The organism is Streptomyces sp. AM6-12 (assembly GCF_044327085.1).
Lineage (GTDB): Bacteria > Actinomycetota > Actinomycetes > Streptomycetales > Streptomycetaceae > Streptomyces.
The window spans coordinates 3,617,196-3,845,617 of sequence record NZ_JBIQWN010000001.1; the positions used below are offsets into that span (position 1 = coordinate 3,617,196).

Annotated in this window: 200 protein-coding genes, 6 tRNA genes, 1 pseudogene and 1 riboswitch (1 of these 208 only partly in view); of the genes and pseudogenes, 95 read left to right on the forward strand and 112 right to left on the reverse strand. The window is 70.7% G+C overall.

Features of this window, described 5'->3' with window-relative positions:
• Positions 1-1,149 carry the 5' portion of a murein biosynthesis integral membrane protein MurJ gene (gene murJ, locus ACE4Q9_RS16315; protein ID WP_397984960.1) on the reverse strand. 507 nt of this gene lie to the left of the window's left edge, so only the first 1,149 of its 1,656 coding nucleotides appear in the window; its start codon is at positions 1,147-1,149; its stop codon lies beyond the left edge, outside the window.
• A 235-nt stretch (positions 1,150-1,384) separates the two neighbouring features.
• Here murJ (ACE4Q9_RS16315) and ACE4Q9_RS16320 point away from each other — a divergent pair, with 235 nt between their 5' ends.
• On the forward strand, positions 1,385-2,233 hold the full coding sequence (locus tag ACE4Q9_RS16320) for a DUF5707 domain-containing protein (RefSeq protein WP_397984961.1): 849 nt from the start codon (positions 1,385-1,387) through the stop codon (positions 2,231-2,233).
• A gap of 79 nt (positions 2,234-2,312) precedes the next feature.
• On the opposite strand, the gene ACE4Q9_RS16325 is transcribed toward ACE4Q9_RS16320, so the two are convergent.
• From ACE4Q9_RS16325 to pdhA (ACE4Q9_RS16335), 3 genes are read right to left on the reverse strand one after another with little or no spacing between them, the layout of a single operon-like run.
• Entirely contained in the window at positions 2,313-3,719 is a 1,407-nt protein-coding gene (locus ACE4Q9_RS16325) for a dihydrolipoamide acetyltransferase family protein (protein WP_397984962.1), read from the reverse strand.
• A gap of 11 nt (positions 3,720-3,730) precedes the next feature.
• A complete protein-coding gene (locus tag ACE4Q9_RS16330) occupies positions 3,731-4,708 on the reverse strand; it encodes an alpha-ketoacid dehydrogenase subunit beta (protein WP_397984963.1) in 978 nt (325 codons plus the stop codon).
• 1 nt (position 4,709) lies between these two features.
• Entirely contained in the window at positions 4,710-5,954 is a 1,245-nt protein-coding gene (gene pdhA / locus ACE4Q9_RS16335; RefSeq protein WP_397984964.1) for a pyruvate dehydrogenase (acetyl-transferring) E1 component subunit alpha, read from the reverse strand.
• Positions 5,955-6,499: 545 nt separating this feature from the next.
• Here pdhA (ACE4Q9_RS16335) and ACE4Q9_RS16340 point away from each other — a divergent pair.
• Complete coding sequence (locus ACE4Q9_RS16340; protein ID WP_397984965.1) at positions 6,500-7,501, forward strand: phosphotransferase; 1,002 nt, start codon at positions 6,500-6,502, stop codon at positions 7,499-7,501.
• 56 nt (positions 7,502-7,557) lie between these two features.
• Here ACE4Q9_RS16340 and ACE4Q9_RS16345 read toward each other — a convergent pair whose 3' ends face one another.
• Positions 7,558-9,249 carry a protein kinase gene (locus ACE4Q9_RS16345; protein WP_397984966.1) on the reverse strand — a complete coding sequence of 564 codons (1,692 nt, stop codon included), beginning with the start codon at positions 9,247-9,249 and terminating at the stop codon, positions 7,558-7,560.
• A gap of 344 nt (positions 9,250-9,593) precedes the next feature.
• Here ACE4Q9_RS16345 and ACE4Q9_RS16350 point away from each other — a divergent pair, with 344 nt between their 5' ends.
• Entirely contained in the window at positions 9,594-11,231 is a 1,638-nt protein-coding gene (locus ACE4Q9_RS16350) for a protein kinase (protein WP_397984967.1), read from the forward strand.
• Between the two features lie 126 nt (positions 11,232-11,357).
• Here the strand turns inward: ACE4Q9_RS16350 and ACE4Q9_RS16355 are convergent, their stop codons facing one another.
• On the reverse strand, positions 11,358-11,903 hold the full coding sequence (locus ACE4Q9_RS16355; RefSeq protein WP_397987238.1) for a bacterial proteasome activator family protein: 546 nt from the start codon (positions 11,901-11,903) through the stop codon (positions 11,358-11,360).
• 181 nt (positions 11,904-12,084) lie between these two features.
• Here ACE4Q9_RS16355 and ACE4Q9_RS16360 point away from each other — a divergent pair, with 181 nt between their 5' ends.
• Positions 12,085-12,789 carry a hypothetical protein gene (locus ACE4Q9_RS16360; RefSeq protein WP_397984968.1) on the forward strand — a complete coding sequence of 235 codons (705 nt, stop codon included), beginning with the start codon at positions 12,085-12,087 and terminating at the stop codon, positions 12,787-12,789.
• 15 nt (positions 12,790-12,804) lie between these two features.
• On the opposite strand, the gene ACE4Q9_RS16365 is transcribed toward ACE4Q9_RS16360, so the two are convergent.
• Positions 12,805-13,785 carry an NAD(P)H-quinone oxidoreductase gene (locus ACE4Q9_RS16365; protein ID WP_397984969.1) on the reverse strand — a complete coding sequence of 327 codons (981 nt, stop codon included), beginning with the start codon at positions 13,783-13,785 and terminating at the stop codon, positions 12,805-12,807.
• Positions 13,786-14,325: 540 nt separating this feature from the next.
• On the opposite strand from ACE4Q9_RS16365, the gene ACE4Q9_RS16370 reads away from it, so the two are divergent.
• Together ACE4Q9_RS16370 and ACE4Q9_RS16375 are read left to right on the forward strand one after the other, a co-directional pair.
• Positions 14,326-15,627 (forward strand): glycosyltransferase 87 family protein, encoded by a 1,302-nt coding sequence (locus ACE4Q9_RS16370; protein ID WP_397984970.1) that lies wholly within the window; start codon positions 14,326-14,328, stop codon positions 15,625-15,627.
• A gap of 136 nt (positions 15,628-15,763) precedes the next feature.
• A pseudogene (locus ACE4Q9_RS16375) lies at positions 15,764-16,871 on the forward strand (potassium channel family protein).
• Between the two features lie 204 nt (positions 16,872-17,075).
• On the opposite strand, the gene ACE4Q9_RS16380 reads toward ACE4Q9_RS16375, so the two are convergent.
• The 5 genes from ACE4Q9_RS16380 to pdhA (ACE4Q9_RS16400) form a co-directional block, all read right to left on the reverse strand.
• On the reverse strand, positions 17,076-18,494 hold the full coding sequence (locus tag ACE4Q9_RS16380; RefSeq protein ID WP_397984971.1) for a molybdopterin molybdotransferase MoeA: 1,419 nt from the start codon (positions 18,492-18,494) through the stop codon (positions 17,076-17,078).
• The gene (locus ACE4Q9_RS16385; RefSeq protein ID WP_397984972.1) at positions 18,491-19,456 is read right to left on the reverse strand and encodes an NTP transferase domain-containing protein; all 966 of its coding nucleotides are present in this window, start codon (positions 19,454-19,456) and stop codon (positions 18,491-18,493) included. Before ACE4Q9_RS16385 ends, ACE4Q9_RS16380 begins: the two co-directional genes overlap by 4 nt.
• 61 nt (positions 19,457-19,517) lie before the next feature.
• Entirely contained in the window at positions 19,518-20,942 is a 1,425-nt protein-coding gene (locus ACE4Q9_RS16390; RefSeq protein WP_397984973.1) for a dihydrolipoamide acetyltransferase family protein, read from the reverse strand.
• Positions 20,942-21,946: an alpha-ketoacid dehydrogenase subunit beta gene (locus tag ACE4Q9_RS16395; protein WP_397984974.1), complete on the reverse strand. Its 1,005-nt coding sequence runs from the start codon at positions 21,944-21,946 to the stop codon at positions 20,942-20,944. Before ACE4Q9_RS16395 ends, ACE4Q9_RS16390 begins: the two co-directional genes overlap by 1 nt.
• A complete protein-coding gene (gene pdhA, locus ACE4Q9_RS16400) occupies positions 21,943-23,097 on the reverse strand; it encodes a pyruvate dehydrogenase (acetyl-transferring) E1 component subunit alpha (RefSeq protein ID WP_397984975.1) in 1,155 nt (384 codons plus the stop codon). The genes ACE4Q9_RS16395 and pdhA (ACE4Q9_RS16400) overlap by 4 nt, the downstream gene beginning before the upstream one ends.
• Positions 23,098-23,272: 175 nt before the next feature.
• Between pdhA (ACE4Q9_RS16400) and ACE4Q9_RS16405 the strand changes: the two genes are divergently transcribed.
• Positions 23,273-23,770: an Lrp/AsnC family transcriptional regulator gene (locus ACE4Q9_RS16405; protein WP_397984976.1), complete on the forward strand. Its 498-nt coding sequence runs from the start codon at positions 23,273-23,275 to the stop codon at positions 23,768-23,770.
• A gap of 144 nt (positions 23,771-23,914) precedes the next feature.
• Here ACE4Q9_RS16405 and ACE4Q9_RS16410 read toward each other — a convergent pair whose 3' ends face one another.
• Together ACE4Q9_RS16410 and ACE4Q9_RS16415 are read right to left on the reverse strand one after the other, a co-directional pair.
• Positions 23,915-24,502: a TetR/AcrR family transcriptional regulator gene (locus ACE4Q9_RS16410; RefSeq protein WP_397984977.1), complete on the reverse strand. Its 588-nt coding sequence runs from the start codon at positions 24,500-24,502 to the stop codon at positions 23,915-23,917.
• The gene (locus ACE4Q9_RS16415) at positions 24,499-26,013 is read right to left on the reverse strand and encodes a 3-hydroxyacyl-CoA dehydrogenase (protein ID WP_397984978.1); all 1,515 of its coding nucleotides are present in this window, start codon (positions 26,011-26,013) and stop codon (positions 24,499-24,501) included. The genes ACE4Q9_RS16410 and ACE4Q9_RS16415 overlap by 4 nt, the downstream gene beginning before the upstream one ends.
• Positions 26,014-26,173: 160 nt before the next feature.
• Here ACE4Q9_RS16415 and paaN point away from each other — a divergent pair, with 160 nt between their 5' ends.
• Positions 26,174-27,865 (forward strand): phenylacetic acid degradation protein PaaN, encoded by a 1,692-nt coding sequence (gene paaN, locus ACE4Q9_RS16420; protein WP_397984979.1) that lies wholly within the window; start codon positions 26,174-26,176, stop codon positions 27,863-27,865.
• A 118-nt stretch (positions 27,866-27,983) separates the two neighbouring features.
• Here the strand turns inward: paaN and ACE4Q9_RS16425 are convergent, their stop codons facing one another.
• Genes ACE4Q9_RS16425 through ACE4Q9_RS16435 form a run of 3 tightly spaced genes read right to left on the reverse strand, consistent with a single transcriptional unit; the run spans position 27,984 to position 30,954 of the window.
• The gene (locus ACE4Q9_RS16425) at positions 27,984-28,736 is read right to left on the reverse strand and encodes a TrmH family RNA methyltransferase (RefSeq protein ID WP_397984980.1); all 753 of its coding nucleotides are present in this window, start codon (positions 28,734-28,736) and stop codon (positions 27,984-27,986) included.
• Positions 28,733-30,040 carry an HTTM domain-containing protein gene (locus ACE4Q9_RS16430; RefSeq protein WP_397984981.1) on the reverse strand — a complete coding sequence of 436 codons (1,308 nt, stop codon included), beginning with the start codon at positions 30,038-30,040 and terminating at the stop codon, positions 28,733-28,735. The genes ACE4Q9_RS16425 and ACE4Q9_RS16430 overlap by 4 nt, the downstream gene beginning before the upstream one ends.
• Positions 30,037-30,954: a DUF5819 family protein gene (locus ACE4Q9_RS16435; RefSeq protein ID WP_397984982.1), complete on the reverse strand. Its 918-nt coding sequence runs from the start codon at positions 30,952-30,954 to the stop codon at positions 30,037-30,039. Before ACE4Q9_RS16435 ends, ACE4Q9_RS16430 begins: the two co-directional genes overlap by 4 nt.
• A gap of 433 nt (positions 30,955-31,387) precedes the next feature.
• Here ACE4Q9_RS16435 and paaA point away from each other — a divergent pair, with 433 nt between their 5' ends.
• Genes paaA through ACE4Q9_RS16460 form a run of 5 tightly spaced genes read left to right on the forward strand, consistent with a single transcriptional unit; the run spans position 31,388 to position 35,052 of the window.
• Complete coding sequence (gene paaA / locus ACE4Q9_RS16440; protein WP_397984983.1) at positions 31,388-32,422, forward strand: 1,2-phenylacetyl-CoA epoxidase subunit PaaA; 1,035 nt, start codon at positions 31,388-31,390, stop codon at positions 32,420-32,422.
• Entirely contained in the window at positions 32,419-32,706 is a 288-nt protein-coding gene (paaB, locus tag ACE4Q9_RS16445) for a 1,2-phenylacetyl-CoA epoxidase subunit PaaB (RefSeq protein WP_190016117.1), read from the forward strand. The genes paaA and paaB overlap by 4 nt, the downstream gene beginning before the upstream one ends.
• Positions 32,707-32,732: 26 nt before the next feature.
• Positions 32,733-33,434: a 1,2-phenylacetyl-CoA epoxidase subunit PaaC gene (gene paaC, locus ACE4Q9_RS16450; protein WP_397987239.1), complete on the forward strand. Its 702-nt coding sequence runs from the start codon at positions 32,733-32,735 to the stop codon at positions 33,432-33,434.
• Complete coding sequence (paaD, locus tag ACE4Q9_RS16455; RefSeq protein WP_397984984.1) at positions 33,428-33,988, forward strand: 1,2-phenylacetyl-CoA epoxidase subunit PaaD; 561 nt, start codon at positions 33,428-33,430, stop codon at positions 33,986-33,988. The genes paaC and paaD overlap by 7 nt, the downstream gene beginning before the upstream one ends.
• Positions 33,988-35,052, forward strand: a complete 1,065-nt coding sequence (locus ACE4Q9_RS16460; RefSeq protein WP_397984985.1) for a 2Fe-2S iron-sulfur cluster-binding protein — start codon at positions 33,988-33,990, stop codon at positions 35,050-35,052. Before paaD ends, ACE4Q9_RS16460 begins: the two co-directional genes overlap by 1 nt.
• Positions 35,053-35,206: 154 nt before the next feature.
• Here the strand turns inward: ACE4Q9_RS16460 and ACE4Q9_RS16465 are convergent, their stop codons facing one another.
• The 5 genes from ACE4Q9_RS16465 to ACE4Q9_RS16485 all read right to left on the reverse strand — a co-directional run bounded on the left by ACE4Q9_RS16465 (position 35,207) and on the right by ACE4Q9_RS16485 (position 40,524).
• The gene (locus ACE4Q9_RS16465) at positions 35,207-35,536 is read right to left on the reverse strand and encodes a rhodanese-like domain-containing protein (RefSeq protein WP_397987240.1); all 330 of its coding nucleotides are present in this window, start codon (positions 35,534-35,536) and stop codon (positions 35,207-35,209) included.
• 49 nt (positions 35,537-35,585) lie between these two features.
• Positions 35,586-36,398, reverse strand: coding sequence for a hypothetical protein (locus ACE4Q9_RS16470; protein WP_397984986.1), 813 nt, complete (start codon positions 36,396-36,398; stop codon positions 35,586-35,588).
• A 241-nt stretch (positions 36,399-36,639) separates the two neighbouring features.
• The gene (locus tag ACE4Q9_RS16475) at positions 36,640-38,082 is read right to left on the reverse strand and encodes a DUF2252 domain-containing protein (protein ID WP_397984987.1); all 1,443 of its coding nucleotides are present in this window, start codon (positions 38,080-38,082) and stop codon (positions 36,640-36,642) included.
• A 219-nt stretch (positions 38,083-38,301) separates the two neighbouring features.
• A complete protein-coding gene (locus ACE4Q9_RS16480; RefSeq protein ID WP_397984988.1) occupies positions 38,302-38,859 on the reverse strand; it encodes a MarR family winged helix-turn-helix transcriptional regulator in 558 nt (185 codons plus the stop codon).
• 195 nt (positions 38,860-39,054) lie between these two features.
• Entirely contained in the window at positions 39,055-40,524 is a 1,470-nt protein-coding gene (locus tag ACE4Q9_RS16485; RefSeq protein ID WP_397984989.1) for an MFS transporter, read from the reverse strand.
• 330 nt (positions 40,525-40,854) lie between these two features.
• Between ACE4Q9_RS16485 and ACE4Q9_RS16490 the strand changes: the two genes are divergently transcribed.
• The 4 genes from ACE4Q9_RS16490 to ACE4Q9_RS16505 all read left to right on the forward strand — a co-directional run bounded on the left by ACE4Q9_RS16490 (position 40,855) and on the right by ACE4Q9_RS16505 (position 46,522).
• The gene (locus ACE4Q9_RS16490; protein ID WP_397984990.1) at positions 40,855-40,977 is read left to right on the forward strand and encodes a hypothetical protein; all 123 of its coding nucleotides are present in this window, start codon (positions 40,855-40,857) and stop codon (positions 40,975-40,977) included.
• A 784-nt stretch (positions 40,978-41,761) separates the two neighbouring features.
• Positions 41,762-43,006 (forward strand): M23 family metallopeptidase, encoded by a 1,245-nt coding sequence (locus tag ACE4Q9_RS16495; protein ID WP_397984991.1) that lies wholly within the window; start codon positions 41,762-41,764, stop codon positions 43,004-43,006.
• A 109-nt stretch (positions 43,007-43,115) separates the two neighbouring features.
• The gene (locus ACE4Q9_RS16500; protein ID WP_397984992.1) at positions 43,116-45,104 is read left to right on the forward strand and encodes a protease pro-enzyme activation domain-containing protein; all 1,989 of its coding nucleotides are present in this window, start codon (positions 43,116-43,118) and stop codon (positions 45,102-45,104) included.
• Positions 45,101-46,522, forward strand: a complete 1,422-nt coding sequence (locus ACE4Q9_RS16505; RefSeq protein WP_397984993.1) for a phytoene desaturase family protein — start codon at positions 45,101-45,103, stop codon at positions 46,520-46,522. The genes ACE4Q9_RS16500 and ACE4Q9_RS16505 overlap by 4 nt, the downstream gene beginning before the upstream one ends.
• A 158-nt stretch (positions 46,523-46,680) precedes the next feature.
• Here the strand turns inward: ACE4Q9_RS16505 and ACE4Q9_RS16510 are convergent.
• Positions 46,681-46,764: transfer RNA gene (locus tag ACE4Q9_RS16510), tRNA-Leu, on the reverse strand.
• Between the two features lie 623 nt (positions 46,765-47,387).
• Between ACE4Q9_RS16510 and ACE4Q9_RS16515 the strand changes: the two genes are divergently transcribed.
• From ACE4Q9_RS16515 to pknB, 6 genes are all read left to right on the forward strand, one after another.
• Complete coding sequence (locus ACE4Q9_RS16515) at positions 47,388-48,272, forward strand: FhaA domain-containing protein (RefSeq protein WP_397984994.1); 885 nt, start codon at positions 47,388-47,390, stop codon at positions 48,270-48,272.
• 10 nt (positions 48,273-48,282) lie between these two features.
• Entirely contained in the window at positions 48,283-48,819 is a 537-nt protein-coding gene (locus ACE4Q9_RS16520) for an FHA domain-containing protein (RefSeq protein WP_397984995.1), read from the forward strand.
• A 140-nt stretch (positions 48,820-48,959) separates the two neighbouring features.
• The gene (locus tag ACE4Q9_RS16525; protein ID WP_397984996.1) at positions 48,960-50,525 is read left to right on the forward strand and encodes a Stp1/IreP family PP2C-type Ser/Thr phosphatase; all 1,566 of its coding nucleotides are present in this window, start codon (positions 48,960-48,962) and stop codon (positions 50,523-50,525) included.
• A 27-nt stretch (positions 50,526-50,552) separates the two neighbouring features.
• Positions 50,553-51,992, forward strand: coding sequence for an FtsW/RodA/SpoVE family cell cycle protein (locus tag ACE4Q9_RS16530; RefSeq protein ID WP_397984997.1), 1,440 nt, complete (start codon positions 50,553-50,555; stop codon positions 51,990-51,992).
• Entirely contained in the window at positions 51,989-53,464 is a 1,476-nt protein-coding gene (locus ACE4Q9_RS16535; protein ID WP_397984998.1) for a peptidoglycan D,D-transpeptidase FtsI family protein, read from the forward strand. Before ACE4Q9_RS16530 ends, ACE4Q9_RS16535 begins: the two co-directional genes overlap by 4 nt.
• A 169-nt stretch (positions 53,465-53,633) precedes the next feature.
• Complete coding sequence (gene pknB / locus ACE4Q9_RS16540) at positions 53,634-55,640, forward strand: Stk1 family PASTA domain-containing Ser/Thr kinase (protein WP_397984999.1); 2,007 nt, start codon at positions 53,634-53,636, stop codon at positions 55,638-55,640.
• Between the two features lie 72 nt (positions 55,641-55,712).
• Here pknB and ACE4Q9_RS16545 read toward each other — a convergent pair whose 3' ends face one another.
• The 5 genes from ACE4Q9_RS16545 to ACE4Q9_RS16565 form a co-directional block, all read right to left on the reverse strand.
• Complete coding sequence (locus ACE4Q9_RS16545) at positions 55,713-56,474, reverse strand: class E sortase (RefSeq protein WP_397985000.1); 762 nt, start codon at positions 56,472-56,474, stop codon at positions 55,713-55,715.
• A 13-nt stretch (positions 56,475-56,487) separates the two neighbouring features.
• Entirely contained in the window at positions 56,488-57,528 is a 1,041-nt protein-coding gene (locus tag ACE4Q9_RS16550) for a class E sortase (protein ID WP_397985001.1), read from the reverse strand.
• Positions 57,525-58,163, reverse strand: a complete 639-nt coding sequence (locus ACE4Q9_RS16555; protein WP_397985002.1) for an aminodeoxychorismate/anthranilate synthase component II — start codon at positions 58,161-58,163, stop codon at positions 57,525-57,527. The genes ACE4Q9_RS16550 and ACE4Q9_RS16555 overlap by 4 nt, the downstream gene beginning before the upstream one ends.
• The gene (locus ACE4Q9_RS16560) at positions 58,160-58,321 is read right to left on the reverse strand and encodes a hypothetical protein (protein ID WP_392212326.1); all 162 of its coding nucleotides are present in this window, start codon (positions 58,319-58,321) and stop codon (positions 58,160-58,162) included. The genes ACE4Q9_RS16555 and ACE4Q9_RS16560 overlap by 4 nt, the downstream gene beginning before the upstream one ends.
• Before the next feature lie 169 nt (positions 58,322-58,490).
• Positions 58,491-59,279: a DUF881 domain-containing protein gene (locus ACE4Q9_RS16565; RefSeq protein ID WP_397985003.1), complete on the reverse strand. Its 789-nt coding sequence runs from the start codon at positions 59,277-59,279 to the stop codon at positions 58,491-58,493.
• A 151-nt stretch (positions 59,280-59,430) separates the two neighbouring features.
• Here ACE4Q9_RS16565 and crgA point away from each other — a divergent pair, with 151 nt between their 5' ends.
• Entirely contained in the window at positions 59,431-59,685 is a 255-nt protein-coding gene (gene crgA, locus ACE4Q9_RS16570; RefSeq protein ID WP_397985004.1) for a cell division protein CrgA, read from the forward strand.
• Positions 59,686-59,920: 235 nt separating this feature from the next.
• Here the strand turns inward: crgA and ACE4Q9_RS16575 are convergent, their stop codons facing one another.
• Together ACE4Q9_RS16575 and ACE4Q9_RS16580 are read right to left on the reverse strand one after the other, a co-directional pair.
• On the reverse strand, positions 59,921-60,841 hold the full coding sequence (locus ACE4Q9_RS16575) for a rhomboid family intramembrane serine protease (protein WP_397985005.1): 921 nt from the start codon (positions 60,839-60,841) through the stop codon (positions 59,921-59,923).
• A gap of 95 nt (positions 60,842-60,936) precedes the next feature.
• A complete protein-coding gene (locus ACE4Q9_RS16580) occupies positions 60,937-61,467 on the reverse strand; it encodes a peptidylprolyl isomerase (protein ID WP_397985006.1) in 531 nt (176 codons plus the stop codon).
• A gap of 201 nt (positions 61,468-61,668) precedes the next feature.
• On the opposite strand from ACE4Q9_RS16580, the gene ACE4Q9_RS16585 reads away from it, so the two are divergent.
• Complete coding sequence (locus ACE4Q9_RS16585; RefSeq protein ID WP_397985007.1) at positions 61,669-62,319, forward strand: DUF5324 family protein; 651 nt, start codon at positions 61,669-61,671, stop codon at positions 62,317-62,319.
• 78 nt (positions 62,320-62,397) lie between these two features.
• Here the strand turns inward: ACE4Q9_RS16585 and ACE4Q9_RS16590 are convergent, their stop codons facing one another.
• Together ACE4Q9_RS16590 and ACE4Q9_RS16595 are read right to left on the reverse strand one after the other, a co-directional pair.
• Positions 62,398-62,814, reverse strand: coding sequence for a hypothetical protein (locus ACE4Q9_RS16590; RefSeq protein ID WP_397985008.1), 417 nt, complete (start codon positions 62,812-62,814; stop codon positions 62,398-62,400).
• Positions 62,815-63,365: 551 nt separating this feature from the next.
• Complete coding sequence (locus ACE4Q9_RS16595) at positions 63,366-64,580, reverse strand: MFS transporter (protein ID WP_397985009.1); 1,215 nt, start codon at positions 64,578-64,580, stop codon at positions 63,366-63,368.
• A 157-nt stretch (positions 64,581-64,737) separates the two neighbouring features.
• On the opposite strand from ACE4Q9_RS16595, the gene ACE4Q9_RS16600 reads away from it, so the two are divergent.
• Positions 64,738-65,559: a helix-turn-helix domain-containing protein gene (locus ACE4Q9_RS16600; RefSeq protein WP_397985010.1), complete on the forward strand. Its 822-nt coding sequence runs from the start codon at positions 64,738-64,740 to the stop codon at positions 65,557-65,559.
• 351 nt (positions 65,560-65,910) lie between these two features.
• Here ACE4Q9_RS16600 and ACE4Q9_RS16605 read toward each other — a convergent pair whose 3' ends face one another.
• The 5 genes from ACE4Q9_RS16605 to ACE4Q9_RS16625 form a co-directional block, all read right to left on the reverse strand.
• Positions 65,911-66,771 (reverse strand): TauD/TfdA dioxygenase family protein, encoded by an 861-nt coding sequence (locus tag ACE4Q9_RS16605; RefSeq protein WP_397985011.1) that lies wholly within the window; start codon positions 66,769-66,771, stop codon positions 65,911-65,913.
• Between the two features lie 51 nt (positions 66,772-66,822).
• Positions 66,823-68,400, reverse strand: a complete 1,578-nt coding sequence (locus tag ACE4Q9_RS16610; RefSeq protein ID WP_397985012.1) for a long-chain fatty acid--CoA ligase — start codon at positions 68,398-68,400, stop codon at positions 66,823-66,825.
• A 64-nt stretch (positions 68,401-68,464) separates the two neighbouring features.
• Positions 68,465-69,694 (reverse strand): 5-aminolevulinate synthase, encoded by a 1,230-nt coding sequence (gene hemA, locus ACE4Q9_RS16615; RefSeq protein ID WP_397985013.1) that lies wholly within the window; start codon positions 69,692-69,694, stop codon positions 68,465-68,467.
• A 389-nt stretch (positions 69,695-70,083) separates the two neighbouring features.
• Positions 70,084-70,290 carry a hypothetical protein gene (locus tag ACE4Q9_RS16620; protein WP_397985014.1) on the reverse strand — a complete coding sequence of 69 codons (207 nt, stop codon included), beginning with the start codon at positions 70,288-70,290 and terminating at the stop codon, positions 70,084-70,086.
• A gap of 95 nt (positions 70,291-70,385) precedes the next feature.
• On the reverse strand, positions 70,386-71,942 hold the full coding sequence (locus ACE4Q9_RS16625; RefSeq protein ID WP_397985015.1) for an MFS transporter: 1,557 nt from the start codon (positions 71,940-71,942) through the stop codon (positions 70,386-70,388).
• A 291-nt stretch (positions 71,943-72,233) separates the two neighbouring features.
• Between ACE4Q9_RS16625 and ACE4Q9_RS16630 the strand changes: the two genes are divergently transcribed.
• The 15 genes from ACE4Q9_RS16630 (at position 72,234) to ACE4Q9_RS16700 (ending at position 84,951) form a co-directional block, all read left to right on the forward strand.
• Complete coding sequence (locus ACE4Q9_RS16630) at positions 72,234-73,796, forward strand: class I adenylate-forming enzyme family protein (RefSeq protein WP_397985016.1); 1,563 nt, start codon at positions 72,234-72,236, stop codon at positions 73,794-73,796.
• Positions 73,797-73,849: 53 nt separating this feature from the next.
• Positions 73,850-75,088: a 5-aminolevulinate synthase gene (gene hemA, locus ACE4Q9_RS16635; RefSeq protein WP_397985017.1), complete on the forward strand. Its 1,239-nt coding sequence runs from the start codon at positions 73,850-73,852 to the stop codon at positions 75,086-75,088.
• A gap of 240 nt (positions 75,089-75,328) precedes the next feature.
• A complete protein-coding gene (gene fabG, locus ACE4Q9_RS16640; protein WP_397985018.1) occupies positions 75,329-76,069 on the forward strand; it encodes a 3-oxoacyl-[acyl-carrier-protein] reductase in 741 nt (246 codons plus the stop codon).
• Positions 76,069-76,482, forward strand: a complete 414-nt coding sequence (locus ACE4Q9_RS16645; protein WP_397985019.1) for a 3-hydroxyacyl-ACP dehydratase FabZ family protein — start codon at positions 76,069-76,071, stop codon at positions 76,480-76,482. Before fabG ends, ACE4Q9_RS16645 begins: the two co-directional genes overlap by 1 nt.
• Positions 76,479-76,955 carry a 3-hydroxyacyl-ACP dehydratase FabZ family protein gene (locus ACE4Q9_RS16650; RefSeq protein WP_397985020.1) on the forward strand — a complete coding sequence of 159 codons (477 nt, stop codon included), beginning with the start codon at positions 76,479-76,481 and terminating at the stop codon, positions 76,953-76,955. The genes ACE4Q9_RS16645 and ACE4Q9_RS16650 overlap by 4 nt, the downstream gene beginning before the upstream one ends.
• A 103-nt stretch (positions 76,956-77,058) precedes the next feature.
• Complete coding sequence (locus ACE4Q9_RS16655; protein WP_397985021.1) at positions 77,059-77,319, forward strand: acyl carrier protein; 261 nt, start codon at positions 77,059-77,061, stop codon at positions 77,317-77,319.
• Position 77,320: 1 nt separating this feature from the next.
• The gene (locus ACE4Q9_RS16660) at positions 77,321-78,529 is read left to right on the forward strand and encodes a beta-ketoacyl-[acyl-carrier-protein] synthase family protein (protein ID WP_397985022.1); all 1,209 of its coding nucleotides are present in this window, start codon (positions 77,321-77,323) and stop codon (positions 78,527-78,529) included.
• 5 nt (positions 78,530-78,534) lie between these two features.
• Complete coding sequence (locus tag ACE4Q9_RS16665) at positions 78,535-79,665, forward strand: beta-ketoacyl synthase N-terminal-like domain-containing protein (RefSeq protein ID WP_397987241.1); 1,131 nt, start codon at positions 78,535-78,537, stop codon at positions 79,663-79,665.
• Positions 79,666-79,741: 76 nt separating this feature from the next.
• Entirely contained in the window at positions 79,742-80,506 is a 765-nt protein-coding gene (locus ACE4Q9_RS16670) for an alpha/beta fold hydrolase (protein ID WP_397985023.1), read from the forward strand.
• Positions 80,503-81,141: a 2-hydroxychromene-2-carboxylate isomerase gene (locus tag ACE4Q9_RS16675; RefSeq protein ID WP_397985024.1), complete on the forward strand. Its 639-nt coding sequence runs from the start codon at positions 80,503-80,505 to the stop codon at positions 81,139-81,141. Before ACE4Q9_RS16670 ends, ACE4Q9_RS16675 begins: the two co-directional genes overlap by 4 nt.
• The gene (locus tag ACE4Q9_RS16680) at positions 81,138-81,311 is read left to right on the forward strand and encodes a hypothetical protein (RefSeq protein ID WP_397985025.1); all 174 of its coding nucleotides are present in this window, start codon (positions 81,138-81,140) and stop codon (positions 81,309-81,311) included. Before ACE4Q9_RS16675 ends, ACE4Q9_RS16680 begins: the two co-directional genes overlap by 4 nt.
• Positions 81,311-82,744: an aldehyde dehydrogenase family protein gene (locus tag ACE4Q9_RS16685; protein ID WP_397985026.1), complete on the forward strand. Its 1,434-nt coding sequence runs from the start codon at positions 81,311-81,313 to the stop codon at positions 82,742-82,744. Before ACE4Q9_RS16680 ends, ACE4Q9_RS16685 begins: the two co-directional genes overlap by 1 nt.
• Positions 82,745-82,770: 26 nt before the next feature.
• Positions 82,771-83,424: a response regulator transcription factor gene (locus ACE4Q9_RS16690; protein ID WP_397985027.1), complete on the forward strand. Its 654-nt coding sequence runs from the start codon at positions 82,771-82,773 to the stop codon at positions 83,422-83,424.
• A 32-nt stretch (positions 83,425-83,456) separates the two neighbouring features.
• Complete coding sequence (locus ACE4Q9_RS16695) at positions 83,457-83,987, forward strand: DUF4188 domain-containing protein (RefSeq protein WP_397985028.1); 531 nt, start codon at positions 83,457-83,459, stop codon at positions 83,985-83,987.
• A gap of 145 nt (positions 83,988-84,132) precedes the next feature.
• Positions 84,133-84,951, forward strand: a complete 819-nt coding sequence (locus ACE4Q9_RS16700) for an acyl-CoA thioesterase (protein WP_397985029.1) — start codon at positions 84,133-84,135, stop codon at positions 84,949-84,951.
• A 107-nt stretch (positions 84,952-85,058) separates the two neighbouring features.
• On the opposite strand, the gene ACE4Q9_RS16705 is transcribed toward ACE4Q9_RS16700, so the two are convergent.
• The 3 genes from ACE4Q9_RS16705 to ACE4Q9_RS16715 form a co-directional block, all read right to left on the reverse strand.
• On the reverse strand, positions 85,059-85,817 hold the full coding sequence (locus ACE4Q9_RS16705) for a hypothetical protein (RefSeq protein WP_397985030.1): 759 nt from the start codon (positions 85,815-85,817) through the stop codon (positions 85,059-85,061).
• A 115-nt stretch (positions 85,818-85,932) separates the two neighbouring features.
• Positions 85,933-86,364: a MarR family winged helix-turn-helix transcriptional regulator gene (locus ACE4Q9_RS16710; protein ID WP_397985031.1), complete on the reverse strand. Its 432-nt coding sequence runs from the start codon at positions 86,362-86,364 to the stop codon at positions 85,933-85,935.
• Positions 86,365-86,622: 258 nt separating this feature from the next.
• Positions 86,623-86,695 (reverse strand) — tRNA-Ala (locus ACE4Q9_RS16715).
• Positions 86,696-86,878: 183 nt separating this feature from the next.
• On the opposite strand from ACE4Q9_RS16715, the gene ACE4Q9_RS16720 reads away from it, so the two are divergent.
• Together ACE4Q9_RS16720 and ACE4Q9_RS16725 are read left to right on the forward strand one after the other, a co-directional pair.
• Positions 86,879-87,427 carry a helix-turn-helix domain-containing protein gene (locus ACE4Q9_RS16720; protein ID WP_397985032.1) on the forward strand — a complete coding sequence of 183 codons (549 nt, stop codon included), beginning with the start codon at positions 86,879-86,881 and terminating at the stop codon, positions 87,425-87,427.
• Between the two features lie 65 nt (positions 87,428-87,492).
• On the forward strand, positions 87,493-88,821 hold the full coding sequence (locus ACE4Q9_RS16725; protein WP_397985033.1) for a serine/threonine-protein kinase: 1,329 nt from the start codon (positions 87,493-87,495) through the stop codon (positions 88,819-88,821).
• On the opposite strand, the gene ACE4Q9_RS16730 is transcribed toward ACE4Q9_RS16725, so the two are convergent.
• On the reverse strand, positions 88,785-90,134 hold the full coding sequence (locus ACE4Q9_RS16730) for a hypothetical protein (RefSeq protein WP_397985034.1): 1,350 nt from the start codon (positions 90,132-90,134) through the stop codon (positions 88,785-88,787). The genes ACE4Q9_RS16725 and ACE4Q9_RS16730 overlap by 37 nt on opposite strands.
• A gap of 211 nt (positions 90,135-90,345) precedes the next feature.
• Positions 90,346-90,474 (reverse strand): DLW-39 family protein, encoded by a 129-nt coding sequence (locus ACE4Q9_RS16735; RefSeq protein ID WP_003999697.1) that lies wholly within the window; start codon positions 90,472-90,474, stop codon positions 90,346-90,348.
• 350 nt (positions 90,475-90,824) lie between these two features.
• Here ACE4Q9_RS16735 and ACE4Q9_RS16740 point away from each other — a divergent pair, with 350 nt between their 5' ends.
• Both ACE4Q9_RS16740 and ACE4Q9_RS16745 read left to right on the forward strand, forming a co-directional pair.
• The gene (locus ACE4Q9_RS16740) at positions 90,825-91,223 is read left to right on the forward strand and encodes a DUF6344 domain-containing protein (protein ID WP_397985035.1); all 399 of its coding nucleotides are present in this window, start codon (positions 90,825-90,827) and stop codon (positions 91,221-91,223) included.
• A gap of 185 nt (positions 91,224-91,408) precedes the next feature.
• Entirely contained in the window at positions 91,409-92,185 is a 777-nt protein-coding gene (locus ACE4Q9_RS16745; RefSeq protein WP_397985036.1) for a glycosyltransferase family 2 protein, read from the forward strand.
• 28 nt (positions 92,186-92,213) lie between these two features.
• Here the strand turns inward: ACE4Q9_RS16745 and ACE4Q9_RS16750 are convergent, their stop codons facing one another.
• Positions 92,214-92,402 carry a ferredoxin gene (locus ACE4Q9_RS16750; protein WP_397985037.1) on the reverse strand — a complete coding sequence of 63 codons (189 nt, stop codon included), beginning with the start codon at positions 92,400-92,402 and terminating at the stop codon, positions 92,214-92,216.
• Between the two features lie 529 nt (positions 92,403-92,931).
• On the opposite strand from ACE4Q9_RS16750, the gene ACE4Q9_RS16755 reads away from it, so the two are divergent.
• Complete coding sequence (locus ACE4Q9_RS16755; protein ID WP_397985038.1) at positions 92,932-97,002, forward strand: AAA family ATPase; 4,071 nt, start codon at positions 92,932-92,934, stop codon at positions 97,000-97,002.
• A 210-nt stretch (positions 97,003-97,212) separates the two neighbouring features.
• Here the strand turns inward: ACE4Q9_RS16755 and ACE4Q9_RS16760 are convergent.
• The 8 genes from ACE4Q9_RS16760 to dnaN all read right to left on the reverse strand — a co-directional run bounded on the left by ACE4Q9_RS16760 (position 97,213) and on the right by dnaN (position 107,175).
• Positions 97,213-97,289, reverse strand: a tRNA-Ile gene (locus ACE4Q9_RS16760).
• 88 nt (positions 97,290-97,377) lie between these two features.
• Complete coding sequence (locus tag ACE4Q9_RS16765; protein WP_397985039.1) at positions 97,378-98,103, reverse strand: DUF3566 domain-containing protein; 726 nt, start codon at positions 98,101-98,103, stop codon at positions 97,378-97,380.
• A gap of 18 nt (positions 98,104-98,121) precedes the next feature.
• Complete coding sequence (gyrA, locus tag ACE4Q9_RS16770) at positions 98,122-100,716, reverse strand: DNA gyrase subunit A (RefSeq protein ID WP_397985040.1); 2,595 nt, start codon at positions 100,714-100,716, stop codon at positions 98,122-98,124.
• A gap of 42 nt (positions 100,717-100,758) precedes the next feature.
• The gene (gyrB, locus tag ACE4Q9_RS16775) at positions 100,759-102,801 is read right to left on the reverse strand and encodes a DNA topoisomerase (ATP-hydrolyzing) subunit B (RefSeq protein ID WP_397985041.1); all 2,043 of its coding nucleotides are present in this window, start codon (positions 102,799-102,801) and stop codon (positions 100,759-100,761) included.
• Positions 102,802-103,222: 421 nt separating this feature from the next.
• The gene (locus ACE4Q9_RS16780; RefSeq protein ID WP_397985042.1) at positions 103,223-103,759 is read right to left on the reverse strand and encodes a DUF721 domain-containing protein; all 537 of its coding nucleotides are present in this window, start codon (positions 103,757-103,759) and stop codon (positions 103,223-103,225) included.
• Positions 103,756-104,880, reverse strand: a complete 1,125-nt coding sequence (gene recF, locus ACE4Q9_RS16785; RefSeq protein WP_397985043.1) for a DNA replication/repair protein RecF — start codon at positions 104,878-104,880, stop codon at positions 103,756-103,758. Before recF ends, ACE4Q9_RS16780 begins: the two co-directional genes overlap by 4 nt.
• 105 nt (positions 104,881-104,985) lie before the next feature.
• Positions 104,986-105,861: a phosphogluconate dehydrogenase (NAD(+)-dependent, decarboxylating) gene (gene gnd / locus ACE4Q9_RS16790; protein ID WP_397985044.1), complete on the reverse strand. Its 876-nt coding sequence runs from the start codon at positions 105,859-105,861 to the stop codon at positions 104,986-104,988.
• Between the two features lie 183 nt (positions 105,862-106,044).
• Positions 106,045-107,175: a DNA polymerase III subunit beta gene (dnaN, locus tag ACE4Q9_RS16795; protein WP_397985045.1), complete on the reverse strand. Its 1,131-nt coding sequence runs from the start codon at positions 107,173-107,175 to the stop codon at positions 106,045-106,047.
• Positions 107,176-108,079: 904 nt separating this feature from the next.
• Here dnaN and ACE4Q9_RS16800 point away from each other — a divergent pair.
• On the forward strand, positions 108,080-108,682 hold the full coding sequence (locus tag ACE4Q9_RS16800; protein ID WP_397985046.1) for a hypothetical protein: 603 nt from the start codon (positions 108,080-108,082) through the stop codon (positions 108,680-108,682).
• Between the two features lie 115 nt (positions 108,683-108,797).
• On the opposite strand, the gene dnaA is transcribed toward ACE4Q9_RS16800, so the two are convergent.
• Entirely contained in the window at positions 108,798-110,774 is a 1,977-nt protein-coding gene (gene dnaA / locus ACE4Q9_RS16805) for a chromosomal replication initiator protein DnaA (RefSeq protein ID WP_397985047.1), read from the reverse strand.
• Between the two features lie 362 nt (positions 110,775-111,136).
• Here dnaA and rpmH point away from each other — a divergent pair, with 362 nt between their 5' ends.
• The 9 genes from rpmH to ACE4Q9_RS16850 all read left to right on the forward strand — a co-directional run bounded on the left by rpmH (position 111,137) and on the right by ACE4Q9_RS16850 (position 117,994).
• Positions 111,137-111,274: a 50S ribosomal protein L34 gene (rpmH, locus tag ACE4Q9_RS16810; RefSeq protein WP_003956500.1), complete on the forward strand. Its 138-nt coding sequence runs from the start codon at positions 111,137-111,139 to the stop codon at positions 111,272-111,274.
• Positions 111,275-111,295: 21 nt separating this feature from the next.
• The gene (rnpA, locus tag ACE4Q9_RS16815) at positions 111,296-111,667 is read left to right on the forward strand and encodes a ribonuclease P protein component (RefSeq protein ID WP_397985048.1); all 372 of its coding nucleotides are present in this window, start codon (positions 111,296-111,298) and stop codon (positions 111,665-111,667) included.
• Positions 111,664-112,038: a membrane protein insertion efficiency factor YidD gene (yidD, locus tag ACE4Q9_RS16820; protein WP_145488813.1), complete on the forward strand. Its 375-nt coding sequence runs from the start codon at positions 111,664-111,666 to the stop codon at positions 112,036-112,038. The genes rnpA and yidD overlap by 4 nt, the downstream gene beginning before the upstream one ends.
• 3 nt (positions 112,039-112,041) lie before the next feature.
• A complete protein-coding gene (gene yidC, locus ACE4Q9_RS16825; RefSeq protein WP_397985049.1) occupies positions 112,042-113,349 on the forward strand; it encodes a membrane protein insertase YidC in 1,308 nt (435 codons plus the stop codon).
• A 15-nt stretch (positions 113,350-113,364) separates the two neighbouring features.
• A complete protein-coding gene (locus ACE4Q9_RS16830; protein ID WP_397985050.1) occupies positions 113,365-113,877 on the forward strand; it encodes a protein jag in 513 nt (170 codons plus the stop codon).
• Positions 113,878-113,995: 118 nt separating this feature from the next.
• A complete protein-coding gene (rsmG, locus tag ACE4Q9_RS16835) occupies positions 113,996-114,712 on the forward strand; it encodes a 16S rRNA (guanine(527)-N(7))-methyltransferase RsmG (protein ID WP_397985051.1) in 717 nt (238 codons plus the stop codon).
• 296 nt (positions 114,713-115,008) lie between these two features.
• Positions 115,009-116,082 (forward strand): ParA family protein, encoded by a 1,074-nt coding sequence (locus ACE4Q9_RS16840; RefSeq protein WP_397987242.1) that lies wholly within the window; start codon positions 115,009-115,011, stop codon positions 116,080-116,082.
• Positions 116,079-117,179 (forward strand): ParB/RepB/Spo0J family partition protein, encoded by a 1,101-nt coding sequence (locus ACE4Q9_RS16845; protein ID WP_397985052.1) that lies wholly within the window; start codon positions 116,079-116,081, stop codon positions 117,177-117,179. Before ACE4Q9_RS16840 ends, ACE4Q9_RS16845 begins: the two co-directional genes overlap by 4 nt.
• Before the next feature lie 197 nt (positions 117,180-117,376).
• Positions 117,377-117,994, forward strand: coding sequence for a GNAT family N-acetyltransferase (locus ACE4Q9_RS16850; RefSeq protein ID WP_397985053.1), 618 nt, complete (start codon positions 117,377-117,379; stop codon positions 117,992-117,994).
• A gap of 75 nt (positions 117,995-118,069) precedes the next feature.
• On the opposite strand, the gene trxA is transcribed toward ACE4Q9_RS16850, so the two are convergent.
• The 7 genes from trxA to ACE4Q9_RS16885 all read right to left on the reverse strand — a co-directional run bounded on the left by trxA (position 118,070) and on the right by ACE4Q9_RS16885 (position 127,855).
• Positions 118,070-118,399, reverse strand: a complete 330-nt coding sequence (gene trxA / locus ACE4Q9_RS16855; protein WP_037650402.1) for a thioredoxin — start codon at positions 118,397-118,399, stop codon at positions 118,070-118,072.
• Between the two features lie 56 nt (positions 118,400-118,455).
• Positions 118,456-119,427, reverse strand: coding sequence for a thioredoxin-disulfide reductase (gene trxB / locus ACE4Q9_RS16860; protein WP_397985054.1), 972 nt, complete (start codon positions 119,425-119,427; stop codon positions 118,456-118,458).
• 146 nt (positions 119,428-119,573) lie between these two features.
• On the reverse strand, positions 119,574-120,494 hold the full coding sequence (locus ACE4Q9_RS16865; protein WP_397985055.1) for a zf-HC2 domain-containing protein: 921 nt from the start codon (positions 120,492-120,494) through the stop codon (positions 119,574-119,576).
• Positions 120,491-121,183 carry an RNA polymerase sigma factor SigM gene (sigM, locus tag ACE4Q9_RS16870; RefSeq protein ID WP_397985056.1) on the reverse strand — a complete coding sequence of 231 codons (693 nt, stop codon included), beginning with the start codon at positions 121,181-121,183 and terminating at the stop codon, positions 120,491-120,493. Before sigM ends, ACE4Q9_RS16865 begins: the two co-directional genes overlap by 4 nt.
• A gap of 25 nt (positions 121,184-121,208) precedes the next feature.
• Complete coding sequence (locus tag ACE4Q9_RS16875) at positions 121,209-122,924, reverse strand: protein kinase family protein (protein WP_397985057.1); 1,716 nt, start codon at positions 122,922-122,924, stop codon at positions 121,209-121,211.
• Positions 122,925-123,042: 118 nt separating this feature from the next.
• Positions 123,043-125,436: a murein biosynthesis integral membrane protein MurJ gene (gene murJ, locus ACE4Q9_RS16880; RefSeq protein ID WP_397985058.1), complete on the reverse strand. Its 2,394-nt coding sequence runs from the start codon at positions 125,434-125,436 to the stop codon at positions 123,043-123,045.
• A 46-nt stretch (positions 125,437-125,482) separates the two neighbouring features.
• Positions 125,483-127,855 (reverse strand): DUF6049 family protein, encoded by a 2,373-nt coding sequence (locus ACE4Q9_RS16885; RefSeq protein WP_397985059.1) that lies wholly within the window; start codon positions 127,853-127,855, stop codon positions 125,483-125,485.
• A gap of 275 nt (positions 127,856-128,130) precedes the next feature.
• Between ACE4Q9_RS16885 and ACE4Q9_RS16890 the strand changes: the two genes are divergently transcribed.
• Positions 128,131-129,597: a CCA tRNA nucleotidyltransferase gene (locus tag ACE4Q9_RS16890; RefSeq protein WP_397985060.1), complete on the forward strand. Its 1,467-nt coding sequence runs from the start codon at positions 128,131-128,133 to the stop codon at positions 129,595-129,597.
• 67 nt (positions 129,598-129,664) lie between these two features.
• Here the strand turns inward: ACE4Q9_RS16890 and ACE4Q9_RS16895 are convergent, their stop codons facing one another.
• From ACE4Q9_RS16895 to ACE4Q9_RS16905, 3 genes are all read right to left on the reverse strand, one after another.
• The gene (locus tag ACE4Q9_RS16895) at positions 129,665-130,969 is read right to left on the reverse strand and encodes an MFS transporter (protein WP_397985061.1); all 1,305 of its coding nucleotides are present in this window, start codon (positions 130,967-130,969) and stop codon (positions 129,665-129,667) included.
• A 197-nt stretch (positions 130,970-131,166) separates the two neighbouring features.
• The gene (locus ACE4Q9_RS16900) at positions 131,167-132,249 is read right to left on the reverse strand and encodes an inositol-3-phosphate synthase (protein WP_397985062.1); all 1,083 of its coding nucleotides are present in this window, start codon (positions 132,247-132,249) and stop codon (positions 131,167-131,169) included.
• A 43-nt stretch (positions 132,250-132,292) separates the two neighbouring features.
• On the reverse strand, positions 132,293-132,976 hold the full coding sequence (locus tag ACE4Q9_RS16905; RefSeq protein WP_397987243.1) for a PadR family transcriptional regulator: 684 nt from the start codon (positions 132,974-132,976) through the stop codon (positions 132,293-132,295).
• A 396-nt stretch (positions 132,977-133,372) separates the two neighbouring features.
• Between ACE4Q9_RS16905 and ACE4Q9_RS16910 the strand changes: the two genes are divergently transcribed.
• Together ACE4Q9_RS16910 and ACE4Q9_RS16915 are read left to right on the forward strand one after the other, a co-directional pair.
• Complete coding sequence (locus ACE4Q9_RS16910; RefSeq protein WP_397985063.1) at positions 133,373-136,081, forward strand: transglycosylase domain-containing protein; 2,709 nt, start codon at positions 133,373-133,375, stop codon at positions 136,079-136,081.
• Positions 136,082-136,211: 130 nt separating this feature from the next.
• Positions 136,212-137,762 (forward strand): glycosyltransferase family 87 protein, encoded by a 1,551-nt coding sequence (locus ACE4Q9_RS16915; protein WP_397985064.1) that lies wholly within the window; start codon positions 136,212-136,214, stop codon positions 137,760-137,762.
• Between the two features lie 144 nt (positions 137,763-137,906).
• Here the strand turns inward: ACE4Q9_RS16915 and ACE4Q9_RS16920 are convergent, their stop codons facing one another.
• From ACE4Q9_RS16920 to ACE4Q9_RS16930, 3 genes are all read right to left on the reverse strand, one after another.
• Positions 137,907-138,938 (reverse strand): alanine racemase, encoded by a 1,032-nt coding sequence (locus ACE4Q9_RS16920; protein ID WP_397985065.1) that lies wholly within the window; start codon positions 138,936-138,938, stop codon positions 137,907-137,909.
• Positions 138,939-139,021: 83 nt separating this feature from the next.
• Positions 139,022-140,143 carry a peptidoglycan bridge formation glycyltransferase FemX gene (gene femX, locus ACE4Q9_RS16925; RefSeq protein WP_397985066.1) on the reverse strand — a complete coding sequence of 374 codons (1,122 nt, stop codon included), beginning with the start codon at positions 140,141-140,143 and terminating at the stop codon, positions 139,022-139,024.
• Positions 140,144-140,323: 180 nt separating this feature from the next.
• Positions 140,324-140,635: a hypothetical protein gene (locus ACE4Q9_RS16930; RefSeq protein ID WP_397985067.1), complete on the reverse strand. Its 312-nt coding sequence runs from the start codon at positions 140,633-140,635 to the stop codon at positions 140,324-140,326.
• 282 nt (positions 140,636-140,917) lie between these two features.
• Here ACE4Q9_RS16930 and rpsF point away from each other — a divergent pair, with 282 nt between their 5' ends.
• From rpsF to rplI, 4 genes are all read left to right on the forward strand, one after another.
• Positions 140,918-141,208, forward strand: coding sequence for a 30S ribosomal protein S6 (gene rpsF, locus ACE4Q9_RS16935; RefSeq protein WP_037650441.1), 291 nt, complete (start codon positions 140,918-140,920; stop codon positions 141,206-141,208).
• A gap of 73 nt (positions 141,209-141,281) precedes the next feature.
• Positions 141,282-141,869 carry a single-stranded DNA-binding protein gene (locus ACE4Q9_RS16940; RefSeq protein ID WP_397985068.1) on the forward strand — a complete coding sequence of 196 codons (588 nt, stop codon included), beginning with the start codon at positions 141,282-141,284 and terminating at the stop codon, positions 141,867-141,869.
• 41 nt (positions 141,870-141,910) lie between these two features.
• The gene (rpsR, locus tag ACE4Q9_RS16945) at positions 141,911-142,147 is read left to right on the forward strand and encodes a 30S ribosomal protein S18 (protein WP_003949403.1); all 237 of its coding nucleotides are present in this window, start codon (positions 141,911-141,913) and stop codon (positions 142,145-142,147) included.
• Between the two features lie 18 nt (positions 142,148-142,165).
• Positions 142,166-142,612: a 50S ribosomal protein L9 gene (gene rplI, locus ACE4Q9_RS16950; RefSeq protein ID WP_397985069.1), complete on the forward strand. Its 447-nt coding sequence runs from the start codon at positions 142,166-142,168 to the stop codon at positions 142,610-142,612.
• Positions 142,613-142,775: 163 nt separating this feature from the next.
• On the opposite strand, the gene ACE4Q9_RS16955 is transcribed toward rplI, so the two are convergent.
• Positions 142,776-144,113 carry an MATE family efflux transporter gene (locus ACE4Q9_RS16955; protein WP_397985070.1) on the reverse strand — a complete coding sequence of 446 codons (1,338 nt, stop codon included), beginning with the start codon at positions 144,111-144,113 and terminating at the stop codon, positions 142,776-142,778.
• A 482-nt stretch (positions 144,114-144,595) separates the two neighbouring features.
• Here ACE4Q9_RS16955 and dnaB point away from each other — a divergent pair, with 482 nt between their 5' ends.
• Positions 144,596-146,074 (forward strand): replicative DNA helicase, encoded by a 1,479-nt coding sequence (gene dnaB / locus ACE4Q9_RS16960; RefSeq protein WP_397985071.1) that lies wholly within the window; start codon positions 144,596-144,598, stop codon positions 146,072-146,074.
• Between the two features lie 59 nt (positions 146,075-146,133).
• Here dnaB and ACE4Q9_RS16965 read toward each other — a convergent pair whose 3' ends face one another.
• Positions 146,134-146,700, reverse strand: a complete 567-nt coding sequence (locus tag ACE4Q9_RS16965) for a dihydrofolate reductase family protein (protein ID WP_397985072.1) — start codon at positions 146,698-146,700, stop codon at positions 146,134-146,136.
• A gap of 351 nt (positions 146,701-147,051) precedes the next feature.
• Between ACE4Q9_RS16965 and ACE4Q9_RS16970 the strand changes: the two genes are divergently transcribed.
• On the forward strand, positions 147,052-148,437 hold the full coding sequence (locus tag ACE4Q9_RS16970) for a serine hydrolase domain-containing protein (protein ID WP_397985073.1): 1,386 nt from the start codon (positions 147,052-147,054) through the stop codon (positions 148,435-148,437).
• Between the two features lie 101 nt (positions 148,438-148,538).
• Here the strand turns inward: ACE4Q9_RS16970 and ACE4Q9_RS16975 are convergent, their stop codons facing one another.
• Complete coding sequence (locus tag ACE4Q9_RS16975; protein WP_397985074.1) at positions 148,539-148,991, reverse strand: GNAT family N-acetyltransferase; 453 nt, start codon at positions 148,989-148,991, stop codon at positions 148,539-148,541.
• 9 nt (positions 148,992-149,000) lie between these two features.
• On the reverse strand, positions 149,001-149,459 hold the full coding sequence (locus ACE4Q9_RS16980; protein WP_397985075.1) for a MarR family winged helix-turn-helix transcriptional regulator: 459 nt from the start codon (positions 149,457-149,459) through the stop codon (positions 149,001-149,003).
• Between the two features lie 143 nt (positions 149,460-149,602).
• Here ACE4Q9_RS16980 and ACE4Q9_RS16985 point away from each other — a divergent pair, with 143 nt between their 5' ends.
• Entirely contained in the window at positions 149,603-150,814 is a 1,212-nt protein-coding gene (locus ACE4Q9_RS16985) for an MFS transporter (protein ID WP_397985076.1), read from the forward strand.
• A 161-nt stretch (positions 150,815-150,975) separates the two neighbouring features.
• Positions 150,976-151,395 (forward strand): heme-binding protein, encoded by a 420-nt coding sequence (locus ACE4Q9_RS16990; RefSeq protein ID WP_397985077.1) that lies wholly within the window; start codon positions 150,976-150,978, stop codon positions 151,393-151,395.
• Positions 151,396-151,462: 67 nt separating this feature from the next.
• Here ACE4Q9_RS16990 and ACE4Q9_RS16995 read toward each other — a convergent pair whose 3' ends face one another.
• The 6 genes from ACE4Q9_RS16995 to ACE4Q9_RS17020 all read right to left on the reverse strand — a co-directional run bounded on the left by ACE4Q9_RS16995 (position 151,463) and on the right by ACE4Q9_RS17020 (position 156,174).
• A complete protein-coding gene (locus ACE4Q9_RS16995) occupies positions 151,463-152,329 on the reverse strand; it encodes a GNAT family N-acetyltransferase (RefSeq protein WP_397985078.1) in 867 nt (288 codons plus the stop codon).
• An 89-nt stretch (positions 152,330-152,418) separates the two neighbouring features.
• Positions 152,419-152,901 carry an NUDIX domain-containing protein gene (locus tag ACE4Q9_RS17000; protein WP_397985079.1) on the reverse strand — a complete coding sequence of 161 codons (483 nt, stop codon included), beginning with the start codon at positions 152,899-152,901 and terminating at the stop codon, positions 152,419-152,421.
• 81 nt (positions 152,902-152,982) lie between these two features.
• On the reverse strand, positions 152,983-153,888 hold the full coding sequence (locus ACE4Q9_RS17005; protein WP_397985080.1) for a LysR family transcriptional regulator: 906 nt from the start codon (positions 153,886-153,888) through the stop codon (positions 152,983-152,985).
• Positions 153,889-154,108: 220 nt separating this feature from the next.
• On the reverse strand, positions 154,109-155,272 hold the full coding sequence (locus ACE4Q9_RS17010; protein WP_397985081.1) for a cystathionine gamma-lyase: 1,164 nt from the start codon (positions 155,270-155,272) through the stop codon (positions 154,109-154,111).
• Positions 155,269-155,790: a low molecular weight protein-tyrosine-phosphatase gene (locus ACE4Q9_RS17015; protein WP_397985082.1), complete on the reverse strand. Its 522-nt coding sequence runs from the start codon at positions 155,788-155,790 to the stop codon at positions 155,269-155,271. The genes ACE4Q9_RS17010 and ACE4Q9_RS17015 overlap by 4 nt, the downstream gene beginning before the upstream one ends.
• Positions 155,791-155,796: 6 nt before the next feature.
• Complete coding sequence (locus tag ACE4Q9_RS17020) at positions 155,797-156,174, reverse strand: phage holin family protein (protein WP_397985083.1); 378 nt, start codon at positions 156,172-156,174, stop codon at positions 155,797-155,799.
• A gap of 59 nt (positions 156,175-156,233) precedes the next feature.
• On the opposite strand from ACE4Q9_RS17020, the gene ACE4Q9_RS17025 reads away from it, so the two are divergent.
• The 4 genes from ACE4Q9_RS17025 to ACE4Q9_RS17040 all read left to right on the forward strand — a co-directional run bounded on the left by ACE4Q9_RS17025 (position 156,234) and on the right by ACE4Q9_RS17040 (position 158,515).
• Positions 156,234-156,551 (forward strand): cupin domain-containing protein, encoded by a 318-nt coding sequence (locus ACE4Q9_RS17025; protein WP_397985084.1) that lies wholly within the window; start codon positions 156,234-156,236, stop codon positions 156,549-156,551.
• A gap of 152 nt (positions 156,552-156,703) precedes the next feature.
• Entirely contained in the window at positions 156,704-156,916 is a 213-nt protein-coding gene (locus ACE4Q9_RS17030; RefSeq protein WP_397985085.1) for a DUF5326 family protein, read from the forward strand.
• Between the two features lie 199 nt (positions 156,917-157,115).
• Positions 157,116-157,979, forward strand: a complete 864-nt coding sequence (locus ACE4Q9_RS17035; protein ID WP_397985086.1) for an IclR family transcriptional regulator — start codon at positions 157,116-157,118, stop codon at positions 157,977-157,979.
• Positions 157,980-158,077: 98 nt separating this feature from the next.
• Positions 158,078-158,515, forward strand: a complete 438-nt coding sequence (locus tag ACE4Q9_RS17040; RefSeq protein ID WP_397985087.1) for an SsgA family sporulation/cell division regulator — start codon at positions 158,078-158,080, stop codon at positions 158,513-158,515.
• A 145-nt stretch (positions 158,516-158,660) separates the two neighbouring features.
• Here ACE4Q9_RS17040 and ACE4Q9_RS17045 read toward each other — a convergent pair whose 3' ends face one another.
• On the reverse strand, positions 158,661-160,175 hold the full coding sequence (locus tag ACE4Q9_RS17045; protein WP_397985088.1) for a YibE/F family protein: 1,515 nt from the start codon (positions 160,173-160,175) through the stop codon (positions 158,661-158,663).
• Positions 160,176-160,247: 72 nt separating this feature from the next.
• Positions 160,248-160,423, forward strand: a riboswitch (TPP riboswitch).
• Here ACE4Q9_RS17045 and thiC point away from each other — a divergent pair.
• The gene (gene thiC, locus ACE4Q9_RS17050) at positions 160,416-162,200 is read left to right on the forward strand and encodes a phosphomethylpyrimidine synthase ThiC (protein WP_397985089.1); all 1,785 of its coding nucleotides are present in this window, start codon (positions 160,416-160,418) and stop codon (positions 162,198-162,200) included. (Overlaps the previous riboswitch by 8 nt.)
• An 81-nt stretch (positions 162,201-162,281) precedes the next feature.
• On the opposite strand, the gene ACE4Q9_RS17055 is transcribed toward thiC, so the two are convergent.
• From ACE4Q9_RS17055 to ACE4Q9_RS17065, 3 genes are all read right to left on the reverse strand, one after another.
• Entirely contained in the window at positions 162,282-162,983 is a 702-nt protein-coding gene (locus tag ACE4Q9_RS17055; RefSeq protein ID WP_397985090.1) for a hypothetical protein, read from the reverse strand.
• 188 nt (positions 162,984-163,171) lie between these two features.
• Positions 163,172-164,251: a metallophosphoesterase gene (locus ACE4Q9_RS17060; protein ID WP_397985091.1), complete on the reverse strand. Its 1,080-nt coding sequence runs from the start codon at positions 164,249-164,251 to the stop codon at positions 163,172-163,174.
• A gap of 264 nt (positions 164,252-164,515) precedes the next feature.
• On the reverse strand, positions 164,516-165,628 hold the full coding sequence (locus ACE4Q9_RS17065; protein WP_397985092.1) for a LacI family DNA-binding transcriptional regulator: 1,113 nt from the start codon (positions 165,626-165,628) through the stop codon (positions 164,516-164,518).
• A gap of 429 nt (positions 165,629-166,057) precedes the next feature.
• On the opposite strand from ACE4Q9_RS17065, the gene hisC reads away from it, so the two are divergent.
• From hisC to cydD, 4 genes are all read left to right on the forward strand, one after another.
• Positions 166,058-167,137: a histidinol-phosphate transaminase gene (hisC, locus tag ACE4Q9_RS17070; RefSeq protein ID WP_397985093.1), complete on the forward strand. Its 1,080-nt coding sequence runs from the start codon at positions 166,058-166,060 to the stop codon at positions 167,135-167,137.
• A 387-nt stretch (positions 167,138-167,524) separates the two neighbouring features.
• A complete protein-coding gene (locus ACE4Q9_RS17075; RefSeq protein WP_397985094.1) occupies positions 167,525-169,033 on the forward strand; it encodes a cytochrome ubiquinol oxidase subunit I in 1,509 nt (502 codons plus the stop codon).
• 15 nt (positions 169,034-169,048) lie between these two features.
• Positions 169,049-170,053, forward strand: a complete 1,005-nt coding sequence (gene cydB, locus ACE4Q9_RS17080) for a cytochrome d ubiquinol oxidase subunit II (protein WP_397985095.1) — start codon at positions 169,049-169,051, stop codon at positions 170,051-170,053.
• 59 nt (positions 170,054-170,112) lie between these two features.
• Positions 170,113-173,673: a thiol reductant ABC exporter subunit CydD gene (cydD, locus tag ACE4Q9_RS17085; RefSeq protein WP_397985096.1), complete on the forward strand. Its 3,561-nt coding sequence runs from the start codon at positions 170,113-170,115 to the stop codon at positions 173,671-173,673.
• A 79-nt stretch (positions 173,674-173,752) separates the two neighbouring features.
• Here the strand turns inward: cydD and ACE4Q9_RS17090 are convergent, their stop codons facing one another.
• From ACE4Q9_RS17090 to ACE4Q9_RS17110, 5 genes are all read right to left on the reverse strand, one after another.
• The gene (locus ACE4Q9_RS17090) at positions 173,753-174,640 is read right to left on the reverse strand and encodes an HAD family hydrolase (protein WP_397985097.1); all 888 of its coding nucleotides are present in this window, start codon (positions 174,638-174,640) and stop codon (positions 173,753-173,755) included.
• 90 nt (positions 174,641-174,730) lie between these two features.
• A complete protein-coding gene (locus ACE4Q9_RS17095) occupies positions 174,731-175,633 on the reverse strand; it encodes an LLM class flavin-dependent oxidoreductase (RefSeq protein ID WP_397985098.1) in 903 nt (300 codons plus the stop codon).
• Between the two features lie 42 nt (positions 175,634-175,675).
• Entirely contained in the window at positions 175,676-176,224 is a 549-nt protein-coding gene (locus ACE4Q9_RS17100; protein ID WP_397985099.1) for an RNA 2'-phosphotransferase, read from the reverse strand.
• A gap of 233 nt (positions 176,225-176,457) precedes the next feature.
• The gene (locus ACE4Q9_RS17105) at positions 176,458-178,215 is read right to left on the reverse strand and encodes an SDR family oxidoreductase (protein ID WP_397985100.1); all 1,758 of its coding nucleotides are present in this window, start codon (positions 178,213-178,215) and stop codon (positions 176,458-176,460) included.
• Positions 178,212-179,054, reverse strand: a complete 843-nt coding sequence (locus ACE4Q9_RS17110) for a M24 family metallopeptidase (protein WP_397985101.1) — start codon at positions 179,052-179,054, stop codon at positions 178,212-178,214. The genes ACE4Q9_RS17105 and ACE4Q9_RS17110 overlap by 4 nt, the downstream gene beginning before the upstream one ends.
• 244 nt (positions 179,055-179,298) lie before the next feature.
• Between ACE4Q9_RS17110 and ACE4Q9_RS17115 the strand changes: the two genes are divergently transcribed.
• From ACE4Q9_RS17115 to ACE4Q9_RS17135, 5 genes are all read left to right on the forward strand, one after another.
• Positions 179,299-180,282 carry an ABC transporter ATP-binding protein gene (locus tag ACE4Q9_RS17115; protein WP_397987244.1) on the forward strand — a complete coding sequence of 328 codons (984 nt, stop codon included), beginning with the start codon at positions 179,299-179,301 and terminating at the stop codon, positions 180,280-180,282.
• Positions 180,272-181,180 carry an ABC transporter permease gene (locus ACE4Q9_RS17120; protein ID WP_397985102.1) on the forward strand — a complete coding sequence of 303 codons (909 nt, stop codon included), beginning with the start codon at positions 180,272-180,274 and terminating at the stop codon, positions 181,178-181,180. The genes ACE4Q9_RS17115 and ACE4Q9_RS17120 overlap by 11 nt, the downstream gene beginning before the upstream one ends.
• Positions 181,177-182,088, forward strand: a complete 912-nt coding sequence (locus tag ACE4Q9_RS17125) for an ABC transporter ATP-binding protein (RefSeq protein WP_397985103.1) — start codon at positions 181,177-181,179, stop codon at positions 182,086-182,088. Before ACE4Q9_RS17120 ends, ACE4Q9_RS17125 begins: the two co-directional genes overlap by 4 nt.
• Positions 182,089-182,098: 10 nt before the next feature.
• Positions 182,099-182,818: an ABC transporter permease subunit gene (locus ACE4Q9_RS17130; RefSeq protein ID WP_397985104.1), complete on the forward strand. Its 720-nt coding sequence runs from the start codon at positions 182,099-182,101 to the stop codon at positions 182,816-182,818.
• Between the two features lie 89 nt (positions 182,819-182,907).
• A complete protein-coding gene (locus tag ACE4Q9_RS17135) occupies positions 182,908-183,147 on the forward strand; it encodes a hypothetical protein (RefSeq protein ID WP_397985105.1) in 240 nt (79 codons plus the stop codon).
• A gap of 72 nt (positions 183,148-183,219) precedes the next feature.
• On the opposite strand, the gene ACE4Q9_RS17140 is transcribed toward ACE4Q9_RS17135, so the two are convergent.
• The 9 genes from ACE4Q9_RS17140 to ACE4Q9_RS17180 form a co-directional block, all read right to left on the reverse strand.
• Positions 183,220-184,017 (reverse strand): HAD family hydrolase, encoded by a 798-nt coding sequence (locus tag ACE4Q9_RS17140; protein WP_397985106.1) that lies wholly within the window; start codon positions 184,015-184,017, stop codon positions 183,220-183,222.
• A complete protein-coding gene (serS, locus tag ACE4Q9_RS17145; RefSeq protein WP_397985107.1) occupies positions 184,014-185,342 on the reverse strand; it encodes a serine--tRNA ligase in 1,329 nt (442 codons plus the stop codon). Before serS ends, ACE4Q9_RS17140 begins: the two co-directional genes overlap by 4 nt.
• Before the next feature lie 507 nt (positions 185,343-185,849).
• Complete coding sequence (pheA, locus tag ACE4Q9_RS17150; protein ID WP_397985108.1) at positions 185,850-186,782, reverse strand: prephenate dehydratase; 933 nt, start codon at positions 186,780-186,782, stop codon at positions 185,850-185,852.
• A gap of 131 nt (positions 186,783-186,913) precedes the next feature.
• Entirely contained in the window at positions 186,914-188,188 is a 1,275-nt protein-coding gene (gene efeB, locus ACE4Q9_RS17155; RefSeq protein WP_397985109.1) for an iron uptake transporter deferrochelatase/peroxidase subunit, read from the reverse strand.
• 8 nt (positions 188,189-188,196) lie between these two features.
• Positions 188,197-190,287: a copper resistance protein CopC gene (locus ACE4Q9_RS17160; RefSeq protein ID WP_397985110.1), complete on the reverse strand. Its 2,091-nt coding sequence runs from the start codon at positions 190,285-190,287 to the stop codon at positions 188,197-188,199.
• 14 nt (positions 190,288-190,301) lie between these two features.
• Positions 190,302-190,766 (reverse strand): copper chaperone PCu(A)C, encoded by a 465-nt coding sequence (locus ACE4Q9_RS17165; RefSeq protein WP_397985111.1) that lies wholly within the window; start codon positions 190,764-190,766, stop codon positions 190,302-190,304.
• A complete protein-coding gene (locus ACE4Q9_RS17170) occupies positions 190,763-191,422 on the reverse strand; it encodes an SCO family protein (protein WP_397985112.1) in 660 nt (219 codons plus the stop codon). The genes ACE4Q9_RS17165 and ACE4Q9_RS17170 overlap by 4 nt, the downstream gene beginning before the upstream one ends.
• Positions 191,423-191,518: 96 nt before the next feature.
• A complete protein-coding gene (locus ACE4Q9_RS17175) occupies positions 191,519-192,289 on the reverse strand; it encodes a YcnI family protein (protein WP_397985113.1) in 771 nt (256 codons plus the stop codon).
• Positions 192,290-192,416: 127 nt separating this feature from the next.
• Positions 192,417-193,274, reverse strand: coding sequence for a hypothetical protein (locus ACE4Q9_RS17180; protein WP_397985114.1), 858 nt, complete (start codon positions 193,272-193,274; stop codon positions 192,417-192,419).
• 213 nt (positions 193,275-193,487) lie between these two features.
• Between ACE4Q9_RS17180 and ACE4Q9_RS17185 the strand changes: the two genes are divergently transcribed.
• Positions 193,488-193,925, forward strand: a complete 438-nt coding sequence (locus ACE4Q9_RS17185; protein WP_397985115.1) for an ATP-binding protein — start codon at positions 193,488-193,490, stop codon at positions 193,923-193,925.
• 84 nt (positions 193,926-194,009) lie between these two features.
• Here the strand turns inward: ACE4Q9_RS17185 and ACE4Q9_RS17190 are convergent, their stop codons facing one another.
• Both ACE4Q9_RS17190 and ACE4Q9_RS17195 read right to left on the reverse strand, forming a co-directional pair.
• Positions 194,010-195,470, reverse strand: a complete 1,461-nt coding sequence (locus tag ACE4Q9_RS17190) for an aminopeptidase P family protein (RefSeq protein WP_397985116.1) — start codon at positions 195,468-195,470, stop codon at positions 194,010-194,012.
• Between the two features lie 200 nt (positions 195,471-195,670).
• On the reverse strand, positions 195,671-197,083 hold the full coding sequence (locus ACE4Q9_RS17195) for a PP2C family protein-serine/threonine phosphatase (RefSeq protein WP_397985117.1): 1,413 nt from the start codon (positions 197,081-197,083) through the stop codon (positions 195,671-195,673).
• A gap of 608 nt (positions 197,084-197,691) precedes the next feature.
• Here ACE4Q9_RS17195 and ACE4Q9_RS17200 point away from each other — a divergent pair.
• Positions 197,692-198,360, forward strand: coding sequence for a bifunctional DNA primase/polymerase (locus ACE4Q9_RS17200; protein ID WP_397985118.1), 669 nt, complete (start codon positions 197,692-197,694; stop codon positions 198,358-198,360).
• A 550-nt stretch (positions 198,361-198,910) separates the two neighbouring features.
• Positions 198,911-199,441, forward strand: a complete 531-nt coding sequence (locus tag ACE4Q9_RS17205) for a hypothetical protein (protein ID WP_397985119.1) — start codon at positions 198,911-198,913, stop codon at positions 199,439-199,441.
• Positions 199,442-199,687: 246 nt separating this feature from the next.
• Here ACE4Q9_RS17205 and ACE4Q9_RS17210 read toward each other — a convergent pair whose 3' ends face one another.
• From ACE4Q9_RS17210 to ACE4Q9_RS17220, 3 genes are all read right to left on the reverse strand, one after another.
• Positions 199,688-200,662, reverse strand: coding sequence for a DUF5926 family protein (locus ACE4Q9_RS17210; protein WP_397985120.1), 975 nt, complete (start codon positions 200,660-200,662; stop codon positions 199,688-199,690).
• A gap of 258 nt (positions 200,663-200,920) precedes the next feature.
• On the reverse strand, positions 200,921-201,577 hold the full coding sequence (locus tag ACE4Q9_RS17215) for an ATP-binding protein (protein ID WP_397985121.1): 657 nt from the start codon (positions 201,575-201,577) through the stop codon (positions 200,921-200,923).
• Between the two features lie 105 nt (positions 201,578-201,682).
• The gene (locus tag ACE4Q9_RS17220) at positions 201,683-202,513 is read right to left on the reverse strand and encodes a glycerophosphodiester phosphodiesterase (protein WP_397985122.1); all 831 of its coding nucleotides are present in this window, start codon (positions 202,511-202,513) and stop codon (positions 201,683-201,685) included.
• Between the two features lie 323 nt (positions 202,514-202,836).
• Between ACE4Q9_RS17220 and ACE4Q9_RS17225 the strand changes: the two genes are divergently transcribed.
• On the forward strand, positions 202,837-204,390 hold the full coding sequence (locus tag ACE4Q9_RS17225; RefSeq protein WP_397985123.1) for a trypsin-like peptidase domain-containing protein: 1,554 nt from the start codon (positions 202,837-202,839) through the stop codon (positions 204,388-204,390).
• A 96-nt stretch (positions 204,391-204,486) separates the two neighbouring features.
• Positions 204,487-204,573, forward strand: a tRNA-Ser gene (locus ACE4Q9_RS17230).
• Between the two features lie 78 nt (positions 204,574-204,651).
• Here ACE4Q9_RS17230 and ACE4Q9_RS17235 read toward each other — a convergent pair.
• Together ACE4Q9_RS17235 and ACE4Q9_RS17240 are read right to left on the reverse strand one after the other, a co-directional pair.
• On the reverse strand, positions 204,652-205,221 hold the full coding sequence (locus ACE4Q9_RS17235; RefSeq protein WP_397985124.1) for a hypothetical protein: 570 nt from the start codon (positions 205,219-205,221) through the stop codon (positions 204,652-204,654).
• 13 nt (positions 205,222-205,234) lie between these two features.
• Positions 205,235-206,428, reverse strand: a complete 1,194-nt coding sequence (locus ACE4Q9_RS17240; RefSeq protein WP_397985125.1) for a lectin — start codon at positions 206,426-206,428, stop codon at positions 205,235-205,237.
• Between the two features lie 586 nt (positions 206,429-207,014).
• On the opposite strand from ACE4Q9_RS17240, the gene ACE4Q9_RS17245 reads away from it, so the two are divergent.
• From ACE4Q9_RS17245 to ACE4Q9_RS17260, 4 genes are all read left to right on the forward strand, one after another.
• Positions 207,015-207,983: a hypothetical protein gene (locus ACE4Q9_RS17245; protein ID WP_397985126.1), complete on the forward strand. Its 969-nt coding sequence runs from the start codon at positions 207,015-207,017 to the stop codon at positions 207,981-207,983.
• 17 nt (positions 207,984-208,000) lie between these two features.
• Entirely contained in the window at positions 208,001-208,264 is a 264-nt protein-coding gene (locus ACE4Q9_RS17250) for a hypothetical protein (protein ID WP_397985127.1), read from the forward strand.
• 556 nt (positions 208,265-208,820) lie between these two features.
• On the forward strand, positions 208,821-209,357 hold the full coding sequence (locus ACE4Q9_RS17255; protein ID WP_397985128.1) for a SigE family RNA polymerase sigma factor: 537 nt from the start codon (positions 208,821-208,823) through the stop codon (positions 209,355-209,357).
• A 166-nt stretch (positions 209,358-209,523) separates the two neighbouring features.
• Entirely contained in the window at positions 209,524-211,179 is a 1,656-nt protein-coding gene (locus ACE4Q9_RS17260) for a long-chain fatty acid--CoA ligase (RefSeq protein WP_397985129.1), read from the forward strand.
• 57 nt (positions 211,180-211,236) lie between these two features.
• Here the strand turns inward: ACE4Q9_RS17260 and ACE4Q9_RS17265 are convergent, their stop codons facing one another.
• Entirely contained in the window at positions 211,237-215,610 is a 4,374-nt protein-coding gene (locus ACE4Q9_RS17265) for a PAS domain-containing protein (RefSeq protein ID WP_397985130.1), read from the reverse strand.
• Between the two features lie 179 nt (positions 215,611-215,789).
• On the reverse strand, positions 215,790-216,203 hold the full coding sequence (locus ACE4Q9_RS17270; RefSeq protein WP_397987245.1) for an SSI family serine proteinase inhibitor: 414 nt from the start codon (positions 216,201-216,203) through the stop codon (positions 215,790-215,792).
• A 309-nt stretch (positions 216,204-216,512) separates the two neighbouring features.
• On the opposite strand from ACE4Q9_RS17270, the gene ACE4Q9_RS17275 reads away from it, so the two are divergent.
• Together ACE4Q9_RS17275 and ACE4Q9_RS17280 are read left to right on the forward strand one after the other, a co-directional pair.
• A tRNA-Ser gene (locus ACE4Q9_RS17275) sits at positions 216,513-216,603 on the forward strand.
• Between the two features lie 180 nt (positions 216,604-216,783).
• Positions 216,784-216,856 (forward strand) — tRNA-Arg (locus ACE4Q9_RS17280).
• Positions 216,857-216,958: 102 nt separating this feature from the next.
• On the opposite strand, the gene xerC is transcribed toward ACE4Q9_RS17280, so the two are convergent.
• From xerC to ACE4Q9_RS17315, 7 genes are all read right to left on the reverse strand, one after another.
• A complete protein-coding gene (xerC, locus tag ACE4Q9_RS17285) occupies positions 216,959-218,242 on the reverse strand; it encodes a tyrosine recombinase XerC (RefSeq protein WP_397985131.1) in 1,284 nt (427 codons plus the stop codon).
• The gene (locus tag ACE4Q9_RS17290) at positions 218,242-218,424 is read right to left on the reverse strand and encodes a helix-turn-helix domain-containing protein (RefSeq protein WP_019324615.1); all 183 of its coding nucleotides are present in this window, start codon (positions 218,422-218,424) and stop codon (positions 218,242-218,244) included. Before ACE4Q9_RS17290 ends, xerC begins: the two co-directional genes overlap by 1 nt.
• Positions 218,421-219,905: a replication initiator gene (locus tag ACE4Q9_RS17295; RefSeq protein WP_397985132.1), complete on the reverse strand. Its 1,485-nt coding sequence runs from the start codon at positions 219,903-219,905 to the stop codon at positions 218,421-218,423. The genes ACE4Q9_RS17290 and ACE4Q9_RS17295 overlap by 4 nt, the downstream gene beginning before the upstream one ends.
• A 149-nt stretch (positions 219,906-220,054) precedes the next feature.
• The gene (locus ACE4Q9_RS17300; protein ID WP_397985133.1) at positions 220,055-220,816 is read right to left on the reverse strand and encodes a DUF2637 domain-containing protein; all 762 of its coding nucleotides are present in this window, start codon (positions 220,814-220,816) and stop codon (positions 220,055-220,057) included.
• Between the two features lie 48 nt (positions 220,817-220,864).
• Entirely contained in the window at positions 220,865-221,038 is a 174-nt protein-coding gene (locus tag ACE4Q9_RS17305; protein ID WP_397985134.1) for a hypothetical protein, read from the reverse strand.
• A 13-nt stretch (positions 221,039-221,051) separates the two neighbouring features.
• A complete protein-coding gene (locus ACE4Q9_RS17310) occupies positions 221,052-222,482 on the reverse strand; it encodes an FtsK/SpoIIIE domain-containing protein (protein WP_397985135.1) in 1,431 nt (476 codons plus the stop codon).
• Between the two features lie 202 nt (positions 222,483-222,684).
• The gene (locus tag ACE4Q9_RS17315) at positions 222,685-223,044 is read right to left on the reverse strand and encodes a hypothetical protein (protein WP_397985136.1); all 360 of its coding nucleotides are present in this window, start codon (positions 223,042-223,044) and stop codon (positions 222,685-222,687) included.
• A 169-nt stretch (positions 223,045-223,213) separates the two neighbouring features.
• On the opposite strand from ACE4Q9_RS17315, the gene ACE4Q9_RS17320 reads away from it, so the two are divergent.
• Positions 223,214-223,699: a GntR family transcriptional regulator gene (locus ACE4Q9_RS17320; protein ID WP_397985137.1), complete on the forward strand. Its 486-nt coding sequence runs from the start codon at positions 223,214-223,216 to the stop codon at positions 223,697-223,699.
• Positions 223,700-225,048: 1,349 nt separating this feature from the next.
• Here the strand turns inward: ACE4Q9_RS17320 and ACE4Q9_RS17325 are convergent.
• The 3 genes from ACE4Q9_RS17325 to ACE4Q9_RS17335 all read right to left on the reverse strand — a co-directional run bounded on the left by ACE4Q9_RS17325 (position 225,049) and on the right by ACE4Q9_RS17335 (position 226,889).
• Positions 225,049-225,885: a protein kinase gene (locus ACE4Q9_RS17325; RefSeq protein ID WP_397985138.1), complete on the reverse strand. Its 837-nt coding sequence runs from the start codon at positions 225,883-225,885 to the stop codon at positions 225,049-225,051.
• Positions 225,886-225,955: 70 nt separating this feature from the next.
• Positions 225,956-226,399, reverse strand: a complete 444-nt coding sequence (locus ACE4Q9_RS17330) for a glycine-rich domain-containing protein (RefSeq protein WP_397985139.1) — start codon at positions 226,397-226,399, stop codon at positions 225,956-225,958.
• Between the two features lie 247 nt (positions 226,400-226,646).
• Entirely contained in the window at positions 226,647-226,889 is a 243-nt protein-coding gene (locus ACE4Q9_RS17335) for a hypothetical protein (RefSeq protein ID WP_085570348.1), read from the reverse strand.
• A 107-nt stretch (positions 226,890-226,996) separates the two neighbouring features.
• Here ACE4Q9_RS17335 and ACE4Q9_RS17340 point away from each other — a divergent pair, with 107 nt between their 5' ends.
• Positions 226,997-227,740: an XRE family transcriptional regulator gene (locus tag ACE4Q9_RS17340; RefSeq protein WP_397985140.1), complete on the forward strand. Its 744-nt coding sequence runs from the start codon at positions 226,997-226,999 to the stop codon at positions 227,738-227,740.
• Positions 227,741-227,742: 2 nt separating this feature from the next.
• Positions 227,743-228,213: an NUDIX domain-containing protein gene (locus ACE4Q9_RS17345; protein ID WP_397985141.1), complete on the forward strand. Its 471-nt coding sequence runs from the start codon at positions 227,743-227,745 to the stop codon at positions 228,211-228,213.
• The last annotated feature ends 209 nt before the right edge of the window (positions 228,214-228,422 follow it).

The following is a 228,422-nucleotide window of genomic DNA, read 5'->3' on the forward strand; positions in this document are numbered from 1 at the left end:
CGGCAGGGCGGAGGCCGCGTCGGCGGCGCCGTGGGCGAAAAGCAGCCGGGCGATGTCCGGGCCGAGCGCGGTGAACAGGAAGGCGGCCGGCACGATGACCACTCCGCTGATCCGCAGGGCGCGTGACAGGTCCGCGCGCAGGTCGGCGATCCGGCCCTCCGCCGCCGCCTTGCTCATGCGCGGCAACAGCGCCGTGACCAGGGAGACGGTGGCGATGGACTGGGGCAGCATCCAGATGGTCTGGGCGTAGCTGTACGCCGTGTACCCGACGCCGGACTTCGGCAGCGCCTGGTCGGCGGCGTTGGCGTAGTTGGTGACCACGGCGAGCGCCACCAGGTTGGCGAGCACGAACAGCAGCGTCCACTTGGCCGCGTGCACCCCGGAGCCGAGGCCGGTACCGCGCCAGTCGAAGCGCGGCCGGAACCGGAAACCCGCGGCGCGCGCGAAGGGGATCAACGCGAGGGCCTGTACGGCGAGCCCGGCGGTGGTACCGATGCCGAGCCAGCGCACCTGGGCGTCGGTGACCTCGGCGACGGTCCGGGGGACGGTCATGAGGCCGAGATAGCCCGCGAACATGCCGATCAGCACGATGTTGTTGAGCACCGGCGTCCACATCATCGCGCCGAACTTCTCACGTGCGTTGAGCACTTGGCCGTAGATGGCGGCGAGGCCGTAGAAGAAGATCTGCGGGAGGAGGAACCGGGCGAAGGTGACCGTCAGTCGATATGCCTGGTGCCGCCCCGGACTGTCCCGCATGTACAGGCCGACGATGTCCGGCGCCGCCCACACCGCGAGCGCCGTCCCGACGGCCAGCACGCTGACGACCAGCGTCACGAGCCGCTGCTCGTAGGCCCGTCCGCCGTCGGCGTGCGTGGCCCGCGCCCGCACCAACTGCGGAACCAGCACCGCGTTGAGCGCCCCTCCGACGATCAGCGTGTACAGGCTGGTCGGCACTGTGTTGGCCGTGTTGTACGTGCTCGCCAGCAGTGCGGTGCCGAGCGCGGCGGCCTGCAACACGTTCCGTACCAGCCCCGTGGCGCGGGAGACCACGGTCCCCACGGCCATCATGAGCGACGATCGCGCGAGGCCGCCCTGGCCCGCCGTCCTTTTCCTCGCATGCCGAGCCCGGCTCCGCTCCCCCGTGATCACGGCCTCAAACTACGGCAGGCGTATTTTTGCCGCCCGGTCCACCGGCGAACTCCGGCCACGTCCCGAAGCGGTGTTGACGTGATGGCCACGTCCGGTTCAGAAAAAGTCGGTGAGGCGTACAACCGTTCGTAGGTGTCACGTGTCTTTCTTGCGAGCCAACAGGCTCACTACATCGTTCAGAGCCCGCATACCCCCCATGCGTCCTGCGCGCGGCTCTCTCCAGTGGGGAAAACAGATGCGTATTCGTGCCAGCCTGGCCGCCGCGACGGTGTCCGGCGCCGTGGCGCTCACCGCGCTTCTCGCTCCCGCCGCGCAGGCGGCGGACAGCCCGAAGATCCCGCAGGGCTTCACCTCGAAGCCGTCCGTCGGACGCAACGCGCCGGCCGACGAGACCAACGGCGACATCACCATCACCAAGGTCACCGACAACGCCAACCAGGACGTCGTCGTCGGCGTCGGCAAGAAGACCTTCAACATCTACGTCACGGCCACCGACCCGTCCGGGATTTCCACCGCGGACGCCATCCTGTGGCACGGCGACAGCCTGGACCAGGGCGGCTTCGACGGCGCGCTCTACACGGACAACGCCGCCACGTGCGACCACTGGAGCGCCACGTCCGCCACCTGCAAGATCACCATCACGGCCACGGCGGGCACCGACCTCTACGACAGCGCCCTGAACGGCCGGTGGAACGTGGCCGTCTACGCCGAGGCCAACAACGGCGACTACGTCGAGAAGGACTTCTACAAGAACCGCTGGGTCAAGCGCGCCGCCAGCTTCAGCGGTTTCAACGCCGCTCCGGAGCCCGTCACCAAGGGCAGGACCATCACGGTCAGCGGCACCCTGAACCGCGCCAGCTGGTCGTACCTGAAGTACTACGGCTACGGCAGCCAGTCCGTCCAGCTCCAGTTCAAGCCGGCGAACAGCAGCACCTACAGCACGGTGAAGACGATCAAGAGCTCGTCCACCGGCTACCTGAAGACCACCGTCACCGCTTCGGTGGACGGCACCTGGCGCTTCCACTACGCCGGTAACAGCACCTCCTCCGTCGCGGACGCCTACGACTACGTCGACGTGCGCTGACCCTTCGCCGGAGACGGCGGCATGACCGAGGCCCTGTGGATCGCTCCACAGGGCCTCCGGGTTCAGGCGCGAGGGTCGGTCACGCCCAGGTGATCAGCCGCTTCGGCTGCTCCAGGATCGCGGCCACGTCGGCCAGCACCTTGGAGCCGAGCTCGCCGTCGACCAGGCGGTGGTCGAAGCTCAGGGCGAGGGTGGTCACCTGGCGCGGCTTGACCTTGCCCTTGTGGACCCACGGCTGGAGCTTGATCGCACCGACGGCGAGGATCGCCGACTCGCCCGGATTGATGATCGGCGTGCCGGTGTCGACGCCGAAGACGCCGACATTGGTGATCGTCACCGTGCCGCCCTGCATGGCGGACGGGGAGGTCTTGCCCTCGCGCGCGGTGGACACCAGCTCGCCGAGCGCGTCGGCCAGTTGCGGCAGCGTCTTGGCCTGCGCGTCCTTGATGTTCGGGACGATCAGGCCGCGCGGGGTGGCCGCCGCGATGCCCAGGTTGACGTAGTGCTTGAGCACGATCTCCTGGTTAGCCTCGTCCCAGGACGCGTTGATGTCCGGGTTGCGCTTGATGGCGACCAGCAGGGCCTTGGCGATCAGCAGCAGCGGGTTGACCCGCCGACCCTGCATCTCCTTGTCCTGCTTCAGCTCCTCGACCAGCTTCATGGTGCGGGTCACGTCCACCGTCACGAACTCCGTGACATGCGGGGCCGTGAACGCCGAGCCGACCATCGCCGCCGCGGTCGCCTTGCGCACGCCCTTGACGGGAACGCGGGTCTCCCGGGCGCCGTCGTACGTGGTCACGGGAGCGGGAGCCGCCGGGGCCGCCGCTTGCGCGGGCGCGGCGGCGGGGGTGGCCGGGGGCGCGGCCGCCGCGTGGACGTCCTCGCGCGTGATGATCCCGTCCGGGCCGGACGGGGTGATCGCGGCCAGGTCGACGCCGAGGTCCTTGGCCAGCTTGCGCACCGGGGGCTTGGCCAGCGGGCGGGGGCTGCCCGCCGCCGGGGCGTGGCCGTTCAGCTCGGGCTCGGCGGCCGGGGCCGGGACGGTGACCTCGGGGCCCTTGCGGGGGCGGCGCCTGGTGGCGGAGGTCGCCACGCCGTAGCCCACCAGGACCGGCTGCCGGGCCGCGGGCTTCGCTTCCCCGGCCGGGGCCTCCGGATCCGGGGCCGGAGCCTGCGGTGCCGCGGGCGCCGCCTCGGGCTGTGCGGGGGCCGGAGCCGGGGCCCCGCCCGCCACCTGCACCGCGATGATCGCCGTTCCCACGTCGACCGTGGTCCCCTCGGGGAACCGCAGCTCGCGGACCACGCCGTCGTAGGGGATGGGCAGTTCGACGGCCGCCTTGGCGGTCTCGACCTCGCACACCACCTGGCCGTCGGTGACCGTGTCGCCCGGCTGGACGTACCACTTGAGGATCTCGGCCTCGGTCAGGCCCTCGCCCACGTCGGGCATCTTGAACTCGCGTACGGACGCGTCCGTCATCGTCGTCACGACCCTCTCCCTCAGTACGCCAGCGAGCGGTCGACGGCGTCGAGCACGCGGTCCAGGTCCGGCAGGTACTCCTCCTCCAGGCGGGCCGGCGGGTACGGGGCGTGGTAGCCGCCGACCCGGAGCACCGGGGCCTCTAGGTGGTAGAAGCAGCGCTCGGTGATCCGGGCGGCGATCTCCGCGCCGGAGCCGAAGAACACCGGCGCCTCGTGGACGACCACCAGGCGGCGGGTCTTCTCGACCGAGGCCTGGATGGCGTCGAAGTCGAGGGGGGAGACCGAGCGCAGGTCCAGGACCTCCAGGCTCTTGCCCTCCTCGGCGGCCGCGGCGGCGACCTCCTGGCACAGCTTCACCATCGGACCGTAGGCCGCGAGGGTCAGGTCGGTGCCCTCGCGGACCACCTGGGCCTTGTGCAGCGGGGCGGGGATCGCCTCGACGTCCACCTCGGCCTTGTCCCAGTAGCGGCGCTTGGGCTCGAAGTAGATCACCGGGTCGTCGCTCTGGATGGCCTGCTGCATCATCCAGTAGGCGTCCGACGCGTTCGACGGGCTGACCACCTTCAGGCCGGCGACGTGCGCGAACAGGGCCTCGGGGGACTCGGAGTGGTGCTCGACCGCACCGATGCCGCCGCCGTAGGGGATGCGCACGACGACCGGCATCTTGACCTTGCCGAGCGAGCGCGCGTGCATCTTGGCGAGCTGGGTGACGATCTGGTCGTAGGCCGGGAAGACGAAGCCGTCGAACTGGATCTCCACCACCGGCCGGTAGCCGCGCAGGGCCAGGCCGATCGCGGTGCCGACGATGCCGGACTCGGCGAGCGGGGTGTCGATGACCCGGCTGTCGCCGAAGTCCTTCTGGAGGCCGTCCGTGACGCGGAAGACGCCACCGAGCTTGCCGACGTCCTCGCCCATGACCAGGACCTTGGGGTCGGCCTCCAGGGCGCGGCGCAGCGACTCGTTGATGGCCTTGGCCATCGCCATCTTCTCGGCCATCTCAGTGACCCCCTTCTGCGTCCGCGAACGACGCCTGGTAGGCGGCGAACTGGGCCCGCTCCTCGTCGACGAGCGCGTGCCCGTCCGCGTACACGTTCTCGAAGATGGCGAAGTGGCCCGGGTCGGGCATGGCGCGGACCGCTTCGCGCACTCGCTTGCCCAACGCCTCGGACTCGGCCTCGAGTTCCTCGAAGAATCCCTCGTCCGCGTGGTTTGACGCCTCCAGGTGGCGGCGGAGGCGCAGGATCGGGTCCTTGGCCTCCCATGCCTGGCGCTCCTCGTCGCCCCGGTAGCGGCTGGGGTCGTCGGAGGTGGTGTGGGCGCCCATGCGGTAGGTGAACGCCTCGACCAGGGTCGGACCCTCGCCGTTGCGGGCGCGCTCCAGGGCCCACCGGGTGACCGCGAGGCAGGCCAGCACGTCGTTGCCGTCCACGCGCACGCCCGGGAAGCCGTAGCCCTGGGCGCGCTGGTAGAGCGGCACCCGTGTCTGCTTCTCGGTCGGCTCGGAGATCGCCCACTGGTTGTTCTGGCAGAAGAACACCACGGGCGCGTTGTAGACCGCGGAGAAGGTGAACGACTCGGCCACGTCGCCCTGGCTGGAGGCGCCGTCGCCGAAGTAGGCGATGACCGCCGAGTCCGCGCCGTCCTTGGCCACGCCCATCGCGTAACCGGTGGCGTGCAGCGTCTGGGAGCCGATGACGATCGTGTACAGGTGGAAGTTGTTGCCGTTGGGGTCCCAGCCGCCGTTGTTCACGCCGCGGAACATGCCGAGCAGGTTGGTCGGGTCCACGCCGCGGCACCAGGCGACGCCGTGCTCGCGGTAGGTCGGGAAGACGTAGTCGTCCTCGCGGGTGGCCCGGCCGGAGCCGATCTGGGCGGCCTCCTGGCCCAGCAGGGACGCCCACAGGCCCAGCTCGCCCTGGCGCTGGAGGGCGGTGGCCTCGGCGTCGAAGCGACGGGTGAGCACCATGTCGCGGTAGAGACCGCGCAGGTCTTCGGGGGTGATGCCGGCGACGTAGGAGTCGTACTCGGCGTTCTTGACCCGCTTGCCCTCCGGCGTCAGAAGCTGCACGAGCGCGGGCTCGGTGCCCTTCTTCGCGCCGGCGCGCGGGGCCCGGGTCGTGCTGGTGGTGCGCTTGGTGCCGGTGGCTCCGGACTTGGTCCCGGCCGCGCCGGTCTTGCTGCCGGTCGTGCCGGCCTTGCCTGCGGCGCTGCGCTTGCGCGCGGCACTGCTGTCCACGGTCACGTGTGCTCCTCCGTCGTTCCGGCCCCCGGGGTTGCCGGTAGGCCAGTGCGGCTCACCTGTTTCGACCACGGGGCACGGGGTGGGTGCCACTCGGCCGGGAACAGGCGTGACAGGTGCCCCGGCGAGCGCCCTGCGACCATTACGTTACCCAGTGCTCCACATTTCTGTGAAACCCCACTTGACCTGCGATTTTGCTTGGATTTCCAAGTAAATCGAGGTGACCCGGAAGCGCGCTGGTCACAGCCTTGTGGCAAGGCCGGAGCACCCGAACGTTATCCCGGTCACCCAGGCGACGGGAAGGGTTCTCCGAGGGAAGACCGGCCTTCGCGTTCTTTCGCGGGAGGGAAACTCCGAAACCTCGGAAAGGCCGCACGGCCGACGCGGACAAGGCGAATGTCCACCGTTCGACCCGGTTCACCCTGTGACCAATTGCGACCGGCGACGACTGACTGTGAAAGGCCCAGCTCACGGGGCGTTTTTCGTGCCTTAGCATCTGCGGCGTGCCGCGCCCTTGTGTACCACCCCCCACCACCCACGCGCCCCCTGTGAGCGCCCTGCTCCGCCTGTACGACGCCGCCGGAGCGCCCCTTGCCTGCGAACCGGTGGACCAGGGGCTCCTCAACCACGGCTACCGGCTGTGCACCACGCGCGGCCGGTATTTCCTCAAGCACCACTTCGACCCCGACACCGCCGACCCGGCCGCCATCGAGCGCCGGCACCGGGCCACCCTGCGCCTGGCCGCCCTCGGCGTCCCGGTCGCCGTGCCGCTCGCGCACCGTGAGGGCCGTACCGTCGCCGTCGTCGGCGGCCACGCCTACGCCCTGCACCCCTGGATCGACGGCGGACACCGCCACGGCGGCCAGCTCACCCGCTCGGAGAGCGCGCGCCTCGGAGCGCTGCTGGGCGCCGTGCACGCCTGTCTGGAGCGCGTGATGCCGCCCAAGGGACGCACCCGCCCGGCCGCCGGCCCGCATCCCGTGGAGAGCGCCGACCCGGCCGACACGTTCACGCTCATCGACCAGCTGCTCCTGCGGGTGCGCCGGCACCGCCCGGCCGACGCCTTCGACGCGCTGGCCCGGCACCGGCTGCGGGAACGGAGGCTGCTGCTGGAGCGGCACGCGGACCGGCGCCCGCCGCCCGGCGGCCCGGTCGGCTGGGTGCACGGCGACTTCCACCCGTTCAACCTGCTCTACAAGGACGGCGCTCCGGCGGCCATCGTGGACTGGGACCGGCTCGGCGTGCAGCCCCGCGCCGAGGAGGCCGTACGCGCCGCCGCGATCTTCTTCGTGCGCCCCGCGGGCGCCCTGGACTTACCGAAGGTGCGGGCGTACGCACGCGCGTACCGGCGCGCGGCCGATGTCACGCCCGCCGAGCTGGCGGCGGCCGTGCGCCGGGTGTGGTGGGAGCGCCTGAACGACTTCTGGATGCTGCGCTGGCACTACGAGCGCGGTGACACCCGCGCGGACTGCCAGTTCCCGGCCGCCTCGGCGCTCGTGGTGTGGTGGACACAGGAGTACGACGCGGTGTGCGACGCGTTCACCCGGTGAGCGGGCGGATGTGCGGGTTTACCGGGTTCTCGCCGGCAAAAGGCGGCGGCCACCCGTCACCCGGTGGGCAGTCCCGCCGTCCCGCCGGACGCCGCGTTGCCGTCGGTGGTGGAGCCACCGGTGTTGCCCGCGTCCGTGCCGCCGTCTCCCGTGGTGCCGGTGCCGCCGTTCGTGCCACCGCCACCCGTGGTACCGGTTCCGGTGCCGCCGTTCGTGCCACCGCCACCCGTGGTATTGGTGCCGCCGTCCGTGCCGTCACCGGTCGTGTCGCCACCGGTCGTCGTGTCCGTGGACTGCGACGACGAGGGCTGCGGCCCCGTCGACCGGTCGGTGGCACCGGTGGACGGCGGAGGCGAGTACGACGGCGGCCACTGGGACCCGGAACCGGTGCTCGATCCGTCGCCGGTCGAGGTGTCCGTGGACGGCCCGGTGTTCTCGTCGCTCGGGCTCGAACTGGCGGAGTCGTCGTCGGTGCTCTTGGTGTGCGTGGCCGGCGGCTTGGTGTCGGTACCGGCGCCGCCGCCACCCGCCGCGCCCTTCAGCGCCAGCGCCACGCCCGCCGCGATGGCGATGACCGCGAGCACGGCGAGGATCCACAGCTTGCCGCGGCCGCTGCCCTTGTTGCCGTGCCCCTCGAAGCCGCCGTCGTCGCCGTGGCCGTAGCCCTGCGGCAGCAGCGGCTGCGGGATCTGCGTGGTGCCGGAGCCGGCCATCGGATGCGCCATGGCGGTCGTGCTCGCGAAGCCGCCCGCGGGGGTGTGCCGGCCGTCGGGCGCCGCCACCGGGCCGGTGTTCCAGGTGCCGGTGTGGCCGCCCTGGTCGTACAGCATCTGGAGGCCGTACTGGACCAGGCCGCGCATCTCCTCCGCCGTCTGGAACCGGTCGTCCGGCTCCTTGGCGAGCGAGCGCATGACCAGGCCGTCCAGCTCCGGCGGGCAGGACTCGAGGACCTGGGACGGCGCGATCGGCGTGTCCTGGACGTGCTGGTAGACCACGGACAGCGGGGTCTCGCCGGTGAAGGGAGGCCGCAGCGCGAGCAGTTCGTACAGCAGGCAGCCGGTCGCGTACAGGTCGGAGCGGTGGTCGACGGCCTTGCCGAGCGCCTGCTCCGGGGAGAGGTACTGGGGCGTGCCCATGACCATGCCGGTCTGGGTCATCGTGGACTGCGCGCCGTGCAGGGCGCGGGCGATGCCGAAGTCCATCACCTTGACGGCGCCGCTGTCGGTGATGATCACGTTCGCCGGCTTGATGTCGCGGTGCACGATGCCGTGCTGGTGCGAGTAGGCGAGCGCCTCCAGGACGCCGGAGACGATGATCAGCGCCTGCTCGGGGCCGGGCGCCTCCGCGTTCATCAGCAGATCGCGGATGGTGCGGCCCTCGACCAGCTCCATCACGATGTACGGCACCGACTGGCCGCCCACGACGTCCTCGCCGGAGTCGTACACGGCGACGATCGCATGATGGTTGAGCCCGGCGACCGACTGTGCCTCACGCGTGAAACGCGCCTTGGAGACGGGGTCCTCGGCCAGGTCGGCACGGAGCAGCTTGACCGCGACCGTACGGCCCAGACGGACGTCCTCGGCCGCGAAGACCTCGGCCATGCCGCCCCGGCCGAGGCGGTGCGTGAGCCGGTAGCGGCCGTCGCCGACCAGCCCTGAGTTGCCCCAGTTCTCCGGTCCGTCCGACATGCCGCCGCCGCCAGACGCCTCCGGGTCGGACGGGCCCTGGGCGCGCTGCGTCTGTGCCATCAGTCCTCGCCGTCGTTTCTGCCCGCGGTGCGCGCGGTGTTGTCACGGTCTCCGTCGGCCACGCTACAGCCTCCGTGGGGGCCACCGGTTCGGAACCGGAACCGGGACCGACTCTGCGCCGGACCGGCCATGAAACCCTCAGCACGGGCCGTCGTGCAAATTCTGTGTGCTGGTCGCGCGCCCCCTGTAACGCTTGCGCGACGCTTCCTGCCCGTACGGTCACGGAACGGGCACCGAGCTTGACGTGTCAGTGCCCTCGGGCAGACTTGGCCGGGAATGACACATTCGATCAAGGCCTGTGCGACGCGTCAGGGTGCCGGACGGCCGATGGGGGACGCGGAGAGATGAGCCAGGACGGCACACACGGCCGGTATGCGGGGCAGGGTCTGGCCGGTGGCCGCTACCAGCTGCGCGACTTGCTCGGCGAGGGCGGCATGGCCTCGGTGCACCTCGCGTACGACGCCGTGCTGGACCGCCAGGTCGCGATCAAGACACTCCACACCGAGCTGGGCCGGGAGCAGGCCTTCCGCGAGCGCTTCCGCCGCGAGGCCCAGGCCGTGGCGAAGCTCACGCACACCAACATCGTCTCCGTCTTCGACACCGGCGAGGACGACCTGGGCGGCCTGGCGACGCCGTACATCGTCATGGAGTACGTCGAGGGCCGCCCGCTGGGCTCGGTCCTCGAAGAGGACATACGGCAGTACGGCGCCATGCCCGCCGACAAGGCGCTGAAGGTCACCGCGGACGTGCTGGCGGCGCTGGACATCAGCCATGAGATGGGTCTGGTCCACCGCGACATCAAGCCCGGCAACGTGATGGTGACCAAGCGCGGTGTGGTCAAGGTCATGGACTTCGGCATCGCGCGCGCCATGCAGTCCGGCGTGACGTCGATGACGCAGACCGGCATGGTCGTCGGCACCCCGCAGTACCTCTCGCCCGAGCAGGCCCTCGGCCGCGGGGTGGACGCCCGCTCCGACCTGTACTCGGTCGGCATCATGCTGTTCCAGCTGGTGACCGGCCGGCTGCCGTTCGACGCGGACTCCCCGCTGGCGATCGCGTACGCGCATGTGCAGGAGGAGCCGGTGGCTCCGTCCTCCATCAACCGCTCGCTGCCCCCGGCGGTGGACGCGCTGGTCGCCCGCGCGCTGCGGAAGAACCCGAACGAGCGCTTCCCGAGCGCCGACTCCATGCGCGAGGAATGCCTGCGGGTCGCCGCCTCCCTCCAGGCGGCCGCGCCGAGCATCGCGCCGGACGCCGGTCCGCGGCAGAGCGGCGCGGGCGTCGGCTCCGCGGTGTTCCCGCCGGTCGACCAGGCCCGGCAGACGCCCCCCGGACCGGTGCAGACGCCGTACCAGCCGGGACCGTACGGCCCCCAGACCCCGGCGCCGGCCACGCCCGCGTCGTCCTACGGCTATCCGCAGCAGGCGGGCTACCAGACGCCCCCGGTGGGCTACGGGCCGGGAACGCCGCCGCCGTACGCGCAGCCGCAGCAGACAGCCGTGCAGGGGTCCGGCTCGCGCGGCGGCAAGGGCAGCAAGGCCGTGATCACCGGGGCGATCGGGGTGTCGCTCGTCGCCGTCGTCGGCCTGGTCGTCGCACTGACCATGAACAGCGGCGGCGGCGATGACAACGCGGGTGGAGGCGGCGGCGCCAGCACCTCGGCGTCGCCCCCCCACCAGGCGGGTTACCGGGGCCCGGACACCAGCAGGGTGATCGACAAGACCAAGTGCACGGAGCCGGAGGAGTCCTACGACGACCCCCACAAGATCCAGCTCCCCGATTTCCGCTACAAGGACATCAACTCCGTGAAGGCCTGCTTCCAGGCCGCCGGCTGGACCCTCCAGGTCAAGAAGGTGGACGACAACACCTGGGGCGACGGGACCGTCCTCGACCAGTTCCCGTCCGAGGGCACGGATGTGAACGCGAAGGATCCGGGCACCATCGAGCTGAGCGTGTCGACGGGCAATCCGCCGCAGCAGTGACGCGCGCATGAGAAGGGGCCCGGCGGTGACCGACCGCCGGGCCCCTTCCCCGTGTCCGCGATCTACAGGTACACGGGCCTCCAGGTGCGCGTACCTATAGGTGCACGCACCTACAGGTACGCGGACTTACAGGTACGGGCCGCCCGAATGGCCGCCCGCGTGCTGGTCGTCGCCCTCGGGGCCCGACACGCCCGGCGGGAGCGCCCGGCGCATCTGCTCCAGCTGGGCGCGCGCGGCCATCTGCTGGGCGAACAGCGTGGTCTGGATCCCGTGGAAGAGACCCTCCAGCCAGCCCACCAGCTGTGCCTGCGCGATCCGCAGTTCGGCGTCGCTCGGGGTGACGTCGTCGGTGAACGGCAGGGACAGCCGCTCCAGTTCCTCGACCAGCTCCGGCGCCAGGCCGTCCTCCAGCTCCTTCACCGAGCTGGCGTGGATCTCCCTCAGCCGGACCCTGCTGGCCTCGTCGAGGGGAGCGGCGCGCACCTCCTCCAGGAGCTGCTTGATCATGCTGCCGATCCGCATGACCTTGGCGGGCTGCTCGACCTGCTCGGTGACCGGAATCTCGCGGGATTCGTCGTCCCCGCCGCCTTTGCCGCCGAGCGCCAGCCCGTCCTGGCCCACGACGAGGATCTGGGGATTCTCCGGCGATCGTTCGTTCCTCGGCATCTCCATGCCGTCATTCTCTCGCATCCGCCCACCTCACCACCGTGGCGCCCCCCGCTGGGGCGGAACCGTCGTTTAGACCCGTCGGCCCAATCCGGAATGCCCCGAGAGTCCGGCGATGTGAGGCTGTTCGCGTCGGTTCATCATCGATCACGCCCTCACGCCAGGCGGGCTCCGGGAGGTCACCGACGTGACTCCAAGGCTGCGACTCACCCACCGCTGTCTGCGGCTGCTGTTCGTGCTGACGGCGGCCCTGCCCGCCTGTGGCACGACCGCCGCGTACGCCGCCGAGGCCGGCCCCCCGCGCTCCCCCGCCGCGGGCCGCCCCGCCGTCGCCACGCCCACGGCCTCCCCCTCCGGTCACCCGGGCGGCTCGGGCGGCGCCGGAGGTGCTCCGGCGGCCGGGAACACCTCCGGCTCCGGCCACTTCGGACACGATCACCAGGACCGCCCGGCGGGCGGCCACGACGGCGCCGACCCGCAGCACCCGGCACCGGCGCCCCGGCCCTCGGGCTCCGCCTCCGCCCCGTACGACGCGCCGTCCGGCGAGCCGTCCCGCGCGGGGAGCGGGGCCGGGGAGGGGAAGCTGCGTCCGGGGCGGCACGACGGCCCCTGGGCGCAGGTGGAGGGCGACGAGGACGCCGTCCCCGGCTCTGCCGCCGCACAGCCGGCGGAGCCGGAGACCGCGGAGACCCCGACGGCCTCACACCCGCCCCAGGATGCGGGACTCGATCCCACGGGGACACCGGGCAACTCGGCCGGGCAGAATGCCGCCCGGCCGAGCGAGGACGCGAGCGAACCGACCCTGCGGATCCTGCCGCTCGGCAGCGGGCTCGTCCTCATCGGCCTGGGCCTGGGCCTGGCCTTCCTGGCGCTCCGGCTGCGCAGGAGCTGAGGCCCCGGCGCGGTCCTACGGGGCCACCAGCAGCACCTTGCCGATGTGACCGCTCTCCTCCAGCACCCGGTGCGCGTCGGCGGCCCGCGACATGGGCAGCTCACGGTCCACCACCGGGCGCACCTGCCCCCCGGCGAGCAGCGGCCAGACGTGTTCGCGCACCGCGGCGACGATGGCCGTCTTCTCCTCCACGGGCCGTGCCCGCAGCGAGGTGGCGGTGACGGCGGCCCGCTTGGCCAGCAGCGCGCCGATGTTCAGCTCGCCCTTGGCGCCGCCCTGGAGTCCGATGATCGCCAGGCGCCCGTTTACCGCCAGGGTCTGCACATTGCGGTCGAGGTACTTGGCGCCCATGTTGTCGAGGATGACGTCGGCGCCCGCGCCGCCGGTGGCCTCCTTGACCTCGGCGACGAAGTCCTGCTCCCGGTAATTGATCAGGATGTCCGCGCCGAGTTCGGCGCACCGCTCCAGCTTCTCCTTGCTCCCGGCGGTCACCGCGACCTTGGCACCGACGGCCTTGGCCAGCTGGACCGCCATGGTGCCGATGCCGCTGGACCCGCCATGCACCAGCAGGGTCTCGCCCGGCCGCAGATGGGAGATCATGAACACGTTGGACCAGACCGTGCAGGCCACCTCGGGCAGCGCGGCGGCCTGTACGAGGTCGACGCCCTCCGGCACCGGCAGCAGCTGTCCGGCCGGTACGACGACCTTCTGGGCGTAGCCGCCGCCCGCGAGCAGCGCGCACACCTCGTCGCCGACGACCCAGCCGGACACTCCGGTGCCGATCGCGGCGATCCGGCCGGAGCACTCCAGGCCGGGGTAGGGGGAGGCGCCGGGCGGCGGGTTGTAGAAACCCTGCCGTTGCAGGACGTCGGCACGGTTGACGGCGCTGGCCACCACCTCGACCAGCACCTCGCCCTCGCCGGGCACCGGATCGGGAACCTCGTCCCACACCAGCGCCTCGGGACCACCAGGTTCGGGAATCGTGATCGCATGCATGTGCGCGACGCTACTCCCCCTGACAGGCCGGGCGATTCGCGGCGCTCGACGGTTCCCCTCAGTCTCCGGGCAGTCGGCGGGGATGCGGCGTGCTCTGGCTGCCGGGGCTGACAAGCCGACGACGACGGTGTGATCGCGCAAGACGGACCTCCAGCGTTTCCTCGAAAGTACCCCAACGCCATGGACAAGGGCCTTGCACAACGCACCGGTCACGCGTTGGTCATCCGCTGGCCTTGTTTCCTCTCTGACCATTGGGCTCGCTGTCGTACAGAAGGCCACGGACACCAGCCCGGCGGGGCGCGGCGACGCCGAGAGTTTCAGGATCGCCGAGTTGGGGCGTCGTCCGGTCCGAGGTCGGCCGTTATCGGTCTCCTGGTGCCCCGGTTCGATATGCCAGCTGGAGCGGGCCGTCCGGCCGGTGAACTCTTGCTTGCGCACGGGCCGTTGCAAGGCACACGACTACCCCGGATCCGGCACGTGTCAATGGCGGCGCCATGCGGTCGGCACCGGCGTCTGGATACCGCGAAAGCGCGGTGCCTGATGACAACTGCGGTTCACGCACAGGAGTCAGGCTCCACAGCCACCACCGGCAAGCTGCCGCGCACCGGACGGCGTTGGGACTGGCCGCTGTTGATGGTCTGCGCCGTGTCCGCCCTCGCGGTGGGCCTGCTGTCACCCACCGGCACCACGCAGGAGGCATGGGGCCTGGCCGCCGCGTTGGGGTACGGCTGCTCGGCACTGGTCGCAGCGAGGTCGTTCGCGCCGTGGGCACCGGCTCCCGCCGTGGTCGCGGTCGTCGGTGGGGTCGTCGCGCCCCTGCTGTACCTGACCGTGATCAGCAAGGAACAGATGGAGGTCGGCGTCGTGGAGCGGGCGGCCGACTTACTGTTCGCCTCCGGTAGCCCGTACCACCCCACACCGCACGCGGTGCGGGACTTCAATCCCTACCTTCCCGGCATGGCGGTCTTCGGTATACCGCACATGCTGTGCGGCGGCCTTCCGTTCTCCAGCGCCCGGTTGTGGTTCCTCGTCGGCTTCCTCGCAGCCGTGGCGGGCGCGCTACGGATGCTCACCAACGGCCTGGGCGCGGGCGCCACCCGGATCAGCACTCCGCAGGGAGTCACAGCCAGGACAGGCGTGTTGTGGCTGATCGCCTGTCCCGTTGTCGCGCTGCCGCTCACCTTCGGTGGTGTGGACCCACCGGTCATCGGATTGACATGCCTGGCCCTGGCCTTCACGCAGCGGGGCGATGCCGGACGTGCCGGGCTGGCTCTGGGCGCGGCGGCCGCGCTGAAGTGGACCGCCTGGCCAGCCATCCCGGTGCTCCTCGCCGTGCTGGCGGTGCGCGGAGGGTGGCGTGCTGCGGTCAAAAGTGCGGCGGGGGCAGTGGGAATCGCCCTGTTCACCGTCCTGCCGGTGGCCTTGGTGGACAGTGGCGCCTTCTACCGCAATGTCGTCCTCTACCCGTTGGGGCTCGGCCCCACGGCATCGTCCGCACAGAGCCCCTTGCTGGGACATCTGATCGCTGTACTGGTCCCCCACGGCAAAACCCTCACGATGGGCCTCATCGCGCTGAGCGCGATGGCTGTGGGTCTCTCGCTCCTGATCCGCCCACCACGGACCGCCGTGGCCGGCGCCGACAGGCTGGCACTCGGACTGGTCCTCGCGATCGTGCTGTCTCCCGCCACCCGCGTCGGCTACGCCATCTATCCGATCGTCCTGCTGGCTTGGCCCCGCTTCACCGCTGCTCTGTCGGCTGGTGCGCTGCTTGGACGGCAGCCGGGTCCCGGCTCCCGGACCATTGCGGCCGGATCGCTGCTGTCTGGTTCGAGGAAATCATGAACCGCCTCAGCTCCGTCCCTCACCATGACAGAGCCAGGGACCGCTGGGCGTAAAGGTCGGCTGCCGCTTCGTCCGACACCGGGTGATGTCGGAGCAGACTCCAGCATCACGACACCGACAGCAGAGGAGACGCACGATGAGCGCCCCACATCGACCAGGGCCGGGCAAGTCTCGTCTCCCGCTCCTGCGCTCCCTCCGGTACTGGTCGAGAACCGAGGACGGTCAATCAGTCCGTTTGCCGGTCGGAGCGACGCTGCCGCCCCTGCAACAGGTACTTCGGCGTCTGGCTCTGGCTCTGCTGCTGCTCGTCCTCACGACGCTGCTCGTCTGGGTGGACCGTACCGGCTATCGAGACAGCGCAGACAGCACAGTGGACCTGCTCGACTCGGCGTACTACGCGACCGTCACGCTCTCCACCACCGGATACGGCGACATCACCCCGGTCAGCCACGGGGCCCGGCTCACCAACATCCTCGTCATCACGCCCCTGCGCGTCCTGTTCCTGATCATCCTGGTCGGCACCACGCTGGAGGTCCTCACCGAACGCACGCGGAACCAGGTCCGGATCGAGCGTTGGCGCGTACGTATCCGTGATCACGTCGTCGTGGTCGGCTATGGCACAAAGGGCCGTCACGCCGTCGAGACTCTTCTGGGGCAGGGGAAGTCGAGGGACCAAATCGTCGTGGTGGACCCGCAGAAGAAGGCCGTGGACCTTGCCACCGGTGATGGGCTTGTCGCAGTCCACGGCGACGCCACGCGCACCGAGACGCTGAGCAGCGCAGAACTGCACCGGGCGGCGCACATCATCGTGGCTGCCCAGCGCGACGACACAGCGACCTTGGTCACTCTCACCGCTCGGCAGCTCAATACGAGAGCCTCGATCGTCGTCGCCGTACGGGAAGACGAGAATATTCCGCTACTGAAGCAGAGTGGCGCCAACGCCGTGATCACCAGTTCCAGTTCGGCGGGCCGGCTGCTAGGCGTGGCCACGTCCAGTACGTGCGGACGTCCTGGAAGACCTGATGACGTACGGGAGCGGACTGGATCTTGTGGAGCGCCCGGTGTCCACGGAGGAGGTAGGACGCTCTCCGCGCCAGAGTCCTGATCTCGTCGTAGCCGTCATGCGGCGCAAGGAACTGCTGGACTACACGGATCCCCGAGCTCGAACCCTCCAGGCCGGAGACCGCTTGATCACCATTCAGTCCCCCGTGCAGTCGACTGCGCCCAACCGTCCGCCTGGTTGACGAAAGAGCCGGATTCTTCAGCGCCTCGGGCGTGTGGAACAGCACACCCAGGGGCGCGATGCGCAGCCGTTCGGCGACCTGGCGCAGCGGGCGCTCCACCACCTTCACCGGCAGTTTCACCCGGTGGATGACTGGGCGTTCGTCCGCCGTTCGGGTGTCGTCCTGCGGAATCCCGGCGGGGTCGGGTGTGTCGCCGTCCACGTTTCACGTGAAACATACCCCGATTCCCCCGGTCGCCCAGGGCAAGTCCAGCAGCTCCGTCTCCTCGCCCTGCCGGGCCCCGCCCGGCGGTACGACGGCCAGCGCGTCGGCGGCGGCGATGCCGCGCAGCATGGCCGGGCCGTTGTAGTGCAGCGGTACGGCGCGGTCGCCGCGCAGCACCACGGGGACGAGCCGGGTGTCGTACGAGTGCCCGTGTACCGCCTCCGTCAGCGGCAGCGTGTACGGCTCCGGGGCGGGGCGCGCGGCGAGGGTGCGCAGCAGCGGCTCGGCGAGCGTGATGAGGCCGGAGACGGCCGCGAGGGGGTTGCCGGGGAGGCCGACGAGGTGCTGGTCGTCCCTGGTGCGGGCCAGCAGCATGGGGTGGCCGGGGCGCACCTTCACGCCGTCGACGAGGAGTTCGGCGCCGATGCGTTCCAGGGTGGGGTGGACGTGGTCGTGTGGCCCGGCGGCGGTGCCTCCGGTGGTGACGACCAGGTCGGCGGTGGAGGCGGTGATCGCCTTGTGCAGGGCCCTGGCGTCGTCGCGGATCCGGCGCACCGCGACGACCTCGGCACCGAGCGCCCGCAGCCAGGGCGGCAGCATGGGGCCGAGCGCGTCCCGGATCAGCCCCTCGCTCGGCAGCCCCTCGGTCAGCAATTCGTCCCCGAGGACGAGGACTTCGGCGCGGGGGCGCGGGACGACGGTGACGGTGTCGTAGCCCGCGGCCGCGGCCAGGCCGAGGACGGCCGGGGTGATCTGGGTGCCGACGGGCAGCAACTGGTCACCGCTGCGGCACTCCTGGCCACGCGGGCGGATGTCCTGGCCGTGGACCATCTCGCGGGTGGCGTGCAGCCGGCCCTGGGCGTCCGTGCGGCCGTGCTCGGTGCGCAGCACGGCGGTGGTGTCGGCGGGGACGCGGGCACCGGTCGCGATGCGGACGGCCTCGCCGTCGGTGAGCGGCGCGGGCTGGGAGTGCCCGGCGAGCACGCCCCCCTCGCGCACCGCCCAGGGTCCGGGTCCGGCGACCGCCCAGCCGTCCATCGCGGAGGTGTCGAAGGAGGGCAGGTCGGTGAGTGCGTCGAGGGGCGCGGCGAGGACGAGGCCGAGGGCGTCGACGAGGGGGACGGAGACGGGGGTGTGGCGGGGGGCGGGGCCGGTCGCGGAGGTCGTTCCGGCGGGCCGGGCCGCGCGGCTGGACCGGGCGGCCCGGGCGGCCCGGGCTGCGGTCTCGCGGGCCTGGGGCCAGGGGGTGGCGCGGTGCCGTTCCGCCGGGGCGTGCGGGTGCGGCTCGGCGTGCCGCGTGTCCCGTGCGGGGCCGGTGCCGTCGTCCTTGGGCTCCCTCACGAGGGCCAGGGCCTCCTCGACGTCGAGGTCGTCGCCGTCCTCCACGGGTGCCCCGTTCCGGATTCCGGGCGCGGTCATCCGGCGTCCGGGGCGCTCGGGCCCCCGCCTTTCCCGGCCTCCGCCGCCTCTTCCTCCCAGCGCAGGGCCAGCGCGGCGGCCTTGCGGGCGGCCTCGGCGACGGCCTCGGGGCCGCCCTCTCCCCGAGCCGCGGCGTAGCCGACGAGGAAGGTGGTCAGCGGGGCGGCGGGCCGGGCGACGCCGTGCGCGGCGTCACGGGCCAGGTCGAGCAGGACGTTCGTGTCGACGTCCAGGTCGATGCCCAGCTCGTCCTTGACTGCGGAGATCCATTCATCCAACACGTGCCCATGCTCCCTGATGCGTGCCCTGGCGTTGACGATGTCGTCCCAGGTGTCGCAGTCGAAGGACGCGTGCGGGTCCGGGACGCGGGTGAGGTTGAGGGCGCCGGTGAGCCGGCGCAGCGGCAGCCCGGCGAGGCCGTCGTGCGCGGCGGCGAGGGCGGCCAGTTCGCGGCGCAGCGCGGTGGTGCGGTACGCGGCGACGAGTGGCTGATCGCGGCCGTCCGCGTCGGTGAGCAGCGCGCCGTCGGCCCCGCTGTCGTCCAGGGCGGTCAGCAGGCGGTGCAGCGTGCCGGCTCGCAGGAAGGGCAGGTCGGCGGAGAGGACGACGGCGCGCTCGGCCGTGGTGTCCCGCAGCCCGGCCGCCAGCGCGGCGACCGGTCCGGCGCCGGGCGGCTCCTCGCGTGCCCAGCGCACCGGGCGGGCGGTGGTCCGGGGCGCGGCGACGACGACGGTCGTCCGAGCGCCCGCGCAGGCCGTGAGCACCCGGTCGAGCAGGGCCCGGCCGCCGACCCGCACTCCGGGTTTGTCGGCCCCGCCGAGCCGCCGCGCGGCACCGCCGGCCAGCACGACGGCGTCGTACGGCGGGGGCGCCGCGCGGCTCCCGGAGACGGCCGCGGCCTGGGCGGCGGCAGGCGGCCCGGCCGTAGTGGCCGTCGGCCCGGCGGCGGCGTTGTCGGTCACTTTCCGAGTATGCGGGCCGGGCCGACCGCAGGGAACCACGGGCTCACGGGAGCCCGGCGGGTCACAGGGTGCGCAGCAGCACCGCCGGCTGTTCCACGCAGTCCGCCACGTACCGCAGGAAGCCGCCCGCCGTGCCGCCGTCGCACACCCGGTGGTCGAAGGTGAGCGAGAGCTGGACGACCTGGCGCACCGCCAGCTCGCCCTCGTGCACCCACGGCTTGGGGACGATCCGGCCGACGCCGAGCATGGCCGCCTCGGGGTGGTTGACGATCGGCGTGGAGCCGTCGACGCCGAAGACGCCGTAGTTGTTCAGCGTGAAGGTGCCGCCGGTGAGTTCCGCCGGGGTCAGCGTCCCGGCGCGGGCCGCCTCGGTGAGCCGGGCGAACTCTCCGGTCAGCGACTCCGCGTCGCGGGCATGGGCGGCCCGGACGACCGGCACGACCAGGCCGCGCTCGGTCTGCGCCGCGAAGCCGAGGTGGACATACGGGTACCGGACGATCTCGCGGGCCTCGGTGTCGACCGAGGAGTTCAGCTCCGGGAACCGCGCGAGGGCCGCGGTGCAGATACGGGCGAGCAGCGCGACGAGCGAGATCTTCGGGCCTCCCGCCGCGTTCATCGCGGCCCGCGTCCGCATCAGTTCCGTGGCGTCTGCGTCCACCCAGCAGGTCGCGTCCGGGATCTCCCGGCGGCTGCGGGACAGCTTGTCGGCGACGGCACCGCGGATGCCCCTGAGGGGGATGCGCTCCTCGCTGCGGACCGTCACCGAGACCGTCGTCTCGTCCCGGCCGGGCGCGGCCGCGGCGGGGGTCCCGGTCGTACGACCGCCGTCCTGACGATCGCTGTCCTGACGACCGGCATCCTGGCCCGCGCCGGCCCGCAGGGCGCGCTCCACGTCGGCGCGCAGGATCAGTCCGTCCGGGCCCGAGCCCGCCAGTCGCCGCAGATCCAGTCCGCCCTCGCGGGCCAGCCTGCGGACCAGCGGGGAGATCACAGGCACGGGCCCGCTGGGCGGCACCGCTGCGACGGGCAGGCTCGACACCGGCGCGGCGGCGCTGCCGTTCACGCCCGAGCTCGCGCCCCTGGTGCCGTTCGCCGCGGCCTTCGCGCCCGTGGCTCCGTTTCCGCGCGTGCCGCCGCCGGTCAGGGCCGCGGGCCGCACCCTGCGGCGCCGGCCGGGGGCCTCGGACGTGCCGTAACCGACCAGGACGTTGCCCGATCCGGCCGTGGGCTCCGGGTCCGGTTCGCCGACCGCGACCGTCAGGAGCGGGGAGCCGACCGGGAGTTCGGTGCCCTCGTCGCCGTAGCGGGCGGTGACCACGCCGCCGTAGGGGCAGGGAACCTCCACCGACGCCTTGGCCGTCTCGACCTCGACCACCGGCTGGTCGACGGCGACCACGTCACCGACCTGGACCAGCCAGCGCACGATCTCCGCCTCGGTCAGTCCCTCGCCGAGGTCGGGCAGCTTGAACTCCAGCACCTGTGCCATCAGCCCTCGGCCTCCCACTGGAGCCGGGCCACGGCGTCCAGGACGCGGTCCACGCCGGGCAGATGGTGCCGCTCCAGCATGGGCGGCGGGTAGGGGATGTCGAACCCGGCCACACGCAGCACGGGGGCCTCCAGGTGGTGGAAGCAGCGCTCGGTGACGCGGGCCGCGATCTCGCCGCCCGGCCCGCCGAAACCGGTGGACTCGTGCACCACGACCGCGCGGCCGGTACGCCGCACGGAGGCGCAGACCGTCTCGTCGTCGAACGGCACCAGGGAGCGCAGGTCGACCACCTCCAAGTCCCAGCCCTCGGCCCGCGCGGCCTCGGCGGCCTCCAGGCAGACGGGCACGGAGGGGCCGTAGGTGATCAGCGTGGCGCTGCGGCCGGTGCGCCGGACCACCGCGCGCCCGATCGGCTCGACCTCGGCCGGCTCCTCGGGGTTCCAGGTGTCCTTGGACCAGTAGAGCCGCTTGGGCTCCAGGAAGACGACCGGGTCGTCACAGGCGATGGCCTGGCGCAGCAGGCCGTAGGCGTCGGCGACGGTCGCGGGCGTGACCACGCGCAGGCCGGGGGTGGCCATGTAGTACGCCTCGGAGGAGTCGCTGTGGTGCTCGACGCCGCCGATACCGCCGCCGTAGGGGATGCGGACGGTGATCGGCAGGGGCATCCGGCCGCGGGTGCGGTTGCGCATCCGGGAGACATGGCTGACCAGTTGCTCGAACGCCGGGTAGGCGAACGCGTCGAACTGCATCTCCACGACCGGGCGCAGGCCGTACATGGCCATGCCGACGGCGGCGCCGAGGATGCCGGCCTCGGCGAGCGGGGTGTCGGTGCAGCGGTCCTCGCCGAACTCCTTGGCGAGCCCGTCGGTGACGCGGAAGACGCCGCCGAGGGTGCCGACGTCCTCGCCGAGCACGTGCACGGACGGGTCGGCGGCCATCGCGTCGCGCATCGCGCGGGTGAGGGCCTGGGCCATGGTGGCGGGCTTGACGGCCACGGTGGTCATCGGCGGTCGCCTTCCTGCTGGTCGGGCCCGTCCTGCTCGGCCGCCAGCTCGGCCCGCAACAGGTCCCGCTGTGCGCGCAGTTGGGCGGTGGTCTCGGCGTAGACGTGGTCGAAGAGGTCCATCGGGTCGAGCTGGGCGTCCTGGTTCATGCGCTCGCGCAGGTCGGCGGCCATGGCCTCGGCGTCCTCCCGGGCGGCCTCCAGGCCGGCCTCGTCGATCAGGCCGCGTTCGGTCAGTTCCGTCTCCAGCAGGCGCACCGGGTCGTGCGCGCGCCAGGCCTCGACCTCGGCGTCGCCCCGGTAGCGGGTGGCGTCGTCGGCGTTGGTGTGCGCGTCGATGCGGTAGGTGACCGCCTCGATCAGCGTCGGTCCGCCGCCCGCGCGGGCGTGCCGGACGGCGTCGGTGAGCACCTCGTGCACCGCGGCCGCGTCGTTTCCGTCGACCAAGCGGCCGGGCATGCCGTAGCCGACGGCCTTGTGGGCCAGGGAAGGCGCGGCGGTCTGCTTGGCGAGCGGGACGGAGATGGCGAAGCCGTTGTTCTGCACCAGGAAGACGACGGGTGCCTGCCATACGGCGGCGAAGTTCAGCGCCTCGTGAAAGTCGCCCTCGCTGGTGCCCCCGTCGCCGACCATGGCGAGCGCGACCACGTCGTCGCCCTTGAGGCGGGCGGCGTGGGCGAGGCCGACGGCGTGCGGCAGCTGGGTGGCCAGCGGGGTGGAGAGGGGGGCGACCCGGTGCGCGTACGGGTCGTAGCCGGTGTGCCAGTCGCCGCGCAGCAGGGTGAGGGCCTCGACCGGGTCCACGCCGCGGGCGACGACGGCCAGGGTGTCGCGGTAGCTCGGAAAGAGCCAGTCGCGGTCTTCGAGGGCCAGGGCGGCGGCGACCTCGCAGGCCTCCTGGCCGGTGCTGGACGGGTAGACGGCGAGGCGGCCCTGCTTGGTGAGCGCGGTGGCCTGCGTGTTGTAGCGGCGGCCGCGCACCAGCTGGGCGTGGAGCCTGCGGAGCAGATCGGGATCGGCCTTGGCGGCCGCCTCGGTGCCGAGGACGCGGTACGGCTCGGCGTCGGGCAGCAGCGGCGCGGGGTCCATACGGGGCTGCCAGGCGGGCGGCGGCGATGGCCGGTACGCGCCCCGCTGCTCCAGAATTGTCATGACGGCACCTCCTCGTGGGAGCGGCTACGGGAGGCGTGTCGGCTGTGACCCGCCTCACCTACCGATTGTTCGGTCGCCGGCACATTTTGGCTACAGGCGCCTCCAGGCTGTGGACAAACGGTTCTCCACAGCCTGCAATGAACGCAGGACGTCCACGGCGATGAAGCGGGGGGACATGGCACCTGAACAAATGGCCGAGACGGCGCAGGAGGCGCTGCCGCCGCCGGCCCGGCCGCTGGACGCCATCGACCAGGACATCCTGCGCATCCTCCAGGCGGACGGCCGCGCCTCGATACGGTCGGTCGCCGAACGCGTCCACGTCTCGCGGGCCAACGCCTACGCGCGCATCAACCGGCTGGTCGAGGACGGGGTGATCCGGGGCTTCGGCGCCCGCGTGGACCATGAGCGGGCCGGGCACAGCACCTCGGCGTACATCACGCTGAAGATCGTCCAGAACACCTGGCGCACGGTCCGCGAGCAGTTGCGCCAGCTGCCCGGCGCCTCGCACATCGCGCTGGTGGGCGGCGACTTCGACGTCCTGCTGCTGGTGCACACGCCCGACAACCGGGCGCTGCGCGAGCTGGTGCTCACCCGGCTCCAGGCGATGCCGGAGGTGCTGAGCACCCGCACGCTGCTGGTGTTCGAGGAGGAGGACCTGGAACCGGACGCCTAGGCGCCCTTCTCCGGAACCGGCCAGGCCGATTTTCCGACTCTCCAGGCCGATGTTCCGGCTCGCGCCAGGCCGTTTATCCGGCTCGACCAAGCCGTCTTTCCGGATCATCGCAAGATCGCGCCGCCCCGCGCGGCCGGAGGCCGGTCAGGCCTTGCGCAGGCCGGAGAAGACCAGCTGGACGACCGCGTCGGCCACCTCGCGGCCCGAGGCGCCGCGGGCCTCCGGCCGGTACCACTCCACAATGGAGTTGATCATGCCGAAGACCAGCCGGGTGGCCAGCCGCACCTCCACGTCGGGGCGTACGTCCCCGTCGGCGGCGGCCGCCTTGAGCAGCTCGGCGACCCGGTGGTCGAAGTCGCGGCGGCGCTCCAGCGCCCAGCGCTCGGTGGCGGTGTTGCCGCGCACCCGCAGCAGCAGCGTCACATAGGGCAGTTCGGCTATGAGCACCTCGACCATGCGCCGCACGACGTGCTCCAGGCGCTCCACGGGCCGCCCCCCGCGCGCCGCCGGCTCCTCCAGGATGGCGAAGAGTCCGTCCAGGGCGCGGCTGACGGCCCGCTTCAGGAGCTCCTCCTTGCCGCTGACATGGTGGTAGATCGACGACTTGGAGATGCCGGCCGCCCTGGACAGGTGCTCCATGGAGGTGCCGTCGTAACCGCGCTGGTTGAAGACCTGGACGGCGACGGTGAGCAGCGTCTCGGGGGTGTACGTGTCGCGCCTGGGCGTGGTCATGAGGTGCCCTCCCGCTTGTCGTCGGCGTAGGCGTGGCGGTAGAGCGCGAGGGAGGGCGCGTAGCGTCCGGAGGGGTCGCGCTCGTGCATCGCGTCCAGGACGTCGTAGGCGAACTCGTCGCCCAGCCTGCGGTCCCATTCGAAGGGGCCGAGCGGGTAGTTGACGCCCAGCCGCATCGCGGTGTCGACGTCCTCCTCGGTGGCGACGCCCTTGGCGACCGCGTCATGGGCGAGGTCGATGATCCGGGCGACCGTGCGCGCCACGATCATGCCGGGGACGTCGCCGATGACGCTGACGTCCTTGCCGAGCGCCTGGAACAGGCCGACGGCCTCGGCGAGGGTGGCCGGCGAGGTGTCCTGGGAGGCGGACAGGGCGATACGGGTGGCCTTGCGGTAGTCGAGGGCGAGGTCGAAGTAGACGACGTCGCGGAACTCCACCGAGGTCTGGCCGTCGGCGAGGACCAGCTGACCGCCGCCGGGCAGCTCCAGGTGGCCGTCCTCGTCGTCGTCCTCCTCGCGGACCTCGATGCCCGCCTCGCGGATCAGTGTGAGCAGTTCGGCGGCGGGGCCGAGACCGCCCCCGGCGAGCACATAGGCGGGCGGCTGCTCCTTGTCGGCGGTCTGCGGTTCGGGCTTCTCGGCGCCCTCCCCGTAGTCGTACCAGCCGTGGCCGGCCTTGCGGCCCAGGCGGCCGGACTCCACCAGGCGGCGCTGGGCCAGCGAGGGGGTGAACCGCACGTCCTGGAAGAAGGACTGCCACACCGAGTGCGTCACCGCCTCGTTGACGTCCTGGCCGATCAGGTCGGTGAGTTCGAACGCGCCCATACGGAAGCCGCCCGACTCGCGCAGGACCGCGTCGATGGTGGCCGGGTCGGCGCCCTGGGCCTCGTAGACGGCGAACGCCTCGGCGTAGAAGGGCCTGGCGATGCGGTTGACGATGAAGCCGGGGGTGTCCGCGCAGGCCACCGGGGTCTTGCCCCAGGCGCGGGCGGTCTCGTACGCGCGCGTGGCCGAGGTGACGTCGGTGGCGAACCCGGAGACGACCTCGACCAGCGGCAGCAGCGGCGCGGGGTTGAAGAAGTGCAGGCCGAGGAAGCGGCCCGGATGGCGCAGGGCGCCGCCGATGGCCGTCACCGACAGCGAGGAGGTGTTGGTGGCGAGCAGGCAGTCCTCGGCGACGATGTCCTCCAGCTCGCGGAACAGCTGCTGCTTGACGTCCAGCCGCTCCAGCACGGCCTCCGCGACGAGGCCGCAGTCGGCCAGCTCCGCGAGCGTATCCGCGGGTTCGAGCCGGGCACGGGCCGCGTCCCGGACGGTGGCGTCGAGCCGGCCCTTCTCCACCAGCCGGTCCAGGCGGGCGCCGATCGCCGCGGCCGCCTCACCGGCCCGGCCGGGCGCGGTGTCGTAGAGCCGCACCGGATGGCCGGCGACCAGTGCGACCTGGGCGATGCCCTGGCCCATGGTGCCGGTGCCGACGACTGCCACGGGGCTGCTGAGGTCGAGTGCTGTCATGTGCGCGATCCTCCCGCACGGGGTTTTCCACAGATGCGGCGGACCCCCCTTGAACCGACCGATCGTTCGGTTACTCTAGCCCTGACCGTCCCATCCCGCTGCTCTTTCCGCCAGGTCCTGAACTCGAAGGCGAGTTCTCCAGACGAGGAGTTGGTCCCGCATGGCCGCCGAACTGACCGTCCCCGAGCTGATCGCGAAGCACCGGCCCACTCTCGACCAGGCCCTGGAAGCGATCCGCACGCGCGCGTACTGGTCCCCGCACCCCGAGCACCCCAAGGCGTACGGCGAACACGGCAGCCTGGACGCAGCCGCGGGCAAGGCCGCCTTCGACGCCCTGCTGGGCACCCGCCTCGACCTCGGCCAGGCGGGCACGGACGACTGGGTGGGCGGCGAGGTCTCGCCGTACGGCATCGAGCTGGGCGTGAGCTACCCGCACGCGGACCTGGACGTACTGCTGCCCGCGATGAAGGCCGGACAGCCGGCCTGGCGGGACGCGGGCCCCGAGGTGCGCGCCGTGGTCTGCCTGGAGATCCTCAAGCGGATCAGCGACCGGACGCACGAGTTCGCGCACGCGGTCATGCACACCAGCGGCCAGGCCTTCATGATGGCGTTCCAGGCGGGCGGCCCGCACGCCCAGGACCGCGGCCTGGAGGCGGTGGCGTACGCGTACGCGGAGCAGGTCCGCACCCCCGGGTCCGCCGAGTGGACCAAGCCGCAGGGCAAGCGCGACCCTCTGGTGCTGGCCAAGGACTTCACGCCGGTGCCGCGCGGCATCGGCCTGGTCATCGGCTGCAACACCTTCCCGACGTGGAACGGCTATCCGGGCCTGTTCGCCTCTCTGGCGACCGGCAACGCGGTTCTCGTCAAGCCGCACCCGCGCGCGGTGCTGCCGCTCGCGCTGACCGTACGGATCGCCCGCGAGGTGCTCTCCGAGGCCGGTTTCGACGCCGAGCTGGTCGCCCTGGCCGCCGAGCGTCCCGGTGAGGGCATCGCCAAGGCGCTCGCGACCCGCCCGGAGATCCGGATCATCGACTACACCGGTTCGACGTCCTTCGGCGACTGGCTTGAGGCCAGCGCCCGCCAGGCACAGGTCTACACGGAGAAGGCCGGCGTCAACACGGTGATCGTGCACTCCACGGACGACTACAAGGGCATGCTCTCCAACCTGGCGTTCTCGCTGTCCCTGTACAGCGGCCAGATGTGCACCACCCCGCAGAACCTGCTGATCCCGCGGGAGGGCATCCACACCGACCAGGGTCCGAAGACCTTCGACGAGGTCACCGCCGACCTCGCCCGCGCGGTCGACGGCCTGCTCGGCGACGACGCGCGGGCCAACGGGCTGCTGGGCGCGATCGTCAACCCGGACGTCAAGGCCCGTCTGGAGGCCGCGGCGGGCCTCGGTGAGGTCGCCCTCGCCTCCCGGGAGATCACCAACCCGGAGTTCCCGGACGCGGTGGTGCGCACCCCCGTGATCGTCAAGCTGGACGGCGCCAAGCCGGACGCCGAGGCGGCGTACATGAGCGAGTGCTTCGGCCCCGTCTCCTTCGCGGTCGCCGTCGACTCGGCGACCGACGCGGTGGAGCTGCTGCGGCGCACGGTCCGCGAGAAGGGTGCGATGACGGTCGGCGCGTACACCACCGACGGCGAGGTGGAGCGGGCCGTCGAGGAGGTGTGCCTGGAGGAGGCCGCCCAGCTGTCCTTCAACCTCACCGGCGGGGTGTTCGTGAACCAGACGGCCGCCTTCTCCGACTTCCACGGCTCGGGCGGCAACCCGGCGGCGAACGCGGCCCTGTGCGACGGCGCCTTCGTGGCCAACCGGTTCCGGGTGGTCGAGGTGCGCCGGCAGGGCTAACGGGTGGGGGCCGTCGGGGGAGCGCGTCCCCCGACGGCCTCCCTCTTCGTCTTCTCCCCGTCGGGATTCCCTTTCGGGTTTCTCCCCGTCGGGTTTCGTTTCCCGACGGCGGCGAAGGCTAGGCGGCGGGTGCGCCCGCGGTGGCGCTCCAGTGGTACAGCGTCATCGCCACGCTGGTGGCGAGGTTGTAGCTGGAGACCTGGGGGCGCATCGGCAGCCGCAGCAGGTGGTCGGCACGCGCGCGTACCTCCGCCGAGAGACCGGTGCGCTCCGAACCGAACGCGAGGACGGCGTCGTCGGGCAGCTCGGTGCTCCGGATGTCCTCGCCCTCCGGGTCCAGGGCGAACAGCGGGCCGGGCGGCAGTTCGCCGACGCCGAGGCGCTCCACGGCGGTCGCGAAGTGCAGGCCCGCGCCGCCGCGCACCACCGTGGGATGCCAGGGATCGAGCGTGCCGGTGGTGACCACACCGGTCGCCCCGAAACCGGCGGCCAGCCGGATCACGGCGCCCGCGTTGCCGAGGTTGCGCGGGTTGTCGAGGACCACCACGGGGGCGGTGCGCGGCATCCGGGCGAGCGCGGCCAGCTGGGCCTCGCGTGAGGGTCGTACGGCGAGCGCGGCGACCCCTGTCGGATGGGGGCGGGCCACGAGCGCGGCGTACGTCTGCTCGGGCACCTCGGTGAGCAGCGCGTCCAGGGTCTCCCGTACGTCCCCGGCCAGTTCCCCGGCCAGGGCGAGCGCGGCCCTCCGGTCGGTGGTGACCGCCACCGGCACCTCGGCGCCGAAGCGCAGCGCGTGCTTGAGGGCGTGGAAACCGTCGAGCAGTACGGCACCGCCGGCGTGCTCGCGCCAGCGGATCAACGGGTCGGTCATGCCGTGAACCCTACGCGTCCGGGCGTGCTGTCCTCCGGGGAGCGGGGCGCGGGCACCGTACCGTCCGCGCCGCCGTCCTTGACGAACCGTCCCCGCGCGCGAGCCGCGAGGGCCCCGAGCCGGCGCAGGAAGGAGGTCGGCAGGAAGACCGCGTCCGCGGTGATCATCGCCAGCGAGAAGAACGGCAGGCCGAGTACGACCGCGATGACGAAGTGCTCCAGCATCACGAAGACCAGCAGCACGTTCTTGACCCGCCGGTTGAGCAGGGTGAAGGGGAAGGCGACCTGCACGATGACGGTGCCGTACGCCGCGATCATCAGCATGGTGCCGCTGGCGGACATCAGATCGGCGAGGGCGGGCCAGGGCGAGAAGTAGTCGAGGTGCAGCGGGTAGTAGACGGCGGTGCCGTCCTGCCAGCGCGAGCCCTGGATCTTGTACCAGCCGGCCGTGGCGTAGATCAGGCAGGCCTCCGCCATGATCACCACGAGGGCGCCGTTGTGCAGCACGTTGGCGATCACGTCCAGCAGGATCCGCGGCTCGGCCGTACGCGCCAGGCGCTGGACCAGCCACCACAGGCCGAGCCCCGCCCACGCAGCCCACAGCAGGACGGGGATCAGCCAGGAGTTGTCGAAAAGCAGTCCGGCCGCGGTCACCGTGACCAGCGCGATCCCGAGGAGGGTCCACAGGATGAGGCCGGTCCAGTCGGTGGGGGTCCGGTCGGGGAGCGCCAGGCCGGGGGTGGATTGGCCGGTGACGGCCGGATCGGGGGCGGCCCGGCCGTCGGCGGCCGTCCGGTCGGCGGGAATTCGGTCGGCGGGAATGCGGTCGGCGCTCGCCCTGCGCCGCGCGTCGAGGGACCACACCTGCCCGCAGCGCGTGAACACGAGGTAGATGGCCATCAGGTGCAGCACGTTGTCGCCGCCGTCGCCGACGAAGACGCTGCGGTTCTGGAGCGACAGGACGCCCACCATGAACAACACCGAGGCCGTACGGGTGCGCCAGCCGAGCAGCAGCGCGGCGCCGGCGAGGACCGCGAACAGGTAGAAGCACTCGAACCACAGCTGCCCGCTCGACCACATGAGCGCCGTGAAGGCGTGGTTGTCCATGATCAGCTGCCGGCCCATGTTCCAGCCCCAGGGGCCGACCGGGCCGTACAGCTCCTGGCGGTGGGGGAACTCGCGCAGCAGGAAGAACAGCCAGGTACCGGCGAAGCCGATCCGGATCACGGCGCTCTGGTACGGCCCGAGCGCCGCCTCGGTGACACGGGCGAGCCCGCGCGACAGGGCCTTGGAGAACTGGTTCACCGCACGCCTCCGGCGGCCTCGTCGGCGCTCACTGTCCACCAGGGCAGCACGCGGTAGAGGGGCTTGTCGGACACCTGTTCACCGCTCCATGAGGGGGGCTGCACATTGATGGTGCAGGAGCGCACCTGCACCCGCTGTATGACACCGATCCGGCTGGTCGGATCGGTGCGGTACAGGCGCATCACCGCGATCCGGCGCAGGTACTGCTCCGACAGGGCACCGCGCATGCCGACGGGACGGTTGTCCGCGGTGTGCGTCGCGGTGAGGAAGTCCCAGGCGCGGCGCAGTTCGTTCTGCTGGGTGTGGCTGGGCGCCGGGTTGTGCTCGATGGCGGCGCCGTCCTGGGCGGACAGGTCGGTCCAGCCGGTGGTGCGCACACTGCCGTCCTTCATCCGCACCTCGGCGCGCACCTGCACGGCGATGTTCTGTTGCAGCGGATTGGGGGCGAACAGCTTCCAGTTCTGCTCGAACTCCGGGAACACCCACGCCTCGACGGCCTTCTCGTGCTGCTTCGACACCGTGTTCTGCGGCGCGAGGCTCAGGAACACCATCAGCAGATGCACCCCGACGCCGACGCCGACGACGGCGACCACCAGCGCGGCGACGATCTGATAGCGGCGGGAGAGGGCGGCGAGACCGCGGCGGGCCGGGTCGTGACGCGGGACCGCGCTCTGCGGACGCTCCTCGTGCTCCGGGTACTCCGGGTGCTCTAGGTGCCCCCCGTTCTCCGGGGGCTCCGCGTGCTTCTCGTTCTCCGGGCGCTCCGCGTGCTCCTCGCGCTCCGGTTTCTCAGGGCCTCCCGGATTTTCCGGGGCCTCTGGGTTGTCCGGTACCTCTGGTTTCTCCGGGGGACGCGCCCCGGCCGGCCCGTCCGGGCCGCGCGCGGCCCCCGAGTCCTCGTCGTACGCGTCCATTCCGCCCCGTTCCCCAATTCCGGCTCAGTCGTGGGTCGGCCCACCGGGACGGCCCCGCGGAGCCGCCCCATCCGATACGGCCGCCCGGCACGGGCGCCGCACGGTGCACGAGCGCCCATCGCGGCACATGCACGGAACGGTACTCAGCCCCTGCCGCCGAGCGCAGCCCCGGGGGCCGGACCCTCTCGTCCCCGCACGCTTCGTCCACAGCCACCGCCCACCCGGAAGCCCCTCGCCCACGGATTCCACCGGTCCGCACATTCCGCCGGACCGGTCCGCACTTCGCATGCGTCGCCGCACTTGTCCACAGGTTCCGCGCGGAGTTTTCCACAGCGGTTGACACTGTCCGGCGGCCCGGCACACCATTGATTCGCACGGACCGAACGATCGGTCGGGAGAGTCCCACCGCAGAGCCCGAGGTCAGGGGGATCGCATGGCCACAGCAGCCGCGCAGGGCACGGCCCGCCCGGAGGCGGACGGCGCCCGGAACACCGCCGGGGACGAGGCGGAATACCAGCGCGTCTTCGACGCGGCCGTGGCCGCCGACGAGCGCATCGAGCCACGCGACTGGATGCCCGACGCCTACCGCGCGACCCTGGTCCGCCAGATCGCCCAGCACGCACACTCCGAAATCATCGGGATGCAGCCGGAGGCCAACTGGATCACCCGCGCGCCCTCCCTGCGCCGCAAGGCGATCCTGATGGCCAAGGTCCAGGACGAGGCGGGACACGGCCTGTATCTGTACAGCGCGGCGGAAACCCTCGGCACCGGCCGGGACGAACTGCTCGACAAGCTGCACAGCGGCCGCCAGAAGTACTCCTCGATCTTCAACTACCCCACGCTGACCTGGGCCGACGTCGGCGCGATCGGCTGGCTGGTGGACGGCGCCGCGATCACCAACCAGGTACCGCTGTGCCGCTGCTCCTACGGCCCGTACGCCCGCGCCATGGTCCGGATCTGCAAGGAGGAGTCCTTCCACCAGCGCCAGGGATACGAGCTGCTGCTCGCCCTGAGCCGGGGCACCCCGGAGCAGCACGCGATGGCCCAGGACGCGGTGGACCGCTGGTGGTGGCCCTCGCTGATGATGTTCGGCCCGCCAGACGACGAGTCCCAGCACTCCGCCCAGTCCATGGCCTGGAAGATCAAACGCCATTCGAACGACGAGCTGCGCCAGCGCTTCGTCGACATCTGCGTCCCCCAGGCCGAATCCCTGGGACTCACCCTCCCCGACCCTGACCTGAAGTGGAACGAGGAGCGGGGGCACTACGACTTCGGCCCGATCGACTGGACGGAGTTCCGGGAAGTCCTCAAGGGCAACGGTCCCTGCAACGAACAACGCCTGACCCAGCGCAAACGCGCCCATGACGAGGGCGCGTGGGTGCGCGAAGCGGCCGCCGCCCACGCGGCCAAGCACAGCGGTGGCACCGAGGCCGCCGGACACCTGACGATGGGAGCGGAGCGAGCATGAGCACCACCGACTGGCCCCTGTGGGAGGTCTTCGTGCGCTCGCGGCGCGGCCTCTCCCACACCCACGCCGGCAGCCTGCACGCGCCCGACGCCGAGCTGGCGCTGCGCAATGCCCGCGATCTGTACACCCGCCGCGGCGAGGGCGTCTCCATCTGGGTCGTCCCGGCCACCGCGATCACCGCGTCCTCGCCGGACGAGAAGGACCCCTTCTTCGAGCCGGCCGCCGACAAGCCGTACCGGCACCCGACCTTCTACGAGATCCCGGAAGGGGTGAAGCACCTGTGACCGCCGCCGGCCCCGCGACCGTCCCGGTGACCGCCGCGCTCGCGCTCGGCGACGACGCCCTGGTGCTCTCCCACCGCCTGGGGGAGTGGGCCGGGCACGCCCCCGCCCTGGAGGAGGAGGTCGCCCTCGCCAACATCGCCCTCGACCTGCTCGGCCAGGCCCGCGTGCTGCTGTCCCTGGCCGGCGACGAGGACGAACTGGCCTTCCTGCGCGAGGAGCGGTCCTTCCGCAACCTCCAGCTGGTCGAGCAGCCGAACGGCGACTTCGCCCACACCATCGCCCGCCAGCTGTACTTCTCCACCTACCAGCACCTGCTGCACGCCGAACTCGCCGCCGGTGACGGCCCGTTCGCGCCGCTGGCCGCGAAGGCGGTCAAGGAGGTCGCCTACCACCGCGACCACGCCGAACAGTGGACCCTGCGCCTCGGCGACGGCACCGAGACCAGCCATGAGCGGATGCGCCGCGCCTGTGACGCGCTGTGGCGTTTCACCGGGGAGATGTTCCAGCCCGTGGAGGGACTGGACGTCGACTGGGCGGACCTGGAGTCCCGCTGGCTGGAGTCGGTCACGCGCGTACTCGGCAGGGCCACCCTCACCGTCCCCGAGGGGCCCCGCACCGGAGCCTGGTCAGCGGGCGCCGGCCGCCAGGGCATCCACACCGAGTCCTTCGGCCGGATGCTCGCCGAGATGCAGCATCTGCACCGCAGTCATCCGGGGGCGTCATGGTGACCGCCACCGCCCTGGAGGCGGAACTCCTGGAGCTGGCCGGTTCGGTCCCCGACCCCGAGCTTCCGGTGCTCACACTCCATGAGCTGGGCGTGGTGCGCGCGCTGCGCCTGCACAGCCCCGATGCCGCCGAGGTCGACCTGACCCCGACCTACACCGGCTGCCCGGCCATCGAGGCGATGTCCCTCGACATCGAACGGGTCCTGCGGGAGCACGGCCTGCGCGAGGTCTCGGTGCGTACGGTGCTCACGCCCGCCTGGTCGACCGACGACATCACCCCCGAAGGCCGCCGCAAACTCCGGGAGTTCGGCATAGCTCCCCCGAGGACCCGCAAGACCTCTGGCCCTGTACCACTGGCCCTGGGCCCGACCCGCACCGGCGACACCGCGACCACCGGGGCCGTCGGCACCACCGAGGCCGAGGCCGAGCCCGTCCAGTGCCCGCACTGCGGCTCGGCCGACACCGAACTGCTGAGCAGGTTCTCCTCCACCGCGTGCAAGGCGCTGCGCCGCTGCCTGTCCTGCCGCGAACCGTTCGACCACTTCAAGGAGTTGTGATGGCGCGCTTCCACCCGCTCCAGGTGGCCGCGGTCGACCGGCTCACCGACGACTCCGTCGCCCTCACCCTCACCGTCCCGCCCGAGCTGCGCGCCGAGTACCGGCACGCACCCGGCCAGCACCTCGCGCTGCGGCGCCGGGTGGACGGCTCGGAGGTGCGGCGCACCTACTCGATCTGCTCCCCCGCGCCCGCCCCGGACGGCGAGGGCCCGAGCAGCCTGCGCGTGGGGGTGCGGCTGGTGGAGGGCGGCGCCTTCTCCACCTACGCGCTGAAGGAGATCAACCTCGGGGACGAACTGGAGGTGATGACCCCCGCCGGCCGCTTCACCCTGGAACCCGCGCCGGGCCTGTACGCGGCGATCGTCGGCGGCAGCGGCATCACCCCGGTGCTGTCCATCGTCTCCACCCTGCTGGCGCGGGAGCCGGAGGCCCGGTTCTGTCTGGTCCGGAGTGACCGTACGGCGGCGTCCACGATGTTCCTGGAGGAGGTCGCCGACCTCAAGGACCGCTACCCCGAGCGGCTTCAGCTGGTGACCGTGCTCTCCCGCGAGGAGCAGCAGGCGGGCCTGCCGTCCGGCCGGCTCGACCAGCCGCGTCTCACCCAACTCCTGCCCGCGCTGCTGCCGGTGGAGCGGGTGGCGGGATGGTTCCTGTGCGGACCCTACGGACTGGTGCAGGGCGCCGAGGGGGCGCTGCGCGGCCTGGGCGTGGACCGCGCCCGGATCCACCAGGAGATCTTCCACGTGGACTCGGGACCTACCGCGCCCGGCACCGCGCCGGGAGCCGCGCACAGCACGGTCACCGCACGGCTCGACGGACGCGGCGGCACCTGGCCGGCGCAGGAGGGCGAGTCCCTGCTCGACACCGTCCTGCGTAACCGCCCCGACGCGCCCTACGCCTGCAAGGGCGGCGTCTGCGGCACCTGCCGGGCCTTCCTCGTCTCCGGCGAGGTGCGCATGGACCGCAACTTCGCCCTGGAAGAGGAGGAGACGGACGCCGGGTACGTACTGGCCTGCCAGTCCCATCCGCTGACCGAACAGGTGGAACTGGACTTCGACCGCTGAGGATCACACCACGGAACGCACCGGGGCTTCGGCGCGGACCCGACTGCCCCCTGCACCGCTACCACGCCCATGGACAGGCACCTGGAACTGGCGCCTGGCCGCCCGCGAGCGGTCTGCGAGCGAGGGGGCAGATGAGGTGAGTGGGGCGAGTGGGCTAGAGGACGTGGCCGGGACGGCCGTCGTCGGTGATCACCGGGCGGCCCGCGGCGGCCCAGGACTGCATGCCACCGTCGATGTTCACCGCGTCGATGCCCTGCTGCACCAGATACATGGTGACCTGGGCGGATCGGCCGCCGGAGCGGCAGATCACGTGAACGCGGCCGTCCTGCGGGGCGGCCTCGGTCAGCTCTCCGTACCGGGCCACGAACTCACTGGTCGGGATGTGCAGCGCTCCCTCGGCGTGGCCCGCCTGCCACTCGTCGTCCTCGCGGACGTCCAGCAGGAAGTCGTCGTCCTTGAGGTCCGTGACACCGACGGTGGGCACACCAGCTCCGAAATTCATGCCTCCGACGCTACCCGACGACGGACGCGGTTCAGTCCTGCGCCAGCAGGACCGCCAGTTCCTCCTCACGCCGGGTGATGTCGGCGCGGAGCTTGTCGGCGATCTCGTCCAGCAGCGCGTCGGGGTCGTCCGGGGCGAGGCGGAGCATGCCGGCGATGGCGCCGTCCTCCAGTTCGCGGGCGACCAGGTTGAGCAGCTCCTTGCGCTGGGAGAGCCATTCGAGGCGGGCGTACAGCTCCTCGGCGGGGCTCGGGCGCCGCTCGGGCGGTACCGGTCCCGCCGCCCATTCCTCGGCCAGTTCCTTCAGCAGGGCCTCGTCACCGCGGGCGTAGGCGGCGTTGACGCGGGTGATGAACTCCTCGCGCCGGGTGCGCTCGTCCTCCTCCTGCGCCAGGTCGGGGTGGGCCTTGCGGGCGAGGTCGCGGTACAGCTTGCGGGCCTCCTCGCTGGGCCGTACCCGCTCCGGGGGGCGTACCGCCTGGTCGGTGAGCATGGCGGCGGCCTCGGGATAGAGGCCGTGGCCGTCCATCCAGCCGTGCATCAGCTCCTCGACGCCGGGGATCGGCAGGACGTTGGCGCGGGCCTCCTGGGCGCGGCGCACATCCTCCGGGTCACCGGTGCGGGCGGCCGTCGCCTCGGCGATCTCGGCATCCAGTTCCTCGAGGCGCAGGTAGAGCGGGCCGAGACGCTGTTCGTGCAGCCGGGAGAAGTTCTCGACCTCGACGCGGAAGGTCTCCACGGCGATCTCGTACTCGATCAACGCCTGCTCGGCGGCCCGCACGGCCTTCTCGAGCCGCGCCTCGGGGCGGGGGGCGTGGGGTTGTTCGGCTTCCGGGGTGCTCACCCGCCCAGCGTAGTCGCTGCGCTCGGCGTGAAGCCGGGACGGAGGGGGGCGGCCGGGTCGGAGCCGGATTCATGGGGTGGGCGGGGTGCGGGGGCGGAACGGCGTGGGAGAGGTGGGCCGGTTGACGGGTGCGGGTTCGTGGTGGCCGGTCGCTCGTTTCCCCGCACCTCGGGGGGCGCCCCCCTCCCCCTCCCCCTCCCTCCCCTCCCCACACGTGCCCCCCGCCCCGCCCCCACCCCCCCTACACACCCAGCTCCGCCGCTATCCGGCCCGCCCGTATCGCCGTGAGCAGGGTCGTGTGGTCGGACTCCGTGAGGTCCGCGTAGGTCAGGGCGAAGGTGGCGATGGCGTTGTCCAGGTCCTCGTTCTTGCCGCAGTAGCCGGCGATCAGGCGCGGGTCCGCGCTGTGGGAGTGGGCGCGGGCCAGCAGGGCGCCGGTCATGCGGGCGTAGTCGTCGAGCTGGTCGGCGGCGAGGGCGGCCGGGTCGACGCTGCCCTTGCGGTTGCGGAACTGCCGTACCTGGAAAGGCAGTCCGTTGACCGTGGTCCAGCCGAGCAGGGTGTCGCTGACCACCTGCATCCGCTGCTGCCCGCGCACGACCCGTCGTCCTTCGTGCGCGACCGGCGGGGTCGCGAAGCCGGCGGTGGCCAGGTGCGGGAGCAGCGCGGAGGGGCGGGCCTCCTTCACCTGGAGGACCAGCGGATGCTCGCGGTGGTCGAGGAGCAGGACCACGTACGAGCGGGTGCCGACGCTGCCGGTGCCGACCACGCGGAAGGCCACGTCGTGCACCGTGTGCCGGGCGAGCAGGGGACTGCGGTCCTCGGGCAGGGTCGTCAGGTACTGCTCCAGGGACGCGGCGACCGCGGCGGCCTCGGCGTCCGGTATCCGGCGCAGCACCGGCGGGGCGTCGGTGAAGCGCCGCCCGCCGTCCGGGTGCGGTTCGGTCGACTTCGCCGCGAACCGGCCACTGGTGTTGGCCCGCGCCTTCTCCGAGACCCGTTGCAGGGTGCCGAGCAGGTCGTGGGCGTCGGCGTGGGAGACCAGTTCCTCGTCCGCGATGGCGTTCCACGCGTCCAGCGCCGGGAGCTTCGCCAGCAGCCGCATGGTGTGGCGGTAGGCGCCGGCCGCGTCGCGCGCCGCGGCACGGCAGGTGTCCTCGTCGGCACCGGCCTCGCGACCGGCCAGCACCAGGGAGGTGGCGAGCCGCTTCAGGTCCCACTCCCAGGGGCCGTGCACGGTCTCGTCGAAGTCGTTGAGGTCGATGACGAGGCCGCCGCGGGCGTCGCCGTACAGCCCGAAGTTGGCGGCGTGCGCGTCGCCGCAGAGCTGTGCGCCTATCCCGGTCACGGGGGTGCGGGCCAGGTCGTACGCCATGAGTCCGGCGGAACCCCGCAGGAAGGCGAAGGGGGTGGCCGCCATCCGGCCCACGCGGATCGGGGTCAGCTCCGCTATCCGGCCGGCGTTGGACTCGATGACGGCACGCACCGCGTCCGGGCGGGCGGCGTCCGGTTCGAAGGTGGCATGGACGCGGCGCGGCACGCTTGTCCGCAATGCCCTGCCCTCCTCCTTGGGCGAGCCCTGCCGGGGCCACGCGGCGAACCCGCGCACCCGTGGCAGCCTGCGCGCCCCGTCCTCGGGCCGCTTCCCCAGCTCCCCGCGCTCCTCCTGCCGCGGCTCCCTCATCACGCCCGCACCGCTCCCGGTCACAGCGACCGCCTCCCCCGTACGCATCGAGACGAACATCAACTCGGCACGACCGTACAACCGGTGCGGGAAACCGCATCAGCTCCTGTGGACAACCCGGCGGCTGTGGATAACTCACGCGCGCCGGGCCGCCCGCCCGTCACGGAGAAGCCCGAGAAGTCCGAGAAGTCCGAGAAGTCCGGTGCCCCGACGGCCGGTTCACCGTTCCGCCGGTGCCTCTCCCGTCTCTCCGCCCAGGTTCTCCGCGAGTTGGAACAGCGCGGGCAGGGCGTTCCCGATGGCTTCGCGGGCGTCGTCGTCCAGGGCGCCGAGTGCGGCGTCGATGCGGCGTTCGTGCGCCGTGGTCCAGGCCGCGAGCTTCTCGCGGCCGGCGTCGGTGAGGGTGACGACGGAGGCCCGGCGGTCGGCGGCGTCGACGTCCCGCGCCACCAGTCCCGCGCTGATCATCTGACCGATCAGCCCGCTGACCGTGCTCGGCGCCAGGCGCCGGCGCGCGGCGAGGTCGCTGATCCGTGCGGGGGAGTGCTCCCCGAGCACCTGGAGCAGTTCGACCTGCGCCATGGGGAGGGTCTCCCACGGGTAGTCGGTGCGGATCGAGGAGCGCAGCGCGCGGCGCAGCCGGGTGACGGCCTCGGTGAGCAGACGGGCCTCGGGGGCCCCTGCGGCCGGGCCGGGCCGCGTCTCACCGGCCGGGCCGGTCCGCGTCTGGGCGGCGGGACCGGGCGCGGAGACGTCGGGGCGTGGCTGCGCGGACATGCGGAAAGCCTAGCCGGGCGGCATCCGGAGACGGCCGGTCCGTCCGGGGCTCGGACACCCCCGACGCCGGCCACCAGGGGGCGGGGGCTCACCAGGGGACGGGGCTCACCAGGGGACGGGGCTCACCAGGGGGGCGTAAGACGGGGCCTCTCATCGGAGGTCTCCGGGATCACCTGGAGTGAAGGCGCTCCGGGGTCATTCAGGGAGAGGCTTCTCGGGGCGCGCCCCCTCCCCCGCTCCGAACCAAGCCGCCCCGACCGCCACCACCGACGCCGCCACCAGGACCACCGCGGCGGCCTCCTGGCTCCCGTCCCGCCCGGCCGCCGCCCCGCCGCCCCCCATCTGCACCGCGAGCGTGACCAGCGCGACTCCGAGCGCCGTGCCCAGCCCCCGTGTCATGTTCACCAGGCCGCCGCCCGTCCCGGAGGACCGTGCGGGTATCGCGCCCATGATCAGCGCGTTGTTGGCCGGGGTGAACATCCCCAGCCCCAGCCCGGTCACCGCGAGCAGTGGCACCAGTTCGCCGATCCCCGGCGGCACGACCAGCAGCGCGGCCATGGCGGCGGTGAAGACTCCCGCCCCGGCCAGGCACCGCCCCCGGTCCGAAAGGCCGCGCGGCAGCACCCGGTCGCCCCCGGTCGCGGCCAGCGCGAACCCGGCCGGCAGCGCGGTGAGCACCAGCCCCGCGGTCAGCTCGGAGGCGCCGCGCGCGGTGAGTACGACCGGTACCAGCACCAGCGGCCCGAACAGCACCAGGTAGCCGCTCAGGGCGCCCACCAGGCCGTACGCCACCGCCCGTACCCGCAGCAGGGCGAGGTCGAGCAGGGGCGCGGCGGCCTGCCGCTGGCGCCGTACGAAGGCCCATCCCGCGACGGCCGCGACCACGAACAGCGCGGCCACGCCCCAGCCGGGCACCGGCAGCCCGGAGGCGGCGGAGACGCCCATGAGGGTCCCGGTGGTGGCCGTTGCGAGCAGCAGGAGTCCCGGCCAGTCGAAGCGGGTGACCTGGGTGCGGGCGCGGGTGCGGGGCAGCAGATAGTGGCCGCCGACGAGCGCGACGACGCCGACGGGCACGTTCACCCAGAACACCCAGCGCCAGCCCAGGGTCGACACCAGGGCGCCCCCGACCGTCGGTCCCAGGGCCAGCCCCAGGGCCTGCGCGGCGGCCTGCACCCCGAGCGCGCCGCGCATCCGCTCGCGGGGCGCGCTGGTGGTCACCAGCGCCACGCTGTTGGCCTGCATCATGGCCGCGCCGGCCGCCTGGACCACGCGGAACGCCACGAGGGCCGCCAGCGAGGGCGCGAAGCCGCAGGCCGCGGAGGCGAGGGTGAAGACGGCGAAGCCGTAGAGGTAGAGCAGTTTGCGGCCGTGGGCGTCGGCCAGTCGTCCCGCGGGCACCAGCAGCGCCACGAGGGCCAGCAGATAGGCCAGCGAGACCCATTCGACGGCCGCGAGCGAGGCGTGGAAATCGGTGCGCAGACCGCCGTAGGTGAGCGTGACGATGCTGGCGTCGAGCTGGCCCATGAAGGCGCCGAAGCACACCGCGGCCACGGCCAGCCACCAGCTGTCCGGCCGTGCGCGGACCGCCTCGGGGCGGGCCCGCTCGGAGGTGAGCAGGGCGAGCCCGCGGCGTAGGGACGGGTGCGGTCGCGTGTCGGTGCCCATACCCCCAGATTACATCGGTCACCGAAATACTTGGCTAGCGTTCTATTTCGATCACGGCAACGGGAGCCGCCCGTCTCGTTCGGCGAACGCACCGGGAAACGGCTTCCTGCACGCACCCCCGGAACGCGGGACGCCGGTGTGGCTTCCGCCACGGTTTCCGCCTCGCAGCAGGTCGGCGGATCGATCGGGACCGCTCTGCTGAACACCGTCGCGAGCAGTTCGGGCCACCCCTGAGCCGCCCGGCACCTTCAGCAGGCCAGGTCCCTCGGCAAGACCGGCTTCACCGATCACGCCGCCGCCCACGGGTACACGGTCGCGAGCTGGTGGGCCGTGTCGATCCCCGGCATCGCCGCTCTGGCCGCCTTCACCCTCGTCCAAGGTCCCGGTCAGGACGCCGGAACATCCGCCGCCACCGACACGGAGAAGACGACAGCGCCCGTCCTGCACGGCTGAGGTCACCCCACACCCCCATCAGCAGCCGGGACTAAAGCGCCTTCTCTCAGCCGGAGGTGAAGACCGCCTTCATCACCGACCCGTCGGACACCCGGACCAGTGCCTCGGCATGGTCGCTCAGCGGGAACACCGTCACCAGCCTGGCGAGGGTTCGGCCTCGGCGATGGTCCGCCGGAGCGCGGCTTCGAATCTCTCCGCGTCGACGGGGCCGCGGATCTCCAGGTACTCACCGATACGAGACTGCCGCCCTTTCGGATTCAGCTGCTCGGCCGGCCATATCTCGTGCTGGGGCAGCCGAAAGCGGCAGACGTGTGCCGTCCAACTCCCCCCCGTAAATCACGTTGTGCAGATGATTCAGAGACTGGACCGCACCGCTAAACTCCCCCATGCACCAGACCAGCCCCACTTCATACGGCCGGCGGTGCAGTTCCCCAAATGATGGCGTACGTCACACCGGATCAGCCCGGTCGCCCTGGGGCTCAAATCGAGGTGAGAGACGCGCCAACTCTCAGTAAAAGGGATCCCGTGACCTTGCCTGGGGCCCGGCGCGCTGCGGAAGATCACCCATTGGCGGGATTGACCATCCTGCTGTCACGGGGAGCACACGGGGGCACAATTGAATTTTCACATACTCGGCCCGCTTCAGATTTCGACGGCCGACGGCACCATCTCGCCCGGCGCTTGCGGTCCGTCAAGAACCGGATGAAGCAACGCCGTTGGGCACCGCTGCCCACCGGCGGAATGACCCCCGTGGCCATGGTGGCCGGACAGGACGGTGTGGCCGATGCGTGACACGACCGGGGAACCGGCGACGCCCCGCCAGGCGGGGCGGCCGGACTACGGGCCGGCAGCTGCCGCGGCGCAAGCCCTGTACCGCTTCCTCACCGCCGAGGCCGCCGACCGGGAGCATCTCGCGCCGCGCGTGGTCGCCGCCGTGGGCCGCGCACGGCTCGACGAGATCGTGGACGCCACGCTCGCGCGCATCGGAGACGTCACCGGCATACGCGACAGCCGCGACGGCCTGGTGATCGAGGGCACCACCGGCCGAGCCCTCGCCTTCGCCGTCAGCCAGGACGGCCTGCGACTCGACGAGTTCCTGATCCAACCGGGGGCGTACCGGCCACCGCGCCTGCGCATCCCGCCGGAGGTACGCGGAGCGTTCGCGTGGAGCGTCCTGGCACTGTTGCTCGTCCTGCGCATCGCAGCGTGCTGGGATGCGCCCTCCCGCATCGTCTGGTGCGGGCGGGCGCTCATGGTGGCGGCCGGCTACGTGGCCCTGGAGGGCCGGTTCACCCCCGCTCGGCTTCCGTGGTGGATCCGCCGGCCCGTGGAGGCCGGGGCGCTCGTCGCCCTCGCCTCCGCGTGGCGTCTGGCCGGGCTGCCCGTCTCCGGTGGCAATGCCGCCGAACCCGTCGTGGGCCTCGTCCTGGTCGGCGTCTTCTGCGCGTTGCTCGTCCGGGCACGACGCCACCGCTGGGGAACAGCCGTCTCCCGCCCCCTCGTGTTCCCCCTGCGGGGCGGCAGTTGGTACATCGCGCAGGGCGGAGGGCGCGGCCTCAACCACCATTTCGCCTTCACCGAACAGCGGGGTGCCCTGGACATCATCCAGGTCGGCCCCGGCGGCAGCCGGTCGCGGAACCGCGCCAAGGGCGTGTCCGGCAGGAACGAGAGCTACCTCGTCTACGGGAAGCCTGTGCACGCGCCCTGCGACGGCACCGTCGTCTCCGCCGCCGACCACATCGCCGATCAGGACCCCGGCACCATCCGCTACCAGCCCCTGTACGGCAACCACGTGTGGATCGACACGGGCTCCGAGATCGTGAAGCTGGCTCATCTGCGCCCCGGCACCGTGACCGTGGCCAAGGGCGACACCGTGCGCGCCGGGCAGGTGCTCGGCCAGATCGGCAACTCGGGCAACAGCACCGAGCCGCACCTGCACATCCACGCCGAACGCGACGGCATCGGCCTCGACCTGGAATTCGAAGGAGTCTCGGGCCCGCTGTGCCGGGGCCGGACCATCCGCACGTAGCACCCCGTTCCTGAGCGGCCGGCGTCCGGTACGGCGAGAAGCCCCGTTCGTGCCGGACTGCTCTGCGCTGCGCGCCCTCCGGCGCTCCCACACCAGAAGGTCCGTATACGTGTTCCTGCATGCCCTCATACGCCCGCCACGTCATCCGCGCCGCCGGTCCCTGGTCGCAGCGGCCTGCGCCGCGCTGCTCGGCACCGCCGGGTTCCTGCCCGCGGCCCACGCGGCCGACCGGCATCCGCTGACGGGATCCCGGCCCGCGTTCGCGACGCCTGCCACCGACTCCGGCCCGGTGCCCGGCGATCGGCACATCGATGCGCGGGTCTACCTCGACTCCCGTGACCCGCAAGGGCTCGTGGCGCTCCTGCGTGACATCACCGATCCCCGCAGCCCGCACTACCGGCACTACCTCACCCCGGCCGAGTACCAGCGGCGCTTCGGCCCGACCACTCATCAGGTCCGCGCCGTGACCGCCTGGTTGTCCGGGTCCGGGTTCACCGTCACCGGCCGCACCTCCCACTACCTGGCCATCGAGGGTCCCGCCCGCGCCGTCCAGCGGGCCTTCGGTACGGGCCTGCACAGCTACCGCACCGGCCGCGGTACGAGCGACGCCCCCACCGGCGACCTCAGTGTGCCCGCCTCCCTCGGCGCCACCGTGCTCGGCGTGTCCGGCCTGTCGGCCCCTGGCGCGGCCCACCCGCTGTCCACTCCGTCGCCCGCCCTGAACGTACCCGCGGACGGCGCCGTCTGCTCCGGGCACTTCGGTGAGAAGCCCGCCACCGACATGCCCAAGGCGTACGGCAGGATCTCCACCTATGCGCCCTGCCCCTACACCCCCGCCCAGCTGCGCCACGCCTACGGGGCCGGCACCAAGGGCGCCACCGGGCACGGCTCCACCATCGCCATCGTCGATGCCTACGGATCGCCGGACGTGGCCGCGGACTCCGATCGCTACACCCGCGCCACCGGCGACCGTCGCTTCCGGCCGGGCCAGTACCGCCAGCATGTGACGCCCGCCGACTGGCATGTCGGCGCCGCCTGCGCGCCCCCGCGCACCTGGGCCGGCGAACAAGCCCTCGACGTCGACCTCGCCCACGGCCTGGCCCCGGACGCGAACATCCTGTACGTCGGCGCGAACTCCTGCCTCGACAACGACCTGATGGACGCCGAGTCGTACATCATCGACGGCCGCCGGGCGGACGTCATCTCCAACTCCTGGGCGGAGATCATCCACTCCAGCCCCGGCCACCTCACACCCGCGCTGGTGGCGTCGTGGAACCTGCTGTTCGGGCAAGCCGCCGCCGAAGGCATCGGTGTCCACTTCGCGGCGGGCGACTGCGGCGACTCCTCGCCCCGGGCAGCTCAGACCGGCGTCAACTGCGACCCGAAGACCACCCGCGCCCAGGCCGACTTCCCCAGCGGCTCCCCGTGGGTGACCTCGGTCGGCGGCACCACCCTCGCCCTCGACCGGCACGGCGACTACGCCTGGGAGACCAGCATGGGCGACGAGTTGTCCATCCGCACCGACACGGGCAAGGGACCCTGGGGGCCCATCCCCGGCGTCTTCGCCTTCGGCGGCGGAGGAGGCGCGAGCGACTTCGCGCAGCCCTGGTACCAGCGCGGCCGCGGCACCGGCGACACCGGGCACCGCACGACACCCGACGTCGCGATGGAGGGTGACGGGGCACTGCCCGTACTGGTCGGGTTCACCGACGCGGGAACCTTCCACCTCATCGGATTCGGCGGCACCTCCGCGGCGGCGCCCGCCTTCGCTGCCGTCCAAGCCGACGCACAACAGGCCTCCGGGCACCGGATCGGCTTCGCCAACCCGCTCCTGTACGCACTCTCCGGTTCCCGCCCCCAGATCTTCCACGACGTCACCGACCGGCCCGCGAACGCCGGATCCTCGCCCCTCACCGTGGTCCGCGACGAGGGCCCCGACACCGACACCTCCGCCGGCGCCCAGCGCTACATCCTCTACACGCTCGGCCGTGACTTCGGCCTGCCCGCGCACCACGGCTACGACGACGCCACGGGCCTGGGGTCCCCCGCGCCGGGATACCTGCGCTGGTTCCAGCACACCAAGGGCGCCCTGCGGTGACCGCCGACGCCATCGTCGTGGGAGCAGGGCCGAACGGCCTCGCGGGCGCCGTCACGCTCGCCCAGGCGGGCCTCTCCGTGACCGTCCTGGAAGCCGCCACCACCATCGGCGGCGGGACGCGCAGCAGCGAGCTCACCGTGCCCGGCCTGCTCCACGACCATTGCGCCGCGGTGCATCCCATGGCCGTCGCATCGCCCTACCTGCGTACTCTCGGCCTCGAACGCCACGGGCTGCGCTGGGAGCACACCGAGACCGCCCTCGCCCACCCCCTCGACGGCGGCCGTGCGGCCGTGCTCCAGCGCGAGCTGGCCGCGACCGTGCGGGGTCTCGGCGTCGACGGCCCGGCCTGGCGTCGTCTGTTCTCACCCCTGACCGCCCGCTACGACGCTCTGAGCGAAGACCTCATGGGCCCCTTGGCGCGGCTGCCCCGTCACCCCGTCCTGACGGGCAGGTTCGGGCTTCTGGCGGCCCAACCCGCGCAGTGGACCCTGCGCCGATGGCGGGGCCAGGCGGCCCGTGCCCTGTTCGCGGGGGTCGCCGCCCACGCGCTGCAACCGCTCGCCGCCCCCGGCAGCTCCGCCATCGGACTCATGCTCACCGCCGCCGCGCACCGGCACGGCTGGCCCGTCGCCCGCGGGGGCTCTCAGGCCATCGCCGACGCGCTCGCCGCCCGTCTCGTCGAACTCGGCGGCACCATCGAAACGGGCACCCCCGTCCGTTCCCTGCGAGACCTTCCCCCCGCCCGCACCATCCTGCTCGACCTGGCTCCCCACGCGGCGGCGCGGGTGTGCGGTCCGCGTCTTCCCGCCCGCGTCCGACGCGCCTACACCCGCTACCGGCACGGGCCCGCCGCATACAAGGTCGATCTGGCGGTGGAGGGAGGCGTGCCATGGCGCGCCGAGGTGTGCCGCACGGCGGGCACCGTCCACCTCGGCGGCACCGCGGAGGAGATCGCGGAGGCCGAACAGGCGGTGTCCCGCGGGCGGATGCCGCGAAGCCCCTTCGTACTGGTCGCCCAGCAGCACCTCGCCGACTCCGGGCGTTCGGCCGGCGACATCCATCCCGTGTGGGCATATGCGCACGTCCCGCACGGCTACGACGGCGACGCGACGGCCGCCGTCCTGGACCGGATCGAGCAGTACGCCCCCGGACTGCGCGACCGCGTCGTCGGCCTGTCCGCCCGCACCCCGGCCCAGCTGGCGGCGTACAACCCCAACTACGTCGGCGGAGACATCCTCACCGGCGCCAACACCCTCGCCTCGCTCGCGTTCCGCCCGCGCCCGGCCCTCGACCCGTACGCGACGGGCATCCCCGGCGTCTACCTGTGCTCGGCGGCGACGCCACCGGGCGCGGGCGTGCACGGCATGTGCGGCCACAACGCCGCGAGCTCGGCACTGCGAGAACTCGGCCGGGCGTGACCGACACCTTCCTCCGGCAAGGACCCTCCACGAACAATCCGGCCACACCCCCAGGCATGAGACCTTCCTCACAGAGAGCAGAGGCCAGAAACGAATGCCACGGCATACGCAAACAAGAATGGGCGGCATCGCCATCGCGATGCCGCCCATTCCCTCTGTGCGCGAGGGGGGAGTTGAACCCCCACGCCCTTGCGGGCACTGGAACCTGAATCCAGCGCGTCTGCCTATTCCGCCACCCGCGCATTGGGTGTGTCTTCCGGCTTCGGCCCTTTCGGGTTGGCCCCTTCCGACATGCAGAACATTAGCACGTCGTACGGGGTGGGTTCACATCCCTTTCCCGGGGCCCCTGACCAGCCCCTTACCGCACAACCCACCGCGACCCACCGCACAACCCACCGCCCACCGCGCGCCCCACCACACCCCGCCCCGCGAACGCCCGACCCGAACCCCGACCCGGACCCCACCGCCGCGTCCCGCCCCGTCCCGCCGCGCCAGCCCGTGCGCACCGTGACCGTCCCCACACCCGTGACCATCCGCACAGCGCACGGCCGTTTCACCGCGTATCAAGGAGTCCTGGTTCACGTATCAACCTCGTACCGGTCCCGGTCATCTCCCCAGGAGAGGGGCGGGGGCGGGGCCGGGTGCGGGACACTGGTCTTCGCCCGGCTCTACGATCCATGCCGGGGAGGAGTTCCAAGCGGAGCCGCTGGGGGAACCGGCTGTTTGCCGGGGGCGTGGATACGATCAGTAAGCAGTACCGGCGGTACCGGCAAGGCAACGCACAGAGCACCACAGGCAGCACCACACGCACCACACGCACCACAGAGCAGGACAAGGAACCGACAAGGGACGGAGGAGGTGCCCCATGGGAGTCCTGAAGAAGTTCGAGCAGCGTCTCGAAGGTCTGGTGAACGGCACCTTCGCCAAGGTCTTCAAGTCCGAGGTCCAGCCCGTGGAGATCGCCGGCGCGCTCCAGCGCGAGTGCGACAACAACGCGACGATCTGGAACCGCGACCGCACCGTCGTACCCAACGACTTCATCGTGGAGCTCAGCGCGCCCGACTACGAGCGCCTCAGCCCCTACTCCGGCCAGCTCGGGGACGAGCTGGCCGGCATGGTGCGCGACTACGCGAAGCAGCAGCGCTACACCTTCATGGGCCCGATCAAGGTGAACCTGGAGAAGGCCGAGGACCTGGACACCGGGCTGTACCGGGTGCGCTCGCGCACCCTCGCCTCCTCCAGCGACCAGCAGGCCCCCGCGCACGGACCGGGCCCCGCCGCGGCACCGGGCCGGCCGGGCGGGGCCGGAGCCGGCGCACCGGGCCAGGGCGGTTACGGCTATCCGCCCGCCATGCCCGCCGGCGCGCCCCCCATGCCCGCCGCCCCGCCGCCCGGCACCCGCCCCGGCGGCTACGGCTACCCGCAGCCCGCCACCCAGCGCCCCGCGGCCGCCCCGATGAGCGGCGGACGCACCCGCTACTGGATCGAGATCAACGGCACCCGCCACCAGATCTCCCGCGCCACCCTGGTGCTGGGCCGCAGCACCGAGGCCGACGTACGGATCGACGACCCCGGCGTCTCCCGCCGGCACTGCGAGATCCGCACCGGTTCGCCCTCCACGATCCAGGACCTCGGTTCCACCAACGGCATCGTGGTGGACGGGCAGCACACCACCCGCGCTACGCTCCGCGACGGCTCGCGGATCGTCGTGGGCAGCACCACCGTTATCTATAGGCAAGCCGAAGGGTGAAGCGGGGGCAATGTCAGAGCTGACCCTCACGGTCATGCGGCTGGGTTTCCTGGCCGTACTGTGGCTGTTCGTGATCGTGGCCGTGCAGGTCATCCGCAGCGACCTGTTCGGTACGCGCGTCACCCAGCGCGGATCGCGTAGGGAGGCCGGGCGGGCGGCCCAGCCCGCGGGCGGCCGCCAGGCCCGGCAGCAGGCCGCGCCCCCGCAGCAGCGCGGCCAGCAGGCCGCCGGCGGCGGCCGGCGCGGGCGCAACACCCCCAGCAAGCTCGTCGTGACCGAGGGCACACTGGCCGGCACCACCGTCGCGCTCCAGGGCCAGACCATCACCCTGGGCCGGGCGCACGACTCCACCATCGTGCTGGACGACGACTACGCCTCCAGCCGCCATGCCAGGATCTACCCCGACCGCGACGGCCAGTGGATCGTCGAGGACCTGGGGTCGACCAACGGCACCTACCTGGACCGGTCCCGGCTGACGACCCCCACGCCGATCTCGCTGGGCGCGCCGATCCGCATCGGCAAGACCGTCATCGAGCTGCGGAAGTAGTGCTACATCATGAGTGAGCGCGAGCGGAGCGAGCACGCGGCGGGGGACCGTCTTCCGGTCCCCGGCGCGCTCCCGACCGGAGGGTGGGCAGTGTGGCTCGACACGACCGGCTGCATTCGGAGCCGACGGGCGAGGTGCGCATGAGTCTGTCACTGCGCTTTGCCGCCGGTTCGCACAAGGGCATGATCCGCGAGGGCAACGAGGACTCCGGTTACGCCGGTCCCCGCCTGCTGGCGATCGCCGACGGCATGGGCGGCCAGGCGGCCGGCGAGGTCGCCTCCTCCGAGGTCATCTCCACGCTGGTCACCCTCGACGACGACGTGCCCGGCTCCGACATCCTCACCTCCCTCGGCGTGGCCGTGCAGCGCGCCAACGACCAGCTGCGCTCCATGGTCGAGGACGACCCCCAGCTGGAGGGCATGGGCACCACGCTCACCGCGCTGCTGTGGACCGGGCAGCGGCTCGGCATGGTGCACGTCGGCGACTCGCGCGCCTACCTGCTGCGCGACGGGGTGCTCACCCAGATCACCCAGGACCACACCTGGGTGCAGCGGCTCGTGGACGAGGGCCGGATCACCGAGGAAGAGGCCACCACCCATCCGCAGCGCTCGCTGCTGATGCGTGCCCTCGGCAGCGGCGACCACGTCGAGCCCGACCTGTCCATCCGTGAGGTCCGCGCCGGCGACCGGTACCTGATCTGCTCCGACGGCCTGTCCGGCGTCGTCTCCCACCAGACGATGGAGGAGACCCTCGCCAGCTACCAGGGCCCGCAGGAGACCGTGCAGGAGCTCATCCAGCTCGCGCTGCGCGGCGGCGGCCCGGACAACATCACCGTCATCGTGGCCGACGTCCTCGACCTGGACACCGGCGACACGCTCGCGGGCCGGCTGTCCGACCAGCCGGTCGTGGTCGGCGCGGTCGCCGAGAACCAGAGCCACCTGCACGACAACGGGATCATGCAGACCCCGGCCGGCCGCGCCTCCCACCTGGGCCGCCAGGGCCACGGCGGCGGCGAGTTCGGCCCGCCCGGCTCCGGCGACACCACCGGCTACATCCCGGCGGGCAGCTTCGACGACTACGCCGACGGCGACTTCACCAAACGCAAGAGCCGCAGATGGCTGAAGGCGTCGCTGTACAGCGCCCTCGCCCTCGCGGTCATCGGCGGCGGCCTGTACGGCGGTTACCGCTGGACGCAGACGCAGTACTACGTCGGCGCCAACGAGGAGCACGTCGCGCTGTACCGCGGGATCAGCCAGGACCTGGCCTGGGTGTCGCTGTCGAAGATGCAGCAGGACCACCCGGAGATCGAACTCAAGTACCTGCCGTCGTACCAGCAGAAGCAGGTCAGGGCCACGATCGCCGAGGACGGCCTCAAGGAGGCCCAGTCGAAGATCCAGGAGCTGGCCGTGCAGGCCTCCGCCTGCAGGAAGGAGGCGGAGCGCCAGGACGCCGAGCGCACCCAGCCGGGCAAGCCGCACACGGGCAAGTCCAGCGGGAGCAAGTCCAGCGCGGACGGCGCCACCGGCACCCTGTCCACCGCCGCCTTCACCCGGACGACCGCGACCACGAACCCCAAGACGGGTCCGTCCGCGGGCACGCCGGGACCTTCGAAGTCTTCGTCCACGACCCCGTCCGCGACCCCCAGCCCCGGCCCCACCCTCTCGGAGGATGAGCAGAAGGTCGTCTCGCTGTGCGGTAAGCAGTAGGCAAGCCGTGAGAGGCCCTGTCACACGATGAGCAGTACGACTAACTCGCCGACACACCACACGTCCACCATCGGCGCGATCGGCGCGCCGAGCCGCCGCAACACCGAGCTGGCCCTGCTGGTCTTCGCGGTGCTGATCCCGGTGTTCGCCTACGCCAACGTGGGCCTGGCCATCGACGACCACGTACCCTCCGGCCTGCTCAGCTACGGCCTGGGCCTCGGCCTGCTGGCCGGCGTGGCCCATCTCGTCGTACGGAAGTTCGCCCCGTACGCCGACCCGCTGCTGCTGCCGCTGTCCACCCTGCTCAACGGGCTCGGGCTCGTCGCCATCTGGCGGCTCGACCAGTCCAAGGCGCTCCAGCAGATCCATGTCGCGGGCGGCAAGGCGACCAACCAGCTGATGTACACGGCGATGGGCATCGCCCTGTTCGTCGCGGTGCTGTACTTCCTCAAGGACCACCGCACGTTCCAGCGCTACACGTACATCTCCATGGTGTGCGCGCTGCTCCTGCTGCTGCTCCCCCTGGTTCCGGGGCTGGGTCTGAACGTCTACGGCGCCAAGATCTGGATCTCCGTCGGCGGTTTCACCATCCAGCCCGGTGAGTTCGCCAAGATCGTGCTCGCGATCTTCTTCGCCGGCTATCTGATGGTGAAGCGCGACGCGCTGGCCCTGGCCAGCCGCCGTGTCATGGGCCTCTACCTGCCGCGCGGCCGCGACCTCGGTCCGATCCTCGTGGTCTGGGCGATGTCCATCCTGATCCTGGTCTTCGAGACCGACCTCGGTACGTCGCTGCTGTTCTTCGGCATGTTCGTGATCATGCTGTACGTCGCCACCGAGCGGACCAGCTGGATCGTCTTCGGTCTGCTGATGTCCGCGGCCGGCGCCGTCGGCGTGGCGAGCTTCGAGCCGCACGTGAAGATGCGTGTGCAGGCATGGCTCGACCCGATGAAGGAGTACAAGCTCTCCCAGGCGGGCGTCACCGGCCACTCCGAGCAGGCCATGCAGGCCCTGTGGGCGTTCGGTTCCGGCGGCACCCTGGGTACCGGCTGGGGCCAGGGCCACTCCGAGCTGATCAAGTTCGCCGCCAACTCCGACTTCATCCTCGCCACCTTCGGCGAGGAGCTGGGGCTGGCCGGCCTCATGGCGATCCTGCTGCTCTACGGCCTGATCGTGGAACGCGGCGTGCGCACCGCCCTCGCCGCCCGCGACCCGTTCGGCAAGCTGCTCGCCGTCGGCCTCTCCGGCGCCTTCGCGCTCCAGGTCTTCGTCGTGGCCGGCGGTGTGATGGGCCTCATCCCGCTGACCGGTATGACCATGCCGTTCCTCGCGTACGGCGGTTCGTCCGTGATCGCCAACTGGGCGCTCATCGGCATCCTGATCCGCATCAGCGACACCGCCCGCCGCCCGGCGCCCGCCCCCGCAGCCAACCCCGACGCCGAGATGACCCAGGTGGTCCGCCCGTCATGAACAAACCCCTGCGCCGGATCGCGATCTTCTGCGGCCTGCTCGTGCTGGCCCTGCTCGTCCGCGACAACTACCTCCAGTACGTCAAGGCCGACAGCCTGCGCAGCGACCCGCTCAACCGCCGGGTCGCCATCGAGCGCTACTCCGCGCCGCGCGGCGACATCATCGTGGACGGCAACCCGATCACCGGCTCGGCCGAGGTCAAGCACGGCGACTTCAAGTACAAGCGCACCTACAAGAACGGGCCCATGTGGGCCCCGGTGACCGGCTACTCCTCCCAGGCCTTCGACGGCAGCCAGCTGGAGAAGCTGGAGGACGGCATCCTCACCGGCAACGACGACCGGCTGTTCTTCCGCAACACCCTGGACATGATCACGGGCAAGCCGAAGCAGGGCGGCAACGTCGTCACCACGCTCAACGCCGCCGCGCAGAAGGCCGCGTACAACGGGCTGAAGGCCGTCGGCGGCAAGGGCGCGGTCGCCGCGCTCGACCCGGCCACCGGCAAGATCCTGGCGCTGGCCTCGTACCCGTCGTACGACCCCTCGGCCTTCGCGGGGAACACCGACGAGGACGCCAAGGCCTGGAACAAGCTCCAGAAGAAGAACGACCCGGCCGACCCGACGCTCAACCGGGCGCTGCGCGAGACCTACCCGCCGGGCTCCACCTTCAAGGTGGTCACCGCGGCGGCCGCGCTGGAGAACGGCAAGTACACCTCGGCCGACCAGCCGACCGACTCGCCGCTGCCGTACATCATGCCGGGCACCACGACCCCGCTGCCCAACGAGGGCAACCTGCCCTGCAAGAACGCCACCATGCGGATCGCGCTCCAGTACTCCTGCAACACCGTCTTCGGCAAGATCGGCGCCGACCTCGGCAACGCCAAGATGCTGGCCGAGGCGAAGAAGTTCGGCTTCGACGCGGAGCAGTTCACCCCGGTGCGTTCCAACGCCTCGGTGTTCTCGGACAACATGAACGCCTCGCAGACCGCGCTGTCCTCCATCGGCCAGTACAACACCGCCGCGACCCCGCTCCAGATGGCCATGGTCGCCTCGGCGGTCGCCAACGACGGCAAGCTGATGAAGCCGTACATGGTGGACGAGCTGGAGGCCTCCAACCTCGACCCGGTGGAGAAGACGAAGCCGCAGGAGCTGAGCCGGCCGCTGTCGCCGCAGAACGCGCAGATCCTCCAGTCGATGATGGAGACCGTGGTCGAGAAGGGCACCGGCACCAACGCCCGGATCCCGAACGTCAAGGTCGGCGGCAAGACCGGTACCGCCCAGCACGGTGTGGCCAACAGCGCCAACCCGTACGCGTGGTTCATCTCCTACGCCAAGCTCCCCGACGGCAGCTCCCCGGTGGCCGTGGCCGTGGTCGTCGAGGACGAGCACGCCAACCGCGACGACATCTCCGGCGGCGGTCTGGCCGCGCCCATCGCGAAGAGCGTGATGGAGGCGGTCATCAACTCCAAGAAGTGACGACCATCACATCGCTTTCCCAACGACGCACGTTGCGGTACCGGTCCGGTATCGGGATCCGAGCTTGGCCAGGTCATACAAAGCGAGCCGGGTACCGTAGGCCCGGACGGCAGCCTCGGCGCACAGCGATGTGACGGCCGGGACCGACGGAGAGGGCTGGTAGGTAGCTATGGATGAGCCGCGTCGCCTCGGCGGCCGGTACGAGCTGGGCCACGTGCTCGGCCGTGGTGGCATGGCCGAGGTCTACCTCGCGCATGACACCCGGCTCGGCCGCACCGTGGCGGTGAAGACGCTGCGCGCGGACCTCGCGCGCGACCCGTCCTTCCAGGCCCGGTTCCGCCGGGAGGCCCAGTCGGCCGCCTCGCTCAACCATCCCGCGATCGTCGCGGTCTACGACACGGGCGAGGACTACATCGACGGGGTCTCCATCCCGTACATCGTGATGGAGTACGTCGACGGTTCCACCCTGCGCGAGCTGCTCCACTCCGGCCGCAAGCTGCTGCCGGAGCGCGCCATGGAGATGACCATCGGCATCCTCCAGGGCCTGGAGTACGCCCACCGCAACGGCATCGTCCACCGCGACATCAAGCCGGCCAACGTCATGCTGACGCGGGGCGGCCAGGTCAAGGTGATGGACTTCGGCATCGCCCGTGCGATGGGCGACTCCGGCATGACGATGACGCAGACCGCGGCGGTCATCGGCACGGCCCAGTACCTCTCCCCCGAGCAGGCCAAGGGCGAACAGGTCGACGCCCGCTCCGACCTGTACTCCACGGGCTGCCTGCTGTACGAGCTGCTGACCGTCCGGCCGCCCTTCGTCGGCGACTCTCCGGTGGCCGTGGCCTACCAGCACGTCCGCGAGGAGCCGCAGGCGCCCTCCGTCTTCGACCCCGAGATCACTCCCGAGATGGACGCGATCGTCCTCAAGGCGCTGGTCAAGGACCCCAACTACCGCTACCAGTCGGCCGACGAGATGCGCGCCGACATCGAGGCGTGCCTGGACGGCCAGCCGGTCGGCGCCACCGCCGCGTTGGGCGCGGTCGGTTACGCCGGTTACGGCGACGACCAGGCGACCACCGCGCTGCGCCCGGAGTCGCCCGCGGCCGCCACGGCCATGCTCCCGCCGATGAACGGGGACGACGGCGGCTTCGGCTACGACGACCGCCCCGACCGGCGCCGCCAGCAGCCGAAGAAGTCGAACACCTCCACCATCCTGCTGATCGTCGCCGGTGTCCTGGTGCTGGTCGGCGCCATCCTGATCGGGAAGTACGCGTTCAGCGGGCACGGTGTCAACGACAAGCCCTCGGTGCCCAATTTCGTCGGCATGTCCGAGAAGGACGCCCGCAACACCGCGGCGAACGTGGATCTGAAGGTCTCCGTCTCCGACCGCAAGCCCTGCGAGAACGAGCCCAAGGGCATGGTGTGCTCGCAGGATCCGGCGAAGGGCAGGAAGGTCGCCAAGAACACCACCGTCGACCTGGTGATCTCCACGGGCGCGCCCAAGGTCGCCGTGCCGAACGTCCTGGGCCAGACCTTCGATGCCGCCCAGACGGCCCTGACCGGGGACAAGTACCAGTTCAAGGTCAACCGCAAGGACGAGGTCTCCACCCAGCCGGCGGGCACCGTCATCAAGCAGAACCCGGACCTCGGCACGGAGGTCGAGAAGGGCGCCACGATCACCCTCACCGTCGCCAAGGCGGAGGAGAAGGTGACCATTCCGGGCGATGTCGTCGGCAAGTCCTGTGCCGATGCCAAGGCCGAACTCCAGGGCATGGGCCTGGTGCCGACCTGCAACGACCAGCCGACCGACAACCCGGACGACGACGGCAAGGTCCTGTCGATCAACCCGCCGGCCGGTCAGCAGGTCGCCAAGAACACGCCCGTCGCGATCAACGTGGGCAAGGCGCAGAACAACCAGGTCCAGGTGCCGGGCATCCAGGGCAAGAAGCTCGGCGACGTGAAGCAGATGCTCGCCCAGGCGGGTCTCTCGCTCGGCAACGTCACGGGCGACAATGACGACAACGCGCTGGTCGTCAGCTCGAACCCGGCGCCCGGCACCACGGTCAACAAGGGCCAGACCGTCGACGTGACCGCCATCGGCGGGGGCGGCCGGGGCAACAACGGGGACAACGGGGACAACGGCGGTCCCAACATCTTCGGCGGCATGAACGGCTGACCCGGTCCTGCGAACGCCAGGGCCCCTGCCGGAATCTTCCGGCAGGGGCCCTGGCGTGTTCCAGGCGAACGCTCAGCGCAGCTCCGGCGGGGGCGTCCGCTTGCTGTCGACCTTCTGCACCCGGACCAGTTCGCCCCACACGATGTAGCGGTAGCGCGAGGTGTAGACGGGCGTGCAGGTGGTCAGCGTGATGTAGTGGCCGGGCTTCGTCCAGCCGGACTCCTTGGGGACCGCGTCGACGACGCCGACGTCGTACTTCGAGGTCTCCGGGAGGATCGAGGCGACCTTGTAGACGTACCAGTCGTCCCGCGTCTCGAAGACGATCGGGTCGCCCTTCTCGAGCTTGTCGATGTTGTGGAACTTCGCGCCGTGGCCGTCGCGGTGGGCGGCCAGGGTGAAGTTCCCCTTCTTGCCGGTCATGGGGAGCATCGCCTTGACCGGGTCGGTGTAGTAGCCGGCGACGCCGTTGTTGAGGACGTCGGTGCTGGTGCCCTTCTCGACCAGGACCGAGCCGTTCTTCATCGCGGGCACGTGCAGGAAACCGATGCCGTCCTTGGTGTCCAGCGCGCCCGGCCCGCCGGCCGCGCTCTGTGCCCAGTGCTCGCGCACCTTCTCGGCCTGCTTGTCGGCCTTGCGGTCCGCCAGTACGTTCGTCCACCACAGCGAGTAGACGACGAAGAGGCCGAGCAACACGCCCACGGTGATGAGCAGTTCACCGAAGACGCTGACGGCCTGCGCGATCCGGCCCGGACGCCGGCGCGGCTCGGCGGGTTCCGGGTCGGACGCGGCAGTGATTTCCTCGGTCGCTTCGTTCTCGTCGGCGGTCGCTGCCACAGTGTCCTAGCCCTTACTCGATGAGCGCGTCCGGCTTGCCCTTGCTGCGGGGGCGCACCTCGACCATCTTGCCCCAGACGATCAGCCGGTACTTGCTGGTGAACTCCGGTGTACAGGTGGTCAGGGTGATGTAGCGGCCGGGCTTGGTGAAGCCCGAGCCCTTCGGGATCGGGTCCAGCACGCCGGTGTTGGACGGCGAGGTGACCGGGAGGGTCGACGTCACCTTGTAGACGTAGTACGTGTCCTGGGTCTCGACCACCACGGGGTCGCCGGGGGTGAGCTTGTTGATGTACCGGAACGGCTCGCCGTGGGTGTTGCGGTGCGCCGCGAGCCCGAAGTTGCCCGTCCTGGCGTCCGGCATCGCCGTCTTCAGCGGCGCCTCGCCGTAGTGCCCGACCATGCCCTTGTCGAGGACCCTGGTGGTGCTGACGCCCTCCGCGATCGGCGCCACCACGTCCAGCTTGGGGATGTGCAGGATGGCGAAGCCCTGGCCGGGCGCGAACACACCCGGGGCGCGCTTGCCGCTCGCCCAGTCGTCCTGGAGCTGATGGGTCGCGCTGCCGGCCTGCGCGTGCGCGCGGACGTTGGTCCACCACAGCTGGTAGGTGACGAACAGCAGCATCAGCACGCCGGTGGTGATGAACACCTCGCCGATCACCCGGCTGGCGATCACACCGGGTCCCGGCTTGGCCAGCCGCGCCCGCCGCCGGGCCTCGACCCGTGTCAGCGGGCGGTCCGGATCGTCCTCCGCCCAGGCGGGAGCGGCGGTGGCGGCGGGCACACCGGTGGGCGCGCCCGCGGTCACCGGGTCCCGGCGCCCCCCGTGCCGCTTGGCCGCCTTTCTGCGGGCCGCACGGCCGCCGGGAGCGGGTGCGGGTGCGGGAGGGGCCGCTGGGGCTCCAGAAGCCCCTCTGGGCCCCACGGACGCCGGGTCGGCGGCCCGCAGCACCATCGTCTCCGCGTCGAAGGGGGCCTCCTGGGGCGCACCGCCGTGGGACTCGTACGGTTCCCCGCCGCCGTACAAGTCCTCGCGCTCGGGGCGCAGGGCGGTCACGCCGTGGCCCTGCCCACCACCGGGGCGAGCCCCGCCGACCTCGCCACGGCACCCTGGTCGCCGCACTGAGCCAGCCAGTTGGCCAGCATCCGGTGGCCGTGCTCGGTCAGCACCGACTCCGGGTGGAACTGCACGCCCTCGACGGGCAGTTCACGGTGGCGCAGGCCCATGATGATGCCGTCGTGCGTACGGGCCGTGACCTCGAGCTCGGCCGGGACCGTCGCGGGCTCGGCGGCCAGGGAGTGGTAGCGGGTCGCGGTGAAGGGGGAGGGCAGCCCGGCGAAGACGCCCTTGCCCTCGTGCTCGACCGGGGAGGTCTTGCCGTGCAGCAGCTCGGGCGCCCGGTCCACCACCCCGCCGTACGCCACCTGCATGGACTGCATGCCCAGGCAGACGCCGAAGACCGGGACCCCGGTGGCCGCGCAGTGGCGGACCATGTCCACGCAGACGCCGGCCTGCTCGGGGGTGCCGGGGCCGGGCGAGAGCAGGACGCCGTCGAAGCCGTCCTGGGCATGTGCGGTGGTCACCTCGTCGTTGCGCAGCACCTCGCACTCGGCACCCAGCTGGTACAGGTACTGGACGAGGTTGAAGACGAAGCTGTCGTAGTTGTCCACGACGAGAATGCGCGCACTCACTGGTTGTCCACCGTCACATCGTTGAAGGGCAGCAGCGGCTCGGCCCACGGGAAGACGTACTGGAACAGGACGTACACCACGGCCAGGACCAGGACGACGGAGATCAGCAACTTCACCCATACGTTTCCCGGCAGATGCCGCCAGATCCAGCCGTACATGCCGTCCTTGCCGTCCCTTCCGTATCCCTACGGCACCAGACACCCGCCGTACGTCACCAGACTAGCGGCGCGGCCCGTCCGGTTCGCCCGACTCCACAGGGTCGGTGACGCCGGCGCCGGCGGGGGCGGTTTTGTGCGGCCCTTTGTCGATCCGATACGCGCGCGAGGGCTACTGCACGGGCTTCGCGTAGTGCAGGTCCACCGTGCCGGAGTAACCCGGCAGCGTCACCGTGCCGTCGTCGGTGACGTTCCAGCCGAGGCCGTAGACGTTGACGTACACCATGTAGGTCTGGATCGCCTTGCTGTCCGCGAGCGACTTCTGGAGCCGGCCCGGGTCCCCGATCGCCGTGATCTTGTACGGCGGTGAGTAGACGCGGCCCTGGAGGATCAGCGTGTTGCCGACGCAGCGGACCGCGCTGGTGGAGATCAGCCGCTGGTCCATGACCTTGATGCCCTTGGCGCCGCCCTGCCACAGGGCGTTCACCACGGCCTGGAGGTCCTGCTGGTGGATGACCAGGTAGTCGGGCTGCGGCGGGGGATAGCCGGGGAGCTTGGCGGTGGCGTTGGGCGGGGCGTCGTTCAGGGTGACGGTGACGGCCCTGCCGGTGAGCCTCTGGGTGCCCGCGCCCTTCTCCAGGCCGGTCAGCCGCCGGTCCTGGGCCTTGGTGCTGCCGCCGTCGCTCTCGGCCAGGGATTCCACGCCGTCGCGCAGGGCGGCGTTGGACTCGTCCAGGTCCTTGTTCTTGCGGCTGCGCTGCTGGATCAGGTCGGACAGCTTCAGCAGGGAGCCGTCCTGGCGGATGTCGGTGCCCTTGGCGGTGTCGAAGCTGGTGAAGAAGATCAGGCCGGCGAGCGCGAAGACGGCCGCGGTGAGCATCCGCACCGGGCGCACCCGCGGCCCGCGGCGAGGGCCGGAACCCATTGCTCCCGTACCGGGGGAGTCGGCAGAATTGCTCAACGTACCCTTACTCTCCTTCGGCGCCACGGAAGCACTACGCTAACGGACGCCCGGGGGAGCACACAGAGTCGTCGTGTTGGCCACTTGTACGCTGCCCGAGCCCGATCAGTTACCTGCGCGGCCACGCAGCGCATCGACAGGAGAGACCCTCGTGCCGAAGTCACGTATCCGCAAGAAGGCCGACTTCACGCCGCCGCCGGCGAAGCAGGCCGCGGCGATCAAGATGAACAACCACGGCTGGGTCGCCCCGGTCATGCTGGCCATGTTCGTCATCGGCCTGGCCTGGATCGTCGTCTTCTATGTGACCGGCGGCTCGCTGCCCATCGACGCGCTGGACAACTGGAACATCGTGGTCGGCTTCGGCTTCATCGCCGCCGGATTCGGTGTCTCCACGCAGTGGAAGTGACGCGGACCCGCTGAGTTATCCACAGGCCTGGGGATTTCCACACCCCCCTGGGGAAAAGACTACGATCTGTGGATAACTCATCGAGGGTTGACACCGGTACGACTGCATTACTGGTGCCCATACAGGCGTTCGCACCCACCCCTACCTGCGAAAACACATCCGAGCGGTCGTAGGCGCACCTGATGCCGCACCGTGTGCACAAGATCATGCACCCGCTGTGGACAACGGTTCGGGATCAGGTGAGCTGGGCGGTCCTGACCAGGGTGAGTACGGCCACCACCACGAGCACCAGCGCACAGGTGCCGTACTGCACGAGCGCCCGGTTGCGGCGCGGGGCGTGCACCATGGCGTACCCGGTGACGAGCCCCGCCACCAGGCCGCCGACATGGGCCTGCCAGGCGATGTTGAAGCTCGGGGTGAACGTGATGATCAGGTTGACCACCAGCAGCGCGAACAGCGGCCGCATGTCGTAGTTGAGCCGCCGCATCAGCACGCCGGTGGCGCCGAAGAGGCCGAAGATCGCTCCGGAGGCGCCGAGCGAGGGCGCGTTCGGGGCGGCGAGCAGATAGGTGAGGGCGCTGCCCGCCAGGCCCGAGGCGAAGTACAGGGCGAGATAGCGGGCGCGGCCGAGCGCCGCCTCCAGGGGGCCGCCGATCCACCACAGGCTGAGCATGTTGAACAGCAGATGCGTGAACCCGGCATGCAGGAACATGGCGGTCAGCAGCCGGTAGTACTGCCCCTCGGCGATGCCCTGCACCCCTGGGATCAGGGGGGTGTACGCCTGCCCGATCACCTCGAAGCGCTGGGTGAAACTCTCGCCGACGGCCAGCTGCACCAGGAACAGGGCGATGTTGACCCCGATCAGCACCTTGGTGCACAGCCGGGGGTCCGCCGTCATGGTGCCGCCGGCCAGGGTGCGCGGGCGGGCCGCGGCCATGGCGCGGGCGGTGCCGCCACCGCCCGGCGGGTGCGGCTGGGCGGGGCCCCCTCCGTGGACGCACTCGGGACACTGGAAACCGACCGAGGCGCTGACCATGCACTCGGGGCAGATGGGGCGCTCGCAGCGGGTGCAGCGCACCCCGGTCTCACGGTCCGGGTGCCGGTAGCACACGGGCACGCTCCGGGCGTCCGGTGCGCTGCTTGCGATGTGCTCCATGATCCCCTCGCTCCTCTGGCACTCCCCGGCACATACCCCGCCCCGCCCATCCTTACGGACGAGCGGGGCGTTTGGTTCCCCGTGGGGCGTCCGGGTCAGCCCTCGCGGGTCTCGACCACGACCGACTCGATCACGACGTCCTGCGCGGGACGGTCGTTGCGGCCGGTCTTCACGGCCGCGATCTCGTCCACGACCTTCTGGCTGGCGGGGTTGGTGACCTCGCCGAAGATGGTGTGCTTGCGGGTCAGCCAGGTGGTCGGCGCGACGGTGATGAAGAACTGCGAGCCGTTGGTGCCCGGGCCGGCGTTGGCCATGGCCAGCAGGTACGGCTTGTCGAAGGACAGGTCCGGGTGGAACTCGTCCTCGAACTTGTAGCCCGGACCGCCGATGCCGGTGCCCAGCGGGTCACCGCCCTGGATCATGAAGCCGCTGATGACACGGTGGAAGATCGTGCCGTCGTAGAGCTTGTCCTTGCTCGTCTTGCCGGACTTCGGGTGGGTCCACTCGCGCTCGCCCTTGGCCAGCTCGACAAAGTTCTTGACCGTCTTGGGCGCGTGGTTCGGGAACAGCCGGACCTCGATGTCGCCGTGGTTGGTCTTCAGGGTGGCGTAAAGCTGCTCAGCCACGATCTGCCTTCCGTCGTCTTATGTCGTCTTCCTGTGACGCTCCGATCCTCGCACGGGTGGGTACTCACGGCGCCAGTCGGCCAACCGAAGGAGCGAGCGGCACCCGTATGCCTGTCCCGCATGCCGCATGCCGCGTCGACAGGCATGATCCGTAAAAGGGTGGAAAGTCGAATTCCGTACGCCACCGAGGAGGAGGAAACCGTGACCCGCATTGACAGCGTGCGCGCCGCGACCGGCTCGGCGAAGGACAGCGTGCTGCACGCCGCGGAAGTGGTGGCGCCCTACGCCGACACGGCCAAGGAGCGTGCCGCGCTCTACGCGCAGGAGGCACGCGTACGGCTCGCGCCCGTGGTGTCGCAGGCCGCAGAGCAGGCCCGCGCGCAGTACAACGCCCAGCTCGCCCCGCGTCTGGAACAGGCCCGGCGCACCTATGTACCACCGAAGGTGGACCTCGCCGCACACGAGGCCGCCTGCCGTACCCGCAAGGCCGCCCGGCAGGCGGCCGAGTACTCGCGTCCCCGGATCGAACAGGCCGTGGCCGCCGCCGCGCCGGTGGCCGACGAGGCCGCGGCACGGGGTGCCGCCGCGCTGGCCGCGCTGCGCGGCCAGGTCTCCGCGCAAGACATCCAGAAGCTGGCCCGGCGCAACGCGCGCAGGTGCCGGGCTGGCCGCGCCGCGAAGATGCTGGCGCTGGCCACTCTGGTGGCGGGCGGTGCCTTCGCGGCATGGAAGTGGTGGGAGCGCCAGGCCAACCCCGAGTGGCTGGTCGAACCGCCCGCCGCGACGGAGGTCCCGGAGCCGGGCGGCGGCCTCGGTTCGGTGGACGGGAGCGGCGGCGAGGAGCAGCCCTGAGCATCTCCCCGGAAGCGGGCTCCTTCCGCCGGAGGGGGCCCGTTTCACGTGAAACGTCCGCTGCGACGGGCCGCGGTCCTACCGGGCGCGCTCGATGTGCGACCTGGTCAGGGCGAACAGGATCAGCAGGTCCAGGGCCATGACGGGGATCGCCCACGCCGGGTAGTACGGCACGAACATGAACTGGGTGATCAGGCTGATCCCGGCCGCCACCACGCCGGCCCCGCGGCCCCAGCTCATCCCCGCGAGCAGAGCGAAGCCCGCGACGACGAGGACCATGCCGATGACGAGGTGGATGATGCCCCAGGGTGTCAGGCCGAAGTTGTAGGCGTATCCGGTCGACGTGGCGAACAGTCTGTCGTTCGCGATGCCCGCCGCGCCCATGAGGATGCTGAGCGGTCCGCTGAGCATCAGCATGATCCCGGCTGCCAGTGAAGCGCTGTCGACCGTACGGCCCCCGTGCCCGTGCTGTGTCTTGTCGGATGCCACCGTCATGGGCGTCGCCTTCCTGTGCGGCACGGCCGGCCACGCACAGCGGCCGTGCGGAGCCAGCCACGCTCTCCCTGACAGGATCACCGCAAGAGGCCCGCCCTGCGACCGGGGGCCCGCTCGCGCGGGCGGGCCCGCGACGGGGCACTCCGATGGGGCGCGGTGCCGCGGCGCGCTGCCGGGCCGGCGTCCCCGACGGCGACCGTGACCGGGGCGGCGAGGCGAGGACGCGGCGGCCGGGCGCGGGGGCCCCGGCCGAGGGAGCGCCGCCGGTCCCGGTGCCGTTCCCCCGCCGCCCCCGGCCGCCGGTGCTCCGGGCCGGTGCGACGGTACGCGCCAAGAGGACGGCGAGACCGGCCGGGCAGAGGACCGCGAACAGGGCCGCCAGCAGCGCCGTCAGCACGGCGCGGACCCGGCCCCGCGGTCGTGGTCTCATCGCATCCGAAGAAAATCTCACGACCCCTTGCTAAAGGATTACTGGCGCCGCCCTGACCCCGACACCCCGCGCCGCCCCCGGAAAGCCCCCCGGTCGGCGGAACCCGGCGTGCGCGCACCGGTCACCTCTGGTAGCGGGCGCGGCCCACGGCGGCGGCCACGGTCAGCGGGACGCTGAGCAGCGCGGCCGTCAGGAACATGCCCGGGTAGGCGTGGCGTTCCGCGGCCCCGGCGGCGAGGGCGCTGGCCAGGGCGCTGCCGACGTAGAGGGCCACGCCGAACATCGCGACGCCGGTGGCGCGGGCGGTCGGGGACAGGGCGGTGGCCCACGACTGGATCGTGGAGTGCATGAAGGACCAGCCGCCGCCGAGCAGCAGCGCACATCCCACCAGCGCGGGCACGGACAGGCCGACCGCGGCCAGGCCGAACGCCACCGCCATCTGAGCCCCGCCGACCACGATCAGCCGTACCGGCGTCCAGCGCCCGACCAGCCGCTTGACCAGCCGTGCCGCCGCCATCGACCCCACGCCGTACAGCGCGGACACCACGCCGGCCAGCGTCGCCGAGGCGCCCTGTGCCTCCAACGCCGGCGCGAGGTACGTCAGGAAGCCCAGCAGGACGGCGCCTTCGAGCATCGCGACGGCCATGACGTACCACTGCCAGCGGGAGCTGAGCACCACCTTGAACGGAGCGAACAGCGCGCCGGGGGCCGCGCGTGGCGGTTCGGGCAGTCGGCGCAGGGCGACGACCAGGCAGGCGGCGATCACGCCGGGCAGGGCGAAGACCAGCCGCCAGCCGGCGTAGTGCGCGAGCGCCCCGGCGACGACGGTGGCCACGGCGGTGCCCAGCGCGAACGCGGTCATCAGCTCGCTCAGCGGGCGCTGGCGGACCGCGGCGGGCACGGTGTCGCCGACGTACGTGATGGAGGCGGCGATGGAGGCGGCGAAGCAGGCGCCGGCCGCGACGCGCGCCACGATCAGCACCGTGGCGTCGGGCGCGAGGACCGACAGCAGCGCGGCGGCGGTGGCCCCGGTCAGCGAGATCCGCATGACCCGCACCCGGCCCAGCCGGTCGCTGGCCAGGCCCCAGACCGGCTGCATCAGGCCGTAGGCGAGGAAGTAGCCGCTGGCGGCGAGCATCGCCGTGGTCAGCGGGACACCGAGCTGGGTGCCGATGAGCAGCAGCATCGGGGTGATGCAGAAGCGGTCGAAGTTGCTGACGAAACCGGCCGCGCGCAGCAGGCGTAACGAGGCGGCGGGCATCGCCCGAGCGGCCGGGTCGTCACCGGCGGTGGCCGCGGGGGGCGTTGGGGTGCGGGGTGCGTCGGCGGTCTCCATGGGGCTCCTTGTCGTGCCTGACGGCGTTTGCCGGACAAGATCCAGCTCACCACCGCGGCCTGCCGGGACGAGCCCGTAGCCGATTACCCTTGCTCACACCCTGGGCGCGGTGCGCCGGTCCGGGGAGCAGGCCGGCGGTGCGGGGAGGAGCGGGGGCGTGCACGGCAGCGGACCCGACGGACCAGGCCGGGAACTGGGCGCCTTCCTGCGCTCCCGCCGCGAGCGGCTGAAGCCCGCCGACGTGGGGCTGCCCGGCTCGCCGCGGCGCCGTACGCCGGGGCTGCGGCGCGAGGAGGTCGCCGCCCTGGCCGGGGTCAGCCGGTCCTGGTACGCGTGGCTGGAGCAGGGCCGGGTCCACACCTCGGCGCAGGTGCTGCGGTCGGTGGCGCGGGCGCTGCGGCTGAACGCGGACGAGACCGCGCACGTGCTGTCGTTCGTGGAGCACGCGGGACCGGCCGAGCGGCCGCCCGGATGGGTGTCGCGGAACCTGCTGTCGCTGGTGGAGTCGCTGGCGCCGAACCCGGCCGCGGTGCTCGACCCGCACTGGGACCTGCTGGCCTGGAACGCGGGGTACACGGCGCTGCTCACCGATCTGGCGCGGCTGGCGCCCCGGCAGCGCAACCTGCTGTGGCTGGTGTTCCGCTGGCCGCCGAGCCGTACGCTGCTGGCCAGTTGGGAGCCGGAGGCACGGAGTCTGCTCGGCCAGTTCCGGGCGAAGGCCGCCCGGCATCCGGAGGACGGCCGCTACGCGGAGATCACCGCGGAACTGCTGGCCGACCCGGACGCGGCCCGCTGGTACGGCCGCCGGGAGACCGCGGCGTTCCATCCCGCCGTACGCCATTTCCGGCACCCGGTCGCCGGCGACCTGCGGCTGCGGTACGTGAAGCTCGCCGCGGTGGACGAGCCGGGCCACCATCTGCTGGCCTACCTGCCCGACGACAGGACGACGAAGGAGGCACTGGACTCCCTCACCGGCTGAACCGGCAGGTGCGGACGGCCGAGGGCCGGTGCCGAGTGCCGCGACGACGATGCACGACTGGAGCAGTGGCCGTAGCCCTCACGCGGGCGACGCGCGGCGCGAAAAAGAGCCCTCCGGCCGGCGATTCCGCAGGCCAGCGGGCCCGCACGCAGGCGTGCCGTGGTGTCCCCGTATTCAGGGCGGTGGGAAAGCACCGCCGAGTGGGTGAGCGTGCGGGCCACGGCGGTATGCCGTGGTCGGCTGGATCGCCGCGAACGCGCCGAAGCCCCGGCTGATGCGGTGACCGATCGCGTCGCCCGCACCGCCCGGAGCTTCGATGTGCCGTCACGCTGCCGGCAGTCACTCATCCCGTCATCGGTTGCTCTTCCTGATGCTCACGCGGTGAACGACCCGGCCGGCGCCCTCGGGCAGTTCGGTGGCGGAGTGGAACGCGATCCTGGTCTTCCACATCACGAGGTCGCCCTGGGTCCACTTGTGGCGATAGATGTTCTCGGGATTGCCCAGGAATTCATCTATCGCGTCGAACCAGCGCTTGTTGTCGTTCGCGTCGAACTGGTCGACCGCCTCGGTGTAGCCGGACGACCCGTACGCGTAGCGCTCTCCGGTCGGCTCGTCGACCGGCGTGAGCGGATGCACGGCGGGCGGATATTCCTTGTCGACAACCGCGCGGAACTCCGGCAGAGACAGCCCGACATGCTCGGGACGCATCCGGAAACGACGGCTGTGAAGGTGCGTCGCGGTAGCCTGCCCGGCCTTCTCACGGAGGTCGGCCGGCAGCGCATCCAGCACGTTGATCGCGCTGGCGAACAGGGTGTCGCCGTGGCCTTCGGGCACCTGGACTCCCTGCAAGAGGGTGTATTCCGGCGGGTCGGGGAGGTAGGTCGAGTCCTGGTGCCAGAAGTTGCCCACGCGCGCGACGCCAATGGGCTTGCCGTCCTTGACCACGTTGGACGAGATCATCAGCTCCGGATAGTCCGGGTGGCGGTACCTGCTGATGTTGAACGGAACCGGTTCCCCGATCTTCCGGGCGAACTCGATCTGCTGCTCGGGGCTCAGTGGAGTCTCCCGGATGACCACCAGGTGCGAGGTCTCCAGAGCGTCGACGATGTCGGAGACGATCGTCGCATCGTTCAGTGCCTCCGCGGTCAGTCCGCGGTACTCGGTGCCGAACCTGTCGGAGATCGAGGACTTGGTCACGGATGTTGCGCCCATGGGTGGTTCCTTTCTTTCGTGGTGACGGTCAAATCGGTGAAGGGGCCGTTCTCACGCTGCGGAGTCCGGACCGACGGTGGACACCAGTTGTGCGACGAGCGTGCGCTTGAGGACTTTTCCGCTCGGCCCCAACGGGAGGGTCTCGGTGAACTCGACACGGCGCGGGTACTTGTACGAGGCGAAGCGCTGCCTGCCCCATTCGACGATCTCGTCACCGACCTCGGGTGTGGCTCGCTCCGGCCGCGACGGCACGACGACCGCCCACACCTCCTCCCCCAACACGGGGTGCGGGACGCCGATGACCGCAACCTGGGAAACAGCCGGATGTCCGACGAGGACCTCCTCGATCTCCCGCGGGTAGACGTTGTAGCCCCCACGGAGGATCAGGTCCTTCTTCCGGCCCACCACCGAGAGATAGCCGTCCTCGTCCAGCCTGCCGAGATCTCCGCTGCGGAACCAGCCGTCGACGATGACCTCGGCGGTCATCTCCGGCCAGCCGAGGTAGCCCGCCATGACGTTGTCACCACGCACCACGATCTCGCCCGTCTCGCCCACCGGCAGGAGCTCGATGCCGGCGGTGTTCGGCCGGGCTATCCCCACCGTGACGTTGTCGAGGGGAACACCGACCGTGCCGGGGCGGCAGACGATTCCGGGGTGGTTGTAGGAGACGCTGGTCGAGGTCTCGGTCAGGCCGTAGCCCTCGTACACGGGGCAGGCGAAGACGCGCTGCACATCATGGAACGTCTTGACCGGGAGCGCCGATCCGCCGCTGTAGAGCCGGTCGATCCGGGGCACCGCCCCGCCCTTGTCCACCGCGTCGAGCAACCCGAAATACATCGTGGGCACGCCCATGAACACCGTGCACCGATGCTCCTGCATCAGCTTGAGGGCTTCGGCGCCGGAGAACCGCGGCATCATCACGATGGTGATCCCCGCGTGGAAGCCGGTCAGCATGGAGCAGATCTGTCCGAAGCTGTGCGGCAGCGGCAGCCCCCCGAGCAGCACGTCGTCGCTGCGGAACGCGAACGGGGTGGTGGCCATGGTGTGGACGTTGTGCAGGATGTTGCGGTGGGTGAGCGTCACGCCTTTCGGCTTGCCGGTCGTGCCGGACGTGTAGAAGACGACGGCGGCGTCGTCCGGGTCGCGCGCGACGAAGTCGTCGAGCGGCGCCGTGTGCCGTGCCGCCCCCTCCAGGTCGACGGCGCCGTCCCGGGGCGTGCCGACCGTCAGCAGCAGGGTGCCCAGCGGCTGGGCCGCCTCTCGCGCCGGACCGATCAACGAGTCCGCGCACACCAGGAAGCGGATGTCGGCGTCAGTGAGTACGTGCGTGATCTCCGCTGCCGTCGACCTGACGTTCAGCGGAATCACGACGGCGCCCGCCGCCAGCACGCCGAAGTACACGAGCGGGAACTGCGGGTCGTCCACCACGAGCATGGCGACCTCGTCGCCGGGCCGGACCCCGTTATCGCGCAGGACCTGCGCGTACCGGCGCGCGCACTCCCACAGCCACGCGTAGCTGAAGTGCTCGGACCCATGGATCAGGGCCGGGTGAGCGGGCCGCAGGACCGCGGTGTCGGCCAGCACGGCCGCGACCGAGCCAGTCACCGCGGTCTTCTTCTGCGTCGCCATTGTGTTCCTGCTCAGCTCGTCTTCTCCCAGCGATGTCGGTGCAATGCGGCTGGCACGGGCGCGGTCATGCACCATGCCGGTCGCTCGCCGTCGCGATGTCCAGTTCTTTCCAGATGCCGCCGAGCACGTGGGCGAGGTTCTCGACATCCTTCGGGTCGTGTACCGGGGACGGCGTGATCCTGAGGAGTTCCTCACCGGCAGGCACGTCGGGGGAGGCGATCGACTGAACGTAGATCCCGTGCCGGTCCAGCAGCATTTCGGACGCCCGTCGGCAGGCCTCGCTGTCCCCCACGACGGCGGAGACGATGTGCGAATCGGTCGACAGACACGGGATGCCGGCCTCACCGAGCAGACGGTGCAGAAGTTGCGCGTTCTCCGCCAGAGCCGTCCGCTCGGCCTCGGACGCCCTCAGATGACGGACCGACTCGAGCGCGCCCGCCGCGATCGCAGGTGGCAGCGAGGTGGTGAAGATGAACGAGCGCGACGAGGTGCGGACGGCGTCGATGAGTGCGGCCGGGCCGGTGATGTAGCCGCCCATGACGCCGTAACCCTTGCCGAGGGTGCCCATCACGACCGTGAACTTGTCCGCAAGGCCTGCACGCGCCGCGATTCCGGCGCCTTGGGGACCGTACATGCCGACCGCGTGGACTTCGTCGATGTACGTCGTGGCACCGTACCTGGTGGCGAGTTCGGATATCTCGGCCACCGGCGCGATGTCGCCCAGCATGGAATGGACGCTTTCCATCGCGATCAGCTTCGGACGGTCAGTGGGCGCCGCCGCCAGGAGCTCTTCCAGGTGAGCGACATCATTGTGGCGGTAAATATATTTCTCCGCGCCACTGTGACGGATTCCGTCGATAATCGACGCGTGATTCCTCGCGTCGGAGAACACGATGGTGTTCTTGGGCGTTCCTGCCAGGACGGTGAGGGCGCCGTCGTTCGCCGTGTACCCGGAAGCGAAGATGAGGGCGGCTTCCTTGCCGTGGAGGCCCGCCAGCTCCGCTTCCAGAAGGACGTGGAACCGGTTGGTTCCGCCGATGTTCCGTGAACCACCGGAACCGACACCGTGGTTGTCGATCGCGGCTTTCATTGCCTCGGCAACCTTGGGGTTCTGCCCCATACCGAGATAGTCGTTGCTGCACCAGACCTGGATCTGCGAATCCACCCCGTCCTGCCATGCGGTGGCCTGCGGGAACATTCCGAAGCGGCGCCCGACCTGCATGTGCTCGATCCTGCGCCCGGACGAAGCCGCTCCGGTGGCCCCCTTGGGATACGACTCCAGATGCAGGTTCATTTCGATCGCCTTTCCAATCTCAAGGTGAAGAACTGTGAGAGTCGAATTGCCTGTCATCAGGCACCGGATTGCCGTTCCGATATGTGACTCGCGAGGACCGTGATCCACCGGTCGAGTGCCGTCCCATTCTTGCCCGCATAGCGGGGCTCGAAAAAGCACCTTCGACCGGGTGAAGCGGCGCATCGATCGGCTACCCGATCGGGGTAGCCGATCCAGGACGACGTACCGTGCCAGGCGATCGCCGGTCTCCGTCACCTCACCGGGACGCGGATCGAATCGGCGATGCCCGGGAGTCGTGACGGACGGTTCCGGCCCTTGAGGCTCCCCGGTGGGGAGTGTGGATGCGAAGGAGAAGAAGGAGTCGATCGGCGACTCGACCTGACGCCCCGTCAGCCTTTGTCGCCGACGAGTTCGCCGGCGCCCTTGACGTCTGCGGCCGCCGACTGCCGGAGGGGCGGAGGTCCGAGTCGGCGGACCGGGGCTTCGTACACACCGTGAACAAGCGGCTCCCGATCCGCCGGGGGCATCTCGGCCTGCCGCCCGCCGAGTTCAAGATCCAGACCGGGCTCGAGCATCCGCCGGTCCACGTCGGCCACGAACGAGATCTTCCTCGACCAGTTGGTCTCCCGCGCGGTCGCCCAGGTCGGGGAGCGAGGCCGGTCACCGGCGGCGGGCCGCCTCGGCACACGTGTCAGAGGTTGGTCTTCACCCGGCTGTCCTGGACCACCGGCTCCGCGGGCTGCCGGTCCGGACGCAGGGCGATCACCAGCAGAAGCGCGCCGCACAGGGCGATCAGCATGGTCCCGGCGGCACTGATGTGCATGGCCTTGATGAACGCGTCGTTGGCTACGCGCACCAGGGAGGGCTGGTGGATCGCGGCGGCGGTGTGCCGGGCCTGCTCGGCGGAGATCCGCGCCCGTGCCCGCACCTGCTCGGGGTACCCACTCAGCGAGCCGTCGACCGCGTGCCGGTAGGCGAGCGACATGATCGTGCCGCCCACCGCGATCCCCATCAGACTGCCGGTCTGGCGCACGGTGTTGAGGACGGCCGATCCGGCACCGGCCCGTTCCAGCGGCAGGACGCTCATGAGTCCCCCCGTCACCGGGCCGATCACCATGCCGATCGACAGACCCTGGACCATGTAGGCGATCTCGTTGAAGACCAGCGGGGTGTGCAGCCCGAAGAGCATGTTGCAGCCCATGGCCAGCCCTGCCGTGGTCAACGCCGTCGCGGTGACCCTGCGGAGCGTCCAGCGGCGAGCCAGCCGGACACCAAGCGGTGCCCCCACGATCGCCCCCACCGCGGTCGGGGAGAACGCCAGCCCGGCTTGCAACGCCGAAAACTCGCGTGCGCCCTGCAGGTAGAAGGCGCCGTAGAAGCTGGCGGCGGTCATGGCGAACATCAAGAGCCCGAGCGCCACGTTGGCGAGGCCGAACATGCGCTGGGCGAGCAGCCGGGGGTCGAAGCTGGGCTGCCGGTGGCGCAGTTCCACGAGCACGAAGCAGGTCAGCAGGACCACTCCGACGACGATCGGGCCCCAGACCGACACCGGGCTCCAGGAGGCCACCTGCCCCGCGCGGATCAGTCCGTAGGCCAGGGAGGCGAGCCCGCTGATCGACAGCAGCAGCCCGGCCGGGTCCAGCGGACGCCGGGTGGGGCTGCGGAAGTTCGGGACCAGCGTGGCGATCCCGATCAACGACAGCACCGCGATCGGGATGTTGACCAGGAAGATCGAGCCCCACCAGAAGTGGCCGAGGAGGACGCCGGCCAGCAGCGGGCCCGCCGCGATACCGACGCCGGCGGATGTCGACGAGATACCGACCGCGGTCGCCCGGGCGGGACCACTGAAGGTCCACATGAGGATGGCCACCTGCGCGGGCATGATCAACGCGCTGCCCAGACCCATCACGGCCCGAGCGGCGATCAGTTGGTCCGCGTCGCCCGCGTACGCAGCCCACACCGAGGCGCCGGCGAAGACCACCATCCCGGTGGCGAGCACGGTCCGGTGACCGAACCGGTCGCCCAGGGCGCCGGAAGTGAACATCAAGGTGGCGAAGACCAGGGTGTACGAGCCGGTGGCCCACTGCAGTTGGCTGGGGCTGGCACCCAGACCGCGGACCGGATCGGCGAGGGTCTCGAAGGCGGTGGTGAGGATGGTGTTGTCCAGCCAGATCAGCAGCGAGGACAACAGGAGCACGGCGAGGATCAACTGCTGCCGGGACTTCGGCAACGTTGGAGGCGTCGTCATGGAGACCTTCGGTAGGATCGACAAGAACCTGACGATTTGATTGTGTGGAATCGCCGGGAACGTGTCAATCCCTGATGATCCGTCACCCGATCGGCGAGCCCGGCGGCATCCGCTTCCCGCCGCGGTCCGACCAGGGGTACCCGGACGGCTACTCCGGTCGGGTGACCGCTTCGATGCGCCGCTCCAGCCGGTCGAACGTTCTTTTCCACGCATCCCGTGAACCGGCAGGATCGGATTGCACCCGGGCCAGCAGATCGCGATCCACCGGGGTATGTATCGAGAGGCAGGGTCATGACCCCACAGGACCAATGGTGGCTCGAAAGCGACAGCTATGTTGCGGATATCCTCTCGGTGTTCGCAGCGGCGCCGGATCGCCTCGCCATTTCCTGGCGCGGCCGAGCTTTCTCCGGCGGTGAGTTGATCCGGTCCACCACCGAGATATTCCACGCGCTGCACGCCCGCGGCGTGGGGAAAGAAGATGTCGTAGCGATTCTGGTCGCTCCCAACAGTCCCGAGATGCTCACCGCTCGGTATGCCGCGCATCTGCTCGGCAGCACCGTCTGCTATCTGCGGTCCACCAATCCGGGAAGCAGTTCGACGATCCTCCCGCTCGATCACCAGATCCAGATCCTGCGCGACACCACGGCCTCGACGGTGTACGCGGACGCCGAGAACGCGCAGCGCGCACTTGAACTCTCCGAAGGCGTCGGCGGACTTCCGGTGACTCGCGTCGGCACCGGCCACGACGCGGCCAGCCGAGCCGACACCCCGCAGGCCGCGCCGTGGGACCCGAGTGCCGTGGCGGTGATCGGGTTCACCAGCGGGAGCACCGGCCGGCCGAAGGGCATCCGGCTCTCCGGCCGAGTCTGGAACGGCGGGGTCCGCGGCATGGTGGCGGCCGATCGCGCAGCGGTGGACGTAAAGCTGCTGGTGACGACGCCACTGAGCCACACCGTCGGCACCATGGCCGACGCGGCCCTGGCCCTGGGCGGAGAGGTCCACCTCCACGAGCACTTCGATGCCGGACAGTTCATCAAGGCAGTCGAAGAGTCGGAGATCTCGTGGACCTTCATGGCGACGGTCCAGCTGTTCCAGCTACTCGACCACCTGGAGGAGCTCGGGGCGCACGACCTCGAATCCGCCGGCCTGTCCTCGCTGAAGCGGCTGATCTACAGCGGCAGCGCGGCGGCACCCGCCAGGATCGCGCAGGCCGTCCGCATCCTCGGCCTCATCCTGGTGCAGGCCTATGGCACCTCGGAGACCGGTCGTATCACGTCGCTCAAGCGCGAGGAACACCTCGACCCGTGGCTGTCGACCACCGTCGGCCGCCCTTTCGGTGAGGTCGAGGTCGTCGTCGGCGACCTGGTATCGGGAGCACCGGTGCCCGCCGGGGAGGTGGGCCAGGTCCGCGTCCGCTCACCGCACCTGATGGACGGCTACACCGGCGACCCGGAGCTGACCGCGAAGGTCCTCCGGGACGGCTGGTACTACACCGGTGACATCGGCTATTGCGATGAGAAGGGCTATCTGCACCTGCTGGGCCGGGTCGCCGAAGTGGTCAAGGTCAACGGGGTCAAGGTCCACCCGCTGGTGGTCGAGCGGGAAATCCTTTCCCTGCCGGAAATCCGGCATGCCGCGGTCTACGGCGTGCAGGACCGGGACGGTTCCGAGCACCTTCACGCCGCGCTCGTCTGCGACCCCGCGGCGGAGGTCGACACGGAGAGCATCCGCACCCACATCGCCGAGTCGCTATCGGTGCTGCACGCGCCGGAGAAGATCACGATTCTCAGCGCGTTGCCGCTGAACGACAACGGAAAGCCCGACAAGCTGCGCCTGCGGCTGCTCGAGGCCTGATCCGGGGAATTCGACGCCCGGACTCCCCCACTTCGACAGAGAAGGCGAACGGAATGAACGTGCATCTGGAATCGTATTCCGACGGCCCCATCGCCGCAGATGTCGCCACCCGCCGGCGCGAGTTCCTGGAAATCGCCCGCCACTCCGGCAAGTTCCCCACCGCCACCGCGCGGCAGGACGGGGGAGACCGGCAGATCAGCGTGTGGTGCAGCAACGACTACCTCGGCATGGGCGAGAACCCCAAGGTGATCGAGGCCATGACGAGCGCGATCCAGGCCCACGGTGTGGGTTCCGGCGGTTCCCGCAACATCGGTGGGACGAACCAGTACCACGTGCAGCTGGAGCGGGAACTCGCGGAGCTGCATGACAAGGAGGCCGCCCTTCTCTTCACCTCCGGCTTCACCGCCAATGACGGAGCCCTCACCGTGCTGGCCGGACTGCCGAAGGACACCGTCGTGTTCTCCGACGCCGAGAACCACGCGTCGATCATCGACGGCCTGCGGCACAGCGGCGCGCAAAAGCATGTCTTCCGGCACAATGACGTCGCCCACCTGGAGGAGTTGCTCGCGGCCACTCCCGCCGACCGTCCGAAGCTGATCGTCCTGGAGTCGGTCTACTCGATGTCCGGCGACATCGCGCCGCTGGCCGAGATAGCCGAGGTCGCGAACCGCTACAACGCCACGACGTACCTCGACGAGGTGCACGCGGTCGGCATGTACGGCCCCGAAGGCGCCGGCATCGCAGCCCGGGAGGGTATCGCCGACCAGTTCACCGTCGTCATGGGCACCCTCGCCAAGGGCTTCGGCACGGTCGGCGGCTACGTCGCCGGACCGGCGGCCCTCATCGAAGCCGTCCGCACGCTGTCACGTGGGTTCATCTTCACCACATCGCTGCCGCCGGCCATCGCGGCCGGATCGTTGATCTCGGTCCGCCACCTGCGGAACTCCGATGTCGAGCGGCAGTCCCTGGCCGAGAACGCCCAACTGCTGCACCGTCTGCTCGACGAGGCGGACATCCCGTTCATATCCGCGGACTCACACATCGTGTGCGCCTTCATCGGGGACGACCGCACCTGCAAGCAGGCATCCAGTCTGCTGTTCAAGCGATACGGGATGTACGTGCAGCCCATCAACGCCCCCAGCGTGCCGGCCGGTCAGGAGATCCTGCGGATCGCTCCGTCCGCAGTGCACACGCGGTCCGACGTCGAGAACTTCGCCGAGGCGCTCCGCGACATCTGGAAGGAGCTGAACATCCCGTCGGCGAGCGACCGGCTGCTGAATCAGCAGAGCTGATTCGGACGTCCCTTCCCCGGCCTCGTGCGCCCGAAACACCTGTGACGGAGCGCACGAGGCCGTCGCACATCCGCCTCCGCTCGGGGTCCGGCGCCGCGGCAGGCACCGCAGGCACCTGCCGCGGCGGGAGAGCCGGCCGGCACAGCAGATTCTTTGGCACCTACCTGCCAACGGCCGGGGTAAGTCGCCCGGATGGCCATAGCATCAATGCGAAAGGCAATCCAAGGGGGAAAAGACATAATGGGCGAGCGAGGGTGCGCAGTTGTCACCGGTGGCTCCCGGGGAATCGGCCGGGCGGTCGCCGTCCAGCTGGCGGCGGACGGATATGACATCGCCTTCTGCTATCGCTCCGGCGGCGACACGGCCGTACAGGTCGAGAAGGCAATCCGCGACCTGGGCGTGGAGTGCTATCACGCGCCCTGCGATGTGGCCGACCTCGAGTCGGTGCAGGCGTTCCTCAAGACCGCGGAAGAGAAGCTCGGCGACATCGTCGCGCTGGTCAATTCAGCCGGCATCGTCAAGGACAATCCCATGGTCCTCATGCCGCCTGCGGACTGGCACGCGGTCATCGACACCAACCTTTCAGGTACTTACAACTTCTGCCGCAGCGTGGTCTTCGGATTCATGAAGCGCAAGGCCGGTACCATCGTGAACATCTCGTCGGTCGCCGGCGTGTTCGGTAACCCGACCCAAGCCAACTACTCGGCGGCGAAGTCTGGTATCCACGGCATGAGCAAGGCGCTCGCCAAGGAAGTCGCCGGATACGGCATCCGCGTCAACGTGGTCGCGCCCGGCTTCATCGAGACCGACATGACTTCCAAGCTCACCGAGAAGGCGCGGAACACCGCGCTCGGGATGATCCCGATGAAGCGGATCGGCGAGCCGAAGGATGTCTCCGACCTAGTCTCCTTCCTCGTCTCGGAGCGTGCCGCCTACATCACCGGCCAGGTCATACAGGTCGACGGCGGAATCGTCTTCTGATGCCGGGAGCACGCAGCCGCGCCGTGCCCCTGGACGCGGTTGACGACGTCGTTCAGGTCAGCGACTCCGAGATCACGGCGACAAAACTGGTCCACGCCGGCGACCCGTATCTCGAAGGGCATTACCCGGACTTCACGATCTACCCCGGCGTGTTCATCATGGAATCGGTGAACCAGACGGTCGACGCATACGTGGCACGCACGTTCGGCGCCGATCGCATCGCGGATCTCACCACGGTCACGTCCGCGCGTTTCACCTCGCCGGTCCTGCCGGGTGACACGTTGCAGGTGACGTGCAAGCTCGTCGTCCAGGACGATGGCCTGGACGTGGACGCGAAGTGCCGCAACGCCCTCGGCGCCACCGCGGCGAGACTGAAGCTGGCGTATCGAATCAAAGACGGGGGCATCCGGTGATCGACCACGCCGGAATCCGGAACATCATCCCGCATCGCCACCCGGTCCTGCTCGTCGATAAGGTCCTGGAGTTTTCTCCATTCGACCGCATCGTCACCGTAAAATCCGTTTCCGGTAGCGAGCCCTGCTATGCGAGAATGTCCGAAGGTCTCGGTTCGAGCGCTTTCGCTTATCCGAAACCGCTACTCATCGAATCGTTCGGCCAGAGTGGTGCCGTGCTCTGGCTGGAAAGCATAAAGAGCCGCGGCGAGAGCCTGAACGGCACCCTTATATTCGCCGCATCCAGAAACGTCGAATTCCATCGGCCAGTCTATCCGGGTGACACCGTACGGCACACCCTGAAGATCGACCAGCTGGTCGGCGACAACGCGTTTCTGTCCGGCCAGAGCTTCGTCGGCGACGATCCCGTCATGACCGTCGGCGAGGCCATCGCGGTCGTGCGCCCTAACGAGAGGATTGCCCGCCGGGCATGACGCCCCGTTGGCGGAAGACCCGTGGAGTCGACACCTGTTCGTCGGCTCGGCGATTCTACAGCGTATCCAGCAGCGAACAAACAACCCAGGAAGTGGTGACGCAATGACGACCGCAATCAACCAGCAGCTGATGGACGAACTGCGCGAGATGATCGCGGAGGTTCTCGAGGAGGAGCCCGAGAACATAACCGAGACCAGCCTGTTCATCGAGGAGCACGAGGCCGACTCGCTCCGGGCGATCGAGATCCTGGCCCGCATCGAGAAGAAGTACAAGGTCTCGCTGCCGCAGGAGATCCTCGCCGACATGGTGAATCTGCGGGCCGTGTACAACACCGTGATCGAGTACTCCGACGGGAACCTCTGACATGACCCGCCGAGTGGTGATCACCGGCCTCGGACCTCTGTCAACCATCGGTGTCGGTCCGGACGCATTCGCAGCCGGCCTGCGCGCCGGCGCAATCAACAGCGGGCCCATCCGCAGTTTCGACGCCTCCGGATTCCCGCACAACATCGCGAACGAACTGGGCGACGTTCACCCCTCGGATTACGTCACGAACATCGACCCGGATGCCTGGGGGCCGGCCAGCCTCGCCGCAGCGGCCGTGGCGCGGCTCGCGGCCGACGACGCCGGACTCGACCGCGCCGAACTGCGGCGTGGTCGGGCGGGATCGGTCTTCGGCACGACCGGAGGCGAGACCCGCCTCCATGAGGACGCCTACGAAAGGTGGCTGGCCAAGGGCCCTGCCGCCGAATTCGGTGACCTTGTGCCGAAGATCCCCGCCTACCGACTCGCCGTCGCAGCCAACCGCGAACTCGGCATCGACGGCGAGGCGGTGACGCTCGCAACCGCGTGCTCGGCGAGCAACTACGCGATCGGTTATGCCTACGACATGATCGCGGGCGGCGACTCCGACTACATGATCGCCGGTGGCTCGGAGGCCATGTGCGCGTTCGCCGTGGCCGGTTTTTACCGGCTCGGCGCACTCGCGAAGGACGTGTGCACGCCGTTCGACGCGAACCGCAAGGGCATCCTCATCGGTGAGGGCAGTTCCGCCCTGCTGCTCGAGTCGCTGGACTCGGCACTCGCCCGAGGCGCCAGGATCTACGCCGAGGTGCTCGGTTACGGGCTGAACTGCGATGCCAACCACATGGTTTCGCCGCTGGCCACGTCGATCGCCGAGTGCACTCGCCGGGCCCACGAGAACGCCGGGGTGAAGAAGGACGAGATCGACTACGTCTGCGCACACGGCACCGGTACACCGTCGAACGACTCCGCCGAGGTCGCCGCCATGCGTGAGGTCTTCGGCGACCAGCTCCCGCCGATGAGCTCGATCAAGTCGATGCTCGGTCACTCCATGGGCGCGGCAAGTGGTTTCGGGGCGATCGCGTGCTGCCTGGCGATCCGGGACGGTTTCGTCCCCCCGACCATCAACCTCAACACGATCGACCCGAACTTCGAGGGGATCGACGTGGTGCCCAACGTCTCGCGGGAAGCCGACGTGCGGATCGTGCAGAACAACGGGTTCGCCTTCGGCGGCAACAACGCCATCACGATCTTCGGGAGGTACGAGTGAGCGCCATGGCCGTGACCGGATGGGGGGTGCTCTCCGCCATCGGCACCGGGGCGGAGGAGTTCTCCCAGGCATGGGGCGAGCGCCGCAGCGGCCGCAAGGACGTGACGGAGATGTTCGAGCAGAAGCTCCCGTCCCAGACTGCCTGCGCCATCCCCGACTTCGACGTCAAGGCACATCTGGGCCGGAAGGGAACCAGCTTCTTCGACCGCTCGACGGCGCTGTCCGTGGTCACCTGCAAGCTCGCCCTCGAGGACGCCGGACTGGCCCGTGACGCGAAGGACGCGAAGAGCGAGAAGGCCGACGGCGGCATCGGGCTCGTGCTCGGGCTGAGCAGCGGTGGGCCCCAGGCGATGTCGGACTTCATCCACGAGATGTACACCAGTGAGAAGCCGTATCTCGTCAACCCGCTGCTTTTCCCCTACGCGGTGATGAACGGCGCGGCGAGCGCCACGGCGATCTGGCACAACCTCAAGGGCGTCAACGCCACGGTGTCCGGCGGTCAGATGGCCTTCCTGACTGCGTTGCGGTACGCCCGCAACAAGGTGCGCAGCGGCTATGTGAACGCCGCGGTGGCCGGTGCGGTCGAGGAGTTCTCTCCGACCCGGGCCTGGGCGTCGCACCAGGCGCGTGGCGCCGGGGAGGATCGCGTCGACCTCGGCGAGGGCGGTGCCTTCTTCGTGCTCGAGGACGCTGAGACCGTGCGGACGGCCGGCCGCGGCCTCGACGCGGAGATTCTGGCGGTCGAGTGCGGTCTCTACGGAGAGCCTGGCAGCAAGGACGACCCGGCCGTCGGCATGACGGAGTGCATCATCCGGGCGCTCGAAGCCGCCGGTGTCGAGGCGAGCGACGTCTGGGCCGTCGCGCCGTCGCTCTCCGGTTCGCCGAAGCGCGACCGAGTCGAACTGGTGGCCATCACCGCGGCGCTGGGCACTGACACCCCGAACCTCCTGCCGGTCAAGGAACTGGTCGGAGAGACGTACTCTGCGGCCGGCGGCCTGCAGTTGGCCGCGCTGCTCGCGGAGCACCGCAGGAACCCCGAGCGCGACGGCGCGGTTTCCCTGGTCACGTCACTCACCTCCGAGGGGATGGTCGGCGTAGCCGTGGTCCGAGGGTGGAGCCGTGCGACGAGCGCGTAGCGCCTGGGAACCTACCGCCCGCTCGATAGTCGACGGCGTGCCACTGACAGCGCACAGCCCGGCCCATCGTCCGACGATGGTCATGCTGCACGGCCTGGAGGACGACTGGCAGAGCTGGAAGCCGATGGCGGACGAGCTCGGCGACCGGTTCCACTGCTACGCGATCGACCTGCCGTGGCGGGCAGGCGGCGGCTACGAGTGGCGCGCGGGCGGGACGGCCGCGCAGTGGGTTGAGAACGCCCTGGCACTGATACCCCAGCCGATCTCGGTGCTCGTCGCCCATTCCATGGGCGCGAACGCCGTGCTGCACTGGCTCGCGTCGGGCACGCCGCGGCGGGTCGACGCCTTGGTGTTGCTGTCCCCGTTCTATCGTCTGGCCTCCGCCCCGGTGGACTGGGCCATGTTCGACCGCTCGCTCGCCGACTTCAGGACCGTGATGGCGGCCGGGCTGCGGGCGCGTCTCGGTGAGCGCGCCGAGCGGCTTGAACCGGAGATCGTCGGCCTGATGGCCGAGAAGGCCCTCGACCGCATCGGTCCGGAGGGCTTTCTCAGCCTGTTCGACATCTTCATCTCCTCGTCCGGAATCGACCTCTCGTCGAGCACCGTGCCGACCCTCGTGGTCGGCGGCTCGTCCGACCCAGGCATCAGCGGTCCGCGCGCCGAGGCCCTGAGCCGCGACATGCCGACCGCGGAGATCCGGCTCGAGGACGAGCTGACTCACTTCTGTCACATCGAGCAGCCCCAACGGGTGTCCGAACTCGTCTCGGAGTTCCTGCTTCGCCGCCTGTCCTCCGTCCTGGAGGCCGGGCGGCGGCCCGCACTGGAAGGAGTGCACCTGTGAGGCACCGCTATCCACCGAAGTTCTACTTCTCCCTGCACAGCCCCTACAGCTGGATGGCGAGCAGGCTGCTGGCCGAGCGCTGCCCGGACGCGCTCGAGGCGATGCAGTGGATCCCGTACTTCTATCCGGACGAGCAGACCTGGAAGTCGATGGCGGAGAGGGGGATCGAGCTGCACTACGCGGACATGAGCAAGGCCAAGCACCTCTACATCCTCCAGGACGTCAAGCGGCTGTCCGCGCGGTTCGGCTTCGACATGGCCTGGCCGGTCGACCGCGAGCCGTGGTGGGTACTGCCCCACCACGCGTGGCTCGCCGCCAAGCGGACCGGCGACCAGAACACTCTGTACTGGGCGCTGGTCGAGGCCCGTTGGGCTCGCGGTGAGAACATCTGCGACCGGGAGACAGTGCGCAAGATCGCCGACGCGGCCGGGCTCGACGGTGAGGCGCTGAGCGCCGCGCCCGAGGACCCGGAGCTGCGCGAGGAGGGCATGGCCGCGCAGGAGGCGGCCTACCTGGACGACGTGTTCGGCGCGCCGTACTTCAAGATCGGCCCGCAGCGGTACTGGGGCCTGGACCGTCTCGACGACTTCATCGCGGGCTTCCGGCAGTGGCAGCAGAAGGGCAAGGCGGCATGACGACGCAGCTGAACGCCGACCGGACACCGGAGGCGGAGAGCGTGACCGGCCTACGGCGCCCGATACCGGTCGTCGTCGACATCGACGACGATCCGATGGAAGGTATTCCGGCCGAACTGGTCGACATGGTGGGCGCGTTCGAGCGGGACACTGCGGGCGGCTGCGGCTGATGACGTCCATACCCGCACAGACACACTGGATCGACGGTGCCTGGACCACCGGGCACACCCGGTGGATCGACGTGGTCGACCCGACGACCGAGGAGCGCCTGGCGGCCGTGCCGGCGGGCACCACAGCGGACGCGGAGCTCGCGGTCGCGGCCGCCGCGAAGGCCTTCGGCCACTGGTCTGCCGTCCCGCTTGAGGACCGCGTAGCCGCAGTACGGGCCGTCGCGAAGGGGCTGGCGGCCCAGCACGGCGAAATCGCCGCGACGATCACCGCGGAGGTCGGTATACCGACGTGGTTCTCGCAACGGGTACAGGCGAGCCTGCCGGCCGCCACCTCGGCCGCGATGGCCGGCGTCGCGGAGGAGTTCGCCTGGACCGAGCAGATCGGGCACTCCACCGTGATCCGCGAGCCGGTCGGGGTCGTCGCGGCGATCACCCCGTGGAACTTCCCGCTGCACCAGGCCGTCGCCAAGGTCGTACCGGCGCTACTGGCCGGGAACACGGTGGTGCTGAAGCCGAGCGAGATCGCCCCGCTGACCGCGCGGTTCCTCGCCGAGATCACCCGCGAGGCGCAGCTTCCCGATGGCGTCCTCAACATCGTCCACGGCGAGGGCCCCGTGGTCGGCGAGGCGCTCGCTACCCACCCCGACGTCGACATGGTGTCCTTCACCGGATCGACGGCGGCAGGCAAGCGGGTCGCGGCACTCGCCGCGGGGACCGTCAAGCGGGTCGCCCTGGAACTGGGCGGCAAGTCCGCCAACCTGGTGCTTCCGGACGCCGATCTCCTCGCCGCCGTCCGGGCCGGCGTCGCGAACTGCTTCATGAACAACGGCCAGATGTGCTGGGCCTGGTCCCGCATGCTGGTCCCTGCCGCGCTCCACAGCCAGGCGGTGGAGGCAGCGGCCGCGGAAGCGGCAGCCTTCAGCGTCGGCGATCCCACCCTTCCGGACACCCGCCTCGGCCCGCTGGCGTCCGCCGCCCAGCGCGACCGGGTGCGGAGTTACATCGAGCGCGGAATCGCCGACGGCGCACAGCTCGCGGCCGGCGGCCCGACACCGCCGGACGGCCTCGAACGCGGCTACTTCGTCCGACCGACCGTGTTCGGCAGGGTCGAGCCGATGGACGTGATCGCGCAGGAGGAGATCTTCGGGCCGGTGCTGTCGATCATTCCGTACTCCTCGGAGGACGAGGCGGTGGAGATCGCGAACGCCACCCGGTACGGCCTGGGCGGCGCGGTGTTCTCCGCGGATCCCGACCATGCGCTGGCCGTCGCCAAACAACTTCGCACCGGACAGGTCGACATCAACGGCGCGGCCTTCAACGCGGTCGCCCCGTTCGGCGGCTACCGCCAGTCGGGAAACGGCCGCGAACTCGGCCGCTTCGGGTTGGAGGAATTCTGCGAGGTCAAGTCAATCCAACGATCGGCATCCGTGTGACGGTCGCTGCAGGGAAGTGAGGCACCGTGCCGACCCGCACGCTCAACGACGGCATCGAGATCATCCTGATGATCCGGGATGACATGCGGCGCTACGGGGTCGAGGGAATGTTCCGATCCCTCGACCCCCGGCTGACGACGCATGCCTGCACGGACTTCGGTGAGCTCGCCGGATTCTCCAACGGCCAGCTGATCGTCTCCTCCGACGATGCCGCGGGTCCCATCTCCGACGAGACCGCCGGCACCCTGCGCGCGCACGGTATCCGTATGCTCATCCTGGTCGACTCGGCCGCCCCGCTCGACCAGTCGTGGGCCGATTGCGCTCATGGCTTTCTCGACTGGGCGGACCTCCGTCCGGAGACACTGCGCGACGCGATCGCCGACGTCGCGTCCGGGCGGTTCCACATGTCGGAGACTCTGGCACGGCGGTCGGTGACAGCACCCGAGCAGGCCGAGGGCGACTCCACCGCACGGCGGTCCTCGATCTCGCTGACGGCACGTGAGCTCCAGGTGCTGCGGCTGATCGCCGGCGGGCTGAGCAACCGGCAGGTCGCGCGCTCGCTGAGCATCTCCGAGCATGGCGTCAAGCGCCTGGTCGGAATCGTCCTGGCCAAGCTCAACTGCCCGAACCGCACCCTCGCGGTGGTCCGGGCCATCGAGTTGGGGCTCCTCACCCTCTGAATCGGCCGTTGCCCGGAAAGGAGCATCGACTCATGTCCCAGGTCCACCGCGGCCGTCACACCGCGCACATCGAGGGCGACTTCGTCGTCTTCCTGATCGGCATGCATGTGAACCGCCCCTGGCGGATCCACAAGTGGTGGCCGGTCTTCCGCTCGATGTTCGGCATGGTCAAGGACCTGCGCGAGCACCCTGAGAAGGGCGCCCTGTGCAGCTACTTCGCGCTGATCTCCGGCGTCGGGCCGACAGTCGTGCAGTACTGGCGCAGCTTCGAGCATCTCGAGGCCTTCGCCCGGAACACCGACGACCCGCATCTGCCGTCCTGGCGGCGATACAACCAGCGGGTCCTCACGTCCGGGGACGTCGGCATCTGGCACGAGACGTACCTGGTGAAGGACGGGCAGTACGAGACCGTCTACGCGAACATGGGACGCATCGGGCTCGCCCGGGCCGGCGAGCTGAAGCCGGTACAGGCCAAGGGCCACACGGCCGGGCGCCGGCTCGGCCGCACCACCGAGGACGACTTCCCCGACGGCACCCGCCCTGGAGGCGGCTCGCCGGCGTAGTGCCCGCAAGTGCCGTGGCCGGGGACCACCTCACGGCTCCCGGCCGTCGTATCGGGCCGACGGCCTCACTCCTTGGGCGCCGGCCCCTCGGTCTTCTCAGTCCTCCCGGTCTTCGACGGCCGGTCCGATGGAAAGGTGACGCACGATGAACACTGCCACGGCGAGCGAGGCACTGCTGCCGCCCATCGACAGGTCGTGGCGGACCTGGGCAGGCGCTCTCGGCGGCCTGGTCTCCACTCTCATGCTTCGGCACGCAGGCGACCAACTGACCGTGGACCTGGCGCCCAGGGCGCTGCACAGCTCGTTCCTCGCCCCGGTATCGGACCGCCCGCTGTTGGTGCGGTCGGAGGTGGTGCGCCAGTCGCGGACCAGCGCCGTGGTGCGCTCGACGCTCGAGCAGCACGAACGGCCGGTGGCACTGGCGACGGCACTGTTCGGCGCCCTCGGGGACAAGCCGACGCTGCAAGCGTCTGCGGCGCCGGTCGTGCCGTCGCCCGAGGACTGCCCGGACGCCGGTTTTCCGGCCGAGATGTTCCCGTACGCCGCCCACTTCGAGACCAGGATGGCGGGCGAAGAACGGCCGTTCGGCGGGGGCACGCACCCCGAGATGACCGCCTGGCTGCGATTGCAGGACCCCGACCTGCCGATTACCGCGGCGGCGCTGGTCCTGCTCGACGCGATGCCTCCAGCGGTATATGCGGCGGCCTCCGAGTTGGTCGCGGTACCGACCGCCGAGTACTCGGTGCACTTCACCGACGGCCTGTCGTTCGCCAAGAGCAGCGACTGGGCGCTGGTCCGGGTCGGCACGGACCAGTCGAGCGACAGGTGGACAGTAGAGTCCAGCAGCCTGTGGAACGCGGACGGCACCCTGCTCGCCGTCGGTCGGCAGACCCGTCAGTTCCTGCGTCCGGCAGCGCCCGGCGGTGCCCTCAAGGTGCCGCCCACCTGGTGGCAGCGCGCCTGACCGTGCCCGCCCGCAATCGTCCGGGATTCCTCCCGAAAGAGAACGCTGAATAAACAGAAAAAGAAAAACCTGCCTCCCCCCGGTCGCCCGAGGGTGGAGGGCAGGCGTCAGGCCGAATACCGGTACGACAATTCCTCGTCGCGGTCACCACGCCTCAGCAGACCGTCCCGCAGTGCATGCACGCCGGCTTGAAACCGGGAATTCGCATCGAGTCGGCTCATGAGTTCGGCCACCCGCCGCCGATAGGTTCGCAGCGATATCCCGAGTCGGCGGGCGGCAACCTCGTCCTTGGACCCGCCGGCCAATTCGTTGACGATCTGCAGATCCGCCTCGTCGAACTCGGATCGGGGGCAGCGCAAATAGCTCACCGGCTCGCTGGCGCCATTCCAGACGGCTGAGATCAACGACTGGAGGTTCTTGATCACCGGCGGCGCCCAGATCGCCAGACACTGCTCCCGAGAGAGACCCACCTGGGTGCGCATGAAGGCGACCTGGGAGTCCACGATCACGAGTTCCTGCAGCTTGGTGTCGGTGACCCGGACCCGGATGCCGCACTCCGCGGCGGACAGCAGGTAGTCCGGAGTGCACCAGCTGGGGAGGTCGTCGCAACGATAGAGCTCGCGCACGGCGACTTTGCGCCGTGCCGCGTCACCCACTATTTTCTGGACCGTCCGGCGCCGTTCCCTGGAATACCATTCCGATTTCAGTGCCGATATCATCACGTCGTGACGGGCCCGCATGACGGATTGCAGAGCGGATATCCGCATCTCGTCCGCAGTATCGAATTGCTCGATGAGCCTGCTCTGTTCGACTCCCGAAAGTATTTCCGCACGAGCCACCTGATGCGCGTCTGAAGGCGCCAGCAAGATTCCCCCATGAGTTTGACCCCTGAACTTGCTCCCTCAAACTATACCGGCCTACAACTTCACTCAAGTGTGATCTATGCCAATTTCGTGCAGATAATCGGGGGCTGACAGGGGTTCAGCGGCCGGCCGCAGCGATGCTTTCAAGCCACTCACGGATCGCGGCTCGCTGCTCTGGCGTGAACGCGGCTTCCAATTCGTCTTCGCAGCGGTCGACGGCCTTGCGCGCATCGGCCAGGCGTGTCCGTCCGGACTCGGTGACGAAGATCTGATGGCTGCGCCGGTCGGACGGATTCGCCCGCCGCTCGATCAGCCCCTCCTGCTCGAGCCCGACAAGCATCTCGTTGGCGGCCTGCCGGGAGCTCGCCACCTCCCGGGCAATGTCCGCCGCCGACATCCCGGGCCGCACCTCGGCCATCAGCAGGGTGGCGTACTGCGAGGTCGACAGACCGAACGCCGTCAGCTCCCCGGCGATCGCCGACCTCATGTTCAGCCAGGCCCTGCGCACCAGGAAGGTCAGCGAGCCGACTGCGGCCCTGCGGGGATCCAACGCTCCGACTCCTCGACTAGTGGCAGGTTCTTGACGATGGCCCGAAACCACCGGGCTTGTCAAGGCCTTGTCGAACAGAGCAACGCCCACCCGCCGCCCCGGCGCCCCGGCCTCGTTCTGTGACCGGTGACGACGTTCGGGCCGGGCGATTGGCCGGTCGGAGTGCGGGCGGTGAGGCAGGTGATCTAGACGATGGTCCCGCAGCACCAAAAAGACCCTCCGACCGGCGTTTCCGCAGGTCAGAGGGCCCTTGAAAAGTGGAGCCTAGGGGAGTCGAACCCCTGACATCCGCCATGCAAAGACGGCGCTCTACCAACTGAGCTAAGGCCCCGAGGATGGGGGTGGCCTCCGGTGGGGGTGTCCCGGCCGGGTGCCGGGGACCAGAGTACCGGGTCACCCCCCGTATCCCGCAAAAAGATTGGGGGTCCCCGCGCATGACCACGCTCCGTAAGATGCTCAACCGTGGTTCGCTACAGCGAACCGCGGTATTCAGGGGAAGCGATGGGGAGACGCAATGGACGCCGCACAGCAGGAAGCCACCGCAAGAGCGAGAGAGCTCCAGCGGAACTGGTACGGGGAGCCGCTGGGGGCGCTCTTCCGTAAGCTGATCGACGATCTCGGGCTCAACCAGGCCCGGCTCGCGGCGGTGCTGGGGCTGTCCGCTCCCATGCTCTCCCAGCTGATGAGCGGCCAGCGGGCCAAGATCGGCAACCCCGCGGTGGTCCAGCGCGTGCAGCTGCTCCAGGAGCTGGCGGCGCAGGTGGCGGACGGCAGTGTCAGCGCGGCCGAGGCGACCGAGCGGATGGACGAGATCAAGAAGTCCCAGGGGGGCTCGGTGCTGAGCAACACCGCGCAGTCGACGAACGGTTCGGGCGCGCCCACCGTCAAGCGGGTCGTCCGCGAGATCCAGTCGCTGCTGCGCTCGGTGGCCGCCGCGAGCGACATCATCGAGGCCGCCGATGCGCTCGCCCCGACCCAGCCCGAACTCGCCGAGTTCCTGCGGGTCTACGGCGCCGGCCGCACCTCCGACGCGGTCGCGCACTACCAGTCGCACCAGAACTGAAAAGCTTGCCCGGCACCGGGGGGAGCCGGGCGGGGCGGGCCCGAGGGGGAGGAGCTGCGGCAGTCATGGGCGAGGTGTTCAACGGCCGGTACGAACTGGCCGACCCGATCGGGCGCGGCGGCGCGGGCGACGTGTGGCGGGTGTGGGACCACCGGCGGCGGCGCTATGTGGCCGCCAAGGTGCTCCAGCAGCGCGACGCCCACTCCCTCCTGCGCTTCGTGCGTGAGCAGGCCCTGCGGATCGACCACCCCCATGTCCTCGCCCCGGCCAGCTGGGCCGCCGACGACGACCAGGTGCTGTTCACCATGGACCTGGTCGCGGGCGGCTCCCTCGTCCGCCTCGTCAACGACTACGGCCCCCTGCCGCCGGCCTTCGTGTGCGTGCTGCTCGACCAGTTGCTGTCCGGGCTCGCCGCCGTGCACGCCGAGGGTGTGGTGCACCGGGACATCAAGCCCGCCAACATCCTGCTGGAGGCGACCGGTACCGCGCGGCCCCGGCTGCGGCTCGGGGACTTCGGCATCGCCATGCGGTTCGGCGAGCCGCGCCTGACCGACACCAACCTCGTGGTGGGGACGCCCGGTTACCTCGCTCCGGAACAACTGGCTGGTGCCGAACCGGACTTCACCGCCGACCTGTTCGCCGTGGGCCTCGTCGCCCTGTATCTCCTGGAGGGCGCGAGGCCCGACGCCGGGGAACTCGTCCGGTACTTCACGGAGCACGGCACGCCGGGCCCGCCGAAGGGCATCCCCGGACCGCTGTGGGAGGTCGTCGCCACGCTGCTCCAGCCCGATCCGCAGGCGCGGTACCGCTCCGCCACGGGGGCCCGCAAGTCGCTCGCCGGCGTCATCGAACTCCTGCCGGAGCCGGCCCTGGACGACGAGCCGATCGAGATCTTCGACCAACTCCCGCCCTTACCGCCGGGTTTCGGCCCGCACGGCCCCCTGAGGAAGTCCCCGGCCCCCGGCCCCGCCACCACCCCCTTCCCGGACACCAGCCCGCCCCCGGCCACCCCCTCCCCGGCCACTCCCTCCGGCCCCGGCGGCTCCCTCTCGGACACCGGAAGCTTCCGCCTCCCGCCGCCCCCGCTCGCCGATCCCACTCCGCCCCCGCCCACCACACCCCCGCTGCCCGCCATCGCCCCCACGCCCGGCCACGGCTCCTGGCCCCCGCACCCCGTGCGTCCCGGCGACAGCGTCACCGCCGCCTACACGCCCCCGGCCACCCAGGCGCCGCCGGTCCCCCCGGCTCCCCCGCCCGCCACCCCGCGGCCCCCGGTCCCGCACGGCCGCCGTGCCCGGCGCAGGACCGGCCCCCCGGCCAGGGCCGTCGTCCCGATCCTGCTGCTGGCGCTGGCCTGTTACGCCGTGGGCTTCTGGGCGCTGAGCCGCGTCTGAGCCCGCCGGGCCGCCAGCGTCCACCCGCCGAGCACCAGCAGCAGCGCGGTCCCCAGCCCGATCCCGCCGGCCGCGACGGCCTTCATCCCCGGCGAGCCACCGCCCCCGGCGCCGTCATCGCCCTTCCCGCCGACCGGCGGCGCGCCCTCGTCCCACGCCGTCGGCGTGAAGACGCCGGCCGGCTCCGGACGCCCGGCGTAGCCGGGACCGGCGTGCGCCCGGCCGTCGACCCGGACCCGCAGCGTCACGTCGTACGGCCCCTGCCCGAACGCCGCGGTCACCTGGTCGCTGAGGTGCAGCACCAGGTAGTAGTCCCCGGCGAAGCGCAGGGCGCTGACGGCGGCGGGGGCGGCGTAGCGGTTGGCGTACTCGACCGGCGGCAGCGGGGCGAGGGCGACCGGCTTGCGGACGCCGGTGTAGCCGAGGGAGACGTCGTCGGCCAGGCCGCGCACGGGGTCGTACAGGGAGAGGTCCAAGGCGCCACCGACGTACCCGTGCCCCGCCGCGCCGCCCAGTTCGGCGGCGGCCGAGAGCCGGCGGCCCCAGTCGAGCGGCACCCTGTAGAACAGGGTCTGACCGGGCACGAGGGTGGTCCGCCAGACCCCCTGCCCCAGCGGCCGGGCCGCCGCGAAGCCCGCCCCGCCGGAGCGCTCGCGGGCCTCGCCGGTGACCGGCTCGGGCGAGGCGGAATCCCGGATCCGGGGCGGGTCGGTGGGTCCGGGGGAGGCGAGCCGGGGTTCCGTCGCGGGGGCCAGCTCCAGGTCCCAGGGCGCGGATGTGCCCCCGCTGTCGAGGCGTTCGACCAGCACGGAGTACGTCCCCGCGCCCTGGCACAGCGCCCGGCCCGCCTCGCGTCTGCCGAGGGCGGTGACCGGACGCGGACTGAGCCCGGCGCCGAAACGGGCCGTGGCGAAGGAGCAGGCCGTGCCGTGCGCGTCCCGGACGGTGACCCGGATGCCGTCGGTGGAGCTGACATCGGCGCCCGCAGGCGGTACGGCGGTGACGGGTACGTACGCCGTGGCCGTGGCGTCGGCGAGGTCGAGGCGGTAGGTGAGCCGGCCGTGCGCGGGCAGGGAGCCGCGGTAGACGCGGCCGGGGTCGAGGCGCGGGGCACCGCCGGCGGAGGCCGTGCCCTGGACGGGCCGGGCGCCGGGGGCGAAGGCGTAGGTGCCGGGGCCGGTGGCGGCGGACGCGGCGCCGGCCGGGACCAGGCCCGTACCGCACAGCCCCACGGCCAGCAGCACGGCGGCCGGGCGCCCCCGCCGCCTCGCCGTCAGCCGGTAACGCCCCGCCGTGTCCCTGCGCCCCCGCACGCGCCCACCCCCCGTGACGTCCTGTCCTCGCGGCCCATCCTGCCCCGCCGGCCACAGCACCATCAGGGCGATGGACGCAGCCGTCCGAAAGGCATCGCCCGGCGCCCGCCCGGTGCGGCCACGCCTACCGCACCTCACAAAAGGCCGCAACCCCACGCAAAGACCCCGGCCGCTTGGTGCGACCGGGGCCTGCTGAAATCTGGAATCGGACTCACGAACCCGTGGGCACGGAGTCAGTCGCCTCCGTCCACAGGTCCTGCTCGGCGCGATCCGCCTGAATCTGGCGGTACACGAGGAGTCCGCCGATGGCGGCCAGTGCGACCAGGAGCAGCTTCTTCACCGCGCGACCTCGTCTTTCCTTGACGTAGGGGACCTCTGGCGCCCGACTATACACACCGGCCGATATCGATCGGTGACCTGCGTCCGGCCCCAACTCCGGCCCCGGCCAGCGCAATAGCCCAGGTCGGGCGCCCCCGCGAACCGGAGGGTGAGCGCGCCTGGACGGACGGTCACTTTGCTGCCTCTTCGCGCGTACTGACCGGGATTTAGGGGTTTTCCGACCTTCTTACGGCCATCCGAGTGGTGTTCATCAGAACAACGCCGCGCCACGGGCGTCGGTCCACCACTTCACGGTCCACATACACATCATGAGGAAAGTACGCAAATCGCCCAACCCGAAAGTGAGGGGCCATGGACCGGAACAAGGTCATGAAGCTGTGGACTGCCATCGTCACCGCCTTTCTCGCACTGTGCACGACGCTCGGATTCATGAGCGCCGCCACCGCCACGGCGACCGCCGCGCCGCACACCGAGAGCCCGCGCTCCGAGACCGCGCCCCGCACGGTCCCGGCGATCCCGGCACCACGCCATGGGTCCTGGTCCGCGACCAAGGCCCTGCCCCCCACGATGAAGCAGCGGATCAGGGCCGAGGCCCACGGCAAGTCCCCCAGCTGCCGGCACCGCCCCCTCGACGACAGTCAGCTGACACCGGACGAGCACGAGGCACAGAAGAACCGCGAGGCGCAGGAGACGGAACGGACGGGCCAGGAGACCGAGGGCCACCGCTCCGCCACCTCGCTGGACTGCTGAACCGGCCCTCCTCCCCTTCGGCACCGCGACGTCTCGACAACCCGGCGACTTGCGTACGCACGGTCGACACGAAAGAACCCCCGGCCCCACGGCCGGGGGTTCCGCGCGTTCCACGGGGGTCCGGACCGCTCCGGGCGGCACCTGAGACGATGGCCGCGACATCCCGGAGAGGTCTTTGAGAGGTGGTGAGTGCTGCCGTGACCCGGCGCGCCACCGTTGTCACCGTCATCACCGCCGTCCACGCCCCGTCGGCCCGGTTCCTGCCGGACGCCTGGGCGTCGCTGTGCGCGCAGGAACTGCCCGGCGGCGCCGGCTGGGAGTGGGTGATCCAGGAGGACGGCACGACGGACGAGGTCCGCCCGTACGTCCCCGAGGACCCGCGGGTCGTCTTCCACCAGGGCAGACCCGGTGGTCCGGGGATCGCCCGCACCATCGCGCTGGCGCACGCGCGGGGCGCGTATGTGAAGGTCCTGGACGCCGACGACCGGCTCACGCCGGGCGCGCTCGCCCGCGACCTCGCCGTACTGGAGGCCGATCCGGGCCTCGGCTGGACGACCTGCCGGGTCCTGGACCTGCTGCCCGACGGCTCCACGGCGGGTTTCCCCGGCGACCCGGACGAGGGCCCGCTGGAGCGCGGCACCGTGCTGCGGCACTGGAAGGCGAACGACTTCCGGCCGCCGGTCCATCCGGCGACCCTCTGTGTGCGCCGGGAGCTGCTGGCCGCGCTGGGCGGCTGGATGGCGCTGCCCGCCTCCGAGGACACCGGGCTGCTGCTGGCACTGGACGCGGTGAGCCGCGGCTGGTTCTCGGCCGAGGCCGGGCTGCTCTACCGCAAGTGGGAGGGGCAGGCCACCGGCCAGTCCTCCCACGCCGACCCCGCCGAGCGCACGGCCCGCGCGGCGGTCGCGGAGGCGAGGGCCCGCGCACTGGCCGGCCTCGGCTGGACGTACCCGGCACGGTGAGGGCCGTACCAGTGCTCCCGGCGCGCTCCTACTCCCCGAGCACGATCGCCTGCGAGGGACACCGTTCCGCCGCCTCCCGGACCCCCGGTTCGCCTGCGGCCTCCTCCTTGCCGGGGAGCACCACGCCGTAGCCGTCCTCGAAGGCGAACACGTCCGGCGCCCGGAACGCGCACTCCGCGGAGCCGTAACACGCGGCGCGGTCGACGGTGACCTTCATACGTCCTCCAGCCGTGGGCAGTTCGGCAGTTCGGGTTCCAGGACGTCACTGCCCGGCCGGACGGCCCCTCAACCGGCCGCGTCGCCGCCTCAGCTTGTCCCCTGCCCGCCGGCACCGGTCCCTCCCCTCGTGGGGACCGGTGCCGGGCGGTGCGGGACGTCGATCCGCGCCTCGTCGGCGTAGTGGCGCGGATCGAAGCATGGGAGGTGACGGGGTCGTGGGGGTGGGAAGTGGGAGTGGGGGTCGTCCGGGCGGGCCCGGCTCAGATGAAGGATCGCCGGCCGCTCGCGGCCTGGGGTGAAAGTCGACCGAAAATGTGCAACGCCATGAGGTGTCTCTCCGAGCGCCGGGCCGTTGGCCTGTCCGGACGGTGCGTGACGGTTCCGCTACCGGGGTTGCGATCCTGCCACGTGGCACCACCGGGGAGCAGGCCCCGGTCTCCGGCGCAGGGCTTATCCGCAGGTCAGCCGTATAAGGTGAGTTTTCCGGTCCGGACGTCCGCAGGCAGGGGGAAGTGAGGGGTGGGACCTTGGGTTCCGACTCAGGGGCACGCACAGCTTTCGCCGAGCGCCTCGCGCTGCTCTACAAGGAGGCCGGAAACCCTCCCCTGAAAAGCGTCGCCGAGGCGGTCGCCCGGCTCCAGCGGGTCGACGAGCGCGGCCGTCCGGTGCGGGTGTCCGCGCAGCGGATCAGCGACTGGCGGCGGGCCAAGAACGTGCCGGCCCAGTTCACCGCCCTCGCGGCGGTGCTCCAGATCCTGATCCCGGAGGCGCGCCGCACCCGCCCGCAGCCGGTCTCCGCGGGCCTGTACGACCTCGCCCACTGGCAGCGGCAGTGGGAGCGCGCGCTGGCCGACCCGGTGGGCGACCGGGCCGCGCCGCCCGCCGCACCGGCCGAGGAGAACGGCCGGCCGCCCGGACAGGCCCCGCCGCTCACCGGTGGCGTGTGCCCCTACCGGGGTCTCGCGCCGTACCGGCAGGAGGACGCGCGCTGGTTCTTCGGCCGGGAGCGCAGCACCGAGGCGATCATCGCCCAGCTGCGCACCGCGGGCCGTACCGGCGGCCTGGTGATGCTCGTCGGCGCCTCGGGCGCGGGCAAGTCCTCGCTGCTGAACGCCGGCCTGGTCCCGGCGATCGCGGGCGGCGCCCTGGCCGACGCGGGGCTCACCCCGCAGCCGGACGACGGCACCGGGCAGCGGGCCCCCGTCGTCCAGCTGGTGCCCGGCGCCGACCCGCTCGCCGAACTGGTGCGCCGTATCCCCGACCTCGCCCCCGTGGCCGCGGAGGCGAGGGCGGCCGAGCGGGCGGCGGCCCGTGAGGAAGGCGCCGCGGCGACGAGCGCCCAGGTGCCCCGGATCATGCGCGGCGCCCGTGCGGCGGTCGTGGAGTGGGCGCGCCGGGAGGCGCCGCCGGGGGTGCGGCCGGTGGTCATCGTGGACCAGTTCGAGGAGGCGTTCACCCTCTGCCCGGACGAGGCGGACCGCCGTACCTTCATCCAGCTGCTGCACGCCTCCTGCACCCCGCCGTTCGGCGCGTCGGGGCCCGCGCCCGTCCTGGTCGTGCTCGGCATCCGGGCCGACTTCTACGAGCAGTGCCTCGGCTATCCGGAGCTGGCCGACGCGCTCCAGCACCGGCACATGGTGCTCCCCCCGCTGACCAGCGGCGAACTGCGCGACGCGGTGACCGGGCCGGCCAAGGCGGTGGGCCTGGAGCTGGAGCCGGGCCTCGCCGAGCTGATCGTGCGCGAGGTGAGCGCCGACGGCCCGCGCGGGGCGCACGACGCGGGCGTGCTCCCGCTGCTCTCGCACGCCCTGCTGGCCACCTGGCAGCGCCGCAAGGCCGGGAAGCTGACGCTGGCCGGCTACCGCGCGGCGGGCGGCATCCAGGGCGCCGTCGCCGCGACCGCCGAACGCGCCTGGTCGGGGCTTGACCCCGCCGCCCGTACGGCCGCCCGGCTGCTCCTGCTGCGCCTGGTGCGGCTCGGCGAGGACACCGTGGCCACCCGGCGGCGGGGCACCCGGCGGCAGCTCTCCCAGGAGTCGGCGGACCCCGGCAAGACCGAGGAGTCCCTGGAGGCGCTGGTCCGGGCCCGCCTGGTGACGCTGGACGCGGAGACCGTGGAGATCACCCATGAGGCGCTGCTGCACGCCTGGCCCCGGCTGCGGCACTGGATCGACGACAACCGCAACGACCATCTGCTGCGCCAGCGCCTGGAGGAGGACGGCCGGGCCTGGGAGGACTCGGATCGGGACAGCTCACTGCTCTACCGGGGCTCCCGGCTGGAGCAGGCCCGCGCCTGGGCGCGCTCGGCGGGGGACACGTATCTGACCCGCAGCGCGGTGGAGTTCCTGGCCGCCTCGGTACGGCTGCGCAAGCGCACGGTGTGGCTGAGCCGGGCGGCGGTGGCGGCCCTGGTGGTGCTCGCGCTGGTCGCGGGCGGCTCGGCGGTGATCGCCTGGCAGCAGCGCGACGACGCCGTGTTCGAACAGGTGCTCGCCGAGGCGGACCGGGTGCAGCACACCGACCCCTCGCTCGCCGCCCAGCTGGACCTGGTCGCCCACGATCTGCGCCCCGGCGACCAGGGCACCTACAGCCGCCTGATCTCCATCGTGAACGCACCGCTGGCCACCCCGCTGTCCGGCCACACCGGGGCCGTCTACCTGACCTCCTTCAGCCCCGACGGCCACACCCTGGCCACGGCCAGCTACGACCGGACCGTACGGCTGTGGAACGTGTCCGACCCGACCCGGCCCCGCCCCCTCGGCAAGCCCCTGACCGGGCACGCCAGCTGGGTGAGCAGCGCGGTGTTCCGTCCCGACGGGCGGGTGCTGGCCAGCGCGGGCGACGACGGCACGATCCGGCTGTGGAACGTGCGCGACCCGGCCCGCCCGGCCGCGCTCGGCGCACCGCTGACCGGCCACTCGGGCACCATCTACCTGGTCGCCTTCAGCCCCGACGGGCACACCCTCGCCTCCGCCGGGGAGGACGGCACGGTCCGGCTGTGGAACGTCACCGATCCGGCGCACCCCAGCGCGCTCGCCGTGCTGCGCGGGCCCACCGCGGCCGTGCGCAGCGTCGCCTTCAGCCCCGACGGGCGCACTCTGGCGGCGGGCGGCGACGACCGCAAGATCCGGCTGTGGAAGGTGACCGACCCGCGCCGGCCGGCCGCGCTGCGCGTGCTGCGCGGCCACACGGACATCGTGCACTCGGTCGCCTTCAGCCCGGACGGGCACACCCTGGCCAGCGGCAGCGCGGACGACACCGTGCGGCTGTGGAACATCGCCGACCCGGCCTCCGCGGCACCGCTCGGCGCGCCCCTGACCGGGCACACCGGGCCCGTCTGGTCGGTGGCGTTCAGCCCCGACGGCGGGCGGCTCGCCGCCGCGAGCGCGGACAGCACGGCCAGCCTGTGGAACGTCAGCGACCCGGACTCCCCCTCGCAGATCGGCGAGCCCCTCGCGGGCAGCAGCGGCGAGATGTACGCGCTGGGCTTCAGCCCCGACGGCCGCACCCTCGCCACCGGCAGCGGGGACGCCAAGGTGCGGCTGTGGTCGATCCCGACCTCGGACATGATCGGCCGCAGCGGGGCGTTCAGCCCGAACGGGCGGATGCTGGCCACGACCGCGCGCGACGGGCGCGTGCGGCTGTGGAACGTGGCGCGTCCGGGGCGGCCGGTGGCGCTGGGCCCGCCGTTCCGCAGCGGCGAGGGCGCCGACACCCTGGCCTTCTCGCCGGACGGCCGCACCCTCGCCGTGCTCACGGGCGAGCAGAAGGTGTACCTGTGGAACGTCTCGAACCCGTCCCACCCCTTCCGGCCCGGTCCGCCCCTGCCGCTGCGGACCCGCTTCATGGGCCCCGACGCGCTCGCCTTCAGCGCCGACGGGCACACCCTGGCCACGGCCAACGACGACCGCACCATACGGCTGTGGAACGTGTCCGACCCGGCCCGCCCGGCCCCGCTCGGCGCCCCGCTCACCGGCCACCACGGCTACATCAACGCGCTCGCCTTCAGCCCGGACGGGCACACCCTGGCCAGCGGCAGCGCGGACAGCACCATACGGCTGTGGGACGTGTCCCGGCCGGCCGCGGTGAAACCCCTCGGCGCCCCGCTCACCGGGCACTCCGGCCCGGTCAACGCGCTCGTCTTCACCCCCGACGGGCGGGCGCTGGCCAGCGGCAGCGACGACGACACGGTCCGGCTGTGGAACGTCAGCGATCCCACCGCGGCGCGACCCATCGGCGATCCGCTCACCGGCCACACCGAGGCGGTCACCTCGCTGACCTTCGACGCGGACGGCAACACGCTGGCCAGCGGCGGCGACGACAACACGGTCCGGCTGTGGAACGTCACCGACCCCGGCGCGGCGCGGCCCATCGGGCAGTCCATGACGCCCAACGCCAAGACCGGCACGTTCCTGTCCTTCAGCCCCGGCAGCCGCGTCCTCGGCGTCTCCAGCGGCCCGGACACGGTCCGGCTGTGGGACCTGGACGCCGGCCCAGCCATCGACCACATCTGCTCGGTCACCCGCGGCGTCCTCACCCCCGACAAGTGGCACGAGTACCTCCCGCGCCTGTCCTACGACCCTCCGTGTGGCAACTGATCGGCCAACTTCCGCTTTTTACAGCCGACTTGGCACCACAGCGGCGCCAACCTTGTTACCCTTGGCCATAGCCCGATCGCTGGTGCATCCCCCGTCGCCAGCGATCGGGCCTTTCGCGTTCCCGTCCGCACCTGCACTCCGATGCCGGCCGGGGAGGTCAGCCGCGCATGCAGAAGACCCCCAGTCGGTATCGACTGAGGGTCTTCTCGCTGGTGGGGCTAACAGGATTTGAACCTGTGGCCTCATCCTTATCAGGGATGCGCTCTAACCAACTGAGCTATAGCCCCGCCGCGCTTTGCGGTGTGTGTCCCGCGCGCTGACTCCTGAAGATTAGCGCACGACCACGTCAGTCCCAAAATCGGTTCCCGGCGGGCGTCACTCGTCCTCGGCGAGGGTCAGTTCGATGCCCCCCGCGAAGCCCGCGGAGAGGTTGTAGATGAAGGCGCCGAGCGTGGCGAGCGCGGTGGCCAGGACGACGTCGATGGCCGCGATGACCGTCGTGAACATCAGGACGTGCGGAAGCGAGAGGAAGGACTGGAGGTCGAATCCGCTCGCCTCGTTAGCGCCCGTCGCCTCCGAGATCGTCCCGCCGACCGTGGAGAACACGCCCATCGCGTCCATGACCATCCACAGCACCGCCGAGGCGACGATCGTGCAGATGCCGAGCGCGATGGAGAGCAGGAAGCTGACCTTCATCACCGACCACGGGTCGGCCTTGGCCACCCGCAGCCGCGCCTTGCGGGTACGCGGCGCGGTGCGCACCCCGGTGCGCGGGCGCCGTACCCCGCCGGCCGCCTGCTGCGCCGGATAGGCCTGCGGCGGGTGGTACGGCCCGGCCGGCTGCTCCGGGCGCCGCTCGCCGGGGAGCGGAGACGACGACTGCGCCTCGCCGGCCGCGGCCGAACCTCGGGTGTCCGTCACAGTTCCCCCCTGGGGTGCAGACGTGCCGGAGGCGTCCGCCGCGGACGCCCGCACCGGCTTCAGGTTGGTCGTCTGCGGGTCGCCGGCCGACCCCGCATGCGCGGCGGAGCCACGGCCGCCGCCGTCCGTCTCCGTACCCGTGGAGGTACCGGCCGATCCGGCGCCCGTGGCTCCGCTCACGATGACTCACTCCTCGTGCTACTCGGCCGAGGGCGCCTCACCCTCGTCCGTGCCGGTGGCCTGGGCGGCCTCGGCGGCGATGTCGTCGGCGTCCTCGCCGTCGACCTCCTCCGCCTCGCGCCCCGCCTCGGCGTTACGTGCGATACCCACCACGGCATCGCGCTTGCCCAGGTTGATCAGTTGGACGCCCATGGTGTCACGGCCCGTCTCCCTGACCTCGTTGACTCGCGTGCGAATCACACCACCGGACAAAGTGATCGCGAGGATCTCGTCGGTCTCCTCCACGACCAGCGCCCCGACGAGCGAACCGCGGTCCTCCACGATCTTGGCGGCCTTGATGCCGAGGCCGCCGCGGCCCTGGACGCGGTACTCGTCGACGAGGGTCCGCTTCGCGTACCCGCCGTCGGTGGCAGTGAACACGAACGTACCGGGTCGCACCACATTCATCGAGAGAAGCTCGTCGCCCTCGCGGAAACTCATCCCCTTGACGCCGGAGGTGGCGCGGCCCATCGGGCGAAGGGACTCGTCCGTGGCGGTGAACCGGATCGACTGCGCCTTCTTGCTGATCAGCAGCAGGTCGTCGTCGGCCGAGACCAGCTCGGCACCGATCAGCTCGTCGTCGCTGCCGTCCTCCCGCTCCCGCAGATTGATCGCGATCACACCGCCGGAGCGGGGCGAATCGTAATCCTTCAGAGGCGTCTTCTTGACCAGGCCGGACTTGGTGGCCAGCACCAGGTACGGCGCCGCCTCGTAGTCCCGGATGGCGAGGATCTCGGCGATCGCCTCGTCCGGCTGGAAGGCCAGCAGGTTCGCCACGTGCTGGCCGCGCGCCTCCCGGCCCGCCTCGGGCAGCTCGTACGCCTTGGCCCGGTACACCCGGCCCTTGTTGGTGAAGAACAGCAGCCAGTGGTGCGTGGTGGAGACGAAGAAGTGGTCGACGATGTCGTCTTCCTTCAGCTTCGTGCCCCGCACGCCCTTGCCGCCGCGCTTCTGCGCCCGGTAGTCGTCCGTCTTGGTCCGCTTGACGTAACCGCCGCGCGTGACGGTGACGACGATGTCCTCCTCGGCGATCAGGTCCTCGATGGACATGTCGCCCTCGTACGGGATCAGCTTGGTCTTGCGGTCGTCGCCGTACTTCTCGACGATCGCGGCCAGCTCCTCGCTGACGATGCCGCGCTGGCGCACCGGGGAGGCCAGGATCTGGTTGTACTCGTTGATCTTCGCCTGGAGCTCGTCGTGCTCCTGGACGATCTTCTGCCGCTCAAGGGCCGCCAGGCGCCGCAGCTGCATCTCCAGGATCGCGTTCGCCTGGATCTCGTCGATCTCCAGCAGGCCCATCAGGCCGGTGCGCGCGACGTCGACGGTCTCGCTGCGCCGGATCAGCGCGATGACCTCGTCGATCGCGTCCAGCGCCTTCAGCAGACCGCGCAGGATGTGCGCGCGCTCCTCGGCCTTGCGCAGCCGGAACCGGGTCCGGCGCACGATGACCTCGATCTGGTGCGTCACCCAGTGCCGGATGAACGCGTCCAGGGACAGCGTGCGCGGCACACCGTCGACCAGCGCCAGCATGTTGGCGCCGAAGTTCGTCTGGAGGTCGGTGTGCTTGTACAGGTTGTTCAGCACGACCTTGGCGACCGCGTCCCGCTTCAGGACGATCACCAGCCGCTGGCCGGTACGGGACGACGTCTCGTCGCGGACGTCCGCGATGCCGCCGATCTTGCCGTCCTTCACCAGGTCGGCGATCTTCTGCGCCAGGTTGTCCGGGTTCACCTGGTACGGCAGCTCGGTCACCACCAGGCACTGCCGGCCCTGGATCTCCTCGACCTCGACCACCGCGCGCATCGTGATCGAGCCGCGCCCGGTGCGGTACGCCTCCTCGATGCCCTTGCGGCCCACCACCAGGGCGCCGGTCGGGAAGTCGGGGCCCTTGATGCGCTCCATGAGCGCGTCCAGCAGCTCCTCGTGCGAGGCCTCGGGGTTCTCCAGGTACCACTGGGCGCCGGCCGCGACCTCGCGCAGGTTGTGCGGCGGGATGTTGGTCGCCATGCCGACCGCGATGCCGGCCGAGCCGTTGATCAGCAGGTTCGGGAAGCGGGCGGGCAGGACGGTCGGCTCCTGGGAGCGGCCGTCGTAGTTGTCCGTGAAGTCGACGGTCTCCTCGTCGATGTCGCGGACCATCTCCATCGACAGCGGCGCGAGCTTGCACTCGGTGTACCGCATGGCCGCCGCCGGGTCGTTGCCCGGCGAGCCGAAGTTGCCGTTGGAGTCCACCAGCGGCATCCGCATCGACCACGGCTGGGCGAGGCGCACCAGGGCGTCGTAGATGGAGGAGTCGCCGTGCGGGTGGTAGTTGCCCATGACGTCGCCGACGACACGGGCGCACTTGTAGAAGCCGCGCTCGGGGCGGTAGCCGCCGTCGTACATCGCGTAGAGCACGCGCCGGTGGACGGGCTTGAGGCCGTCCCGGACGTCGGGCAGCGCGCGGGACACGATGACGGACATCGCGTAGTCCAGGTACGAGCGCTGCATCTCGGTCTCGAGCCCGACGGGCTCGACACGCATGGCGAGTTCGCCGCCCTCTTCGGGGGTGACTGGAGTGTTCTCGTCGGCCATTGCTGGTGAAGATCCTTCCCTGTGCGGTCAGCTGAGACCGACTCAGATGTCGAGGAAGCGGACGTCCTTGGCATTGCGCTGGATGAACTGGCGGCGCGCCTCGACGTCCTCGCCCATCAGCACCGAGAACAGGTCGTCGGCCTGGGCGGCGTCGTCCAGGGTGACCTGGCCGAGCACACGGTGCTCTTGGTCCATGGTGGTCACGCGCAGCTCCTCGGCGTTCATCTCGCCGAGACCCTTGAAGCGCTGGATGGAGTCCTCGCGGACGCGCTTGCCGCGCTGGCGCCCCATCTCGATCAGCGCGTCGCGCTCGCGGTCCGAGTACGCGTACTCGACGTCGTCCCGGCCCCACTTGATCTTGTAGAGCGGCGGGCGGGAGAGGTACACGTGCCCGGCCTCGACCAGCGGCCGCATGAAGCGGAACAGGAAGGTCAGCAGCAGGGTGCTGATGTGCTGGCCGTCGACGTCGGCGTCCGCCATCAGGATGATCTTGTGATAGCGGAGCTTCTCGATGTCGAAGTCCTCGTGCACACCGGTGCCGAAGGCGGAGATCAGCGCCTGGATCTCCTGGTTCTGCAGGATCTTGTCGATCCGGGCCTTCTCGACGTTGAGGATCTTGCCGCGGATCGGGAGGATCGCCTGGTACTGCGGGTTGCGGCCGGACTTGGCCGAGCCGCCGGCGGAGTCGCCCTCGACGATGAAGATCTCGCACTTGGTGGGGTCGTTCGACTGGCAGTCGGACAGCTTGCCCGGCAGGGACGCCGACTCCAGCAGGCCCTTGCGGCGGGTGAGGTCACGGGCCTTGCGGGCGGCGACCCGCGCGGTGGCGGCCTGGATGCCCTTGCGGATGATGTCCGCGGCCTCGTTCGGGTTGCGGTCCAGCCAGTCGTTCAGGTGCTCGTAGACCGCCTTCTGCACGAAGGTCTTGGCCTCCGTGTTGCCCAGCTTGGTCTTGGTCTGGCCCTCGAACTGCGGCTCGCTGAGCTTGACCGAGATGATCGCGGTCAGACCCTCGCGGATGTCGTCGCCGGTGAGGTTGTCGTCCTTCTCCCGCAGCAGCTTCTTGTCGCGCGCGTACTTGTTGATCAGCGACGTCAGCGCGGCGCGGAAGCCCTCCTCGTGGGTGCCGCCCTCATGCGTGTGGATGATGTTGGCGAAGGAGTACACGCCCTCGCTGTAGCCGCTGTTCCACTGCATCGCGACCTCGAGGGACAGGCTCTTGTCCTTGTCCTCCGCCTCCAGGTCGATGATGGTGGGGTGCACCACCTCTCCCTTGCGGGAGTTGAGGTACTTCACGAAGTCGACGATGCCGCCCTCGTAGTGGTACGTGACCGACTTGACCTCGGCCTTCTCGTCCGCGCCCGCCTCGTCCGCGCCGCTGGTGGCCTTCGCCGACTCGCGCTCGTCGGTGAGCCTGATGTTCAGGCCCTTGTTGAGGAAGGCCATCTCCTGGAAGCGCCGGGACAGCGTCTCGAAGGAGTACTCGGTGGTCTCGAAGATCTCCGGGTCGGCCCAGAAGGTGACCGACGTGCCGGTCTCCTCGGTGGCCTCGTGCCGGGCCAGCGGCGCGGTGGGCACGCCCATCTTGTAGTCCTGCGTCCACCGGTACCCGTCGGTCTTGACCTCGACGGAGACCTTGCCGGACAGGGCGTTCACGACGGACACGCCGACGCCGTGCAGACCGCCGGAGACGGCGTAGCCGCCGCCGCCGAACTTGCCGCCCGCGTGCAGCACGGTCAGCACGACCTCCAGGGCCGGCTTGCCCTCGGAGGGCACGATGCCGACCGGGATGCCGCGGCCGTTGTCGACGACGCGGACGCCGCCGTCGGCGAGGATCGTCACGTCGATGAAGGTCGCGTAACCCGCCAGCGCCTCGTCGACCGAGTTGTCGACGACCTCGTACACCAGGTGGTGCAGTCCGCGCTCGCCCGTGGAGCCGATGTACATGCCGGGCCGCTTGCGGACCGCGTCCAGCCCTTCGAGCACGGTGATGGCGCTGGCGTCGTACGAGGCCGCCGGGGCCTCGGCGGGCACGCCGGCGTCGGTGGACGGGATGTTCTCGTTGGGGTTGCCGGAATCGGCCACGAAGCGCCCTTTCTGGCACTGGCACAGCACGAGCCGGGCTCCTGGGGGCACCCCCTGTGGGGGACGGCTGCCGGAGCGGCTGCGGCATGTTGCGTTGGTAAGCCTTGATCAGCGTTGCTCAGCTTTTCCCGGGCGGTCCCCACATTGGGGCGGGATTGTCTTCCAGTCTACCGGTAGCGCTGACATCGATGGGGGTTTGCCGGTACCTGAGTCCCCATGTGCCGCCCTGAACCGGTCTCGGGCGGGTACCGATATGCGGAAGGGGGCTCCAAGAGCCTCACAGCGGCACTCAGCGCTTCGGGCCGTCAACCCTTGGCTACTCCGGGGTCGGTACGCCTCGCGCACCGGTGCGCACCAGGGCGCACGGAGGGCGAAACCGCAGGACAGAGGGGGGCGGCGAGGCACCGGGACGTGAGGTACGTCACCCGTAGGTGTCGCCCGGACCCGTGCTTCCCGGCGCCCGCAGCGGGCCGTAGCGGCGGACCGGGCCGCCGGGACCGAGCACCTTGATCAGCCGGACCGTGCCATGGCCGAGATCCTCGTTGAGCCGCGCGACCAGGGCCGGCGCGAGCAGCCGCAGCTGGGTCGCCCAGGCCGTGGAGTCGCAGGCCACCACGAGCACCCGCTCGTCCTCGTCGTAGCGCTGCGGCACACAGTGCTTGGCCAGGTCCTCGCCGACGATCTGCGGCCAGCGGCCCATCACCCCGCCCACCGCCGCCGGGGTCTCCCAGCCGCGCTCGGTGATCAGCCGGTTGATCGCCGAACCGAGCGCCATCGGGTCGCGGCCGTCGGCCCGCGCCCCGGAGCGCAGCCCGCCGCCCCGCCGGGCCTGCTTCTTCTGCCGGGCCGCGTCGCCGCGCGCGCGGGCCTGCTCCTTCGCCGCGCGCAACGCCACGCGCGCGAGGTCCACACCGGAGGGCCCGGCGTTCTTCGCGGGGATGTCCTGCTCGCCGCTCATACGGGTTCCACCGTCCCGCCGGAGACCGCGTACCGCGCCCCGGCCAGCACCTTGGGGACGTCGTCGGCCACGGCGGCGGTGACCAGCACCTGCTCGCCGGGCGCCACCAGCTCGGCCAGCCGCTCCCGGCGGCGCGCGTCCAGCTCGGCGAAGACGTCGTCCAGGACGAGGACGGGCTCGTTGCCCTCGGCGCGCAGCAGCTCGTACGAGGCGAGGCGCAGGGCGAGGGCGTACGACCAGGACTCGCCGTGCGAGGCGTACCCCTTGGCGGGCAGCCGGCCGAGTTTCAGCACCAGATCGTCGCGGTGCGGGCCGACGAGGGTGACGCCCCGCTCGATCTCCTGCTTGCGCGCCTCCGCCAGGGCGGCCAGGAGTTGCGCGTACAGATCCTCGCGACTGTGGGCCTCGCCGGGCGCGGACGGCTTGTACTCCAGCGCGAGCGGGCCGCCGCCGGGGGCCAGCTGCTCGTACGCCTTGTCGGCCAGCGGCCGCAGCGCGGCGATCAGGTCGAGCCGCTGGGCGAGCAGCTCGGCACCGGCGCGCGCGAGGTGCTGGTCCCAGATGTCGAGGGTGGACAAGTCCAACCCCCTCCGCCCGCCGTGCCTGCGTGCGAGGGCCGCGGTCTTCAGGAGCGTGTTGCGCTGCTTGAGCACCCGCTCGTAGTCGGAGCGCACCCCGGCCATCCGCGGGGACCGCGCGGTGATCAGCTCGTCCAGGAACCGGCGCCGCTCTCCCGGGTCCCCCTTCACCAGGGCGAGGTCCTCGGGCGCGAACAGCACGGTCCGTACGATGCCCAGCACGTCGCGGGGTCTGCCCTGCGGGGACCGGTTGACACGGGCACGGTTGGCGCGGCCGGGGTTCAGCTCCAGCTCGATCAGCTGCTGCCGGTCGCCCTGGCGGACCTGCGCCCGGATGACGGCGCGCTCGGCGCCCATGCGCACCAGCGGCGCGTCGGTGGCGACCCGGTGGCTGCCCAGGGTCGCCAGGTAGCCGACCGCCTCCACCAGGTTGGTCTTGCCCTGGCCGTTGGGCCCGACGAAGGCCGTGACGCCCCGGTCGAGCGGCACCTCGGCCCGCGCGTACGAGCGGAAGTCGGCCAGCGAGAGATGCGTGACGTGCATGGTCGGTGCGCCGACCTCCTTCCGCGCGACGTACGGGCCGATGAGACGTGCGGGCTGACGTACGAGCTGACGAACGGGTTGTGGATCGCCGGGCGACCCTGTGGACTACTTCTTCTCTACGGCGTGGCCGCCGAACTGGTTGCGCAGCGCGGCGATCATCTTCATCTGCGGCGAGTCCTCCTGGCGGGAGGCGAACCGGGCGAACAGCGACGCGGTGATCGCGGGCAGCGGCACCGCGTTGTCGATCGCGGCCTCCACCGTCCAGCGTCCCTCGCCGGAGTCCTGTGCGTAACCGCGCAGGCCGTCCAGGTGCTCGTCCTCGTCCAGGGCGCTGACCGCGAGGTCGAGCAGCCAGGAGCGGATGACGGTGCCCTCCTGCCAGGAGCGGAAGACCTCACGGACGTCCGTGACGGAGTCGACCTTCTCCAGCAGCTCCCAGCCCTCGGCGTAGGCCTGCATCATGGCGTACTCGATGCCGTTGTGGACCATCTTCGCGAAATGGCCCGCGCCGACCTTGCCGGCGTGCACCGCGCCGAAGTCGCCCTCCGGCTTGAGCGCGTCGAAGACGGGCTGCACCCGCGCGACGTGCTCGGCGTCGCCGCCGTACATCAGCGCGTATCCGTTCTCCAGGCCCCAGACGCCGCCGGAGACGCCGCAGTCCACGAAGCCTATGCCCTTGGCGGCCAGCTCCCCGGCGTGCTTCTCGTCGTCCGTCCAGCGGGAGTTGCCGCCGTCCACGACCACGTCGCCGGGCTCCAGCAGCTCGGCGAGCCGGTCGACGGTCGACTGGGTGGGCTCGCCGGCCGGGACCATCACCCACACCACGCGCGGAGCGCTGAGCTTGTCCACGAGTTCTTCCAGGCTGTGGACATCCGCGACGTCGGGGTTGCGGTCGTATCCGACGACGGTGTGGCCCGCGCGGCGGATCCGCTCGCGCATGTTGCCGCCCATCTTGCCGAGGCCGACGAGACCGAGCTCCATCAGTTGTGTTCCTTAGGGTCGCTGCTGGCGTCTGGGGCACGAGAGTGCCGCCCCGAGCCTAAACGGCCCCGTTCACGCACAGTTGTGGGCTCCGGCGCTCATCCGGCGCCACCCGGCGGGGGAGCCGGGCGCCCTCGGGGACGCCCGGCTCCGTGCACACCTGTGGACGACGGCCGGCCGCGGTCAGCCGCTGAGCCGCACCGGCATGATCAGGTACTTGTAGGCCTCGTCCGCCTCCGCGTCCAGCGCCGGCTTGCCGCTGAGCAGCGCGGGCTTGGTGGACGTGGTGAACGACAGCTGCGCGACCGGCGAGTCGATCGCGCTCAGGCCGTCCAGCAGGAACGTCGGGTTGAAGGCGATCGAGATGTCGTCGCCCTCCAGCTGCGCGTCGACCCGCTCCACAGCCTGTGCGTCGTCACTGGAACCGGCCTCCAGGATCAGCACGCCCTGCTCGAAGCTCAGCCGCACCGGGGTGTTCCGCTCGGCCACCAGCGCCACACGCTTGACGGCCTCCACGAACGGCGCCGTCTCGATCACCGCGATCGAGTTGAACTCCGTCGGGAACAGCGTCCGGTACTTGGGCAGGTCGCCCTCGAGCAGGCGGGTGGTCGTACGTCGGCCCGCGCCCTCGAAGCCGATGAGGCCCTCGCCCGCGCCGGAGCCCGACAGGGCCAGCGTCACGCTGTCCCCGGCGCCGAGCGACTTCGCGGTGTCCAGCAGCGTCTTGGCGGGCACCAGGGCGACCGCGGAGGCCTCCGGGTTCTCCGGCTTCCACAGGAACTCGCGGACCGCGAACCGGTAGCGGTCGGTGGACGCCAGGGTCACCGTGTCGCCCTCGATCTCGATGCGGACACCGGTGAGCACGGGCAGCGTGTCGTCACGGCCGGCGGCGATGGCCACCTGGGAGACGGCGGCGGCGAAGACCTCGCCGGGCACGGTGCCGGTCGCGTTCGGCATCTGCGGCAGCGCCGGGTACTCCTCCACCGGGAGGGTGTGCAGCGTGAACCGGGACGATCCACAGACCACCGTCGCCCGTACACCGTCTGTGGAAATCTCCACCGGGCGGTTGGGCAGCGCACGGGAGATGTCGGCCAGCAGCCGGCCGGAGACCAGGACGGTGCCCTCCTCCTCGACCTCGGCGTCGACGCTCACCCGCGCGGAGACCTCGTAGTCGAAGCTCGACAGGCTCAGCTGGCCGTCCTCGGCCTTCAGCAGCAGGCCGGCGAGCACAGGCGCCGGCGGACGGGCAGGCAGGCTGCGTGCCGCCCAGGCCACTGCCTCCGCCAGTACGTCGCGTTCCACCCGGATCTTCACCGTAAGCCGCCTCCTGCTGTTGCTTCTGAGTCCTCCGACTCGGTGTCACCGCCCACTGCGAAGGGAAGGACACCGGGGACCAGTCTGACGCACCGCACTGACAGTAGGTGCCCGTCGGGGTCAAGTCGGTCCGAGCGGCAGTCGGGCTCGAAACAGCGAGTTGTGCACAGCCCCCGCTTCAAAGCGATTGCCGAGCTCTCTCTAGTCGGGAGTAGTAGTAGGGCCTGTGGATACCGTGGATAACCACGTTTGCCCAGCTCAGCGTGTGTTTTTTGTCCACCGGGCCTGTGGGTGGAGGCGGTGGACAACTGCGGGTGTCTGTGGAGAACGGAAAGTTCTGCACACCTCGCCCACAGGACGAGGGCAGTTCTCCCCAGCTGTGTCCCCAGGAATACCCAGGTTTCCCACACCCCAACCCGGCACCTTTGTGTGACGCCTTTCACTCGACGCGGTGAGAGGGTGCGTCGCGTTGCCGAACAGTGGACAGCGATGTGGAGAAGCCGCGCCACACTGGGGACAACCGCCCCCAGCCTGTGGGTTGCCGGTGGACAACTTCATGCACACCCTGTGGACGATCTCTTCGTCCACAGCCTGTGGATCATCGTCGTCCACGATTCCACAGCCATCTGAGCTGCACCGACGCGATCTCCCCGGCTTCCCTGTGGACACACCTCGGGACAACTTCACCATCCCCACCGTGTGGAAGAAAGAAAGTCCCCGAATCTGTGGAGGGAGGCCGTAACCCGACGAGAAATCGAACAGCTGGCGACGTCTGTGGACACCCGCGGTGGCGAGCGGACCGCCGCACCGGGCTGTGCGGGGGCCGTTCTCCGGCCGTTCTGAGTACGGGAACTGAGTAGGGCGACGGTGCCGGCGGCCCCGGTGGCGGCGTTGGGATGGCTCCATGACGCCCACTCGTTCCGCCGCTCCCGCCTCCCGCCGCTCGTTCCGGGCCGTGGGACTGTCCGCCGCCGGGGCCGTCGGGGTGCTCCTGGTCCTGGGGATCGCCGCGGGCTGCGGCGCCATGACGGGCGGACCGGTCCGTTCCGAGGCGGAGTTCCTGGCGCACGTACGCGAGACGCGGGCCGCAGGCGAGGACACGGTGCGCTTCCTCGGCTCGGATCCGGACTCCGTCATCCTGGACGAGTCCAGGAGCAGCACGTCCTGCGTGGACGACCTCGGAGTCGACGGAGACGGCATCAGCCGGGACCAGCCGGCCGTCTCCTGGGCCCCGGACTTCCCGGACGGCGACGCCGGGTACCGAGCGGCGGTCGCCGGGCTCCGCGGGCGGTGGTCCGAGCGGGGGTGGAAGGTGACGACGGACCCGGTGACCGACCCGGTCACCGGCGAGGCGACCGGCCTGCGGGAGATCCGCACCACCGACGACCACGGCGTCACCCTGTCGCTGAGCCCCGGCCGACGCCCCGGCGAGGGCCGCCTCGTCGCCGACGGCGGCTGCGTCCGCCACGAAGGCATCTGGGAGACGGACGACCGGGATCTCTACTGACGGCTGCTGAAGGGTGGGCGCTGGGGGCACTCCGGGTGGAGGCACCCGGCCAGCGCCGGTAAGCCTCATCCACCCCCGGCAAGCCCCGGGTACCCCCTGAGAAGCCGGTCGCGAGCTACCCGTTCTTGATCCGGTTCGTCAGCTCCGTCACCTGGTTGTAGATCGACCGCCGTTCCGCCATCAGCGCCCGGATCTTCCGGTCGGCGTGCATGACCGTCGTATGGTCCCGCCCCCCGAACTGCGCCCCGATCTTCGGCAGCGACAGGTCCGTGAGTTCCCGGCACAGGTACATCGCGATCTGCCGGGCCGTCACCAGCGCCCGTCCCCGCGAGGTCCCGCACAGATCCTCGACGGTCAGCCCGAAGTAGTCCGCGGTCGCCGCCATGATCGCCGTGGCCGTGATCTCCGGCGCGGAGTCCTCCCCGCCCGGAATCAGGTCCTTGAGCACGATCTCGGTGAGCCCCAGGTCCACCGGCTGCCGGTTGAGCGAGGCGAACGCCGTGACCCGGATCAGCGCGCCCTCCAGCTCGCGGATGTTCCGCGAGATCCGGGACGCGATGAACTCCAGCACCTCAGGCGGCGCGTTGAGCTGCTCCTGCACCGCCTTCTTGCGCAGGATCGCGATCCGCGTCTCCAGCTCGGGCGGCTGGACGTCGGTGATCAGGCCCCACTCGAAGCGGTTGCGCAGCCGGTCCTCCAGTGTGACCAGCTGCTTGGGCGGCCGGTCGCTGGAGAGCACGATCTGCTTGTTGGCGTTGTGGAGCGTGTTGAAGGTGTGGAAGAACTCCTCCTGCGTCGACTCCTTGTCCGCGAGGAACTGGATGTCGTCCACGAGCAGGATGTCCATCTCGCGGTACCGCTTGCGGAAACTGTCGCCCTTGCCGTCGCGGATGGAGTTGATGAACTCGTTGGTGAACTCCTCGGAGCTGACGTACCGCACCCGCGTGCCCGGATAGAGACTGCGCGCGTAGTGCCCGATGGCGTGCAGCAGATGGGTCTTGCCGAGCCCCGACTCCCCGTAGATGAACAGGGGGTTGTACGCCTTCGCCGGCGCCTCCGCGACCGCAACCGCGGCCGCGTGCGCGAACCGGTTGGACGCGCCGATGACGAACGTGTCGAAGAGGTACTTCGGGTTCAGCCGCGCCGTCGGCTCGCCGGGGCCGCCCGCGGGCGACGGCTTGGCGGCCATCGGCCCGGCCGCCCCCGCGGAGGAGCCGTCCGGCCGCCCGGTCCCGCCCCGGTGCGCGGGCCCGCCGTCCATCGGCTGCTCGGGCAGCTCACGGCGGACGGGGTCACGCTGGTCGTACTCGGCGCGCGAGGACTCGTAGTCGGAGCGGTCGTAGTCCGGCCGCTCGTACTCGGAGCGCGGCTTGTCGTAGTCCGGACGCGACGGCTCGTACTCCTGGCGCTCGCCCCGCTCCCCGCGCTCGCGCGGGCCGTCGTACTCGCCGCGCTGCTGCTCGTAGGAGGGCCGGTCCCGGTAGTCGTGGACCGGCGGCCCGTAGGGGTCCTGCGGGTGGGAGCGGGAGGACGGCGAGGCGTACGGGTCGCGCTCGGGGAAGCCGAGCCGCTGCTGCTGCCAGCCGTAGTCGTCCTGTCCGCCGCGCGGCCAGGCGCCGGGCTCCGGACGCTGGTACTCGGCGGGGTAGGCCGGGCGCGCCGTGGGCAACTGGTCCCCGCGCGAGGGCGGTTCGCCGCCTTGATGCTGCTCCGCGCGGTGTCGGCCGTAGCCCTCGTACGACGGACCGGAGGGCAGCTCCGGCTCCTCGTAGCGCGCGGGGGCCGGTTGCGGCGTGCTCGGCGCCGGGGGCTCGCCCGCGGAGTCGTCGACGGTGATCGCGATGCGGATGGGGCGGCCGCACTCGCGGCTCAGCGTCTCGCTGACGACCGGCGCGAGACGGCCCTCCAGTACGCCCTTCGCGAATTCGTTCGGTACGGCGAGCAGGGCGGTGTCCGCGACCAGCGCGAGCGGCTGGCAGCGGCGGATCCAGTGTTCGTCCTTGACCTCGACACCCTGTCCGCGGCCCTCGCCGAGGAGCTGCTCCAGTACGCGTGGCCACACTGCGGCAAGATCGGCAGGTACGTCAGCCACAGGGCACGCTCTCTCACGGGGTGAATTTCGGGTGGTCGGCGGGGCAAACCCGCCGGGGCGGGGGACAAAAGAACGAATCGGAGTCCAGCCACGGTAGTCAGCGCGGCCGGTAGCATTCAAGTTGTTGTCCCCAGCCTGTGGACAGTGTCTCCCAGCGACACTCGGTTTGACCGGATGGCGTAGCCCCGCGTACCGTAACCAGGTCGAGTTGTCGATGGCTGCTGCCGCCTGCCTCCGATGGGCACAGATCGCGTCAGGTGATCGGGAAGCGGTGCACTCGGGCGTGACGCGAGCTACTCGTGGGCGCACGGTGACAGCCAGGACGGCACCCCGCCACTACCGATTCTTTCTGGAGCCCCCGAGTGAGCAAGCGCACCTTCCAGCCGAACAACCGTCGTCGCGCGAAGACCCACGGCTTCCGGCTGCGTATGCGCACCCGTGCCGGCCGCGCGATTCTCGCGTCCCGCCGTAGCAAGGGTCGCGCCCGTCTGTCCGCCTGATCCCGGTCAGGTCATGACATCGTGCTGCCCACCGACAACCGGCTGAGGCGGCGCGAGGACTTCGCGACCGCTGTACGACGAGGTCGCCGGGCTGGTCGCCCGACCCTCGTCGTCCACCTTCGTAGCGGTGCCACGGACCCGCACGCGCCTGGGGAGAGCGCTCCTCCGACGCGTGCGGGTTTCGTCGTCAGCAAGGCCGTGGGTGGCGCGGTCGTGCGCAACAAAGTGAAGCGCAGACTGCGTCATCTGATGCGTGACCGAGTCGCACTTTTCCCTCCCGGTAGCCTGGTAGTGGTACGAGCGCTGCCCGGGGCGGGCGACGCCGACCATGCACAGCTGGCCCAAGACCTGGATGCCGCCCTACGGCGGCTGCTGGGAGGGGGCACGCGATGAAGTACCCGCTACTGGCTCTGATCAAGCTGTACCAGTGGACGATCAGTCCACTGCTCGGGCCGGTGTGCAAGTACTACCCGTCGTGCTCCCATTACGGCTACACGGCCATCGACCGGCATGGTGCGATCAAGGGCACGGCACTCACCGCCTGGCGCATCCTCCGGTGCAATCCGTGGTCGCTGGGCGGTGTGGACCATGTCCCGCCGCGCAAGCGTCCGCGGTGGCACGAAATGCTGCGCGACGCCTGGCGCGCACGCCGGGGCGGGCCCTCCGCCGCCGAACCGGCCACCGAAGCGAAGCCCGAGGACTTTGTCTCCGAGCTTCCTCCGAGCCCGGCCGCAGAGACCTCGTCCCATGCCCAAGGAGCATGATTAGTGGACACGATTGCCAGCCTCTTCAGTTTCATCACCTGGCCCGTCTCCTGGGTCATCGTCCAGTTCCACACGGTGTACGGGGCGATCTTCGGACCTGACACCGGGTGGGCCTGGGGCCTGTCCATCGTGTCCCTGGTGATCCTGATCCGCATCTGCCTGATCCCGCTCTTCGTGAAGCAGATCAAGGCGACTCGCGCGATGCAGACGCTCCAGCCGGAGATGAAGAAGATCCAGGAGCGCTACAAGAACGACAAGCAGCGTCAGTCCGAAGAGATGATGAAGCTGTACAAGGAGGCGGGTACCAACCCGCTCTCCTCGTGCCTTCCCATCCTGGCGCAGTCGCCGTTCTTCTTCGCTCTGTACCACGTGCTCAACGGCATCGCGTCGGGCACCAAGATCGGTTACATCAACTCCGACCTGCTCGCCAGCGCCCGCCAGGCGCACATCTTCGGGGCCCCGCTGGCCGCGAAGTTCCTGGACGGCGCCGACACGGTGCAGAAGCTCGGCGCCTCGCTGACCGACGTCCGCGTCGTCACCGCGATCATGATCGTCCTGATGTCGGCGTCGCAGTTCTACACGCAGCGCCAGCTGATGACGAAGAACGTCGACACCACGGTGAAGACGCCGTTCATGCAGCAGCAGAAGATGCTGATGTACGTCTTCCCGATCATGTTCGCCTTCTTCGGTATCCGCTTCCCGGTCGGTGTCCTCGTCTACTGGCTGACCACCAACGTGTGGACCATGGGCCAGCAGATGTACGTCATCCGTAACAACCCGACGCCGGGCTCCAAGGCCCAGGCCGCGTACCTGGAGCGCCTGACCAAGCACGTCACGCACCACGGCAAGGTCGGCCGCCGCAGCGAGAAGGCGATCATCAAGGCGATCGTCGCCAAGGGCCGCGAGCGCAACGAGTTCGAGCGCAAGTTCATCAACGCCCTGAACAAGGCCGGCCTCGCCGCCCAGGCGGACGGCACCGTGGTCAAGAGCGTGGCGGCCGAGACCGAGGCGGGGACCGAGGACGGCGCGATCACCACCGCCGGTGCCGCCCCGCGGCGCCAGCAGCCGAAGCGCCAGAGCAAGTCCCAGCGCCAGTCCGGCGGGACCAAGCAGGCGGGCGACTCCCCGTCCCTGGAGAAGTCCGACTCTGCCGGTCAGCCCGACTCGTCGGAGAAGACCGACCAGCCGCAGGACAGCAAGCCCGCCGCTGCCCAGCAGGCATCGAAGCCCGGCACGGGCGCCCGCAGCAAGGCCCAGAGCGGCCAGCGCAAGGGCGGTCCGCAGCGGCCCAAGTCCCCGTCCAAGAAGTAAGAAGGAGCCCAGCCCGTGACGGAAGGCACCACCTCCGCCGCTGCCGAGGGTGCAGACACCCTTTCCCGCCTGGAGCAGGAGGGTGAGATCGCGGCGGACTACCTGGAGGGTCTGCTGGACATCGCCGACCTCGACGGCGACATCGACATGGATGTCGAGGCCGACCGGGCCTCCGTGTCGATCATCAGCGACAGCGGCAGCCGGGATCTGCAGAAGCTGGTCGGCCGGGACGGCGAGGTGCTGGAGGCCCTTCAGGAGCTGACGCGTCTGGCCGTGCACCGGGAGACCGGTGACCGCAGCCGGCTGATGCTGGACATCGCCGAGTACCGGGCCACCAAGCGGGCCGAGCTGTCCGAGCTGGGCGCCCAGGCCGCCGCCGATGTGAAGAGTTCCGGCGAGCCCGTGAAGCTGCGGCCCATGACCCCCTTCGAGCGCAAGGTCGTGCACGACGCGGTCAAGGCCGCCGGGCTGCGCAGCGAGTCCGAGGGCGAGGAACCGCAGCGGTTCGTCGTCGTGCTGCCCGCCTGATCGGTCCCCCTTGTTACACCGGCCCCGTCTGTTGAGCAGGCGGGGCCGAACTTTGTCAGCCTGGTAGTTCTGGTGGCCGGTGCGCGAAGCACCGGCGCTGTACGGAAGGACGGTCCCCGTGACGGAGGCAGCGGAGCTTCCCCCCGCGCCCGAGCAGGCGCGCGAAGTATTCGGTGATCGCTTCGCCGATGCGGTGCGCTACGCGGAGCTGCTCGCGGAGGCGGGCGTGCAGCGAGGTCTGATCGGCCCGCGGGAAGTGCCCCGCCTGTGGGAGCGGCACATCCTGAACTGCGCGGTGCTCTCCGAGGCCGTCCCCGAGGGCGTGACGGTCTGCGACGTGGGCTCCGGCGCCGGGCTGCCGGGCATCCCGCTGGCCCTGGTCCGCGAGGACCTCAACATCACCCTGCTGGAGCCCTTGCTGCGGCGCACCAACTTCCTCACCGAGGTCGTCGAGCTGCTCGGCCTGGACCATGTCACCGTCGTGCGGGGACGTGCCGAGGAGGTCCTGGGCAAGCTGGCGCCGGTCCATGTGGTGACCGCCCGCGCCGTGGCCCCGCTGGACCGCCTCGCCACCTGGGGGATTCCGCTGCTGCGCCCGTACGGCGAGATGCTGGCCCTCAAGGGCGACACCGCCGAGGAGGAGCTGAAGGCCTCGGCCACCGCGCTGAGCAAGCTCGGTGCGGTGGAGACCTCGATCCTCCATGTGGGCGAGGGCATCGTGGACCCCCTTTCCACGGTGGTCCGGGTCGAGGTCGGGGAGAGCCCCGGCGGTGTGCGCTTCGCCGCCAAGCGGGCGAAGGCCGCGCGCACGGGCCGCGCACGCCGGCGTCGCTGAGCAGACCGGACGTACTCCACACAAGCTGCCCGCCCACGCACGACGGAGTGTCGCGGGGTCCCGGTCGCCGGTGCTGTGCATCGTTGTTTCACGTGAAACGTCGCTCACTGTTGCACGGCATCATCAGTCGCGGCCGCGCGGCCGAACCCCGCGACCGGAAACCCCTCGGTTCTCTCGGAGGAGGCTCGGGCCCCTCCGCCAAGCCGGCTCCGTCCCCCGCAGAGGGCACGGAGTTGTCCACAGAGGTGGATTTCTCCACAGAAGACCCGGCCTCGCTGGTTCATGACCCCGAAGGCATGGGAGGCTCTGTTCATTGCGAGCCTGAAGTCGAGGAGAGTGAATCCTTGCGGTCCGACGCCAACATCGCGGGACCGATGACCGATCCGGTCCCCGGTCCCCGAACCGAGTCGATGGGGACGGATGTTTCACGTGAAACACCGCCCCCGATGGACGACACCCCCATCGGTCGTGCGGCCCAACTGGCCGTGGAGGCTCTCGGTCGCGCCGGCGAAGGTCTGCCGCGACCGGAGCAGACGCGTGTCATGGTGGTCGCCAACCAGAAGGGTGGCGTGGGCAAGACGACGACGACCGTCAACCTTGCCGCCTCGCTGGCTCTGCACGGTGCCCGTGTGCTGGTGATCGACCTGGACCCGCAGGGCAACGCGTCCACGGCCCTCGGGATCGACCACCACGCCGAAGTTCCGTCGATCTACGACGTGTTGGTGGAGAGCAAGCCGCTCGCCGAGGTCGTTCAGCCGGTACCGGACGTCGAAGGACTCTTCTGCGCCCCGGCCACCATCGATCTCGCCGGAGCGGAGATCGAGCTGGTGTCCCTGGTGGCCCGCGAAAGCCGCCTGGACCGCGCGATCCAGGCGTATGAGCAGCCGTTGGACTACATCCTCATCGACTGCCCGCCCTCGCTCGGCCTGTTGACGGTCAATGCGCTGGTCGCGGGCCAAGAGGTCCTCATCCCGATCCAGTGCGAGTACTACGCGCTGGAGGGCCTGGGCCAGCTGCTGCGCAATGTCGATCTGGTGCGGGGGCACCTCAACCCCGCCCTGCATGTATCGACCATCCTGCTCACCATGTACGACGGCCGGACGCGTCTCGCCTCCCAGGTCGCGGAAGAGGTGCGCAGCCACTTCGGCGAAGAGGTGCTGCGGACGAGCATTCCCCGCTCGGTCCGTATCTCCGAGGCGCCGAGCTACGGGCAGACGGTGCTGACTTACGATCCTGGATCGAGCGGCGCCCTCTCGTATCTTGAGGCGGCCCGAGAAATCGCGCTGAGGGGCGTTGGCATCAGCTATGACGCGAGCCAGGCCCATGTCGGTGCCCAGAGCGACCCGAGCATGGTGGAGGGGATCCAGTGAGTGAGCGACGGAGGGGGTTGGGCCGAGGTCTGGGCGCGTTGATCCCTGCTGCCCCGGTCGAGAAGAACCCGGTGCCGGCCGCGTTGGGCGGCGGTGCGTCCGCCTCTCCCGCGGGCGTCCCGGTCCTGACGGCGGAGCGCGGGGTTGCCGCGGCGAAGGTGGCCACGCTGCCGTCGCCTGCCCAGGAAGACGAGGAGCGGCCGGCCGGCCCGGACGCGGAGACGCTCGCGCCTCCGCTGGGCGCCCACTTCGCCGAGATCCCCCTGGACGCGATCACGCCGAACCCGCGCCAGCCACGCGAGGTTTTCGACGAGGACGCCCTGCACGAGCTGATCACCTCCATCCGGGAGGTCGGTCTGCTCCAGCCGGTCGTCGTACGGCAGCTGGGCACTGGCCGCTATGAGCTGATCATGGGCGAGCGCCGCTGGCGCGCCTGCCGTGAGGCCGGCCTTGAGGCCATCCCGGCGATCGTCCGGGCCACGGAGGACGAGAAGCTCCTCCTGGACGCGCTGCTGGAGAACCTGCACCGCGCGCAGCTGAACCCGCTGGAAGAGGCCGCCGCCTATGACCAGCTGCTGAAGGACTTCAACTGCACGCACGACCAGCTGGCCGACCGGATCGGTCGCTCCCGCCCCCAGGTCTCCAACACCCTGCGGCTGCTGAAGCTCTCGCCGACGGTGCAGAAGAGGGTCGCCGCCGGGGTGCTCTCCGCCGGGCACGCACGGGCGCTGCTGTCCGTGGCGGACTCGGAGGAGCAGGACCGGCTGGCCCATCGCATCGTGGCCGAGGGGCTGTCGGTGCGGGCCGTCGAGGAGATCGTCACCCTCATGGGCTCCCGGCCGCAGAAGCCGCAGCGGCCCAAGGGACCGCGGGCCGGCTCCCGGCTCTCCCCGGCGCTGAACGAGCTGGCGACCCGGCTGTCGGACCGCTTCGAGACCCGTGTGAAGGTCGACCTGGGGCAGAAGAAGGGCAAGATCACCGTGGAGTTCGCCTCCATGGAGGACCTCCAGCGGATCCTGGGCACCCTCGCCCCGGGCGAGGGCCGGGTCCTGCCGAACGATCTCCAGGAGAGCGCCGAGGACGACCAGGACGACTGATCCCTGGACGCTTCGATCCCCTGGGATCATGCGACGAGCGGGCGTGTCCGGTGTGTACCGGAACACGGCCCGCTCTTTGCTTTGCGGCAGTATCGAGTGAATCGCATCCTGGATACGATGCGAGTGTTCAGGGAGCGCAGTGCTCGGACGGCCGTTCGCACCGCGGCGGCCGGTGAGGGAAGCGAGGAAGGGCCTTCATGGGGCGTCGGCTGGTGCCGCTCACACTGGACAACCTTCAGGACCTTCCGCAGCGCTGCCGCTCCTGTGTCTTCTGGGAGCTGGACCCTGTCAGCGGGGAGGCGGCGGTCAAGGCCGGTATGGCCGCCGAGGAGAAGGAATCCTGGATCTCCGCCGTCCTGCTCGACTGGGGCTCCTGCGGCCGCGTGGTCTATGTCGATGACGCACCGGTGGGCTATGTGCTCTACGCCCCTCCCGCCTATGTCCCGCGTTCGTCCGCCTTCCCCACGAGCCCGGTCTCACCGGACGCCGTTCAGCTGATCACGGCCTTCATCAAGCCCGGCTATCAGGGCCAGGGGCTCGGCCGGGTGCTGGTGCAGACGGTGGCCAAGGATCTGCTGCGCCGGGGCTTCAAGGCCATAGAGGCATTCGGTGACGCCCGCTGGAGGGAGCCCGCCTGTCTGCTGCCGGCGGACCATCTGCTGGCCGTGGGCTTCAAGACGGTACGGCAGCATCCGGCGCATCCCCGGCTGCGGCTGGAGCTGCGGTCGACGCTCTCCTGGAAGGAAGACGTCGAGATGGCGATCGACCGGCTGCTGGGCGCGGTCCAGAAGGAGCCGGCGCTGCGGCCGTTGTAGTGGCACTTCCCTAGACGGTTACGAACGAAGGGGCCGACCCGTGGAGGTCGGCCCCTTCATGTTTCACGTGAAACATCACTCGGCGATGAAGTCCTCGAGGTCGCGGACGATCGCGGCCTTGGGCTTGGCGCCGACAATGGTCTTGGCGACCTCGCCACCCTGATAGACGTTCAGGGTCGGGATGGACATGACGCCGTACTTGGCGGCCGTGGCCGGGTTCTCGTCGATGTTGAGCTTGACGATCTCGATCTTGTCGCCGTGCTCGGCCGCAATCGCCTCCAGCGAGGGGGCGATCTGGCGGCAGGGACCGCACCAGGCGGCCCAGAAGTCCACCAGGACGGGCTTGTCGTTCTTGAGGACGTCCTCGTCGAAGGAGGCGTCGGTCACGTTCTTCAGGGCGGCCACGCTGGGCTCCTTAACTTGATCGTGGGGTGGGAGAGGGGAGGAAGCTGAGAGGAGGGTCAGACCGCGGCGGTCTTCTCGGGCTCGGCCTGGTCCTCGTCCGCGAGGGCGGCGAGGTAGCGCTCGGCGTCCAGGGCGGCGGAGCAGCCGGTGCCGGCCGCGGTGATCGCCTGGCGGTAGGTGTGGTCGACCACGTCACCGGCGGCGAAGACACCGGTCACATTGGTGCGGGTGGACGGGGAGGCGACCTTCAGGTAGCCCTCCTCGTCGAGGTCCAGCTGACCCTTGAACAGCTCGGTGCGCGGGTCGTGGCCGATCGCGATGAACAGACCCGTCACGGGCAGCTCGGACAGGTCGCCGGTCTTGAGGTTGCGCAGCTTCAGGCCGGAGAGCTTCTGCTCGCCCTGGATCTCGGCGACCTCGCTGTCCCAGACGAACTTGATCTTCGGGTCGCCGAAGGCGCGCTCCTGCATCGCCTTGGAGGCGCGCAGGGTGTCCCGGCGGTGGACGATCGTCACGGACTTGGCGAAGCGCGAGAGGAAGGTGGCCTCCTCCATCGCGGTGTCGCCGCCGCCGATCACGGCGATGTCCTGGTCCTTGAAGAAGAAGCCGTCGCAGGTGGCGCACCAGGAGACACCGCGGCCGGACAGCGCATCCTCGTTCGGGAGGCCGAGCTTGCGGTGCTGGGAGCCGGTGGTGACGATGACCGCCTTGGCCTTGTGGACCGTGCCCGCGGTGTCGGTGACGGTCTTGATCTCCCCGGTGAGGTCGACCGAGACGATGTCGTCCGGGATCAGCTCGGCACCGAAGCGTTCGGCCTGCGCCCGCATGTTGTCCATGAGGTCGGGGCCCATGATGCCGTCACGGAAGCCCGGGAAGTTCTCCACCTCGGTGGTGTTCATCAGCGCGCCACCGGCGGTGACGGCGCCCTCGAACACCAGGGGCTTCAGCGACGCACGGGCGGTGTAGAGCGCCGACGTGTAGCCTGCGGGCCCGGAGCCGATGATGATCACGTTACGGACATCGCTCACGGCTTTATTCCTCGTCTCTGGTCTGCGTCAGTCGACCGGTGGAAGTCCCTTTCGGGGCTCTCACCCCACCCAACGGATCCTACGGGGCGCGCATTCCCGCTGTGTCCGGGCACACGCGTGCGCGAGACGACTGGCCGGGACGCGGATCAGGGACGGGCGACGGGTTGCTTCAGCAGAACCTTGCCGGCGGAGACGGACCGCTGTCCGACGCAGGCGGCGTCGACCACGTAGGCCGTGACGCGCGCGCTGTCCCGACGGTCGGGGAGGACGACGAGATAGGCACTCTTCCCGCCGTATGTACCGGCCTTCGCCGCCAGGGCCTGTTCGCCCCGCGGCACCGCGAGCCGGACGCAGTCGGGGACGGCGACCTGGGGCTGGAGGAGGGTGTGCGCGCTCTCGCCCGTCTGCGGGGTGTTCTGGTCGGCTCCCGGCTGCTGGCCTCCCTCCCGCTGAGGGCTTTTCTTCGCGGTCAGCAGCTCCCGTACCTGGTTCTGGACGCTGCTGCCCGAGAACGCGTCGGCGGACGTGCTCGGCCTGCCGTGGGCCGTCGGGGAGGATGTACCGCCGCCGAAGGACTGGAGCACCAGCGCACCGGCGCCCAGGACGGCGGCAGCCAGCACACCGCCCAACACGGCGGTCCTGCGGTGGCGTCCGGGCCCGTTCTTCTTCCGGCCCGGCCCGGTCGCGGCCTGCGGACGGCCGATGGGGCGGTCGGTGGAGCGGCTGGCGGACCGGTCCGCCGGAGCGGTTGCTTCGTGTGCGGCAGTGGTCGATGTTTCACGTGAAACATCGACCGCGGTGTCCGGTCGGGAAGCGATGAGCGGTGCCTCGGCGGCCAGGGCCGCATCGATGCGCTGGGCCACGTCGACCGGCATGGGCTCCGTCGCCTGCGCGGAGCCCAGCAGCCTCCGGATCTCCTCCAGGGAGGTGTAGACCTCCGCGCAGGGCTCGCAGGCGTCCAGATGGCGCCGCACGTCCGTGCTGCGGCCGGGCGGGAGGAGACCCTCGGCGAGGTCGGAGATCTCGGTGACGTCCGGGTGCCCGGCCGTGTCCGTCGTCGATGTCACGCTCGCCCACCTCCGCCCTTCGCTACAGCTGAATCGGTCGTTCCCGTCTCCGGGAGACTCGCTTCGCAAGCCCCCGTTGCGGATGGGACGGATGTCCCTTGCACCCGGTTCCGGTCGGGACGCAGATGGGCGAGCAGGGGCAGCAGCCGGGCTCTGCCGCGGGCGCACCGACTCTTCACCGTGCCCGTCGGCACATCGAGGATCCGGGCCGCCTCGGCGACCGGGTAGCCCTGCATGTCCACCAGGACCAGCGCGGCCCGCTGCTCCGGCGCCAGGGTGCCCATCGCCTCGATGAGCTGACGGTGCAGATCCTTGCGCTCGGTCGGCGCGGACGCGGACTCGTGCGGCTCCAGCAGCTGCTCCAGCCGCTCGGTGTCGTTCACCGGGGCTGTCTTGCGCGAGGCCGCCTTGCGGGCACGGTCCAGGCAGGCGTTGACCGTGATCCGGTGCAGCCAGGTCGTCACCGCCGACTGGCCCCGGAAGGAGCCCGCGGCCCGGTAGGCCGACACCAGGGCGTCCTGCACCGCGTCGGCGGCCTCCTCGCGATCCCCCAGCGTGCGCAGCGCGACCGCCCAGAGCCGGTCCCGGTGCCGTCGGACGATCTCTCCGAAGGCACCGGGCTCGCCCCGCACATGGCGGGCGAGCAGCTCCTGGTCGCTCACCCCGTCGTATCCGGCACCCTCCGCCATCTGCCCCTCCGGTCCGGGTGAGACGTCAGCCCGTGAACTTCACTTCGCCGATGGCCTGCTTGTAACCCGCTCTGGAGTACAGCTCGGAGTCGTAGCCGGACTTCGGCAGGGCAGTCAGCCAGACGAGGACGTACCGCGTCTTCAGCTGCTTGGTGACCTTCACATCGGCGGTGGTGCCGGTGGTGGTGACACTGCCGATCTTGGTCATCGAGTCCAGCGACGACGGGGTCAGCGAGTCCGCGGCGTACAGCTCGACCGTGGTGTGGTCGCCGCCGTAGCGCAGGCTGAGTGTGGCCGCGTCGAGCTGGGTGGCCGAGCCGAGGTCGTAGACGATGCCGACGCCCGGCTTCAGCGGCGCGATGGGCGGACCGTCGTTGAAGGACTTGGTCTTCCAGTAGGTCGAGGGATTGCCGTCGTACGTCTTGGCGACGTTGGCGGGGCTCTGGGCATCGCCCTCGGCGACGAACTCCTGGCTGCCCTGGATCTTTATCGGCGCCGGAGGCTGCTTGCCGGTCTTGTCGCCGCCGTCCGTGGTGCGGCTCTTGTTGGTCTCGTCGGACTTGCCGCTCTGGTCCATCAGCGCGTCCGCCAACTGCCAGCTGCCCAGGCCGAGAGCGGCGATGAGAAGGGCGGAGACCGCCCACTTCAGGGCCTTGCCGGTACGGCTCTGGAGCGGGGGCGGCGGAGCGGCGATCGGCTGGGGAGCACTGGGGTGCGGCGCTTGACGGCCGTAGGTGCCCTGCTGGTAGGTCGTGCGCTGGTACTCCGGCGGCGCGGTGAACACCGGCTCCGGCGGGCGGATGCGCGGCATCTCGCCGATCGCCTTCACCAGCTCCTCCGGCGTGGTGCACGGCGCCTCGTGCCGGGACGCGGTGGCCCCGTCGTTGGCGAGCGCCCGCATGGCCAGTTCCGACAGACCGCGGTGGACTCCGGCCCGCACCTGGTCCGGCGCGATGAGGCCGATGTCCTTGGGGAGGCCCGACAGACCGTAGGCGTCGTCCTCGTAGGGCCAGCGCTGGGTCAGCGCCGCGTACAGCAGGGCGCCGAGCGCCTCGGTGTCGGTGCGCTGCGGGGTGTCGGAGCTGATGCCGCGCAGCGCGGCGTTCACCGCGAGGCCGCGGATGCGCCACTGGCCGGTCGAGGCACGCAGCACGGCGTTGGGGTTCAGCCGCAGATGGGCGAGGCCCTCGCGGTGTGCGGCGGCCATGGCGGAGGCGACCTGACTGACCATCTGGTACGCGTCGTGCGGCTCCAGCGGACCAGCCGTGAGCAGCGTGGTCAGCTCGGTGGCGTCGGGCAGCCATTCGTGGACGACGTAGACGAGGTCGTTCTCCTCGACCGCGTCGAGGACCTGGACGAAGCGCGGGTCGCCGAGCAGTGCGGAGGAGCGGGCCGCGGCGAGGACCGAACGGGCCCGCGCGTGGTCCGCCGGCAGGACGTGGACGCCGACGGCGCGGCGCAGTTTCTCGTCGACCGCACGCCAGCTGCTGAATCCGTCCAGTCGGGTGACGCACTCCTCCAGCCGGTAGCGTCTGGCGAGCTTGTGACCGCTGTGCAGTTCGGGCGGCGAGGTCTGCTGGAGGGAACCCTTCGCGTCGCTCCCCCGCCCCCCGTCGCCGTCCGTGTCCCGCTGCGGGTTCTTGGCCACCCCGTCGGCCGTGGACTGGTCCGCCTTCGCGGTCAGCGGCTGCTCGCCGCTGTTGTCTGCCACGTCGACGGCAGCCGTGCTCCGTTCCGCCACCGTCGTCCCTGCCTCCCCATCCGTTGCACGCTGTCCGACGCCGAAACCAATTGTGCCCACAGTCCGCCGCTATGCACGACACACGGCGGCGGACGATGGTTGTGCGCTTACCCCCGCCTCAGCGGCCCAGCCGCCCGCGCACCATGCCCACGAGCGAGTTCAGTTCGTCGATCCGCATCCGGCGGGCGGCGACGAAGAAGACACCGAACAGTACGGCCCCGCCGACGACCAGCGCGGCGAAGGAGCCGATGACGCCCTGGCCGAGGGTATGCCCGATGCCGTAGCAGGCCGCGCCGCTGAGCAGGGCCGCCGGTACCGAGGCGATGCACAGCCGGGCGTACGTCCGCAGCACCCGCGCGCCGTCCAGGTCGCCGCCGAGGCGCTTGCGCAGCCGCCGCCAGGCGACGATGACGCCGATCGCGTAGGCGATGCCGTACGCGGCCGCCATGCCGGCGACCGCCCAGCGGGCCGGCAGCAGGAAGAAGCACAGCGCCGAGGCGCCCGCGTTGACCGCGGCGACGATGACGGTGTTGTAGAAGGGGGTGCGGGTGTCTTCGTAGGCGTAGAAGGCGCGCAGGACGACGTACTGCACCGAGAACGGGATCAGGCCGAGGCCGAAGGCCATCAGCATGTAGCCCATGTTGGTGGCCGAGCCGACGCCCGAGCTGCCGAAGATCAGGGTGCACATCGGGATGCCCAGCGACACGAAGCCGAAGGCGACCGGGACGATGGCGACCGCGGTGGTCCGCAGGCCCTGGGAGATGTCGTCGCGTACGGCGCCGCCGTCGCCCTCGGCGGCCGAGCGGGCGATGCGCGGCAGCAGCGCGGCCATCAGGGAGACCGTGATGATGGCCTGCGGCAGGCCCCAGATCAGCTGGGCGTTGGCGTAGGCGGCGAAACCGGTGCCCGAGACACCGGAGTCCTTGCCGGCCGCGGTGGACAGCTGGGTGACGATCATGGCGCCGGCCTGGTTGGCGAGGACGAACAGGAACGTCCACTTGGCGAGCGCCGCCGCCTTGCCCAGTCCGTGGCCGCGCCAGTCGAACCTGGGCCGGATCCGGAACCCGGTCTCGCGCAGATAGGGGATCATCGCCAGCGCCTGCACGACCAGGCCGAGCAGCACACCGACGCCGAGCAGGCGCTGACCCTGCGGCGGGATGTTCGTGACCGTCATGTGGGAGTGGGCGGCGGTGCCGTAGACCCAGATGAACATGCCCAGCGTCACGATGATGACGATGTTGTTCAGGACCGGGGTCCACATCATCGCGCCGAACTTGCCGCGCGCGTTGAGAACCTGACCCATCACCACATGGATGCCCATGAAGAAGATCGAGGGCAGGAAGTAGCGGGTGAAGGTGACCGCGACCTCATTGGCCGCCGGGTTGCTGGCGACCGGATTGGAGATCAGGCGGACCAGCAGGGGGGCCGCGAACATCGCGAGGACGGTCAGCGCGGCCAGTGCCACCATCACGAGGGTCAGCAGCCGGTTGGCGAAGGCCTCGCCGCCGTCCTCGTCCTCCTTCATCGAGCGGACCAGCTGCGGTACGAAGACCGAGTTGAGGCCGCCGCCGACGGTGAGGATGTAGATCATCGTCGGCAGCTGGTAGGCGACCTGGAAGGAGTCGCCGAGGAAGCCGAGGCCGAGCGCGGAGACGATCAGCGCGGAGCGGACGAAGCCGGTGAGCCGGGAGACCAGAGTGCCCGCCGCCATCACGGCGCTGGACTTCATCAGCCCGCCGACCTTGCCGCCCTTCTTGGCGGGTGCGGCGGTCGCCACGGAGACGGCGGGTGCCATGACCGTCTCGGCCGGCCCGGACCCGGCCGGGACACCGGGGTCCGGGGTCCCGGCCGGTGCGGGCGCCGGGGGCTGCACCGGGTTCTGGGCGGAGGCGTAGGACGCGGCGGGCGCGGCCGGGTATCCCTGCCCGGCGTACGGATTCTGCTGCTGCGGGTGCCGGCCGTAGGCGGGTGAGTACTGGCCGCCGGGCGCCGCTCCCATACCCGGCGCGGCGGCCGGGCCCGGAACGCCCGGCGGGTCCATCGGCGCGTGCCCGCCGCTGTGCTGCTGGTCCTTGAAGAGGTGCGCGAAGGCGTCCGGCTCGTGGTACTCCTCGCCGGAGTTCGACACCAGGTCGTCCACACCCACGAACTGGGTGGTGCGCGGGTCGTCGCCGTAGGGCAGGTGGGGTGCCGCGCCCTCCGGCTCGGGCGGTGGGGTCTGCGCCCACACCCGCGGGTCGGGCGCGTACGGCGACTGGGCGGGCTGTCCGTACAGCGGCTGCTCGTGGGCGCCCGGAGGCGGCGGGGGGTGCGCGGCGCGGTCGTAGAGCGCCTCGGCGACCGGGTCCTGGGCGGTCAGGTCGTGTGCCCGGTAGGGGTCCTGGTCGTAGGCGTCCTGGAGGTACATGTCCGCCGCTTGCTGCGGCGGTACCTGGCCGGGCTCGGGCGGCGTCTCGGGGTAGCCCGAGCCGGCCGCGCCCTGGCCGCGGTCACCGTCGTACGGCGCGTTCATGCCTTACCCCACCTCATCGTCCCGGGCCCACCGGCCACGACATCGCTCAACGGTCCACTCTCTCACCCGTCCCGGACGGGTCGGTGCTTTCCGGTGCGGTGTCCGGCGCAGGGTCACTCGGCTGCTCCGGGTCGTCTGCCCCGGCGGCGGAGTCGGACTCTTCGGGGAGACGATCTCCGGGTGCGCCGGGGTTCCCCGGCTCGTCGGAGGGCTCTCCGGCCGTGCCATCGCCGCCCTCCCCGCTCTGGCGGGCGGCGGCGCGCTTGCGCTGGGTGTACATGCGGAAGCCGGCGAGGACGAGGAGCAGCACACCGCCGCCGATGACCAGCATCACCGTGGGGGTGACCTCGGTGACCTTCACATCGAAGCTGACGGGGGCGCCGTACTCCTGGCCGTCCTCGGTGTACAGCTGGGCGATCACCGTGGCGCGGCCGTTGGCATTGGCCGAGGTGGTGAACTTCACGGACTGGGCGTGGCCGCCGGCGATGTCGACGGGCTGCTCGTAGTACGCCTTGCCGCCGATCTTCAGTCGGGTCGGCTGGGTCGAGGTGAGGCGCAGTACCAGGTGGCCGACCGGCTGGACGAGGTTGTTCTGGACGGTCACCGGGATGGTCGCGCTGCGTCCGGAGAGCTTGGTCTCGGACTTGTCGATCAGCCGGACCTGTCCGGCCAGATCGTCCAGCCAGGACTTGACACCGCTGCGGAAGCCGTCCCCGGCCTCGGACTGGCCGCGCCACGAGGTGGACATCCCGCGGTTTATGGCCCGCCCGAAGGGGGTGACCACGCGGGACTGGTCGGAGAGGATCACCTGGAAGTCGTCGAGCTTGTCCTGGGTCCGGGCGATCTGCTGGAAGGCCGAGGCCGGCAGCTCCTGCCGGCGCAGGGACGAGGGATAGGCGGACGTCGACGGGATGCGCGTGGTGGCGTTCGGATCGGGCTTGGCCTTGGCCGCCGCCGTCAGATCCTGCGCCTGGGACCAGGTGCCGCCCTGGAGCGCCCGCACGGCCGCGGCCATCGCCTTCGCCTGGGCCGCCGTGGGCAGGCGCTGCGGGGCGACGACGATGCTGCGCTGCTGGTCCGTCTGCGCGTTGATCTCGAGACTCTGGGCCAGGAACTCCTGCACGGCGAGCGTGGCGGAGTCCGCCTTCGTCAGATCGCCCTCGAAGGCCGTGGACAGCTTGGCGTCGGCGACGACCGCCGTGGTGCCGCCGCCGACCGGGCGGGCGGCGGAGGGCGTGTACGACAACCCGGCCGTCTCCTGGAGGCTGTCGCTGCGGGCGATCACCCGGTCCGCCCCGGCGGAGGTCGCGACCCGCATGATCGACGGGTCCACGGCGCCGTCCACCGGCCACGCGTAGTCGGTGCTCGGGGTGACGTGGAGCACGGTCTTCACGGTGGTGGCGGCGACGTCGGTGGCGTCCTTGAGATGGCTGAGGGAGCCGGTGACGCTGGTGCCGCGGTGGGCGAGGGAGGCCAGGTCGGGATCGGCGAAGGGCAGGGCGACGACCTCCTTGCCGACCACCGCCTTCTGGAGGTTCGCCAGCCACTGCTTGGCGAGCGCCTGGTGCTCCTTGGGGCCCGCGACGGTGGTGTCGCCGGCGCCTTGCAGCCGGTAGTTGCCCGATGCCATGGCGTCCACGGAGGCCAGCAGGTCCGGGTCGATCACCCAGGTGACGTCCAGGTCTTTGCCCAGGCTCACCAGCTGGTCCAGCCGGCCGCCCGGCGCGAGCTCCTTGGCCAGCTCGTCGTCGAGGAACACCGGCGTCTGAAGCTCGCCGGCGCCCGTCTTGGCCGTCATGTGGACGGTGGACAGCAGCGGCCACAGGACCGTCGTCCTGCTCCGCGGGTCGGCGTCGGACGACTGCCACGGCAGGAACGTCCGCTGGCCGCCGAGCACCTGCTGCCAGGGCTGGGCGGAGGTCTGCCCGGACAGGGCGACCCCGAACTCGTAGACACCGTTCGCGCCGAGGTCGAGCTTGTCCACCGGCACGGAGATGCTGAAGTGCTGGGCGACGCCCGGCGCCAGCTTGGCGAACTTCTGCTCGTACTTGCCGCCGACCTCGGAGCCGTTGACGCCCTGGATGTCGTCGGGGTGCCGGGCCACGTCGTCGATCCCCGAACGGGTGTTCAGCATCGGGCCGACCCGCAGGCCCACATGGGCGCCGATGACGGTCTGCTTGCCGTTGTTGGTCACCGTGCCGGCGACGGTCAGGGTGTCGCCGTCCGTGGGGGCGTTGGGGGCCAGCGAGTCCAGGGCGACGGACACCTGGTCACCGGACGCGGCCGCGGCGGGCGCGGCGGCGGGCAGCTGGAGCAGCCCTGCCAGCAGGGGCGCCCCGGCGAGCAGGGCTCCGGTGCGCCGCAGCCACCGGCGCGCGGGTGAGGCACTGGTCCCCTGGAAGTCAGCCGCCTCGGCCACGCGCTCGCCCGTCCCTCGTCGTCTCAGTGGTCGTCGGAATGTGCGTCCCCGCATGGTAACGAGACGCGCTGAGCGGAAGTGCCGCGGTCCAGGTCACAAGATCGCCGGGTGAGGACAACCCGTCCCCTATATCCAGTATCGAGGGGAGAGTGTCCGTACGCCGCAAGAGCTGCGCTTGCACGGGTATGCCGGAAGCCGTCCGGGAACCGCTGCGGCCGGGCCCCGGCCCGAATGGGGGCGCCCCGGAGCGTCCGGGGCACGTACCCTCTTCTGTTGTGCCGAATCCCAACGAAGACACTCCCTCCGCCCTGAGCCAGGCGCAGCAGCGCGCGGTCACCGAGCTGCTGCGGGTGGCGCCGGTCGCCGACGATCTCGCCCGCCGATTCCGGGAGGCGGGGTTCTCCCTCGCCCTGGTCGGCGGGTCGGTGCGCGACGCACTGCTCGGCCGGCTCGGCAATGATCTGGACTTCACCACCGATGCCCGTCCCGAGGACGTGCTGAAGATCGTCCGGCCGTGGGCCGACGCGGTCTGGGAGGTGGGGATCGCCTTCGGTACCGTCGGCGCGCACAAGAGCGCACGGGTCGGGGACACCGGCATGACCTTCCAGATCGAGATCACGACCTATCGGTCGGAGGCGTACGACCGCACCTCGCGCAAGCCCGAGGTGTCCTACGGCGACTCCATCGAGCAGGATCTGGTCCGCCGGGACTTCACGGTCAACGCGATGGCCGTGGCCCTGCCGGAGAAGGAGTTCATCGATCCGCACGACGGCCTGGCGGACCTCGCGGCCCGTGTGCTGCGGACGCCGGGCACGCCGGAGGAGTCCTTCTCGGACGACCCGCTGCGGATGATGCGGGCCGCCCGGTTCGCAGCCCAGCTGGACTTCGAGGTCGCCCCCGAGGTCGTCGCCGCCATGACGGACATGGCCGGGCGCATCGAGATCGTCTCGGCGGAGCGGGTCCGGGATGAGCTGAACAAGCTCATCCTCTCCGACCACCCGCGCAAGGGGCTGACCCTGCTCGTCGACACCGGGCTCGCCGCCCAGGTGCTGCCCGAGCTGCCGGCCCTGCGCCTGGAGAGCGACGAGCACCACCGGCACAAGGACGTCTACGAGCACACGCTGATCGTTCTGGAGCAGGCGATCGCGCTGGAGGAGAACGGCCCCGACCTCACGCTGCGGCTGGCCGCGCTGCTGCACGACATCGGCAAGCCGCGCACGCGCCGCTTCGAGAAGGACGGCCGGGTCTCCTTCCACCACCACGAGGTGGTCGGCGCCAAGATGACCAAGAAGCGCATGACCGCTCTGAAGTACTCCAACGAGCTGGTGAAGGACGTCTCCCGGCTGGTCGAACTGCATCTGCGCTTCCACGGCTATGGCACCGGGGAGTGGACGGATTCAGCGGTCCGCCGCTACGTCCGTGACGCGGGTCCGCTGCTGGACCGCCTGCACAAGCTGACCCGCTCCGACTGCACCACCCGCAACAAGCGGAAGGCGGCCGCGCTGTCGCGGGCCTACGACGGCCTGGAGGAACGCATCGCCCAGCTCCAGGAGCAGGAGGAGCTGGACTCGATCCGCCCGGACCTCGACGGCAACCAGATCATGGAGATCCTGGGCGTCGCTCCCGGCCCGGTGATCGGCAAGGCGTACAAGCACCTGCTGGAGCTGCGGCTGGAGAACGGCCCGATGGAGCACGACGCCGCGGTGGCTGCGCTCAAGGAGTGGTGGGCCGGACAGGAGTGAGGGGATCGGCCCGGCGTATGTTTCACGTGAAACATACGCCGGGCCGACCGCGCCGAGGGTCGATGTTTCACGTGAAACATCGACCCTCTTTCCGTCTCCCCGCTCCCCGGAGTGGCCGTTCGACGTACGTCAGCAGCGCGGCGACGAACGCATAGATCACGGCGGCCAGCATGACCAGCAGCGGGGATCTGCCGTCCGGCGGAAGCATCAGGGCCGCCACACCGGCCGCGCCGACGAAGGCCACGTTGAAGAGGACGTCGTAGACGGAGAAGATCCGCCCGCGAAAGCCGTCGTCCACGCAGGACTGGACGATGGTGTCGGTGGCGATCTTGGCGCCCTGGCTGATCAGTCCCAGCACGAAGGCGGCGACGAGCAGCGGTGCGGTGGCAAACGGCAGACCGAGCGCGGGCTCCAGCACCGCGGCCGCCGCCGAGCACACCACGATCCAACGGAGCGGCCCCAGTCGTCCCGCCACCCAGGGGGTGACCGCCGCCGCCACGAAGAACCCGGCACCGGACAGGGCCAGCGCCAGACCGAGCAGCCGCAGCCCTTCCTCGGGGCCGGACGCGAGGGTGTAGCGGCACAGCATGAGCAGCAGGACGAGTAGCGCGCCGTAGCAGAAGCGCATCAGCGTCATCGAGGCCAGCGCCCAGGCCGCCTCCCTGCGCCGCGGGGCGGCCAGATGCCGGATGGCGGCGAGCAGATCGCGTGCCGTGTCGGCGAGCGCGGTCATGAGGTGCGGTTGCAGCTGCTGCCGGTCGGGGCCGAGCAGGGCGGGCGCCATGCTCAGGGAGACCAGTCCCGCGCAGAGATACAGCAGGGCGCCCAGCAGCACCACCGCGGCGTCGGAGCCTGAGGACAGCAGCCGTACCCCGAAGGCGAGTCCGCCCCCGGCCGTCGCGGCGAGGGTGCCGGCCGTCGGGGACAGGGAGTTGGCGATCACCAGCCGCTCGGCGTCGACCACGCGGGGCAGGGCCGCGGACAGCCCGGCGAGGATGAAGCGGTTGACGGCCGTGACGCACAGCGCGGAGGCGTAAAAGAGCCAGGCGGGGACATCGCCCGCCATCAGCGCGGCGGTGCCGACGGCCAGCAGGGCGCGCAGCAGATTGCCGTGGACGAACACCTGGCGGCGCCGCCAGCGGTCCAGCAGGACACCCGCGAAGGGGCCGACGAGTGAGTAGGGGAGCAGCAGCACCGCCATCGCCGAGGCGATCGCGGCCGCCGAGGTCTGCTTCTCCGGGGAGAAGACCACGTAGGCGGCGAGCGCGACCTGGTTGACGCCGTCGGCGCCCTGGGACAGCAGACGGACGTACAGCAGGCGCCGGAAGTACCGCAGGCGCAGCAGGACGCGCAGATCACGGACGACGGGCATGGGGCACAGCCTCACACATGCGGAAGGTCCCCGGGCCGGGACCCGGGGACCTTCACAGCCCTGGCAGGAGCGATTTTGTACGAGCCGTTCCCCGTGGCGCGCCCTGCTCCGAGGAGCCGGCGCGCCACGCCGTCAGGCGGTGCCGAGCTTGAGCGCCCTGCGCCGCGCAGCGCTTGAGCGCCCTGCGCCGTGCCGGACTAGCGCTCGACGTCGCCGCGGATGAACTTCTCGACGTTCTCGCGGGCCTCGTCGTCGAAGTACTGCACCGGCGGGGACTTCATGAAGTACGAGGACGCGGAGAGGATCGGGCCGCCGATGCCGCGGTCCTTGGCGATCTTCGCGGCGCGCAGGGCGTCGATGATGACACCCGCGGAGTTCGGGGAGTCCCAGACCTCGAGCTTGTACTCCAGGTTCAGCGGGACGTCACCGAAGGCGCGGCCCTCGAGGCGGACGTAGGCCCACTTGCGGTCGTCCAGCCAGGCCACGTAGTCGGACGGGCCGATGTGGACGTTCTTCTCACCGAGGTCCCGGTCGGGGATCTGGGAGGTGACGGCCTGCGTCTTGGAGATCTTCTTGGACTCCAGGCGCTCGCGCTCGAGCATGTTCTTGAAGTCCATGTTGCCGCCGACGTTCAGCTGCATCGTGCGGTCCAGGATGACGCCGCGGTCCTCGAACAGCTTCGCCATGACGCGGTGCGTGATGGTGGCGCCGACCTGGGACTTGATGTCGTCACCGACGATCGGCACACCGGCCTCGGTGAACTTGTCCGCCCACTCCTTGGTACCGGCGATGAAGACCGGAAGGGCGTTGACGAAGGCGACCTTGGCGTCGATGGCGCACTGGGCGTAGAACTTCGCCGCGTCCTCGGAGCCGACCGGCAGGTAGCAGACCAGAACGTCGACCTGCTTGTCCTTCAGGACCTGGACGACGTCGACCGGCTCAGCCTCCGACTCCTCGATCGTCTGGCGGTAGTACTTGCCCAGACCGTCGAGGGTGTGACCGCGCTGCACGGTGACGCCGCTGTTCGGCACGTCGCAGATCTTGATGGTGTTGTTCTCGGAGGCGCCGATCGCGTCCGCGAGGTCGAGGCCGACCTTCTTGGCGTCCACGTCGAACGCGGCCACGAACTCGATGTCGCGCACGTGATAGTCACCGAACTGCACGTGCATCAGGCCGGGGACCTTGGCCGCCGGGTCGGCGTCCTTGTAGTACTCGACTCCCTGCACCAGCGACGCGGCGCAGTTGCCCACGCCGACGATGGCTACGCGAACCGAACCCATTCCGGTTGCTCCCTGTGTGTACGAGTGAGGCCCTGACTGGGACTCACGTGGCGGTGTCGCCGGGCGTATCCGTCCGGGAAGTGCTCCCGCGACGGGGCAGGCCGCCCGTCGATCCAGTGGTGTTGTCCTGTTGAGCGGGCCCCCCGGACGCGGAACTTCTCAGGTCGCGTCCGGCTCGCTCGCTCTCGATGAGCTCGTTCAGCCAGCGCACTTCGCGCTCCACGGACTCCATCCCGTGGCGCTGGAGCTCGAGTGTGTAGTCGTCCAGGCGCTCCCGCGTCCGGGTCAGGGAGGCGCGCATCTTCTCCAGGCGCTCCTCCAGCCGGCTGCGCCGGCCCTCCAGCACGCGCATGCGCACATCGCGGGAGGTCTGCCCGAAGAAGGCGAACCGTGCGGCGAAGTGCTCGTCCTCGTACGCGTCAGGACCGGTCTGCGAGAGCAGTTCCTCGAAGTGCTCCTTACCTTCCGCCGTCAACCGGTAGACGATCTTGGCGCGGCGTCCGGCGAGGGGAGCGGCGAGGGCGTCCTCGTGGGTGTTGCCCGGTTCCTCCGTCAACCAGCCGTTCATGACCAGCGTCTTGAGGCAGGGGTACAGGGTCCCGTAGCTGAAAGCGCGGAACACACCCAGGGACGTGTTGAGTCGTTTACGCAGCTCGTAACCGTGCATAGGGGACTCGCGCAGCAGGCCGAGCACGGCGAACTCGAGGATGCCGGAGCGCCGGCTCATCATCGCCTCCTCCCGGCCCACGGCTCCCACCGCAGGTCTCCCAGTGCCTTCTCAGCGTCTTTATCTCGCGCTGATGTATCGACTCGATACATCACGACGATAGAACGGTGTCCCGCATGCGACAAGAGGGACGGTGGTGAACGGGATCACATAACCGATTCGTAGGATGCAACTTGCCTGGTTTGCGGTGAACTTCGGGGCTCGGCGGGTTTTGGCGGTGCGTAGTCTGTGCGGCATGCAGACCACCGGGAACCATGCGACGCCTGGGGAGCGTCGTCGTCCCCGGTGCAGTACGGGTGAAATGCGCGACCGACCACATCCGTACGTCGGGGGGACCGGAAACCAGCCGCCAGTCCAGGCGCGCAAGGGTGCGCCTGCCCGAGGAGTAATCGTTCGATGAGCGAGCACCGTCGCAAACCGCCGCAGCCGCAGGGAGGCGGACGTGCCGCGGCCCGACGCGGCCAGCCCGGTTCGTCCCCCGGCCGCCGCGCGGCACCGCGAGGCGCCAGCGGATCGCCTGCCGACTCTCCGGGAGACGAGGGGCGGTCGTACGGCGGCCGTGCCGAGGCCCGGCGCGCGGCCCAGAAGAGCGGTGGCGGACGCCGCAGATCCGAACCCGGGGGCCGCCGCGGCGGTCCGGGCGGCCCGTCCGGACCCGGACGCGGCCGGGGGCGCACAGCTCCGCCCGGCAAGAAGCGGATCATCGACTATCCCCGCACGGGCAAGTACGGATGGCGCCGTTGGGTGCCGTCCTGGAAGCTCGTGTCGGGCATGTTCATCGGCTTCATCGGCTGTCTGGTGGCTGTCGCCGGCATCGGGTACGCGATGGTGAGCGTCCCCGACGTGGCCAAGACCGCGCAGGCGCAGAACAACGTCTACTACTGGTCCGACGGATCGGTGATGGTCGCGACCGGCGGTGAGATCAACCGTCAGATCATCAACTACGAGGACATTCCCAAGGAGATGCGCTACGCCGTCATCTCCCAGGAGAACAAGACCTTCGAGACCGACAGCGGCGTGGACCCGAACGGCATCGCCCGCGCGCTCTTCAACATGGCGCGCGGCGGTCAGACCCAGGGTGGTTCGACGATCACCCAGCAGTACGTCAAGAACGCCATGCTCGACGACCAGTCGCAGACGCTCTCCCGGAAGTTCAAGGAGATCTTCGTCGCGATCAAGGTGGGTGCCACGGTGCCCAAGCCGAAGATCATGGCCGGTTATCTGAACTCGGCGTACTTCGGCCGCGGCGCCTACGGCATCCAGGCGGCCTCGCGCGCGTACTTCAACATCGACGCCAAGGACCTCAATCCGGGTCAGTGCGCCTTCCTCGCGGCGATGCTGAAGGGCGCCACCTACTACGACCCGGCCGGCGCGACCTCGCTCGACCCCGCCGCCACGGCCGAGGCGAACAAGAAGCGCGCTCTGGCACAGATGCAGGACACCCTCGACAAGATGGTCAAGTACGGCCACTTGAGCGCCGCCGAGCGTGCCAAATACACGACGCTCCCCCCCTCGCAGAACCCGCGGTCGAACAGTCGGCTCAGCGGCCAGATCGGTTACCTGGTCGACCTCGCCAAGTCGTACCTGATCAACAACAGCGACAAGACGCACATCACCGCGGACGATCTGCAGAAGGGTGGCTACCGGATCCACACGACCTTCGACAAGAAGAAGGTCAACGCGCTGGAAGCCGCCATCAAGAAGGTCCAGAAGGCGAACATCAAGCCCAAGGAACGTCCGAAGTACGACACCTACGTCCAGTTCGGCGGCGCCTCGGTCGACCCGTCGTCGGGTGCCATCAAGGCCATCTACGGTGGTGAGGACGCGACCAAGCACTTCACCGACAACGCCGACTCGACCGGCGCCCAGGTGGGTTCGACCTTCAAGCCCTTCGTGCTGGCAGCCGCGATGAAGTGGGGTGTGCGCGACCCGCACGGGCCGCCGGACCAGGGCCTGGACCAGCGCACGATCGCCTCTCCCAAGAGCCTGTACAGCGGCAAGAACGGGCTCAAGATCGAGAAGTACGACCACACCGTCTGGACGGACAAGGACGGCAAGGAGTGGTTGCAGACCAACGACGGCGATGACTCCGTCGGCAGCCCACCGGACTACAAGATCGACCTTCGTGAGGCGATGCAGTTCTCGGTGAACTCCGCCTATGTGCAGCTCGGCATGGACGTGGGCCTGGACAAGGTCGAACAGTCGGCGCTGTCCGCGGGCCTGCTCAAGGGCAGCCTGGCCAGCTCCAACTACCCGTCCTTCTCGATCGGCACCTCCGACCCGAGCGCCATCCGCATGGCCGGCGCCTATGGCACCTTCGCCAACAGCGGCAAGCAGAACGACCCGTACTCGGTCGAGAAGGTCGAGAGCAAGGACGGGGTCGTCTACACGCACGAGGTGAAGCCGAAGGAGGCCTACCCGGCGAACGTGGCGAACAACGTCACCGACGTCCTGCGGACCGTGGTCGACAAGGGCACGGGCACCAACGCCCAGCTGCCGGGCCGCGAGGTGGCCGGCAAGACCGGTACCACCGACGGCAACAAGTCGGCCTGGTTCGTCGGCTACACCCCGCAGCTGTCCACCGCGATCAGCATGTTCCGCCTGGACGACAACGCGAATAACAAACAGCGCACGTTCCTGCAGATGTACGGAACGGGTGGCCAGAAGCAGATCCACGGCGCCTCGTTCCCGTCGGAGATCTTCCACGACTACATGACCCAGGCGCTTCAGGGGCAGCCGGCGCTGAGCTTCCCGATCCCCCAGCCCATCGGCCAGGTCGTGAACGCCGAGCCGAGCCCGTCGCCGTCCCCGTCGATTGAGCCGAGCCCGTCCACCAGCCCGTCGACGAGCCCGTCATCGAGCCCCAGCACCTCCCCCAGCCCGTCGAACAGCCAGAGCTGTGGCTTCTTCGGCTGCACCGACGGCGGCAACGGCAACGGCGGCGCCAACGGCAATGGCAACGGCGGGGACGGCACCGGAGGCGTGGACGGCGGGCCGTCGCCCTCGACGTCCACCGACCCCGGCACCGACGGAGGCACCCGCGGCAACGGGAACGGCAACGGCAACGGGAACGGAGGCACCCTCTGGGGAGGCGCGACGGGCTAGCCCGATCGGTCCGACCGATTGGCGGCCGGATCGCCCGCCGTGCCTGTTTCACGTGAAACATGGGCCGCCGCACTCACCGGGTGCGGCGGCCCTCCGCGTTTTCATGGACTGGTACGGCAGGATGTGGGGCATGCCCAGCGCAGAGACGACACCTCCGGGCGTGTACGAGCCCGAGCCGGAGCGGCCCGCCCCACCGGAACCGGAACCGGTGCGGCCGACCAGGGAGGACGAGGTCGCCGCGGCCGGCAGTGAGCTGGTCGGAGGCCCCATCGGGCGGTACGCCCTGCTCGGAACCTCCTGGTGGACGCCCGTGAGGGTCGTCGCACTCGTGGCGATCGGCATGTTCGCCCTGGGCCTGGTCCAGAAGGCGCCGTGCTACCACAGCGCCTGGTTCTTCGGCGCCAGCTCCCAGTACACCAAGGCCTGCTACTCCGATATCCCGCACCTCTACCAGGGCCGCGGCTTCGCCGATCACCTCGTGCCCTACTTCGACCGGCTCCCAGACGATCTCTCCGGCGGCATGGGGTATCTGGAGTACCCCGTACTGACCGGTGTGTTCATGCAGGTGGCCTCGTGGCTGACCCCGCACAGCGGCGGCATCCAGCACCAGGAGCAGTGGTACTGGTTCGTCAACGCCGCGCTGCTGATGGTCTGTACGGCCGTGCTCGCCGTCTGCGTGGCCCGTACCCACCGGCGGCGCCCCTGGGACGGCCTGCTGGTCGCCCTGGCGCCCGCCGCGGTGCTGACCGCCACCGTCAACTGGGACCTGCTGGCGGTGGCGCTGACGGCCGCCGCGATGCTGATGTGGTCCCGCAGCCGCCCGGTCGCCTTCGGCGTCCTCCTGGGGCTCGCCACGGCCGCCAAGCTCTACCCGGTGCTCCTGCTCGGTCCGCTGCTCGTGCTGTGCTGGCGGGCCGGCCGATGGCGGGAGTACGGACAGGCCGTGGCGGGAACGGTGGTCGCCTGGCTGGTGGTGAACCTGCCGGTGATGCTGTTCGCCTATCCCGGCTGGTCGAAGTTCTACTCGTTCAGCCATGACCGGGGCGTCGACTTCGGCTCGTTCTGGCTGATCTGGTCCCAGAACTCGGATCACCCGCCCAGCACCGACTTCGTGAACACCGCCGCCACCGTGCTGATGGTGCTGTGCTCCCTCGGTATCGCCGTGCTCACGTTCACCGCCCCGCGCCGGCCGCGCTTCGCCCAGCTGGCCTTCCTGATCGTGGCGGTCTTCGTCCTCACCAACAAGGTCTACTCGCCGCAGTACGTGCTCTGGCTGGTGCCGCTGGCGGCCCTCGCGCGGCCCAAGTGGCGGGACTTCCTGATCTGGCAGGCGTGCGAGGTGGCGTACTTCCTCGGCATCTGGATGTACCTCGCCTACACGACCAGCGGAGACGCCCACAAGGGGCTGCCGACACACGGCTACCAGTGGGCGATCGCGGTGCACCTGCTCGGCACGCTGTACCTGTGCGCTCTTGTCGTACGCGACATCCTGATGCCGGAGCGGGACGTGGTGCGCCGGTCCGGGGACGACGACCCCTCGGGCGGGGTGCTCGACGGGGCGGAGGACGTCTTCGCGTTCGCCGCGGTGGCCCCGCCGCCCCTGCACGCCGGCCGGCCCGAGGCGCCGCAGGTGGAGTGGGGCAGGCCGGAATCGGCGTCCCCGCCGGGCTGTTCGCTGTGAGCGAACAGCCCGGCTGAACCGTCCACGCAGGTTCGTCCCGAGGCGGGAGCCGAGAGCATGAAGAAGGCCGTACACGGAGCTCCGTGTACGGCCTTCCCGCTGTTGTCGGCCGGCGCTGTGGACCGGCAGGCCGCGAGGCCGGTGTCAGCAGTCCACGATGCGGTCGAACTGCGTGGTGGTGTGCCGCAGATGGGCCACCAGCTCGTCGCCGACCTTGGGCTCCGGGGCGTCCGAGGGGACGAACAGGATCGACACCTGCATGTGCGGCGGCTCGGCGAACCAGCGCTGCTTGCCGCCCCAGACGAACGGGGAGAGGTTCCGGTTGACCGTGGCGAGACCGGCGCGGGCGACGCCCTTGGCACGCGGCATGACGCCGTGCAGCGCCTTCGGGGCCTCCAGGCCCACCCCGTGCGACGTACCGCCCGCCACGACCACCAGGAAGCCGTCGGAGGCCGCCTTCTGCTGCCGGTAGCCGAACCGGTCGCCCTTGGTCACCCGCGTGACGTCCAGGACGGCACCGCGGTACTGGGTCGCCTCGTGGTCCCCCAGCCACAGCCGCGTGCCGATGCGGGCGCGGAACCGGGTCTGCGGGAACTGCTGCTGGAGCCGGACGAGTTCGTCGGCCTTGAGGTGGCTGACGAACATCGTGTGCAGCGGCAGCCGGGCCGCGCGCAGCCGGTCCATCCAGCCGATGACCTCCTCGACGGCGTCCGAGCCGTCGGTGCGGTCCAGCGGCAGATGGATGGCGAAGCCCTCCAGACGCACGTTCTCTATGGCCTGGTGCAGCTGCGGCAGGTCCTGCTCGCTGATGCCGTGCCGCTTCATCGAGGACATCACCTCGATGACCACACGGGCGCCCACCAGGCCGTACACACCGTCGATCGAGGAGACCGAACGCACGACCCGGTCGGGCAGCGGCACCGGCTCCTCGCCGCGCCGGTAGGGCGTCAGCACCAGCAGGTCGCCGCCGAAGTAGTCCTTGATGCGCGCGGCCTCGTACGTGGTGCCGACGGCGAGCAGGTCCGAGCCGAGCCGGGTGGCCTCCTCCGAGAGCCGTTCGTGCCCGAAGCCGTAGCCGTTGCCCTTGCAGACCGGGACCAGGCCCGGGAACTGCTCCTGCACGTGCTTGTGGTGCGCCCGCCAGCGCGCGGTGTCGACGTAGAGCGTGAGCGCCATGGCCGGACCCGGACCCTTTCTCGTGGCTGAGGTGTATCGGGGGTGTGAGTGCTGTGCACCCTATGGAATCAAACGTCGGCGGCTCAGCGGCGCGACATGTAGATGTCGAGCGCCTTGTGGAGCAGCTTGTTCAGCGGGAAGTCCCATTCGCCGAGGTACTCGGCGGCCTGTCCGCCCGTGCCGACCTTGAACTGGATCAGGCCGAACAGGTGGTCCGACTCGTCCAGCGAGTCGGAGATGCCGCGCAGGTCGTAGACGGTGGCCCCGAGCGCGTAGGCGTCGCGCAGCATGCGCCACTGCATCGCGTTCGACGGCCGGACCTCGCGGCCGATGTTGTCGGAGGCGCCGTAGGAGTACCAGACGTGCCCGCCGACGATCAGCATGGTGGCCGCGGACAGGTTCACGCCGTTGTGCCGGGCGAAGTACAGCCGCATGCGGTTGGGGTCCTCGGTGTTGAGGGCCGTCCACATACGCTGGAAGTACGACAGGGGGCGCGGCCGGAAGTGGTCACGCACGGCCGTGATCTCGTACAGCCGCTGCCACTCGGCGAGGTCCTGGTAGCCGCCCTGGACGACCTCGACGCCGGCCTTCTCGGCCTTCTTGATGTTGCGCCGCCACAGCTGGTTGAAGTTCTTGTGGACCTCTTCCAGGGAGCGGTTCGCCAGCGGCACCTGGTAGACGTAGCGCGGCTGGACGTCGCCGAAGCCCGCGCCGCCGTCCTCGCCCTGCTGCCAGCCCATGCGGCGCAGCTTGTCGGCGACCTCGAAGGCGCGCGGCTCGATGTAGTCGGCCTCCAGGTCGCGCAGGCGCTTGACGTCCGGGTCCTGGATGCCCTTCTTGATCGTCTCGGCGTTCCAGCGCCGGATGATCACCGGCGGGCCCATCTTCACGGAGAAGGCGCCCTGCTGCTTCAGGTGCGCGAGCATCGGCTGGATCCAGTCGTCGAGGTTCGGCGCGAACCAGTTGATGACCGGGCCCTCGGGCAGATAGGCGAGGTAGCGCTTGATCTTGGGCAGCTGGCGGTAGAGCACCAGGCCCGCGCCGACCAGGTGACCGGTGCGCTCGTCGAACCAGCCGAGGCTCTCCGAGCGCCACTCCGCCTTCACGTCGGCCCAGGCCGGGACCTGCATGTGGCTCGCCGACGGCAGGCTCTGGATGAATGCCAGATGCTGCTCTCGGCTGATGGTCCTCAGGGTCAGGCTCATGTCGGGGCGCTCCTCGGGCTGGTGTGTCCCCATGGGTACAGGGGCTCCGGCTCTCGCGCCGAAGCCTACTGCGCCCGCTGAGCGCCCCGATGGGGCGGACGGCTTAGAAGGGGCCGCCCGCGCGGGACGGCCCGCACGGAGATCGTCTTCGCACAGGCCGCTCCGGGAGGAACCGGGTCGTCAGAAGAGGCCGCCGAACAGCCCGCCGTGCGCCATGCCGATCAGCAGGCCGACGCCCGAGGCGCCGAGGCCCAGGATCAGTCCGAAGCGCTCGCGCGTGGTCACCGAGACCCACTGCCCGTACGCGCCGGTGAAGATGCCGACCAGGCCGGCCCAGGACGTGAGCAGGTGCAGGCCGGGGAAGAACGAGGTGATGAAGGACAGCAGGCCCAGGACCAGCGTCACGGCCATCAGGATGTCCGGGAGCGGATGGGTCTTGCCGTCGCTGGCGAACAGGGATCCGGCGGTGTTGGGCTGCAAAGCCTGTGCCATGGGACACCTCCTGCGGAAGGCGGCGCATCGTAGCGCCGTACACACCCGACGTGTACAGATTGTCGGCCCTCACGGCCGGATTTCAACCGGAAGCGGGTGTGCGGGTAGTCTGTACCGTCTGCACCGGTGTCTGCCCGGATCCGCGGCGGGGAATCCTCGCGGAGCCCTGATCGTCAGCGCAAACCTCTGATTGTCAGTGCCGGCCGATACCGTTGCGAACGCATTCGACCCTCCTGCCACGGAACGACCGTGGCCGCTGAGTCCAAAGGAGGTGGGTTCCACATGCGTCACTACGAGGTGATGGTCATCCTCGACCCCGATCTCGAGGAGCGTGCTGTCTCCCCGCTGATCGAGAACTTCATGTCCGTCGTCCGTGATGGCGGCGGCAAGGTGGAGAAGGTCGACACCTGGGGCCGTCGTCGTCTCGCCTACGAGATCAAGAAGAAGCCCGAGGGCATCTACTCGGTCATCGACCTGCAGGCCGAGCCTGCGGTCGTCAAGGAACTCGACCGTCAGATGAACCTGAACGAGTCGGTCCTCCGGACCAAGGTCCTCCGTCCCGAGATGCACTGAGCTCCGGCTCAGCTGATCCCGGGATTCGAGTAGCAGCAAGCAGCCAGCAGCAAACCCGCCGAGAGGTTCCCCCATGGCAGGCGAGACCGTCATCACGGTCATCGGCAATCTTGTCGACGACCCCGAGCTGCGCTTCACCCCGTCCGGTGCGGCGGTCGCGAAGTTCCGCGTCGCGTCCACTCCCCGCACCTTCGACCGCCAGACCAACGAGTGGAAGGACGGCGAGAGCCTGTTCCTGACCTGCTCGGTCTGGCGCCAGGCGGCGGAAAACGTCGCCGAGTCGCTCCAGCGAGGCATGCGCGTGATCGTGCAGGGCCGGCTGAAGCAGCGGTCCTACGAGGACCGTGAGGGCGTCAAGCGCACGGTCTACGAGCTGGATGTCGACGAGGTCGGCCCCAGCCTGCGCAACGCCACGGCCAAGGTCACGAAGACCTCCGGCGGTGGCGGCGGCCGCGGTGGCCAGGGTGGTTACGGCGGCGGTGGCGGCCAGCAGGGCGGCGGCTGGGGCGGTGGCTCCGGTGGCGGTCAGCAGGGCGGCGCTCCCGCCGACGACCCCTGGGCGACCGGCGCTCCCGCCGGTGGCAACCAGGGTGGCGGCGGCTGGGGCGGTGGCTCCGGCGGCAGCGGTGGCGGCGGCTACTCGGACGAGCCTCCTTTCTAGGGCTCGTATCCCAAACTTCTTGATCACACAGGAGAGACACCATGGCGAAGCCGCCTGTGCGCAAGCCTAAGAAGAAGGTCTGCGCTTTCTGCAAGGACAAGGTCACGTACGTGGACTACAAGGACACGAACATGCTGCGGAAGTTCATTTCCGACCGCGGCAAGATCCGTGCCCGCCGCGTGACCGGCAACTGCACGCAGCACCAGCGTGACGTCGCCACGGCCGTGAAGAACAGCCGTGAGATGGCGCTGCTGCCCTACACGTCCACCGCGCGATAAGGGAAGGGTGACCGACTCATGAAGATCATCCTCACCCACGAGGTCTCCGGCCTCGGTGCCGCCGGCGACGTTGTCGACGTCAAGGACGGCTACGCTCGCAACTACCTGATCCCGCGGAAGTTCGCTATCCGCTGGACCAAGGGTGGCGAGAAGGACGTCGCGCAGATCCGTCGTGCGCGCAAGATCCACGAGATCCAGACCATCGAGCAGGCCAACCAGGTCAAGGCCCAGCTCGAGGGCGTGAAGGTCCGTCTGGCCGTTCGCTCCGGCGACGCCGGTCGTCTCTTCGGTTCCGTCACCCCGGCCGACATCGCGTCCGCGATCAAGGCTTCCGGTGGCCCCGAGGTCGACAAGCGCCGCATCGAGCTGGGCGCCCCGATCAAGACCCTGGGCTCCCACGAGACGTCCGTGCGTCTGCACCCCGAGGTGGCCGCCAAGGTCGCCATCGAGGTCGTCTCGGCGTGACCCAGCGCTCGGTCTGAGCAGCTGAGAGAGGGGCCGTACCCATCGCGGGTACGGCCCCTCTTCCATGCCCGGCGCGTCCCGGGGGGCGCCCGGCGCATGTTTCGTGAAACAGCCAGCGGACCGTGCCGGCCATCGGACCCTGTCGGTCATCGGCTCGTGCCGGTCAGCGGGTCGCGCCCGTCACGAGCCAGCGGCCCGAGCGGCTGCGCCACCAGAGGGTGGCCATACGAACGGTCATCATCAGCGTCATCGCGGCCCAGACCGCGGTCAGCCCGCCGCCCAGCGCCGGAACGAGCAGGGCCGCCGGTACGAACACCGCCAGGGTCACCAGCATCGCCCCGGCCAGGTACGGTCCGTCGCCCGCGCCCATCAGTACCCCGTCCAGGACGAAGACGATCCCGCAGACGGGCTGCGACAACGCCACCACCAGCAGAGCGGGCAGCGCCGTGGCCGTGACTGCCGGGTCGCTGGTGAACAACGGCAGGAGGAGCGGCCGGGCGGCGACGACCAGCAGTCCGAGTACGACCCCGGTGGCGATGCCCCACTGGACCATCCGCCGGCAGGCCGCGCGGGCGCCCTCGGCGTCGTCCGCGCCGAGGTAGCGGCCGATGATGGCCTGCCCCGCGATCGCGATGGCGTCGAGCGCGAAGGCCAGCAGGTTCCACAGGGACAGAATGATCTGGTGGGCGGCGATGTCCGCGTCCCCGAGACGGGCCGCGACCGCGGTGGCGATCATGAGGATCGCGCGCAGCGACAGGGTGCGGACCAGGAGCGGGACACCGGCCTGTGCCGAGGCCCGGATCCCGGCCGCATCCGGGCGCAGGGACGCTCCGTGCCGGCGGGCGCCGCGTACGACCACGGTCAGATAGACGGCCACCATGGTGCACTGCGCGATGACCGTGCCCCACGCGGAACCGGCGATGCCCAGACCGGCGCCGTAGACCAGGCCCACGTTGAGGGCGGCGTTGGCGATGAATCCGGCGACGGCGACATAGAGCGGCGTCTTGGTGTCCTGGAGACCGCGGAGCACTCCAGTGGCGGCGAGCACCATGAGCATGGCCGGGATGCCCAGGGAAGAGATGCGCAGATAGGTCGTGGCATAGGGGGCCGCCGTGGTGGAGGCGCCGAAGAGGTCCACGATGCGGGGCGCCAGGGGAAGGACGACGGCGATGACGGCGACCCCGAGCAGGAGCGCGAGCCAGATGCCGTCCATGCCCTGACGGATGGCACCCTGGCGATCGCCCGCGCCCACCCGGCGGGCGACAGCGGCCGTGGTGGCGTAGGCGAGGAAGACGAAGACGCTCACGGCGGTGGTCAGGAGGGCGGAGGCGACGCCGAGACCGGCGAGCTGGGCGGTACCGAGGTGGCCGACAATGGCACTGTCCGCCATGACGAAGAGAGGCTCGGCGACGAGCGCGCCGAAGGCCGGGACGGCCAGCGCGACGATCTCTCGGTCGTGCCGCCGACGGGTGGCCTCGGGGATCTCGGGAGCCTGGGTCATGGGCGCTAATGTAATCGTCCACAGGTAAGAGATGCAATTGCACTGTGACCCTTACTTATGATCCTGGTCGCCGTCTGCTCGCGCACCGTTCGAACCGATCTTGGTCCGACCGGGAAAGTTTTTCTTCTGCACAGCCGGTGGACGCCGAACCCGCAGGTCAGAGACGTGACGTTATGGGGATCGAGGGCTTGTTCACAGGGCTGTCCACCGGGTCGTGCACAGGTTTCGGCGAGTTCTCCACAGCATCCGGGCCGTCGTCCACATGGCCTGTGGATAACCAGATTGGCTGACGGTGCCGCGGGGCCTACCGTTGTCCGGCGCCCGCTCCTTCTCCGGGCCCCGGCAGGCCATGCCTCCGGAGCTTCGGAAACGGCACAAAACCGACGCGCCTTGAGCGGAGTTGGGCCTCTCGATTTGTCAGTGTCGTGCCGTACAAAAGAGGACACGGCGAGGTCCGCCGTGTGACGGGAGGAGGTGGCTCGGTGAGCATTTCCGAGCCCTTGGACGATCCGTGGGCCGACAGCGGACCCAGTGATCGTCTGCCGGCCTCCCGTCGGCGACCCGAGGGCGGCCGGGGTCGTGACGAGCAGCACGACCGGGGCCGCGACAACTCCGGCTGGGACGGCGGCGGTTCCTCCTTCGAACGGGTGCCCCCGCAGGACCTCGACGCCGAGCAGTCGGTGCTCGGCGGCATGCTGCTGTCCAAGGACGCCATCGCCGACGTCGTCGAGATCCTCAAGGGCCACGACTTCTACAAGCCCGCGCACGAGACGATCTACCAGGCGATCCTGGACGTCTACGCCAAGGGCGAGCCGGCCGACCCGATCACCATCGCCGCGGAACTCACCAAGCGCGGTGAGATCAACAAGGTCGGCGGCGCCGCGTATCTGCACAGCCTCGTCCAGACCGTGCCGACGGCGGCCAACGCCGAGTACTACGCGGAGATCGTCCACGAGCGCGCCGTACTGCGCCGCCTGGTCGAGGCCGGCACGCGGATCACGCAGATGGGATACGCGGCCGACGGCGACGTCGACGAGATCGTCAACAGCGCCCAGGCCGAGATCTACGCCGTCACCGAGCAGCGCACCAGCGAGGACTATCTGCCGCTGGGCGACATCATGGAGGGCGCGCTCGACGAGATCGAGGCGATCGGCTCGCGCAGCGGCGAGATGACCGGGGTGCCCACCGGGTTCACCGACTTCGACTCGCTCACCAACGGACTGCACCCCGGTCAGATGATCGTCATCGCGGCCCGCCCCGCGATGGGTAAGTCGACGCTCGCACTGGACTTCGCGCGGGCCGCGTCGATCAAGCACAACCTGCCGAGCGTGATCTTCTCGCTCGAAATGGGGCGCAACGAGATCGCGATGCGCCTGCTGTCCGCCGAGGCCCGCGTCGCGCTGCACCACATGCGGTCCGGCACCATGACCGACGAGGACTGGACCCGGCTCGCCCGCCGGATGCCGGACGTCTCCGCCGCCCCGCTCTACATCGACGACTCCCCGAACCTGTCGATGATGGAGATCCGGGCCAAGTGCCGCCGCCTGAAGCAGCGCAACGACCTGAAGCTCGTCGTCATCGACTATCTCCAGCTGATGCAGTCCGGCGGCTCCAAGCGCGCCGAGAGCCGCCAGCAGGAGGTCTCGGACATGTCCCGTAACCTCAAGCTCCTCGCCAAGGAGCTGGAGATCCCGGTCATCGCGCTGTCCCAGCTGAACCGTGGCCCCGAACAGCGCACCGACAAGAAGCCGATGGTCTCCGACCTGCGTGAGTCCGGCTCGATCGAGCAGGACGCCGACATGGTCATCCTTCTGCACCGCGAGGACGCCTACGAGAAGGAATCCCCCCGCGCCGGTGAGGCCGACCTGATCGTCGCCAAGCACCGTAACGGCCCCACCGCCACCATCACGGTCGCCTTCCAGGGCCACTACTCGCGCTTCGTGGACATGGCACAGACCTGACCGGCGCGGTGTAGGGCCTCGAATCCCGTGGCACAGTTGGGCTGGAGGTGCGTGGCTGCTCAGCGCCTCGTCTCGTACCTGGTCAGGACCACGCCGCCGGGGAAAGTCCGCGTCTCCACCAGGTTCAGGTTCACCCAGCTGTCCAGCGTGGTGAAGAACGGCGTGCCGCCGCCCACCAGGACCGGATGGGCGGCGATCACGTACTCGTCGATCAGCCCGGCGCGCATCGCCGTCCCGGCGAGCGTCGCGCCGCCGATGGTCATCGGGCCGCCGTCCTCGGCCTTGAGCCGGGTGATCTCGGCGATCGCGTCGCCGGTGACCAGGCGGGTGTTCCAGCCTGCCTTGTCGATCGTCGAGGAGAACACCACCTTCGGCGTGTCTCGCCAGTTCCGCGCGAACTCGATCTCCGCCGGGGTGGCGCCTGGCTGCTGGTCGCCGGTCGGCCAGTAGGAGCTCATCGTCTCCCACAGCTTGCGCCCGTACAGCGACAGGCCACTGGCCTTTTCGTGGGCGAGCCACCACTGGAACAGCTCGTCGCTCGGCGGTCCGCTCCACCCGATGTCGTCGCCAGCCGCGGCGGTGCAGCCGTCCAGGGTCACGTTCATGCCATAGATCAGTTTCCGCATGGTCCAGCCTTCCGTCCGTGGAGTACGGCGTAAGGACCGGCGCGGCGCGGGGAACTCATCGGCGCGCGGTCCGCTTCATCGCATCGGGCTCCCCCCAAGGGCCTCCAACTGCTCCTTCGTCCATGAGAGCCCGCCGGTCCGCAGTTCGTCGACCACGGCGCGCACCCCCCATCTCCGCGCCGTCGAAAGCGCGTGGAACTGACGCACTGCCTCCGGAATGTCCGTACCGGTCGGCCGTGTGCTGCGCAACCTGCTGACGCTGGTGGGCATGAAGCTGATCGTCCCGGAGAAGCCGGCCTGGCAGTTGGAAATGGATTCGACGCCCGGCGTTCCAGCAGGTGGACTGGGGGGATGACGACTTCACAGGATGCGCTGCTTCCGGGTACGCGGCGCGCGTTGCTGCACAGGGTCGCCGTCGCGCAGAGCGAGGGGCGGGCGCCGTCGTTGGTCGCCGCGGTGGTGCGGGACGGGCGGGCCGTGTGGCACGGGGCGCGGAGTTCGGTGGCCGGGCAGGCGCCGGACGAGAACGTGCAGTACCGGATCGGGTCGATCACCAAGACCTTCACGGCCGTACTGGTGCTGCGGTTGCGCGACGAGGGCCTGCTCGACCTCGGCGATCCGCTGGACAAGCATCTGCCGGGCACCGGCGTGGGGGAAGCAACGATCGCCGAACTGCTCGCGCACACCTCCGGAGTGGCGGCCGAGTCGCCCGGTCCCTGGTGGGAGCGGACGCCGGGCTCACTGCGGCCCGAGCTCCGCGATGTGCTCGGCGAGAAGCCCCTGCTGCACCCCGTCGGCCGCCGGCACCACTACTCCAACCCCGGCTACACACTGCTCGGCGAGCTGGTGGAGGAACTGCGCGGCGCCCCCTGGGAAGAGGTGCTGCGCCGGGAGATCCTCGAACCGCTCGGCCTGCACCGGACCACTACTCAGCCACAGGCCCCGTACGCGGGTGGCTGGGCGGTGCACCCGTGGGCCGACGCCCTGCTGCCGGAGCCGGTGGAGGACCTCGGCCGGATGGCGTCCGCGGGCCAGCTGTGGTCCACCACGGGCGACCTGGCGAAGTTCGCGGTGTTCCTGACCCGCGGTGACGACCGGGTCCTCGGCGCGGAGTCGGTGCGCGAGATGCGGACCCCGGCGGCGCCGGCCGAGGCCGCCGATGTGGTGGACGGGGTCACCTACGGCCTCGGCATGCAGCTCCATTCCCGTGACGGGCGGCTGCTGGTCGGCCACTCCGGCTCGCTGCCCGGCTTCCTGGCGAACCTCACCATCAGCGTGGAGGACGACGTGGCCGCGGTGGTGCTCGCCAACTGCACCGGCGGGCCGTCCTTGGGCGCGGTGGGCGACGACCTCGTACGAATCGTCGCCGAGGCGGAGCCCCGTATCCCCGAGCCCTGGCGTCCGTTGCGTGAGGTCGACCCGGCGGTGCTGGAGCTGGCCGGGCAGTGGTACTGGGGGACCGGCGCCTTCGGCCTGCGGGTGACGGCCGACGGCCTCATCTCGCTCGGCCCGCTGACCGGCGGCGGTCGCCGGTCCCGCTTCCGGTCGAACGGCGACGGCACCTGGACGGGCCTGGAGGGTTACTACGCCGGGGAGCTGCTGCGGCCCGTGCGGCGATCGGACGGGTCCCTGAGCCACCTCGACCTCGGCTCGTTCGTGTTCACCCGGAAGCCGTACGACCCCGAGGCTCCGGTTCCTGGCGGCGTGGACCCGCAGGGGTGGCGAGGCGTCAAGTAGGACTACAGCAGGAGGGGTTGCACCGCAGGGTCGCATGTTTCACGTGAAACACGCGGTGCAACCCCTCTGTGCTGTCCCGCTCTCCGTCATCGGAGCGAACGTCAAAGGCGCAGCTTGAAGCCCTCGTGTGAGGCGGTGAATCCGAGTCGCTCGTAGAAGCGGTGGGCGTCGGGACGCTTCTTGTCGGATGTCAGCTGCACCATCACGCAGTCGAGTCGCCGGGCCGTGTCGATGGCCCACTGGATCAGCTCGGTGCCCAGTCCGCTGCCGCGTTCGTCGGCGTGGATGCGAACCGCCTCGATGAGCGCACGGGTCGCGCCCCGGTGGGACAGTCCGGGGATGATCGTGAGCTGGAGCGTACCGATCACCCGGCCGTCGCGCACAGCGACGACGAGGTGCTGGTTCGGGTCCGCCTCCAGTCGCTTCAGCGCCGCCCGGTATGGGGTCAGATCGTCGGGAGACTCCCGCTGCGCACCCAGTGGATCGTCGGCGAGCATCGCGACGATCGCCGGGAGGTCGCCGGCGGACGCGGCCCGTATCTCGAGATCAGCCATGCCTGCACCCTACGCGGGGACGTTCAGCGACTCCACGGCCCGTACCAGCGGCGCCAGTTCGGCATTCTCGGAGGCGTCGTCCAGGGCCTCGCGCAGGGCGCCGTCATTGGTGGGGCGCGCCTCCTCGAGGAGCCGCAGTCCGGCCTCGGTGACGTTGGTGTAGATGCCGCGCCGGTCGGTGGGGCACAGATACCGCTCCAGCAGACCGCGGTCCTCCAGGCGGGTCACCAGACGCGTGGTGGCGCTCTGGCTGAGTACGACCGCCTCGGCGACCTGCTTCATCTGGAGGTGCCCGCCCTCGCCGTCGTGCTGCCGGCTCAGCACGTCGAGCAGAGAGTACTCGCGCACGCTGAGGTCGTGCTTCGCCTGGAGAGCGCGCTCGATGTGCGCCTCGATCTTTCCGTGCAGCGCAGAGAGGGCGCACCAGCCATGGGCGAGGGCGGTGAGCGCGGGGTCCGTCGCTGTCATGGGCGTTCTCCTCCGTCTCGGAGCGGTTGCTCCTAGCGTAGTCCACTCTCTGCAATATCCAGCGTTTGCATTTAAACCGCGTCTGCAAGTATTGTCATTGCAGGTAAAGCGCTCATGCAATCGTCTGGGAAGGTGTACCCCACATGCCTCTCGCGCTTCTGGCCCTCGCGATCGGGGCCTTCGGAATCGGCACCACCGAGTTCGTGATCATGGGCTTGCTGCCCGAGGTCGCAGGCGACTTCGGCGTCTCCATCCCCACGGCCGGCCTGCTCGTGACCGGTTACGCGCTCGGCGTGGCCGTCGGGGCCCCGCTGATGACCGTGCTCGGCACCAAGATCCCGCGCAAGCGGATGCTGATGCTGCTGATGGGCCTCTTCATCGCCGGAAACCTGCTGTCCGCCCTCGCGCCCGCGTTCGCGGTCGTGGTGATCGGACGGGTGGTCGCCTCGTTCTCCCACGGCGCCTTCTTCGGCATCGGTTCGGTCGTCGCGGCCGAGCTGGTCGCGCCCCAGAAGAAGGCCGGCGCCATCGCCATGATGTTCACCGGTCTGACGGTCGCCAATGTCGTCGGCGTCCCGATGGGCACGCTGATCGGCCAGCACGCCGGCTGGCGTGTGACCTTCGCGGTCGTGGCCGCGCTCGGTGTCGTCGGCCTCGCCGGCGTCGCCAAACTCGTGCCCGACCTGCCCCGGCCCGAGGGCGTTCACATGCGCCACGAGCTGGCCGCCTTCAAGAATGCCCAGGTCCTGCTCGCCATGGCGATGACCGTCCTCGGCTTCGGTGGCGTCTTCGCGGCCGTCACCTACATCGCGCCGATGATGACCCATGTCACCGGCTTCGCCGACAGCTCGGTCACCTGGCTGCTGGTCCTGTTCGGACTCGGCATGGTCGGCGGCAACCTGGTCGGCGGCAGGTTCGCGGACCGCGCCCTGATGCCCATGCTCTACATCTCGCTCGGCGCCCTTGCCGTCGTCCTCGCCCTCTTCACCCTGACCGCCCACAACAAGATCGCGGCCGCCGTGACCATCGCCCTGATCGGCGCCCTCGGCTTCGCCACCGTCCCGCCGCTGCAGAAGCGCGTCCTCGACCACGCCCACGGCGCCCCGACGCTCGCCTCGGCCGTGAACATCGGCGCCTTCAACCTGGGCAACGCCCTCTCCGCCTGGCTCGGCGGTCTGGTGATCTCGGCCGGCCTCGGCTACACGTCCCCCAACTGGGTCGGCGCCGCGCTCGCCGCGGCCGCCCTGGTCCTGGCCGTCCTCTCGGCCGCCCTGGAGCGCCGCGACGCTCCGCACGGCACCACCGTGGCCACCTCCGGCACGCCCGCCGAGCGGCGCACCGCCGTCCACCACTGAGCCACCCGGACCAGGACCCGGCCACCCGCACCGCACCACGACCCGCAGCCACCGGACCACGGCTCGCAGCCACTGAACCACGGCTCGCGGCCACCGCACCGAACCGCTGTGCGGCGCCCCGCACAGCGACACCCCCACAGCACCACCGAGGAGAACCTTCCATGACCACCACCGCCGTCGCCCCGCTCACCACCGAGGACGCCGAACTGCTCGTCGCCACGGCCCGCCGGGCGGCCGAGGAGGCGGGAGTCACCGTCAGCGTCACCGTCCTGGACGCCGGCGGTCATCTGCTCGCCTTCCGCCGGGACGACCAGGCGGTGCTGATCTCCGGCGAGACCAGCACCCGCAAGGCTTACACCGCGCTCCAGCTGAACGCCCCCACGGCCGACCTGGTCGACGCCGTCCAGCCCGGCGGCCTCTTCCACACCCTGCCCACGGCCCTCGACCGGCCGCTGCTGTTCATCGCGGGCGGAGTCCCCGTCCACCGCGCCGGCCGGCTGATCGGCGCGGTCGGTGTCGGCGGCGGCACCCCGCAGCAGGACCACGGCTTCGCCACCGCGGCCGTAGGCGCCCTCGTCTGATCACACCGACCGCAACCGGCAGGCCCCGCCGCTTCGAGCGGCGGGCCTGCCGGTGTCGTACGAGGTCTCAGCCGGCGGCGACCGTCAGCGGGGCGAACCGGCGCGTCCAGTCGCCCGGGAGCTCGGGGATGCCGTAGGTCATCACGGAGTTGTACGTCACCGAGGCCAGGCCCCGAGCCTTGGCCCAGGCCCGCAGGTCCTCGTGGCGTACGTCGATGTCGGTGCGCAGGGGGCGGTCCGTGCCGGCCGCCAGCGAGGCGATGAGCGCCTGTGCGGTCTCCGTGTTGCGGGCGATCAGCGGGCCGACGACATGGGTGTCCATGGTGGGCCACGCGGCCGCGTATCCGGTGATCCGGCCGTCCTCCTCGGCCACCCGCAGCTGGTCCGCGAAGGCGGGCAGCCGCGCGATGAGCGGTGTCCGATCGGCGCCGAACACCTCCTCGTCCAGCCGCAGCATCGTGGGGAGATCCTCCGCGGTGGCGGCCCGCGTCTTCATCCCGAGGTCCGGACCGCCGGGGGTGAAACGACCCCTGAGCATCTCCGCCCGCCCCGTCACCTTGAAGCCCAGCTCCTCGTACAGGGGACGGCCGCTCTCCGTGGCGTACAGGGTCAGCGGGGTGCCGTCCATGACGGACACCACATGCCGCATCAAGCGGCGCCCGACACCCCGGCGGGCGTGGCGCTCGGCGACCAGGACCATGCCGACGGCGCCGAGCTCGGGCCGCCCCCAGGAGCCGTACTCGGTGATGACGCACGCGGCGACGAGACCGCCCTGCGGGTCGTCGATGCCGAAGCCCCGGCCGGCGGTGAGGAGGAAGCCCCACTTGTGTTCTTCGCGCGGCCACCCCCGGTCCTCGGACAGGTCGGCGCAGGCGGTGAGATCGCGCAGCGTCAGACGGCGGATGGGCAGTGCGTCGAGGGAAGGAGTTGGCACGCACGTCAGGCTGTCCGAAGCAACCCCCCGGCGTCCACCGGTTTCACGTGAAACATCGCCCCGTCGGCCACCCGGCGGGGAGGTGCCCCCTATCCCAGATCGGGAGCGTGCATGGCCCGCACGCCCTCGATGTTGCCGTCCAGATAGTGCCGCAGCGACAGCGGGACGAGATGGACGGACGCGATGCCGACGCGGGTGAACGGGACGCGGACGATCTCGTACTCACCGGCCGGTTCCTCCACCTCGGGGCCATGGCGCAGGGACGGGTCCATGGACTCCAGCCGGCAGACGAAGAAGTGCTGCACCTTCACGCCGGTCGCGCCGCCGTCCTCACCGATGTGCTCCACGGTGTCCACGAAACACGGCACCACGTCGCTGATCTTGGCGCCCAGTTCCTCGTACACCTCCCGGTGCAGGGCGTCCACGACGGTCGAGTCTCCGGGTTCGACCCCGCCTCCGGGGGTCACCCAGTAGGGATCGACACCGGGCTTGGTGCGCTTGATCAGGATCAGGTCGTCACCGTCCAGCAGAACGGCGCGGGCGGTGCGCTTGACCACGGGTCGGACGGTCATGGGAGAAATGTGGCCCGGCTGGTTCCACGTGAAACATCGCAAAGCGGAACCGGTTGCGCGCGCTCCGTGGCCGGGTGCGCGTCAGCCCCACCCCGCGGCCGCACGCAGCAGCCCTTCATGGGCGCGGGCCACGGGCGGCAGGGCGAGCGTGCCCGTGCGGACCACCAGGAAATAGGTGCGCAGCGGCGGCACCACCGGGTCGTGCAGGGCCACGACCGCGCGCCGGTCGAGGGCCGGTGCGCAGAGATAGCGGGGCAGTACGGCCAGACCCGCGCCCGCGCTCGCACAGGCGAGCACGGCCCGCAGATCGGGGGCGACGACCGTGCCGGGGGCGGCGGGGCGGGCATCGAAGACGGAGGCCCAGTAGTGGGAGACGAACGGCAGCGACTCATGGACGTCGACCACGGGCAGATCCTGGAGAGCGGGCGCTCCCTTCAGCCGTAACGCGTCCGGGTCGAGGTGCTCCGCCCAGCGGGGAGCGGCGACCAGTACATGCTCCTCGTCGCAGAGCGGGGTCGAGGTGAACAGGGCGCCGCGCGGCCGGGCGGCGCTGATGGCCAGGTCGTGGTGGCCGGCCGCGAGCCCCTCCAGAACCTCGTCCGGGGTCCCGAAGGAGGCGCGCAGCGCGAAGCCCCGGCGGCCCTCTCCGGCCAGTTCGGCGAGGGCGGGCAGGGCCCGTTCGGCGGTGAACTCAGGGGGCCCGGCCAGGTGCAGCGTCGTCGGCGAGGACTCGTCGTCGAGTGGGCCCTCGGCTATCTCCACCAGCGCGTCGAGGTGGGGCGCGGCCTTGTGCGCGAGTTCGTCGCCGATGGTGGTCGGGGTGACCCCGCGCGCCTGGCGCAGGAAGAGGGGCTTGCCCAGCTGACGTTCCAGGGTGCGGATCTGCGAGGTGACGGCGGGCTGGGAGAGGCCGAGCAGGGCCGCGGCGCGGGTGAAGGAGCCGGCCCGGTGCACGGTGACGAAGGTGCGCAGCAAGGCCAGATCCATGGCATGCCCTCCCCTGCCCCCGCCTTCGGCTGGCCCCGGCAGGCGTCAACTATAAATATGTCGATAGGCTCCTGTCGCTAGCGTGATTGGACACTGACAGAGAGTCAACTAGCCTGGACAGCACGGTTCTTCGCGAACGGAACCGGAGACGGTCCGAGCCACGAGGGGGGAGGCTCGGACCGTCGTACGACATCGGGCCGTACGGCACCGCCCCGGCCGGTCACTCCGCCGACTCGTCCAGGGCGCGCAGGATGTCCGCCACCAGATCCTCGGGGTCTTCCGCGCCGACGGACATCCGGATGAAGCCCTCCGGGACGGCGTCTCCGCCCCAGCGGCCGCGCCGCTCGGCCGTGGAGCGCACCCCGCCGAAGCTCGTCGCGTCCTCCACCAGGCGGAGCGCGGCGAGGAAGCGTTCGGCGCGCGCACGGGTGGGCAGCGTGAACGACACGACGCAGCCATAGCGGCGCATCTGCCGCGAGGCGGTCTGGTGCGCGGGGTCGTCCGGCAGCCCCGGATAGCGCAGACCGGTGATCTCCGGACGCTGCCGCAGGGCCTCGGCGACGGCGAGCGCGGTGGCGTTCTGCCGGTCGACGCGCAGCTGGAGCGTGGCGATGGAGCGGTGCGCGAGCCATGCCTCCATCGGCCCGGGGATCGCTCCGACGATCTTGCGCCAGCGGCGTACGGCGGCCATCGCCCCGGCATCGCGGCCGGCCACGTACCCGAGGAGGATGTCGCCGTGCCCGGTGAGTTGCTTGGTGCCGCTGGCCACGGTGAAATCGGCGCCCAGGGCCAGCGGGCGCTGACCGAGCGGGGTGGCGAGGGTGTTGTCGACGGCCACCAGGGTGCCCTGGGCGTGCGCCGCGACCGCCAGCCGCCGGATGTCGCAGACATCGAGCCCCGGATTCGACGGGGACTCGATCCACAGCAGCCTGGCCCCCTCCAGGGCCTCCAGCTGGGCGTCCCGGCCGGTGGGTGCGGTGCGCACCTCGACGCCGTAAGCCTCCAGCTGGGCGCGGACCAGCGGCAGCGCCTGGTAGCCGTCGGACGGCAGCACCACCGCGTCGCCGGAGCGCAGCTGGGAGAACAGCACGGCGGAGATCGCGGCCATGCCGGAGGCGAACACCAGCGTCTCGACATCCTCCCGTCCGGGCGCTTCCAGCTCGCCGATGGCGTTCTCCAGCAGCGCCCAGGTGGGGTTGTCGTCACGGCCGTAGGAATACGGTCCGGTCACCTCGCCCGGCAGATGGAAGTGCGCGGCGAACACGGGGCCGGGCAGCGTCGGCTCGTGCTTGACCGGCTCGGGCAGCCCGGCCCGCACCACACGCGTGCCGTCGCCCACCGGCCCCTCGTCGACGGGCCCCTTGTCCCAGGTTGCGTCGCTCATGCGGCCCGTCCCTCCAGGTGCTCCCGTACGGCGGCGAGCAGACCGGCGCTCGCCTCCTCCACCATCTCAAGGCATTCCTCGAAGCCCTCCGGCCCGCCGTAGTACGGGTCCGGCACGTCGAGATCGCCGCCCGGCGGCTCGTCCGGTGCGAGGGCGCCGGGCGACCAGTGGGCGTACGCGCGCAGCAGGCGGACCTTGCGCGCGTCGTCCTCGGTGGGCGCAAGGCGGCGCAGGGCCCGCAGATGACCGGCGTCGAGGGCGATGACGAGGTCCCGGCGGGCGAACCAGGACGGCTGGAACCGGCGTGCGATGTGGTCGCAGTCGTAGCCGCGGTCCTGGAGGACGGCGACGGTGCGCGGGTCGGCGGCCTCGCCCTCGTGCCAGCCGCCGGTGCCCGCGCTGTCGATCTCCACCAGATCCGCCAGCCCGGCCTCCGCGACCCGCGCGCGGAAGACGTGCTCGGCCATCGGGGAACGGCAGATGTTGCCGGTGCACACGAAGCAGACGCGGTAGGTCATGAAGGCTCAGTCCTCGTCCGGCAGGATCAGGTGCAGGGCCCAGGAGACGACCGAGATGATCAGACCGCCGAGCACGGCCGTCCAGAAGCCCTCCACGTGGAAGCTCAACTGGAGCTTGCCGCACACCCAGGACGTCAGCAGCAGCATCAGCGCGTTGACGACCAGGGTGACCAGGCCCAGGGTCAGAATGAACAACGGGAAGGTGAGCACCTTCAGGACCGGCTTGACCAGCGAGTTCACCAGGCCGAAGATCAGTGCCACGACGATCAGCGTGCCGGCCTTCTTGGCGGTGCTCGCTCCGGTCAGCGTGATCTTGTCGAGGAGCCAGACCGCCACCGCGAGGGCGCCCGCGTTCACGATCGTCTTGACTACGAAATTCTTCATGTGTCTGATCGTGGCAGACCGGATCGGCAGCGAGCAGTGAGGCGAGGGCGACGAAGCGAATGAAGGCATTCCGGCTGGACGACCTGGAGGCGGAGCGCGCCGTCAACGAGGGTGCCTATCTTCAGTTCCTGCGGGAGCGGAACATGTCGGTCGGCCTCTACGCTCTCGACGCGGGCGCGCACGACCCGCAGCAGCCGCACAAGCAGGACGAGGTGTACTTCGTCGTCAGCGGCCGGGCGTCGATCACCGTCGGCCTGGAGACGACCGAGGTGGCGCGGGGCAGCGTGGTGTACGTACCCGCGGGTGTCGCCCACAAGTTCCACCACATCAGCGAGGATCTGAGGGTTCTCGTCGTCTTCTCTCCACCCGAGGCGTGAGGGTCGCTCTCCGGGTTCCCTAGGGGACGGTTCAGGGAAGGACAAGGGCTGCGCGGCCCCCGTGGGTCCCTCCCGCGGCTCTAGCATCGAGGGCAGGACATCGAGACCGTACGCGACGTACACGTACGCACGAGACGAGAAGGACGAGGGCCATGCGAGGGATCTTCGCGGGACTGCCGTGGTGGGTGAAGTGGGTCGCGGTGCCGGTCATCGCCCTGGTCGTGTTCGGCGGCCTGATAGCGAGCATCGTCGGATTCGTGATCGGCCTGCTGTTCAAGGCGCTGGTCTTCGTGGCCCTGGTCGGCGGCCTGATCTACATCGTGCGCAAGTTCATGTCCAACTCCTCCTCCCACGGCGACTGGTGAGGCACACGGGAGCCGGTGACCGGTAAGGGGGTGCCGGTTCCCTCGGGGGAGGGAAGTTTCCCCATGAGCCCGGCCGCACGCGGGGGCGGGCGGTTAGAGTCCGGAACTCCCGCGGGGTGCGGCCCCGCGGGTGGCGCAGAACCCCCTCCGTGCTCCCCGCCCACGCACGGGCTGCCCCCTCGCGCTTCCGGAGTAACCCTTGGCCACGGTCGACACCGCACCGGCGAAAACCCCCGCACTCCCCGCCCAGCCACGCCCTCGCACCCCTCCCGCCCGGCGGCCGTCCGGGATGGCCGTCCCGCCGCAGCCGGCCCCCACGACCACCCTCATCGGCTCCGTACAGCGCGCCATGCGGCTGCTGGAGACCGTCGCGGCCCATCCGTACGGCGCCCCCGCCAAGCAACTCGCCCGCGCCACCGGCCTGGCCCTGCCCACCACCTACCACCTGCTGCGCACCCTGGTGCACGAGGGCTACCTGCGCCGCGACAAGGGCCTCTTCTACCTCGGTGACGCGGCCGAGCTGCTGAGCAGCAGCGGGGCACGGGAGAAACGTCGCGGCAGGGTCGCGGAGACGCTCGCCCACTGGCGCGATTCCATCGGCGCCCCGATGTACTACGCGATGTACCGGGACGGAGAGATCGAGGTTCTGTGCGTCGCCGACTCCCGTGAGTCACCCGCGGCCGAGGAGTGGGCCGACTTCCGCGAGACCGGGCACGCGCACGCCATCGGGCAGTGCCTGCTCTCCCAGCTGGACGAGGGCGCCCGGCAGGATCATCTCGCCCGCTACCCGGTCCAGGGCCTCACGCCCTACACCGTGCGGGACAGCGACGCCCTGCTGCGCCGGCTGGCGCGGGTGCGGCGCATGGAGACGGTGACGGAGCGCCAGGAGTACGCGCTGGGCACGGTCTGCGCGGCGGTACCCATCACGGTCGGCACGACCGCGGTCACCGTGGCCATCTCCCTCCCGGCCCATCAGGCCGACCGGCTGCTGCCCGCGGCCCAGCGGCTGCAGACGGAGATCGGACGGCATCTGGGATCCCTGACCCTCTCTATCAGCATCTGAAAACTTACTCCTTGTGATCCACCGTGTACTTTCAGCAAGATTTACCACGGTCAGAGGGATCAAACCCGGCCAGTCGATGTCATATGACGGGGTAGGCGATGCGCGAGTCCGTACAGGCAGAGGTCATGATGAGCTTTCTCGTCTCGGAGGAGCTCTCCTTCCGCATTCCGGTGGAGTTGCGCTACGAGACCGGCGATCCCTACGCCGTGCGGCTCACCTTCCATCTGCCCGGCGATGCCCCGGTCACCTGGGTCTTCGGCCGGGAACTGCTGATCGACGGCGTCGGGCGTCCGTGCGGGGAAGGGGATGTGCGGATCTCCCCGGTCGAGACCGAGGTGCTGGGCGAGGTACTGATCCGGCTTCAGGTCGGCGGCGACCAGGCCCTGTTCCGCTCGTCGGCGTCGCCGCTCGTGGCCTTCCTCGACCGCACGGACAAGCTGGTCCCGCTCGGGCAGGAGGGCGCGCTCGCCGACTTCGACACGCATCTGGACGAGGCGCTGGACCGCATTCTGGCCGAGGAGCAGAGCGCGGGCTGAGACACCGCGGGACGGAGCGCGGACGCTCCGCTCGGCGGTACGGGGCTTTGCAGGAACGCTTCTTCAGAAATTTCCACACCCTGTTGGATGGAGCCGGCCAGGCTGGGCCGACCAGGGCAGGCCGGGCAGCCCGCCCCGCCCCGCCTCACCGCTTCCGGCGCCGACCCCGGCCGCCGCGAGCCGGCAGGGCCCGGGTACCGGTGGAGGTCTCCGGTTCCGGGGCGCTGCGATCGGCCGCTACCACCAGGGCGGCGAGCGCGGTGGTGACCGGGACCGAGGCGACCAGGCCGATGGAGCCCACCAGGGTGCGCACGATCTCCTCGGCCACCAGCTCGCTGTTGGCCACCGTCCCCACGCTGCTCTGCGCGATCGAGAACAGCAGCAGCAACGGCAGTGCGGCGCCCGCATAGGCGAGCACAAGGGTGTTGACGACGGACGCGATGTGGTCGCGGCCGATGCGGATGGCGGCCCGGTACAGACCGCGCGGGCCCATCGTGGGGTTGGCCTCGTGCAGCTCCCATACGGCGGAGGTCTGGGTGACCGTCACATCGTCCAGGACGCCGAGCGATCCGATGATGACACCGGCCAGCAGCAGACCGCTCATATCGATCTTCGGGTACAGCCCGTGGATCAGACCGGTGCTGTCGTCGGTGTTGCCGGTCAGGGCGGCCCAGCCGATGAACACCGAGCCGAGCAGACCGATCAGGGTCAGCGAGATCAGCGTGCCGAGCACCGCCACCGACGTACGCGCCGACAGGCCGTGGCACATGTACAGGGCGATCAGCATGATGGCGCTCGACCCGATCACCGCCACCAGCAGGGGGTTGGAGCCCTGGAGGATCGCGGGCAGGATGAACTGGTTCAGCACTAGGAAGCTCACCGCCAGCGCCACGAGGGCCATGACACCGCGCAGCCGGCCCACCACCACGACGGCGAGCGCGAAGACGCCCGCGAGCAGCGCCATGGGGAACTTGCGGTTCACATCGGCGACCGAGTACTGGAGGTCCTTGGGGGCGGTGGGCTCGTAGGCGGCGATGACCTGCTCGCCCTGGTGCAGCTGCCGGGGCTGGTCGGGCTGCACGATCTCGGTGAACGTACGGCCCTTGTCCTTGCCGGTGTCGACCCGGACCGTCGCCTTCTTGCAGGACCCGCCGGACTGCTGACCCGCCGAAACGCCGCCGGAGGCATCACCGCTCGGCGCCCCGCCGCCCGCGCTCCCCGGCGCGCAGCTCACCTCGACCACACGGATGACGGTGGCCTGTTGGGTCTGCCGGTCGAAGCCGACGCCGCTGTGCTTGTGCGAGGGGGCGCCACCGGGCCAGAGCACCACCAGACCGACCACGACCGCCGCGGTGAACGGGACGAGGATCGCCGCGATCACCTTGCGCAGATGCCGGGACACGGGCGCGGCGGGCCCATGGCTGTGACCGTGCCCGTGCCCGCGACCGGCGCTGTGCCCCTGCCTCTGATCCTGTCCGTGCCCCCGACCGTGCCCGTGCCCCTGTTCCTGTCCGTGTCCCTGTCTGCGGGCCGGAGCCGGGCTCTGGGCCGGGGCTCGCGCGTGGCCGTGGTCGTGGCGGTGGCCCTGGCTCAAGGGCTCCGAGCCGTCGGGCCGGCGCGGGCCGGGCGGCTGGTACGGGTCCTGGTCCATCCGGGTCATCGCCAGATCATCGCAAGAAGCGGGGAGGGCCCACTGTTCATCGCGTCACGGATGACGCTAGCGTGGAGACACCTTTGCACACGCGGGAGCTCGGAGCACCGGGCTGAGAGGGCGCTGACCTCCGTAGAGCGATGTTTCACGTGGAACATACGAGTTCCCCGAGAGACCTCGGACGACGGAAACCGCTGCGTCGACCGCCGAACCTGTTACCGGGTAATGCCGGCGTAGGGAGTAGGTCTCATGACCAACAAGGACGCACGCACGCCTGCCTCCGCCCAGGACGACATGTCCTCGGAGGCCGGGAAGTCCATCGGCTGGCACAAGGCGTACGTCGAGGGCTCACGCCCCGACCTGCGCGTGCCGGTCCGTCAGGTGCACCTCACCAACGGGCAGTCGGTCACGCTGTACGACACGTCGGGCCCGTACACCGATCAGCTCGTCGACACCGACGTCCGCCGGGGGCTGGCGCCGCTGCGGGAGAACTGGATCATCGCCCGTGGCGACACCGAGGAGTACGCGGGCCGTCCCGTCCGTCCCGAGGACGACGGGATCAAGCACACCTCGCCGCGCGGCGGGCTGCGGAACCTGGACGCGGTCTTTCCGGGCCGTCCGCGCCAGCCGCGCCGGGGCCGTGGCGGACAGGCGGTGACGCAGCTCGCGTACGCGCGCCGGGGCGAGATCACGCCGGAGATGGAGTTCGTGGCCCTTCGGGAGAACGTCTCCCCCGACGTGGTGCGCGAGGAGATCGCGGCGGGCCGGGCGGTGCTGCCGGCCAACGTCAACCACCCGGAGATCGAGCCGATGATCATCGGCAAGCGGTTCCTGGTGAAGGTGAACGCCAACATCGGGAACTCCGCGGTGACCTCGTCCATCGAGGAGGAGGTGGAGAAGATGACCTGGGCGACCCGCTGGGGTGCCGACACGGTCATGGACCTCTCCACCGGCCGCAACATCCACACCACCCGCGAGTGGGTGCTGCGCAACTCCCCCGTCCCCATCGGCACGGTGCCGCTGTACCAGGCGCTGGAGAAGGTCGACGGCAGGGCCGAGGAGCTGACCTGGGAGATCTACAAGGACACCGTCATCGAGCAGGCCGAGCAGGGCGTGGACTACATGACCGTCCACGCGGGCGTACGGCTGCCGTTCGTGCCGCTCACGGCCAACCGCAAGACCGGCATCGTCTCGCGGGGCGGCTCCATCATGGCCGCGTGGTGCCTGGCGCACCACAAGGAGTCGTTCCTGTACGAGAACTTCGAGGAGCTGTGCGAGATCCTCGCCGCCTACGACGTCACGTACTCGCTGGGCGACGGGCTGCGGCCCGGCTCCATCGCGGACGCCAATGACGAGGCCCAGTTCGCGGAGCTGCGCACGCTCGGAGAACTCGGCCGGATCGCCCGGCGGCTGAACGTGCAGACGATGATCGAGGGCCCCGGGCATGTCCCGATGCACAAGATCAAGGAGAACATCGACCTCCAGCAGGAGATCTGCGACGAGGCCCCGTTCTACACGCTCGGTCCGCTGACCACGGACATCGCACCGGCGTACGACCACATCACCTCCGGCATCGGCGCCGCGATGATCGCCTGGTGGGGCACGGCGATGCTCTGCTACGTCACGCCGAAGGAGCACCTGGGCCTGCCCAACCGGGACGACGTCAAGACCGGGGTCATCACCTACAAGATCGCCGCCCACGCGGCCGACCTCGCCAAGGGGCATCCGGGGGCGCAGGACTGGGACGACGCGCTGTCGGACGCGCGCTTCGAGTTCCGCTGGGAGGACCAGTTCAACCTGGCCCTCGACCCGGACACGGCCCGCGACTTCCACGACGAGACCCTTCCGGCCGAACCCGCCAAGACGGCCCACTTCTGCTCCATGTGCGGCCCGAAGTTCTGCAGCATGAAGATCTCGCAGGACATCCGCCGCGAACACGGTGGCAATCGGACCGAGATCGAGGAGGGCATGGCCCAGAAGTCGAGGGAGTTCGCCGAGGCGGGGAACCGGGTGTATCTGCCGGTCGCGGACTGACGAGGGCATGGGCGCCGCTCCGGCCGGGCCACCGGTTCCGGAGCGGCGCCTCGTCGGGCCGCAGGCCGCCGCCCGGCCGGATCAGTCCGGCTGGCGTTCCGGGTCGGCGTGGTCGGAGCCGGAGTAGTGGGGGTGGTCGGCGAGTGCCTCCTGGAGGAAGGGGATGATGCCGCGTTCCAGGAGGGCGGTTTCCCAGGCGGTTCTGGCTCTGGCGACCTCGGCGGCGGCGGCGTCGCGGGCCCGGGATTCGGGGGAGGAGCCGTTGCGCAGGGCGGTGAGGAGGAGCCCTGCGGCGGCGACGAGGATCGCGGCCACGGTCAGGGCCCCGAACACCCAGCCGGCGGTGAGCATGGTGCCGGCGAAGGACTGCCCGGGGGCCAGGGTTCTCAGGATGTAGCCGATGAGCAGGAATATCACCGCCGCGGTCGCGGACAGGAGCGGCGCCAGGACGGCGACGACCGCGACCGCGCCCGCGCCGTGCGCGGCGGCGAGGTCCGCCGCGGCCGGGTCCGGCTCGGCGGGCGCGGCACCGGCCGCACTCGGGGCCTGCTCGGGGTGGCGCAGTTCGTCGCGTATCCGTACATAGCGCTGGTACTCGGTGGCCGCGGCCGCCGTGATGAGCGCGGAGGCGGCGATGGCCATGGTGCGCAGTTGCGCGGGGTTGAGCCGCTGTCCCACGGCGGCCAGTTCCGGTCGGTGTGGTGCGGAGCGCAGAACCTCGTCGAGGAGCCGCTCGAACTCCCGGCGGTCCTCGCTCCGCAGGTGCTGCGGAAGGCTGTTCATGTGCATCCCCCGATGCTCCGTAGGGCTTGGGGCTCGCGCAGCGGCGAGCCGTCGGGCAGAGACGGAGGGGAGCCTGCTACGGATAAGCCGATGGTAGAGCCGTGACGGCGCGTGGTGACAGGGGATTGCCGGAAATTGCGTCCCGGCCTGCGCGTACTCCGGTATGGCGGGGCCGCTCAGGCGAAGGATCAGTGAACCAGCGGGAGTTGCCTCACCAGCAACTTTCCGGCCATGGTCACCCCGCCGTCCATGGCGATGGCGAGCCCGTCGGCGTAGACATGCGGACCCTCGACCACCGGGTCGTCGCTCTCCTCGCCGTCCTCGGAGCCCACTTCGCCCAGCAGGTAGGGGATGGGGCTGTGGCCGTGCACGATCCGGGTGCCGCCGTAGGTGTCCAGCAGGGAGCGCACGGCGTCGGCACCGCCCTCGTCGCGGAAGGAGAAGCGCTTGGTGAACTTGCGGAACAGGTCCCAGCACTCGTCCGCGTCATTGCGGGTGAGCCGCTCGCGGACAGTGTCGTTGACGGCCTCGATCGAGTCGCCGTAGTCGAGGTAGGCGGTGGTGTCGGAGTGCACCAGCAGATAGCCGTCGACCTCCTCCAGCGCGTCGAGGCGGGCCATCCACTGGAGATGGTGGTCCTGGAGACGGTCCATGTCGGTCTTCTGGCCGCCGTTGAGCAGCCAGGCCGCCTGGAAGGTGGCGGTGCCCGCACCGGAGTTGACGGGCGTGTCGCCGAATCGCTTGGCACCGAGCAGCAGCAGTTCGTGGTTGCCCATGAGGGCCTTGCAGTAGCCGCCGGCCGCGGCCGCCTCGGCGGACAGCCGCATCACCAGGTCGATGACGCCGATGCCGTCCGGGCCGCGGTCGGTGAAGTCGCCGAGGAACCACAGCCGGGTGGTGCCGGCGCACCACTGGCCCGCCTCGTCGATCAGCCCCTGTTCCCGCAGGGCGGCCATCAGTTCGTCGAGGTAGCCGTGCACATCACCGACGACGTAGAGCGGTCCGGGGCCGGCCGCGGGGCCCGCGGCCGGGGCGGCGGGTGCCGTGCCGACGGGGACCTGGAGCGTGTCGCCGCGGTGGACGACGGGTAGATCGCGCTGGGTGGGTGTGTACCCGTCGGGGTACGACTCCTCGGCGGGCGGCGCGGTCTCGTCCTGCTGGGCGTGGGGGACGTACGCACCGGTCTCGTGGACGTACGCGGGCACCCGGAAGTCGCGTAGCGTCGCCGTCCGCTCCACCTCGGGTCCCTGACCGGCCCCCTGAGTCATCAGACCCCTCCACCATCGCGCCGCATCTGCACCGCTTCGGACTGCCTGGTCGCAGCGGTCCGCGGTGTCGTGGGCCCATCATAGGAATGCGCGTCGCGCCATGTGATGACCCAGGGGTGGTGAATCGGAACAAGACTCCGCTTCGCCGTGGTTTTCGTCCCGTTTGTGCAGGTGTTCGCCGACGGTCGGGGACCGCCGACCCGGTGCGGCCCGCGCGGCGTCACCGCCGAACGGGCTCCGCGCCGCCACCGCCCGGCCCGCGCCCTACGTGTCGTCCGGGGTCCGGGGCGGGCTGACCGTCGTGCGCGGGGGCCGCCGCTGGGAGGAGGTGCGCACGATCAGTTCGGTCGGTATCACCTGCTCGACCGGCTGCTCCGACTCCACGCCCTCGATGGCGTCGATGAGCAGCTGGACGACGGCCGTGCCGATGCGGCGCGGCTTGAGGGAGAGCGTGGTGACAGGCGGCTCGGTGCTGGCGTACACGGTGGACTCGCTGCAACACACCAGCAGCAGGTCGTCCGGGACGCGCAGCCCGTAGCGGCGGGCGGCGGCGAGCAGATCGGTGCCGTTGGGGTCGAACAGTCCGTAGACCGCGTCGGGCCGGTCGGGGCGGGCGAGCAGCCGGTCGGCGGCGACGGCGCCCGCGCACGGGTCGTGGGCCGGATAGGACTCGTAGACCGGGTCCTGGCCGACCCGTTCGCACCAGTGCAGATAGGCCGTGGTCGACAGATGGGTGTACGTGTCGGTCGAGGTGCCCGTGAGCAGGCCGATGCGGCGGGCGCCGGCGGCGGCGAGGTGGTCGAGGATGCCGAGGACGGCGGCCTCGTGGTCGTTGTCCACCCAGGCGGTGACCGGGAGCGCGCCGGCCGGGCGGCCGTCGGAGACGACGGGCAGGCCCTGGCGGACGAGTTCGCTCACCACCGGGTCCTGGTCGGAGGGGTCGATGACGACGGTGCCGTCGAGGGCGACGTTGGACCACACGTCGTGGCGGGAGGTCGCGGGGAGGATGACCAGGGCGTAGCCCCGTGCCAGCGCGGCCGAGGTGGCGGCCCGCGCCATCTCGGCGAAGTACGCGAACTCCGTGAAGGTGAAAGGTTCATCCCCGTACGTGGTCACGGTCAGGCCGATCAGCCCCGACTTGCCGGTACGGAGGGTGCGGGCGGCGGCTGAGGGGCGGTACCCCAGCCGGTCGGCGACCTCGCGGACATGGCGGCGGGTGGCGTCCGGGAGCCGGCCCTTGCCGTTGAGGGCGTCGGAGACGGTCGTGATGGAGACCCCGGCGGCGGCGGCCACGTCCCTGATGCCCGCCCGGCCCGGCCGGCTGCCTCGACGTGAGGTTTCCGCGCGGCTCACCTGGTGCTTCCCTGCTGCTGTCATGGCGAGCCGATAGTAGGGCTCATGCGGTGGGGTAGTGCGGACGCATATGCACTCGTTGACAGGCACGTTTCTGCATGGCTTAGGTGCGCTAACTGGCTCTGAATCCAAGGAAGTTGGGCGCTTTCTTTGCAAGAGATAGCGTAACGGCACGTACGAGCCTGCCAATGGTCCGATGTTTCGAAGAGGTCTCAACTCACCTGCACGGGTGATGCGCGCTACGGCGCGAGCCACCGGCGCATAGATATATGTACGACGCGCCCCCCGAAAGTTCCGCCTTCGGGGGCCGATGCCCGGTGATGCCCTTGTTGCGACGGGGGCCCGAGAGCTTTGCCCATGGCCAGTACTCAGGGCAGCCGAATCCTCATATGGTGAGCAGTATTGGAAGCCGGCGGCGTCGACGGTCCGCCGGGGGTCGCGAGGAGGACTGCGGTGAGCGAGACGAGCCCCAAGCTGCGCGCGGAGCTGGCGGGTATCCCCACCTACAAGCCGGGCAAGCCGGCCGCGTCCGGGGGACCGGTCGCGTACAAGCTGTCCTCGAACGAGAACCCGTACCCGCCGCTGCCCGGTGTGCTGGAGAGCGTGACCGCGGCCGCCGCCTCCTTCAACCGCTACCCCGACATGGCCTGTACCGCTCTGACGGAGGAGCTGGCGGAGCGCTTCGGGGTGCCGGCCGCCCATGTGGCCACCGGCACGGGCTCGGTGGGTGTCGCCCAGCAGCTGATCCAGGCCACCAGCGGTCCCGGCGACGAGGTGATCTACGCCTGGCGGTCCTTCGAGGCGTACCCGATCATCACGCAGATCAGTGGGGCCCGCTCGGTCCAGGTGCCGCTCACGCCCGGCGATGTGCACGACCTGGACGCGATGGCGGAGGCGATCACCGACCGGACGCGGCTGATCTTCGTCTGCAATCCGAACAACCCGACCGGCACCGTGGTGCGGCGGGCCGAGCTGGAGCGCTTCCTGGACCGGGTGCCGAAGGACGTCCTGGTGGTGCTGGACGAGGCCTACCGGGAGTTCATCCGCGACCCCGAGGTGCCCGACGGCGTCGAGCTGTACCGGGAGCGGCCCAACGTCTGCGTCCTGCGGACCTTCTCCAAGGCGTACGGCCTCGCCGGGCTGCGCGTCGGTTTCGCGATCGCCCATGAGCCGGTGGCCGCCGCGCTGCGCAAGACGGCGGTGCCGTTCGGTGTGAGCCAGCTGGCGCAGGAAGCGGCGATCGCCTCGCTGCGCGCCGAGGACGAGCTGCTGGGCCGGGTCGGCTCGCTGGTCTGCGAGCGCAACCGCGTGGTCGACGCGCTGCGCGCGCAGGGCTGGACGGTGCCGGAGACCCAGGCCAACTTCGTGTGGATGCGGCTCGGGGACCGTACGACGGCGTTCGCACAGGTCTGCGAGGAGCACGGTGTCGTGGTCCGGCCGTTCGCGGGCGAGGGTGCCAGGGTCACGATCGGCGAGGCCGAGGCGAACGACATCTTCCTGAAGGTGGCGGAGGCTTTCCGCAAGGAGCTGTAATCCTGCTCACGAGGCACCTGTCGTCCGCCTCATGAAGCAGCTGTAATCCGGCTCACACCGGAGACGACCACGGGCGCCCGGCTCTGCCGGGCGCCCGTTTCACGTGAAACGGGACATCGTCGACATCTCCGCTGCTCACGGCGGGGGTTACCCACGGTCCGGAGATCCATGCCTGCGGGACGGCCCCTGCGGAGGGGCCTCTCGGGGACGTCCGGGATCTTGACTGCGGGGCAAGGGAACGACCCCGGACTTCCTGGCCGAAAACCAGTGCGCCATAATGGCTTGTGAATGTGAACGCGTTCACAAGCGCGTCCCGTTTGCCCCGTTTGTAGGTGACATACGGGGCGAATCGCCGCAGTACCACGGCGCAGTAAGGAGAGTGACGACGTGGACCTGGCTTTGGCGCCGGAGACGCTGGCGCGCTGGCAGTTCGGCATCACGACCGTCTACCACTTCCTGTTCGTCCCGCTGACGATCTCCCTGGCCGCCCTCACGGCCGGGTTGCAGACGGCCTGGGTGCGCACGGAGAAGGAGAAGTACCTCAGGGCGACGAAGTTCTGGGGCAAGCTCTTTCTGATCAACATCGCGATGGGCGTGGTCACCGGCATCGTGCAGGAGTTCCAGTTCGGCATGAACTGGTCCGACTACTCGCGCTTCGTCGGTGACATCTTCGGTGCCCCGCTCGCCTTCGAGGCCCTGATCGCGTTCTTCTTCGAGTCCACGTTCATCGGGCTGTGGATCTTCGGCTGGGACAAGCTCCCGAAGAGGATCCACCTGGCCTGCATCTGGATGGTCTCGATCGGCACGATCCTGTCGGCGTACTTCATCCTCGCGGCCAACTCCTGGATGCAGCACCCGGTCGGCTACAAGATCGACAAGGCCAAGGGGCGCGCCGAGCTCACCGACTTCCTGGCGGTGCTCACCCAGAACACCGCGCTGAGCCAGGCCTTCCACACGCTGACCGCCGCGTTCCTCACCGGTGGCGCCTTCATGGTCGGCATCTCCGCCTACCACCTGGCCCGCAAGAAGCACATCCGCGAGATGAAGACCTCGCTCCGGCTCGGTCTGATCACCGTGGTCATCGCCGGCATGCTCACCGCGGTCAGCGGCGACACCCTCGGCAAGGTCATGTTCAAGCAGCAGCCGATGAAGATGGCCGCCGCCGAGGCGCTGTGGGACGGCCAGAAGCCGGCGCCGTTCTCGATCTTCGCCTACGGCGATGTGGAGAAGGGCCACAACACGGTCGCGATCGAGATACCCGGCCTGCTCTCCTTCCTCGCCAACGACAACTTCTCGTCGGAGGTCCCCGGGATCAACGACGTCAACAAGGCCGAGCAGCAGAAGTTCGGGCCCGGCGACTACCGGCCCAACATCCCCGTGGCCTTCTGGGGCTTCCGCTGGATGATCGGCTTCGGCATGGCGTCCTTCGCCATCGGCCTGGCCGGGCTCTGGCTGACCCGCAAGAAGTTCATGCTGCCGGAGCACCTGCGCGTCGGCGAGGACGAGGTGCCGCACCTGGTGCTGTTCCGCAAGAAGGCGCTCGGTTCCCGGCTGACGCCCTGGTACTGGCGCATCGCGACCTGGACCATGGCCTTCCCGCTGATCGCCAACTCCTGGGGCTGGATCTTCACCGAGACGGGCCGCCAGCCGTGGGTCGTCTACGGCGTGCTGCAAACCAGGGACGCGGTCTCCCCCGGCGTCTCCCAGGGCGAGGTCCTCACCTCGATGATCGTCTTCACCTCGCTGTACGCGGTCCTCGCGGTGGTCGAGGTCAAGCTGCTCGCGAAGTACATCAAGGCCGGCCCGCCCGAGCTGACCGAGGACGACCTCAACCCGCCCACGAAGATCGGCGGCGACACCCGTGGCGCCGACAAGCCGATGGCCTTCTCGTACTAGGCCGAGGGAACAGTCATGGAACTTCACGACGTCTGGTTCGTCCTGATCGCCGTCCTGTGGACCGGCTACTTCTTCCTGGAGGGCTTCGACTTCGGGGTCGGCATCCTCACCAAGCTGCTGGCCCGCGACCGGTCCGAGCGCCGGGTGCTCATCAACACCATCGGGCCCGTCTGGGACGGCAACGAGGTGTGGCTGCTCACGGCGGGCGCCGGGACCTTCGCCGCCTTCCCCGAGTGGTACGCCACCCTCTTCTCCGGCTTCTATCTGCCCCTGCTGGCCATCCTGGTCTGCCTGATCGTGCGGGGCGTGGCCTTCGAGTACCGGGCGAAGCGGCCCGAGGAGAACTGGCAGCGCAACTGGGAGACGGCGATCTTCTGGACCTCCGTGCTCCCGGCGTTCCTGTGGGGCGTGGCCTTCGGGAACATCGTGCGGGGTGTCAAGATCGACCGGCACTTCGAGTACGTCGGCAGCGTCTGGGACCTGCTCAACCCCTACGCCCTGCTCGGCGGGCTGGTGACGCTCACCCTGTTCACCTTCCACGGGGCGGTGTTCACCGCGCTCAAGACGGTCGGCGACATCCGGGGGCGGGCACGGCAGCTCGCCCTGTGGGCCGGTCTCGTCGCGGCCGTGCTGGCGGTGGGCTTCCTGCTGTGGACGCAGGCCGACAGCGGGGACGGCAAGAGCCTCGTCGCCCTCGTCGCGGCGGTCGTGGCCTTGGTGGGCGCGCTGGCCGCCAATCAACTCGGGCGCGAGGGATGGGCGTTCACCCTGTCCGGCCTCACCATCGTGGCGGCCGTGGCGATGCTCTTTCTGTCGCTCTTTCCGAACGTCATGCCGTCCACCCTCAACCCGGAGTGGAGCCTGACGGTCAGCAACGCCTCGTCCAGCCCGTACACCCTGAAGATCATGACCTGGCTGGCGGCGATCGCCACCCCGTTCGTCGTGCTCTATCAGGGCTGGACCTACTGGGTGTTCCGCAAGCGGATCGGCACGCAGCACATCGCCGAACCCGCGCACTGAGTCCGCCGGGGGTGTGTTTCACGTGAAACACACCCTCTGGACCGAAGGGCCTGTTTCACGTGAAACCAGTCGATCCCCGTCTGCTGCGGTACGCCCGCGCCACCCGCCTCTTCCTGGTGGCGGTCGTCGCCCTGGGCGCCGTCGGCGCCGGACTCGTCATCGCCCAGGCGATGCTCATTGCCGAGGTGGTCGTCGGCGCCTTCCAGCACGGGCGCTCCCTCGCCGAACTGACCACTCCCCTGCTGCTGTTGGTGGCGGTGGCGGTGGCGAGGGCCCTGGTCGCATGGCTCACCGAACGCGCCGCCCACCACGCGAGCGCGGCGGTGAAGTCGGAGCTGCGGGGCCGGCTGCTGGAGCGGGCGGCTGCGCTCGGTCCCGGATGGCTCGGCGACCGGCGTACCGGCTCGCTGGTCAACCTGGCCACACGCGGGGTCGACGCCCTCGACGACTACTTCTCGCGCTATCTGCCGCAGCTGGGGCTCGCGGTGGTGGTGCCGGTGGCGGTGCTGGCGCGGATCGTCACCGAGGACTGGTTGTCGGCGGCGATCATCGTCGCCACCCTGCCCCTCATCCCGCTGTTCATGATGCTGATCGGCTGGGCCACGCAGGCGCGGACGGACCGGCAGTGGCGGCTGCTGTCCCGGCTGTCCGGCCACTTCCTGGACGTGGTCGCGGGGCTGCCCACGCTGAAGGTGTTCGGCCGGGCCAAGGCGCAGGCCGAGTCCATCCGGCGGATCACCGGCGAGTACCGCCAGGCGACCATGCGGACCCTGCGGATCGCCTTCATCTCCTCCTTCGCGCTGGAGCTGCTGGCCACGCTGTCGGTGGCGCTGGTGGCCGTGACCATCGGCATGCGGCTGGTCCACGGCGACATGGATCTGTACATCGGGCTGGTGATCCTGGTGCTGGCGCCGGAGGCGTATCTGCCGCTGCGTCAGGTGGGGGCGCAGTACCACGCGGCGGCGGAAGGGCTGGCCGCCGCGGAGGAGATCTTCGAGGTGCTGGAGACGCCGGTGCCGGTGTCCGGGACCGGTGCGGTGCCGTCGGGGGCGGTGGCCTTCGAGTCGGTCACGGTGCGGTATCCCGGACGGTCCGCGGACGCGGTGAGCGAGGTGTCGTTCACCGTGGAGCCCGGCGAGACCGTGGCGCTGGTCGGGCCGAGCGGGGTGGGCAAGACCACGCTCCTGAACGTCCTGCTGGGTTTCGCACGGCCCGCCGCGGGACGGGTGCGGGTCGGCGGCGTGGACCTTGCCGAGCTGGATCTCGCTCAGTGGCGGTCGCGGATCGCCTGGGTGCCGCAGCGACCGCATCTGTACGCCGGGACGATCGCGGAGAACGTGCGGCTGGCGCGCCCGGACGCGGACGAGGGCGCGGTGCGGGCGGCGTTGCGGGACGCGGGGGCGCTGGACTTCGTGGACGCGCTGCCGGAGGGGGCCGGCACGGTGCTCGGGGAGGACGGGGCGGGGCTCTCGGCGGGGCAGCGGCAGCGGCTGGTGTTGGCGCGGGCGTTTCTGTCGGATCGGCCGCTGCTGGTGCTGGACGAGCCGACGGCGGCGTTGGACGGGGTGACCGAGGCGGAGGTCGTCTCGGCGGTACGGCGGCTCACGGTGGGCCGCACGGTGCTGGTGGTCGTGCACCGGCCCGCGCTGCTGGAGGTGGCCGACAGGGTCGTACGACTGGAGCCCGCCGGCTCCTGCCCGACGCGTGCGGGTAGGGACACCGGGCCCGCCAGGGGGCCCCGCTCCCTGGACCCCCGCCCTCGCCCACCCGCCACCCGAAACCCGGCACTGGAAGGTGACCCCGAGGCACTGGCCACCGGGTCCCTCGAGCCGTCGCCGGTGTCCGGCTCGCCCGAGGCGGCAGACCGCACCCGCAGCCCCCTCGGCTGGGTCCGGGGGCTCGCCGGGGCCCGGCGGGGGCGGTTGGTGCTTGCGATGGTGTTGGGGAGTCTCGCGCTCGGGAGTGCCGTGGGGCTGATGGCGACCTCGGGGTGGCTGATCTCGAGGGCGTCGCAGCAGCCGCCGGTGCTGTACCTGATGGTGGCGGTGACGGCGACGCGGGCGTTCGGGATCGGGCGGGCGGTGTTCCGCTATGCCGAGCGGCTGGTCTCGCACGATGCCGTGCTGCGGATGCTCGCCGACACCCGTGTCGCCGTCTACCGGCGTCTGGAGCGCCTGGCGCCCGCCGGGCTGCGCAACGCCCGCCGCGGTGATCTGCTGACCCGCCTGGTCGCGGACGTGGACGAGCTCCAGGACTACTGGCTGCGCTGGCTGCTGCCCGCCGCCGTCGCCCTGCTCGTCTCCGGAGCGACTGTCGGCTGCACGGCCTGGCTGCTCCCCGAGGCGGGCGCCGCCCTCGCGGTGGGCCTGCTCGTGGCCGGGGCCGGTGTGCCCCTGGTCACCGCGGCCGCGGCCCGGCACACCGAACGCCGGCTGGCACCCGCCCGCGGTGAACTCGCGACCCGCGTCACCGACCTGCTCACCGGCACCGCCGAACTGACCGTGGCCGGCGCACTGCCCGCCCGTGCCGGCGCGGCCCGGCGGGCGGACCGGGCGCTGACCCGGATCGCCTCCCGCGCCGCCGCCGTCACCGCGCTCGGCGACGGGCTCACCGCGCTGGTCTCGGGCCTGACCGTGACGGCCATGGCGATGTTCGGCGTCCAGGCGGTGGTGGCGGGGCGGCTCGGCGGCGTCGCGCTGGCCGTCGTCGTCCTCACCCCGCTGGCCGCGTTCGAGGCCGTACTCGGGATGCCGCTCGCCGTCCGTCACCGGCAGCGGGTGCGGCGCAGCGCGGAGCGGGTGCGCGAGGTGCTGGACGCGCCGGAGCCGGTGCGCGAGCCCGAGCGGCCCCGGCAGGCCCCCGCGACGCCGTTCCCGGTGATCCTCAAGGGGCTGGCCGCGCGGCACGAGGGCCAGCGCGAGGAGGCGCTGGCCGGGCTCGATCTGACGCTGGAGCGGGGCCGCCGGATCGCCGTGGTGGGGGCCTCGGGAGCCGGCAAGACGACCCTCGCCCAGGTGCTGCTGCGCTTCCTCGATCCGTGCTCTGGCTCCTACACCCTCGCCGGGGTGGACGCCCGCGAGCTGTCCGGCGACGACGTGCGGCGGCTGGTCGGGCTGTGCGCCCAGGACGCGCACCTCTTCGACAGCTCGGTGCGGGAGAACCTGCTGCTGGCCAGGAAGGGCGCGACCGAGGCCGAACTGCGCGGGGCGCTGGCGCGGGCCCGGCTGCTCGACTGGGTGGACGGACTGCCCGACGGCCTGGACACGCTGGTCGGCGAGCACGGGGCCCGGCTGTCCGGCGGCCAGCGGCAGCGCCTCGCGCTGGCCCGCGCGCTGCTCGCCGACTTCCCCGTGCTGGTCCTGGACGAGCCGGCCGAACACCTGGACCTGCCGACGGCCGACGCCCTCACCGCCGATCTGCTGGCCGCCACCGAGGGCCGTACGACACTGCTGATCACCCACCGGCTCGCCGGTCTCGACGAGGTGGACGAGGTGCTGGTGCTCGACGCGGGCCGCGTCGTCCAGCGGGGCCCCTACGCGGAACTGGCCGCGGTGGACGGTCCGCTGCGCGCGCTGCTGCGCCGCGAGGCGGAGACGGAGTCACTGGTCGGAGCCCGGTGACGCCCGAGGCCCCGCCGGGGGACCGGGCGACCCGGCGGACGGTGACATGGCGGACGCGCCCACCCGCGGTCGCGCCGCTCTAGCCGTACTGGGCGAGCAGGCGCTCGATCACGATCGCCACGCCGTCCTCCGTGTTGGCGGCGGTGCGGCCGGAGGCGGCGGCGACCGCGTCGGGATGGGCGTTGCCCATGGCGTACGACTGCCCGGCCCAGGTCAGCATCTCGATGTCGTTGGGCATGTCCCCGAAGGCGACGACCTCCTCGTGCGAGATGCCGCGCTCGGCGCAGCACAGGGCGAGGGTGCTGGCCTTGGAGACGCCGGGGCCGCTGAGTTCCAGCAGGGCGCTGGGGCTGGACCGGGTGACCGTGGCGCGCTCGCCGACGGCCAGGCGGGCCAGGGTGAGGAAGGCGTCGGGGTCCAGGGTGGGGTGGTGGGCGAGGATCTTGAGCACGGGCTGTGCGGCGGTCGGCCCGTCCGGCGCGAGCAGTTCCTCCGCGGGCAGCCGGTGGCCCGGCACCTCCATGTGCAGCCGGGGATAGGCGGGCTCCTGGTGGAAGCCGTAGGTCTGCTCGACCGCGAACACCGTGCCGGGCGCGGCCTGGCGCAGCAGCCGGACGGCGTCCAGGGCGTTGGCGCGGGCCAGCTCGCGCACCTTGGTGAACCGGTGGGCGCCGGGACCGCCGTGCAGGTCGACCACGGCGGCGCCGTTGCCGCAGATGGCCAGCCCGTGGCCGTGGACATGGTCGCTGACGACGTCCATCCAGCGGGCCGGGCGGCCGGTGACGAAGAAGACCTCGATGCCCGCCTGCTCGGCGGCGGCCAGGGCGGCGACGGTCCGCGGGGAGACCGACTTGTCGTCGCCCAGCAGGGTGCCGTCGAGGTCGGTGGCGATCAGCCGCGGGCGGATCGCGGCGGCGGGGGTCCCTGGTTGCCTGGTCGCTGAGGTCATCCGGTCATTCTCGCGCATATGCCCGCACGGGCGTGCGGAACTGTGCACAGATGAGACACAGATGACGCTCCAGGTGCCCCTGCCGTCCCACGAGTCGTCCCGGACACCTCAGCCCAGCTGGGCGAGGCCCTCCATGGCGATCCGCTCGAAGACCTTCTCGTCCGCGGCGAAGTCGGAGTCCGGGATGGGCCAGTGCAGGACGATCTCGGTGAAGCCGAGGTCCCGGTGGCGGCCGGCGAAGTCCACGAACGCGTCGAGCGAGCCGAGCGGGCGGCCACGGTCCGGAGTAAAGCCGGTGAGCAGGATCTTCTCCATGCCGGCGGCGTCCCGGCTGACCTCCGCGCAGGCCGCGGACAGCCGGTCGAGCTGTCCGCGCAGCGCCTCGACCGACTGCTCCGGGGTGCCCGTCTCGTACAGCTTCGGGTCGCCCGTGGTCACCCATGCCTGACCGTGGCGCGCGGCGAGCCGCAGCCCGCGCGGGCCGGTGGCGGCGACGGCGAACGGCAGCCGGGGGCGCTGGACGCAGCCCGGGATGTTGCGTGCCTCGTCCGCCGAGTAGAAGCGGCCCTCGTACGTCACCGCGTCCTCGCTCAGCAGCCGGTCGAGCAGCGGCACGAACTCGGCGAACCGGTCGGCGCGCTCGCGCGGGGTCCACGGGTCCTGGCCGAGGGCGGTGGCGTCGAAACCGGTGCCGCCGGCGCCGATGCCCAGAGTGATCCGGCCGCCGGAGACGTCGTCCAGGGAGATCAGTTCCTTGGCGAGGGTGACCGGGTGGCGGAAGTTCGGGGAGGTGACCAGGGTGCCGAGGCGGAGCCGCTCGGTGGCGGCCGCGGCGGCGGTCAGGGTGGGGACGGCACCGAACCAGGGGCCGTCGCGGAAGCTGCGCCAGGACAGGTGGTCGTAGGTGTACGCCGTGTGGAAGCCGAGCTGCTCGGCGCGCACCCAGGTGGCGCGGCCACCCTCGTGCCAGCGGCGGTACGGCAGGATCACGGTGCTCAGACGCAGACTCATGCGTTCGAGGGTAAGCGGTGGGGCGAGGGGGCGCGGGCGCGGTCAGCGGGGGCCGGGGAAGCGCAGGTAGCGCGGGGGAACGGCGGCGGTCAGCCAGACGCCGTTGGCGCTGACGTGGAATACATGGCCATCGCGGTGCATGGCGCCGGCGTCGACCACGAGGACGACGGGGCGGCCCCGGCGGGCGCCGACGCGGGTGGCGGTGTCGCGGTCGGGGGAGAGGTGCACGGCGTGCCGGTCCATGGGTTTCAGACCGGTGGCCCGGATGGACTCCAGGGCACGGGGGTGCGTGCCGTGGTAGAGGTACGGCGGTGGAACGGCCGGTGGCAGGCCCAGGTCCACGGAGATGGTGTGGCCCTGGTTGGCGCGGATCCGGGTGCCGTCGATCGTGAAGCGCTGTTTGTCGTTGGTGGCGACGACCTGGTCGAGTTCCTCGCGGGTGAGGGGGAAGCCGTGCTCGGTCGCCGCGGTGATCAGGGTGTCGATGTCCACCCAGCCCGCGGGGTCGGGGGTGAGGCCGATGCGGGCCGGCTGGTGGCGGAGGTGCCGGGAGAGGTACTTGGAGACCTTGACCATGCGTCTTTCGTCCATGGGTTCAGGGTGGGCGAGAGACGCGGATCACGCAGGTTGTTTTCCGCGGACAGGTTTGATCCACAGACAACCCCGGTTATCCACAAGGGGATTGGCGAGGTTGTGGACAACTGATTCCCACAATGGGGGTGTTGGGGACCACGACCGTCGGGCACGCACCCCGGCACGAACGCACGCACGCACGCATACACCCACGCACACCCGGCCCGCGCCCCCCAGCACCCCCACCCAGCTCACACTTTCGGCTCCACCCGCGCCAGCCGGCGCAGCGCCCCTGGCATCACCCGCGACAGGAAGTGCGCGCCCCGCGCCTCCGGTGTCACCGGGACCACCGGGCGGTTGTGGACCACCGCGTCCAGGATCGCCGAAGCCACCTTCTCCGGGGGGTAGTTGCGCAGGCCGTACAGGCGGGCGGAGTTCTTCTGGAGTCGGCGCTCCTCGGCCGCGTCGGCACCCGCGAAGCGTGCCGTGGACGTGATGTTCGTGTTGACGATGCCGGGGCAGATCGCCGTGACACCGATGGACTGCGAGGCCAGTTCGGCGCGCAGGCACTCGGAGAGCATGAGGACCGCCGCCTTGGAGGTGCTGTAGGCGGGCAGGACGCGGGAGGGCTGGAAGGCGGCGGCAGAGGCGATGTTGACGATGTGACCGCCCTGGCCCCGCTCGGCCATCCGCGCCCCGAACAGCCGGCAGCCGTGGATCACGCCCCAGAGGTTGACGTCGAGGACCTTGCGCCAGTCCTCGGTGGTCGTGGCGAAGAAGGACCCGGACAGGCCGATGCCCGCGTTGTTGACCAGCACGTCCAGCACGCCGTATGCCCGGTGGACCCGCTCGGCCAGCTTCTCCATGGCCTGCTCGTCGGAGACGTCCGCCGTCTCGGCCCAGGCCTCGGGCGCGCCGATCAGCCGGGCGAGCTCCGCCGTGCGGGCCGCCGCCTCCGCGTCCCGGTCGACGGCCACCAGCCGCGCGCCCGCCTCCGCGAACGCGAACGCCGTCGCCCGGCCGATCCCGCTGCCCGCGCCGGTGATCAGCACCAGTTGCCCGCCGAACCGCGCCGCGTGGGGCCCGGTCGCCCCCGGCTCGGGTCGGCCGCCCTCCACCGACACGATGAACTCCTCGATCCAGGCGGTCAGCTGGTCGGGCCGGGTCCGCGGCGCCCAGTGCTTGGCCGGGAGCGTGCGCCGGGTCAGCTGGGGCACCCAGCGGTCCAGGTCGTCGTAGAGCCGCTCGGACAGGAACGCGTCGCCCTGGGGCGTGATCAGCTGCACCGGCGCGTGCGCGAACGCGTCCGAGCGGGGGTGGCGTAGCCGTGGGCGCACGTTGTCCCGGTACAGCCAGGCGCCGTGGGCCGCGTCGGTGGGCAGGGAGGCGGTCGGGTAGTCACCGGTGGGGACGCCCTCGGTCCGCTCCAGGAGCCTCGGCCAGTGCTTGCCGAGCGGGCCGCGCCAGGCCAGCTCCGGCAGGGCCGGGGTGTGCAGTATGCCCACGTACCAGGACTTGGCGCCCTGGCCGAGCAGTTGGGCCAGGCGGCGGGGCGTCGGGCGCTTCAGGCGGTCGTTGATCCAGTGCCCGAAGTGGTCCAGGGACGGCCCGGAGATGGTGGTGAAGGAGGCGATACGGCCCTCGGTGCGGCCGACCGTGACGAACTCCCAGGACTGCACCGAGCCCCAGTCGTGGCCGACGAGATGCACCGGGCTCTTTGGGCTCACCGCGTCCACCACGGCCAGGAAGTCGTCCGTGAGCTTGGCCAGCGTGAACCCGCCGCGCAACGGCCGCGGTGCGGTGGAGCGGCCGTGGCCCCGGACGTCGTACAGGACCACATGGAAGCGCTCGGCGAGGCGCGGGGCGATCTCGGACCACACCTCCTTGCTGTCCGGATAGCCGTGCACCAGGACCACCGTCGGCTGCCGCGGGTCGCCCAGTTCGGCCACGCACAGTTCGATTCCGCCGGTCCGTACCGTGCGCTCGCGCGCACCCTTCAGCGTCGTCACTTCTCCTCCGCCCAGCGCCGCACGTGCGGCAGGTCGTCATCCAGCCAGAACGCGCTCTCCTCGGGGTCCTTCGAGTCGGTGACCACGAGGATCTCCTCGAACTTCGCCCCCGTGCCCCTGAAGCCCAGGTGCGGTTCCACCGCCCACAGGCCCGGCCGCGGCGGATGGTCCGAGAAGCGGTACGGCGACCACAGCGGCGACCAGCCCTCGCGGTGGCCGTGCAGCGCGTCCGAGGCCAGGCCCTTCAGGGACTGGGCGCCGAATCCGAAGAGACGTGGCGACCAACGGCGCTCCCGCACCCGGTCCACCTTGTGGGCGATCACCCCGAAGGGATAGGCGCGGTGCCGGTTGGCGTAGCCCTGCCGGACCATCAGCCGCTCCACGTCCTCGTAGATCTCGCGCAGGGAGCGCCGCTCGCGCACCTCGCGCAGGATCAGCTCCCGGTGCGCCTCGAGGTCGGCCATCAGCCGGTCCTGTACGGGGTTCACCCCGAGGGACCCCGAGTAGCCGATGTCCGCCGTGTATCCCTCGAACACCGGGGCCATGTCCAGGATGAACGGCATGCCGGGCGCCAGCTCGCGGTCGGTCGGGAAGAACTGGAGCGGGACCCGGAAGTTCACGAACGCCGTACGGTCCCCGAACCAGGCGAAGGGCAGGTGGAACCAGTCCCGCACCCCGCGCTCGCGCAGCCACTCCCGCTGCATCCGCGCCGCCGCACGCTCGGTCACCCCCGGCTCCAGGCGCGCCGCGACCGCCTCCGCGCACTCGTAGGCGAGGCGCTGCACCCTTCTGAATCCCCGCAGCTCGGTGGGGAGTTCACTGCTCACTGCCGTCGTCATGCCGCCTCGTCCCGTGGTCCGGCCGATTCACGTCGGCTGCGGTACGCATTCGTAACTTGACAGGCAGAATCTCGCAGTTGTTAGAGGTGGCGTCAATAGGAGGGGACGGAGGCCGGGGACAACTCCGGGTGACCCCTAGGGATGGGCGGCCCCTAGGGCCCTGTAATACCTGGGGCGGACGCGAAGACGGCTCTGTGGTCTGATGACCCGCGTGGCCGGCATCACTACCGTTCACCGGGTGACTGTGATCGCGACCGAAAGCCTGAGCAAGCGGTTCCCACGGGTGACCGCGCTCGACCGGCTGTCCGTGGACATCGGCCCCGGGGTGACCGGACTCGTCGGGGCCAACGGCGCCGGCAAGTCCACCCTGATCAAAATCCTGCTGGGGCTGTCCCCCGCCACCGAGGGCAGTGCCCGGGTGCTCGGCCTGGACATCGCCACCGAGGGTGCCGCCATCCGCGAACAGGTCGGCTACATGCCGGAGCACGACTGCCTGCCGCCGGACGTCTCGGCGACCGAGTTCGTCGTGCACATGGCCCGCATGTCGGGGCTGCCGCCCACGGCAGCGCGCGAGCGCACCGCGGACACCCTGCGCCACGTCGGCCTCTACGAAGAGCGCTACCGCCCCATCGGCGGCTACTCCACCGGTATGAAGCAGCGCGTGAAGCTCGCGCAGGCCCTGGTGCACGACCCCAAACTGGTCTTCCTGGACGAGCCGACCAACGGCCTCGACCCGGTCGGCCGCGACGAGATGCTCGGCCTGATCCGCCGCGTCCACTCCGACTTCGGCATCTCCGTCCTGGTCACCTCGCACCTGCTGGGCGAACTGGAGCGGACCTGCGACCACGTGGTCGTCATCGACGGCGGCAAGCTGCTGCGCTCCAGCTCCACCACCGACTTCACGCAGACGACGACCACCCTCGCGATCGAGGTCACCGACAGTGACACGCACCCCGACGGCACCGCCGCGGTCCGCGAGGCGCTGCGCGAGCGCGGGGTGGAGATCCGGCACGAGGGCGCGGGCCTGCCCGGCGCCGGGCACATCCTGCTGCTGACCGCCGCGGGCGAGGAGACGTACGACCTGGTGCGCGACGTGGTCGCCGACCTCGGACTCGGCCTGGTCCGCATGGAGCAGCGCCGGCACCACATCTCCGAGGTTTTCACGACCGACGCCGCCGAAGGCAGCGGTGACGAGCAGCGGAAGGAGGCCCTCGGCCATGGCGGTTGAGCAGCCCCTGACCTCGCCTCCGGGCGAGACGACCCGGATCCACGACATCGGCTACCGCGGCTACGACGGACCGCGCCTCGGCCGCGCCTACGCCCGCCGCTCCCTGTACTCGCAGTCCCTGCGCGGCGCCTACGGCCTCGGCCGCTCGGCGAAGTCCAAGGTGCTGCCCATGCTGCTGTTCGCGGTCATGTGCGTGCCCGCCGCCATCATGGTCGCCGTCGCGGTCGCCACCAAGGCGCACGAACTGCCGGTCGCCTACACCCGGTACGCGATCATGCTCCAGGCGGTCATCAGCCTGTACGTCGCCTCCCAGGCGCCCCAGGCCGTCTCCCGCGACCTGCGCTTCAAGACGGTGCCGCTGTACTTCTCGCGGCCGATCGAGACCGCCGACTACGTGCGCGCCAAGTTCGCCGCGCTTGCCTCGGCGATCTTCGTCCTCACCGCCGCTCCCCTGCTGGTGATGTACGTAGGGGCGCTGCTGTCCAAGCTGGGCTTCGCCCACCAGACGAAGGAATTCGCCGAGGGACTGGTCGCCGTGGCCCTGCTCTCCCTGCTGTTCGCCGGCATCGGCCTGGTCATCGCCGCCGTCACCCCGCGCCGCGGCTTCGGCATCGCCGCCGTGATCGCCGTCCTGGTCATCACCTACGGGGCGGTCTCCACCCTCCAGGGCATCGCGGAGGTCCAGGGGCACTCCGGGGCGATCCCGTGGATCGGCCTGTTCTCGCCGGTCACCCTGATCGACGGGGTGCAGTCCGCCTTCCTGGGCGCCACCGCCGCAAACCCCGGAGGCATCGCTCCTTCGAGTGGAGAGGGCATCGTCTACGTCCTCGTCACCCTCGCACTGATCGCCGGCGGCTACGGCCTCCTGGTGCGCCGCTACAAGAAGGTGGGACTGTGACGACCCTCAGCATCGACCATGTCTCCCGCTGGTTCGGCAACGTGGTCGCCGTCAACGACATCACCATGACCATCGGACCCGGCGTGACCGGACTGCTCGGCCCCAACGGCGCCGGCAAGTCCACCCTGATCAACATGATGGGCGGCTTCCTCGCCCCCTCCACCGGCACGGTCACCCTCGACGGGCAGCCGGTGTGGCGCAACGAGGGGATCTACCGGCACATCGGCATCGTCCCCGAGCGGGAGGCGATGTACGACTTCCTCACCGGGCGCGAGTTCGTGGTCGCCAACGCGGAACTGCACGGCCTCGGCGACAAGGCCGCCCAGCGGGCCCTCGCCACCGTCGAGATGGAGTACGCGCAGGACCGCAGGATCGCCACGTACTCCAAGGGCATGCGCCAGCGCGTGAAGATGGCGAGCGCCCTGGTGCACGACCCCTCGCTGCTCCTGCTGGACGAGCCGTTCAACGGCATGGACCCGCGCCAGCGCATGCAGCTGATGGACCTGCTGCGGAAGATGGGCGACGAGGGCCGCACCGTGCTGTTCTCCTCGCACATCCTGGAGGAGGTCGAGCAGCTCGCCCGGCACATCGAGGTCGTCGTCGCCGGACGGCACGCGGCCAGCGGCGACTACCGCCGGATCCGCCGCCTGATGACCGACCGCCCGCACCGCTACCTGGTGCGCTCCAGTGACGACCGGGCCCTGGCGGCGGCGCTGATCGCCGACCCGTCCACCGCAGGCATCGAGGTCGACCACACCGAGGGCGCGCTGCGCATCCAGGCCGTCGACTTCGGCCGCTTCACCGCTCTGCTGCCGAAGGTCGCCAGGGACCACGGCATCCGGTTGCTCACGGTCTCGCCGTCGGACGAGTCCCTGGAATCCGTGTTCTCGTACCTGGTCGCGGCGTAGGAGGCCGAAGATGTACGACCCCACAGTCGCCCGACTCACCTACCGGGCCCTGCTCGGCCGTCGCCGGGCCCTCATCCTCGGCGCGCTGCCGCTGCTGCTCATCGTGATCGCCGTGGCCGTCCGCGCGCTCAGTGGTGCCGACGACCAGACGGCCGCCAACGTGCTCGGCGGGTTCGCGCTCGCCACCATGGTGCCGATCATCGGTGTCATCGCGGGCACGGGCGCGATCGGCCCGGAGATCGATGACGGCTCTGTCGTCTATCTGCTGGCCAAACCCCTGAAGCGGCCGACGATCATCTTCACCAAGCTGATCGTGGCCATCGCGGTGACCATGGTGTTCTCCGCGGTGCCCACGATGATCGCCGGGCTGATCCTCAACGGCAACGGCCAGCAGATCGCCGTCGCCTACACGGTGGCCGCGCTGGTGGCCTCCATCGCCTACTCCGCGCTGTTCCTGCTGCTCGGCACGGTGTCCCGGCACGCGGTCGTCTTCGGCCTGGTGTACGCCCTGGTCTGGGAGGCGCTGTTCGGATCCCTGGTGCCGGGGGCGCGCACGCTGAGCGTGCAGCAGTGGGCGCTCGCGGTCGCGCACAAGGTGACCGGGGGCGACCTGGTCACGTCCGACGTCGGGCTCACGACGGCGGTGGTGCTGCTGGTCGTGGTGACCGTGCTGGCCACCTGGTACGCGGGCCAGAGGCTGCGCTCGCTGAAGCTGGCGGGAGAGGAGTAAGGGGTTTCCGGGGCCCCGATCTTTGACGGGGACTTCATCCCCGGCCGGGCACACTGGGCAAACCGGGACGTAGGGACAGGAGGCCGGGGATGACGGAGGAGACAGCGGGGGGCGGTGGGGCGTTCGAGAGGGACGCCTTCGAGGGGCTGGTCCTGGACGAGGACTTCGTGCGGTCCGCCGAGGCCGCCGAGCCCTCCGCCCGTGCCCGGATGCTGGCCGCCCGCTGGCGCGCCGAGGCCCCGGAACCCCAGCCCTGGCGCTCCGACGAGCCGCCGGCGGGATGGTTCTTCAGCCGGGCCCGGCGCCGGGGATGGCGTCGGCGGCGATGAACCTCCTGCGCCCCGCAGCAGGGCGCGGGGAACCGCGTGACCAGCCGGCCACGGCGGACACCCCCGGAGGCGCTACGTCAGCAGACCTTCCAGCACCTCGGCGATGCCGTCCTCCTCGTTCGAGGACGTCACCTCGTCGGCCACCGCCTTGAGCTCCTCGTGCGCGTTGGCCATCGCCACGCCCCGCGCGGCCCACCCGAACATCGGGATGTCGTTCGGCATGTCGCCGAAGGCGATCGTGTCCGCGGCCTTGAGGCCGAGGCGGCGCGCGGCGAGGGAGAGCCCCGTCGCCTTGGAGAGGCCGAGTGGCAGCAGCTCCACGATGCCCGCGCCGGCCATCGCGACCGAGACGAAGCCGCCGGCCGCCTGCCGGGCGGCCTCCGCCAGCTCGTCGTCGCCCAGCGTCGGATGCTGTATGTAGATCTTGTTCAGCGGCGCGGCCCAGAGGTCGGACGCGTCGGTGAAGGGGACCGCGGGCAGCGGCCCCGCGACGGCGTACCCCGGCCCGACGAGCACCTCGCCGTCCAGCCCGTCCCGGCTCGCCGCGAGATGCAGCGGGCCGACCTCTGCCTCGATCTTGGCCAGGGCCACCCCTGCCAGCTGACGGTCCAGGGTGACGGACGTCAGCAGGCGGTGCGCCCCGGCGTCGTAGACCTGTCCGCCCTGGCCGCAGACGGCGAGGCCGTCGTAGCCGAGGTCGTCGAGGACATGGCGGGTCCAGGGGACGGCCCGGCCGGTGACGACGATGTGCGCCGCGCCCGCCGCGGTGGCCGCGGTGAGCGCGTCGCGGGTGCGCTGGGAGACCGATCCGTCCGCGCGCAGCAGCGTCCCGTCCAGGTCGGTCGCGACCAGCCCGTAGGGGAAGCTCACCGGGCCACCGGCTCCAGGACCTCCCGGCCGCCCAGGTAGGGGCGCAGCACTTCGGGGACCCGGACGGAACCGTCGGCCAGCTGGTGGTTCTCCAGGATGGCGACGATGGTGCGCGGTACGGCGCACAGCGTGCCGTTGAGCGTGGCGAGCGGCTTGACCTGCCCGCCCGTCGCCCGACCACCACCCCTGCCGGAGGTCGCTTCGCTCCCGCCGGCCTTCTCGCGGACCCGGATGGACAGGCGGCGGGACTGGAACTCGGTGCAGTCCGAGGTCGAGGTCAGCTCGCGGTACTTGCCCTGCGTCGGGATCCACGCCTCGCAGTCGAACTTGCGGGCGGCCGAGGAGCCGAGGTCGCCGGAGGCGACGTCGATCACGCGGAACGGCAGCTCCAGCGAGGACAGCCACTGCTTCTCCCACGCGAGCAGGCGCTGGTGCTCGGCCTGGGAGTCGGCCGGGTCGACGTACGAGAACATCTCGACCTTGTCGAACTGGTGCACGCGGAAGATGCCGCGGGTGTCCTTGCCGTGCGAACCGGCCTCGCGGCGGAAGCAGGGCGAGAAGCCCGCGTAGCGCAGCGGCAGCTTGTCGGCGTCGAGGATCTCGTCCATGTGGTACGCCGCGAGGGCCACCTCGGAGGTGCCGACCAGGTAGAGGTCGTCCTTGTCGAGGTGGTAGACGTCCTGTGCGGCCTGGCCGAGGAAGCCGGTGCCTGCCATGGACTGCGGGCGGACCAGCGCCGGGGTCAGCATCGGGGTGAAGCCGGCCGCGGTGGCCTGGGCCATCGCCGCGTTGACCAGGGCCAGCTCCAGCAGGGCGCCGACACCGGTGAGGAAGTAGAAGCGGGAGCCGGAAACCTTGGCGCCGCGCTCGACGTCGATCGCGCCGAGCAGCTGGCCCAGCTCCAAGTGGTCCCTGGGCTCGAAGCCCTCGGCGCCGAAGTCGCGGATGGTGCCGTGCGTCTCCAGGGTGACGAAGTCCTCCTCGCCGCCGACGGGCACGTCGGGGTGGACGAGGTTGCCGAGCCGGAGCAGCAGCTCCTGGGTCTCGGCGTCGGCCGCTTCGCGCTCGGCGTCGGCGGCCTTGACGTCGGCCTTGAGCTGCTCGGCACGCTTGAGCAGTTCGGCCTTCTCCTCGGCGCCGGCCTTGGGGATCAGCTTGCCGAGCTGCTTCTGCTCGGCACGCAGTTCGTCGAAGCGGACGCCGGACGACCTGCGCCGCTCGTCGGCAGACAGGAGGGAGTCGACGAGCGCGACGTCCTCTCCACGGGCGCGCTGCGACGCGCGCACACGGTCGGGGTCCTCACGGAGCAGGCGAAGGTCAATCACAGGCCCAAGGCTACCGGTGCGGGGATGCCGCTCACGAATCACTATTGCGGCGCGCTTCGATTTGCGGCTTACCGTGCGTTATGCGCTAATTGCCGCGCGTGTCAAGGGAAAGTGTCTCACTCCCTGGGACGGGGCATACGTCGGGCGCCTGGTTGACTCGATTTCCTTGTGGCGAGCGGGACTTGGCGGCCCGGTTGTCCACAGAAATCCACACCCGCCGACGAGTTATCCACAGGGTGTGGGGAAGGTCTGTGGATGTGGGAATTGATCATTCCGGATCCGTTGGCCGGCTTGCAGAATTCCCCGGCCAAAGTGGATCGACACCCACTTTCGGGTGGAAAACGGTCGCCCCAAAAGATGAACCAAAGGAAACGGGTGGACGAAGGGTGAGTCGACCGGCGGCCACCCCGTCCGCGCACCGTGGGGCGATTTGTCGACCGGGTCGCGCTTCGCTGTCGACTTGTCCCCAGGTCGAGAAGAGTGCCTGTGGATAACTCCTGTGGATAACTAGAAGCGGCCGTCCTGGCAGCGTGCCACCCAGTCCGCGGCCCGCATGAACTCCTCGTCCGAGGTCCCCGGCCGTACGGCGCGTGCTTCGTCCGGCGTGATGTCGGCGCGCGGGTACGAGCCGAGGAAGCGCACTTCCAGGCAGAGCCGCTTCAACCCCATGAGCGCCTCCGCCATCCGGCGGTCGGAGATATGGCCCTCGGCGTCCACGCAGAAGCAGTAGTTGCCGATGCCCTCGCCGGTCGGCCGGGACTGGAGCAGCATCAGGTTGATGCCGCGCGAGGCGAACTCGCCGAGCAGGTCGCGCAGTCCGCCGGGGTGGTCGGTGCGCTGCCAGAGCACCACCGAGGTCTTGTCGGCGCCGGTCTTCGCGGCGGGCCGGGCCGGGCGGCCGACCAGCACAAACCGGGTCTGCGCGTTCTCCGCGTCGTGGATCCCGGTCTCCAGGGCCTCCAGGCCGTACCGGGCGGCGGCGAACTCGCCCGCGAAAGCGGCGTCGTAGTGGCCCTCCTGGACCAGCCTCGCCGCGTCCGCGTTCGAGGCGGCCGACTCCCAGACGGCGTCGGGGAGGTTGGCCTTCAGCCAGTTGCGCACCTGCGGCTGGGCCGCGGGGTGGGCGGAGACCGTCTTGATGTCGGCGAGCCGGGTGCCCGGCCGGACCAGCAGCGCGAAGGTGATGGAGAGCAGCACCTCGCGGTAGATCGTCAGCGGCTCGCCCGCGACCAGTCCGTCCAGGGTGGCGGTGATGCCGCCCTCGACCGAGTTCTCGATCGGCACGAACGCGGCCTCGGCCTCGCCGGCCCGCACCGCGTCGAGCGCGGACTGCACCGACACGTACGGCGTCAGCTCCCGGGTGGCCGCCTCCGGCAGGGTCCGCAGGGCCACCTCGGTGAAGGTGCCCTCGGGGCCGAGATACGCATAGCTCGCTGGCATGGTCCTCACCCTAATGGCCGCGGGCCGTCGTAGCTCAGGCGTCTCAAGATGACCACTCGAACGGTGGTTTGGAAACGGAAACTCCGCAGAGTCGGCGGAATACAAGCTAGGGGAATCGGCCAGGGCCCGGCTCAGCCCTCCAGCAGCCGCTGGCCCACGTACTCGCCCTTGGCCGCCCCGCCCGGCACCGCGAACAGCGCGCTCGCCTCGTGCCGGATGAACCGCGACAGGGCGTCGCCCCGGTCGAGCTTGCGCTGCACCGGCACGAAGCCGAGCAGCGGGTCCGCCTGCCAGCACACGAAGAGCAGCCCGGCGTCCGGCACCCCGTCGGCGTCGATGCCGTCGTGGTACGAGAACGGGCGCCGCAGCATCGCCGCCCCGCCGTTCTGGTCCGGCCGGGTGATCCGCGCGTGCGCGTTGAGCGCGATCACGTACTCGCCCTTGGCGTCGGTCTTCTCCAGCTCCATCGGGGACGTCTCGTGCCCCCCGGTCAGCGGCGCCCCGTCCGACTTGCGGCGCCCGATGACCTGCTCCTGGGCGGGGACGGACAGCTTCTCCCAGTCGTCCAGGAGCATGCGGATCCGGCGTACGACGGCGTAGGAGCCGTTCGCCATCCACGCGGGTTCGCCCGAGGCGGGCACGAAGATCTGCTTGTCGAAGGCCCGGTCCGCCGGCTTCGGGTTGCCCGTGCCGTCGATCTGGCCCATCAGGTTGCGGGCCGTCATCGGGCGGGCGGTGGCGCCCGGCGTGCGGTTGAAGCCGTTCATCTGCCAGCGCACCCGCGCGGTCGCCCCGGCGTCCTTCTGGATCGCGCGCAGGGCGTGGAAGGCGACCAGGGCGTCGTTCGCGCCGATCTGCACCCACAGATCGCCGTCGCTGCGCGCCTTGTCGAGGTGGTCGGAGGAGAAGGCGGGCAGCGGATCGAGGGCGCTGGGCCGCTGCTTCTCCAGCCCGGTGCGGGCGAAGAAGCTGTGCCCGAAGCCGAAGGTGACCGTCAGGGAGGAGGGTCCCGCGTCCCGCGCCACATCGGTGTCGCCGTGCGGGGCCGGCTCGCCCGCCATCAGCCGCTCGGCCGTCGCCGACCAGCGGCGCAGCAAGGCCGCCGCCTCCTTGCGGCCCGCGCCCGCCGCCAGATCGAAGGCGATGAGATGACCGCACGCCTGGAGACCCTCGGTGATGCCGGGCTGGTGTTTCACGTGAAACATCGCGCGGTCGGTGCCCACCGAGGTGAGCGGGGTGGCCGGGGCGGGTGCCGCGGCATAGCCGACGGCCCCGCCTGCCGCGCCGAGCACCAGCCCGGTGGCGCCCGCGGTGCCGAGCAGGGCGCGCCGGGAGACGCCCCCGGAACGGGCCTCATGCGCCGGGGCCTCGGGGCTGCGGGCCTGCTGGGTGGACTGGTCGGTCATGGTCTGGTTCAGCCGATCTGCGCGTTCTTGGAGACGGTCACTTCGTCAATGTCGGAGGTGCGGACGGTGACGGCGACCTTCCAGTCGCCGGCCATCGGGATCTGCACCCCGTCCGCCGAATAGTGGCCGGTAGTGATGTGTTCGGGAGTCACGGAGAGCGGGCCGATCTTCTTCGCCTCCAGGGTGAGGGCGATCGTCACCTCGGGGACGTCGAAAAGCTGCCCGCCGGGCTTGCGGACGAACAGGTGCAGCGAGTTGGCGCCCGCGTGGGCGGGGTCGATGTCGAGGGCGACCACGCCCTTGCCGTTCGTACCGCCCGTGTCGAAGGGCAGGCTCAGGGAGAGGCTGCCGTTCGTGGGCGCGGTGACGGTGCCGGTGGCGGCCCTGGCCTCCTGCTCGGTGCGGCCCGGCTCGGTCTGTGTCAGCGCGGTGGTGACGGCGAGCAGGACGACCGCGACGGCGGCCTCGGCGAGCACCGAGCGGCGCAGCCCGAAACGCCCCGCGTCACCGTCCCGCAACCGCTTGCGCCGGGCGGCCTCAACGGCGACCCGCTGCCGGGCGAGCTGGGCGGCGCGACGGGAGTCGCCGGGAGGTTCGGGAGCACGGCCGGGTTCGGCCGCGTCAGCCGTGGCGGGGCCCTGCCCGGCCGGGTCCGCCGCGCCCGTGTCCGTCGGCTCCCTGTCCGCCGTCCTCGCGTGCGCGTCCGCCGTTCCGGTGCGCGCCGTTTCCGCGTCCGCCGCCTCCGTGTCCTGGCCGGCGATCGCCTTCGCCGCGGTGACGGACTCCTTCTCCGCCCCCACCCCGCCCACGGCCTGCTCCCCTTCCGCTGCCCGCTCCTCCTCTACTGCCCGCTCACCCTCAGCGCCCTGATCCGCCAGCCGTCCGGTCCAGCGCCGGGAGACCGACGCGATGCCCACCATGACCGCCACCAAGGCGATCTTGGCCAGCAGCAGCTGTCCGTACCGGGTGTCGGTGAAGGCGGACCAGGAGCCGAGCTGGCGCCAGGACTGGTAGACGCCGGTGGCGACGAGGGCCACCACGGAGCCGAAGGCCAGCCGGGAGAAGCGGCGTACCGCGGCGGCCTCGACCGGGCTTTCGGCGGGCGCCCGGTACAGGGCGACCAGCAGCGCGGTGAGCCCGCCGAGCCAGGCGGCGACGGCGAGCAGATGGACGACGTCGACCGGCATGGCGATGCCCGGCTGGAGTCCGACCGAGGCGTGCTCCGACACCGCCCAGCTGGTCGCGAGCCCGGCCGCGACCACCACGCCCCCGATCCCCAGACCGAAGGCCAGGTCCCGCTTCTCCGCGCCCTCCTCGCGCCGCTGGTACGAACCGAACAGGACGGCGATGAACAGCGCGGCGGCGGCGAGCAGCAGCAGCCGGGAGACCAGCGCGGCCCCCGGCTTGGTCTCCAACACCTGACCGAGCAGCCCGAGGTCGAAGACGTCGGCGACCTTCCCGGAGGTGGTGTACGAGCCGCGCAGGAGCAGCAGCCACAGGGTGGCCGCGGTCAGCGCCAGCCAGCCGCCGACGACCAGCCGTTGCAGCGCCCGTACGCCCGCGCCGCGCCGCCAGCACAGGAGCACGAAGGCGGCGCCGCCCACGAGCACGATGTAACCGGCGTACGACACGTACCGGCCGACCTGGTAGAGGGCGCCGACGACCCCGCCGCCGACGGTCGGACCGGTGCCGGAGACCACGGTCCGCGAGGGTGCCCCGATGGAGAAGGTGTAGGCGCCGGCCACCGGATGGCTGTCGGCGGACACGACCTCGTAGGTGACCGTGTACGTGCCCTTGCCGAGGCCGTCCTTGAGCCGCACGGCGTACGTCGTCCCGCGCACGTTCGCGGGGGCGCCGGTCTGGACGGGCTTGCCCCGGGGGTCGAGGACGCGCAGCGAGTCGCCGTTCATCGCGACCTTCTCGGAGAAGGTGAGCGAGACGCGGGCGGGCGGCTGCTGGACCACCACCCCCTGTGCGGGGTCGCTGCCGGTCAGCGCCGCGTGCGCAGAGGCCGGTGCGGCGCCCGTGAGCAGTGCGGCCAGGGTGGCGAGGAACAGCAGCACCAGGTTCCGCGGGCGGGGGGTGATGGTCCGGGTCACGGTGGTCCCTTCCCTCAGTTGCCGGTCGTCGGGTGGTACGTGGCGGACTTCACCGGCATCGTGACGGTGACGGGACCGCTCTTGGCGAAGGTGAGCTTCAGGGTGACCGTCTGGCCCTGCTTCGGCCGGTGCCGGAGCTGCTCGAACATCAGGTGGTTGCCACCGCTCTTGAAGACGAGCCGGCCGTGGGCGGGTACGGCGAAGGAGGACTGCTCGCGCATCTCGCCGCCCATGGTGCTGTGCATGGTGACCTGGCCGGCCGCGTCGCTGGTCACCTTGGTCAGCTCGTCCTTCGTGCCGCCCTTGTTGGTGATCGTCAGGAAGCCGGCGGCCATGTCGGCGGAGACGGGCTGCGGCATGTAGCTGCCGCTGACCGAGAGTTCGGCCTTGGTGGTGTCCGAGGAGCCCGAGCCCGAGCAGCCCGCGAGGGCCAGCGCGCCCGCGAGTGCCGTGGCCAGGACGAGGGGTCGGCGGTTCACGGCTTGGCTCCCTTGACGAGCTTGGGCAGGTCCTTGATGTAGTCGTCGACCGTGGCACTGTCGTTGATCATGACGTACCCGCCGTCGGTCTTCGGCGAGAAGGCCATCACCTGGGTGCCGTGCACGGAGACGAGCTTGCCGTCCTTCTTCGTCGTCGGCTCGACGGAGATGCCGAGGGAGCGGGCGGCGGCCTGGACGGACTTGAAGTCACCGGTCAGACCGATGAACCGCGGGTCGATGCCCTTGAGCCAGCTGCCGAGCGCGGCCGGGGTGTCGCGGCCGGGGTCGGTGGTCACGAACACGACCCGCAGGTCCTCGCGCTGGGCCGGGGTCAGCGACTTCTGGGCGGCGACGGCGATGTTGCTCATCGTCGTCGGGCAGATGTCGGGGCAGTGCGTGTAGCCGAAGTAGAGCAGGGTCGGGTGGCCCTGGGTCTCCTTGCGGAGGTCGTACTTCTTGCCGTGCGTGTCGGTGAGGACCAGGTCGGGCTTGACCCAGGGCCGGTCGAACACGATGGCGGGGCCGTTCTGCCCGGATTCCTGGGAGACCGAGGAGATGGGCGACTGGCTGCCTGCGGTGTCCTGGCTGCCGCAGGCGGAGAGGGTCAGGGTGGCGGCGGCGAGCAGCGCGGCCGCGGCGAACGTCTTCTTGCGCATAGAGAAATGTCCCAGATGTGAGAACTCCGGCGCGCGCCGGGGTCGTACGGGGGCCAAGCCTGGCACGGCCCCGGCGCGCGCTGCGGAACGGTGGGGCTAGGCGGTGCGGCGGCGTCCGGCGAGGACGCCGTAGGCCACGCCCGCGGCGCCGACGACGATCCCGGCGACGCCGAGCACGCGTGCGGTGGTGTCACTGCCGGCGCCGGAGTCCGGGGCGGCGGCGTTCTCCTTCGTGTCGTCGGAGGCGTTCTGGGCGGCCGCCGTGCCGTGCTCGTCGGCCGCGGCGGTCAGCTGGAGCACCGGGGCCGGGTTCTGCGGCTCGTCCTGGCCCGCCTGCGGCACCTCGATCCAGCGCACCACTTCCTTGTCGGAATACGTCTGGAGCGCCTTGAACACGAGCTGGTCGGTGTTGTCGGGCAGGGCGCCGACGGAGAGCGGGAACTTCTGGAAGTAGCCGGGCTCGATGCCCTTGCCGTCGGCGGTCCAGGTGACCTTGGTGACGGCCTGGTCGATCTTCTCGCCGTGCACGCTCAGCGGCTTGGCGAGCTTGGACTTGGTGAGCTGCACGCTCCAGCCCGGAATGGGCTGGGCCATGACGGAGGCCAGCGGATGGTCGGCGGGGAGGTTCACCTCGACCTTGGTGGTCGAGGCGTTGTCCCGCTCGTTGGGGACCTTGAAGTCGACGACCGCGTAGCCGCCCTTGGCCGCGGCGCCCTCGGGCTGCACGGTCACATGCGCGAAGGCGGGGGCGGACAGGGCGAGCACCGCGGTACCGGCGACGGCGGCACCGGCGGCGAGGCGGGCGGCCGTGCGGCGGGTGGTGTTACGGCCGGCGGCGACGCTGGGAACGAGCTGGGAATCCTGCATGGCAGGAGCACTCCATGGTGAGAGTTCCGGTGAGGAAGAAAGGCGCGCGGGCGCGCGCGGGCCGCGCGACGGCGGCCACCTCCTCGGATCCCGGAGCTGTCTCAGGGCACGGGGCGGGCGCGTCGCGTCAGGCGGCGAGTCGCAGTGCGGCGGCGGGCGGACCGCGCCGGATCACCGAGTGGTGGAGTACGAGGGTGGCGGGGGCGGGCCGCTCGTCCCGGTCGCCCCGCCGGGCGCGCGGTGTGGGCTCGGCCGCGGTCAGCAGCCCGGCGCACAGGGCACCCACCAGGGCGAGCGCCGCGCGCAGGGATCGTACGAGCGCCGCCTCGGCGACTTCGTGGGCCGAGTGCGCCGACAGTTCGAGCAGCCGCAGCACGGCCAGGTCGCCGCGGCGCAGCAGCCAGCCGACGGCGACGGCCGCGAGCAGGTGCCCGAGCAGCATCGGCAGCGAGGGCAGCAGCGCCGCCCAGGCGCCGGTGGCAGCGGCCGTGTGCGGCAGGGGCACGGGGGCCTCGGCCACAGGGCGGCCCGAGGGGTCGATGAGGCGGGCGGCGAGCAGCAGGTGGAAGGCGTGGCCGGGGGAGAGCGCGGCGGCGTTCGCCCCGCACAGCAGCCGGGAGGCCTGTTCGACCAGCGCGGCGTCGCCGAGCGCGGTCCCGCCCGGAGCGCTCTGCCCCATCGGCATGCCGCCCATGGCCATGCCCGCTCCGTGCTGGCCCAGTCCGAACAGCGTGTGCAGCGCGGTCTGGCCGAGGGCGAGGAACGCGGCGATGCCCGGCAGCGAGCGGGCCCGCCCGGCGAGCGGGACCACGAGCAGCAGGGAGCCGAGGAAGCCCGCGCCGAGCGTCCACAGCGGCACGCTCGCGCAGGAGGCCAGGGCGTGCCCGGCCGCGGCCAGCACGACGCAGACCGCGGCGAAGACCGCGGCCCGCAGCATCCGGAGCCCGGCTCCGGGACGCGCCGTGCGCGCGTGAAGGGCAGACATGGCGGCCTCATCATCGCACCGCGCCCCGCGCCGCCCAACGCCAGGTCCGGTCAACACCTCCCCCGGCCGGCCCGAGAGGTACGTCCCGACATACACCGATATCTCCCAGGACGCATCGGCTGTATGGGCGCAGTCACGTCAACGGGGTGCTTACGGCCATCTATGGGCGGCAATAGGTATCGGTATGTCGAGCCGCGGCCTGGAGGCTGGAGCATGAGCATCTGGTGGTCACTCCATCTGCGGCGCGAGGCCGCGAGCGTGCCGCTCGCGCGGCGGCTCCTGATCGGCACCATGGAGACGGCCGGGGTGGACCCGGAGATCTCCTACGACCTCTCCGTCGCCCTCAGCGAGGCGTGCGCGAACGCCGTCGAGCACGGCGGCGGCGAGGACACCCCGTCGGTGTACCGGGTGACCGCGTACCTCGACGGGGAGAAGTGCCGGATCGAGGTGGCCGACTCCGGCCCCGGCTTCCAGCACACCCGCGAACTGCGCCCCGCCCGCCCCGACGCCGAGCACGGCCGCGGCCTGTGTCTGATCCGGGAACTCGCCGACCACGTCCACATCGGTCCCAAGCCCGGCCGCCGCGGCACGGTGGTCAGCTTCGACAAGATCCTCAAGTGGCGCGACGACGCTCCGCTGCTGGCGGTGTGACCCGAAGGGACACGGCGAGCACGCCGGACCCGCGGACGACGACGGCCGGGCACCCCGCGGTGCCCGGCCGTCTGACGGCGAAGGTCAGCCCTTCAGCGCGGCCATCCACGCCTCGACGTCCGCGGAGCGTCGCGGCAGGGCGGCCGAGAGGTTCCGGTTGCCGTCCTCGGTCACCAGGATGTCGTCCTCGATCCGGACGCCGATGCCCCGGTACTCCTCGGGCACAGTGAGGTCGTCGGCCTGGAAGTACAGGCCGGGCTCGACGGTGAGCACCATGCCCGGCTCCAGCACGCCGTCCACGTACGTCTCGGTGCGCGCCACCGCGCAGTCGTGGACGTCCATGCCGAGCATGTGACCGGTGCCGTGCAGGGTCCAGCGGCGCTGCAATCCCAGCTCCAGGACGCGCTCGACCGGCCCCTCGACCAGGCCCCACTCGACCAGCTTCTCGGCCAGCACCCGCTGGGCCGCGTCGTGGAAGTCGCGGTACTTGGCGCCCGGCTTCACCGCCGCGATGCCGGCCTCCTGGGCCTCGTACACCGCGTCGTACACCTTCTTCTGGAGTTCGCTGTACGTGCCGTTGATGGGCAGCGTGCGCGTGACGTCGGCGGTGTAGAGGGTGTGCGTCTCCACGCCGGCGTCGAGCAGCAGCAGGTCGCCGGAGCGGACCGGGCCGTCGTTGCGGACCCAGTGCAGGGTGCAGGCGTGCGGTCCGGCGGCGCAGATCGAGCCGTAGCCGATGTCGTTGCCCTCGACGCGGGCGCGCAGGAAGAAGGTGCCCTCGATGTAGCGCTCGCTGGTGGCCTCGGCCTTGTCGAGGACCTTCACCACGTCCTCGAAGCCGCGCACCGTGGAGTCGACGGCCTTCTGCAGCTCGCGGATCTCGAAATCGTCCTTGATGAGGCGCATCTCGGAGAGGAAGACCCGCAGTTCCTCGTCGCGCTCGGCAGTGACCTTGTCGGTCAGGGCCGCCTCGATGCCGGCGTCGTAGCCGCGCACGACGCGCACCGGGCCGGTGGCCTCGCGCAGCTTGCCGGCCAGCTCGCGCACATCGGCGGCGGGGATGCCGTACAGCGCCTCGGACTCGGTGAGGGAGTGGCGGCGGCCGACCCACAGCTCGCCCTGGCCGTCGAGCCAGAACTCGCCGTTCGCGCGGTTGGAGCGGGGCAGGAGGTAGATCGTCGCCTGGTGGCCCTCGTCCGCGGGCTCCAGCACGAGGACGCCGTCCTCGGTCTGGTTGCCGGTGAGGTACGCGTACTCGACGGAGGAGCGGAAGGCGTACTCCGTGTCGTTCGAGCGGGTCTTCAGGTTGCCCGCCGGGATCACCAGGCGCTCGCCCGGGAAGCGCGCGGAGAGCGCGGCGCGGCGGCGCGCGGTCTCGGCGGCCTGCTCGATGGGCTTCAGGTCACGCAGCTCGGTGTCGGCCCAGCCGGACTGCATGTTCTCGGCCAGCTCGTCGGAGACACCTGGGTACAGGCCGTTCTTGCGCTGCTTGATGGGCTCCTCGGACTCGGCTTCCGGGGTCGCCGGAATGAGTTCGTCGGCCACGTGTTCCTCCTCGGTACGGCGTGTGATCTCCCCCGGAGCGGTCCGTGCGGCTCGCCACGAGGGGTCACTGTGTCCGAGCCGGGGACCTCCATCATCGTACGGTCGTACCGGGACTGGCCAGGAGCGGTCGTCCGGCCATGCCTGGCAGCGGCCGGTCGCCGAGCGGTCGTGCCGGGCCGGGTCTCCCGCCGCCGGCTGCCTCAGTCGAAGCGGGCCGCCAGCAGCACCACGTCCTCCCTGCTGTCGGCGGCCTCCGGGCCGTCCGGCAGCACCATGCGCAGCACATGGTCGGCGATGGCTCCGGGGTCCTGCCGCAGCGCCCGCGGGACGCTCGCGGCGGCCGAGTGCAGCCGGGCGAAGGCGCGGTCCATGCGGTCACCGCTTCGGTGCAGCAGCCCGTCGGTGTAGAGCAGCACCGTCTCGCCCGCCTCGGCCTCGATCTCCGTGCTGGGCGCCTCCCAGCAGGAGAGCATGTTGAGCGGCGCGGAGACGGAGGTCTCGGCGAACTCGGTGCGGCGCTCCCCGATCAGCAGCGGCGGGCTGTGACCGGCGCCCGCCAGGGTGATCCGGCGCAGCGCGGGCTCGCAGTAGGCGAACAGGGCGGTGGCCGAGCGGGCGGGCTCGGTCAGCCGCAGCAGCAGCTCCAGATCGGACAGGACGGCGACCGGATCCTCGCCCTCCATCACGGCGTACGCGCGCAGCGAGGCCCGCAGCCGGCCCATGGCGGCCACCGCGCTCGGCCCCGAACCGCTGACCGAGCCGACCGACAGGCCGAGCGCCGCGTCCGGCAGCGGCAGCGCGTCGTACCAGTCGCCGCCGCCGCGCGGTCCGGTGCGGTGCCGGGCGGCGAGCTGGACGCCGGGCACGCGGGGCAGCCGGGAGGGCAGCAGCTCCCCGGTGATGGTGGCCACGCAGGCGCGGGTGCGCTCCACCTCCCGCAGCCTGGCCAGGTGTTCGGTGGCGTGCCGGATGTACAGGCCCGCGAGGTGGCGCTGCCGTTCACGGGGCTCGGCGGGTTCGTCGTAGAGCCAGACGGCGGCGCCGAGGCGGCCGGCGTTGTCGGTGGCGAGCGGCAGGGCGTAGCTGGCGGCGTAGCCGAGGCGGGCGGCGACCTCGCGGTGCCGGGGGTCGAGGTCGTCCTCGGCGAACAGATCGGCGTGGACGACCTCGGCGGTGCCCGCGGTGTCGTACGGCAGCGCGCCGCGCGGCACGGTCTCCAGGTGGCCGAGGTCGGCGCGGCCGAGGCCGAGGCCGCGGGTGGTGCGGGGGCCGCCGTCGCCGGGGTCCAGCACGACGAGACCGCGGCGGGCGCCGACGAGGGCGGCCGTGGCGCCCAGCAATTCGTCGAGAGCGGGCTCCAACGCGCTGGTGCGGACGAGCCGTTCGGTGAGTTCGTGCAGCGTGGTGAGGTCGGAGACCCAGCCGGCGAGACGGTCCTGGAGGAGCGTGCCGGGGGCGGCGACCGGGGGGTGCGGGGCGGGGACGGCGGGGACGGTGTCCGCGAGGGTGCCCGCGGTGGCCTCCGGGACGGGAGAGGCGGGCGCGACAGTGTGGGCGGCCGTGGGAACAGGGGGATCGATTCCGGCCACTTTCGGGGGGTGCGGGGCGCTCATGGCGCGCGGCCTTCAGACTGGTGCACAGTGCTCAAAAGCATCGCAAACCCCTAGGTGATTCTGCGCCGCTAGCAGTGTCTCCACATGTACACGCACTCGTGAGGGGATGTCCAGCATTGTCCTGCGGGGATTCCTGGTGTCCGCGGGACTGGTGGGTGATTTCCGGGAACCCCTTGCCTTACCGCCAAGTTGGCTCAAAACTGCCTGGGGGAACGGTCCACTGCGGTCGACTGGGCTCGCTCCACGGAGCGTCACAGCGGTCGTGATGGGTACGTACTCAAAGAAGGCCAGGGGTGGTTGGGGACCACCCGGAACCTGGCGACGGACCCGGGCGTCATAGCCACCGACGGCCGAGCCCCATCCTCCCGTGGCGGAGGCGGAGAGAACCACGCGCGACGGCAAACGCCATGCTTCGCCACCCCCGCGCCGTGACCGTGCCTGCCTTGACTGCCGTGGACGCGGCCGCGACCGACGCTCGAACCCCTGGGGATCCCCCGCCGTGTGCGGGGATGTGATGCGCCACCAGGTACGCACAGTGCAGTGATCGACTCATGTTGTGATGTGGACCACGGTGTTGCCAGCGGTGCAACGGAAAGGAACGAGCGCTCATGCGCGAGATCCTCGGAAGGCGACGCAGGCTCCTGTCCAAGCGACGGAACGACGGGACGCCTGAGCCGGTCAGCGCGGCCCTGACCTTCGCGACGGAGTGGCAGTGGCCCGTACTACCGGGCGTGGCCCCGGACCCGCAGGACCGGGCCCGCTGCGGCTGCCCCGACCCGGAGTGCACGGTGCCCGGCGCCCACCCCTTCGACCCCGGCCTGCTCGCGGCCACGACCGACGCGCGCATGGTGCGCTGGTGGTGGACCAACCGGCCGAGCGCGCCCGTCATCCTCGCGACCGGCGGCAAGGCACCCTGCGCGGTCAGCCTGCCCGCGCTCGCCGCGTCCCGCGCCCTCGCCCTGCTCGATGCGCGGGGCATGCGCCTCGGCCCGGTCGTCGCCTCGCCCACCCGCTGGGCGCTGCTCGTCGAGCCGTACTCCATGGAGCAGTTGGGCGAGCTGCTCTACGCCAAGGACTACGTCCCCGGCTCGCTGCGCTTCCACGGCGAGGGCGGCTATATCGCGCTGCCCCCGTCCGAGACCGGCGCGGGCGCGGTGCGCTGGGAACGGGCGCCGCTGCCGGGTTCGGCCGCGCCCTGGGTGCCGGACGTCGAGGCGGTGGTGGACGCCGTGGTCGAGGCCCTCACTCGTACGGGTGTGAGCGCGCCCGAGTTGTAGGCCTCTCCGGCGCGCACGGTGCGGGCGGGTGTGCCCCGCTCGTTATGTTCCGCCCATGCTGCGAATTCTTGGGGGCCATGGAACGCGTCGGCGGCGCGACGGGGGACGCCGGCGCCCGGACGGCACAGGGCCGGGGTACGACGGCGGAGCGGATCGGGTGCCGGTGGGGGATGGCGGCGCCCGCGACCGGGCGCCGGCGGCGGACGGTGGTGCGTGTGACCGGGTGCCGGTGGAGAGCGGCGCGCGTGACCGGGTGCCGGTGGACGGGCAGGCCGGGCCTCAGGTGCCGGGCGACGACGGGGCGGGTCCCCGGACGCCGGTCAGCGATGGCATCCGGACGCCGGACGGCGCCGGGGCGGACGCGGGCACCGAATCCGGTTCCCGGATGCCGGCTGAGGCCGGGGCCGGCCTCCGGTCGGCGGTCGAGGACAACTCTCGGCGCGGGCACGGTTGTTCGCCCGGGTCCGGAGGCGCGCCCGGTGACGGCGCCGACCCGCGGCCGAAGGGCGGGCTCCGGCGGGCGCGGTACGGAAAGGCCGATCCGCGGCGGGTGCATCTCGTCGGGCTGGCGTGTGTGGTGACGGCCGCCGTGGTGCTGCCGCTGACCGTGGCGTCCGCCGGGCAGGTCCGGGACGTGAGCGACGTCCTGCTGCCGGGCGCGCCGCGGCACGGTGACAGCAAGGACCCCTCGGCCGCGCCCGGCCGCTCGCCCGGACTGCTGGGCCTGGGACTCGCCACCGCCGCCCGCTGCGGCCCCCAGCTCAGCTCCCCCGAGGGCATCGAGGCGCAGACCTGCGTGCTGATCCAGGGCGCCGACACCTGGGCGCGCACCTACTACCGCAACGCCACCGGGAAGGCGCTGGACGCCGAGCTGAGCCTCATGGGCCCCGGCGGCCGTACCACGCGTACGCGCTGCGACACGGGCACCGACGACGAGCCCGCCACCTGTGAGACCCCCCGCGAGCACAGCCGGGGCGGGGCGGACGCGTACACGGCCGTCGCGGAGTTCGCCGAGGGCGGGCCGCGGGGGGCGCTGCTGCTGCGCTCGGGCAGCAACTCCGGTGGGCCGGACGACGCTTGACGTCGCTCGGTGCGCCGGACGCGGGCATGAAAAGACCCGGTTGCTGGCGACGGGGGATGCACCAGCAACCGGGCTACTGGAACGGTAACAAGAGATCCGCCGTTCGCAAATTCCGACTCAGGCATTCGGCCATCGAATTCCCACCGATTCCCGTGTCGGGGCGGGGAGTTGTGACCGGATTCACCCGCCGGTGACCCGGTGTCATGACTGACCGACCAGTCAGTCATGACACCGATGCGGGTGCCGTCAGCTGAGCGTGACCTGCCGGTTGGTCAGTCCGCCGCGGGCCCGGCGCTCCTCCGGAGTGAGCGGCTCCTCGACGGCGAGGGCGGCGGCCAGGCGCTCGGCGAACTCGGCGGCCGGCTTCTCCACGTCCTCCGCGCGGACCTCGCTCGGCAGGTCCCAGACCGGCACGGTGAGGCCGTGAGCACGGAAGGAGCCGACCAGCCGGGTGCCCTCGCCGAGGCTGGAGCGGCCCTGCGCGTGCAGGCGCGCGAGAGCGTCCAGAAGCCGCTCCTCCGGGTGGGGCATCACCCAGCGCAGGTGGTTCTTCTCGGGGGTCTCGCACCAGTACGCGGCGTCCACGCCGGACAGCCGCGCGGTCGGGATCGCCGCCGCGTTGGCCCGCTCCAGGGATGCGGCGACCTCCGGGGTGGCGTTCTCCGCGTCCGGCACCCAGAACTCGAAGCCGCCGTGCACGACCGGCTCGAACGGAGCGTCCGCCGCCAGCAGGTCCTGGAGCCGGGGGCCGCCGGCGGGGGCGCGCCGGCCCTGCACCGGGGTGCCCGGCTCCGCCTCCAGCGCGCGCTGGAGGGTGTCGGCCAGGTCGCGGCTGATGTCGCCGGAGGACGTGTCGTTCTGAAGACCGATCAGGATCGAGCCGTCGTCGCGGCGCAGGGCGGGCCAGGCCATCGGCAGCACCGTGGCGAGCGTGACCGAGGGGACGCCCTCGGGCAGGCCGGCCGCGAGGGTCAGCTCGGCCGTGGCGGCCGGGACCAGCTCGCGCAGGGCCACCCAGTCGCACTCGCCGGGCAGCCCCTCGAAGGGGCGGTGCACCAGCTCGGTCACCGCGTGCGCGGCGGCCCGGCCGTGGCACGCCTTGTAGCGCCGGCCGCTGCCGCAGGGGCAGGGCTCGCGGCCGCCGACCACCGGAATGGCGCCGTCCGCCCCGCCGGTCGGCTGCGGGCTCTTGGCCTTCGTCTGGGGTCGCTTCTTGGCCATCGTGGATGTCTCCCGGTTACGGCGCTTCTCGTACGGCGGGAGCCTAGCCGCTCGCACCATCCCCGACGGGAACCTGTGGACAACGGGGTGCGGGGGTGTGCGGGGAGGCCGATGGTGTGATGTTGTGCTTGCCGCTTGCCCGCCCCGGATCCTCAGCACCCGCCCCCGTAACCCCGGAGCCCCAACACCCGCGCCCCCGCCCCCCGTAACCCAGTACCCACCCCAGCTCCCCGGATCCCCGGCCCCGGCTCACCGCTCTCAGGCCAGGTCCTCGAACACCTCCGTGAGGTCGAGGCCGGACAGGTCCGGTGGTGCCGATGCGGTGAGCGCGGCGGTGGCGTGGTCGCGGCGGCAGCGGGCATCCGGGTCGTGCACGTCTCCGTGGACCACCACCCAGACCGTCACCTCGCCGCGGACGTCGTCCCGTACTCCCCAGTCGTCGGCGAGCGCGGTGATGATGGCCAGCCCCCGGCCGCCGTGCGCGGTCACCGAGGGGGTGGCCGGCGCCGGGCGGGTCGGGCCCCCGCCGTCCGTGACCTCCACGATGAGCCGGCCGTTCGTGTCCACCCGCCACGCGGCCCGCACGTCACCGCCGTCGTATCCGTCGCCGTTGATCGCGCCGCTGCCGCCCAGCGGTCGGCCGTGCTTGCACGCATTGCTCAGCAGTTCGGAAAGGATCAGTACGGCATCGTCGACCACCGATTCCGCCACGCCTCCGCCGCGCAGCTGCGCGCGCATCCGGCGCCTCGCGTCCCCCACGCCCGCAGGGCCATGGGGTACGGCCATGCACGACGACGTGGGCACCTCCTGTGCCACCACCAACGCCACCCCCGAGACCTCCTTCGCCCCACGCCACGGTGTGGATGCCCCAGTGATCTGTGCCGGAAACCGGCCAATCCCCTTCCGCTGACGCATTCACCGGACGCGCACACGATCTGAACGCGCCGGAGCACTCCCCGTGACGGTGCCGACGGCCGACCGGGGGGTAAAGGGGGTAAACCAGGGCGTCAATAAACAGGGTCAGCGGCCGAGCTGGTCCAGCACCGCGCGCGGCCGGTTGGTGATGATGGCGTCGACGCCGAGCCCGAGGCAGAGCTCGACGTCCTCGGGCTCGTTCACGGTCCACACGTGCACCTGGTGCCCGGCCCGCTTCAGCCGCTCCACGTATCCGGGGTGGTTGCGCACGATGCGCACCGAGGGCCCCGCGATGCCCACACCCGCCGGCAGCCGTCCGTCGCGCAGCCGGGGCGAGAGCCACTGCACCAGGTAGACCGTCGGCAGGGTCGGCGCGGCCGCGTGCACCCGGTGCAGCGAGCGTGCCGAAAAACTCATGATCCGCACGGGCGACTCGGCGGCCGTGGCGGGCGCCGCCAGATTGAACCGCCCGAGCAGGCCCAGCAGCTTCTCCTCGACCTGGCCCGCCCAGCGGGTGGGGTGCTTGGTCTCGATGGCCAGCTCGATGCGCCGCCCGGCGTCCGCGACCAGTTCGAGCAGCCGCTCCAGGGTGAGGACGGAGGTCTCCTCGCGGTCCTCCGGGCGGTGCTCCCAGTCGGGCTCCTCGACCCGGCCGCGATAGGACTCACCGGTCTTCCACGAGCCGAAGTCCAGCGCGGCGAGATCGGCCAGCTCCAGGGCGGAGACGGCGCCGCGGCCGTTGGAGGTGCGGTTCACCCGCCGGTCGTGGACGCAGACCAGGTGGCCGTCGGCGGTCAGCCGCACATCGCACTCGAGGGCGTCCGCGCCGTCCTCGATCGCCTTGCGGTAGGCGGCCAGGGTGTGTTCCGGTGCGTCTTCGGAGGCGCCCCGGTGGGCGACGACCTGGACGGAGAGCTGTCGTGCGTGGGTGGTCACCGCGTCATGGTGCCACCACCGCGGGGTATGCGTGGGGGCGCTCGTGCGCCCGAGCGGCGAGCGGTGGCACGCGACGGGCCGGTTTATGTAACTTTTTCCGTGAATGCCCTTTGTAAGGGCTGGCCCGCGACCCACAGCCACGGCTTATGGTGCTCTGACGGCCCGTGGGAAAAGCTGACTGCATACAAACTGGAACAGTGAACGCAGGACCATGCGCAGCCGCATCGTGACAGGCCACGACCAGCGCGCACGCGCCGCCGAGCGTGCACGAACGTGACCGAGCGCGACCGAGGACTAACAGCCGTGGATCGAGGAGTAGAGCTGTGAGCACCGAGAACGAGGGCAACGCGGTACCCCCGGCCCCGTCCGCACCTCCCGTGCCGGTGGCCTCTCCCGACGCGTCCCCGCGGGCAGGCACCTCGCCGGAGGGGAACGAGGGGCCGGCGGGCCCGGAGCACCAAGCGGACCAGCGGGCGGGGCAGGCCCCTCAGGCCCCCCAGCCGCACCAAGGGGCCCAGCCCCCGCAGCCGTACCACGCACCTCAGGGGGGCCAGGGCTACCCCGCCGCGCCGGGCGGTCCCGAGCCGACCACCTCCCTGCCGCCGGTTCCGGGGACCGCCCCGCAGCCTCCCGCCGCCGGTCCCGAGGGCGCCTGGCCGCCCCCGCCGCCGCCCGGCACGCCGACCTACGCCGACGGCGCGGGTGGCGGTGCCGCCTGGGGAGCGTCGTACCAGCAGCCCGCCCCCAAGCCGCGCGGACGCGGTGGACTGCTCGCCGCGGTCCTGGTGGCCGCGCTGGTCGCGGGCGGTCTGGGCGGCGGCCTCGGCTACACCCTGGCCAGGAACAACGACAACGGCGGCTCCACCACCGTCTCCGCCTCCGACAACGGCGCGGCGCAGGTCAAGCGCGCCCCCGGCACCATCGCCAACGTGGCGGCCAAGGCGCTGCCCAGCACCGTCACCATCGAGGCCGAGGGCTCGAACGGCGACGGCGGCACCGGCACCGGCTTCGTCTTCGACAAGCAGGGCCACATCATCACCAACAACCACGTGGTGGCGGACGCCCTCGACGGCGGCAAGCTGACCGCCACGTTCCCGGACGGCCGGAAGTACGACGCCGAGGTCGTCGGCCACGCGCAGGGCTACGACGTGGCGGTCATCAAGCTCAAGAACCCGCCCTCCGACCTCAACCCGCTGCCGCTCGGCGACTCCGACAAGGTGGCCGTCGGCGACGAGACGATCGCCATCGGCGCTCCCTTCGGCCTGTCGAACACGGTGACGACCGGCATCATCAGCGCCAAGAACCGTCCGGTGGCCTCCAGTGACGGCAGCGCCACCAGCAAGGCGTCGTACATGAGCGCGCTCCAGACCGACGCGTCCATCAATCCGGGCAACTCCGGCGGCCCGCTGCTGGACGCCTCCGGTGCGGTGATCGGCATCAACTCGGCGATCCAGTCCTCGGGCAGCGGCGGCGGTTTCGGTTCCGGGGGTCAGTCCGGTTCGATCGGCCTCGGCTTCGCCATCCCGATCAACCAGGCCAAGTACGTCGCCCAGCAGCTGATCAAGACCGGCAAGCCGGTGTACGCCAAGATCGGCGCGTCCGTCTCCCTGGAGGACTCCTCGGACGGCGCGAAGATCACCGACCAGGGCGCGAACGGCGCCGCCGCGGTCGAGGCGGACGGCCCGGCGGCCAAGGCGGGCCTCAAGCCCGGCGACGTGATCACCAAGCTCGACGACTCGGTGATCGACAGCGGTCCCACCCTGATCGGCGAGATCTGGACCCACAAGCCCGGCGACAAGGTGACGATCACCTACAAGCGCGGCGGGCAGGAGCACACGGTCGAGCTGACCCTCGGCGCCCGCGTCGGCGACAGCTGACCACCCCCTCCCACCGGGGCCGTTGTCCCCAACGCCCCCGCGACCGCTCCCGTGCCGGTACGCTGTATCCCGCTCCGCCCCAGGTGGGCGGCGCGGGGAGGTGTGCCCGAGCGGCCTAAGGGAACGGTCTTGAAAACCGTCGTGGCAGCGATGTCACCGTGGGTTCAAATCCCACCGCCTCCGCAGAGGTCATAAGCGTCAGAAGGGGCCCCCTCGCGAGGGGGCCCCTTCTGACGTGTGTGGAGTAGCGACATATCAGGTTCAGACGAGCGTTGCCGGACCGATCAGCGGCTTTGTTGTGGTCTTTGTTCCGCTGCAGAGGTAGAGTCCTTCGCTGCCCTCGACCCACGAGTACTCACCGATGGCAGGGGAGTGCTTCAGGATCTTAGTCCTGAAGAAGCCTTGGTAGAGAAAGGCTTTCTTTCCCGCGGGCACCGTGAACGAAATACTCTCGGTTGTCGACTTGCTCGTCTCCGCACTGAAAGTGAAACTGAACCCGAACGTCTTCGAAGCCTTGGCGATTTCGAACGATCCTTCGATCGTGTATTGTGCGGAGACCGTCAATGATTCGCTGTGGGTGAATCCTTCAGTGACGGACTTGGTGTATGTCGCCTCGGCCTCACTTGCACTGTTGTCGATGCAGCAAAGGCTTTTCAGGTCCGGCGCGTAGAACACGACAGCGCGGCGCTCGTTCGTCGAAGACATGATGCTGACCGACTTGTCGAACGTATTCTTCCCGGCGTACGGGAGATCATCGAAGATGGTGAACTCTTCGATCTCGTCCGGCTCGCCTTCCATTTCACTTTCTGTGGGATTTCTCTGGAGTGTCACGGCGGCTCCTGGGTTAGCTGGTGATCGGGCAGAGCTTCTTGTCGTCCTGGGTCTGGTCGTAGACCGTTGTCGTGTTCTTTTCCGGACCGCTGCTGTTGTAGACAGTCGGGTACAGAATCGACCTGATAGTGAAGTCGAGAGAGGCGTCGTGCCGCGTAGCACTCTTCTTGCTTTTGTAGTTTTTGATCTGGAGTCGCCACGTGACGGACAGGACTCCCACGCCTTGGTTCGTTTTTCTGCTCGGGTTCCTGACCAGACAGACGAGAACTTCCCGATCGACACCCTCTCTTCTCGTGTCGTAGTCATTGCTCTCGAAACTCTCGTCCTGCAGCGGGCTGATCTGGTTGGTCAGGGTTGCCTCGATCCCCTCCTTGGAGATCCCTTCGACAATGGCGGCCGAGAGATTGCTCCCGAATTCTCTGTACTCCTTCTTGATGGCCTCGGCGCTCGTCCCCTTAAGTTTGTAGGACTCTTTCCTGTATCCGGTCTGTCCCCAGCGCCTGTCCGGCTGTTCGCCCTTCTTGCAGGAAGTCCTGTCGCTCTTCGGCTTTTTCTGATTCAGGGCCTCCCAGCGCTTGGCGACCACGAGTTCTGCGAGATCGCTCGTGGTCTTCCGTCCTGCCTGGTCGTCCACTGCCCAGGTACCAGAAGCGGTAGGCACAATGTTCTGCTCGGCCAACGTGGCGAGGAAATACACGCCCTCAGGATTGTTCTCGGCGAATTGCTGAGCAAAGTCTCGATCCCCGTAGTTCACTCCTGCGAGCTGACTGACGAACTGCTGTCCTCCCGGATTATCCTCCAGAATGAAATCGAGGAAGCTGTCCAGGCCGTCATGTCCGGAGATCGACTCCGAATCGATGGTGCCACCCTCAAGGCTGTAGCTCGACACTTCGTCGATGAAGGATGCGGCAGCCGCCGGTGCAACGGATCCCGCGGGAACTCGCTCCGCGATGCAGAAGACCTCTGCTGTGCCACCAGTGGGAAGCTGCCCCCTGATCTCGTCGATATAGCGATGCAGCGTTCTCTCAGACGTCTGCTCGCAGGTGAGGCCCACCTTGTTGAGTTCTTTCTGGAGACCTAGCGCTTCCACCTTGCTCGGCGTCGTCTCCCGCATACTCATAGGTTCTTCGAGTACCTCATCCGGCTCCCCTTCTTCTTCCTCCCAGGGGGCGGCGTAGTTAATAGATGATTCCATGGTTCCCTTCATTCTCGGACGGCATGGCAGGAGCCCGTGTAGACATCAGCGTCGAAACCATGACTCCCATTTTCTTGGCAGATCACAGGCCATACCGCCGAGAAATCACTCGCATGCGTGAGATCCTGCGGATCTCGCCCGCCGCTGCCGGGCCACATCCGCATCCCAGCGACTCCGCACCGGCCATGCGTCACGTGGAAGTCGACAGTGCGACTTCGGCGGCGCTGACTCCGGCGACGGATCGACCGGCGCCGCTGCCGAGAACGTACCCGGGTCGGTCGGCGACTCCGTGTCCCTGCTCCTGCCCTGGCAGCCGCCGGGCCGGCCGGACACCAGTGACGGCCTGCGGCTGGATGTGAACCGCTCCAGTGAGTCCGGCGTACTGCGCGTCCGCCACATCGAGGTGGGCGGCGTCTCCGGCCGGACGGCGCCTGTGGTCGTCGTCATGACCGCGTTGCGGAACTCCTGGGCCAGGACCGCGACTTCCCTCGCATGGGACAAATGCGGGCTATGCTTTACTTGATCTTGACCAAAGGGTGCGGAGGGGGAATTCTCGTTCGGCCGCGCCCGATTGCACTACGTCGACAGGAGACGAGGCGTGCGGAACAGCACAACTCGCCGTCGGACAACTCGGTTCGCCATCGCCGCGATATCCGCCACCGCGGGAGCGGCCCTTCTCGCCACCGCCGTACCGGCCGGCGCCGCCACTCGGACCGGGGACACCGCCGACCGGGCGGTGACGGTCGTGGAGAAGGCAACCGGAACGGTCGACATCGCCAACTCCACACCCGCGCCCGGCACTCCGGCGAAGGCCGAGACCCGCACCGAGCGCGGTCTGGTGACCGTCAGCACGCCGGCGCGGGCGACCGGCAGCGTCACCGCCACCAGCGAGGCGGCCGGCTCCCTAGCGCTCACGCTGCCCGGCGCCAAGGGGGCCGAGGGGGTGAAGGCGGGTGCCGGCACCGTCGTCTACCCCGATGCCGCCTCCTCCACCGACGTGGCGGTCCAGCCGACCACCGATGGCGGCGCGCGGGCGCTGGTCACGCTGAAGGACGCAAAGGCGCCGGAGGAACAGCGCTTCGGGCTCGAGCTCCCGCCGGGCGCCGAGATCAGCGGGGACGGTGAAGAGGGCTTCGAGATCACCAAGGAGACCGCCGAAGGCGTGCACCTCACGCTCGGTACGATCGAGGCTCCCTGGGCGAAGGACGCCAACGGACGGCCGGTGCCCACCGGTTACCGACTGGACGGCACCAGCATCGTGCAGACGGTGCGGGTCGACGACGAGACGGCGTTCCCGGTCGTGGCAGATCCCAAGTTCACCTGGGGCATCGTCACCGGCACCGGCTACTTCAACAAGGCCGAGACGAAGAAGATCGCGAACAACGGAGCCCTTGTGGCGATGGGCAGTTGGGCCCTGCCGCCCGGGCTCAACGCCTACGTCACCATGCACGCCGCGGCCATTACCAAGGTGGCGCTGAGCGCCAAGGCGAACAAGCGCTGCATCAAGATCAAGTTCGCCGCCGGTCTCTTCGTGCCGGGTGAATACTCCGGCGGCTACTGCAAGTAAACCTGGGGTTGCTGACCATGTGGATTCTGTACAGCGCCTGTTGCGCCGTCCTCGTCTCGGTCGTGATCCGACTGTTCGCCGGGCGGACGTCGGCAGTGCAACCGTGGCGTGACGTGACCTCCATTGTCACCGGCGTCGTCGTCGGAGCGGTCGTTTACATTGCCGCGACCATGGCAGCCGGCGCCGACACAGCGATTGCAATCAGCTCGGCGTTGCTCTGGCTGACAGCCACGATCACCAGCGTGCACGCCTTCCGGGAATCCCGAGGCTCCCACAGCTGACCCAGGGCCTGTCTTCCGGATCTTGCCGAGCCGAGCCGACCTGATCCGGAAGAAAGGCCCTGGTCGCACCCCGGCGGCGGGCCGCTTCGTCCGCACCCTCCCGGGCCACCGCCGCTCGACGCCGGTCGCGGAGACGGGGCCGGCACGCAGGCACGGCTCAGGGCGGACGAGGGGATTTTTCCCGCCGCCGTCACCGTCGGTCGGCCGGGACCTCGGCCTCCGGTCGCTCCGGCTTCTACGGCGAGCTGCCACGCCTCCTCGGCGCCCTGGTCCGCACCTCGGCCCTCGCCACCGACTGCGAGAGGGACGGCGCCGATGTGAACCAGGCGTCGGGGGCGGCTCGGCCCCCGGCGACCGACGGCACCAGGGTGCCGGCATCGGGCCTCGTCCTGGCCGTGGGTGGACGGTCCCCTCCGGGTAGGACCCCAGGGGGCCGGCGTACCCCTGCTCCACCTTCAGGAGGTGGTGCCGTCCCCACCCGTACAACCTGAGGGGGACCCCGCTTCGGCACCTGCGGCCGATCCCCGCACGCGCGGCCCGCTCATAGCGTGGAGGCATGACCACACCCGTCTGCACCAGCGCCTCGGCAGCGGCCGCTCCGTACCCGTCGTTCACGTCGTACGTGCGGGCCCGCCGACCCGTCCTGCTGCGCGCTGCGCGCTCGCTGACCGCGAACCCCTGCGACGCCGAGGACCTGTTGCAGACCGCGCTGGCCAAGACCTACGCCGCCTGGGAGCGGATCGAGAACCAGCGGGCGCTCGACGGCTATGTGCGCCGCGCCCTGCTGAACACGCGGACCTCGCAGTGGCGCAAGCGCCGGGTGGACGAGTTCGCCTGCGACGAGCTGCCCGAGCCGGAGCCGCTGTCCGACGACGACCCTGCCGAGCGGCAGGCGCTGCACGACGCGATGTGGCGGGCCGTCATGAAACTGCCCACCCGGCAGCGGGCCATGGTCGTCCTGCGGTACTACGAGGATCTCAGCGAGGCCCAGACCGCGGAGGTGCTGGGCGTCTCGGTGGGCACGGTGAAGTCGGCGGTGTCGCGGGCGCTCGGGAAGCTGCGGGAGGACCCGGAGCTGGGCCTGGCGCGGTAGCCGCCTCCAGACGAGCTTGCAGCCGGGGCCGGCCGTCCAGGGACGCGGCGGTCTTCCGCTTCCGGGCGCCAGTGACATTCCACCTAGTGACATACCGCACGGTATGTGCGCAGAATCAGCGCACACCCCCCTACTACCGCGTAGGCACCGTCGCCGGGAGGACTCCGTGCTGAGCACCATGCAGGACGTACCGCTGCTGATCTCCAGGATCCTGACCCACGGGTCGACGGTCCACGGGACCTCGCAGGTGACCACCTGGACCGGTGAGCCCGAGCCGCGGCGGCGTTCCTTCGCCGAGGTCGGCGCCCGCTCCGCCCAGCTGGCCCACGCCCTGCGCGACACCCTCGGGGTCACCGGCGACCAGCGCGTGGCCACCCTGATGTGGAACAACGCCGAGCACGTCGAGGCGTACTTCGCGGTCCCCTCCATGGGTGCGGTGCTGCACACCCTCAACCTGCGGCTGCCCGCCGAGCAGTTGGCGTGGATCATCAACCACGCCGCCGACCACGTGATCATCGTCAACGGCTCCCTGATCCCCATGATCGCCCCGCTGCTGCCGCGGCTGACGACCGTCCAGCACCTCGTGGTCACCGGCCCCGGCGACCGCGCCCCGCTGGCCGGCGCCGCCGTCCAGGTGCACGAGTACGAGGACCTGATCGCGGACCGGCCGACCCACTACGACTGGCCCGAGCTGGACGAACGCCAGGCGGCCGCCATGTGCTACACCTCCGGCACCACCGGCGACCCCAAGGGCGTGGTCTACAGCCACCGTTCGGTCTACCTGCACTCCATGCAGGCGCAGACCACGCAGTCGATGGGTCTGGCGGACAGGGACACCACGCTCGTCGTCGTGCCCCAGTTCCACGTCAACGCCTGGGGCCTGCCGCACGCCACCTTCCTGACCGGCGTCAACATGCTGATGCCGGACCGCTTCGTGCAGCCCGCGCCGCTCGCCGAGATGATCGAGCGGGAGCGGCCGACCCACGCGGCGGCCGTGCCCACCATCTGGCAGGGCCTGCTGGCGGAACTGCTCGCCCGCCCCCGTGACGTCTCCACCCTCACCCATGTCACCATCGGCGGCGCGGCCTGCCCGGCCGGCCTGATGCGGGCCTTCGACGAGCTGGGCATGACCGTCGTGCACGCCTGGGGCATGACGGAGACCTCCCCGCTCGGCACCGTGGCCCGCCCGCCGGCCGGTGCCCTCGGCACGGACGAGGAGTTCGGCTACCGCCTCACCCAGGGCCGCTTCCCGGCCTCCGTCCAGGCCCGCCTCACCGGCCCCGACGGCGAACGGCTGCCCTGGGACGGCGCGTCGGCCGGCGAGCTGGAGGTGCGCGGTCCCTGGATCGCGGGCGCCTACTACAACGGCCCCGACGCCGAACCCCTGCGCCCCGCCGACAAGTTCAGCGAGGACGGCTGGCTGAAGACCGGCGACGTCGGCGTCATCTCCCCCGACGGCTTCCTCACCCTCACCGACCGCGCCAAGGACGTCATCAAGTCCGGCGGCGAGTGGATCTCCTCCGTGGAGCTGGAGAACGCGCTGATGTCCCACCCGGACGTCGCCGAGGCCGCGGTGGTCGCCGTACCGGACGAGAAGTGGGGCGAGCGCCCGCTGGCCACGGTCGTCCTGCGGGAGGGCGCGGGCGCCGACTTCCAGACCCTGCGCGCCTTCCTCGCCGAGGAGGCCCACATCGCCCGCTGGCAGCTGCCCGAGCGCTGGACGATCGTGGAGTCGCTGCCGAAGACGAGCGTGGGCAAGTTCGACAAGAAGATGCTGCGCAGGCGGTACGCGGAGGGCGCCCTGGACGTCACCCGGCTGTGAGCCACGCGAAGGGGCCGGGCAATCGCCCGGCCCCTTCCACGTGCCTGCCCACCTCGGCTAGTTGGTGCCGATCCGGGACAGCAGGTCCACGATCCGGGACTGCACCTCGGTGCTGGTGGACCGCTCCGCGAGGAACAGCACCGTCTCGCCCGAGGCCAGCCTGGGCAGGTCCGCGTGCTCGACGGCGGCCGTGTAGACGACCAGCGGGGTGCGGTTGAGCTGCCCGTTCGCGCGCAGCCAGTCCACGATCCCGGCCCGCCGCCGGTGCACCTGCATCAGGTCCATCACCACGAGGTTCGGCCGGAACCGGCCCGCCAGCGCCACCGCGTCGCTGTCGCTCGCGGCCCGCGCCACCTGCATCCCGCGCCGCTCCAGCGTCGCGGTCAGGGCCAGCCCGATCTCCTCGTGCTCCTCGATCAGCAGCACCCGCGGCGGATGCTGCTCGCTGTCGCGCGGGGCGAGCGCCTTCAGCAGGACGGCGGGGTCGGCGCCGTACGCCGCCTCGCGCGTCGCCTGCCCGAGCCCGGCCGTGACCAGCACCGGCACCTCGGCGGCGACGGCGGCCTGGCGCAGCGACTGGAGGGCGGTGCGGGTGATCGGGCCGGTCAGCGGGTCCACGAACAGCGCGGCGGGGAAGGCCGCGATCTGCGCGTCGACCTCCTCGCGCGAGTGCACGACCACCGGCCGGTAGCCGCGCTCGCTCAGCGCCGCCTGTGTGGTCACGTCCGGCGCGGGCCACACCAGCAGCCGGCGCGGGTTGTCCAGCGGCTCCGGCGGCAGCTCGTCGTCCATCGGCTGCGGCCGCGGGGGGTCGGCCACCTCGACGGCACCGCCGGGACCGTCCAGCGGCTCGGGACCCTCGGCCGCGTCGGCGTCCGGCGCGCCGATGGCGTACGACCGTCCGCCGCCCTCGGTCCCCGGCGCGAGCCGCGACGCGCCGGGCAGCGACGACGTCTGCGCGGGCGCGGCCTCGGCCGACGGCTCCTGCCGCGTGGCTGGATCGGGCGGCGTGCCCAGCTTGCGCCGCCGCCCTGAGCCACCCGGCGCGTGCGGCGGCGGCGTCGCCTGCCCGGCCTGCCGTACGAACGGCACGCCCTGCCCGAGCGTGCGCACGCTGATGGCCCGGCCCTGGGTGGAGTCGGGGTCGTCCGCGGGGCCGCCCCCGGTGGCCTCGGCGGGCAGCGGCAACGGCTGGGCGGCCCGCCGCGGCTGAGCGGCGGGCAGCGGAGTGCCGGCCGCGGGCGTCGCCTGCGGCGGTACGGGGGTCCCGGCGGCCGGGGTCGCGGCCTGCGGGGGTACGGCGGTGCCGGGCGCCGGCGGCTGGGCCGGTCGAGTCGGCTGGGGCGGTTGTACGGGGGTGCCGGGGGCCGGGGTGGCCGGCGCGGGCCCCGGTGCGGTGGCCTCGGCGGGCAGCGGCAGGGGCTGCGCGGCGGGGGTGCCGGCGTCCGGGGCGGCGGGCTGGGCCGCGGGCGGCTGCGGGGCCGGTACGACGGGCTGCGCGGGCGCGGGCCGACCGGCGGTCGGCGGGGCGACCTGGGGCACGCCCGGAGCGGTAGCGGCAGCAGGAGCGGCGGCCGGGGTGCCCAGGGTCATCGGAGCCGACGCGGGCACGGTGACCGCGGGCCCGGTCTGGAGGGGGATGCCCTGCCCGTTCGCGCCCTGAGCCTGTGCCGGAAAGGCCGTTCCGGGGAGGCCGCCCTGTGCCGGGACCACCGGGTGGGCCGCTTGGGCGGGAGCCGGCACGGTGATCGCGGGTCCGGCCTGGAGGGGGATGCCCTGGCCGTTCGTCCCCTGCGCGGGAGCGGGGTGCGCGGGAGCGGTCGGGGCCGGAGCCGCCGAGGCCGTACCGGACTCCGCGGCCCGGGCGGCTACCTGTGCGGGAGGTGCCACCGCGCGGCGGCGCCGGCCGGTCGGCGCGGTCGTCGGATGCGGCTGCGGCGGAGTGTGATCATCGGCCTGGCCCAGCGGTACGGCGTCGTGCCGCCCCTCAGCACCGGGCACGCCCGCACTGGGCACGCCCGCACCGGGCACGCCCGCACCGGCCGGCGGCATCGGAACCGGCCCGGCCCCCGGCGCCACGGCTTCCGCCGCCTGCGGGCCGCGGTCGGCCGCGGCGGGCGGCAGGGCGAAGACCGTACGCTCGCCCGTCTCCTGCGCGGCGGCCCGCTCGGCCGCGGCGGCCAGGGCACGGCGCCGCCGCCCGGTGGGCTGCCCCTCCTCGGCGGCACCTTCGGCGCCCGGCGCGCCCTGGGCGTTCTCGCCCCGGCCCACCGGCAGCGCGGCCTGGGGGACCGGCTCGGCACCGGGCCGGGCGTGCCCGGCGGGCGCGGGCACGCCCCCCGGCGGCACGGTGCCCCCGAGTCCCGTACCGGACGCGGCGGCCCCCGCGGCATGCTCGGCCGCGGTCACCACGGCACCCTCGCTCACCCCGTCGGTACCGGCGTCGGCGCGGGCGGGGTCCAGCTCGGCGGGCCGTCCGCGGCGCCGTCCGGTACCACTGGAGCCACCCTGCGTGGCCTCGGCCGGAACCTCGGTCGTCTCGTCGGCGGGTCCTGCCGCGCGCCTGCGACGGCGTCCGGTGGGCGCGGGGCCGTCACCGGACGGCGTGCCCGAACCGGTCAGATCGGCGTCGAGGAAGGCGTCCGTGGAGCCCCGCCGGGCCCGCCGCCCGCCGTCGAAGGTCTCGTCCGCGGTCTCGGCGGGCTCCGCCTGGGCGGGCGGTGCCGTGATGGCGCCCGCGCCACCGCCGAGCGGCACCTCCAGGACGTACGCGTTGCCGCTCATGCCCGGCACCTCGTGCGTCTGGAGCACCCCGCCGTGGGCGCGCACGATCCCGCGCACGATCGGCTCGTGCACCGGATCGCCGCCGGCGTACGGCCCGCGCACCTCGATCCGGGCGACCGAGCCGCGCTGGGCGGCCGCGACGACCACGGTGTTGTCGAGGTAACCGCCCGTGGAGACGGGCGCGTTGCCGGTCGCGTCGACGCCCGCGACGTCCGCCACCAGGTGGGCGAGCGCGGTGGCGAGCCGCTGCGGGTCGACCTCGGCCTCGATGGGCGGCGCGTGCACCGCGAACTGCACCCGGCCGGGGCCGATCAGCTCCACCGCGCCGTCCACACCGGCGGCGACGACGGCGTCCAGCATCACCTTCGTCCGGGTGATGTCCTCGCTGCCCGTGTCGATCCGCTGGTAGGCGAGGACGTTGTCGATGAGGGTGGTGATCCGGGAGTACCCGGCGGACAGGTGGTGCAGCACCTGGTTGGCCTCGGGCCACAGCTGCCCGGCGTCGTCGGCGGCCAGCGCGGCCAGCTCGCGGCGCAGCTCGTCCAGGGGGCCGCGCAGCGACCGCCCGAGCAGGGTGAGCAACTGCTCGTGCCGCCCGGCCAGCGCCTCGTACCGGTCCTTCTCCCGCTCGCCCAGCGCGGCGTACCGCTCCTCGCCCGCCGCCAGCTCCTCCGCGTGCTGCTCGCGCAGCCCGGCCAGCTCCCTCTCGTACTCCTCGCGCAGCTCCCCGACCTCGGTGGCGTGCCGCTGGCGCAGCGCGGTGAGGTCGGCGGCGTGCTCCTCGGAGAGTTTCTCCAGCTGCTCGGCGTGCGCCTGCTCCAGCGTGGCCTTCTCGTCCACCAGGGAGTCGAAGGGCCGCCGGTCGGTGAAGGTCATCACGGCGCCGACGAGCTGGTCCCCGTCGCGCACCGGCGCGGTGGTCAGGTCGACCGGCACCTGGTGGTCGCCCTTGGCCCACAGCACCTGCCCGCGCACCCGGTGCTTGCGCCCGGAGCGCAGGGTGTCGGCGAGCGGCGACTCGGCGTACGGGAAGGGGGAGCCGTCCGCGCGCGAGTGCAGGACGAGGTTGTGCAGCTCCTTGCCGCCCAGCTCGCCCGCCCGGTAGCCCAGGATCTGCGCGGCGGCCGGGTTGACGAGCACGATCCGCCCGTCGGTGTCGGTGCCGACGACGCCCTCGGACGCGGCGCGCAGGATCATCTCGGTCTGCCGCTGCGAGCGGGCCAGCTCGGCCTCGGTGTCGACGGTCCCGGACAGGTCCCGGACGACGATCATCAGCAGCTCGTCGCCCGTGTAGCCGTAACCGTCGTACGCCTGCTGCCCGTTCTCCAGGTTCGCGCTGGTGACCTCGACCGGGAACTCGTGCCCGTCGGTGCGCCGGGCGACCATCCGGGCCGGCTTGGTCCTGCCCTGCGGGTCCCGCTGGCCGGGGCGCCGCATGGAGCCCGGGATGAGCCGCGAGTCGAACTCGGGCAGCAGATCGAGCAGCCCGCGCCCGACGAGCGCGGTGCCGGGCGCCTCGAAGGCTTCCAGCGCGATGGTGTTGGCGTTGACGACGGTGCCGTTGGCGTTGACCAGGACCAACGCGTCCGGCAGAGCGTCGAGTATGGCTGCGAGGCGAGCAGCGCCTCGGGATGGCCTGCTGCTCACGAGACGCTTCCTCCCTGTTACCGCACCTTGCCGACCGCTCCGGCCATCTTGCCAACCGGCCCGCGACGTGTCACGCGAGGGAGTCTATGCGCACGTGTTGTGCCGGGGGCGTCGGATGAGAGGGAGGTCCCACGGGGAAGTGACGCCGATGCGGTGACGACCGGACCTCTGACCCGGCTTTATCCGATCTTCGGCAGCAGCGGCACCATCTTGTTCCACCGGTCGATCTCGCACCCGTTGTTCCGGTCGTACGACGCGTCGACGGGCCGCCCCGCCCAGCGGCCGGTGACCCGCGCGGTGGCGGGGCCGCCGGAGATCATGGAGCAGATGGTTCCGGGGGGCACCGGCGCGAAGAGGTCCCGCCCCCACTGCGTCTGCGCGTCAAGCTGCCGACAGGCACCCTCCGCGTCCGGGTGATGGCCGCCGGCGGGATGACAGAACAGCTCGTACGTCCCGTCCCGCCCGGCCCCGGCATGCCGTACGACGACGGTGAGGTGATCCCCGCCGCGCCCCTGCCCGAGGGCGGCGGCGGGCCCGGCGCCCAGCGGTACGGCGGCGGAGGCGATGGCGACGGCGGCGGTGACGGTGGTCATGGCGGCGGTGGTGGCGGTGACGGCGCTGTTCGCGGCGGTGGCGGCGAGCCCGCCGCGGCGGACGCGCTCCACGACACCCGGCAGACCCGGCAGACCCGGCAGACTCGACAGAAGAGAACCCATGCCCTCCTCAACGCCCGACCTCGGCGGACGTTGCGCCACCTTTCCCCGGGAAACGCCACCCCGTCGAAGAAGCCCTTTGCCCTGCGGCCCGCCTGCCTAGTACCGTGGGGCTCGATTGGTGACGGGCCCTGCGGCTGTGTCATCATCTGCACGCACCACTCGCGCGCTCGCGTGAGCGGTTGTGCTGGAGGCGTCGCCTAGTCCGGTCTATGGCGCCGCACTGCTAATGCGGTTTGGGCCTTAAAGCCCATCGAGGGTTCAAATCCCTCCGCCTCCGCCCCAACCGAAGCCCCAGTCCCCTGGACCGGGGCTTCGTCGTTCCCCCTCTTAGGCGTTTCCGCAGGTCAGAGGGGTCGCGGGGAACGGATTTCACATGACGGCGGCAGTCATGTAATGTTCTTCCTGTCGCCGGGACGGGCCGAAAGGAACGGAAACGGAGACAAGAACAAAAGAACAAGCACTCGTAGCTTAACGGATAGAGCATCTGACTACGGATCAGAAGGTTGCAGGTTCGAATCCTGCCGAGTGCACAGCAGTTCAGAGGCCCCGTGGAGTGATCCACGGGGCCTCTGGCTTTTGTCTTGACGGCGATGTTTGACGGCAACCGCCTCAGCGGGCGGAAGTGGGGTCGATCAGACGGCTACCGGGATGCCCGCCGTGCCGTCGTCATCACCCGGATCGTTGCCGTCACCCCTCAGTGCATCCCCGACGCGGTCGAAGGCGGAGCGCTGGGAGTCGAGCCGTACGAACGTGTAGATGTCCATGGTCACGCGGATGGAGCTGTGGCCCAGGACTTCCATGATCATTCGGGCGTCGGCGCCCTGTTCGTGGAGCAGGGACGCACAGGTGTGGCGCAGGTCGTGGAAGCGGACCCTGCGCACGTCGGCGCGGGCGGACAGGGCCTCGAAGGACCGATTCAGGTTGCGCGGCTCGATGGGGGTCCCGTTCTTCGTGGTGAAGACGAGGCCCTGACCCGTCCCCTTCCAGTTGGTACCGGCGGCCTTCCGGTCCGCTATCTGCTGGGCGCGCTGGGCGCGGAGCGCGGTCACGCACTCGGCCGGCAGGGCGACACGGCGGGCGGAGCGCTGAGTCTTCGGCGCGACGATCAGCAGTTCGCCGCCGACCCGCTGTAGGGCTTGCCGGACGGTGAGGACGCCTTCATGAAGATCCACGTCCGACCAGCGCAGCCCCAGCAGCTCACCCCGACGCAGGCCGACACGGACCGCCAGCTCGTAGACGGCCCACAGTCGGTTGTCACGGGCCGCCGCCAGGAGCTGACGCCCTTCCTTGGCAGTGAGCGGTTCGATCTCGCGCTTCGTTCCCATGCTCAGCTCAACGTTCCGGGCGACGTTGCGCGGCAGCTCGTCTTCCCGTACGGCGTGCTGGAGGGCAGCCCGCAGGATCACGAGCAGGAAGCGCACGGTCCGATCAGAGGGGAGCTTCTTGCAGCACCTGCCGAGGGCGCAGCAGCGCCGCTTGTGCTCCGGCCGCTTCTTGTCCTTGCCCTGCGCACAGCACTGGCAGGTGGCCGCCGTCTTGGCCAGGAAGGCGCGGATGTCGCGGGCGGTGAGCCGGGCCAGCTTCTTCCTGCTGAACTCGGGCGTCACGTAGTTGCGGAGGAGCGATTCGTAGTTGACGTACGTCGTCCTGCGCACCTTGCCCTGGGCGACGTTCACCAGCCAGTACGTCAGGTACTCGCCGATGGTCATCTTGCTGGTGGCGACCGGCAACCCGTTGAGGGAGTCGGCCTTGAGCTTGGTCAGCTTCTCGTGTGCCTCTTCCCAGGTCTTGCCGTAGACACTGCGCCGCTTGTAGGTGCCGTCCGTCGTCAGAACGTAGGCACTGCCTTCCCAACGGCCGTCTTTCCGCTGGTAGATGGTGCCCTCGTTGTTGGCGTTCTTCTTCGGCTTGGCCATCAGGCGGCTTCCTGTTCAGTGCGAAGGGATACGTAGGCGTCCAAGGCGGCCTCGCTGATGCGGCGGCAGCGGCCGATCTTGAAGGAGGCGAGTTCGCGGGAGCGGATCAGGTCGTGGACCTTCCAGCGGCTGATGCCGAGACGTTCCGCGACCTGGTCCACGGTGAGCACGGCCGTCGTCATGCGGGCACAAGTCCTTCCTGCTTGAGGCGTTGGGTGCGGGCGATGTCGTGTCGGACCTGGGCGGCGAGGAGTTCTTCGCCGGGGCGGTAGCCACTGCTGAGGTAGGTCCAGAAGGAGGCGGTGACGAGGGTGGTCTCGTCGGTGGCGGGGAGACCGGCGCGTTCGCGGGCGGCTTCGGCCTGAGCGAGGCGCCAGGCGCGGCGTACGTCGCGGAGGGCGCCGAGGGTGGTGGAGTAGGCGCGGGATTTGCTGGAGAAGTGGCCGCGGAAGCCGAGCATGTGAGCCCACTTCCAGAGTTTGAGTTCGGCGAACTCCGGCAGGTGGCCGAGGGCCCAGGCGGTACGGATCATCTGCCGCACGTGCTGCTGGACGGGCAGGTCCTTGATGGGTTCGGCTTGTCCGGTGCCGTGGCAGTCGACGCACCGGTTTGGGAGGCGAGAGGGGCCGGGTACGTAGCCGCGACCGGCGCACGGGCGGCACATCAACGTGCGGTCCACGGTCCCCGCACCTTCAGCGTTCTTGGTCGCGTACTTGGCGATGTATCCGGCGACCTTGGCGTCTGTGTACTCGGAGACCCTCGCGTCGGTGAGTTCGCCGTCGCCCAGGGCGGTGATGGGGTCGACTTTGTACCGGCGCCCCCAGGCGATGACGCGTTCGCCGATGGAGTCGGATTCGATGGTGAGCCGGGCGCGCTCGACGGCCAAGCCCACGGCGCTGCTCAAGGCGTCGAAGGTGGCCCAGGCAGGGGGCTCGGTGGTGTGGCCGTCGGGTCCGTCGAAGCGGATCACGGCGTGGAAGTGGACCAGGCCGCGCTTTTGGTACTCGGCGACCTTGGCGAAGGAGACGCGCAGGGCGGAGTTCAGTGCCTTCTGCGTCATGCCGAGGTGTTCGGCCAGGGCGCGGCGCAGATAGGTGGTGAAGCGGGCCCACAGCTGCCCGGCGTGTGCGTTCCAGAGCACGGCGCCGGCGTAGTCGTAGGTGGCCGGGTTCAGTGGGGTGCCGAGTTCGGGGGCGTCTTCGGCGTGAGTGTCGCCGCAGGCGCAGGGGCGGGGCTGTCTTGCGTTGGTGGTGGGGCGGTTGTGGACCGGGCCGAAGGAGGGGGCGGTGAGGGTGACGAAGGCGCGGGGGTGGTCGCGGACGGTTTCGGCGACGTTCTTGCCGCCGGAGAGTCCGGCCTTGATCAGGTGGTAGGTGTCGGCGGCGTAGACGCGGGAGCAGGCGGGGCAGCGGGAGGCGCGGCGGTTGCCGCAGGTGGTCAGCAGGCGTCCGGTGGGTTCGTCTTCGGAGTGGTAGGAGCGGACCACTTCCTTGGTGGCGGTGTCGGTGGTGATGGTGAAGCCGTGGAGGTTGACGGGGCTGGTGCAGCCGCGTAGGTCGCGGACTTGCTGCTGTACGCGGTCGAAGTCGTGGGTGTTGGCCAGTTCGATCAGGTCCCGCAGACCGGGGCTGACGACGTGCCGCAGGTCGAGGGGGCGGCGCATGAGTGGCGGGGTCTCCTTTCCGGCGCGAAGGTGGTGCCTGCGGGCAGCAGCGAACAGTGCGCTCGGGCTGCTGCCCGCAGGCATGACGGGTTGGGCCCATGGACGGGCGAGGTGGAGGGGTGCCGGGAAGGCCGGCGGAGGGTGCGGCGCTACAGGGCGGCGTGGAGGACGGTGGCCATGGGCAGGCCGATGCCGAGTCGCCTCTTGAGCTGGGCCGCTGTGATGGGTTCGCCGTGCTCGGCGTGGTGGGACGCGGCGATGGAGCGTGCTTCGGCGAGCAGCGGCTCAGGGACCTTGACCGTAGGCGCAGGCACGGCGGGGGCCGGGGCGCTGGGCGTGGTGACCGGTGCGGGTTCCGGCGTGACGGGTGAGGCGGGCATCGGCGCGGGTTCCGGCGCAATGGGGGCCGCGGCGTGTTCTCGGGCGGGTTCCGTCTCGGTCGCCGAGTCTGGGGCGGGCTCGTGGGTCGGTTCGGTCTCGACGGCCGGGGCCGGGGCGGCTGCGTCGGTGGTGACCGTGTGGAAGGAGCGCAGGAGTTGCGGGCCGACCGCTCCCCAGCCGAGGAGCAGCACCGGGGCCACCGCGTCGACGGCGGCGCGGCCGTAGTGCTGGGCGGCGATGGGCTCGGCGATGTTGAGGGCCAGGGTTAGCAGCCCGGAGACGTGCATGAGGCGAGTAGCCGCCTTCATCTGCTCTGACGGGACACCGCGCAAGGAGAGGTAGCGCAGGGCGACCAAAAGACCGACCACGGACAGGTCGACCATGGGGGCGATCAGGGGCGCGATGGGGGCGGGGACGCCGAGGCGCAGGGCCAGGGACCAGACATTGCCGAAGGAGAAGACGAACGCCAGGGTGGCGATGATGCCCATGACCACGGTCACGGTGCGCTGGGTGATCCGGTCCTCAGACATTGGGATTTCACCTCCTCTCGTGGTGTCGATGGGACTCGGCGGGGGCGGTCACGGCCTGGGGGCGAGGCCGGCCAGGCGGGCGACGTTCGGGCCGAGGTAGGTCTCCAGGACCCGACGTTCGTTGGCGTTGGCGATGCGGTAGGCGGCGATCCCGATCCGTTCGGCCAAGTCGAAGTCCTGGGCGGTGATCGCCTTACGCATGTGCCGGATGTAGACCCTCATGAATCGGCGCATGTCAGGCCGCCAGTGGCGTGGAGCTGTCGTCGTCCGGGTCTTCCTTTGTGAGGTCCACGACCGTCCGTCCTGTCAGGTCCTCCAGGAGCCGGGCCGGGTGGCGCACCAGATGGGCAGTGGCTTCGGCGACACGGGCGGCGTCCTCATCGGCGACATAGGGAGTGCGGATGCGGATGAAGCCGGGGCGGCCGTGCTGGGACATGACCGCGACACCGACATACGCGGGGTCCTGGAGGAGGACCGGGCTCGCGTCGGGCCACTCGCGGATGTCGTCGCCGAGCGCGGCCACGGCAGCGTCAGCAGTCTTCTGCGCGAAGGACAGACCGACCGGGCAGACATCGCGGATGAAGGTGGGGATGGCGTCCCCGGTGGTCTTCTGCGTGGTGAGCAGGGTCAGGAAGCCGACCGAGCGGCCCTTCTTCACCAGGTCCTCCGTGAGCCGGGCATTCTCCGCCGCGAACGCCGCCAGCCGCTTCGTGGCAGGGTCGGAGCCCTTGTGGTCACGGAAGTAGGTGTGAGCCTCGTCGATAACTATGACGATCAAGGGCCAGTCAGCCGACGGACCGACGTGCCACATGTTCTTCCTGCCCAGCACCTTGCGGATGCTCGCGGAGCGGGCACGGCGCAGCTCCACCAGCTCCTTGAGGAGCTTGTTCGCTTCCTCCAAGTCATCCCCGCAGAACGCGGACGCCCGCTGTACGAGATCGGCGTAGTCGCCCTCGTGGGCGTGGGACACCTTCCCGTCGAAGAAGACGAACTGCATGGCCGGCGAAGGCGCCCAGTCACAGACCAGCCGGTTCACACATGAGGTCTTCCCAAAGCCTGGCAGACCGCCGACAGCCACTCCGGGCACTTCCTTGAGGGGCACGAGGACGGGCATGCCGAACTCGTCCACCCCCAGGTCCCACGTCGCGTACTCCTCGGGCGGGCGGCCGGTGGGCACGTGAACGGTCGGCGTGATCAGCGGGTCCACGCGCACCCCGCGCAGCATGACCTGTCCGGGCTTGTCCCCCGGCAGAGCGGACACTCGGGTCATACGCCAGGCATCCGCCAGGTACGGGGTTGCCTTCTGGTACTCGGCCAGGCCGACGCCCGGCAGACAGGTCGCCCGAGCGATCACCCCGAATGCGTCATGCGTGACCTTCAGCGCGGGGACCAGGATGCGAGGCTTGACGGGCTTGCCGTCCGTGTTCGCCAGCGAGGCCAACGGGGTCGGCATCCTGTCCGTGGCGCACAGCTTCAGCATCTGCGCGAGCCGCTTCCACGTCCGCCGCACCCGCACGGCCTGCCGGATGGACTGCCGCGTCATGGCATCGGCCCGCAGGTAGCGCACCACCCACCACACCGACCAGCCGACCAATACCCCCAGAGCCACGCAGACGACCAGAGGGATGTAGCCGAAGACCCCTCCGGTCAGGCCGTTGTCCTTCATGTCTTGCTCTCCTGAGAGTTGTAGAGGAATGCCGCGAGGGCCGTTTCGAGCGCTGCCCGATCCGGGTTGGCGAGGCGGGGAAAGCCGTAGCCGACGAGCACGGCCGCCACCGAGTTGATGGGGGAGTCACTGAGCCGGGCATCCGGCCCGGCGAGAGGCAGTGGGTAGCCGCACTCGACGCCGGACCGGAACGCAGAACCGCTCAAGCCGCCTCAGCGGCCGAAGCCGAGCCGCCGACCAGGTTCAGGCGGTCCGCGCGGTAGGCGATGCCGTCCGCCAGTGACCCGTTGAAGATCCGGGCCCACGGAGTGGCGAACAGTTCCACCGGTGTGACCGGCACTCCCGGCTTGAGGCCGTTGGGGAGACCGGTCTCCGGAACCGTGATCTTCAGGGCCTCGGCGCGGTCCTCCTCCATGAAGAAGAGGGTGACCGTGAACAGCTTCGCGCCGGTCTCACGATCGGTCGCGAACTGGGTCTTCTCGGCGTCCGCGTACTTCGGCACCGGCAGGTTGCCGACCATGAACGACGCGGACGGGAGCAGGCCAACACGGATACGAGGCATGGGTGTTGTGTCCTTTCGGTAAGCGCTCCGCCGGGCGGCGAGGCGTGACCTATAGAACCTCGCTCACCTAGCACTGTCAAGTCACAAGGGTGAGCTAGGTGCAGGATGACACAGTTCAGCTATGTCAGCGGGGTGTGCTAGGGGAGCTAGGAGTCGCTACCCTTGGGATATGAGTCCCGCGCCAGAGAAGAAGCAGGATCGCCGGCCGCCGTATCAACACGCAGCCGACGAGCTCCGGCGTGACATCAAGCAAGGCCGCTTCAAGCCGGGCGAGCAGATGCCGTCCGTCCGTGAGCTGCAGGAGCGGTTCGGTGTAGCCAACATGACCGCACGAAGCGCGCTGAACGTGCTGCGGGACGAAGGGCTGATCTACACCATCCATGGCCGCGGCAGCTTCGTCGCCGACGTTGCCGACGGTACAGGCGAGTTCACCATCGACTACAACCCGCCCGCCTGGTACCTGGCCAAGAAGGACAAGGAAGGGCCGGACGAAGAGGTCGAGGAGAGGGAGCCCGGCAGCGAATCCACCGGGTCTACCCTCATCAAACTGCTGGCCGACCTACGCGACGAGATCCGAGCACTCAGCGCGGAGCACCAGGAACTGCGTCGGGAAGTCGAGGCCCTGAAGAAGGCCCAGCAACCGCCGCCTTCCTGATCGCCACACTCCTGAGCCGAGCGACCTCCTGCCGCATCTGCGTCGCTTCACGGCCGAGCCTCGTCACCGTGGCCGTCATCTCGCGGACCAGTGCGACCACCTCTGCCGCCTCCCGGCTGTGAATGGCGATCAGCTCCCTTTCTGAGTCGCGTATCTGCTCGGTCATATCTCCCCGTTCACTGCGGTGCCGTTGTCCTGTTCAGCCAGCCGCCGCGGACTCGCCCGAAGGCTTGCCCAGCGGTCATCCTTCGCCGGATCAGGGCTTGCCCGTGCTGCTCGGCAAGCCGTAATCGCGGCCGTTGCTAGGTCTATCTGCCAGACCGGACACCTACGTGGTGTGCGGCGCAGCGCTCCCGCGAGGCGGGAAGAATCCGCCCGTTGGATGCTCCTGTGGCCCACGTCACTACCTCTTCTCCAGTTCTGCGGCTGGGGCGGATCTCTGGCCCCATCTGCTACAGGTGTCGGAAACCTCGTCGGTGTGACAGCCGCTCGGAAGGAATCAGTTCAGCGCTCACCGCCGACCAGCACGCCGACCATCAACCCCGACCAAGATCACGAAATAGTCACGGAATGGCAGGGGTGCCCCGACCAAGCCCGCAATGGCATCCTGCAAGCTCTCGCCTGTGGATAAAGTTCGGCGATCGTGGGAATAGACCGGCATGAACACGGATCTATCGGTCCAAGTACGGCGTCCCGACCGGCTAACGGGTGAGCAGTCGAGGTCTATACATGCCGCGCGTCCGGTCAGTAGCTCAGCGCAGCGGAGCTGTTCAGAGTTTCTTTACTGGATCAAGGCGGCCCGTGGCCGCCGCCGCTCCCTGTCTCCGCCACCGCTCCGGCGGCCCCCCGCCGCTCAGCGCGCAGCACCGCCAAGGCTGTCGACCAGGGCAGGAGGAAACCCGACCTCCCCGAGCACCAGGACCAGGCCGGCGCCGACCATGCGTGACCCCCCTGCCCAACCGGCCACCGCTCCAAGCCGGATGGGCCGCAGAGCCGCATGCGGTGCCCATGCGTCATGCAGCGCTGACAACGCTCCGGCCGGAATGGGACCGAGGACCGTGACGCATTGAAGAAGCGTGGTCGAGGCCGACGGGTGGTTGCTGGAAACACACGTGACGGGTGCTCGTTCGGCGCACCCGCCGTCGTGGCTGACTTTCGGTGGCTCAGGTCAGAACTCCTCTCCAACTCGACAACCAGGAACCGGGGTTCCAGCAGCACCCGCATACGAGCACGCCAAACGCCCCGGTACCATCGGCACCGGGGTCCTGACCAGGGATTCCGCGACCGGGCCACCCTGAATGCTGTCCAGGCGGAGGGGTGGTCCGGTCTTCTGCTTGTGGGTCTACGGCTCAGCTCAGGGCCTTACCAACCTCGTAGATCGTGGGCCTGTCCTCGGGCGCCGGACTGAGCATGGCGTCGATCAATTCGCCCAGCTCGCCATGCACCTTCACAGGCCGGCGCTTGCCACTCGCGACGGCTTGTCTCTGCTCGGAGCGCGGCGCGTCGTCCGGGTACTCGACGGGCCGCCAGCCCGTGGCGGAAATAAGCAGGGACGCGCCGAGCGCATAGATGTCCGCTTCCTGCGTAGGCTGCGCCTCTCCGATCGCAAGCACGCTGCGCGCGATCTCCGGCGCCTCGTAGTGGACGAGGCAGCCGCGGAACGGGAAGTCGTACCCCTCGGGTACGTGCCCGCCGCGTGCCAAGGCCAGGTCGATGAGGTGCGTGCGATCCGGGCCGATGATGAAGTGTGCGGGTTGCACGTCGCCGTGGGCCCAGCCCTTGCCATGTAGCTCGGCCAGCGCCTCTACGCAGCCGAGGGCCGCGCTGGTATGAGGTTCCGTACGAGAGTCCGGCTCACGACAAGGCTTCCACAACTCGTACAGGTCGAGCCCTTCGTGCCACGGCTGGAAGTTCCAGGTGCCCAACTCCCATTCGCCGTACGCGAAGTCATCAAGGCCGAGTCGGTACAGCACGGCCCCTTCGCGTGCGGGGGCGAGTGCCGTCCAGGGCTGTGCGGGCCAGTCGGCCGTCGCCTCGATCGGGTAACCGACCTTCACGGCGTACTGCCCCCGATGGCTCTCGACCTCCCAGACCATCGAGCCCCGACGATTGACGACCAGGCGCTGAGCCCTGGGCATCAGTGCGTCGAGCACGACGATCGGCAATTCAGGGGGTGTCCCGGACAACGTCTGTTCTCCTTCCGGGCGGCGCGGCCGACCCGACATCGAGGCCGGCCGCGTCGCTGGTGTCGTGTCGCTACGTCTGACCGTACGGACGGCCGCAGTCCGCGTCGCACTGCGCGAGGTTCGTGCCGTCCACGGTCCAGAGATCGTCGAAGACCATGAACCCGGCCACCTTCATCGCGTGTGCGGACGCGGCGACCTTCTTCGGGTCACGGGGCCCTCCGCCCGGCATGGGGTTGTGGTGGAGGAAGCGGCCCGCGTACCGGTCGCAGAGCGCGGCGTACTCCTTCGTGTGCAGGATGAGTGCGTGCAGACCGAGGTCCACGTCGTCGGACGGGACCATGGGGACGGTCGCGGTCGCGGCGGTGACCACGAAGGCCACCGCCTGGTCCGCGATCCGCTCGGCCCGTTCGCGGGACTGCCCGTCGTGGACGATCACGAAGTGGGTGAGGCTGTCGAACAGCTCCTCACCAGCCACCGCGCGACCGGTCTTCTGATCGTTGGCCGTTGCCGTCATGCGAATACTCCTTGAGTGTCGCTGTGTTCTGGCACTTGCGCCCGCATCGGTCGCCGAGGCACGGCCTATGACGACCGGGGGATGGAAGGCCGACCCCGAACGGGGAAGGGGGAGCCAGGGAAGGTGGCACCCCGTTCGGGGCGGCCGGTCTACTGGCTGGTGCCGAGGGCCATGCCGATCACCAGGCCACACGATCCGCTGATCATGATGATGAACAGGGCCCCGGCATACCGACCGATGGCGCGCATCACAGGCCGTCCCGGCTGTTGCCGTTCTTGATGGCCAGGCGGGCGCTCAGTTCTTCCCGCGTGGTCGGGGCCACCACGTTGTCCGGCAGGGCATCCCACTCGACGCCGCCGCCGACGGGCCTTATCTGCACCCGGGCGCCGACCTCGCCCATGACGACGCCGATACGTCCACTGGCAGTGTCCTTCGCCAGTTCACCGATGCCTGGTCTGGTCTGCTGGTTGCTCGCCATGCGGACGAGCATCCTGCCGCTCATCAGGACGTCGGAACCTCCGACAAACCCCACTTCGGGACGTCCCGCGTCGGGTAGAACGTCCCTAGTGCCGTCCCCGACTGTTAGGAGAGATTGGGATGCCGAACGAGAGGTTACGTGCTGCCATGGCGGTCGGCGGATGGACGTACGCCGCCCTTGCGGACAGGGTCGAAGTCGATCCCAAGTCCGTTGAAAGGTGGGTCAACCTGGGGCGTACGCCGCGCCGAGCCACGGCCATGCTGGCAGCGGAAACACTAGGAGAAGACGTGCACGCTCTATGGCCCGCGCTCCGGCAGGCACGTCCTGCCCGCGCTGTCAGTCCGGAACTTGTGGCCCTCTACGGCCAGCGGGCGGACATCCCTGTGTCCACCTTCGTGGACATGCTGACCCAGGCGCGCGAGCGCATCGACGTGCTGGTGTACGCCGCCGTATTCCTGCACGAGGCGTACCCGCGGCTCAACGACTTGTTGCGAGAGCGAGCGGACGACGGGTGTGCGGTCCGTATCGCGATCGGCGACCCGGACAGTACGAATGTCCAACAGCGCGGCGCAGAGGAGAGGTTCGGCCACGGCATCGAGTCCCGTTGCCGACTCGCCCTCATGCACTACCGCCCGCTTGCCCGGGTACCTGGCATCGAGGTGCGCACCCATGCCACCACGCTCTACAACTCGATCTATCGTGCGGATGACCAAGCACTGGTCAATGCTCATGTCTGGGGCGTGAACGCCTACGGCGCTCCCGTGTGGCATCTCCGACGCAGCGGGAAGGGCGGCATGTTCGACACCTACGCCAGCAGCTTCGACGCGGTGTGGGAGACCGCGACGCCGGTACGAGAAGGGTGACCATGGCACGGACCGAGTACTACGAAGACCCAGCGGCACCAGAGCCGAACAGCCTGGTGGTCGCCGCGTCCGCCGTGGTCACCGACGGCGACGGGCGCATACTCCTTCAGCGCCGCAGGGATAACGATCTGTGGGCGCTGCCAGGTGGCGGCATGGAGATGACCGACTCACTCCCAGGAACGGCCGTCCGCGAGGTGAAGGAAGAAACCGGACTGGACGTAGAGATCACCGGGCTCGTGGGCACGTACACCGACCCTCGCCACGTCATCGCCTACTCGGACGGTGAGGTGCGAAGGCAGTTCAACGTCTGCTTCACCGCCCGCGTGGTCGGGGGCCGGCTCGCGATCTCGGACGAGTCCACGGAGCTGCGGTTCGTCCAGCCGGAGGAGATCGATCAACTGCCAATGCACCACACGCAGCGGCTCCGGATCCGTCACTTCCTGGAACACCGCGAACGGCCCTACCTCGGCTGACCCCGTAGACCGCGGTGAACGGCAACTCTGGTGGAGGCGACTCACAACTCACCCTCCAAGTCGTTGGGAGGGCACATTGACAGCTGTTCAACCCGACAGCCACTCTGCTCAACCTGCCCTGATAGGTGTCTAACTTAGGAACTCGTGCTACTTTGAGGCGTCGTCAGTTGAGGTCAGGGGTATGTGGGGCGGGTTCAACTCCCGTAGCG

Bases quoted from the DNA above. Each gene is read 5' to 3' on its own strand.
- ACE4Q9_RS16750 (WP_397985037.1), bottom strand. From the start codon at position 92,402: ATGAAGGTCACCGTCGACCGCGCCGCGTGTTACGGCTCCGCGGAGTGC.
- ACE4Q9_RS16660 (WP_397985022.1), top strand. From the start codon at position 77,321: ATGACCCGCCGAGTGGTGATCACCGGCCTCGGACCTCTGTCAACCATC.
- ACE4Q9_RS17015 (WP_397985082.1), bottom strand. From the start codon at position 155,790: ATGACCTACCGCGTCTGCTTCGTGTGCACCGGCAACATCTGCCGTTCC.
- ACE4Q9_RS16670 (WP_397985023.1), top strand. From the start codon at position 79,742: ATGGTCATGCTGCACGGCCTGGAGGACGACTGGCAGAGCTGGAAGCCG.
- ACE4Q9_RS16630 (WP_397985016.1), top strand. From the start codon at position 72,234: ATGACCCCACAGGACCAATGGTGGCTCGAAAGCGACAGCTATGTTGCG.
- pheA (WP_397985108.1), bottom strand. From the start codon at position 186,782: ATGCCAGCGAGCTATGCGTATCTCGGCCCCGAGGGCACCTTCACCGAG.
- ACE4Q9_RS16920 (WP_397985065.1), bottom strand. From the start codon at position 138,938: ATGGCGCTCACGCTCTACGTCGACACCGCGCGCTGGCGGGCGCACCAC.
- ACE4Q9_RS17120 (WP_397985102.1), top strand. From the start codon at position 180,272: ATGGCGGTTGAGCAGCCCCTGACCTCGCCTCCGGGCGAGACGACCCGG.
- ACE4Q9_RS16475 (WP_397984987.1), bottom strand. From the start codon at position 38,082: ATGAGGGAGCCGCGGCAGGAGGAGCGCGGGGAGCTGGGGAAGCGGCCC.
- ACE4Q9_RS17270 (WP_397987245.1), bottom strand. From the start codon at position 216,203: ATGACCACCGTCACCGCCGCCGTCGCCATCGCCTCCGCCGCCGTACCG.
- ACE4Q9_RS16610 (WP_397985012.1), bottom strand. From the start codon at position 68,400: ATGGCGACGCAGAAGAAGACCGCGGTGACTGGCTCGGTCGCGGCCGTG.
- efeB (WP_397985109.1), bottom strand. From the start codon at position 188,188: ATGACCGACCAGTCCACCCAGCAGGCCCGCAGCCCCGAGGCCCCGGCG.
- ACE4Q9_RS17255 (WP_397985128.1), top strand. From the start codon at position 208,821: ATGACCACACCCGTCTGCACCAGCGCCTCGGCAGCGGCCGCTCCGTAC.
- ACE4Q9_RS17310 (WP_397985135.1), bottom strand. From the start codon at position 222,482: ATGAAGGACAACGGCCTGACCGGAGGGGTCTTCGGCTACATCCCTCTG.
- ACE4Q9_RS16345 (WP_397984966.1), bottom strand. From the start codon at position 9,249: ATGGCACAGACGCAGCGCGCCCAGGGCCCGTCCGACCCGGAGGCGTCT.
- ACE4Q9_RS16740 (WP_397985035.1), top strand. From the start codon at position 90,825: ATGGACCGGAACAAGGTCATGAAGCTGTGGACTGCCATCGTCACCGCC.
- ACE4Q9_RS16415 (WP_397984978.1), bottom strand. From the start codon at position 26,013: ATGACAGCACTCGACCTCAGCAGCCCCGTGGCAGTCGTCGGCACCGGC.
- ACE4Q9_RS16910 (WP_397985063.1), top strand. From the start codon at position 133,373: ATGAGCGAGCACCGTCGCAAACCGCCGCAGCCGCAGGGAGGCGGACGT.
- ACE4Q9_RS16370 (WP_397984970.1), top strand. From the start codon at position 14,326: ATGACAACTGCGGTTCACGCACAGGAGTCAGGCTCCACAGCCACCACC.
- ACE4Q9_RS16590 (WP_397985008.1), bottom strand. From the start codon at position 62,814: ATGACGGTGGCATCCGACAAGACACAGCACGGGCACGGGGGCCGTACG.
- ACE4Q9_RS16915 (WP_397985064.1), top strand. From the start codon at position 136,212: ATGCCCAGCGCAGAGACGACACCTCCGGGCGTGTACGAGCCCGAGCCG.
- ACE4Q9_RS17250 (WP_397985127.1), top strand. From the start codon at position 208,001: ATGTGGATTCTGTACAGCGCCTGTTGCGCCGTCCTCGTCTCGGTCGTG.
- ACE4Q9_RS17200 (WP_397985118.1), top strand. From the start codon at position 197,692: ATGCGCGAGATCCTCGGAAGGCGACGCAGGCTCCTGTCCAAGCGACGG.
- ACE4Q9_RS17005 (WP_397985080.1), bottom strand. From the start codon at position 153,888: ATGGATCTGGCCTTGCTGCGCACCTTCGTCACCGTGCACCGGGCCGGC.
- ACE4Q9_RS16365 (WP_397984969.1), bottom strand. From the start codon at position 13,785: ATGCATGCGATCACGATTCCCGAACCTGGTGGTCCCGAGGCGCTGGTG.
- ACE4Q9_RS16530 (WP_397984997.1), top strand. From the start codon at position 50,553: ATGAGCAGTACGACTAACTCGCCGACACACCACACGTCCACCATCGGC.
- ACE4Q9_RS17315 (WP_397985136.1), bottom strand. From the start codon at position 223,044: ATGCCTCGTATCCGTGTTGGCCTGCTCCCGTCCGCGTCGTTCATGGTC.
- hemA (WP_397985013.1), bottom strand. From the start codon at position 69,694: ATGAACCTGCATCTGGAGTCGTATCCCAAGGGGGCCACCGGAGCGGCT.
- ACE4Q9_RS16560 (WP_392212326.1), bottom strand. From the start codon at position 58,321: ATGTACGGCTGGATCTGGCGGCATCTGCCGGGAAACGTATGGGTGAAG.
- ACE4Q9_RS17215 (WP_397985121.1), bottom strand. From the start codon at position 201,577: ATGCGTCAGCGGAAGGGGATTGGCCGGTTTCCGGCACAGATCACTGGG.
- ACE4Q9_RS17045 (WP_397985088.1), bottom strand. From the start codon at position 160,175: ATGACCCGGATGGACCAGGACCCGTACCAGCCGCCCGGCCCGCGCCGG.
- ACE4Q9_RS16720 (WP_397985032.1), top strand. From the start codon at position 86,879: ATGGACGCCGCACAGCAGGAAGCCACCGCAAGAGCGAGAGAGCTCCAG.
- ACE4Q9_RS16680 (WP_397985025.1), top strand. From the start codon at position 81,138: ATGACGACGCAGCTGAACGCCGACCGGACACCGGAGGCGGAGAGCGTG.
- ACE4Q9_RS17135 (WP_397985105.1), top strand. From the start codon at position 182,908: ATGACGGAGGAGACAGCGGGGGGCGGTGGGGCGTTCGAGAGGGACGCC.
- ACE4Q9_RS16940 (WP_397985068.1), top strand. From the start codon at position 141,282: ATGGCAGGCGAGACCGTCATCACGGTCATCGGCAATCTTGTCGACGAC.
- ACE4Q9_RS17170 (WP_397985112.1), bottom strand. From the start codon at position 191,422: ATGCGCAAGAAGACGTTCGCCGCGGCCGCGCTGCTCGCCGCCGCCACC.
- ACE4Q9_RS16780 (WP_397985042.1), bottom strand. From the start codon at position 103,759: ATGAGCGGCGAGCAGGACATCCCCGCGAAGAACGCCGGGCCCTCCGGT.
- ACE4Q9_RS16955 (WP_397985070.1), bottom strand. From the start codon at position 144,113: ATGACCCAGGCTCCCGAGATCCCCGAGGCCACCCGTCGGCGGCACGAC.
- ACE4Q9_RS17320 (WP_397985137.1), top strand. From the start codon at position 223,214: ATGAGTCCCGCGCCAGAGAAGAAGCAGGATCGCCGGCCGCCGTATCAA.
- ACE4Q9_RS17100 (WP_397985099.1), bottom strand. From the start codon at position 176,224: ATGGACGAAAGACGCATGGTCAAGGTCTCCAAGTACCTCTCCCGGCAC.
- sigM (WP_397985056.1), bottom strand. From the start codon at position 121,183: ATGGCGGAGGGTGCCGGATACGACGGGGTGAGCGACCAGGAGCTGCTC.
- yidD (WP_145488813.1), top strand. From the start codon at position 111,664: ATGAAGTACCCGCTACTGGCTCTGATCAAGCTGTACCAGTGGACGATC.
- ACE4Q9_RS16405 (WP_397984976.1), top strand. From the start codon at position 23,273: ATGGCACCTGAACAAATGGCCGAGACGGCGCAGGAGGCGCTGCCGCCG.
- paaA (WP_397984983.1), top strand. From the start codon at position 31,388: ATGGCCACAGCAGCCGCGCAGGGCACGGCCCGCCCGGAGGCGGACGGC.
- murJ (WP_397985058.1), bottom strand. From the start codon at position 125,436: ATGAACGCGCCGTACGACGGTGACCGCGGCCAGGGCGCGGCCGGCTCG.
- ACE4Q9_RS16485 (WP_397984989.1), bottom strand. From the start codon at position 40,524: ATGGGCACCGACACGCGACCGCACCCGTCCCTACGCCGCGGGCTCGCC.
- ACE4Q9_RS16990 (WP_397985077.1), top strand. From the start codon at position 150,976: ATGACCACCACCGCCGTCGCCCCGCTCACCACCGAGGACGCCGAACTG.
- ACE4Q9_RS16495 (WP_397984991.1), top strand. From the start codon at position 41,762: ATGCGTGACACGACCGGGGAACCGGCGACGCCCCGCCAGGCGGGGCGG.
- rplI (WP_397985069.1), top strand. From the start codon at position 142,166: ATGAAGATCATCCTCACCCACGAGGTCTCCGGCCTCGGTGCCGCCGGC.
- ACE4Q9_RS16350 (WP_397984967.1), top strand. From the start codon at position 9,594: ATGAGCCAGGACGGCACACACGGCCGGTATGCGGGGCAGGGTCTGGCC.
- ACE4Q9_RS16985 (WP_397985076.1), top strand. From the start codon at position 149,603: ATGCCTCTCGCGCTTCTGGCCCTCGCGATCGGGGCCTTCGGAATCGGC.
- ACE4Q9_RS17055 (WP_397985090.1), bottom strand. From the start codon at position 162,983: ATGAACAGCCTTCCGCAGCACCTGCGGAGCGAGGACCGCCGGGAGTTC.
- ACE4Q9_RS17210 (WP_397985120.1), bottom strand. From the start codon at position 200,662: ATGGCCAAGAAGCGACCCCAGACGAAGGCCAAGAGCCCGCAGCCGACC.
- ACE4Q9_RS17340 (WP_397985140.1), top strand. From the start codon at position 226,997: ATGCCGAACGAGAGGTTACGTGCTGCCATGGCGGTCGGCGGATGGACG.
- gyrA (WP_397985040.1), bottom strand. From the start codon at position 100,716: ATGGCCGACGAGAACACTCCAGTCACCCCCGAAGAGGGCGGCGAACTC.
- ACE4Q9_RS17025 (WP_397985084.1), top strand. From the start codon at position 156,234: ATGAAGGCATTCCGGCTGGACGACCTGGAGGCGGAGCGCGCCGTCAAC.
- ACE4Q9_RS16410 (WP_397984977.1), bottom strand. From the start codon at position 24,502: ATGACCACGCCCAGGCGCGACACGTACACCCCCGAGACGCTGCTCACC.
- ACE4Q9_RS16685 (WP_397985026.1), top strand. From the start codon at position 81,311: ATGACGTCCATACCCGCACAGACACACTGGATCGACGGTGCCTGGACC.
- paaN (WP_397984979.1), top strand. From the start codon at position 26,174: ATGGCCGCCGAACTGACCGTCCCCGAGCTGATCGCGAAGCACCGGCCC.
- ACE4Q9_RS16895 (WP_397985061.1), bottom strand. From the start codon at position 130,969: ATGCCCGTCGTCCGTGATCTGCGCGTCCTGCTGCGCCTGCGGTACTTC.
- ACE4Q9_RS17345 (WP_397985141.1), top strand. From the start codon at position 227,743: ATGGCACGGACCGAGTACTACGAAGACCCAGCGGCACCAGAGCCGAAC.
- ACE4Q9_RS16595 (WP_397985009.1), bottom strand. From the start codon at position 64,580: ATGGAGACCGCCGACGCACCCCGCACCCCAACGCCCCCCGCGGCCACC.
- ACE4Q9_RS16390 (WP_397984973.1), bottom strand. From the start codon at position 20,942: ATGGCACAGGTGCTGGAGTTCAAGCTGCCCGACCTCGGCGAGGGACTG.
- ACE4Q9_RS16425 (WP_397984980.1), bottom strand. From the start codon at position 28,736: ATGACCGACCCGTTGATCCGCTGGCGCGAGCACGCCGGCGGTGCCGTA.
- rpsF (WP_037650441.1), top strand. From the start codon at position 140,918: ATGCGTCACTACGAGGTGATGGTCATCCTCGACCCCGATCTCGAGGAG.
- ACE4Q9_RS16900 (WP_397985062.1), bottom strand. From the start codon at position 132,249: ATGGGTTCGGTTCGCGTAGCCATCGTCGGCGTGGGCAACTGCGCCGCG.
- ACE4Q9_RS16980 (WP_397985075.1), bottom strand. From the start codon at position 149,459: ATGACAGCGACGGACCCCGCGCTCACCGCCCTCGCCCATGGCTGGTGC.
- pknB (WP_397984999.1), top strand. From the start codon at position 53,634: ATGGATGAGCCGCGTCGCCTCGGCGGCCGGTACGAGCTGGGCCACGTG.
- ACE4Q9_RS17020 (WP_397985083.1), bottom strand. From the start codon at position 156,174: ATGAAGAATTTCGTAGTCAAGACGATCGTGAACGCGGGCGCCCTCGCG.
- ACE4Q9_RS17095 (WP_397985098.1), bottom strand. From the start codon at position 175,633: ATGAGTCTGCGTCTGAGCACCGTGATCCTGCCGTACCGCCGCTGGCAC.
- ACE4Q9_RS16535 (WP_397984998.1), top strand. From the start codon at position 51,989: ATGAACAAACCCCTGCGCCGGATCGCGATCTTCTGCGGCCTGCTCGTG.
- ACE4Q9_RS17010 (WP_397985081.1), bottom strand. From the start codon at position 155,272: ATGAGCGACGCAACCTGGGACAAGGGGCCCGTCGACGAGGGGCCGGTG.
- ACE4Q9_RS17195 (WP_397985117.1), bottom strand. From the start codon at position 197,083: ATGAGCGCCCCGCACCCCCCGAAAGTGGCCGGAATCGATCCCCCTGTT.
- xerC (WP_397985131.1), bottom strand. From the start codon at position 218,242: ATGGCCAAGCCGAAGAAGAACGCCAACAACGAGGGCACCATCTACCAG.
- rpsR (WP_003949403.1), top strand. From the start codon at position 141,911: ATGGCGAAGCCGCCTGTGCGCAAGCCTAAGAAGAAGGTCTGCGCTTTC.
- ACE4Q9_RS17040 (WP_397985087.1), top strand. From the start codon at position 158,078: ATGCGCGAGTCCGTACAGGCAGAGGTCATGATGAGCTTTCTCGTCTCG.
- ACE4Q9_RS16965 (WP_397985072.1), bottom strand. From the start codon at position 146,700: ATGCGGAAACTGATCTATGGCATGAACGTGACCCTGGACGGCTGCACC.
- ACE4Q9_RS17065 (WP_397985092.1), bottom strand. From the start codon at position 165,628: ATGACAGCAGCAGGGAAGCACCAGGTGAGCCGCGCGGAAACCTCACGT.
- ACE4Q9_RS17290 (WP_019324615.1), bottom strand. From the start codon at position 218,424: ATGACGACGGCCGTGCTCACCGTGGACCAGGTCGCGGAACGTCTCGGC.
- ACE4Q9_RS16460 (WP_397984985.1), top strand. From the start codon at position 33,988: ATGGCGCGCTTCCACCCGCTCCAGGTGGCCGCGGTCGACCGGCTCACC.
- ACE4Q9_RS17180 (WP_397985114.1), bottom strand. From the start codon at position 193,274: ATGTCTGCCCTTCACGCGCGCACGGCGCGTCCCGGAGCCGGGCTCCGG.
- ACE4Q9_RS17090 (WP_397985097.1), bottom strand. From the start codon at position 174,640: ATGCGCGAGAATGACCGGATGACCTCAGCGACCAGGCAACCAGGGACC.
- paaD (WP_397984984.1), top strand. From the start codon at position 33,428: ATGGTGACCGCCACCGCCCTGGAGGCGGAACTCCTGGAGCTGGCCGGT.
- ACE4Q9_RS16355 (WP_397987238.1), bottom strand. From the start codon at position 11,903: ATGGAGATGCCGAGGAACGAACGATCGCCGGAGAATCCCCAGATCCTC.
- ACE4Q9_RS17000 (WP_397985079.1), bottom strand. From the start codon at position 152,901: ATGACCGTCCGACCCGTGGTCAAGCGCACCGCCCGCGCCGTTCTGCTG.
- ACE4Q9_RS17305 (WP_397985134.1), bottom strand. From the start codon at position 221,038: ATGAGGGTCTACATCCGGCACATGCGTAAGGCGATCACCGCCCAGGAC.
- ACE4Q9_RS16695 (WP_397985028.1), top strand. From the start codon at position 83,457: ATGTCCCAGGTCCACCGCGGCCGTCACACCGCGCACATCGAGGGCGAC.
- ACE4Q9_RS17295 (WP_397985132.1), bottom strand. From the start codon at position 219,905: ATGCGCCGCCCCCTCGACCTGCGGCACGTCGTCAGCCCCGGTCTGCGG.
- ACE4Q9_RS17330 (WP_397985139.1), bottom strand. From the start codon at position 226,399: ATGACGGCAACGGCCAACGATCAGAAGACCGGTCGCGCGGTGGCTGGT.
- ACE4Q9_RS17300 (WP_397985133.1), bottom strand. From the start codon at position 220,816: ATGTCTGAGGACCGGATCACCCAGCGCACCGTGACCGTGGTCATGGGC.
- ACE4Q9_RS16435 (WP_397984982.1), bottom strand. From the start codon at position 30,954: ATGGACGCGTACGACGAGGACTCGGGGGCCGCGCGCGGCCCGGACGGG.
- fabG (WP_397985018.1), top strand. From the start codon at position 75,329: ATGGGCGAGCGAGGGTGCGCAGTTGTCACCGGTGGCTCCCGGGGAATC.
- ACE4Q9_RS17240 (WP_397985125.1), bottom strand. From the start codon at position 206,428: ATGAAGGGAACCATGGAATCATCTATTAACTACGCCGCCCCCTGGGAG.
- ACE4Q9_RS16655 (WP_397985021.1), top strand. From the start codon at position 77,059: ATGACGACCGCAATCAACCAGCAGCTGATGGACGAACTGCGCGAGATG.
- cydB (WP_397985095.1), top strand. From the start codon at position 169,049: ATGGAACTTCACGACGTCTGGTTCGTCCTGATCGCCGTCCTGTGGACC.
- ACE4Q9_RS16840 (WP_397987242.1), top strand. From the start codon at position 115,009: ATGGGAGGCTCTGTTCATTGCGAGCCTGAAGTCGAGGAGAGTGAATCC.
- ACE4Q9_RS16525 (WP_397984996.1), top strand. From the start codon at position 48,960: ATGAGTCTGTCACTGCGCTTTGCCGCCGGTTCGCACAAGGGCATGATC.
- ACE4Q9_RS16905 (WP_397987243.1), bottom strand. From the start codon at position 132,976: ATGAGCCGGCGCTCCGGCATCCTCGAGTTCGCCGTGCTCGGCCTGCTG.
- ACE4Q9_RS16725 (WP_397985033.1), top strand. From the start codon at position 87,493: ATGGGCGAGGTGTTCAACGGCCGGTACGAACTGGCCGACCCGATCGGG.
- ACE4Q9_RS16605 (WP_397985011.1), bottom strand. From the start codon at position 66,771: ATGGGCGCAACATCCGTGACCAAGTCCTCGATCTCCGACAGGTTCGGC.
- ACE4Q9_RS16930 (WP_397985067.1), bottom strand. From the start codon at position 140,635: ATGGCACAGGCTTTGCAGCCCAACACCGCCGGATCCCTGTTCGCCAGC.
- ACE4Q9_RS16330 (WP_397984963.1), bottom strand. From the start codon at position 4,708: ATGGCCGAGAAGATGGCGATGGCCAAGGCCATCAACGAGTCGCTGCGC.
- gnd (WP_397985044.1), bottom strand. From the start codon at position 105,861: ATGGAGCTCGGTCTCGTCGGCCTCGGCAAGATGGGCGGCAACATGCGC.
- recF (WP_397985043.1), bottom strand. From the start codon at position 104,880: ATGCACGTCACGCATCTCTCGCTGGCCGACTTCCGCTCGTACGCGCGG.
- ACE4Q9_RS17060 (WP_397985091.1), bottom strand. From the start codon at position 164,251: ATGACTCAGGGGGCCGGTCAGGGACCCGAGGTGGAGCGGACGGCGACG.
- ACE4Q9_RS16320 (WP_397984961.1), top strand. From the start codon at position 1,385: ATGCGTATTCGTGCCAGCCTGGCCGCCGCGACGGTGTCCGGCGCCGTG.
- ACE4Q9_RS16575 (WP_397985005.1), bottom strand. From the start codon at position 60,841: ATGGAGCACATCGCAAGCAGCGCACCGGACGCCCGGAGCGTGCCCGTG.
- ACE4Q9_RS17110 (WP_397985101.1), bottom strand. From the start codon at position 179,054: ATGACGACGGCAGTGAGCAGTGAACTCCCCACCGAGCTGCGGGGATTC.
- paaB (WP_190016117.1), top strand. From the start codon at position 32,419: ATGAGCACCACCGACTGGCCCCTGTGGGAGGTCTTCGTGCGCTCGCGG.
- hemA (WP_397985017.1), top strand. From the start codon at position 73,850: ATGAACGTGCATCTGGAATCGTATTCCGACGGCCCCATCGCCGCAGAT.
- thiC (WP_397985089.1), top strand. From the start codon at position 160,416: ATGACCAACAAGGACGCACGCACGCCTGCCTCCGCCCAGGACGACATG.
- ACE4Q9_RS17030 (WP_397985085.1), top strand. From the start codon at position 156,704: ATGCGAGGGATCTTCGCGGGACTGCCGTGGTGGGTGAAGTGGGTCGCG.
- ACE4Q9_RS16970 (WP_397985073.1), top strand. From the start codon at position 147,052: ATGACGACTTCACAGGATGCGCTGCTTCCGGGTACGCGGCGCGCGTTG.
- ACE4Q9_RS16975 (WP_397985074.1), bottom strand. From the start codon at position 148,991: ATGGCTGATCTCGAGATACGGGCCGCGTCCGCCGGCGACCTCCCGGCG.
- ACE4Q9_RS16395 (WP_397984974.1), bottom strand. From the start codon at position 21,946: ATGACCACCGTGGCCGTCAAGCCCGCCACCATGGCCCAGGCCCTCACC.
- ACE4Q9_RS17130 (WP_397985104.1), top strand. From the start codon at position 182,099: ATGTACGACCCCACAGTCGCCCGACTCACCTACCGGGCCCTGCTCGGC.
- ACE4Q9_RS16665 (WP_397987241.1), top strand. From the start codon at position 78,535: ATGGCCGTGACCGGATGGGGGGTGCTCTCCGCCATCGGCACCGGGGCG.
- ACE4Q9_RS16520 (WP_397984995.1), top strand. From the start codon at position 48,283: ATGTCAGAGCTGACCCTCACGGTCATGCGGCTGGGTTTCCTGGCCGTA.
- ACE4Q9_RS16515 (WP_397984994.1), top strand. From the start codon at position 47,388: ATGGGAGTCCTGAAGAAGTTCGAGCAGCGTCTCGAAGGTCTGGTGAAC.
- ACE4Q9_RS17185 (WP_397985115.1), top strand. From the start codon at position 193,488: ATGAGCATCTGGTGGTCACTCCATCTGCGGCGCGAGGCCGCGAGCGTG.
- ACE4Q9_RS16380 (WP_397984971.1), bottom strand. From the start codon at position 18,494: ATGACCGCGCCCGGAATCCGGAACGGGGCACCCGTGGAGGACGGCGAC.
- ACE4Q9_RS16625 (WP_397985015.1), bottom strand. From the start codon at position 71,942: ATGACGACGCCTCCAACGTTGCCGAAGTCCCGGCAGCAGTTGATCCTC.
- ACE4Q9_RS16645 (WP_397985019.1), top strand. From the start codon at position 76,069: ATGCCGGGAGCACGCAGCCGCGCCGTGCCCCTGGACGCGGTTGACGAC.
- ACE4Q9_RS17175 (WP_397985113.1), bottom strand. From the start codon at position 192,289: ATGCAGGATTCCCAGCTCGTTCCCAGCGTCGCCGCCGGCCGTAACACC.
- pdhA (WP_397984975.1), bottom strand. From the start codon at position 23,097: ATGACAATTCTGGAGCAGCGGGGCGCGTACCGGCCATCGCCGCCGCCC.
- ACE4Q9_RS16480 (WP_397984988.1), bottom strand. From the start codon at position 38,859: ATGTCCGCGCAGCCACGCCCCGACGTCTCCGCGCCCGGTCCCGCCGCC.
- femX (WP_397985066.1), bottom strand. From the start codon at position 140,143: ATGAGCCTGACCCTGAGGACCATCAGCCGAGAGCAGCATCTGGCATTC.
- ACE4Q9_RS16800 (WP_397985046.1), top strand. From the start codon at position 108,080: ATGACGCCCACTCGTTCCGCCGCTCCCGCCTCCCGCCGCTCGTTCCGG.
- ACE4Q9_RS17335 (WP_085570348.1), bottom strand. From the start codon at position 226,889: ATGCTCGTCCGCATGGCGAGCAACCAGCAGACCAGACCAGGCATCGGT.
- ACE4Q9_RS16700 (WP_397985029.1), top strand. From the start codon at position 84,133: ATGAACACTGCCACGGCGAGCGAGGCACTGCTGCCGCCCATCGACAGG.
- ACE4Q9_RS16850 (WP_397985053.1), top strand. From the start codon at position 117,377: ATGGGGCGTCGGCTGGTGCCGCTCACACTGGACAACCTTCAGGACCTT.